Genomic DNA, 230093 nt, shown 5'->3' on the forward strand with positions numbered 1-230093 from the left:
CTTTACGTGCACAATCCCCCACCCACCAACACGGTGAACATCCCGGGCGTGTCGCATGATTGCGGCGCACGATCCGACACGAGAAGGTGGGTCGCGAGCAAGCTAGGCGGCGCATTGGACCACCGCTGCCCACCCGCCAAAACGGACCGACTTCACTCCGTTGAGGCATGCGGCACGACGTCATAAACGACGTGCGCAAACTGACCAACAGCGTTCGCCGACTTCAGCCGAAGACGGTCTGAGCCGAGCAACCGAGGGAACAAGGGCGCCCCCGCGACAAGGGCGGCAGGCGCGAATGAGATCGAGATCTGGTCGAGAGCGCCAGCATCCAAGAACTGCGCGGCCAACTCTCCCCCGCCGACAATCCAGATGTCGCCATCGCCCGCGGCTTCGCGTATCGCAGGCAGAGCATCCGTGACACTGCCCTGCACAAAACGCACATCGGCCCCCGTGGGAACAGGCAGCGTGCGAGAAGTGAAGACGAACGTTGGCTTATCACCGAAGAGTTCGGCCCATTTATGTGGTTGCTCGAGGAGATGCTCGTGGTCAAGAACCCACTCATAGGTGGTGGATCCCTCCACCATGACTGTGGCGGTGGGCGCTACCGCAGGAACTTGATCAGCGTCGACCTCAAACAACCACGCGAGAGAATTCTCTTCATCCGCGATAAAACCATTGAGGGTTGATGCTGTTTCGAAGACAATCCGGGACATGCGAACAGGCTATGCGGAGCGTACGACACTACGACGTGACGAAGATTCCCGCGAGAGTCTTCTTGCCGCGACGGAGAACCGCCACATTTCCCGGCAGAAGATCGCCACCGACTACAACCTGGTCATCCGCCACGGCCACATTGTTGAGGTAGACGCCGCCTTGCGAGATTGCTCGTCGTGCTTCGCTGGCGCTCGACACCAACTTCGTGTCGACGAGCAACTGCACGATCGTCGTATCTGCCGAAGTCTCGACGTGCGCAAGCTCACGCAGCGCCGCGGCAAGAGTGTCCGCATCCAACGATGCTAATTCGCCTTGACCAAACAGCGCTGCGGAAGCGGCAATGGCCGCCTCGGTTGCCGCACGGCCGTGCACGAGAGAAGTGACCTCGAACGCGAGAGTCTTCTGCGCTTCACGCCTAAACGGAGCCTCGGCCACGGCGGTCTCGAGAGTGGTGATCTGCTCGCGCGACAAGAAGGTGAAGATCTTCACGCGTTCAATAACATCGGCATCATCCGTGTTGAGCCAGAACTGATAGAACGCGTAGGGGCTCGTCATGTTCGAGTCGAGCCAAATAGCGTTGCCCTCACTCTTGCCAAACTTGGTGCCATCCGAGTTGGTGATGAGCGGGGTGCCGATAGCGTGAACGCTCGCGCCCTCAGCTTTGTGAATGAGGTCAGTTCCGCTGGTGAGATTGCCCCACTGGTCGCTGCCGCCCGATTGCAAGACGCAGCCGTAGTTGCGGTAAAGCTCCAGGAAGTCCATGCCCTGCATGACTTGGTAGCTGAACTCCGTGTAGCTGATGCCCGCGTCACTATTGAGGCGGGCGCTTACAGCATCCTTCTTGAGCATGGTGCCGACTCGGAAGTACTTGCCGACATCGCGCAAGAAGTCGATCGCGCTCATCGGCGCCGTCCAGTCGAGGTTGTTGACCATGCGCAGCGCATTGTCGCCCTCGGTGCTCAAGAATTTTGAGACCTGTGCCTGCAAGTAGCTGACCCACTCGGCAACGGTGTCATTGTCGTTGAGCGTGCGCTCCGCTGTGGGGCGCGGATCGCCAATGAGACCGGTCGCTCCCCCGACGAGCCCGAGGGGTTTGTGGCCAGCCAGCTGAAGGCGACGCAACAGGAGCAATTGCACGAGGTTGCCCAAGTGCAGGCTGGGAGCTGTGGGATCGAATCCGCAGTAGTACGTGATGGGGTCACCGTCGAGGAGCTTCTCGAGAGCATCCGCGTCGGTGGAGACCTGCACGAGCCCTCGCCACGTGAGTTCTTGCCACAGGCTCGCGAATGAGCTGTCGTTGCTTTGAGTACTGAGAGATTCTGATGCTGTCGCTGACACGTCATTAACCGTAGTACCTCGCGCCGGGGTACTGAGAGCAGTAACCGCTTCGGCGACCGCAACGCTAGAGCCCTGATTATTGGAAATCAGGTTTGTGGGACTGATTTTAGGAAATCAATGCTGTAGCCTTTAGCTATGTTTGTGATCACAGCGGACCAACGACACAGCCGCAGCAGCGCCGATGCCGTAGCCCAGACTCTGCAGCGCATCAACGCCGAGCGAGTAGATGACCTCGCCCTGCCCGCCGAACGCACCGCCGGAGACGAAGCTCAGATGCTGCTGAACTCTGCCCACGCTACCCTCGACATCGCCCTCGAACTGACCCGCACTGAGCAGTGGAGCGTGGGTATCGGTATCGGAGCGGTTCCTACGCCCCTCGGCAGCAACGTGCGTGCCACGAGCGGCCCCGCCTTTCTCGCCGCACGCGATGCCATCGACCGAGCGAAAAAAAGCCCCGCCAAGTGTGCGGTCGCGTCAGATCCCGACAGCGAACTTGCCCGCGACATCGAACCACTACTCGAAATGTTGATTCTGTTGCGCAACCGCAGAACCAGCAACGGCTGGGAACTCTACGACCTCCTCAGCACCGGAATCACCCAAGCCGAGGCGGCAGAACGCCTCGGCATCTCGCCACAATCCGCCAGCCAACGAGCGCTCGTGGCCGGATTACGCACCGAAGAAGCCGCTACTCGAGCGCTTGCGAACCTGCTCGACCGGGCACACAGTGGAGTGACGACAGTCAACGCGCTCAGCACAGAGGAAGGCACATCATGATCGGCTGGTGGATCGCGGTACTCGTTCTCACAATTGGAGCGATCGGCGCATCCATGATTGCCGCCCGCACAGAAAAATACTGGCTCGCCACCGTCTCGCTGCTCCCTGTGGGGGTCGCGCTCATCCTCGGATCAACAGGAAACGCAGCGCCCAGCAACGTCTCTGGACTCGTCATCTTGCTCAGCGCAGCACTCGTCGCTCTCGCGACAATCGCCGGCAGCCCGCTCGTCGCCCTCGTGCTCTCGCTTGCCTCGTATCCGGCACCCCGCGGAGAACACGGCGGGATCCTCGTGATTGACGCCAACTCGCCCCTGCCCGAACGTGAGATCCTGCGCGGTGGAAGCACAATCGGCTATCTCGAACGCTTCGCGTTCATCGCCTCGTTCATGGTGGGACAGCCTGGCGCTATCGCCATCATCGTTGCCATCAAAGGACTGGGGCGCTTCTCCGAACTCGAAAACGCGGCCGCCCGCGAACGATTCATTATCGGCACCCTCGTAAGTCTCGTGTGGGCAGGACTGTGCACCGCAGCACTACTCGTCGGGCGCTAAGGACGCCGAACGAACGCAGAACCGCTGGTATCAGCGCTCGCTATGCACCAGAGGCTGCGCTTTCGCCAGCAACCTCCGGAGGCCGCGGCTTCTCGACCCACGTGACCAACACCACCGAGACGATCATCAGCAGAAGCCACGAACCGAGCTTGGCGATCGATACGAGTTCCCAGCCGTCCGACTGATTCGGATACACCCACGCATTCGACCAGGTCGCCACATTTTCGGCGATCCAGATGAAGATCGACACCAATACGAAAGCGACCAGCACGGGCATCCGGAACCTCGCCCGCGAAACCCTGACGTGCATGATGGTGCGCCACCAAACCACCGCGATGGCCGCGAAGAGGAACCACCGAACATCGACGATGAAATGGTGGCTGAAGAAGTTGATGTAGATCAACGAGGCCAGGATCGCGGTGATCCAGCGCCGCGGATAGTGATCGAAACGAAGTTCGAAAAGACGGAAGACGCGCACCATGTACGAGCCGACCGCCGCATACATGAAACCGCTATAGAGCGGGACGCCGAAAATGTGCAGCACACCGTCACCCTCATAAGTCCACGAACCGGCATCCGTCTTGAAGATCTCCATCACCGTTCCCACAATGTGAAACAGGATGATCACCCGCAGTTCACGCAGAGTCTCCAGCTTGAATACGACCATGAGAACTTGGATGGCGAGAGCCGCGAGGACCAAGAAGTCGTTGCGGGCGAGGGCTACCGACTCGGGGTACCAGAGGCGGGTGAGCACAAGAACTGCCAGCAGCGCTGCCCCAAACACGCATGCCCAGGCTTGCTTGAGCACGAACACCGTGAACTCGATCGACCACGTGCGAAGCCGATGCGACCGTACACGGCCACCCGCTGATCGAGAGCCCTGCTCTGCGCCGCGCATGCGATCGAGACGCCGATGCGCCCACTCATCGATGCGCTGTTCCAGCGGTGTAAACCGTGCCATCATCGTCGCTTTCGTTTCACTGCCGCACGATACGGAGACACGCTTGGTTCCCCCGGAATCCAGAAACGCCACGGATACTCAGCGGTACCGCCCTCGCCGGCGACGCCCGTGCGCGGCCCCGCGCTGAACGGAGACTGCGACTCGGGCAGTTCTAGGCGGACGCGGCCGGTCTGCAGGTTGGCGCCAGCGTCATCCAACCGAATTCCGAGCGCCACCACGAGTCGGGCGGGCCCCATCGCAAGATCGGCTGACTTCTGTGAAGTCACACGACGTTTCGCCGCGACACTCTGCCCCTCGATCACTTCTCCCGCGCGCAGCAGAACGGCCGATGCAATCCCCTCGGGCATGCACACGACATTCGCGCACGTGTGCATACCGTAAGTGAAATATGTGTAGAGATGACCGGGCGGGCCATACATCACAGCGTTGCGCTTTCCCGGCCCACGAAAGGCATGCGAACCCGGATCCTCCTCGCCCATGTAGGCCTCAACCTCAGTGATGCGCACGGCGACTTCACCAACACGCACGACAGCGCCCAACACGAGCGGAGCGACCTCAATCGCTGGCCTGTTGAGCAGCTCAAGCACGGCTACTGAAGAAGTTGCGGATCGAGAGCGGCCGCGAGCACGCGCACGCGCTCAGTCAACTCCGCGCGCTGTTCAGCAACTCGCACTGGCGCAGTACCGCCAACGCCGGCACGACTCGATACCGAGCCCTCCACCGTCAGCACCGCACGAACCTCGCCCGTGAGATGCGGCGAAATCGCGGCATAATCGGCGTCTGATGGTTCATGAAGCTCGAGTGAGTTCTCTTCGCAGAATCGCACGAGCGAGCCGCTGATTTCGTGAGCTTCGCGGAACGGAACGTGCTGACGAACCAGCCAGTCCGCCACATCCGTCGCCAGAGAAAAGCCCTGAGGGGCAAGCTCAGCCATGCGCTCCGTGTTGAACCGCAACGTCGCAACCATGCCAGTGAAAGCCGGAAGCAGAACTTCGAGAGTCTCGACCGAGTCGAAAACCGGCTCTTTGTCTTCTTGCAGATCGCGGTTATAGGCGAGAGGCAGGGCCTTCAGCGTCGCCAACAGTCCCGTCAGATTGCCAATCAAGCGACCCGACTTGCCGCGAGCTAGCTCAGCAATGTCGGGGTTCTTCTTTTGCGGCATGATCGATGACCCCGTGGAATACGCGTCATCTAACTGCACAAAATCAAACTCGCGAGTATTCCAGAGAATAATCTCTTCGCTGAGTCGCGAAATATCGATACCGAGCTGCGCAGTGATGAACGCGAACTCAGCCACGACATCCCGGCTCGCTGTTGCATCAATCGAGTTCTCGGTGGGGCGCGCGAGACCCAATTCACGAGCCACCAGCGCGGGGTCGAGGCCAAGCGTGCTGCCGGCGAGAGCACCCGAACCGTAAGGCGACGTGGATGCCCGAGCCGTCCAGTCACGGAAACGCTCAAGCGTGCGCACGAGAGGCCACGCATGCGCAAGCAAGTGATGCGCGAGCAGCACTGGCTGCGCATGTTGGAGGTGCGTGCGACCAGGCATGATCGCCGTGTCGTGTTTCTCCGCCTGAGCCACAAGCGCATCGATGAGGTCAACGACCATCTTCGAAATGGCACCAGCATGATCAAGAAGATAAAGTCGCACGAGAGTCGCGATTTGGTCATTACGGCTGCGGCCAGCTCGAAGCTTGCCCCCGACCTCAGCACCTGCGCGTTCAATGAGCCCGCGCTCAAGAGCGGCGTGAACGTCTTCTTCGGACTCGAGGGAGGTGAAGCTGCCATCGGCAACCGCAGCGCTCAACGAGGCGAGGGCATCCGTCATCGTTTCGAGCTCAGCATCGTCGAGATACCCCGCGGTCGCGAGCGCAATAGCGTGCGCTCGCGAACCGGCGAGGTCGTACTGCGCAAGCTGCCAGTCGAAGTGAGTTGATTTGCTCAACCGGGCAAGCTCAGGTGAAGGGCCACTTGCGAAGCGGGCTCCCCAGAGTTGTCCCTCACCAGTTTCGGCAGATTGCGCCATTATTAGCCCTGCTTTGCGTCGCGACGAGCCGAGATCTTGCTCGGCAGTGACCAGAGTTCGATGAAGCCCTTAGCGAGCGACTGGTCGAATGTGTCACCAGTGTCGTAGGTAGCGAGGCTGAAGTCATAAAGACTCTGCTCTGACTTGCGGCCAGTCGGAACTGCGCGACCGCCCTGCAGCGTCATCCGGATTTCTCCGCTGACGTAACGCTGAGTGTCATCGACGAAGGCATCAAGTGAGCGCTTGAGCCCCGAGTACCAGAGTCCGTCGTAGACCAAGTTGGACCACTCGGCTTCAACACCGCGCTTGTAGCGACCGAGGTCGCGCTCAAGGGTAAGCGACTCGAGTTCTTCGTGGGCAGCGATAAGTGCCATCGCGCCGGGAGCTTCGTACACTTCACGGCTCTTGATGCCAATGAGACGGTCTTCGACCACGTCGATGCGGCCAATGCCGTGCTTTCCGGCGAGCTCGTTCATGTGCTCAACGACAGCGAGCGCCGACATGGCCACTCCGTCGATAGCTACCGGGATACCGGCTTCGAACGTGATTGTAACTTCATCGGCGGGAAGCCCAGCTTCGGGGTTGGACGTGTACTCGTACAGGTCCTCAATGGGAGCGTTCCACGGGTCCTCAAGGAATCCGGTCTCGACAGCGCGACCCCACACGTTCTTGTCGATCGAGTAAGGACTTGCTGCCGACTGGCGGATCGGAAGGTTGTGCTCTTCCGCATAGATGATCGCCTTGTCGCGGGTCAGCGCGAGGTCCCGCACCGGAGCAATGCTCGTGAGGTCGGGGGCGAGCGCAGCTACGGCAGCTTCGAAACGAACCTGGTCGTTTCCCTTACCCGTGCAACCGTGAGCAACACTGTCGGCGCCGAGCGCTTTAGCGGTGAGAGCAAGGTGGCGCGAGATAACCGGACGGCTCAGAGCTGAAACCAGTGGGTAACGCTTCTGGTACAGAGCGTTTGCCTTGAGAGCCGGCATCAAGAAGTCATCGGCGAATTCATCTTTAGCATCGACGACGATCGACTCAACAGCACCACAATCGAGTGCACGCTGGCGGATGTCATCCATGTTTTCGCCGCCCTGGCCGACGTCAATCGCGAGAGCGACGACCTCTTTGCCCGTGGCGTCCTTGAGCCAGCCGATACCTACCGAAGTGTCGAGTCCGCCCGAGTAGGCGAGAACTACGCGTTCTGACATGTGTTTTTCTCCTTGACGTCGTTAATCAGTTTAGGGAACTACAACGGCGGCTTCATGCCGCCAACAACTAGGCAGCTTGGTCAAGCAGCCAAATCATTAGCGCCTTCTGGGCGTGCAGGCGGTTCTCTGCCTCATCCCAAATAACACTCTGTGGACCGTCGATGACGTCTGCTTCAACCTCGTAGCCTCGGTCGGCGGGGAGGCAGTGAAGGAAGATGGCGTCTGGCTTAGCGAGCGCCATCATCGCGGCATCCACCTTGTAAGCACCGAACGCGGCAACGCGAGCAGCCTTCTCGTCTTCTTTGCCCATCGACACCCATGTGTCAGTAACAACAACATCGGCACCGGTCACAGCCTCAGCAGGGTCGGTGAGAATCGCAATCGACCCACCAGTGGACGCCGAAATCGTCTCGGCGTCGGCTACGACATCCGCGAGGGGCAGGTATCCAGCGGGGCAGGCGATTCGCACGTGCATACCCGCGGTGGCTCCCGCCAGAAGGTAGGAGTGGACCATGTTGTCAGCACCATCACCGAGGAACGCAACGGTCAAGCCCTTGAGCTCACCCTTATGCTCGCGAATCGTCAGCAGATCGGCCAACAGCTGGCAGGGGTGGAACTCATCACTGAGAGCGTTGATGACGGGAACCTGAGTTCCGTGCGCCATCTCAATGAGACCCTGCTGGCCATAAGTGCGCCACACAATGGCAGCCACCTGGCGCTCAAGCACCCGTGCCGTATCCGACGCCGTCTCCTTGCCACCCAATTGACTGTTGGCAGTAGAGATGATGAGAGGCGAACCACCAAGATCAGCGATGCCGACCGCAAACGACACCCGAGTGCGCGTCGATGACTTGTCGAAAATCACCGCAACCGTCTGGGGTCCTTCGAGCGGTTTACGCCCCCAACGATCGGCCTTGACCTTCTCGGCCAAATCAAGAATTTCGAGTTGCTCGGCTGGACTGAGGTCATCATCGCGAAGAAAGTGCCTGGTCATGATGCCTCCGTAGGTGTTTCGTTGAGTACTGCGTTCAGCACGGCGCTGAACGTGTCGATGAACTCGGTGATCTCGGCGTCGCCGATGATCAGGGGTGGAGCGAGTCGAATCGTCGACTCATTCGGTGCGTTGACGATCAAACCGTGGTCGAGAGCCACCGCAACGATGCGCTGAGCAACCGGCTGCGACAAACCGACGCCAACGAGCAAGCCACGACCGCGCAACTCCGCGACCAAGGGCGAACCCATCGCCGTCAGTGCAGTGCGCAACTCGGCGCCGCGCTTCGCAGCATTGTCGACAAGTCCATCTGTCTCGATGTGCTCAAGCACCGCGTTGCCAACGGCACAGACCAAAGGATTTCCGCCAAAGGTCGTGCCATGCTGCCCCGGTTGCAAGAGCGTGGATGCCGCCCCGAACGTGACAAGGGCACCGATCGGCACTCCCCCGCCGATTCCCTTCGCGAGCGTAATAGCATCAGGAACAATGCCGCTTTCCTGGAACCCAAACCAGCGACCCGTGCGTCCGGCTCCTGTCTGGATTTCGTCGACGATGAGCAGCACGCCGTGCTGAGTCGTGAGTTCTCTCGCCGCTTCGAGGTAACCAGCAGGCAGCTCGCGCACCCCCGCCTCGCCCTTGATGGGCTCAACGAAGAGTGCTGCGACATCCGGCCCGATCGCTGCGGTAAGCGCCTCAATAGTGGAGTCAATGTGCTCGACATTGGGCATCAAGGGCTCGAAGGGTTCACGCAGTGCAGCTTTGCCGGTTATGGAGAGCGCCCCGATCGAACGACCATGAAAGGAATCCTGCAAAGACAGGATGCGCGGGCGACCCGTGCGGCGGGCCAGCTTGATTGCTGCTTCATTCGCTTCGGTACCCGAGTTTGCGAAGAAGACACGACCCTCTCCGCCCGCACCGGAGATACGCAGCAAGCGCTCGGCGAGAGCGAGTTGCGGCTCGGTCGCGAAGAAGTTCGAGACGTGCAGCAGGTTGGCTTGGCTCGTCAGCGCGCCCACAACGGCTGGGTGATTATGGCCGAGAGAATTGACGGCAATTCCCCCCAGGAAATCGAGGTAGCGCTTGCCCTCAGAGTCAAAGACCGTGCATCCCTCGCCGCGAACGAGCTCAACCTTTGGTGTGCCAAAGGTGTTCATGATGCGGTGTTCGTAATCGTCTTTCCAGCTCATGCGGGTACCACCTCGGTGCCAATTCCGTCTTTCGTGAAGACTTCGAGAAGAATCGAATGCGGGGCTCGACCATCGATGATGGCGGCCTTCGGCACACCGGCATCGACCGCTTCGAGACACGCGGTCATCTTCGGGATCATGCCCGATTCGAGGCTCGGGAGCAGATCACGCAACTCATCGGTATTGATAATCGACACGAGTGAATCGGTGTTCGGCCAGTCGCTGTATAGTCCAGCGACATCGGTGAGAATCACGAGCTTGGCCGCGTCGAGCGCGATCGCGAGCGCTGCCGCCGCCGAATCGGCGTTGACGTTGAGCAGACCAGAACCGTCATCCTCAACTTCGCCACCGTCTTGGGCAAGAGTGGAGACAACCGGAATGTGGTCGTCGGCCAATACATCCAGTACTCGCTGAGGGTCGACCTCGGTGACATTACCGACAAGCCCTAAGTCGATGCGCGCTCCGGCGATCTCCTTGATCATGCGCTCACCCGTAAATAGAGAGTGCTCGTGGCCGGCGATACCGTTGGCGAGGTCACCGTGCTCGTTGATGAGATCAACAAGTTCTGCACCCACCTGATCGGTCAGGACATCGCGCACAACATCAATCGACTCTTCCGTCGTCACGCGGTAACCAGCACGGAACTCTGACTCAATACCGCGAATCTTGAGTTCTTTAGTGATCTGGGGGCCACCACCGTGCACAATGACTGGGCGCACACCGGCAAGACGCAGATAAACCATGTCCTGCACAAAAGCGCGCTTCAGTTCGTCATTGATCATGGCGTTGCCGCCAAACTTCACCACAATGATGCGGTTGCGGAAGCGCTTCAACCACGGAAGCGCCTCAATCAGCACTCCCGCCTTCGTCATAGCCTGCTCGTGCTCAGGACCGTGCGTGAACTCGGCCATCAGCTTGAGTACGCGCTGTTCTCATGCACGTAATCGTGCGTGAGGTCATTGGTCAGAATCGTGGCTTCCGCGTCGCCGGTCGCAAGATCGATCAGCACGTGAACCGCGCGTCCCGTGAGATCAACCTCGTCGCGCGAACGATCCGGGGCGCCCGCGTGGCACACCCGCACACCGTTCATCGAAACATCGACCGCGTAAGGGTCGAAAGCGGCATCCGTGGTTCCGATCGCCGCCAGTACGCGACCCCAGTTGGGATCGTTGCCGAAGATGGCCGCTTTGAAGAGATTATTACGCGCCACCGAACGGCCAACAACTACGGCATCGTCTTCCTTAGCGGCACCGACAACTTCGATGCGGATGTCGTGGCTCGCGCCCTCAGCGTCACCCTGCAGTTGTTCGGCAAGATCCTTACAGACGCTCGTGACGAGCGCGGCGAACTCTGCCGCATCAGGAGTCACACCTGAGGCGCCCGAAGCCAGGAGAGTTACTTGATCGTTTGTCGACATGCAACCGTCAGAGTCGAGGCGGTCGAAAGTGACACGGGTCGCTTCCCGCAGCGCACGGTCAAGGTCGGACGAGGCGACAGCGGCGTCAGTGGTGATCACGACGAGCATGGTGGCAAGACCCGGTGCGAGCATCCCCGCACCCTTGGCCATGCCGCCGACCGTGTAGCCGCTGCCAGAGGCAACCGCTGTCTTGGGCTTGCTGTCGGTGGTCATGATGGCGAGGGAGGCGTTCGTGCCACCCTCAACGCTCAGTGCCTCGACTGCCGCGGACATTCCCGCGAGAACCTTGTCTTGCGGAAGCTGCTCACCAATAAGCCCTGTCGAGCATACGAGGATATCGCCAGCTGACGCGCCGAGCGACTCGGCGACGTGCTCAGCAGTGGCATGCGTCACCTGAAAACCTTGCGGGCCTGTAAAACAGTTAGCTCCGCCGGAGTTGAGGGCAATGGCCGTGACAACACCGTCATCGATGACTTGCTTCGACCAGATGATCGGATGAGCTTGAGCGCGGTTGCTCGTGAACACCGCGGCGGCATCGAAACGCGGTCCACGGTTGACGATGAGGGCGACATCGAGGCCGCCACTCGCTTTGAGGCCGGCTTCGACACCGGCGGCTTCGAATCCTGCGGCTGTTGTGACACTCATGGTGCTACTCCGTCCAGCGCGAGGCCGAGGGTTTCTTCAAGCCCCAACGCAATATTTGTCGATTGAATGGCGGCGCCTGCGGTGCCCTTGACGAGATTGTCGATCGCGCTCACAACAACGAGACGGCGAGCGGACTCGTCAATCGCGAGACCGATAAGGGCCGTATTAGCGCCGAGTGTGTCAGCAGTGCGCGGGAACTGCCCCTCGGGAAGAACGTGCACGAAAGGCTCGTCGGCATAGGCGCTCTCCCACGCTTCCCGTACCTGTGCGGCCGTGACACCGTCAGCGAGCTTCGCTGTCGTCGTCGCGAGAATTCCCCGCGACATCGGGACCAGCATCGGGGTGAAAGAAACAGTGACGCTCGGTGCGCCAGCGACCTTCAAGTTTTGAGCGATCTCAGGGGTATGGCGATGGGTGCCGCCCACGGCATACGCCGACGCTGAACCCATCATTTCGCTCGCCAACAAGTTCACCTTCAGGCTCTTGCCCGCACCGGATGGCCCCACAGCGAGCACCGCAACGATGTCTTCAGACTCGATGAGAGACGAGCGGATGCCCGGCGCAAGCGCCAGCGTGATCGCCGTGACGTTGCACCCCGGCACCGCGATGCGCTTCGAACCGGCGAGGACTTGCCGTTGCGTGCCCCCAGCGGAATGCAGAAGCTCGGGCATCCCGTAGTCCCACGCGCCGAAGTACTCGCCACCATAGAACGCCGCCCAGTCGTCGGGGCTCGTCAAGCGGTGATCAGCACCACAGTCGACTACGAGGGTGTCTGGGCTGAGTTCAGCCGTCAACTCCCCCGACTTGCCGTGCGGCAAAGCGAAGAAAACGACATCGTGCCCGGCGAGCACGGACGGCTCAGTCGGTTGGAGTTCGAGGTGAGCCAGGGACCGCAAATGGGGCTGGACATCGATCAAACGTTGGCCAGCGTTACTAAACGCGGTCACCGTTGTGACGTCGAACTCAGGGTGGGTGGACAACAGGCGAAGAAGCTCGCCACCGGCATAACCGCTGGCACCGGCCACAGCGACCGAAATTGACATGGAATTACCTTCAGTGGGGTTCGGAAACGAGAACACTTGCGGCGGCGTTTCACACGACCTCGTGGGTCATGGCAAAACTCCGCCTATCGTCGCTCGTCAGCCCCGCGCAGTACCGGCGAAGACGGCGCAACAAAGCGCAGCGAAAGTCGCTGGCAGGAGGCGCGGAGGTCGGTCACATTTCTAGAATAGTCCCCTGACAGCGCGGCAGGCTAATCGACGAGCCGACAAAGCCGGTTGCCACTCTCACGGTGACAACCGGCTTTCGGCGTATTCGGACCGCTACTCGCGCAGTTCGGCGCCTACGCGCTCGCTAGCACGAGCGACTGCAGCGTTCTTCGCGTCGGTAGCTTCGGCCTGCGTCAACGTGCGGTCAACAGCGCGGAAGCGCAGAGCGAACGTCAATGATTTGTGCGTCTCGGGGATACCCGTGCCGCGGTAGTCATCGACCAGGCGTACCTGTTCGAGCAGTGCTCCTGCGCCCTCACGAATAATGGCCAAGAGCTCACCAGCCTGAACTTCTGAAGGCACAACCAACGACAGGTCCTGAGTTGCAGCAGGGTACGAGATGATCGGCGTGGCAGCAACGTCCTCTGCAGCGCTTTCGATGAGCACGCTGAGGTCGAGTTCAAGCACCGCGACTACTCGCGGCAAGTCGAGCTCGAGAGCGAGAGCAGGCAACAACTCGCCGGCATACCCCACGGTCTGCTGCCCCACACGGAGTTCGGCAGTTCGCCCCGGATGCATCGAGTGATGGCGACCGGTGACAACCTCGATCTCAACCGACAGCGTCGCCGCGAGGTGCTGAACTGTGGCGAGCGCATCCGTTAATCCCCGAGAAACCGACTGTTGGCCAGGCTGACGCGTAACGGCATCACCGAGGAAGAGCGCGGCAACGTGCCACGGCTGCTCGGGGATGCTTGAGCGGAGGTCGGCGAGAGCGGAGTCCGCAGGCAACTCGTAGCCGAGCGGCAACGACGTGCTTCCATAGCTGCGTCCCGCTTCGGGCAAGAAGACGGTTCCGACCTCAAACAGGGCAAGATCGGTCAGGCCGCGAGACACGTTGCGGTGGGCGATAGCCGCGAGACCCGGAATCAACGAACGACGCATCGTGGCGGCATCCGGGTCGAGAGCGTTCGCGAGCTTAATAGTGGTCGCTCCCCCAGTTTCGGGCGAACCAAAGCAGTCATTCGAATGCTGCGAAATGAACGGGTAGGCCAACACCTCGGTGAGACCGGATGCTGCAAGGCTATTCGAGACCGTACGTCGCAGCCGCTGCGCCCGCGTGAGCCCGCGACCCGGAGGTGCAACCGGAAGAACCGCCGGAATACGGTCGTACCCGACGATACGCGCAACTTCTTCGACAAGAGTGGTCTTGTCGCCCAAGTCGGGGCGCCAGCTCGGCGGCGTGACACTCCAGCCGGTATCGGTCGATTCGACGGTGGCTCCGATCGCCTGCAGCGAATCGGTAATCTCGTCGGCAGAGTAATTCACGCCGATGAGCCCCTGAGGGTAGCCCTCCGGAAGGTCAACGGCATCCGCAGCGTGATCGGCCAGCAGATCGCTGCCGAGCTCGTCAACGCTTCCTCCACCGAGCTCGACCAACAGTTCAACAACGCGAGCAGCGGCAGCAGGAGCAACCAGCGGGTCAACACCACGCTCAAAACGACGCGACGCTTCGCTGCCGAGCTTGTGACGTCGCGCGGAGCGTGCGATCGAAATGGGCTCGAAGTTTGCGGCCTCAATCAGGACGTTGGTGGAGGCATCCGTAATCTCAGTGCTCGCACCGCCCATGACGCCGGCAAGACCGATCGGGCCTGACTCATCGGTGATCAGCAGGTCTTCCGGGTCGAGCGTGCGGGTCTTGTCGTCGAGCGTCGTGAGGGTCTCCCCTGCCCGTGCACGACGAACCGTCAGCCCGCCCGATACGCGGTCGAGGTCGTACGCGTGGATCGGCTGCCCGAGCTCAAGCATGACGTAGTTCGTGATGTCTACCGTGAGCGAGATCGAGCGGATGCCGGCCAGCGCCAGCCTCGTGATCATCCACGACGGCGTTGGCTTGGTGACATCCACGTTGCGGACGACTCGCGTGACGAAAGCACGCACCCCAATGCGGCCGCGAATCGGCGCCTCATCAGAGATGACAACGGGGAAACCGCTCGCCTCGGTGATGGTGGGGGCATCAGCGGGATCAGTGAACGTCGCACCCGTCGAGAGCGCGTATTCGCGGGCGACACCGCGCAATGACATCGCGTAGCCGCGGTCGGGAGTGACGTTGATTTCGACAGCGAAGTCATCGAGACCGAGCAGCTCGATCGCGCTCGTTCCCACCTCGGGGTCGAGACCCAGCGTGGACAGCACGAGGATGCCGTCGTGTTCGTCACCGAGCCCAAGTTCACGAGTAGACGCGATCATCCCGTCGGAAACGTGGCCGTAGGTTTTGCGCGCAGCGATGGGGAATGGGCCAGGAAGCACCGAACCAGGAAGCGTGACAACGACCTTGTCTCCGACAACGAAGTTGTGCGCTCCACAGACAATGCCGCGCGGTTCGTCTTCACCGACATCCACTTGGCACCAGTTAATGGTCTTGCCATTGGACTGCGGCTCGCCCACGAACTCGAGAACCTGGCCGACGACGACCGGGCCCGAGATATCGAAGTCGTGAACGTCTTCTTCTTCAAAGCCGACCTTGACGAGGGCAGCATGAACTTGCTCGTGGGTAATGTCTGCGGGGATCTCGACGAATTCCCGCAACCAACTCAAGGGAACTTTCATCAGACCACCATTCCGAACTGCTGGGAGAAGCGAATATCGCCCTCGACCATGTCACGCATGTCGTTCATTTCGTTGCGGAACTGGAGCGTGCGCTCAATTCCCATACCAAAGGCGAAGCCTTGGTACTCGTCGGGGTCGATGCCAGCAGCGCGCAGAACGTTGGGGTTGACCATGCCGCAGCCACCCCATTCAACCCAGCGTGCGCCACCCTTTGCGTTGGGCTGCCACACGTCCATTTCGGCGCTGGGCTCGGTAAACGGGAAGTAGTTGGGGCGCAGTCGAATCTGGGCACCGTCGCCGAACATGGCGCGAGCGAGGTGCTCGAGCGTGCCGCGGAGGTGAGCCATCGTGAGGCCCTTGTCGATCGCAATGCCCTCCAACTGGTGGAAAACAGGCGTGTGAGTCGCATCGAGCTCGTCGGTGCGGAAAACCCGGCCGGGTGCGACAACGTAGACCGGGAGTGGACGTTCGAGTAGCGAACGGATCTGGACCGGGCTCGTGTGCGTACGCAACAGCAGATGCGAGTCAACAGGGTCAATGAAGAAAGTGTCTTGCATCGCCCGCGCGGGGTGATCTTCATCAAAGTTAAGTGCGTCGAAGTTGAACCACTCATTCTCAAGCTCGGGGCCTTCGGCGACCTCCCAGCCCATGCCAACGAAGATGTCGCTCATGTGCTCCATGAGCAGGCTCAGCGGATGCCGGGCACCTTTCACATAGCGGGTGGCGATGGCCGTGACATCTACGGCTTCGGCCGCAAGCTTGGCTTGCTCTTCAGCGACGGCCAGCTCGGCCTCACGAGCACTAAAGGCACCGTTGACGCGACCGCGCGCGGCTCCGATGAGCTTGCCCGTGGCAGCTCGGTCGGCGGGCGCCACGTTCTTCATCTGAGCGTTGAGCGCCGCCAGTGGCGAGCCGTCGGCAAGATGGGCGCCGCGCACCGTTTTGAGGTCGGCCATTGTCGCGGCGGATTCGATGGCAGCAAGTGCTGCTTCGACCGCTGCGGTTACCGCTGGTTCTGTGATCGGGGTGGGTTCAGACACAAGAACCGAGTTTAGCCGACACCGCTGTCGCGGGCGGCCCTCCGGAGTAGCTAGTTTCCGCCCATTCCACCGCTGCCACCAGCAGCTCCGCTGTTATCGACGCCATAACTAGCGTGACCGCGCGGAGCGAGTGTTATCGCCCGCGTGCCTTCGGCTCCTGGGTTCTTTGGCCCATCCGGAGTGGTCGCACCGTCCTTGGGCCCACTCTTTTTCGCAATATAACGCGCGATGTACGACAGGCTTACGTTCATGACGAGGTAGATAACGAGACCAACGGCGAAAAGAGTGAATACGTAGCGGCTGCCGTAGAAGTTCTGAAGCTCCTTGATCGTGCGCGACAACTCGGGGTAAGCAACGACGTACGCCAGCGAGGTGTCTTTCAAGAGAACGACGAGTTGAGCCAAGATGATCGGCAGCATCTGACGGAATGCTTGAGGGAACTCGATGATGAAGCGAGTCTGAAGCGACGTGAGACCGATCGAGAGCCCACCCTCACGTTGCCCTTTGGGCAGTGAACTAATACCGGCCCGCAGCGCTTCACCAATAATCGCGCCGTTGTAGATCGCAAGACCAAGAACACCGGCCCAATAGCCACCGGTTGAGAACATCAGGAAGACAAAGAAGATCAGCAGCAGCAGGGGCATTCCGCGGAAGATTTCGAGGGCGATCGACGTCGGGATACGAACCCATTTGGACGCCGCAGTACGACCAAACGAGAACAATATTCCGATGACGATCGCGAGTACTGCTGCAGCTCCCGCCATGCGCAAAGTGTTGACTACAGCGCGACCAAAGGCGCCCCAGACTTCGGGGTCAGAGAGGATGTCGGTCCTCGATGGGTCGAAGAGCCCTGGTTGCTCGGCGCCGTTGGCGCTGACGCGCGGTGCTGCCAAAATGAAATAGACCCAAATGATCAAGCCGATGATTAGAACGGCACCGACAACGGAGGCGATAGCCGAGTTGCGCCGGGTCTTAGGACCGGGGGCGTCGTAAAGTACGCTCGCGCTCATCGCAGCACCATAACCTTCTTCTCGATCGCTCCGGCTATCAGCCCAAGCGGAATAGTGATTGCCAAATAGAGAGCCGCGGCGTAAACGAGAGTGAGCAGTACGAGGTCACCGTGGTCACGCGACGCGGCGCCCGTCGCTTTGAAAAGCTCGTTGACAAAAAAGGCTCCTGCAACCGAAGTGTTCTTCGTCAACGCGATGAAGACGTTGATAAGCGGGGGCACAACCATACGGCTTGCCTGCGGCAGGATCACGAGGCCGACAGTTTGTGTGAATCCCATGCCGATACTGCGGGCGGCTTCGGCTTGACCAACGGGAACACCGTTAAACCCTGAACGGACCGCTTCTGCTACGAATGGCGAGGTGTACAGCGTCAAGCCCAGAGCAGCCAACAGGAAGTAGTCGAGTTCGACCCCGAGAATGGGCAACACGAAGGCACAGAAAAACAAGACAAGAAGCAGCGGGATGTTGCGGAGTATCTCGGTATAAACCGTGGCGAAAATTCGCAAGGAAGGAACCGGGGAAATACGCATCGCAGCGATAAACACCCCAAGAATAAACGCCCCGACGCCAGCGATTCCCAAAAGAGCCAACGTCAGAAGAAAGCCCTCCATGTAGAGCGGCGTTATGTCGACTAGGGCGTCGATCGCGTTAGTGATGACGTCCATCCGGGCCTCCTGAAAATTAAGTGAATAGGGCGTAGCAGGTGCCCGCCCGCGTTAGCCGCGGACGGGCACCGAGCACACTAGTTGCTGTAGCGGTCTACAGCGGGAGGGGTCGGGAGCTTCAGGACCTTGCCTGCAGTTGCTTCCCAAGCCGCGTCCCACGAGCCGTCGGAGTACGAGTTCTCAAGAACGTCGTTGATGTAGTCGCGGAATGCGTCGTCATCGCGCTCAAGACCGATACCGTAGGGCTCTTCGGTGAAGGGGTTGCTCAGAACTTCGAACTCGCCAGCGTTCTGATCGGCAAGTCCAGCCAAGATCACGTTGTCAGTGGTGACAGCGACAACCTTGCCGCTACGAAGCGGCTCAAGGCAGGCGGAGTAAGCGTCGGTCGTGATGAGGTCGACGTTGTACTCAGCGATGTTCTTCTCTGAGGTCGAGCCGGCGACGCTGCAGACGCCCTTGCCTTCGAGGTCCTCGGGGCCGGTGATGCCCTCAGGGTTGCCCTCAAGAACGAGGATGTCCTGGCCCGCGTTGTAATAAGGACCAGCGAAGGAAATGACTTCCTTGCGAGTGTCGTTGATCGTGTACGTAGCGATCACAATATCTACAGTGCCGTTCTCGATGAACGTCTCACGGTTAGCGGAAACGGTCTCTTTCCACTCGATGTTGTCTTCGCTAATCCCCAGCGACGCAGCAATGATCTTGCCGATCTCGACGTCAAAGCCGACAGGGTCGCCCGACGGTCCCTTGAGGCCGAACAGCGGCTGGTCGAACTTGGTACCAATGGTGATCTTGCCGGCATCCGCCAAGTCAGCCATCGTGGTTCCTGCGTCGAATTCTGGAACTTCGATGTCTGGAGTGGGGGTAGAAGTGTCTGCTGCGCACGCGCTGAGGCCGAGAATACCGGCAACGGCGATGGCAGAAATCATCAGACCTTTTTTGAGTCTCATGTGTTTCTCCTTGCTGCTGTGAGGATTACCCGCTGAGTTAGTGGGTAAGGATTTTCGAGAGGAAGTCTTGCGCTCTCGGAGATTGAGGGTTGGTGAAGAACTGCTCGGGTTCGGCCTCTTCAACGATTTCGCCATCCGCCATAAAGATCACGCGGTCGGCAGCCTTACGAGCGAAGCCCATCTCGTGCGTGACAACCAGCATGGTCATGCCGTCTTTGGCTAGCTGCACCATGACATCCAAAACCTCGTTGATCATCTCGGGGTCGAGAGCCGACGTCGGCTCATCGAGCAGGATGATCTTGGGATCCATCGCGAGCGAACGAGCAATAGCGACACGCTGTTGCTGTCCACCGGAGAGTTGAGCTGGCATCTTGGATGCTTGGTTGCCGATGCCGACACGATCGAGCAACTCCATCGCGTGCTTGTCTGCCTCGGCCTTAGAAATCTTGCGCACCCGGCGCGGGCCGAGCGTGACGTTTTCAAGAATCGTTTTGTGGGCAAAGAGGTTGAAGGACTGGAAAACCATACCGACGTCTGCACGCAACTTGGCGAGCCCAGCGCCTTCTTCGGGAAGCAGCTTGCCATCGATAGTGATGGTTCCGTCGTCAATTGTCTCAAGGCGGTTGATCGCACGACACAGCGTGGACTTTCCCGAACCACTTGGCCCAATAACGACAACTACTTCGCCACGCTTAATGGTGGTCGAAATGTCTTTGAGCACGTGAAGCTCACCGTAATGTTTGTTGACATGGTCGATAACGACCAGAGGTTCACCGCTCTGTGCTGGCATATAGAAAGACAACCACATGCCTTCGAGGAGGGTCAATCGCCGCGCCTAGTTGTAACACGCTCGTGACAAGAAATCAGTGACTGCGTTGCGCGAAAGCACTTTCGTAGAGGCACACTGATGCCGCAGTCGCCAAGTTCATCGATTCAGCGTGTCCATAAATGGGAACCGAAATTACCCAATCCGCAAGCGCATAGTGGTCGTCACTGAGCCCGCGCGCTTCGTTACCGAACAGCCACGCCGCGGGATGATCAAGCACACCCTCATTGCGGGCGGCCAACAAGTCGCCGCCCTTGATATCGGCGGCAAGAACCCGCAGACCCTCACCCTTGACCCGCTCAAGCACTGCCTCTAACTCAGCACCAACAGCAACAGGAACGTGGAAGAGCGATCCCGTCGTCGCGCGAACGACCTTGGGGTTGTAAAGATCCACACTACGACCGGTCAGGATCACAGCGTCAGCACCCGCAGCATCCGCGGCACGGATGATCGTGCCCGCGTTACCCGGATCACGCACCTCTTCGAGGATCGCGATGAGCTTCGGGCCGTCGGCGAGGATGTCTTTGAGTGATGTGGGGAACTGGCGGCACACCGCGAGCACCCCCTGAGGAGTGACGGTATCTGCCATCGTTTCGAGCACTTGCTCGGAGACGAATTCGACGTCGACACCTGCTTCTTCGGCCGCACGAGCAATGCCGCTGTGGCGCTCAAGAGCGGTGGGAGTCGCGTAGAGCTCGACAAGAAGATCCGGGCGGAATTCGAGCGCCTCAGACACTGCCTGTGGCCCCTCCAAAAGAAAAAGCCCAGTCTCAGACCGGGCACTCTTCTTAGCGAGTTTGGCCACTGCTCGTACGCGTGGAGAACGCGGGTTATCGATCACGAATCAAGCCTATGCGCGCACCCCAGTTATACGAGAATCGGCACGCTGCAGAGACCAAATTGGTCACTACAGCGTGCCGATTGCACGAATAGTTGTGCGGCTCGTTATGCAGCCGAACGGGGTGCCGACGTGTCAGCGGGCAGCGCAGCCTTAGCGGTTGCAACCAGCGACGCGAACGTGGCGGGCTCGGTGACAGCGAGGTCAGCGAGGATGCGACGGTCAACCTGCACACCAGCAAGGTTCAAACCCTGGATGAGACGGTTGTAGGTGAGGCCGTTGGCACGCGATGCAGCGTTAATACGCTGGATCCACAGACGACGGAATTCACCCTTGCGGGCACGACGGTCGCGGTACGCGTAGACGAGCGAGTGAGTGACCTGCTCCTTGGCCTTACGGTACAGACGCGAACGCTGTCCACGGTAACCCTTGGCGCGCTCGAGGATAACCCGACGCTTCTTGTGAGCGTTTACGGCTCTTTTTACTCTTGCCATTATGTGTGTCCTAAACCCTTACTTACCGAGAAGCTTCTTGATGACCTTGGCGTCCTGCGATGCAAGAACCTGATCCTGGTTGAGCGCGCGCTTACGCTTTCCGCTCTTAACCTCGAGGTTGTGTCGCATACCAGCCTGCTGCTTCATGACCTTGCCGCTACCGGTGATCTTGAAACGCTTCTTGGTGCCTGAGTGCGTCTTCTGCTTAGGCATCTTTCTCCTCTTTCTCTGGAACTTCTGCCGCACGAGGCGCTTTGTTAGCTACCTTGCGGGCCTCGGCTTCAGCCTTCGCCGTTGCCTTGGTCTTGTGGGGGCCAATAATCATGACCATGTTGCGACCGTCAATAGTCGGTGTCGATTCGATAGAACCGAACTCCGACACATCTTCGGCAAACTTCTGAAGCAAACGCACGCCCTGATCGGGACGAGACTGCTCACGACCACGGAACAAGATCATTGCTTTGACCTTGTCGCCGCCCGAGAGAAATCCTTCGGCACGCTTGCGCTTGGTTTCGTAGTCGTGCTTGTCGATCTTCAGGCGGAAGCGAACCTCTTTGAGGATCGTGTTTGCTTGGTTACGACGAGCTTCTTTCGCCTTCTGCGCCTCTTCGTACTTGAACTTGCCGTGATCCATGATCTTGGCAACGGGAGGCTTGGAATTGGGAGCAACCTCGACCAAATCTAGATCTGCCTCTTGGGCGAGTCGGAGGGCGACGTCAATAGAGACGACACCGACTTGTTCACCGCCGGGTCCGACAAGACGGACCTCAGGAACTCGGATTCGGTCGTTGGTACGGGGATCGCTGATGCGTGTTCTCCTCACAGTTCGTGATGCGCAGAGAAACAGTTGTAATCACTGCGCAGTTTGGCGGATGCCATGGCACGAAAGAGGATCAACGCAGCGTTGCTGCAACACCCTTTAAAGCTGCTCAGCCAGCATCCGGAACAGTGCACATCATCACGAGGATCATGCGTGCTGCACCGAGAGCGAACTGTGCGGGGTGTAACTACCCGGTAACCTTGTATGCGGTTGACAGGTGGGAGAATCTCCACTTTCGTATCCGGGGCAAGCCCCGGGCCTGCATAAGGATAGCAGAGCGAACCCCAATTAGCGAAGGACATCATGAGCGAGCCCACCAACGATGACAACTATGAACTGCGTGACATCTCAGAGGTGCCCGCAGTAGAGGTGATCAACACCGTCGCTGTGCACATGCTCAGCGCCGCCGCTGTGAAGTTGGGACTCTCAGATGGCCCTAACGCAGAAGCTGAGAAGGACCTCGACGAAGCACGCAAACTCATCAACGCCCTCGCCGGATTTGTGACAGCAGCGGCACCCGAGATCGGCAACCATCACGCTCGCCCTCTGCGCGATGGCCTGCGCTCCGTACAGCTCGCCTTCCGCGAAGCATCGACGTTCCCGGATGCTCCCGGCCAAGGCCCCGGCGAAAAGTACACCGGTCCCGTCAACTAGCCGAGAGGGTTGAGCGATCAGCGACTGGCGGGTTCATTCGCTTGCCGCTGATTGCCTTCTGTAACCCAGCTACTCGGCGGCAGGCGCCCGCACGACTTGGATCGCAAGCGAGTCAACGGATTGCGCAATGAGTTCCGACGAACTCCAATTCGTGCGTAGACGATCCATAATCGCGTCAAGGGTCTCGCGATCGAGCCCCTCACGCATAGCAATCTGCACTACCAACTCAGGACCGTGCAAGCGAGCTCCAGGGTCACCCGCGAGGAGCTGAATCTCTACGACGTCTTCTTCATCGCGAGCGGATGCCGCAAACTCATCCCGTACATCCGTACGCAAAAAACTCGGGGTCCACTGCGCGGACTGCGCGATTGCCCACACTGCAGGGCGTCGGATGATGAACTCACTGTCGCTGAGCGGGTCAATGATCACGAGGTCAGTATTTTCGCTCGCGGCCGCCAGCGCGACCCGGGTGCCTGCGGCAGGCACCGGCCGAGCATCCGGGTTCCACGCCTTCATCGCGTCGACGGAACTGAATACCGGGAGCACAGCGCGACCATCGGGCCCGGTGACGGTGACAATCGATAGCTCTTGAGTCTTGTCGACCGTGAGGCCATCGGCGGAGGTGCCGGTCTCCCCCGCCTTCGCGAGCAGCGGGATGAGGAGGCGCGAAGTGCGCACCTGGTCGACAACTTCGGACTCGGTGGCATTGCCGGCGTGGAAGCGAGTGATCGCCGCCATAAGCTCTTCGGGCGCACGCCCATCATCATCCGGAGCCGGGTTCGGCTCAAACGAGCGCCCCGCCCACGGCACCCCCGCCGAGTCTGCTGCGTTCGATTGTGATGCGTGCTGTTCTGCGCCCATATCGTGCCTGCTCCCGTGTTGTCAGCGAGTGCCTGTGTGGTGTGCGAGTGGCGGGTTCAGCCAGTCGAAGTCTTAGTGCGAAGAAACGTCGAGCGCCTCGGCAAGCGTGAACGCTTTGGCGTAGAGGGCTTTGCCGACGATCGCGCCTTCGAGGCCCTGAGGAACAAGTTCGCGCAGCTCGATCAAGTCGTCCAAGCTCGACACTCCACCCGAGGCAATAACCGGGCGGTGAGTGCGATCCATAACCTGGCGAAGAAGTTCGATGTTCGGGCCCTGAAGCGTGCCGTCTTTCGTGACGTCGGTGACGACGTAGCGGCAGCAACCGGCGGACTCAAGACGGTCAAGCACCGTCCAGAGGTCGCCACCCTCTTGGGTCCAACCGCGCGCAGCGAGCGTCGTGCCCCGCACGTCAAGACCTACGGCAATAGCCTCGCCATATTCGGCGATGACGTGGGCAGCCCACTCGGGGTTCTCCAAGGCAGCGGTGCCGAGGTTGATGCGCTTAGCTCCCGTAGCAAGTGCTGCTTCGAGCGACTCGTCGTCGCGGATGCCGCCCGACAGCTCGATGTTGACACGCTTCGGCGTCGACTTGATGACCTTCTTGATCATGGCGTGGTTGTTGCCACGACCAAAAGCAGCATCAAGATCAACGAGATGAATCCACTCAGCGCCCTGATCGACCCAGTCGTGAGCAGCGGCACAAGGATCGCCGTAGCTCTTCTCGGTGCCTGCTTCGCCCTGCGTAAGACGCACAGCCTTGCCGTCTGCTACATCCACTGCCGGCAGCAGGGTAAGACCGGGGGTTTTGTTGAACTCGCTCATAGATACGCTCTCTAAAGACCTGATCGCGGAACGCCGCGCACAAGCATCCGATACTAGTGCACGACGAACAGGCGCAAAATCAGAGTGTCTTCAACCAGTTGCCCAGAAGCTTGATTCCGGCTTCGCCCGACTTCTCCGGGTGAAATTGAGTAGCAGTCAGTGGACCATTTTCGACCGCTGCCAAGAAACGCCCACCATGGTCAGCCCACGTTAGTTTCGGCTGCGGAAAAGGCGGCTGAACGTCAAGCGTCCACTGCTGTGCGGCATAAGAATGAACGAAATAAAAACGTTCATCGCGAACCGAATCGAAAAGGGTGGTGTCGTCGGGAGTTTCGACAGTGTTCCACCCCATGTGCGGCAAAATCGGCGCGGGTAACTTTTCTACAACTCCCGGCCACTCGTTGAGGCCATCGGTCTGAATTCCGTGTTCGTCGCCCGAGGCAAACAGAACCTGCATTCCTACACAGATGCCCATAACGGGACGACTGCCCGTAAGACGTTTCTCAATAATGGCACCGCCACGAACCGATTCGAGAGCCGACATCACGGCAGCAAAGGCGCCAACGCCAGGGACGAGAAGTCCATCGGCCGCTTCTGCGACAGAACGATCGGAACTCAAGCGAACATTCGCTCCAGCCACCTCAAGTGCTTTCGCCGCTGAATGAACATTGCCAGAACCGTAATCGAGGATGACTACCGAAGGAGAAGCCACTCTAAAGCGCACCCTTCGTGGACGGGATTCCGGTGACTCGGGCATCCGGCTCGACAGCAGCACGCATAGCACGAGCGAAAGCCTTGAACTCCGCCTCAGCAATGTGGTGCGGATCTCTGCCGCCGAGCACCGTCACGTGAACGGTGATGCCCGCGTTGTAGCTAATCGCCTCAAACACGTGACGAACCATTGACCCGGTGAAGTGACCACCGATGAGGTGCATCTCAAAACCGGCCGGTTCCCCGGTGTGCACGAGATAAGGACGCCCCGATACGTCGACAACAGCGCGGACGAGTGCCTCGTCCAAGGGGACGAGCGCATCACCGTAGCGGGAGATTCCCGCCTTGGAGCCAAGAGCCTGCTTGATCGCAAGCCCGAGAGCGATGCCGATGTCCTCGACCGTGTGGTGGACATCAATATGGGTGTCACCGCTCGCTTTGACCGTGAGGTCGATCAGCGAGTGCTTGGAGAACGCCGTCAACATGTGGTCATAGAAAGGAACGGAAGTCTCAATCGTTGAGGCTCCGGTGCCGTCGAGGTTGATCGAAAGTTCGATACTCGACTCGCTAGTTTCGCGCTTAATCGTCGCGGTGCGATCTGAAGTCATTACTCAACCCTACCGAGCGCTTGAAGGTCTGCCATCGCATCGAGAAATGCAGTGGTTTCTTCCGCGGTGCCCGCCGTCACGCGCAAGTGATGCGGGATGCCGACATCCCTGATCAGAATGTCTTGAATGAGCAACTTGTGGAAGAGCGCCTGCGGGTCTTCGACGCCGCCGAAGAGAACAAAGTTGGCTTCGCTCGGCACGGGACTAAAGCCGAGCTCCTCGAGACCCGCGGTCATCCGATCGCGTTGAATCTTGATCTCCTCAACCATCGCCAGCATCTCCCCCGCGTGGGCAAGCGCGGCTACAGCCGCCGCTTGAGTGAGAGCGGACAAGTGATACGGCAGCCGAACAAGCCGAAGCGCATCGGCGATGGCAGGATCCGCAGCGAGATAGCCCACACGCGCTCCCGCGAATGCAAAGGCCTTACTCATGGTGCGAGAAACGATGAGTCGCGGGCGGCCCTCGAGCAGCGAAAGAGCTGATTCTCGGTCAGAGAACTCGGCATAGGCCTCGTCCACGAGCACGATGCCGTCCGTCGCGTTATATGCAGCTTCGATCGTATCGTTGCGCACCGGCGTTCCGGTGGGGTTGTTCGGCGAGCACAGGAACACGATGTCTGGTGTGTGTTCGGCAATTGCCGCGACAACGCTCTCGGGAGTGATGTCATACGCAGGGTCACGAGGGGCAGTAACCCACTCGGTGCCGGTTCCCGACGCGATGATCGAATGCATCGAATAGGTGGGCGGGAAGCCAAGAACACGGCGCCCAGGGCCACCGAAAGCCTGCATCGTTTGTTGAAGAACTTCGTTTGACCCATTGGCGGCCCAGATGTGCGCAGGCGTGAGGCCGTGCCCCAAATAGCCAGCAAGAGATTCGCGGAGTTCAGTGAATTCACGATCGGGGTAGCGATTCGCATTCATTACCGCGCCGGCAAGAGCCATCACGATGTCGGTTGCGACTGCTTCCGGGATCGGATGCGTGTTTTCGTTCACGTTGAGTTGGATGCGCACAGGATCGGTCGGCGCACCGTACGGAGTCAGACCGCGAAGGTCGTCACGAATAGGGAGATCGGAAAGCGAGGTCACTCATCAATGCTAGAGGAACGAAGCCCCAGTGTTCTCCCGCGGTAAACATGCCCGCGCCCGAGTCCACATGCCTCGTGACGGCCGAACTAGTGAGAGAAACTGGCGGGGATCGCGAGCTCTTGGCCCGCAAAGATATCTGCAGACGGCAACTGGTTGATCTCAACGAGCTGCGCGACTACCTCGCGGGGGTCTTGCCCCGGCGCGTGCTGCTCTGCGATGTTCCACAGAGACTGACCGGCCGCGACATCTACGTAGGTAAATGCGCTTTCGTTACCTTCGAGAGTTGCTGCCGCGCCACCGCCATTAAGCGAAATGACGAGCGCAGCAACAACCAGGGGCGTGGCCGCGAGCGTCATCAAGACGACGCGACCACGCGTAGTGAGGCGAAGACGTGGTGCGGACTGACCAGCACGGACAACCGAGTTGGGCGCAATCGCTGCAGTAGACATCTATTCACTCCTCTAAGGGTTATCGCACCCGACTCTCGGCCGGGAGAGCCGGGTGCGAAGCTGTGTTCCGAACATACATTCGAATAGTTCGAATATCAAGTACATTTTCGAAGAAGCCACTGACATTTGTTTGAGAAACTCGAACAAATGTTTGGTTTTAGCCTCTCCTGCGGATACAGTTTCGAATGAGCCACTGACATTGGAATCGTCGCTGGCAGAAAAAGAGGACTCGTGACTGACGCAACAGCCCCCCAAGACGACGCTTTAGAGCGCGGAACACGGCGGCGAACCAGCCTGAGCGCCAAACAACAGGCGATCCTCGAAATGATTCAACGCTCAGTTGCCACTCAGGGGTACCCGCCGAGCATGCGCGAAATCGGCGACGCCGTGGGACTGTCATCGCTCTCGAGCGTGACGCATCAGCTCAATCAACTTGAGTTGAGTGGTTACGTGCGCCGAGACCCCAATCGCCCGCGCGCGATCGAAGTACTGATCGACGTACCCAGCGCGGTTGACGAATCCAGCACAATTAGCCCCTCAATGGGCGATGCGGCGATGGTTCCGCTCGTCGGTCGAATTGCTGCCGGAATTCCGATCACCGCTGAACAACACGTCGAAGAGGTATTCCCCCTCCCCCGCCAACTTGTGGGCAAGGGCGAACTCTTCATGCTGAAAGTTGTAGGAGACTCCATGATCGACGCCGCCATCTGCGATGGTGACTGGGTAGTCGTGCGTCAACAGCAGACCGCTGAAAACGGCGACATCGTTGCCGCGATGCTCGATGACGAAGCGACAGTCAAAGTGTTCCGCCAGCGCGACGGACACACGTGGTTACTCCCCCGCAACTCGAATTTCGAGCCCATTCTCGGCGATTACGCTCAGGTGCTCGGCAAAGTCGTCACGGTACTGCGCGCGCTCTAAGCCGACACCTCTCAGGCGTGCGAGGTCTCCGGTGTGGCCCAGCGAAAACAGGGCCACACCGACACTCGAGCTAGACCTGAATCGAAACGAACTCTTCGATCTCCGGAACCCGAGCAGGGTGAACGAGCGCCGTTACGAGCGTGCCATCCTCGCGATAATCCGTCGAGATCACTCGGCCCTGAACGTGCAATCGAGAAATAACCTCTCCACGGTCGTAAGGCACGAGCAGAGTTACCTCGATTTCGGGCGCGGGCAACAGCTCCGCGATGCGTGCGTTGAGCTCGTCGATCCCTTCACCGGAACGCGCGGAAACAAAGATTCCCGTCGGCTCAAGTCCACGAATCACCAGTCGCTGGTCGTCATCCGCAAGATCGCTCTTGTTGAAGACAACAATCTCTGGAATTCCGCGGGCACCCAATTCGCCAATGACGTCGCGCACCGTGCCAAGCTGCGCCCCGGGGTCTGGATGCGAAGCATCCACCACGTGAACGATGACGTCAGCCTGACCCACTTCTTCCAGAGTGGAGCGGAATGCTTCCACCAGCTGATGCGGGAGGTTACGCACGAAGCCCACAGTGTCGCTGAGGGTGAACAAGCGCCCGTCAGCGGTCGTTGACTTTCGCACTGTGGCGTCAAGGGTGGCAAAGAGCGCGTTCTCTACAAGAACACCAGCCTTGGTCATGCGGTTGAGCAGACTCGATTTGCCGGCGTTCGTGTATCCAGCGATCGCAACACTTGGCACCTCGAAGCGGTCACGATTGGCTCGTTTTGCCTCGCGGGCCGGGGCAAATCCCTTGATCTGCTTGCGCAAGCGAGCCATGCGAGTGTGGATACGGCGACGGTCGAGTTCAATCTTCGTCTCACCCGGTCCGCGGCTACCCATACCGGCGCCTGCGCCACCGACCTGACCACCGGCCTGACGGGACATCGACTCGCCCCAACCGCGCAGCCGCGGGAGCAAATACTCAAGCTGCGCGAGTTCGACTTGCGCCTTACCCTCACGGCTCGTGGCGTGTTGGCTGAAAATATCAAGGATGACGGCCGTGCGGTCAATGACCTTGACCCCCACCACGTCTTCGAGTGCTCGTCGTTGGCTTGGCGCAAGCTCCGTGTCGGCGATGACCGTATCGGCTCCCGTCGCCGCTACGACGTCCTTTAGCTCGCGCGCTTTGCCCTTGCCGAGGTAAGTACTCGGGTCGGGGTGGCTACGACGCTGCAGGAGCCCGTCGAGCACCACAGCGCCCGCGGTCTCCGCAAGCGCCGAAAGCTCACGAATAGAATTCTCGGCATCGCGCAGATTGCCCTGGCCGTAAATGCCAATGAGCACAACGTTCTCGATGCGCAGCTGGCGATACTCAACCTCGGTGACGTCGTCAAGCTCGGTAGAGAGACCCGCAACGCGCTTGAGCGCATGACGATCATCTCGATCGAACTGGTCACCGTCACGGTCGGACTCATAGTGAGCATCCGACTGCAACGCTTGAGCGCCCGAATTGCCGGAACCTGCTGATCCGAATCGCCTCACAGCGGCATGATCGGAGCCTTCACTCGCAAGAACACGGTCGACGGAACGCTCGGCGTCGTCGCCGTTATTGGCCTCGATACTGGTTTCTGTCGTATTTCGCGTCATTTGGGTTAACCCTACTTCTCTAGTTTTCGGTAAGTTCTGTGCATGGCCAACGAGCATTACTTCTCGTCATCACCCGAGAGTGATCTCAAGTTGCGGACGATTCACGCGACCATTGCTGGTGTCGAACGCGAACTTGTCACGTCAAATGGGATCTTCAGCCCCGAGCGCATCGACGCAGGAACACAAGTTCTACTGTCGAATGTGCCGGCGCCTCCTCCGGGAGGAAACCTGCTTGACCTCGGATGCGGCTGGGGGCCTATGGCGCTCACCCTTGCCCTCGAGTCACCTCATGCAACAGTGTGGGCGGTGGACGTCAACGAGCGCGCACTGGATCTTGTGCGGGCTAACGCCGAGAAATTGTCCATACTCAACGTTAACGCGGTTCTGCCCGCAGATGTTCCCGAAGACATAACATTTATGTCTATTTGGTCGAACCCTCCGATTCGCGTCGGCAAAAACGAGCTCCACAACATCCTGCTGAAGTGGCTTCCGCGCCTTGAACTTGACGCTGACGCGTGGCTCGTTGTGCAAAAGAACCTCGGATCGGATTCCCTCCAGCGTTGGATGGAAGCCACCTTCCCCGACAATTTCAGCTTCACTCGCGCCGCTGCCAACAAGGGCTACCGGGTGTTGCGAGCACGCCACCACCCGATCAACGCGTAGCACGCTAGCGCTATTCCGCGCCGAAAGCAGCGATCATGTGGAACACCACAACTGCAGCTCTCCGGCTGTGTGCGGCTCGCTAAGCGAGTTCTAGCGCCCCGGTGTACACGAGTTCGGCGGGGCCACTCAAAGAGACGTGCTCGCCATCTTCGGTGGGGAACATGCGCACAACGACAGTGCCGCCGGGAACAGTCACGCGCCACTGGTGTGGGGCGCTGCGTCCGGCGTAGTGCCGAATGGCAAGCGCCGCCGCGACGGCGCCCGTGCCACACGATAACGTCTCTCCGCTGCCACGCTCATGCACCCGCATCCGGATTGAACCGACACCGTCTTTTACGAGGGGCTCAGCGGGCACAACAAACTCAACGTTGGCCCCATCTTCGGGATGCGGTTCGATCACCGGGATGTAGTTGAGGTCGACACGGTCGAGTTCTGCCTCTTCGGCCAAGGCCACCACGATGTGCGGGTTTCCGACATTGATGCCGAGGCCGGGCCGCGCAACATCGAGCTCTTTGGCACGCACAAGTGGCTCTCCGCCATCGAGCGCCCAACGCCCCATATCGACCTGGTAGCCCGCCATGTTCCGCTGAACGTCTCGAACACCGCTGCGCGTGCCGATTGGCAAGGTATCGCCCGGCTCAAAATCGACGAGTCCTTCGGCCGAAAGATATTCCGCGTACACCCGGATGCCATTGCCGCACATCTCAGAGAGGCTGCCATCGGCGTTGTGGTAGTCCATGAACCACTCAGCGTCTGGGTCTTCGGCAAGCGCCGCTGCACCATCGTCAAGACTGCGGGATCGGACAGCACGAATCACTCCGTCGGCACCGACGCCGAATCGACGATCGCAGATGGCCGCAACCTGTTGTGGAGTGAGCTCGATCTCGCCATCGGGGTCGGTGAACAGCACGAAGTCGTTGCCAGTTCCCTGACCTTTGGTGAAGTTAAGCGTCGCCATGCGTTCCATTCTCCCCCATCACGACCGCGAGAGCACTCTGAGCTCGCTCCGGATCGTCATACGCCAACCAGCGACATTGCTCATAACGCTTGAACCAGCCGACTTGGCGACGAGCATAACGACGCGTGAGAGCGGCGGTCTGTTCGATAGCTTCGGCCTCGCTCAGGGATCCCGCCAATTGCTGCAGGGCTTGTGCATAGCCGATTGCGCGCGCAGCGGTGACGCCGAGCCCGCCCGAGCGGAGACTGTCGACCTCGTCCAGCAACCCGGAATCCCACATCTGCTGCACTCGCGCGTTAAGTCGAGGAACGAGTTCCTCGCGAGGCGCAGTAAGGCCGAAAATGTGGGCGGGCGTCCACAACGTGGTTTCTTGCGGAAGCCCAGCGCCGAATGGTTCTCCCGTGATTTCGATCACTTCGAGCGCGCGCACGATCCGGCGCCCATTGCTCGCCCCAATCGACTGCGCAGCGGCGGGATCTAGCGATTGAAGCCGTTGGAACAGCAGACCGACACCGTGAAGCTCAAGCTCTTTCTCGAGACGTTCGCGCACTTCAGGGTCGCGGGCTGGAAACTGGAAGTCGTGGATGACGCTCGAGACATACAGCCCCGATCCACCCACCATGATCGGCAGGCGCCCGTTGCCCTGTATCTGCTCGATAATGTGCCGAGCATCCGTTTGATACTGGGCAACGCTCGCTTCTTCAGTGGGGTCGAGCACATCGAGCAAGTGGTGCGGAATGCCCCGACGCTCCTCAAGAGGCAGCTTGGCTGTTCCGATATCCATGCCACGGTAAAGCTGCATGGCGTCGGCGTTGACGATCTCAGGGGCAATGCCTTGGCTCGCGAGACCATCAGCAATGTCGAGAGAAAGCTCGGACTTGCCTGTTCCTGTAGCGCCGACGACAACGACGAGCGGGAAGGCGTTGGCTACGACCATTTCGGAGCTAGCGCAGGGAATCGGTGGGGTCATAAATCGGTGTGGTGGCAACCCTCAGCGTGGGCAAGCCGAGCGAAACGCGGGGCTTCGCGTCGCCGGATGCCGCACTGGGCACACCGCACGACTCAGCATCTGCTCGATCCCACGCGTCTCCGGCACGAGTGCGGCGGATGTCGAGTCTGCCGCCAACGGGCGTGTCAGCGACAAGGTGGAAGGCCGCCGCTTCGGTGACCGTCAGGGTGACGACATCACCTGGACGGGGAGTGTCACTGCCTTCTGGCACGTTGAAGTGCACAAGGCGAGAATCTTCGGCACGACCGGAGAGCCGTGATGTCTCGGCTTGCTTGCGGCCTTCGGCGGCGGTCACCATAACCTGAAGAGTTCGACCGATCTGCTTGTCGTTTTCCTCGCGCGAAATGCGGTCTTGCAGGGCCGCAAGCCGCTCGTAGCGCTCTTGCACGACCTCTTTGGGGATTTGATCGTCCATGGTTGCGGCCGGCGTGCCGGGACGGATCGAGTATTGGAAGGTGAACGCGGAGGCGAAACGCGACTGTTCGACGACTCGAAGGGTTTCTTGGAAATCCTCTTCTGTTTCACCGGGAAAACCAACAATGATGTCCGTGGTGATCGCCGCGTGCGGCATTTGAGCTCGAACACGTTCGAGGATGCCCAGAAACTTTGTGGAACGGTAACTGCGACGCATCGCTTTCAGGATGCGGTCGGAGCCCGACTGCAATGGCATGTGCAGTTGAGGCATGACGTTCGGTGTTTCGGCCATCGCGTCGATGACGTCGTCGGTGAACGCCGCAGGGTGAGGACTCGTGAAGCGGACACGTTCCAGACCTTCGATCGCCCCGGTGGCGCGCAGCAGTTTTCCGAACGCGTGACGGTCACCGAACTCGACGCCGTAGGAGTTGACGTTTTGGCCGAGGAGCGTCACTTCGATGGCACCATCGTCGACGACAGCTTGCACTTCGGAGAGAATTTCGCCCGGACGACGGTCTTTTTCTTTACCGCGGAGGGTCGGGACAATGCAGAACGTGCAGGTGTTGTTGCAGCCTACAGAGATGGACACCCAGGCGCTGTGGGTGGATTCTCGACGGGTCGGGAGAGTCGAGGGGAAGACATCCAAAGATTCGAGGATTTCAAGCTGCGCTTCTTCATTGTGGCGGGCGCGCTCAAGGAGAGTAGGGAGGGAACCCATGTTGTGTGTGCCGAATACGACATCGACCCAGGGCGCCTTTTCGAGGATGACGCCTTGGTCTTTCTGAGCGAGGCAACCGCCGACGGCGATTTGCATACCCTCGTGTTCCTTTTTGACGCTCGCGAGCATGCCAAGGTTGCCGTAGAGCTTGTTGTCGGCGTTTTCACGGACAGCGCACGTGTTGATCACGACGACGTCGGCGTGACCGTCGGTTGCTCGGATGTAGCCGGCGGCTTCGAGGGAGCCGCTGAGTCGTTCGGAGTCGTGCACATTCATCTGGCATCCGTAGGTGCGCACTTCGTAGCTACGCGGGCTCGCCAGTTTCTCGTCAATCATGTGTTCCACCTTAAGCCTCATCGACGTCGGGAACTGACTCGGCGCTAACGAAACGATGGACCGCCGGATGTTCCGCTGCCGCCGCCAGCGAGTGCAGCGTTCACGGCGGCCGAGACGACCGAGCCCGAATAGCCTTTGCGCATGAGGAACCCGCTGAGGCGACGCTTCGCGGTCACACTGTCGAGTGAGCGAAGTTGTGGAGCACGTTTGAATGCAAGTTCGTTCGCGCGCTCTTGTTCTTCGTCTCTTTCACAGTCAACGACCGCATGGATGTGCTCTTGGTCGATCTTGCGACGTCGCAACTCGGCGGTAATAGCCGCCGCACCGAGGCCTTTACGTTCGCGAAGAGTTCGAGTGAGTGTCTCAGCCAGAGCGGCGTCATCGAGGAGTGCTGAGCTTTCGAGGCGTTCAATCTCAGCTTCTATTTCTTCGGCTTCAAACTCTCGAGTACCCAAGAACTGGGTCATTTCATGAGAAGACATTCCTCGACGAGCAAGCGCCCGCATGCTGACTCGACTGATCTCCGAGAACCCATCGCGGGCTTCTCGACGAGCCGCTCTCGACGAGCCTGCGGCTTGTTCGTGTGGGCCTTCAGGCGCGTCTGTGGGAATTGCACTTGTGCCAGCGCGGTCAGCAGTAATCGCGTCGTCGTTGTTATGTGATGGCTCGAAGTCGCTCAAGGTCGGTAGCGAGCGTGCCGGAGCGATTGAGGCGACCCGTGCGAGTGGTGTTCCTGTTCCGGAGTCGAGCGCTGGCTCATTCGGGGCTTCATCTGCCCACGATTCCCCCGCTGGGACGCCCTCCGACGACGATTCCACCGCAGTCTCTACACTCTGCGCTGAAGCAGTCCTGTCACCAAAAAGGTTGATAACAGGAGCGATGTGGTCGTCGTCGGAGTGTGTCATGGCGTTCCCTACTGTCCGGATGCCTTCTTGAGCGGTGCCGCAGCGGTCTTGCTCGCTACGGGCAGCGTGGGCCCATCAGCCTGGGGAGCTGCTTTAGCGGCCTTCTCGGCGACGGCGGCTGCTTCGGCAGCAGTCTTGGCCTCAAGCGCGTTCGCGGCCTTGGCCTCGGCACCGACCCCGAGCTTGCGCATGATCTTCTGTTCGATCTCTAGCGCAATCGCTGGGTTCTGAATGAGGAACGCACGCGACTTCTCTTTACCCTGACCAAGCTGATCGCCGTCATAGGTGTACCAGGCACCCGACTTGCGAACGATCTCGTGATCAACTCCAAAGTCGATGAGGCTACCCTCGCGTGAAATTCCAATTCCATACAGGATGTCGAACTCTGCTTGCTTGAACGGCGGTGCCATTTTGTTCTTGACGACCTTGACGCGGGTGCGGTTACCGACTGCATCCGTGCCGTCCTTGAGCGTTTCAATTCGACGAATATCGAGTCGAACCGAGGCGTAGAACTTGAGTGCCTTACCGCCGGCGGTAGTTTCTGGGCTACCGAAAAAGACACCGATCTTTTCACGAAGCTGGTTAATAAAGATCATGGTCGTGTTGGTCTGGCTGAGCCCACCGGTGAGCTTGCGCAGTGCCTGAGACATGAGGCGCGCTTGGAGACCCACGTGGGAGTCACCCATCTCACCCTCGATTTCTGCGCGAGGAACCAACGCAGCAACCGAGTCGATAACGATCAAATCAATTGATCCGCTTCGCACGAGCATGTCGGCGATTTCGAGTGCTTGTTCTCCCGTGTCGGGTTGCGACACCAGAAGCGCGTCGATGTCGACGCCCAGCTTGGCTGCATATTCCGGGTCAAGAGCGTGCTCGGCGTCAATGAAGGCGGCGATACCGCCGTTGCGCTGGGCATTAGCAATGGCGTGGAGTGTGAGTGTGGTCTTACCCGATGACTCAGGACCGTAAATCTCGACGATTCGACCGCGTGGCAGGCCACCCGTGCCGAGTGCAACGTCGAGAGCGATCGAGCCGGTAGGAATTACCTCGACCGGAGCGCGCTCATCGCTGCCGAGGCGCATGACTGAGCCCTTGCCGAATTGACGGTCAATCTGAGCGAGAGCAGTCTCAAGGGACTTCTCGCGGTCTGCTGCTGATGGCATTATTTTCTCCGTTGGTCGTAGGTTGCTGCCCATAGGCTGTCGCGATTGCTGCGGACCGATGATGCAAGGCCCTCAGCCTCCCGACAAAGGCTGTATTGCTAATGCCACGCTACGTGCAGGCTCTGACATTTCAGGACTACGACGGGCGTAACGCATCCATTAGTAATATTCGAATGGATGTTAGGGAGAAGACTAACAATATCGAACAGATGTTCGAACGCGCCACGCGGAAACGGCAGGTTACTTCTTCGGCTCGCGCTGACCCACGCCATAACGACGATCCGAAGGCACATCCATGGCATCGCACAGAGCAGCCCACACCTGCTTTGCAGGAACCCCACGCGACAAGGCTTGAGAAGCGGTGACGCCACCGACGGAACCCAACACTTGGTCATCGACAAGCACGCGACCGTATGCCTCACCGAACTCGTCGGAGACAGCCAGCCAGAACTCACTCAGTCGCATTACACCAGCCTAAGCGCGACAATGCCTCCGAATGCACGAATGCCCCGTTCCACACCGGAACGGGGCATTTTACGTGCTGAACTAGCGCGTAATTAAGTTGGAATCGAACTCTGCGACGAGCTCGTCGGGCAGCGTATCGGGGATCGTGGTTGCGCCTTCGATGACCGCTAGTCGGTCGCCGACTTCACGCATAATCACCGAGATAGGTGTATCGAGTGCCTCAGCCACCGACGCGAGAATCTCTGAACTGGCCTCTTTCTGACCACGCTCAACTTCACTGAGGTAACCAAGAGCAACGCTCGCCTTGCTCGCGACCTGACGAAGGGTGCGTCCCTTTTGCAAGCGGAAGTCGCGGAGAACGTCACCGATTTCTTGACGAACTAGAACCATTGGACACTCCCTTTCTGACTGAATCGTGCGACCAGATTCTTCTGGGTAATCAAGACTACAGCCACTTTTATGTTCAGAACTCTAACCGCTCCACGCTGGAGAAGCCTTGTGAGTTCGCTTACTGTAACCGCACCGAAACGTGGGATATTCCCGCCACTCTGAGGATTCTGTAACCAGTTGTGGGGCGATCAACCTTCCCCCGCCTGTGTGGGGAGCGCGCGATGAGCTTCAGGCGCTCGCTAAGGAGTTAGTCCTCCGACGTGAGGTAGTCGTGCAGACACTCCAACGCGGCATGAACAGCCTGCTGCCGGATCGCGTGGCGACCGCCTGTGAACTGGAAATTCCGAGTCTCGACGAAACCTGTGGCCGCGAAACCGATGAACACAGTTCCCGGCTCTTTTCCTTCATGCGGCCCGGGCCCGGCGACCCCCGTCGTCGCCAAACCAAAGTATGCCTGCTGGTCGCCAACCCCCAGAATGTCTCGGGCTCCCATCGCCATGTGAGCTGCGACATCCGGATACACCGTGCCATGAATAGCCAGCAGGCTTGCGTCGACGCCCAGAACCTGATGCTTGATAGCCGTGTTGTACGCGACCACTGAGCCGTTGAGGACAGCAGAGGCGCCAGGAACGGCGACAAGCGAGGCGCAGAGTAGGCCCCCTGTGAGGGACTCGGCCAGTGCGAGAGTCAGACGTTGTTCGGTGAGAATCGCCACGATCTTTGTAGCGAGTTCTTCAGTAGTCACGGGAGAAGGGTCACACTCCTGGGTTGGGGTTCGTCGGGTTCGTTGTGCGCGTGTGGCGCCATGCTTGCCACAAGTACTCGATGCCGGTGTAGACCGTCAACACGACAGCGATCGCCATGACCGACCAATTGAGCCAGAGGATCCACACGCCGACAACGGTAGAGAGCGGGACGAGGAACAACGAAATCGCTACCGCCTGAAGGATCGTTTTCAACTTTCCTCCACGCGAGGCGGGAACAACGACTTTCGAGAGCACTGCGAAGCGGTAAATCGTGATGCCGAACTCACGAACCAGAATCAGGATCGTAATCCACCACGGCAGTTCGCCCAGAATCGACAGGGCAACAAGCGCACCACCGGTGAGTACTTTGTCGGCAATCGGATCAAGAATGATCCCAACATTCGTTATGAGGTTTCGCCCGCGGGCTAAATGGCCGTCAACCGCATCGGTGACAATTGCGACGATAAAGAGCGCTGCCGCGATGTAGCGGAGGAGTCCCATCTCTCCGTTGTCGAGCAGGAGGAGCCAGATGAAGACCGGCGCGAGGAGAATGCGCACCACGGTAATGATGTTGGCGATGTTGCCGTTAGAGGCTGGCGTATCGCCGTGCCTGAGCACTCGCCCACGCATCGAATTGCCTCGTACTGCAGGTGGAGTGGACTCCGAAACAGGTTGTTCACCCACGCGATCACTCCCGATCGGTCAAATTCCAAGCGTCTTCATCTGAAGCGCTTTCTACTTCATCGTAACCGCTGAGCGACTCCTCTACCGCGTCAACCGGAGCGGGAGAGTCCTCCCCACGCAGTCGTGCGAGCACAGAAGGAAGCTGTTCCGCCGTCACGAGCACGTCTCGAGCTTTCGACCCCTCGGAGGGGCCAACGATTTCTCGAGACTCCAGCAAGTCCATGAGTCGCCCTGCTTTGGCGAAGCCGACGCGAAGTTTGCGCTGAAGCATCGACGTCGATCCGAACTGGGTGCTGACGACGAGTTCCGCAGCGGCGAGCAACACTTCGAGGTCGTCACCGATGTCAGCATCGATTTGCTTCTTCTCAGCGACGGCAGTCACATCGTTGCGGTACTCCGGCTGTGCTTGAGCAATCACATGCTGCACGATCTCGGCAACTTCGCTCTCGGGCACCCAAGCACCCTGAACACGGATAGCCTTCGACGCCCCCATCGGCAGGAAGAGCGCGTCACCTTGGCCGATAAGTTTGTCGGCTCCCGGCTGGTCGAGAATCACGCGAGAGTCGGTCATGCTCGAGACCGCGAACGCAAGCCGCGACGGCACGTTCGCTTTGATCAGCCCCGTCACAACGTCCACGCTCGGGCGTTGGGTGGCAAGCACGAGATGAATACCGGAGGCGCGGGCCAACTGAGTGATACGAACGATCGAGTCTTCGACATCACGCGGTGCCACCATCATGAGGTCGGCAAGCTCGTCAACAACGATCAGCAAGTACGGGTAGGGCTTGAGCTTGCGCTGGCTGCCCTCGGGAAGCTTGATCTCTTCAGCAACCACCGCGCGGTTGAAGTCATCAATGTGGCGGTAACCGAAACTTGCGAGATCGTCATAGCGCATGTCCATCTCTTTCACGACCCACGCAAGAGCTTCAGCAGCTTTCTTGGGGTTCGTGATGATGGGCGTGATGAGGTGCGGAACACCCGCATAAATCGACAGTTCCACGCGCTTGGGGTCGATGAGAACCATGCGCACTTCGGCAGGCTTAGCGCGCATCAAAACTGACGTGATCATTGAGTTCACGAAGCTTGACTTACCAGAACCGGTCGAACCCGCGACCAGCAGGTGAGGCATTTTGGCGAGGTTCGCGACAACGAAGCCGCCCTCGACATCTTTGCCAAGACCAATCGTCATGGGATGCTCACTCTTGGTACTGGCGCTTGACCGCAGCACGTCACCAAGAGAGACGATCTCGCGGTCCTTGTTGGGGATCTCGACACCGATCGCGCTCTTGCCCGGGATCGGCGACAGGATGTTTACTTCGTTGCTCGCCACCGCATAGCTGATGTTGCGGGCAAGCGCCGTGACGCGTTCGACCTTCACGCCCGGGCCGAGCTCAAGCTCGTAGCGAGTTACCGAAGGACCGCGACTAAAGCCTGTGACGGTTGCATCCACACTGAACTGCTTGAGGACTTCAGTGATCGCAGCGACGACTTCGTCATTGGCGGCAGAGCGCGACTTGGGCGGCGTACCCGCGGACAGCATGGAAGCCTGAGGTAGACGGTAAGCCACTTGGGACTGCTGCGGACTTGTCTCGTGCGGTCCGTCGAACTCGCCCGCGTTACCCTTTTCACTCGCCTTGGTAGTGAAACCGGGGAGAATGCCGGGGCCGTCGTCACGGACACCGGTAGCGGGAGCATCCACTTCGCCGGTCGCATATTTCTTGACCGCCTCTTCTGCTTTGAGGAGATCTTCAAGCAGTTCGACACCAAACTCGTCTTCTTTTTTGGTGAGATCTTTCGCCGCGGGAGGCGGCGTTGGTGCGGCCTTCGGCGCAGGATCAACAACTTCAGTCGCCTGGTCTCGGCCGATGACAGGACTGTCGAACGCTTTGTCTTCGGTCTGCTGCGACTTATTGCGGCGCCACCATGGCAAAGAACCAGTGTCGTTGTCGCCGAGACCAAGGTCGGTCAGGGAACCGAACTGGACAGAGTCGTTGTTGTTGCCAGCGGCCTGCGACTTTGCCGCCGCACGTTCTTCATCAGTCTGCAATTGAGCACCGAAGAGGTACGCATACAGCTCACGAAGACGCGAAGGCAGGCGATTAGGTGGTGTCTTGGTAATAATGAAGATCGAAAGCACCAGAAGTACCACGATGAGCGGAACGGCAAGCCACTCGCCGCCAAGCCAAAGAAGCGGATTGGCCAGAAGCCAGCCAAACACTCCCCCAGCCCTGGCGATAACTTCAGCGCCCTCGGACGGGTGAGGCTGTCCGCTGAAGACGTGGCACAGAGCAGCAACGGTGGCGATAAGAACGCTGAGCCCGATACCAATACGACCGTTATCGTGCACGCTCGATGGATGCCGGAACATCCACACTGCGAGCAGCAGCAGGATCACCGGAAGCGCAAAGGCTACGCGACCAACGAGGCCGCCGAACGTGTAGGCATCGAGCGCGATCGCCACAGAATCAGTGGGATTGAACCACTCAACGATCGCGCCAACGATGGCAAGCAGAAAGAACAGAAACGGCACGCCATCGCGCCGCTCATCTTTCGTGAGTTCTTCGCGCCCAAATACGCGAAATGCGCCGCCCACCATGTGCGCAAGCGCAAGCCATAACTTGGTGAGGGGACCTTCCGGCTCGACGGGCGCTTGCTTGCCTCGAGGAAGCCGCTTGGTTGCTTGAGTCTTATTCGCAGTGTTCTTGGCGCGCGGTTTCGACGCACCCGAGCGCGAGGTCGACGTTGTACGCGTAGCCATAATTCAACGCTACCGGTGGCCCCCGTCAGAGCGACGCAACGACACTCACCGTACGACGCGAGCGCGCGACAGTACGGCCACCCGGTTCTAGTACCGGATTGCGTCGATCACCTTCACTTTGACGGCAACGAGAGCCGGCATCAATCCTGCGAGCGCACCAACGGCGGCGGACGCACCGAGGGCGATAAGCGCGGCATCCAAAGGAAATGGCGGTAGATCTTGAACGCCGGGTGCAATGAGATCTTGCACTGCCGGGTTTTGAACGATGACGATAGCGAGGGCAACACCGATGACGCCGGCGGCAACTGTCGCGACAACGCTTTCCATCATCACGGCAAAGAAAACTCGACCTGCAGTGGCTCCGAACGCTCGACGAACACCGATTTCTCGAACGCGGTATTTGACCGTCACTAGAGAGATGTTGACTAGACCAAGGCCCCCAAGCAGAAGGATCAGACCCGCAATACCTCCGATAACCCACTGCAGTGGCTCGAGCGGACTGGGACCACCCCACGCGAGATAGTCATTTCGGTTGACGTTCGGCGTCCACCCCTCGCCAAAATCACCGGCAATATCGCGACTAATGATCTCTTGCAGTTGCGCAGACTGTTCCTCGGGCACCCAGAGTTCGTAACTGACATCGGGTTGCTGTTCGGCAGACGAGCCCACGAGCGCACGGAATGGTTCCGCGAGCATCGAGAGATTGAGGCCCGTGGCGAATGGCTCTGGAAGCAACACCCCGACCACAATCGCCGTCGTCGTCGTCTCTCCGTCCAGCACAATCGTTGGATGAGTTCGCAAGTCTGGGCGCCCCAGTTGCTCATAAAACTCATCGTTGATGACGACGGCAGGAGCAAGACGATTGGCATCCTCGTTCGTGAGCCAGCGCCCCTCACCCAGCTCAACTCGGTGCATCACGCCGTACGCAGCGCTGACTCCCTGTACGGCTGTGTACTGCGTGCCATTCACGAAGTTTGCCGTAACGCTCCCCCGCAATAGCGGAGTCGCGTGACTAACTTGGTAGCGCTCAATAATGCTTTCCATACTGGCGACGAACGTCGTCGTATCAAGATTCTGGGCGCCATTTTCCTGAAATGGTGGATATACCGCGATTGTTGCGGGGCGACCACTTCCCCGCTCGAACTGCTCGGTCTGGGCCTGGCCAAAGACCGTTCCCGCGCCCACTACGGTCGCGAGCGCGCACACCGCAACGCCAATACCGATCAGACTCAACAGCACGCGGGTGCGATTGATGCGAACCTCGTCCCACGCTTCGACCACGGCGCCTACGACACCGCTAACAATGGCGCCGCGGGGCTCAGGGCGCGATACAACCAGCTCACTAGAACGAGAACGTGCCACCACGTCAGCCGATGCTTCGGGCTCTGCCGTCACGTTCGCCGAGCCTGATGGCGTCGGCACCGTCAGTCCACCTTCGGTACCGGCGACGGTGCTTTCGGGATCGATAGTCGCCTCGATAAGCGACTCGTCGCTCCCCTCGAGTTCACTGCTCACCGCGGCAGCGTCAGTCGCGGAATCGCCTGACGGGCTATCGCGCTTCCTCGTGCGCCACCAGCTCATAGCGCAGCCTCGGGGAGGCTGGCCGCGAGCATCTTGTGCACGTCGATCGCTTCTAAGACTCCGTTGTCCAGACGGTAATGCCGTCGGGCGAGCGCAGCGACGTTGGGGTCGTGCGTAATCGTGATCAATGCCGCGCCTGACTGCTCAGCAACATCGTCGAGCAAGGCCATCACCGTTTTACCGGTCTCAACATCCAATGCACCTGTCGGTTCGTCAGCAAGAATTAAACGTGGGCCGCGCACCAGCGCCCGCGCAATCGCGACGCGTTGTTGTTCGCCGCCCGAGAGCTTTTCTGGCATAGAGTCGATTCGCCCGCCGAGCCCAACGCGCTCGAGCATCTCCGCCGCAATGACCTTGCGACGCCAAAACTGGCGACCCGAGGCATAAAGCAAAGGGGTCATCACATTCTCGAGGGCGGTGCGGCCGGCAAGGAGATTGAACTGCTGGAAAATAAAGCCAACGTCTCGCCCGCGCTTACGATCTCGCTTACGACCAGCAAGCTTCTCGAGTGGCTCGCCATCGAACACGATTCGGCCCGTCGTGGGGTTATCAATGAGCCCCAAGAGGTTGAGCAACGTAGATTTTCCGGAGCCCGACCGCCCCACAATACTGATGTGGTCACCTACCTCAACGTCAAGAGTGACGCCTTTGAGGATCTCAAGTTGCGAAAAATCGGGGAGTTCGACCGATCGAGTGACATCCTCAAGCGAAAGCAATGGCATTAGTAGCACACCACTTCGTCTGCTTCTTTGAAGCAGTTGTCGGGGAGCACCTCGTCATCACCGGCTTCGGCGCCGGGAACGAACTGCAAGATAGTGTCACCCACTTCGAGCCCTGATACTACTTCGACATTCACGCCATCATTGAGCCCCAGAACCACTTCCCGCAGTTCAGTGGTGCCATCCGGCATGATGAAATGAACGTTTCCCGTGCCGGCAACACCCTCGACTGCGGTGATCGGCACCATCATGACGTCCTCGGCAATCCCGCCTGCAATCGTGATGTCGGCGGTGAGACCCGGAAACACCACGACGTCACTCGGCACTGTGCACGACACCGTCGGCCCGGTTGCTGCTTCAGCGCCCGCGTCGCTCGCGGACGCGAACGTGATGCTCAGCCCCGTGCACGTGAAGGGTGCCGGCCCACCATTGATGGCGACGGTTGCTTCTGTGGGCCGATCAACCAATCGATAGAGCTGTTCTGACGGTACCGTTCCGCTCACAATGTACGACGGCGGTGCAACGTTCCCCACCGGAGAGCCCACTTGAAAAGACGATCCCACAAGAGCTGTGAAATCGGTGAGCTTGCCACTAGCGGGCGCCTCAACGATCTTCCATTGAGTTCCCGACGTTCCATCGGGGTTGACCACCTCAGCTCGAAGTTTGAGGATCTCCTGCCCCTTCTTTACTGACTGCCCGGCCGAGACCGCTACTTCGCGAACCTCGCCCGAGAGCGTCGCCGGAATTGGTACCGGCGCGGCGGCCGCGATGCTTCCCGTCAGCTCCACATCGTTGGTGATTGTTCCCGTGGCGACTTGATAGTGCTGCTCTTCGATCGCGACAGTCGGATACTCGAGGCTTTCGGCGTTGAGCGCATCGCCGAAGAAGGCAAATTTTACGAGCGCTGCCGCGATCACTCCGAAAATAAGCATCCAAATGATGGGGAACACCCACCTGCGCGCAACGCCCAATTGAAACCCCACATCTAAAAAGGCCCAGCCGACACAGCCGAGCAATCTTCACATCAGATCACTTCGGGCATCGAAAAACAAGCCCAACGATCCCGAGTGCACAAACGTCTATCGCAAACGGTCCAGCGCCATCTCAGTCAGATAGGCTGCGGAGGCCGAAAGCCCGCGGGGTACACGAATGGCGCGGAAGCCGAAGCTTCCGCGCCATTCGTGAACGTTATGCCTCGATCACGACCGGAACGATCATCGGGCGGCGGCGATGCTGCGTATTAACCCAGCGCCCCACCGTGCGACGAACGACCTGAGCGAACGCGTGCGTGTCGCGAGTTCCGTTCTCTGCGGCATCCGTCAAAGCCTTCACGACCTGAGGAAGCACAGCATCGAATACATTCTCGTCTTCGGCAAAGCCACGCGACTGAATTTCGGGCCCGACGATGACCTTGCCGGTCTGAGCATCCACAGCGACGAAGATGGAGATGAACCCCTCTTCAGCCAGAATGCGTCGATCCTTGAGGTCGGCATCAGTGATTTCGCCGACGCTCGAACCGTCAACATAAACCAGCCCCACATCGAGCTGACCAACAACCGCGGCAGTGCCGTCCTTGAGGTCAATCACGGTGCCGTCTTCAGCGATGATCGTGTTCTCGGCCGGAACGCCCGATTGAATCGCCAGGTTCGCATTGGCAACCAAGTGACGATATTCGCCGTGCACCGGCAATACGTTCTTGGGGCGAAGAATGTTGTAGCAATAAAGCAACTCGCCCGCTGCAGCGTGGCCAGAGACGTGAACCTTTGCGTTGGCCTTGTGCACGACATTGGCACCCAATTTGGTGAGGCCATTGATGACACGGTAGACCGCGTTCTCGTTGCCGGGGATCAGACTCGATGCGAGGATGACAGTGTCGCCCTGGCCGACCTCGATTTGGTGCTCCATGTTGGCCATGCGCGCGAGCACCGCCATCGGCTCACCTTGGCTACCCGTTGACATGTACACGAGCTGGTTATCGGGATAGTTGACAGCCTTCTTGGCGTCCAACAACACGCCGTCGGGCACCTTGAGGAACCCGAGATCAGCCGCGATGCCCATGTTGCGGACCATGGAACGCCCCATGAGAACAACCTTGCGATTGTTGGCGATCGCGGCATCCAGAACCTGCTGAACGCGGTGCACGTGGCTAGAGAAGCTCGCGACAATAACGCGACGTGGTGCTTTGGCGATGACGGCCTCAAGAACGGGACCAATGTCGCGCTCGTTCGGCGTGAAGCCGGGAACGTCAGCATTAGTGGAATCGGAGAGGAACAGGTCGATTCCCGCTTCACCCAGCCGCGCAAAAGCACGCAAGTCAGTAATGCGGTTGTCAAGCGGAAGCTGATCCATCTTGAAGTCGCCCGTGTGCAGCACAGTGCCGGCAACCGTCGAGATTGCCACAGCAAGAGCATCCGGAATCGAGTGGTTTACCGCAACGAACTCGAGATCGAACGGCCCCATCTTCTCCTTCTGCCCCTCAGTAACGTTGAGGGTATAAGGCTTGATGCGGTGCTCTTTGAGCTTGGCCTCGATGAGCGCGAGCGTGAGCGTGGACCCGATCAACGGAATATCTTGGCGCAAACGCAAGAGATACGGAACAGCACCGATGTGATCCTCGTGACCGTGAGTGAGCACAATGCCCAGTACGTCATCGAGACGATCACGGATGGAGCTGAAGTCGGGCAGGATCAGATCGACACCCGGCTGGTGCTCCTCGGGGAACAGGACCCCGCAGTCAACGATGAGGATCTTGCCATCAATCTCGAAAGTGGTCATGTTGCGACCAATTTCGCCAAGACCACCAATCGGGGTCACACGGAGCGTGCCCTTCTCAAGTGCGGGCGGGTCAAAAACAGAAACGGGCATTCAGTACCTTGCAGTTAGTGGGGTGGGGCCGTCAGCCCCCGTGCTAAAAGTGTGGGCCGTGCCCAGGGCAGAGCCTACCCCCGCGGGGAAACTAGCGGGTAGCTCCCGCAATCTTGGGGAGTGCTCCGCCTGCGGCAGCGTTGCGGTCAGGACGGAAGTTCGACAAATCGAGCCCCTCAATCGTGCCCACGAGCGCCAACTCATCTTCGATCTGAGCAGCCTCGGCATCTTCCGGTCCCACGAGCGGCAAACGCACACGCGGACTCGAAATACGGCCCAGGCCGTGAAGAATGTATTTAGCGGCGACGGTGCCAGGCACATGCGTCATTGCAGCGCGAACGAGCGGCTCAAGCGCTTGGTGCGCGGCTGTCGCAGTAGCGAGATCGCCCGCGTTCACGGCATCCACGATCACTCGGTACGGCGCGGGCGCGATATTTGCCGTCACACCGATGAGCCCTGAAGCCCCAATGGACAGGTGCGGTAGCACGTTCGAGTCGTCACCCGAGAAGTACATGAGGTCAGTCTGGTTGAGCACGCGGCTGACCTCGCTGAAGTCACCCTTCGCGTCTTTTACCGCAAGGATGTTGGGGTGCTTGGCCGCACGAAGAATAGTTTCGTACGTGATCGGGATGCCGGTGCGGCCAGGGATGTCGTACAAGATCACCGGCAAGTCAGTGGCATCGGCAATCATGCGGAAGTGTGTGAGCACTCCGGCCTGAGTCGGCTTGTTGTAGTACGGCGTGACGATCATGACGCCGTCAGCGCCGGCTTTCTCACTTGCCTTGTAGAGCTCAATGGCGTGTGCGGTCTCATTCGAGCCACCACCAGTGATGATCTTGGCGCGTCCCGCAGAGACAGACTTCGCGACCTCAACCAGTTTGATCTTCTCGGGGTCGGTGAGCGTGCTCGTCTCCCCCGTGGTGCCGGTGACGACAATGCCGTCGGCACCAGAACTGATCACATCGTCAATGTGCTTCTCTACGTCAGGCCAACTCACTTCACCGTCTGCGGTGAAAGGCGTGATGAGCGCAACAAGGACTTGGCCGAAGGGATTTTCAATAGTCACCCCTCTAGGCTACCGCTGCTGAGACCGCTGGTTCTCGTAACTCAAGAATCGGTAACGAAGATTGGTCGATGATGTGTGCCAGCCGTCGCTCGGCTCACTAGCTACGAGCATCCAACCGCCGTCGCGTTGTGGAGCTACCGTGTCACCGTCAAAGGTCTCGTGAATTTCGGTGATTTCGAGCCGGTCAGCGTTCTCGAGAACCGAAGCAAAGATCTCGGCGCCCCCGATAACCCACACGGTATCGAGGGACTCACTCTCTGCATCACCGGCTTGGTCGACGGATGCCGCAGCCAGCTCAATCGCGGAGGCAACACTATGAGCAACTTCTGCTCCCTGCGCGCTCCACGACTTTTGACGAGTGACGACAATATTGCGGCGCCCAGGCAGCGGGCGAAAGCGTGGAGGCAAGGAGTCCCACGTTTTGCGCCCCATGATCACCGGGCTGCCGAGAGTCAGCTCTTTGAAGTGCGCGAGGTCTTCAGGAAGATGCCACGGCATCGAGCCGTTCTGGCCGATGATGCCCCCGGCGGACTGTGCCCACATCAGCGCGACCGACACGTTACGGGTCGCGTCGCTCACACTGCGACCGGTGCCTTGATCGCGGGGTGGTGTTCGTAGCCGACGATCTCAAAATCTTCGTAGGCGTAATCAAAAATGCTCGCGGGCGTGCTCGTGATTTTCAGTTGGGGCGCAGCGTAAGGTTCGCGCGTCAACTGCTCGGTTACTTGCTCGACGTGGTTGTCGTAGATGTGGCAATCGCCACCCGTCCAGACAAAGTCTCCGACCTCAAGCCCGGTCTGTTCGGCAACCATGTGGGTGAGCAAGGCGTAGCTCGCAATATTGAAGGGCACTCCGAGGAACAGGTCTGCGCTTCGCTGGTAGAGCTGGCACGACAGTTTGCCGTCGGCGACATAGAACTGGAAGAACGCGTGACACGGCGCGAGAGCCATGTTCGGAATGTCTGCGGGATTCCACGCGGAGACAATTAAGCGTCGAGAATCAGGGTTGGACTTGATTTGCTCGATGACGTCAGAGATCTGGTCAATCTGCTCGCCCGAGGGGGTGGGCCAGGAACGCCACTGCACGCCATAAACGGGACCGAGCTCGCCCGCGGCATCCGCCCACTCATTCCAAATGGTGACACCGTTATCGCGTAACCATGACACGTTGCTCTCGCCGCGCAAGAACCACAACAGTTCGTAGGCGATCGACTTGAAGTGAACGCGCTTCGTTGTGATGAGAGGAAAACCCTCGGCAAGGTTGAACCGCAACTGTCGACCGAACACACTGCGTGTGCCCGTGCCCGTGCGATCACCCTTGATCACGCCGTTTGCGAGGGTGTCGCGCAGCAAATCTTCGTATGGGGTTGCGATCGTGGTTGCCATCGGAACCATAGTACTTATCTGAAGTGACACCGGAGGATGGCTCGCAGCGAAGTCGCGCACAACTTTCGCCCCAGCACACGATCTTCCACGATTTCACACCGCTTTCTCACCCCGAGCGTTCAGCTAGCGCATAGTGTGGGCATCGACGAAAGGAACGGCAATGCCTGTAACGAGCGAAGCAACAACACTCTGGTTCGGAGACCTCTTCAGCGGTAAGGGAACGACATCTCTCGATTCCTCGGATGCCGCAGAATTCCCCGTGACGTGGGCTGCGCGGTCCGAAGGCCAAGCAGGAACGACCAATCCCGAAGAACTCCTCGGGGCAGCACACGCCTCGTGCTTCGCGATGGCCTTCTCCAACGGACTAGCCGAAAACGGCACTCCACCCGAGAGCCTGCAAGTCACGGCTGCTGTCACGTTTGATCCGGCCGAAGGAATCACCGGCAGCCATTTGCTCGTCAGCGCCAAAGTCGCGAACCTGAGCGACGACGACTTCCAGCGACTGGCGACAGAAGCTAAAGAAGGGTGCCCCGTATCGCGTGCCCTTGCCGGAACGTCCATCACTCTAGAAGCGAGCTTGGCCTAACTATGAGTGACGCTGCGTCTGCGCCCTCCGTCTCTCGCGTCCTCGTCGCGGGCGCATCCGGCTATATCGGCACCGAACTCGTTGCCCAGCTGGAAGCCGCCGGCTTTGAGGTGCTGCGGCTCGTACGCCGCGAGCCGCAGGGAGCAGGCGAGTATCGGTGGGATCCAAACGGAGGAACCATCGATGATCGAGCCATCGAAGAAGCGGATGCCGTCATCAATCTCGCAGGCGCGAGCACAGGAAAAATCCCCTGGACGCCCAGCTATAAGCGTGAAATCTTGCGATCTCGCGTCGAGGGTACTCGCACCTTGGCAGAGGCGATTCGGCGAGCTTCGGCACCGCCGGCAGTCTTTCTCAGTGGCTCGGCGGTTGGCTATTTCGGCAGCCGTCCCGGTGAGGTGCTCACTGACGAGTCGAGCAAGGGCACTGGTTTTCTGAGCGACGTCGTGCACGCGTGGGAACAGGCAGCCAGGCTGACACCGGCGACCACACGACTCGTCATGTTCCGCACCGGAATTGTGGTCGGCAATGGTGGTGCATTCACCCCCCTGAACTTGCTGACTCGATTGGGAGCGGGCAGCCGCCTCGGAAGCGGACAACAGTATTGGCCATGGATTAGCCTTCACGACGAAGCTGCCGCGATCGTGCATCTCTTGCGCAGCGATTACTCCGGAGTTGTCTCCCTCGTTGGCCCAACGCCCGCGACAGCCGAGACGGTGACCAAGACGCTTGCACGCCAGATGAAAAAACCGCACTGGCTCGTCGTGCCGAGCTTTGCATTCAGGATGCTGGGCGACGCCGGTAAAGACCTCATCCTGGTCGATGAGAACGTTCAATCGCCCACGCTCGCGAGCACAGGGTTCACGTTCGCTCACTCCACAATCGAGCAGGCTATCGAGGCGTTCGTCGACTAATACCGCTGGCGACCACTGCGCGCTCGCGCCTGCGTGCTGGCAGCCTCGAACTCACCACGCTTAGCGTGGTGTTTTGCCCCGAGACAGGGCAATAGCGCGACGGGTAGCCCAACGCGCCCTGCCGCGGTCACCGCTTGCGTCGTATGCGAGCCCTAAACGCAACCACGCACGCCACGACTCCGGTTCCGCTTGCGCCTCAACGCGATAACGCTCGAAGGCGAGATCGGCAGCAGCCGGATCTGGACGACCGCTCGGCAGCAGCTCGACCACGTCATCCGGCACCGTACCTTCATCAGTAATTGTCGCGAGAAGACGTTGGGCTCGCACAATGAAGAAGAGCTCCGCAGCGAGTGCCCAGAACCCAATAAGGGGCAGCACGATCAGCGCCCACCCCATCACGTTCACGATCGTCTCGTCGGTGCGGATCAGGATAGTCGCGTAGTTGATAACGAAGACGAGATATATCGCGAGAAGCGCCACCATGACGAACGCGGCAATACGAGTCCTCACTCGGTGGCCGTTCCGGACGGGGAAAGGTCAATGAGTTCGTCGAGACCAACCGTCACACCCTGAGCAGTGGGTACGGCGCGCAAGCCGAGCAGGATGCCGGCCTTGTATGAGTCTTGAGACATCGTGCGGTGATCGATAGTGAGCACTTCACCTGGCCCGCCGAAAATAACTTGCTGGTGGGCAATTACCCCCGTCATGCGCAGGCTGTGCACGGGGATTCCGGCAACCTGCTCGCCTCGCGCGCGCTGGTCGACGTGAGGTGCGAGGGCTGGCCCTCGCACGCCGCGGGCATCGGCCATAAGTTCGGCCGTTCGGACGGCTGTGCCGGAGGGAGAATCCACCTTGGCCGCATGATGACTCTCGATAATCTCAATCGAATCGAAGTAGCGAGCGGCGGCAGCAGCGAATGAGGTGGCGAGCGCAGAACCAAGCGAGAAGTTCGGGATAATGACAACGCCGACTTCGGGTGTTTCCGTCAGGAGGGAACGCAAACCCTGCACTCGATCCTCACTCCAGCCCGAAGTACCGACGAGAACACTCTTGCCATTGCGGACGGCGAAATCGACCACAGCGGGCGAAACACTCGGCTCCGTGACATCCACGACAATGTCGGCATCGAGCATTTCGCTGAGCTCCGAACGCGAATTGAGGGAAGCAACAAGCGAGAAGTCAGTGGATTCTACGACGACGCCGCTGATGTATGTGCCCATGCGACCGCTTGCTCCGACTACCGCTACTTTCGTTGTCATTATCCAAATCTACCAATCATGAGCGCGGGCACAGACCCTCTCCGTGAATCCTCATCCCCGCCCTGAGGCGATACCAGCGCGAGTACTGTGGTCTAGTGCCCCAGTTTCGATCTCTCCCTGTCACGGATGCTCTCGCTCTCGAACTGTTGACCGAATACTTCACCTATCGAGCCGAAACATTCCCTACGCCTTCTGGCTATGTCACGACGTTCCCCAGTAGGGAACAATTCACTGCGCCTCACGGGGTCTTCGTGGTTGTTGAACGCGACAACAGCGAGGCCGAAGGTGCCACACCACCCGTCGCTCTAGGCTGTGGAGGGATTCGCCAGCTTGAGCCAGGGCGGTACGAAGTGAAGCATCTCTGGGTGCGCCCCGAAGGTCGTGGTGCTGGTCTTGGGCGCCAATTGCTTGATGAGTTGGAACGCCGCGCTCGCGAGTGGGGTGCGACCGAACTTGTGCTCGACACCAATGAAAGCCTCGCTGCCGCAGGTGGACTGTACCGCTCGAGCGGCTTCGAGCCGTGCGCGCCGTACAACGACAACCCCAACGCCACGAGCTGGTATCTCAAGTCGCTCATCTAACGCCGCGTGGCACAGAAGCACCCCGTCAGCGCCGCGCTTAATACGGTTGTTCGCTCGGCATCCCGGTGCGCAGCTCAACTGGAAGGTGTCCGAGGTCATTGTGGTTCACAAGAACGGGCGGCTTCGTGCTGCGCACCCGGATGATCGTCAGACCGCAATTGGCCTGATTGAGGCCGAGCCAGCGCCACTGATCGCCCCCGAGAACTTCGCGGACGAACCATGAGATTACAAAGTTGTGAGTGATCAATAGGTCATGCCGGTCTTCCCGCGCAGGCGTGAGGAACTCCGCTACGGCGTCTTCCATCTGAGCCTGCCCGGCATCAATCTCTTCATTTGTCACGGAGCCAAAGAAGGGCTCAAAGGCGGCAGGCATGTCAGGAGTGGGGCCGCTAGGGATGCAGTCCATCAGCAGCGTCGTCGGCTGTGACTCGAGAGAGGGCATCCGCTCGGTCATAATCGCAGCAGTCTCAGCGGCGCGTTGCAACGGTGAATGGAAAGCGCGCGTAAATGGCACCCCGCTCAGCCGTTCGGAGATCGCTTGAGCCTGCCGCACGCCCTTGCCCGAAAGCGGACCGTCGGGCAAACCGTGTTCTGCGTCTTGCTGCTCGCCGTGTCGCACGAGGTACAAGTAATGGGCCATCATCATTCCTTTGTCGATCTAGCTCTCGGCAACGCTGCCGAGATCGATACCGGAGAACATCTCTTCGTTGACGGCGCCCACAGCTGCAACTGAGAGGGGCCGGGAAGAGAGTTCTTGAGCAAGTTCTTGGATGTCATCGGCGGTTACCGCCGAGATGCGCGCAATCGAGGCATCAAGATCGACGAACTCGCCGAGGGTGAGTTCGCTACGACCGAGTCGCGACATGCGAGAGTCTGAGTCTTCGAGCGCGAGCGCGGATGCCCCGCGCAATTGACCGATAGCGCGACTTATTTCTTCGTCGGTCACGTGTGCTGTGCCAAGTTTATGGAACTCGTCGAGCATCAGTTCTGTCACTTGGCTGACCTTGGCGGGTGAGCATCCGGCGTAGATTCCGAACACGCCCGCGTCAGAATAGCTGGGCGAAAAGGAGTACACGGAGTAGGCAAGACCGCGCTTTTCGCGGACCTCCTGGAACAACCGGGATGACATTCCACTGCCCAAAATGGAGTTCAGAACTGTCATCGTGGCGCGACGACCGTCTGTGGCCGATACGCCTTCGACACCCGCAATGATGTTCGCTTGCTCAATGGGGCGCTGCGTGACGTGCAAGCGTTGACCAGGGGTCAGCACAGTGGAGCGAGCGCTGCTAGAAACGTCGCGGCGGGCAACCGGATTTGCTTCAGTCGCGAGATCCCAACCTGCTGCAACGAGCGAGGACGAGATTGCGGCGACAAGCTCGTCGTGATCAACAGCTCCCGCCACCGTAATCACGAGATCTTGGGGGCGGTAGTTCGACCGGTAGTGATCCCAGACGGCATCGCGCGAAATCGCGTTGATCGTGTCGGGGTTTCCCCCAATGGGGCGTCCGAGCGGATGTGCGCCAAAGACGGCCTCGAAGTACCGCTCACTCGCAACGTCGGTGGGGTCGTCATCGGCCATCGCGAGTTCTTCAAGGATCACGCCGCGCTCGTTGGCGAACTCGGTCGGGTCGATAAGACTCGACGTGAGCATGTCACCAATAACTTCGATCGCCATGGGCAAGTCGATGTCTTGCACTTTGGCGTAGTAGCAGGTGTATTCCTTCGCTGTCATCGCATTGTGTTCACCCCCGACGGCATCAAAGCTCACAGCGATGTCGAGTGCCGAGCGAGAGGTCGTGCCCTTGAACAGCAGATGCTCGAGAAAGTGCGTTGCACCGAAGGTTTCAGGATGCTCGTCGCGGGATCCTGCGGCCACCCAGTAGCCCACCGTCGCACTGCGCGCACCGGGAACTTGCTCGCTCAGAATGCGAACACCGCTGGGTAGAACAGTTCTACGAACGAGACTGTCGCCCGTTGCGGTGAACGACAGTTCAGGAAGGTCAAGAGGAAGAATCACAGCGTCGCTCATCGCTAAAGAGCCTACGTCATTACTTACGGTGCGGGGCCCTCTCATTGGTTCCGTGAATTGCGTCCCCCGTAGTGGGGTAAGAAAAAGAGGACAGACAGACTTGTCTGTATGTCCTCATGTGCTAATATTTTCTCTAGGCACCCGAAGCCGACAACCCATCACCGGGACCCGAACCCGGTGATGTAAAACATGTGACCGAGACCCGAACCCGGTCGCGAAAATAAACCGCGTCGCTTGAACCCGAAATCTTGCGACGCACAAAGTGGGGAAAGTTCCTGATCAGAACCTCCACGGAAGGAGTGCGCTGCGATGGTATTTGAGACACCAGAGACTGCGCAGCGCGCTCCTGCCAAAGGCCGCATCCTCGACACGGCCAACACTCTCTTCTACCAAGACGGCATTCTTAATGTCGGCGTAGACCGCATCATTGCCCAGTCCAGCGTGACTAAGGCCACTTTTTACAAGCACTACCGCTCAAAAGACAACCTCATCCTTGAGTACGTGAAGAGCCGTCGTGCCGTCGTTGAGTCCGAGGTTCAGTCCATCATCGACAACGCAGCCTCACCTCATGATGCCGTTCTGACCCTCCTGGAGTCAGTGGCCGCAGAACTCACTAAGCCGGATTTCCGCGGATGCCCGTTCCTCAACGTTGTCGCCGAGTTCCCTGACCCCACGCACCCCGTTCGCGTGCTCATCTCCGATCACCGTGACTGGTACAACGAATCGCTGTACACCCTCATGCGCTCGGCAGACCATCCCTTTGCTGGCGATGCCGCTGATGAACTCATGCTCGCCAAAGACGGAGCTCTCGCTGGGGGCTACGCCGGAGACACTATTGCCGCAGGTGCCGCAATGGCTCGCGTAGTCAAGCGTGTGCTTGGCGAAGCCGTTGCGGTCTAAACGCCTGCAGTAGGTGACACCCTAGTAACTAGAGACGCGGTCAAGCTCGGCAGACTGATGGCGCGTCAGCTGCACGCGTGCCGCAGCAAGCAGCTCCGGGACCTGCTCGGCACGGCTAGCGCTCACGACGGGCGCAACAACGCCGGGCTTGTTCAACAACCACGCTAACGCGATAGTAGCTAGGCTCTCTTCGTGCTCGCCAGCGACCGCGTCGAGCGCATTCACAATCTTGATTCCCCGGCGATGCAAATATCGCGCGGCATCGTGACCGCGGGAGTTGAGCGCAAGGTCAGAACGCTGGCGATATTTTCCGCTCAGAAAACCACTCGCCAACGCGAAACGTGGCATCACACCGAGACCTTGAATTGCGGCAACATGCGCGAGTCCGGTTTCAAACTCTTGGCGGTGCAGCAGGTTGTACTGCGCCTGAACCGCCACCATGGGCGCCACGCCCATTTGGCCGCAGGCAATTCGCGCCTGAATGAGCCGGTTGCCGGTGTGATCAGAACCTCCGAAGTACCGCACCTTTCCTTCGCCGATAAGCTCATCAACGGCAAGCAAAGTCTCATCAAAGTCGACTGACTCATCGTCGACGTGCAAGTACAACAGATCGAGGTGCGACGTTCCCAAACGAGCCAGGGACGCATCCACTGAACGCTTTATCGCGCCAGCGCCCATGCCGGGGTTGTCGCGACTCTTTCCCACTTTCGTAGCGACTACGATCTGATCGCGATTGCGCCGCGTGCGCATCCACTTGCCGATCATGAGCTCGCTACGACCCGAAGCGTATGAGTCCGCTGTGTCAACAAAGTTTCCACCGCCATCGGCAAAGGTATCCAAAATGGATGCCGTAACGGCGTCGTCCGCAGTCCAGCCGAAGATGTTGCCGCTCAGGGCAAGAGGGAAGACTCGAAGGTCGGATGATCCCACGACTCGAGTCACAAAATGGTGCCCGGGTTCTGGGAGCATGCGAGTAGAGCCCGGCAATGATCGCGTCGGGTTTACTTGCGTCATAACGGCCTCCCACAAGGCTTTTGGCAAGAATATGCCGCCACTGCGGCAAACACGCGAAGGACAGACGGATCGTTATTAGTCCGTGTCACAATGCACCTTTTGTGCGCCTCGCGCCGGTATCCCGTGACGACTCCTCTCCATCGTCGTCATAATGGCCACAGTTCGATTTCAGCAACCGAAAGGATCATTGCCATGAACGACCCCAACTGGAAACTGCCCGAAGTACCGTCGTTCACTCTTGAGAGCCCGGATTTTGAAGCCGGTGGAGAGCTGCCCAAGTTCGCTCGATCCGGTATTGCCCAAGCGGGTGGCGAGGATCGCTCCCCCACTCTGCACTGGCACGGCTTCCCCTCAGGCACGAAGAGTTTTGCCCTGACGATGTTCGATCCGGATGCCCCCACCGGAAGCGGCTGGTGGCACTGGGCCGTGTACAACATTCCTGCCAGCGTTGAGTCACTCCCCCAAGACGCGGGAAATCCCGAGTCTCAGCTCATGCCCAACGGCGCAATCACCGTGGCCAATGAGTTAAGGCTAGAAGCATTTCAGGGAGCCGCCCCACCGGCTGGTCATGGGCAACACCGTTACGTCTTCACCTTGAGCGCCCTCAACGTAGAGCTCCTCGACCTGCCCGAGGGCAGCACGCCCGCAATGCTTGGCTTCGTGCTGCGTGACCATGTCGTTGCGCGAGCTCAACTGATCGGGCACTCCAGCACAGACAGCTAAGAGTTGCGGCGATAGTAATGCGGAACGCGCTCGTAGCCGCGGCTGCGCATCTTCGCGACAACAACGCTAACGACAACGACAGCGACAACAACGCCGAGAGCTACCCAGAGGTACCAAGCGGTATCGAGCCACAGCAGCATGTCGCTCATAAAGTCATCAAAAGGTGTAGTGATTCGGGTCACTCGCTCAGGATAGCGGCACGCACCCCACTGAGCGCGACCCCAACGGAGGGCAGACTGGGGTGACTACCCCCGTTCTGACCGCAAAACCAGAATCTGCTGATTAACAACTCAGCGCCCATCCTCTCTGAGAATGGGCGCTGAGACTGACCTACGTCGAGCGGGACTTAGCTTTCGTCAGCGGGGGCCGCTGCTTCTGCGTCTGTCTCGTCAGTGACGGGTGCGAGCGAGAGCTTGCCACGGTCATCAATCTTGGTGATCTCAACCTGGATCTTCTGTCCGACCCCGAGAACGTCTTCGACGTTCTCCACACGCTTACCACCGGCAAGCTTGCGGACCTCAGAAATGTGCAGCAGTCCGTCCTTGCCCGGGGTGAGCGATACAAACGCACCGAAGGTAGCAATCTTCACGACCGTACCCAAGAAGCGCTCGCCGACCTCAGGGTTGAGCGGGTTCGCGATGGCGTTGACCGCCGCGCGAGCAGCCTCGGCAGAAGGACCATCAACAGCACCGATGTAGACGGTTCCGTCATCCTCAATCGAGATGTCGGCTCCGGTGTCATCCTGGATCTGGTTGATGTTCTTGCCCTTGGGCCCGATGAGTTCACCGATCTTGTCGATCGGGATCTGCACCGAGATCACACGAGGAGCCGTGGGGGCCATCTCGTCAGGAGCATCGATTGCAGCGTTGATCACCGAAAGAATCGCAGTGCGCGCTTCCTTGGCCTGCTTGAGTGCGCCATCGAGAACCGACGAAGGCAAACCAGCGAGCTTGGTGTCGAGCTGGATGGCGGTGACGAATTCGCTCGTACCGGCAACCTTGAAGTCCATGTCGCCAAGGGCGTCTTCAGCACCGAGGATGTCAGTGAGAGCCGCGTAACGCGTCTCGCCGTTGACCTCGTCAGAGATGAGCCCCATGGCGATACCGGCGACTGGTGCGCGCAGCGGCACACCGGCGTTCAGCAGCGACAGAGTCGAAGCACAGACGGAACCCATCGAGGTCGAACCGTTGGAACCGAGAGCCTCGGATACCTGGCGGATCGCGTACGGGAAGTCTTCACGAGCAGGAAGCACCGGTGCGATAGCGCGCTCGGCGAGGAAGCCGTGCCCAATCTCGCGACGCTTCGGGCTACCGACGCGACCGGTCTCACCGGTCGAGTAGGGCGGGAAGTTGTAGTGGTGCATGTAGCGCTTCTTGGTCACTGGGGCCAGTGAGTCAATCTGCTGCTCCATCTTGAGCATGTTCAGCGTGGTGACACCCAAGATCTGAGTCTCGCCGCGCTGGAAGATTGCCGAGCCGTGAACGCGAGGAATGACCTCGACCTCAGCATCGAGCGCACGGATGTCGCTCAAGCCACGGCCGTCGATACGGATTCCCTCGGTCAGTACGCGCTCGCGCATAACCTTCTTGCTGACGGCCTTGTAGGCGGCGCCAACCATGCCGATGACGTCTGCACTGAGTTCTTCAGCGTCGACCTTCGACTGAACTTCAGCCTTGACGCGTGCCTTGAGCTCGTCGTCTGCGGTCTGGCGTTCGATCTTGTCGGCGATCTTGTACACGTCGCGCAGTTCTGCCTGAGCGAGTTCGTCAATCGCGTTGTACGCCTGGTCGGAGTACGGCGGGAACAGCGGGTAGTCGGCAACGGGCTTTGCAGCCTTTGTCGATACTTCGAGCTGAGCCTTGACGAGCTGCTTAAGGAATGGCTTGGACGCTTCGAGACCCTGAGCAACAACAGCCTCGTCGGGCTTCGTGGCTCCTGCCTTGATGAGCTCCCAGCTGTTTTCGGTAGCTTCTGCCTCAACCATCATGATGGCAATGTCTTCTTCACCCTTGTCGTTGGTGACCATGCGGCCAGCAACAGTGAGGTCAAAGACAGCGTCAGCAAGCTGGCTGTGCTTCGGGAAGGCAACCCACTGGTCGCCGATGAGGGCGAGGCGGATGCCGGCAACCGGACCGTAGAACGGAAGCCCGGAGATCTGGGTGCTGAGCGATGCAGCGTTAATCGACAGTGCGTCGTAGAACTCGTCAGGAGCGATGCTCAGAACGGTAATAACGATCTGAACTTCGTTGCGGAGTCCCTCAACGAAGGTTGGACGCATCGGGCGGTCAATGAGACGGCAGACGAGAATCGCTTCCGTCGAGGGGCGACCCTCGCGGCGGAAGAAGCTGCCTGGAATCTTGCCTGCAGCGTATGAACGCTCTTCAACATCCACAGTGAGTGGGAAGAAGTCGAAGCCTTCACGCGGGTGCTTGCCAGCGCTGGTTGCGCTCAAGATCATTGTTTCTTCGTCGAGGTACGCAGCGACGGCACCCTGTGCCTGCTGAGCGAGTCGACCGGTTTCGAAGCGCACGGTGCGCTTGCCGAACTTGCCGTTATCGAGAACGGCTTCGGCGAATGTGATTTCTGGACCCTCCATGCGGGGGTTTCTCCTTTGTTTTACGTCGCGCACCCGTGTGGTGTGCGACTCGTCAAGGAGCAGGAGCGGGCAGAAGGACGCTTGGTTCACGCGCATGCCTAGAGTGGCGGCGCATGTCTGGTCAACAGTAGAAAGCCTCCGAATAACTCGGAAAATTACCACCGGTGACCAGCTTCTTGCCAGCCTGCTCCGTCTGTTGCCCGACAACTATGCGGACAACTGCTCACAATCGTAGCACCGCGGGTCTGGGAAGCCCTAGAGATCGAGGCGCGACACGGCTGACGTGCGAATTGCTATGCAGGTGGCCTACGCTGGCGAGTATGGAACCCACAGAAGATAAGCCATCTGCGAGCGAAGAAAACAAGCGCAGGTTCCGCGAGGCGCTTGATCGCAAGCAAGGCAAGCAGCAAGACCGGCCGGGGCACTTGGATGCTGAATCAGCTATCCAGGGAACCCACGACCGGGCCGACCACAAGCGCGACTTCCGCCGTAAGACGGGATAGTCGCCGTAAGACGGGATAGTCGCCGTTCTACGCAGTAGGCGCGTGGCGTTCTATTTCGCCCCGAAGCTGCCGACAGGGCTAAAGCCCTCCGGCAGCGCAAAGGGGTCGATCACTCGGTCGGAGCGATCGGAAACCGCCGCGAGCGCTGCAAGTTCTCCCGCTGCGCGATTAATTCGCACAGGCAGAGTGCTTGACGCACTGTCTCCCCCACTACCCCAGTCGGCGGATGCCGCATACACGCCGGTCGGCACAGCCACAGCGTGAAGGTAGCTAAACAGGGGCCGCATGGCGTAGTCGATCGCTAGCGAGTGTCGATCGGTTCCGCCCGTCGCACCGAGCAGCACGGGCAGATCCGTCAGTGATTGCGGGTCGAGGATGTCGATAAACGATTTGAACAATCCGCTGTAGCTGGTGGTGAAGATGGGCGTGACGGCGATGAGTCCGTCAGCGCTGGTCACTGCAGTGATGGCCTCTTCAAGTTTGGCGCTCGGAAAGCCAGTGAGCAGATTGTTTGTCACGTCCTGTGCGAGATCGCGCAGTTCGATGACGGTCACGTCTGCTTCAACACCTCTTTCACGGAGGTTTTTTGTCGTTGCCTCGGTGAGGCGGTCAGCGAGTAGTCGCGTTGACGATGGCTGGCTGAGGCCAGCGGCGATGACGGCAATCTTCTTGACGTCGGACATGGTGTGCTTCTTTCGTGAGTTCTAACGAGTGGTTGTGCGGCGTGCTGCGGAACTAGACGGTCGCGGGGACTTCGGCTGCGGGGGCAGCGAGAGCCGCGTCACGCTTGGCGACGAGCGAGGCGTGGGTGGGGGCATCCGGAACCTCGACGGGGCGGTTGGTGGCGAACTCCTTGCGGAGTACGGGCACAACTTCTTCTCCGAGGATGTCGAGTTGCTCAAGAACGGTCTTGAGCGGAAGGCCGGCGTGGTCCATGAGGAAGAGCTGACGTTGGTAGTCACCGAAGTGTTCGCGCATTCCTGCGTATTTGTCGATGACTTCTTGGGGGCTTCCGACGGCGAGCGGTGTTTGCTCGGTGAAGTCTTCCATCGACGGCCCGTTTCCGTAGACCGGAGCACTGTCGAAGTATGGCCGGAATTCTGCCTTTGCTGATTGCGAATTGCTGCGCATGAATGCCTGACCGCCGAGGCCGACAATGGCCTGAGCGGCCGTGCCGTGACCGTAGTGCTCGAAGCGCTGGCGGTAGTAGGCGATGAGACGCATGTAGTGCTCTTTTGGCCAGAAAATGTTGTTGGCAAAGAAGCCGTCGCCGTAATAGGCGGCCTGTTCTGCGATTTCTGGGCTGCGGATCGAGCCATGCCACACGAAGGGCGGCACGCCGTCTAGAGGTCGAGGCGTTGACTGGAAGCCCTGGAGAGGGGTGCGGAACTTGCCTTCCCAGTTCACAAATTCTTCACGCCAGAGACGGTGGAGCAGAGCATAGTTTTCGATCGCGAGCGGGATGCCCTCCCGAATGTCCTTGCCAAACCATGGGTACACCGGACCAGTGTTGCCGCGACCCATCATGAGGTCGGCGCGACCATCAGAGAGGTGCTGAAGCATCGCATAGTCTTCGGCGATCTTCACGGGATCATTCGTCGTGATGAGCGTCGTGCTCGTGGAGAGGATCAACTTCTCTGTCTGGGCTGCGATGTACGCGAGCATTGTGGTGGGGCTAGACGAGACGAAGGGAGGGTTGTGGTGCTCCCCTAGTGCAAAGACATCGAGCCCGACTTCTTCCGCTTTTTTGGCGATCGTGACGAGAGCTTTGATGCGCTCACCCTCGGTAGGCGTTGTGCCGTCGGTGGGGTCAGTTGTGACGTCGCTAACGGTGAAAATTCCGAACTGCATGAGTGCTCCGGTCTCCCAAAATCTGTCTGGATGAATCAGTTATTCCGTTCAACCACCGAGTTTCCCGATAATTCCAGCCCCTAACCGCCAAATGGCGGTTAGGCTATGGCGCGACGATACTGAGACGTTCCAGCGAAAGGCAGCGAGGATTGAGTTTTCAGGATGTGCGCACGAATACTCCGACAGTTGATGGGTCTGCGATCTCAGCCCTCCTCGACCCTTCGCAGTCCGCCGAAGATCGACTCTCCGCCGCAAAAACACTGAACCTCGCACTCACCACCCGCTACAGGGTGATCGCGCAACCCTCGTCGACCACGACCGCAACTGCTGGACTCTCCACCGTCGTCGCGACAGTGGCAGGCGCTGTGCGTGCCACGATACTTTTGAGCACGGATGCCGCGTCGGCTCCGCGCGCCGGCATCGGCATCGCTGCCTCCCCCGCCGATCTCGTACGCTCGTGGTCATCGGCGCTGACCGCGCTGCGATTGACGTCCGATCATGAGCCTGTGCTTTATGGCGATGATCTCGGTTCGCTGTTGTTGCTCGCCGAGATCAGTCCCGCCGGAGCTCCCGAAAATTGCGATCTTCAGTCACTCGGAGTGGTGATCCGCGAGACGCCACGGATCCTTCCGATGCTCGACACGCTCGCGGCAAGTGACAGCTTGCGTGCCGCTGCCGCCAGCCTCGGTTTTCACCACTCCACGGTGCAATCGCGCGCCGAAGAGTTGAACGGAAAGCTTGGCTTCGACGTGCGCACTTCGCGCGGTCGCACGCGACTTTCCGTCGCCCTGGCGCTCTATCGGCTCGAGACCACCCGGTTCGACTAGACGATGCTCGGCTACACCGGTGCGTGAAGACTGGCTAGGTCGCTAGGCGTCGGTATTGAGCTGGCCGCGCACGATGGAGTCGCCGGAGTGCGCAGGGTTTCCGTCGAACTGTTCCTCCGAGATATCCACGAGGTCATAACGAGAGACATCGAGACCGTCGGGGACCGTGAACTGACCTGAAGTGCCTTCGACGATTCCTAGACTGACAAGAGCCGTGGCATCCGAAGTGATCAGCCACACTTCTCGAAAGCCTCCTTCGGTTGCGGGTGCCTCGAAGTTGACGTCAATCACGCGAGTACCATCGGGGAGTTGCTCAAGTCGGGCTTCTCCGGTGGAATCAGGCCAGTCGGGGAAGGCGTCGAGTGTTGCGCTCGCAAGAATTGTCGGCGGATCCGCTGGCCGGAAAGTCGCCCACAGTGCGGTGCCAGCGCTCGCGACGAGCGCAACGGCAGCCGCAGCAGCGACAGCCCCGACCCAGCGACGACGGCGACGACTCTCGAGTGAATGAACGGTCGCGTCGGGAGAAACGGACTCTTCGACAGCAAGACCCTCGGCAACGTGAGCTGTGGTGGGCGTGTCGGTCGACACGGACAACTCATCAGCGATGCGCGCCCACACTCGCGACGGAGGTTGCAAGAGTTCACCAGCATCGAAGGTTGAGCGGCCTACCATGGCGGCACGCGAGAGGACTTCGATCTCGCTGCGGCACTGCTCGCACTCACTGACGTGCGCGCTGTCTTCGGGGAGGGCGACTTGCTCACCTAGGGCGAGCAGCGCAAGAACCTCAGGATCAACGTGTCGCATAGGTCGCCTCCAATCGTGTTCGCATCCGTTGCAGACTGCGCCGGATATGGCTCTTAACCGTGCCGAGAGGTAGTTCGAGGCGGTCAGCTATTTGGTTATGGGTGAGATCGTCAAAAAACGCTAATCGCATAATCGCTTGCGCATCCGGCTCGAGGCGAGAGATTTCATCAGCAACCATGAGGGTGTCAGCTAAGTCAAAGTCTTCCACGACTGACTCACCCCGTGATGTCGTTGCGGCAAGTTGCTCGTGAAGCCGTCGTACGCGGGCGCGCGCTTCATGGGTGTCCGCGATCTTGTTCCGTGTTATTCCGACGAGCCATGCAGAAAGACTCGAACGTTCAGGCCTAAAAGTGGAACGCCCAGTCCAGGCCGACACGAAGACCTTCTGAGTGACGTCTTCCGCATCGCCGCGATCCCCGAGCGAACGGACCGCGAGAGTAAAGACGAGAGATGACCAGCGGTTGTAGACCTCAGCGAGGGCTGACTCATCGCCAGAGACAAAGGCTCGCGTCATGCGGGCTTCGTCTGCAGCTTCGTCGTGCGTCATCGCTCTCCGGTTGAGGGTGCTCATAGCGGATTCGCAATCGCTATGACGTTGTCAGAGTAGTTCAATACGTTCTCGTCGAACTGTCCTCCACAGGTAATGAGCACAATTCGTGGGGCTCCGCCGCGGTCGAAGACTTGATCGAGCGGCAATTGTTTCTTTTCGATGTTCTGTACTGATTCAAGTGCATAGCGATGGTCGACGCCGTCATCGGTCGTCACGACAATTTCAGCATCCGCCGGCATCTCTTTGAGATAGGCGAATGGGCCGAGGCCCTGTTCGAAGTCGTCGACGTGGGCGGTAATAACGGTGGAACCTGTCTCGCTTGCTGGTGATGGACCAAAGCGATACCAGCCCGCGACACGAATGTTCTCGGGGATCTGCATGAGTCCGTCGTCTTGAACCCCTACAGGGGTGATCTGGAGGTCGATGGCAACGGAAGGAATTTGGATGCGAACCGGGGCAGCTAGCTGCTCAACCGGCGCGATTTCACTCGACTGCCGAGGCACATCAATCTCTGCAGTAGGCAGAGGTGCCGGGCTCGGAGCAATAGATTCGGTTGGACCAGCAGCACAACCAGCAAGGAGAAGAGCCATGACCGCGAGGGCTAGGATTCTCGCGATCATGACGTTCTCCTTGCTGGGGGTGTGTGAGTGCTGGTCGTGCTGTGTTATTGAGAGTGCGTGACTACTTCGCTGCGCGAGCGGCGGAGAGTCGAGCTGCAGCGAATCCAGCGAGAGCGAGAAGCGCTACAAGCCCGCCGAGGCCTGCAACAAGGATGCCGTTGTTGTTATCGGCGGCAAGGCCGGCGGTTCCGGCATCCACTCCACCGGGGTTCGAGTGAAGACCGTCAATGGTCTGCACAGCGAGGGTGAGGTTGTCATCTGCGGCGCTGCCCCAGGCGTACACGATGGTGTTGACGCCTTCAGCAATCTCGACATCTGCCGGTCCAATGACGGGGTCAGTGGTTCCGGTGAGAGCCACAGCTGCCGAGATGGTTCCGACCGCAAGGTCAGCCTTCACTTCGTCGGGGTTGCTGAGGTTTTCGAAGGCAACGGCATCGTTAGCGAGCACATCGACAGCGGGAGCCGCTGCGGTGTGACGCACCGTCAAGCGACCTTCGCCGGCCGCGACCGTGCTGAGGTCGTTGGTGAAGAGGCTTGCCGTCGGATCGCCCGCTTCGTCGAGGTGAGCGACGGCGGTGTAGCTCATGTTGGCCTCTAGAGTGAGGTCGATGGGGCCGATGGCTGGCGACGAGTCGTCGGCTGCATCGGAGGCTGTAATCGCAACCGTGTAGGTGTCGGCCGGAAGGTCGAGGGGGCCAGCGAGGTCACCGGGCTCGAAGTCATCGAGCGTGAGTTCACCGTTCACGTAAACATCAACCGTGAGCCCCGGCACAGCGTGCAGGACGTACAGGTCGGCAGTCGTGTCAGAGATGGCGTTGGCGGGAATAGCGACTCCTACGGCGGCAATCGCACCGGCGGCAACACCGGCAAAAATCTTGTTTCGCACTGTTCTTGTCCTCTCATGGTCGGGCGTAATTCGCCTTACATGGAGTACTTCCGACTGAACCCTCGTTTTGGATGCAGCAATCTCACAAAACTTATGAGAACGTCAGCTAAAGCGCGAGCACGATCTTTCCGCGCGAGTGGCCATCCAACAATTGCGTGTACGCCTCAGACACCTGCTCGAAGGGGAAAACGGAGTCAATCGGAACCTGCACTGTTCCCGCAGCCACGAGGGCAGAAAGCGAAGCGAGGTCATCCGAAGTGGCGCCCGCAGCCCCAACGCCCGAAGTGCCGTACTCCGAGACAGCGGCATAGTCAGCGATGGTATTGATGCGGTCGGCCGGCGCTCCGAGCGCAAGCGCAGCATCCACGGTTTCACGGCCGTTGTTGTCGAGAGCAGCCGTGACACCCTCGGGGCTGATCTCCAAAATACGCTCGACCATGCCCTCGCCATAAGCGACGGGATGGATGCCCAAAGAACGTAAGAATTCATGGTTCGATTCGCTCGCCGAACCAATTACTGTGGCGCCCTTGAGTTTGGCAAGTTGAGCGGCAATGACACCGACGCCGCCCGCTGCGGCACTCACGAGCACAGTATCGGCTGGAGTAAGAGCGATCGCTTCGACGCTTGCCCATGCTGTTCGCCCGACAATATCAAGGCCACCAGCCTGTTCCCAGCTCAACTCAGCGGGTTTACGAACGAGCTTGCTCGCCGACACGACTACGAAATCTGCTTGACCGCTGAAGCTCTTGCCGCCGAATACCTCATCGCCGATGCTCCAGTTCGTAACCCCCGAACCCACTTCGTCGACGACGCCCGCGAAGTCATTACCGTTGCCGCTCGGAAACGTAACGTTCTGTGGCGTCGACGTGGCACCGCCGCTGAAAACCTTGGAATCAAAGGGATTAATACCGGCGAATTTCACCCGCACTCGAACCTCGCCCGCACCAGCGTGTGGTTCAGAAACTTCGGAAATCGTGAGCACTTCTGGCCCACCGAGCTGAGAGTAAGTAACACGACGCGACATGCATCGAGCCTAACGCGTGCTCTCCACTTGCACATGTGAAGAACGAAACTGGGAGAATATAAGCACGTACACCGCACGACAAACGGTTAGGACCCCATGAGCTCGTCAGACAGCACGAACCTCCACCCCACCTCAGCCGCCGATCTGCTCCCTGGATTACTTCGCGTACACCGAGGTCAGCTTGTCGCCGTCGCCGTTATTGGTCTCGTACTCGGTGTCGTCGGGCTCCTTTTTCCGGGAGCCACGCTCCTCACCGTCGCAATCCTGTTCGGGATCTACTTGATCGCATCCGGACTCTTTCGCATTACCGCGGCCTTCGTGGCAAGCTCTCTCGACTCACCGATGCGCTGGGTCAGCGGGCTACTCGGACTGCTCGTCGTAGTAGCCGGTATTCTCTGCCTCTCCAACCCCTTCCAATCACTTGTTGCGCTCGCGCTCGTCATCGGAATCGGTTGGATCCTTGAAGGAATCGTCGACCTCGTCGGAGGAGTTCGAGGAACAATCCATCCCCGATGGTTCGGCTGGGTAAGCGGAATCGTCTCGATGGCAGCAGGAGTCGCAATGTTCGTGCTCCCCGCCGCAGGAATTTTCTCCCTCGTCGCAATCGGAGCGATCCTGATGATCGCCGTGAGCGTGACTACCCTGCTCACGCTGCCGCGCAAGAACGCAACAGCGCGTGACAGTGGCGCCAGCACCACGCTTTAAGGCGTTCACGTCAGCCATCGCGTGAGCGGTCGAGCGCGCCGACAGGTAGCGTCCGACCGCTCACGCCGTTAAAGCGAACCACCGGCGCTTCAGCCGAACTCCTAGAACAACAAAGGCCGCCATCGCAGAGCGATGACGGCCTTTGGCAAGTGTGACGAGTCGACTAGCGGCGCAGTCCCAGCTTCTCAATCAGCGTACGGTAACGCGTGATGTCAACGTTCTGCAGGTAACCCAGCAGACGACGACGCTGACCAACAAGAAGAAGCAGTCCACGACGTGAGTGGTGGTCGTGCTTGTGCATCTTGAGGTGCTCCGTGAGGTCGAGGATGCGACGAGTCATCATCGCGATCTGGACCTCGGGGGATCCCGTGTCACCTGGGTGGGTTGCGTACTCTTCGATGATCGCCTTCTTGATGCTTGCTTCTAGAGCCATAAGGTGATCCCCTTTCTAGTCGTTGCGCGGTGCCCATAGCTGAATGCTTGAGCTCTCTTTATCCGCGGCCGTTAGACGGCAACCTTGCAAGTTTAGCAGAGCTCGAGCTCCAGCAGTACTAACCAGCGGTAAGAGCAACAATTGCGGGAATCGCGAACGCAACCATGGCAGCGGTCGCCGCGAGCGCGACCACTCCCCCCACTGCAACCCACAACCTGTAGCGGCGGCGAGCGGCATCCACTTCTGTACGCAGTCGCTCGAAGCGTGCCGTGAGACGGACACTCGCACCGGTCACTGCCGGACGCACGATCCACCCGCTCAACCTGCCCGCGACAGGAGCAAGGGCTGCCACTTGAGCTCGAGAGTAAACGCGGTCCTGCCGAATGAGCCAGGCCGCAAGATCCTTCAATGCAAGCACGGGCACGGGAGCTTTCATTCGACCGCGAACCAGTTCTGACGTTCCCGTGAGCGCAACAAGAGGGTGAACACGAACCGAAGGCGCACCGAGATCGGTAAACGACTCGGTAAGTCGCTCGGCGAGCGTCGTGGCATCTCGCACATAGGCCACCCGATGACCATTGATAAGAATCATGCGACCCGCCGTAACAGCTCTCGCATGCGGATGCCGCCGGCTGCACACGACGAATACACCCGCCGGACCTAGAACAACATGGTCAGTCCCTGCACTGGGATCGTGTTCGTCCGCAACGCTCGCGACCACCCAGTCAGAACCAAGCGCCGCGAGCGCAACAGCAGATTCGAGCTCGGTAACCGCGTGCGCATAAACCTTACGAGCCTCGACAGAGAGGGGGCTTGCCCCACGAAGCCGTTGAAACCAATTGCGTGGTTCGCGATCTGCCTGCGCTCGAAGGCACGCTGACATCGCCAGGCCAAAACCGGAACCCTCCGTTGAGGAGGCCGGAGCGCGGCCTTCGTGCGCGCTATCGCTCACTACATCCCCCAACACTGTTCACTTCGAGATTATCTCGACCTCGGCCATCACCCAACTCGACGCTCCTGCAGTCGGTGGCGTTTAGGCTGAGACTATGAACGTGGCTCCGCTCCTTGACCTGCTGCTGGTGGTCATTCTGCTGGGGTACACGATCTACGGGCTCACGATCGGGCTCACACGCAGTATTTTTGTCATCGTTGGCGTAGGACTAGGCATTTTCTGTGCAGCTCTTCTGACGCCAAGCATCTCTCAGCTTGCCCCGATCCCCCAAGTGAGGTTGATCATTGTTGTCGCGGTGGCGATCACCCTCATCGCAGTCGGCCACGCGATAGGGTCAGCGGCGGGCAAAACGGTCAATATTTCTATCGAATCGAAAGCACTTCGCGGCGCCGATCGAGCGGTGGGGGGTCTCGCGATCGCCGTACTTGCGGCGCTCGTCATATCGACGGTGAGTTTCAGCGCGGCACAATTGGGCGTACCGATCGTGTCACGCACCATCGCAGCCTCCTCAGTGATCCGAACGATTCAAGACGCTACGCCCGACGTTGTTGAAGCAACCATCGCTCGGTGGCGCACCGCGCTCAGCGACCGTGCCCTGCCGCTGCTGGGTTCGCCTCTGGGGAATCCGAATGCGCAGGTGCCGACGATCGACGCCGACAGCCCGGCTCTCGCGGCCGCAGCGCAGTCAGTAGTGCGCGTCACGGGAAATGCCTTCTCGTGTGCTCAAGGGCAAACCGGAAGCGGGTTTGTCGTCGCCGCCGAGCGTGTCATGACCAATGCTCATGTGATTTCAGGCACGACCGGGCCCGTTGTCGAAGCACTGAACGGCCAAGTCCTCAACAGCACCATCGTGTTTTTCGATCCCGTCAACGACCTCGCAGTGCTCGCAGTGCCTGGTCTCACGGCAGATGCTCTCGCAGTGGGTATTACCTCACGTCCCGGCACCAGCACCGCCATTCAGGGATACCCTTATGGCGGACCATTCACGACGAACGCTGCGCTCGTGCAGAATGTCAGCACGTTTACGAGTCCCGATATCTACGGGGCCGACGGTGCACCTCGAGAGGTCTACACGCTCGCAGGTCAAGTCAACCCGGGCAACTCTGGTGGACCGCTACTCACTCTCGACGGCCACATTGTTGGCACTATTTTTGGCAGCAGCACGGAGCAAAACAACGTCGGCTACGCCCTCACCTTGGAGACAGTGCGCCCCGTGATCGACGATGCCACAGATTTCAACACGCCGGTGTCAAGCGGGAAATGCATCGTCCACTAACGCTCGAGGCTTTGACGCTCTGAGCCCTTTCTGACGCTCCTCTGTCGCGAAACCACACCCCAGGCGATCAACAACTGGCCAGCGGCGTACAAAGCCATAATTACGGCATCCGACTGCCACCAGACCGCCATCGGCGAGAAGAGCGACCACGCGAGCGCGGTATCGGAGGCAAGAAAGAGCACCGCTCCGGCAGCGATCAGTGGGTTTGTTGCGAGCGCTGCGGCCGTCGATGCTCCCAACGTGGCCCCGTAGACCGCGAGCGGAACCAAAAACACGCCGAGATCATCATGCAGAACAGCAAGCAATCCGCCCCACCAGAACACAAGCACGAGGGCGAGCCGGGGCACGCGACGAGATTTCAAGGCCCGAACAAACAAGAAAAAATATACGACATGGGCAGCCAGAAAAGCACCGAGCCCCACGATGAAACTAGCCCCGGCGGCATCCCCCACAAAAATGTCGCCCACCCACGCCAGAACCAACGCGGCAATCAGCAAAAAATCGGGCCGAGCCAACCACCGTCTGCCCACCAGAACGACTCCCACAATGAGTGTCGGCATGAGCGCGAACTTCGTGACGGTCGCGAGATCGCGCCATTCCATCACGAGACTGACAATGTGAAACGTAGCCGCCACAAGAAAAATAGAGAAACCGCGAAGAGTGGCGACGTTCATCGTGTTCCCCTACTCACCAGACCGAGGTTTGGAGGCCGAAGACTGGGCGCCACCGCTTCGTCGACCTCGCGCACGCGCTCGCACCGCCGCAACGATCAAGGTCACCACCACCCCGATGGCTGCACCTAAGGAATTGGAAGCGATATCTCGCGGATCAGATACGCGAGAGGGAATGAACTGCTGCACCCACTCGATACCCACCGTCAGAAGCACAGCGAGGGCAAGGGCGAGCCACCATCGCCGCTTTCCTACGAGTAAGACAAAGAACAAGCCCAACGGGACAAACAACGCAATATTTGCCATGAATTCGAGATCGTTGAAGGTGAGCCACTGAGTGGCCTGAAATCGGTCAAGAAAAACGGCCAATTGCCACAGCGGACCATCGCGTTGATCAGGAGCCTGCGGGCTCAGCGTCAGCCAAGCCACGACGGCCAGATAGCCGAGCGTGGCAGCACTCAATTGGGGATGACGCCGGAACATCCCCTAATCGTGCCTCACAAAGACTATGAAAACGCTCGACGCGCTAAGAACCGACCACTAGTCCAGTGAGCACGGAGACGAGAGTCCACACCGAAAAGAACGTGAGAATGAGTGCGGCAACCAGCCACATGAAACGGCGAGCCCGCGCCATCCGCACCTCCTTATGAATGGCAACGAACGCGCGGGTCAGATCTCGAGACTTGATCGCCGCATGTTGCAGCTTCGGCCAGGTCGAGCTTTCCTCGGCCACGGTCGAGACCGACGCGACGGCATCTCCCGTCAACGTTTCGGCAGCGGAGACGAGCCACTGCTCGAGCTGCATCGAGGTGAGGACGTGGACACCCTCGGGAACGGCGAGCATGGAGACCCTCACCGGCTCGACCAAGACGAGCACGGCGGCGACACGCACTTCCCGGTCCAACGCGGCACCCAATGCGGCAGATACGAGAAGAGCGGATGCACGCGCCTCAGGCACGGATCGACTAATCGTCTTTGCAATAACGAGTTCATTCCCGTTCACCGCAACGTCATCGCCCTGACAATTGACCACCGAGATGGCAAAGATGCCGGCACGACCAACGGCAAAGTGATCCAACGACGACTCTCCAAGAGGCACACCGTGGAGCACATCCCAACTATGGCCTAGGCGATCGAGAATGGAGCCAACCAGCAGCTCGCCGACGGCACCGCGGTAGTGGGCCCGACCCTCAGCGGTCAGCGGTGAGATTCCGAAAATTCGCGCGATGAAACCTCGCGGTAGGCGGGTGGATTGCGCGTCGATGACCGCGGCCATGGCTGATTGACCAGCGATTCGACCGCGAAGATTGTGATTCTGCGGCACGCGAAGCCTCCAGCTCTCGCATGCACTCAAGTGCATGCAGAAATACGTTGGGCCGGAGGCTCCCCCGCCTCCGGCCCGACTCGTTGCGAAAAATCGCTCCCGAGTGAAGTTCCTCCCCCGAGGAATAACTTCTAGACCTATAGTGCCCAACCTGTGAATCCGCCGAAACCCCCACTTTTGGGCATACCCCAGTGGGGGTCAACGTTCACGATTGCCCATTATTCGGGGGCGGGAATACCCTCGGGAAGGCCCTGCGAAGCGACAATGCTGAGGCGTTGAGTAGACCGAGTCATAGCGACATACAGCGCCGCTGCACCGCGCGAAATTTCATCAACGATGCGCTGCGGCTCGACAACGACAACAGAGTCGAACTCGAGACCCTTTGATTCTCGTGGGGTAAGAACCGCAATCGGCTTGTTGAGTCCAGCCGCGCCTTCTCCCACTTCACCAGCGAAGTTTTGCTGCAGCGCATCCACAACGCTGCTCGTCAAGGAGTCACTCACAATGACGGCGAGCGTGCCATCGCTGGAGATTTCTCGATCGGCCGCGACGATCTGACCGACGCGAGACCCAAGATCTTCGGGCGACACTACGGTGACATCGACCGGCCACTCGCTCTCGCGCACTGCGCGCGACGGAGTGATAGATACATTGTGAGCAAGCGCCACTGCCTCAGCCACCGCCACAATTTGGGACGGGGTGCGGTAATTGACGGTGAGTTCTTCGAGACGCCACTGGTCGCCGACATCGGCCGCGAGCGCCGCCCCCCAGCTGTTCGTAGCGGCAGCAGCGCTAGCCTGAGCGACATCGCCCACAATCGTAAACGACTTCAGCGGATTGCGGCGGGCCAAGAGCCTCCACTGCATTGGTGAGAGCTCCTGAGCCTCATCGACCACGATGTGACCGTAGGTCCACGAACGGTCAGCGGCGGCAAGCTCGGCCGTTGTCGCCCGCTCAGCGCTTGCCTCGAAGCCCTCAGCCAAGGTCTCAGCGTCGATCATTCCGTCGACGCCCATGTTGCGGATAGCGGCCGCGGCATTCTCGACGTCACGCTTGCGCTGCTGCTTGCGTTCGCGCTCCGCTGCCGTGTGCGCTACGTCGACTTCTCCCAGCAACTCGGCCGCTTCATCGAGCAGCGCAACGTCACTGATGGTGAACGGAGCGTCGCGCTCGCGCCGCAGCAGATCCCGTTGCGGCGGCGTCCACCGGGGCGTCAGGCTGCGCAACCAGTTGGGTCGCGCATAAAGATCGTTGATGAGTTTCTCGGGCGTCAGGGGCATCCAGGCGGTGTTGAGCGCAACCTTCACGTCGTAAGCGGTGCGGATGTCTTCACGCAGCCACTTCTGGTCAGCATCATCAATTGTGTTGCCGTGGGCGCGCAACTGATCGGCGAGCAATCGGCTGATTCCAGCGATTGCGGCCTTGTTGAAGATCACCCGAGCGAGATTGTGAGGTTTGTGCGAATCCCACGCCTTCTGCATAGCAGCACGAATAAGGTCGGCGGGAACATCCAGAATCTCACCATTGATCTCAAGTCGCTGGGTTTCTGTCGGCACCACACGACGCGACCTAACCGCACGCTTTATGAGGTCAGCCATGTCAAGCGAGCCCTTGAGCTGAGCAACCGAGTCAACGTCGTCACGCCGAGCATCGACTCCGGGAAACAACTGGCCGAGGCTCGCCAGCACCACACCGGTTTCCCCCAGCGAAGGAAGCACCGCTTCGATGTAACGCAAGAAAGAGCGCGATGGCCCCACGATTAATACTCCGGATGCCGAAAGGCGTTCCCGATGGGAGTAGAGCAAGAACGCTGCGCGGTGCAGCGCGACCGCTGTCTTGCCAGTGCCTGGCCCGCCCTGCACGACAAGTGCGCCACGGAGCTCGGAGCGGATGATGGAATCTTGCTCGGCCTGGATAGTCGCCACGATGTCGCCCATGCGCCCAGTGCGTTCAGCGGTGAGGCTAGCCATGAGGGCTGCTTCGCCCTGGAGCGAGGCAGCATCCGTTTCGAGCAGTTCGGCATCGAAAATCTCGTCGTCAATGCGAACGATGTCACGACCTTTGCTCTGCAAGTGGCGTCGCGCGCGGGCACCGAGCGGAGTTGCGGCGGTCGCTTGATAGAACGCGCGTGCCTGCGGAACCCGCCAATCGAGCAAGAGCGGCCGCTGATCGTCATCGCGGAGCCCGATTCGGCCGATATAGCGCACTGGGCGCTCAGCAGTGCCCTCTGGGTCGCTCTCGGAAGTCTCTTCGGGCTCAAGCTCAAGACGGCCGAAAGCTAGTCGCTCATCGATTTCGCGCAATTGCCCGATGCGGTCTTCATAAATGCGCGCAAACGCATCTCGTTCAGACCTGTTCTGGTGGGTGCCACCCGGCGCGCTCCGGCGCACAGATTCCAGCTGCTCTTGCGCGGCATCTCGCAGCGCATCCAGCCGCCGATAGAGGCCGTGGACGTACGCCCGCTCGCGTTCAAGCTCACTCGATGACATCCGGTGTCCTCTCCAAATTGCGACCTTCAATCGTACGCTCTTTTTGACTATAAATTCGCCGATTAACTCTTGCGCTCTGCGTGACTCAGTGGCACGCTGAGATCAGTTAAAACTCATCGCTCACCTGAGTCGCAGGCAGTGCCGCACCGGTGGGCGATGAGTCTGTCTAGGGCTGAGTCTCTCTAGGGCTGAGCCTCGCTGAGGCACTGTTCACCCCGTGACCGCTCGCTCGCACATTCTCTGACCGCAGCGATCACCCCCGAATTGAGGCTGCACTTCGTCTTAGTGGCGGCCCTACGATGGTCGAATGCTGCGATCCATCGACTACTCGGGTCTGATTTATCCCGTCGCCCCTCAGGACGTTGCAGAATTCAAGTCGGCTCGCCGCGATTTGTTCGGCTATTCAAACCTTCGACTGACGGGAACTGCGATCCTGATTGCAGTCGTTGTCGCCTTCTTCATCACGTTCGTCGGCGGCCCTATCGTCGCGATCGTAGGAAGCGCACTGCGCGCAGCCTTCATTGATGGCGCGGGCTTCGCTGCCCTCCCGGTGCTCTTCGTTGCGCTGATCTTCGCGGTTGTCATCGTGAGCAGCATCGCCGTTGGGGTGAAAACGTGGCGCAAAGGCGGCGGACCGTGGCAGCGCTTCTACCGAATGAACAAGTTCGCGGACGACAATGAACTTGTCTTCTCGCCGCTTGATCGCAGCACCAGCTATCCCGGACTCATCTTTGGGCAGGGCGGCAATCGCTCCATTCACAATCGCTTTCGAAGCGTTCACGGACGCACTCTGGACTATGGCAACTACCGCTACACCACGGGATCCGGAAAAAATCGTCGAACACACAACTGGGGGTTCATGGCACTTGAACTCGATCGCGCGCTTCCCCACATGGTGTTGGACGCCACCGCCAACAACCAATTATTCGGTGTCACCAACCTGCCGCAGTCATTTGCAAAGAACCAGGTGCTCGCGCTTGAGGGTGATTTCAATTCGCACTTCACGCTCTATTGCCCGCGGGCCTACGAACGCGACGCCCTGTACGTCTTCACACCCGACCTCATGGCGCTACTGATCGACAACGCAGCACCCTTTGATGTCGAAGTGGTCGATAAGTGGCTGCTCGTCTACTCTCCTCGCCCCTTCGACCTCGTCGACCCTTCAGTTCATCGGCGCTTACTGGGCATCGCCGACACTGTAGGAGCCAAGGCACTCCGCCAGACTCAGCACTACGCGGACGAGCGCATCGGCGACCGCAGCATGAACATGGTGGCTCCGCGCGGTCAACGGCTCAAAACCGGGGTCTCGATCGCTTCTGTGGTCACCGTCTTTATTTTCCTCGCAGCGTGGGGCATCCCGTTCCTTCTGGGTATGACTCGCTAGGCGTCTGCAGCGCCAGACAACACCGAAGCCTTGCGTTGCCCGAACACGCTAGTTGACGTGCGGTCGGGATGACCGCGTCAGTGCATGACGCGCTTCGACGATCGCCCCCAAGAGCACAGCTTCGTCGGCGATCGCGCCGATCTGATCACGGCCCGTGATGATGCGCTGACGCGCGAAAGCAAGCCGAGTGGCATCTTGGATGTACACCTTCATCTGGGCACGCTTGTTGTTGCGAGCAGCCCACGCGAGTGCCTGGCGGCGACCAGCAGGCGTGGCCAGCACCGAGACTTCATCCGGTTTGAACCAGCCCGCATTGGCATACTCGGCAAGCCTTTCGTAGGTCATTCGTGCTTCTTGGCGACGTAAGTACACGACAATCACAATCGCAACGATGAAGAGCGGGAACTGAACAATCGCGTAGTAGCCAAAGAAGTCGTTCACGAAGAACAGCGCACCGTTCCATAGAGCGTGAAGTGCAATCGCAAGGGTGAGCCCAACGGCAAACACTCCGACGCTTCGAGCGTTGCTGCGTGATCGAACCGCGAGCCCCAAAGCAATTCCGGTGCATGCGGTGAACATAACGTGCGCAAACGGTGACATGAGACCTCGAACGAGGAACATCTGCAGGATGCCCGCTCCGCTGTCGTTGAGGTTCGCGAGTTCGGAGCCAAAGTAAAGAATGTTCTCGGTGAAGGCGAAACCGCCCGCGATCCACGCCGCATAGACGAGTCCATCGACAGGACCATCGAAGTGGCGGCGAGCCACCCAGAAGATCACCAGAATTCCGAGCGCCTTGCCCGCTTCTTCAACCATCGGAGCCTGAATTGCCGCAGCGAAGAAGTCGTACGCGGGGCCCGGGCCGCCTAGAGCGTTGATGACGTTATCTATCTCGGCACCAACGATCAGCGCGAGCAAGACAGCAACGCCGGCACCCCAGAGGAAAGCGAACACTACCGCGAGTCGTGGTTCGGGCTCCCAGCGGTCGATCCACCGAACGGCGAAGAACACAACGGCCAAAGGCACCAATGCCAGTATTCCGCCGAGCGCGAAAGCGTCAGTTCCAATACCCGAAATGACATAGACGACAACAAAAAGCAGCACGAACGACAACGCGATAACCCCGAGGATTCCCAGAATGAGAAGGCCAGGCCCGCGCGGCTGCGGCACGTGCGGCGGCAACTCGTGTTGCTGCGCTTCGTGAGCGATTTCGGCCGACGCCGCTGTGGGGCTAGGTGCAGATCGACCCGATGCCGCCGTGTAATCAGGCGTCACGGAAGAGGAATCACTCGCGGTCATGACGTCGAGACTATCGTGCGGCAGCGACAGAACTTCGCGCTACTGAGTGTCCTCTTGCTGCTCACGAAGAATGCTGAGAGCACGCGTGACACGATCACCGAGCCCTGCAACTCTCTTCTTCGACGAGCGTTCGGATTCCACAATCAGGCTCATGAGTTCTCCGCGGTAGACGTCTTGAGTAGAGCGAACAGACATCGCAAGAGCCAACGAAGCCTGAGCAGCTAAGACGCCAACGACGGCGCTCAGGACGACAGCGAAAACGGCGACGACCAGAACACTCGATGGCAGAGACTGCCGCGCCGATTCGGTGGCGGCAACTATCACGAGAGCAACCGCGAGTGCCGGCGCGATGAGTCGATGCGGAGTGCGCACGCTCAGTTTCAGTGCGGCCACGGCGGTTGCGGCATCCGCAGCCGGGTGCGCCTTGGTGGCATTGTCAATCGCGGTGACTCGAGCGCGAAACTCATCGACTTGGTCTTGGTGAATGCGCAAGCCCGACGATTCGAGAAGCTCATCGCGCACGAGCCGGTAGCTATCAGCCGGAGGGCGCACGACAACAACCGCGATGACAGCAACGATCGCTACTGCAATGACCACGGTGCCGAGTGCAATGAGGATGGCGGCAGGCACGTTAGATGGCTCCGAGAAAAACACTCGGGTGCTCCAGTCAGCAGAGATAGTGAGGGCGACAACGCCCACGCCAGCCAGCGGGACTGTCCACGCGACCGGGTGCAAGCGCAATCGAGTCCGCACACCGCGAGCCAGCCGCAAGTGGTCGAAGCGCGCTGTCGCGTAGTCGGCGACTTGGGCCGAGAAGGCCACAAGCCAGAGTGCTGCCAGAACGGTGAGGGCTGTCCACGAAGATTCCACGCTGCGACTGTAGTCGCTTCACCACTTGCGCGGCGTGACCTCGCGCGATTGTCGCCCGGCTGCCGCCGGTGGTGATGTCTGATTTCCGCTGGTCGTTGCGCCGAGCAGGTGGCAGAGTAAGACCATGCTCTCCCCCACGCTCAGCTTCGATGAGCAGTACCGCGCGCTCTGTTCTCGCGATGCACGCTTCGACGGCCAGTTCATTGCGGGCGTGCACTCCACCGGAATCTATTGTCGCCCCAGCTGCCCCGCCGTCGCCCCGAAGCCACGCAATGTTCGTTTCTACCGCACCGCTGCCGCTGCGCACGAAGCAGGACTGCGCGCGTGCAAACGGTGCCAACCGGATGCCGTACCCGGGTCCCCCGATTGGAACCTCAACGACGACCTTGCGTCGCGCGCCATGCGCCTCATCGCCGACGGAGTCGTCGAGCGCGACGGGGTAGCTGGGCTCTCGAGCCGACTCGGCTACACCAGCCGGCACGTGACTCGCGTGCTCACGGCTGAGCTCGGCGCTGGGCCGCTCGCGCTGGCCCGCGCTCACCGCGCTCAAGCGGCTCGCACTCTTCTTGGTGCAACAGAGCTCAGCATCTCGGATGTCGCATTTGCTTCAGGTTTCTCGAGCATCCGCCAGTTCAACGACACCATTCAGACGGTCTACGAGACCACACCGAGCCAATTACGGACGCTTGCCCGCCGAGGTGCCGCAGCACACCCACTCTCCACTCCAGAGCAGCCTTCGGCACTGACGCTGCGGCTGCCGACGCGGGCACCATTTGACGGCGTTGGGCTCATGGCCTTTTTCGCCAACCACGCCGTTGACGGCATTGAGACCGCCACCGCTACGAGTCTAGAGCGCGCGATCCGTTTGCCAGGAGGAATCGCACATGTGCGAATGGAACTCAACGAACAGGGCGTCACCTGCAGCGCACGGCTTGCCACAATTTCGGATGTCGCCCCTCTCGTCGCCCGAGTGCGCCGCCTCTTCGACCTCGACGCCGATTCGCTCGCGATCGACCACGCACTGGCGAACGACCCTGCGCTGGCTGCATCAGTCGCTCGAGTGCCCGGGATGCGACTGCCGGGCAGCGTTGACACCGAGGAGACCCTGTTCCGCACGCTCATCGGTCAACAGATTTCTGTCGCTGCAGCACGCACCGTGCACGCTCGGGTGGTTGCTGAGCTGGGCAGCGGAGGGCTGTTTCCGACGGCGGCGGTGCTCGCGGCATCCGGCGCCGAGGTTCTGCGTGGACCCCGGTCTCGAATAGCCAGCATTGTGGGTGTTGCCGAAGCGATCGCCTCTGGCGAGCTGGAGCTCGATGTCTCCACGCCTGTCGATGAATTCACAGCACAGCTGGTGGCACTGCCAGGAATCGGTCCATGGACGGCGGGATACATGGCAATGCGAGTGCTTGGCAACCCCGACACTATGCTCAGCAGTGACCTGGTCGTGCGCCAAGGCGCCGGAGAGTTGGGACTCCCCCACACGGCAAGCGCTCTGACCCACTACTCCCGTCGTTGGGCGCCGTGGCGGAGCTACGCGTGCATGCACTTATGGCGATCTCGACCGCTCTAGGTAGAGCGAAGCGCGAGGTCGCCGTAGGCTGGGGATATGAACGCCAGACTATTCATCCTCGGTATCGGCATCGCTGTGGGCTACGTCGTTGGCGCGCGCGCCGGACGTGAACGCTACGACCAGATGAAGGGCAAAGCCACCGCCGTGTGGGAAAGCCCTCGTGTGACGAAGGCGCGCACTTCGGTGGAAGACTACGCCCGAACTCAAGGGCCCATCTTGCTCGACAAAGCAGAAGCGGTAGCGAAAGCTACCCCGGGGTTCGTTGCCGACAAAGCTAAGGATGTCGCCGAGAACACTCGGGAGTTTGCCGAGACCGCTCGCACGACCGCTAAGGAACTCGCAGGTACCGCAAAGGAGTCAGCCAAAGAACTGGCAGACCGTGCCTCCTCGACTGCTCGTGGCGCCGTCGGGCGAGTCGCTGAGACCGCTGAAGATGTTCGCGAGAACGCCAACAAGGAACTAGCGGAGCTCCGCGAACGAGGCGAGAACGCCATCGACCGCGCTTTCACTACAGCAGGCAAAGCACGCGACGAAGCACTCGCTCCTCTCGACGATGAGGACGACGAGGACGAGGATGGCGAGCCAGACAAGCCCGCTTCCCTCTAGCTGCCGCATACCCAACACCACCCGCTAACGGGAAAAAGAAACCCGGTTCCTCTCACGAGAGGAACCGGGTTTCTTGTGTGCGTGAACGCAGATTATTTGGCTTCGTCTTCCAACCAGGGAAGAGAAATCGCTGCTGTCATGGGCGACACACCGCTGAGACGTTCAGGAGTGAGGACTCGTGCGACGTCCTCTTCCTTCATGAGCCCGGCAGAGACAACGAGCTGAGCAATCGACGCGTTCGTAGTGAGAGCCGTGTGGGCGAGAGTCGCCGCCGCCGCGTAACCGATGTACGGCGTGAGCGCAGTAACAACGCCGACGCTTGACTCGACCTGAGCTGCAAGCCGTTCTTCATTGGCAGTGATGCCGTCGATGCAGTTCTCCCGCAGCGTGCGGCACGCATTTGTCATCCACGCCACCGACTGAAGAATCGAGTGAGCGATTACGGGTTCGAATGCGTTCAGCTGCAATTGGCCGCCCTCAGCAGCCGCGGTAACTGTGGCATCCGCACCGATCACGCTGAAGGCGACTTGGTTAACAACCTCAGGGATAACCGGGTTGACCTTGCCCGGCATGATGGATGACCCTGCCTGCTTGGGAGGCAAGTTGATCTCACCGATACCTGCCTGCGGTCCGCTCGAAAGCAATCTCAAGTCATTACAAATCTTGGACAGCTTGACGGCCGATCGCTTGAGCACACTGCTGAGGGTCATAAAGATTCCCACGTCGCTCGTAGCCTCAATGAGGTCGAACGCCGTTTTCATCTCGATGCCCGTCGCTTCGGTGAGGTGGCGACGCACGGCTTCCGCGTAGCGCGGATCTGCGGTGATTCCGGTGCCGATTGCGGTGGCACCCATGTTGATCTCACTCATGAACGGCAACACCTCAGTGAGCCGTGCATGATCTTCTTCAAGAGTGTGGGAGAACCCCGTGAACTCCTGTCCGAGCGTCATCGGCACGGCATCCTGCATCTGGGTGCGGCCGATCTTGAGGATGTTAACGAACTCGCGTCCTTTGGCACCGAACGACTCCGACAGCAGCTGGTGCTCGACCAGGAGACGATGAACGCCGAAAACCATCGCGAGCTTAATTGCCGTGGGGTAGACATCGTTTGTGCTCTGACTGCGGTTTACATCGTCAATGGGATGCAAGAACGAGTATTCGCCCTTGTTGTGGCCCAAAATTTCCAGAGCCCGGTTCGCGATCACTTCGTTCGCGTTCATGTTTGTAGACGTGCCGGCTCCACCCTGGATGACGCCGACACAGAATTCTGCGTGCAGAGCGCCGTCGAGAATCTCTTGGCAGGCCTTGTCAATAGCGTTCGCTTTACGCGATTCAAGAACACCCAGCTCTGCGTTAGCTCGAGCAGCCGCTTGCTTAATGTGAGCGAGCGCGCGAACGAGATCGGGATATACAGAGATAGCACGACGAGTTATCGGAAAGTTCTGCATCGCACGAAGCGTGTGCACTCCCCAATAGGCGTCTACAGGAACCTCGAGTGAACCGAGTGAATCGGATTCGATGCGGGTAGCGGTGTTCTGCGAGGAGGCGTTGCTCAACTGTTTTTCTCATCTCCGTTGATTTTTGGCGCGACACACAAGCACTGTGATCACGCTTCAAGTGTACGCGCGCTCGACGAGCGTCTCGCAGAAGAAGCTGTGGCCAGAAAGCCATTTCTTAACGAAACAGCTATTCCTTGATCGCGTCACGCAGCAGTGAAGAAAGCGCCTGCAGCTGGATGTTCGCCTCCGCGACAACAGCGTCATCAGACCCGTCAAGAGCTCGCGCAGCGAGGCCAGCCTTGCTATCGATGAGTTCGGCGATGCGGGCGTCAATCGTGTGCGCCGCGATGATTCGCCATGCCGTAACAGGCAGCTCTTGACCGATGCGATGCACGCGGTCGATCGCCTGCGTCTGTTCCGCGTTTGTCCAGCTCAATTCAGCAAGAACGACGTTGGATGCCGCTTGGAGGTTGAGCCCAACACCGGCCGCAGTCAGCGATGCCACGACGACCGCGACCTCAGGGTCATTCGCGAACGAGTCAATGGCGTTCTGGCGAGCTTTGGCGCTCTGGTCACCGCGAATGGAGACGGACTTGAGGCCGACCTTCGCGAAGTGAGCCTCTGCAGCATCCATGACATCGATGTGTTTAGCGAAGAACACGACCTTACCAACCGAGCGAGCGAGTTGCGCGGTGTAGTCCGCGGCAAGCGTGGCTTTTGCTTGACCAATCCGGCGCACCATCGTGAAGACGTTCTCGCCGGTTGTCGCGCTCTTCGACTCTTCGAGTTCGGCGTGAGCGACCACACGAATGAGATCGTCGACGGCAACGTCAGGCTTGAGTTTGCGAACGCGCGTGAACCGGTCAACGAGCCGAGCGGTGAGAGCTTGCTCCGCAGCGCGAATCGAGCGACCGAGGTCGTTGTCGAGCTCGACGGGGATATCAGCAATGCGACGCGCGGGAATATCGGCGGCGACGTCGACCTTCTTGCGGCGAACGATTCCCATGTCAATAACGGCACGGCGAGCCTCGGAGAAGAAGCCGGGGTCGGCCGGGGTCAGATCGGTTTCTTCGAGCTTCGACATGAGCGGCGCAAGAGGCTTAGTACCATCAATCCAGCCGAGGAACTGCCAGATGGCCCGGAAATCTTCGATCGAGTTGATTAGGGGTGTTCCCGTAAGCGCCATCAACAGCGCTTTGGGGTACGTCGCACGGATGTTGAGCGACAGACTCAGCACGTGCTTCGAGCGTTCAGATTTGAGGTTCTTAATGAAATGCGCTTCGTCGACGACCATGCCCTTGAACCCGAAGCGCCCCAACCACCCGACGTGACGGTCGAGAACTTCGTAGTTCACAATGACAACATCGCTGAAGGCGTCAACGGTGTCACCGTCTCCGTGCACGACTGTGGCGCTGCGACCAGGAGTCCACAGCTCCACTTCACGTTCCCAGTTGGTCTTGACGACGTTCGGCACGACAACGAGCAATGGGTAGGAGTTCGAGGCCTCGGCAGCCATCAAGGCTTGAGCTGTCTTACCCAGTCCCGGCTCATCAGCGAGCAAGAAGGTGCGGTGACCCTTCTTCACGACTTCAACGAAACGCGCTTGGTGTCGCATAAGCTCAAGGTCGCCGCGCGTGCGCAATGACTCTGCCTCGGGCAACTCCATCGATGCCGCTCCGCCACCGGAACCGTGCTCGAAAGCACGGAAAAGAGGCTCAATGAGTTCCCAGTTGGCGAGACGGTTGTTGTGTTCAGGCTTGGGCGCAATCGCGCTGAAGTCTGGTGCCAAGAAAGGATTAGCCATCTGCATCTGGCGAACGGATGCCGGCACGACCTGCTTCTCAATTTGCTTGTCGACGGGCTTCGGCTCGTCAGAGATGATGAGTTCGTCTGGGCTCAGTTCAACACCCGCGGCGAGCAAGAGATCCCGACGCAGCGCTTTAGCTGCCGGGGTAATCGGGGCCGCCTCCCCCAACATCGACAGCAGGCTCGTGTCGCGAGCCGCAGTCTTGGCCAGAATGCCCGCGAGACCATCGAGCCGCTTTTGTTCATTTGCACGCTCAGACTCCGTGAGAGTGGCATCTGTCTTCACTCGCGCACGCTCTTCGCGCAGCAGCAGTGCGGCGACCTGAAAGCGTGCGCGGTTAGTTGGCTTGAGCGGTCCTTTTTGCACGGCAGTTTCGACCTCGCGCGCTGCACGAGCCAATACGGGGATGACACCGGTGTCGTCCCCAGGACGTGCGCGTCGGCGCTGGGTTCCACCTTGGCGCTGACCTGAATTCTTGGGTCGTTTGTTGCGCTGTGAGGACTCGGTCTTTGACGAGTTGGTCAATTATTCTCCTGGCGCTAGGCAAGCGGCTCAGTTGTGGGTACGACGACTCAGAGACGTAGAACGAGTAGATGCTGCCACGAAGGGAACTTCAATTGAGCGACAACTTCCACTCGAGTGAGCCAGACCCAACTGCGATGCGATTGGTGGTCTCAAGGGATGCGTTATCTAGTGTACGCAGAAATGGCCGCGAGTGCGCGATTGGGGCGAATTAACCTCGACTTGTTGCGTCGGTGACGCGCGCGCCAATGCCTACCGCGATGAAGACGAGGGCCGCCGTGTAGTGCAATCCGGCGAAGAGTTGAGTCTCTTCGATCACGATGGGCACCACCGGATTCCAGAGAATCGCAATCGGAATGAGACCGATCGCCCACCACCATTGGCGCGCCTGCCAGACCAAAACAACACAAATGAGGGCGAGGATGCTAACGACGTAACGCACGATCGTGAAAATCTCGGTGCCGATGATTCCAGCACCGACCAGAAGCACGAGGGCCGCGAGAATAGCGGCGGGCAACGCAACGCGTCGGGGACGATTCGGATACGTTGCACTCACGCTCTCGAATATACCCGCCAGTCGGAGCGCGGGTTCACACTCGTGGACAACGGCTCAGCGTGCGGCGCCGCAGCCCGCTTCGCCTCGCCGCTTCGCCTCATCAGCAGGGAGACTAAACCCCGCCGCCTCCGCCGCCGCCTCCACCGCCGCCCGAGAATCCACCGCCGCCGGAACCTCCGCTCGAGCTGCTGGACGAACTACCCGAGTATGAGCTCGCCACCGATGCAGAAAACGTCCAGATGCTCGAGGCGAAAAGCACAGCGTTAAATCCAGCTGCACCGTGATACCAGTCAGGCGAGCTTTCCGTGTAGTAGCGGCTGAGCTCTGTCGACCACTCTTTTTCGAGTCCGAACAGAACGGCATACGGCAGGAGCTTCTCATAAACCTTGAGAACGTCCACTTCTCCCGTCGTGTCGTTTCGCTCTCGCAGTGCCCCTTCTGGGCTCTGCAGCATTCGCAGTCGATCGGCCTCTGCCAGCCGGATGTACAACTCGAGTCCCTCCAAGTGATCGCGCAGCTCAGCGCCCTGAGCCGTGAGCGGTGATCGCGAAAGTAGTCCCACGGTGATCACTGCCGCTATTACCGTCGCGACGATGATGAGAAAGGGAATCGCACCCCCGTAGGAGCCCGAGAATAGGGCAATGCCCAAGAAAATCGAAAGGGCGACGGCAATGGCTGAGACCATGAGCGGCAGATAGGCAGTTCCTCGAACTTTGCGACGGTATCCGGCACTCGTGAGCCCGGAGCGCTCTTTCGCTATGAGCTTGTAAAGCTTCTGGCTGAGCTTGGCGTCTGCCTTTTTCATATCGCGAATCGCGCCATGCTGCAGCGACTTGCCGAATAGAGCTCGCAGAATCGTCAGCTGATGGCCGTCAACTCCCGTGGGATCGACCAGTTCAAGTCGATAGCTGGTACCTGAGGAAAACACTCCCGACGATTCTTGTTCAAGGATACGAAGCTTGCCGCGCACAGCGAAGTCCAGAATCTGCGCGGCAATCGCTTTGGCGCCCTTCTTGATGACGAGGGCCGATATGACAACGGGGGTGTCACGGGGCGGCGCGTATTCGGCAATGATGGTCGGCCTGCCTGCGGCATCCGCAAGCGCACTTCGTCGAATAATGAACGCCCAGATGAGTGCTCCGATTGCGCCGATAAGGCCAAGCGGTTGCCAATATCCTGCTGCGGAACCGAAATAGGAGCTGTCGCGAGCGATGAAAGTGCCGGGATCGAATCCGAACGCTACGGTCACGTTCTCACCGGGCCCAAGCGACTGGCTACTGGCAACGAACGTGTCAGCATCACGCTCAGTGATCTCGCACGTCTCCGTTGACCCCTCCGCGCCCACATAGCAATCGGGCGCAGCCTTCACGGCGTCGCTGAGCCCTTCTCCCAAGTGGACGGTGGCGGTGACCGAGCCGAACGGCTGCTTCCATCCTGTGCCGACGGTGTCCCAATAGAACTCGTCGGCCTCTGTGTCAGCAGCGAACCGCGTCACATTTGATCGCGTGTAGGTGAACACATAGGTTTGCGCCCCTTCCACAAATGAGTCTGACGCGCTCGTGATCAGGGCGAAGCCCTCGTCGTACTCAACGTCGAAATCGCGCGGCTGGCCCGTTTCATCCGTGACAGAAATGTCTCGAATATCAACCGGCTCTCCCTTGTATGAGTCGGGAATCGCTCTGCGCATTCCCCGGTTTTGCTGGGGAGGAAAGACAGCAACGAAGCTCTCTACGGTCAGGAGTGTCGAGTGGCCCTCGTCGTCTCGATCGAGAAAAAACTCGGCGTCGTAACTGTCAAAGACAAAGTCATCAAGGTTCTGCGGAACGATGCTTGTCGCCGCCTGGCGTTCGCTAGTGAGACCCACAGGATGCTCGGCCGCCGTCGCCGCGAGAGGTGCTGCGCCGAGCGCCACGACCACCGCGATCGCCCCCACAAGCCGCGCCACAAGCCTCACGCCTGATCTCGCTCGAGGGCGTCGCTGCGCTGTGTTTGTCATGGTGTCTCCGTTTCCGTTCCTCGAGGCTATGAGCGAGCGCCGCGCGGTGCTCGCTAGAGTCGAGGTATGAAGAGTGCTTTGGCTGTCGAACATCTGCAAGAGCTCGTTCGAATCCCGACGATTTCCCGAGTGGATTCTTCCACGACCCAGTGGGCTGAGTTCGACCGCTTCATCCACACCTTGCGCAAGCTGTATCCACTGTGCCACAGCCGACTTGAGCGTGAAACGGTGTTGGACTATTCGCTGCTGTTTCGGTGGCGTGGTCGAGCATCAACGGAACCTGCCGTGCTCATGGGCCACTATGACGTCGTTGCGGCGACCGATGAAGGGTGGAAGAGGCCGCCCTTCGCGGCGGAACTGAGCGGCAAAGACGAAGAACAACTCGTCTGGGGCCGAGGAACCTTGGACGACAAGGGGTCGGTTGTCGCGATTCTTGAGGCAGTTGAGGCACAACTTGAGGCGGGGCTCGTTCCCGCTCAAGACATCTATTTGTGCTTTGGCCACGACGAAGAAACGCACGGAACTGGCGCCTCTGCAATTGTCGATCTGCTGGAGAGCCGCGGCGTGAAGCCCACTCTGGTGCTTGATGAGGGCGGCGCAATCGTCGACGATGTCTTCGATCAAGTGGATGCTCCGATGGCCGTCGTTGGTGTCGCCGAGAAAGGCGCAGCGACCCTGCGATTGACTGTTGACCAGTCGGGCGGGCATGCTTCCACTCCCCCTAAGATTTCTGCAGCGGTACGCCTTTCGCAGGCTCTCGTGCGGCTCAATTCTCGACCGTTCCCGTCGCAGCTGACCGAGACCGGAGCAGATCTCATGCGCCTGCTTGGCGAACACGCGACGGGCGTCACGGGATTTTTGCTCCGCAATGTGGCGTGGACTAAACCCCTGCTCGTGCCCATCTTGGTGCGCAAGAGTGATGAACTTGCCGCGATGGTGCGCACCACTCAAGCGGTGACGATTCTCGAAGGTGGCCACGCCGTCAACGCGCTGCCGGAGCGGGTGAGTGCCGTCATCAACGTGCGTATCGCCGTGAACTCAAGCTTGGAGAAGACTCTCGCGCACGTGACGCGCACCATCAACGACAAGCGCGTTCGCATTTCGGTCGACTCCCCCGGTGAGCCGTCTCCGGTGTCTGCCACGACGGGCCTGGCGTGGGAGCTACTGCGGTCAACAATCGAAAAGAGTTTTCCCGGCACGATTGTGACGCCGTACGTTCAGAACGGCGCGACTGACAGCCGCCATTTCACCCGCATCAGCAACGGCGTTTACCGCTTCACCCCGTTTGCCATGGCGCGCGAAGTTCGCGACACTCTGCACGCCCGCAATGAGCGGATGCTCGTGAGCAGCTACGTCGACGGAATCGCGTTCTATCGCACTCTCATAGCGTCGCTGTAGCGGTTTAGCCCGCGTGCGAGACGAGCACGTCGCAGAACTGCGTCGTCGCGAGCACAAGGCGATTTCTGCTCTACTCTCCGAACGCGTGTTGCGGGGCGAAGGGCAGCGTGCCGCGGTCGCTCACTTCTTTCGCAATCCAGGTGCCGAGCTCGGCAGGCCGGTCGGTGACGATTCCGTCTACGCCTAAGGCCACGGCATCCGACCAGGTATCTGAATCATTGAGTGTGTAGATCAAGATGCCCAAACCGGCATCGTGGACCTGCTGAACGAGTTCAGGATTGCGCATAATGGCTTTCTTGCTCGTCACGAGTGCCACCGCGCCGGCCGCTGCGGCAAGCTGAGCGGGATCGCCGACGATGTCTCGCACGATCAGCATCCCGGGCAATTCGGGGCTCACCCGCTGCACCGCTTGAAGAGTCATGATGTCGAAGCTGCCGAGAATCACATGATTAGCAACTCCATTGCGCGCTATCAGGTCGGCGACGAGCGCCACGTGCTCATCGGTCCAGGAGCCCTTGAGCTCGAGGATCGCATTCTTCGTTGACCAGCGAAGAACATTGAGAAACTGTTCGAGGCTCGGCACTGTTGCCCCGGCAAAGTCATCGCCGAACCAGGAGCCTGCATCGAGCGCCGAGAGCTCTTCATAGGTGTAGGTCCACACCGGCCCCGTGCCATTTGTGGTGCGGTCAACAGTCCAATCGTGCATGAGGACAGGCACCCCATCCGCCGTAAGCTGCACGTCAGTTTCGACATAGTCTGCCGCGCTATCGAGGGCGAGAGTCAGCGCCTCGAGAGTGTTCTCGGGGGCCACCGTTGCGTCTCCACGGTGACCGGCTACAAACGCGGCCTCGCCGGGCGCCTTGAGTGACGTAAAGGCCCCGACCGCATGCACGCGAATGACGTTGGCGTTGAGCACAAGAGCAAGCGTGATCGCAGTGACGATTGTGACGGCGAGGGCTGCTCGCCGCGCGCGGAGATGATGTTTCGGGTTCGCCAGGTTCTGCGATGTCGTCATTGACTCGCCATCCTTGTGTCGGGTTGCCGCGTGTTCGCGGTGACCCCACTATAGCGAGTCTGTTACCAATCCGTTATCTAATTGGCGAACTATTTTAAACGTGTCTCAATCGCTTCACGATGCGGGATCGACGGCACCGCGCCGTGATTCTCAACTGAAATGGATGCCGCAGCTCCCGCAAAGCGTAGAGCATCATCCAACATCATGCCTTCAACCACTCCCGCAGCAAACGCGCCGCAGAAGGTATCACCTGCGCCTGTAGCGTCAACCGCAGTCACGTGATGCGCCGGAACGATTACGGGCTCAGAACCGACGCGGTGCAGTGCCGCCCCCTTCGAGCCAAGCGTCACGATGACGGTCGACACGAGAGCGAGCAAGCGTTCTCCGATGCCTTCGAGTTCGGGAGAAAGCTGATTGTCGCTCGCAAGTTCTGCGGCTTCATGCTCGTTGACGATCAGAATGTCTAGGTTGTCGAGAAGTTCCTGCGGCAGAGTCTGGATGGGCGCCGCGTTCAAAATCACCTTCGTGCCTACGGCACGAGCGATCCGCGCTGCCTCGATCACCGTACCCAGCGGAATCTCGAGTTGCATGACGAGAGCGGATGCGGCGCTAATTGCCGCAGAGTCATCAGCCGTGAGGTTGGCGACGTCAGTGTTCGCGCCAGCCTCGACGATGATCGTGTTCTCTCCCGTGTCATCAACAGCGATAAGAGCGGTTCCGGTCGGCTTGTCCGTCGTTTTGAGGCGGCTCACGTCGATCGAGTCGGTTGCGAGACCCGAGCGCACCATCTCGCCAAAGCTGTCATCGCCGACAGCACCGACAAACGCTGTGGAGACTCCCGCTCGAGCAGCGGCGACAGCCTGGTTTTGTCCTTTACCGCCGAGAGCAGTGTGGAGACCGCGCGAGAGCACAGTCTCGCCCGGTGACGGGATGCGATCTACTCGAAAGACCTGATCAATATTTGCGCTACCAACTACGACGATTCCTGACATTAGTCAAAAGTAACGTATTCCGAGCACGAGTGGGCGCATTAGAGTTTGGAATCTGATTCTCCCGCTGCCACGATGCGATTAACCATGCCGCTAAAGATCACGCCATGGAAGGGCAGAATTGCGGCCCAATACAGTCGCCCACCGAGCCCGCTCGGAAAGAACACGGCGCGCTGACGATAGAGCGACCCCGCCTCACCGCGATCCTCAACGGAAAGCTCAAGCCACGCCCGCCCTGGCAGCTTCATTTCCGCACGCAAGCGAAGACTGTGGCCGCGCTCAATACTTTCAACTCGCCAGAAATCCAGCGCGTCTCCCGTATTCAGCGTGGTCGGATGCCGCCGGCCTCGTCGCAGCCCGACCCCACCGACGAGCTTGTCGAGCCAGCCCCGCAGAGCCCATGCCAGCGGGAAGGAATACCAGCCGTTCTCGCCACCGATACCCTCTACGACCGCCCACAACGCATCCGCGGATGCTGAGGTTTTACGCTCCCGCAGGTCGGTGTAGACGGTGTGCCCCGTCCACTCGGGGTCGCTAGGAATCGGGTCGCTTGGTGCTCCGACGACAGTCGCATCTTGCCAACTCGTCTCCACCTCACCATCGCTCATTTTCACGAGCGCCAACCGCACCGAGGCGCGGTAGCTGGTGAGTCCGCCCTCTGGCTCAGGAATAAAGTCAGAAACCGATTCATCGCGCACGACACAGTCGAATTGCAGTGACTCGATGATCGGCACGGCAAGGAGCCGCGGAATCGGAGTGACCAAGTTGACCCACTGCGATGCGAGCCAGGGAGTCAGCACCGGCAATGACGCGATGGGGCGCTGGTGCAGGCCCGCTTCGAGGGCGTAACCGTTCATCATTTGGCCGTAACGCAGAACATCCGGCCCGCCGATGTCGAAGCTTCGATTGAGATCATCGGGTAGCTCAAGCGCAGAGACCAAGTAGTAGAGAACGTCACGCACGGCGATCGGCTGAATGAAGTTGCGCACCCACTTGGGCGCGGGCATATAGGGCAACACTTCAGTCAAATGACGGATCATCTCGAACGACGCTGAACCAGAACCAATAACGACACCCGCGTTGAAGGCGATCGTCGGAACGCCAGACTTGAGCAGGATATTGCCGACTTCTGCTCTGCTGCGCAAGTGACGACTGAGTTGCGAGATCTCGCCCTCGGGGTGCAAGCCACCGAGGTAAACGATGCGAGAAACTCCCGCCTTCTTCGCGGCGCTCGCAACGTTTCTCGCCGAGAGCTTTTCCGTCTTCTCGAAGTCCCCGGCAGCGCCCATCGCGTGAACGAGGTAATAGAGCGCATCCATGCCCTCCACGGCATCAACGAGAGTGCTCGCATCCGTCAAGTCACCGACAGCGACTTCGACATCGTCACGCCACGGAACGTCGCGTAGCTTTCGCGGGTTGCGCACAAGAACGCGCACGCTATACCCAGCGTCGATCAGTCGAGGGACCAATCGGCCGCCGAGATATCCAGTTGCTCCAGTGACAAGTACGCGCATGCGCCAACATTAGGCAGTGCTGCTGGGAGGCAGCGCACAGTTATCTCGATACCGGCACTGCGCAACCCACGCACCACATTTCCTGCTAGATAAGAGACTTCGTGTGCCAGACAGTCTTCGTTTCGGTCCACTGAACAATGCGTTCGACGGATGGCGCAGGAACTCCCGTGACCGGTCCCATGACGCGCTTGAGAGTGTCAGCCGCGGCGATCTGAAGGTCAACCCACTCAAGCTCTTCGGCTCCTGCGAGATCGAGACCATTGACATCCGCATGGCTGGCAAGCCACGGTGCAATCTCAGCGGGCGAGCCCGTGAGAATGTTGACGACGCCACCGGGAACATCACTCGTTGCGAGAACCTCGGAGAGGCTGATCGCGCTGAGCGGTGCGCTCTGGTGAGCAACGACAACGACAGTGTTTCCGCTGACGAGAGCTGGAGCGATAACACTCACGAGGCCGAGCAGCGACGAGGAATCCTGCGGAGCGATGATCGCAATGACGCCGCTGGGCTCGGGTGTCGACAGATTGAAGTACGGGCCGGAAACCGGGTTGCCGTTTCCCGCTACCTGGACGTATTTGTCAGCCCAACCGGCGTACCAGACCCACGCATCAATTGCGGTGTCCACCTGAGTGGTCGCCGCCGACTTCGACAGCGACTCGGTCGCCATCAGCTCATCGACGAACTGCTCGCGACGACCCTCCAAGAGTTCCGCAATGCGGTACAAGACTTGGCCGCGGTTGTAGCCCGTGGCCCCCGACCAGCCGCTGACGGCCGCGCGGGCAGCAACGACAGCATCCCGCGCATCCTTGCGACTAGCCAGCGAGGCATTCGCGAGGAACGCGCCCTTCTTAGTGGTCACTTCATAGGTGCGGCCGCTTTCGCTGCGCGGAAACTTGCCACCGATGTAGAGCTTGTAGGTCTTAGGAACCGTGAGACGGGTCATTTCTTGCCACCTTTCGTGACGGCGGGCGCGGCCCATCCAGCGGATTCTAGGTAAGCGGCCAGTCCGTGACGGCCACCCTCGCGGCCGTAGCCGCTCTCCTTGTAGCCGCCGAACGGCGACGCAGGATCGAAACGATTGAACGTGTTGGCCCAGATGACACCAGCGCGCAGCTTGTCGGCGACGGCCAAGACTCGTGAGCCCTTCTCGCTCCAGATGCCCGCAGACAGCCCATAGGGGGTGTTGTTGGCCTTGGCGATAGCTTCTGCCGGAGTACGGAACGTGAGCACGCTCAGCACGGGACCAAAGACCTCTTCGCGAGCGATGCGACTCGAGGTCGACACGTTCGTGAAGATCGTGGGGGCGAACCAGAACCCGTTTTCGGGGATGGCGCAGTCGGCAGTCCAGCGCTCGGCACCCTCGGCTTCACCGACATTGCTGAGTTCACGGATGCGGTCGAGCTGAGCCTTGGAGTTGATCGCACCGATATCGGTGTTCTTGTCGAGCGGGTCTCCCATGCGCAACGTAGAGAGTCGCGCCTTGAGACGATCGACGACCTCGTCGTGGACGTTCTCTTGAACCAGTAGGCGCGAACCTGCACAGCAGACGTGCCCCTGGTTGAAGAAGATGCCGTTGACGATGCCCTCAATGGCTTGATCCATGGGGGCGTCGTCAAAGACGATGTTGGCGGCCTTGCCACCGAGTTCGAGAGTAACTTTCTTGCCCGTTCCGGCTACCGATTTGGCGATCGCACGGCCGACACCGGTCGACCCGGTAAAGGCAACCTTGTTGACGTCGGGGTGATTGACGAGCGCGTTGCCCGTGTCTCCCGCGCCAGTAACGATGTTAACGACACCCTTGGGCAGGTCGGCCTGCTGCAGGATCTCGGCGAAAATCATTGCGCTCAACGGTGTTGTCTCCGCTGGCTTGATCACGACAGTGTTTCCTGCCGCGAGCGCCGGAGCGATCTTCCACGCGAGCATGAGCAGCGGGAAGTTCCACGGGATTACCTGAGCGGCAACGCCGAGCGACTGCGGGTTCGGGCCGAGGCCTGCATAGTCGAGCTTGTCGGCCCAACCGGCGTAGTAGAAGAACCAAGCAGCAACGAGAGGTACGTCAACGTCACGGCTCTCCTTGATTGGCTTTCCGTTGTCGAGACTCTCGGCAACAGCAAGCTCGCGGGCTCGCTCCTGCACGAGGCGCGCGATGCGGAAGAGGTATTTACCTCGGTGGGCGCCCGACAGCTTCGACCACGTGCGATCGTATGCTTTGCGAGCTGCGGCGACAGCGGCATCCACATCAGCGTTGTTGGCATTGGAGATCGACGCGATTTCCTTCTCGGTTGCCGGAGAAATCGTCGTGAACGCGTCGCCGCGGCCATCCACAAATTCACCGTCAATAAAGAGACCGTAGTGCTTCTTCAGGTGCAGAACCGATGTCGATTCGGGGGCGGGAGCGTAGTCAAGAAAGCTCGGGGCCTTCGCGCTCAGTGCTTTGTCGTTCTCAGTCATGGGGTGCCTTAGTCAATCGTGACGTAGTCGGGGCCGGAGTAGTGGCCGGTGGTGAGCTTCTGACGCTGCAAGAGCACGTCATTGAGAAGACTGGATGCGCCGAAACGGAACAAGTGCGGCTGCAGCCACTCCTCGCCGACCGTCTCCGCAACAGTCACGAGATACTTGATGGCATCTTTCGAGCTTCGGATGCCGCCAGCAGGCTTGACGCCGATCTTCTCGCCGGTCAGCAAGTGCCAATCGCGCACAACCTCAAGCATGAGCAGCGTGACGGGCAGCGTCGCTGCGGGCGAAACCTTGCCGGTCGACGTCTTGATGAAGTCTCCGCCGGCCAGGATCGAGAGCCACGATGCTTTGCGCACGTTGTCGTAGGTATTGAGTTCGCCGGTCTCGAGGATCACCTTGAGGTGAGCGTAGGTGCCGTTATCGCGGCGGCACGCCTCCTTGACTGCGACGATCTGGTCGAAGACAACACCGTACTTGCCGGAGAGGAAGGCCCCACGGTCAATAACCATGTCGATTTCGTCTGCGCCGTTAGCGACTGCTTCTTTGGTGTCCATGATCTTGATCGGCAACGAGGAGCGTCCGCTCGGGAACGCGGTTGCCACGGCGGCAACGTTAATTCCGTTGTCCGAACCGTTCGACCACGAAGAGCCAAGGCCCTCAGCTGCGTAGGGAACCATGTCGCCGTAAACGCACACCGCTGCGACCTGCGGGGTCGAGGCATCCGAAGGGTCAGGCAGCATGGCTTTGGCCGCGAGAGAGCGAACTTTGCCCGGAGTGTCTGCCCCCTCCAGCGTCGTCAGGTCAATGAGCTTGATGATGGTGTCGAGGGCCCAGGCCTTCGACGTTGTCTTGATCGAGCGTGTGCCCAAACCCGCAGCACGCTGCTCGAGCCCGACAGCGTCGACGCCGGCAAGACCCTCGAGATGGAGCTTGAGCGACTTCTCGGTCAGATCTGAGCCAATGAGGTTGACCGCGCGCTCAGCAGGAGCGAGCGCGATGGCCTGTTCGATTGTCATGTGGTTTCCTCCAGAAGGGCGTGAGCAGTGGCCTCATCGGTGACGATGACGGAACACAGCCCACTCGTAACGACGGCGCGCGCGACGTCATGTTTAGCGTCGCCAGCGACGACAAAAATTGCGTGCTCAGCAGCACGGAGTTCGTCAAGACCGATACCGACCGTGCGCTCATCGAGAGCGGAGTCAACGATCTTGCCTTCGCTATTGATGTAGCGACCGACCACATCGCCCACGGCTCCCTGCGAAACGAGAACATCAACATCGCTCTCGCTGAGATAACCGCTATCGACGTGAACCGAACTAGCACCGGCAACACCAGCGCTGTACAAATAAGCGGATGCTGAAGCACCCAACGCTCGAACGCTTGCGACAGAGCGGTCACGCTCAACCGCGCGCTTCGTTTCGACCTGTTCCAGAATGGCGGGGATGGGCAGCAACGTGGCTTGGCCGTGGCCCTTTTGAGCGATCGTGACAGCGGTCTGGGCCGCGGTTCCCTGTTTGCTATTGAGGCTCACACCGCCGTTGATCTGCACGACTTGCACTCCAACCGTCCAGCCGGGAGCAAGTAGGCGGGCAACCTCATCGAGAGTGCGTCCCCAGCTCACTCCGAGAGTGCGAGGGACGGGGCGTACAGCGGCGAGATAATCGGCCGCCGCCTGAGCTACGCGAGGGCTAACCTCTTCGTCATCCGTGGGGAGCGGAACAACGACAGCGTCTTTGAGTCCGAAGCGGTCGCGCAATTGACGCTCAACATCCAGTCGACGGGCACGGGGGTGGATGATCTCAATGCGCACAATTCCAGCCTCGCGCGCTCGAGTGAGCAATCGCCCCACTTTCCAGCGAGTAATACCGAGAAGAGCGCCAACCTCATCTTGAGTCTTGTTCTCTTCGTAGTAGAGCTCGGCAACGCGCACCGCTAAGAGTTCGGTTGATTCATCCACTGCTGCCTCCTGTCTTCAACGATAGAGTCTCGCGTGTCGCCCTGCAACATATGCTGGAGCACTCGCTCAGATGAGCAGCTACCTACTTCGTAACGTGCGCACATGTGCAGCCAACTCCCCCAACCTGAACGCCACACGAACGGCGTCACGTGCGCACCGCCCGCTCTCAAGACCCAATAAGGTGGATGCCGTGACCACCACCACATCAAATCGCTATGCCCTCGCCATCGATATTGGCGGAACCAAAGTCGAGGCCGCCCTCGTCGACCCGAACGGTGTCGTTCTCGCGACGAGCCGCTTCCGTGCCCCCACTGGCCGTGCGGCATCGAGCGAGCAACTCGCCGAGAGTGTTCGCTCGGTCGTGCAGCAATCGGCCGCTGCCCTTCCCGCTGGCGCCGAGCTACTCGGCGCCGGCATCGGAAGCGCGGGACCCATCTCTGTCTCCCGCGGCGAAGTGTCGCCCCTCAACCTGCCGGCCTGGCGCGACTTCGGCGTGCGTGCTCTCGTAGAAGCGGAGCTTCCGGGCACTTCTGTCGCTCTCCGTGGCGATGGCAACTGCATCGCTCTCGCCGAACACTGGATCGGTGCCGCCCAAGGAGTGAAGTACTTCATGGGAATGGTTGTATCAACGGGAGTTGGCGGCGGGCTTATCCTCGACAATCAACTTATCGACGGACCTACCGGAAACGGAGGCCACTTCGGCCACGTTGAGGTCGGTGGCGAGACGGTCCTTTGCGGTTGTGGCGGAACGGGCTGCGTCGAAGCTGTCGCTTCCGGCCCCAAGACCGTCGAGTGGGCGCAATCTCAGGGTTGGACCGGCTCGACGGGAGAAGAGCTGGCCGCCGACTACGCCGCAGGAAACGAGATCGCAATCAGCGCCGTTCGTCGCTCAGCTCGTGCTGTCGGCCACGGCATTGCGTCGGCGACCGCACTCGTCGACCTTGAACTCGTGGCCATCGGTGGAGGCTTCTCGCATGTGGCCGCGGACTACATCGACCTCGTCGCCGAAGCCATTACTGACCGCGCACCGTTTCCGTTCATCACTAAGGTGCGAGTTGTCGAGTCAGGGCTCTCGAGCGACGGTCCGCTCATCGGTGCCGCTGCTCTCGTGCATCACCCCGAGCGATTGAGCACTTCAGCCCTCGCCCAGTAGGAGCGATGCTCAGGATGCTGCGCTACGGCCGGCATCCTGAACGCCCCTCGGCGAGCACCTTGGTGTTGGCTAATCGTCGAGCGAAGACACCGCTATGCCCAACTCATCTTCGACAAAACTCGGGCGCGCCAGCATGACCGCGCTGATCAGCGCGAGAAGGCTTGAGATGAGCAAGAACATGAGCGGCCAGAACCACCCGCCACTCAAATCGCGCACGAGTGCCACGGCGAAGGGGCCAAGCGCGGCAACGGTATAGGCAACGCTCTGAACGAAACCGCTCAGAGCCGCTGAGCCCTGATGACTCCGTGTACGCAAGTTGATGAGAACGAGACACAGCGGGAACAAGACGGTGCCCAGCCCCACAAGCACCACCGATACTCCGGTGAGCGTCGTGGGAACAAAGGCAAGCCCTAGGTAACCTAGCGCTCCCGCCAGAACTCCGCCTGCCATAACCGCGCCAATATTCGAGACACGGTCCGCGAGAATTGGGCTCACGATCCCCAGCGGAATTCCGATGAGTCCAAAGAGTGACAGCATCGCTCCCGCCTCCACAGCAGTGAACCCTGCTGATTCGATAAGAATCTCGGGCAGCCAGGCAAAGAACGAATAAAAGCCAATCGACGAGACAGCGAAGGCGATCGTGATTGCCCAGGCCGTGCGTGACTTTGCCACCACCCATACCGAAATGCCGGACACCACGGGAACGACACTCGCGTCGAGGGCCGCGGTGCGCTTTGCACGGCGACTTCGAAGAGTCAGAACAAGCCACGGAGTAAAAGCAGTGAGGGCAAGCACAGCCCACACAGCAACAGAGACGCGCCATCCGGCGACTTCCGCTACCGGGGCGGCAAACAGCGCCGGCGTGGCTGCCCCCAAAGAAATGAGCACCACATAGCCACCGGTAACTGTCGCAAGCCGATCGGGAAAGTACTTCTTCACGGCGGGCGGAAGCAGAACGTTTCCTAATCCCATTCCCGCGAGCGCGATGAGGCTGCCGAGCGCGAGGAGCAGGTAACTGTCGCTCACTGCTCGCAGCGCCGAACCAGAGACCATCGCTGCAGAAGCGATCAACAAACTCGCATCGAGACCACGTGACCGAGCGAGCGCCGGAGCAGCGATACCCGCGATGGCGAAGGCAATGGGCGGCAGCATTCCCAGAAACCCCAACCCCAAGCTAGAGATCGGAATATCGTTCTCGATGACGCCGACAATCGGGGAAATCGCGGCAACGGCTGTACGCACGTTAAGCGCGATGAAGAAGATGCCGGCAAGCGCAATAATGCGCCCCCGCCACAGGGCGGGCGTGGGAGTACTCATTCGCACGAGTCTACGTGGTGACGCACCAGTTGCTTCGCAGCAGCAAGCGTTGTGAAATGCTTCACGTACTAACTGTTGGCGGTGCCTTTCGCGGCAACGCCTAATATTTCTCGAACGGCGACCTCATCGAGGCACATCTGGTCGATGAGCGCATCAACAGTCGTGTATTTGACCATGCCCCGCACGTACGCGACGAATTCGATCTCTACCCGTTTGCCGTAAATATCGAAATCTTGGTCGAGAGCGTGCGCTTCCACTTGCTTTTCGGGCACGCCATCAAAAGTGGGGTTGTTACCGATCGAGACCGCAGCGGCGAAACGAACCCCATCAATCACGAGCCAGGCCGCATACACGCCATCGGCGGGAATGAAGCCTTCCAAATTGCGATCAAGGTTGGCGGTCGGATACCCGAGCTCGCGCCCGCGCTGTTGGCCAAGCACTACGACTCCGCGCACAGAATGAGCCGCGGTGAGCAATTGACCCGCCTCCGCTACTCGACCCTCGGTGAGCAGCTCGCGCACAAAAGTAGACGAGACGCGTCGCCCCTCGTCGAACGCGATGTCGTCTATCACTACGACCTCAAAACCGTGGAGTTCTCCCAACTCACGGAGCAACGCAACATCGCCAGCACCGCCCGCACCGAAGCGGAAGTCTGCCCCCACGAGAACGACCTTGGTATCGAGCGTTTCTGCCAGCACAGTGGAAACGAAATCTTCGGCCGACACCTCGCTCAAGGCTCGATCAAAGGTCAGAACGAGAGTGGCGTCGACTTCGGTCGTTGCCAGGCGTTCAAGTTTCTGCTCCTTGCTGAGCAAGGGCTGCGGGCAGGCGGCAGGGTTCAAAAGACTCATCGGATTGCGGTCGAAGGTGACCACGACCGAACGCAGGCCGCGCTCAGCGGCAACGTCACGGAGGCGCGCGAGAACCGCGCGGTGGCCGCTATGGACGCCATCAAATTTACCAATCGTCACGGCGACGGGGCCATACGATTCGGGAACAGCATCAAGAGACTCGAACAGATCCATGTCAGCGACGCTCCTGACCTTTGCGAACCCGGTACAGCCAGATCAGGCCGAGCACGGGAAGCGCTAGAGGCACGAAGAGGTAGCCAGCGCCAAACGCTGACCACACAGTGTCTGCGGGAAAGAGCACGGCATCCACAAGGCTGAGCGTACCTACAGTAATTACGCCCACAAGCTCAAATACGATCGCGACCACAGCAACTCGGTACCACGCGTGACTCGAACGAATGAGAGCGACGGTCGCAACGATGTAGACGAGCCCCGCAACAGCCGAGAGAAGGTAGGCAACGGGTGCCTCGTCAAATTTGGTCGCGATCTGAAAAAGCGAACGCGCGGTAGCGCCCAATGCCATCACCGCATAGACGGCAATAAGTACCCGGCCAATGCCCGAGGCAGTTGAAGTGCTTGTTCTAGTCATCTCTCTCAACTTTAGGCGCTCTTGGCTACGCCAATTGCACAAACCAGATCTGGCTCATGCGATAGACCATCACTGCAATTGACAAACAGGCGACGCCCAAGATGACGGTGCTCCAGCGGTTGCGCTCGATAAGACCCCACATGACCGCGGCGGGCGGAATCAGGATGGCCGACACAAGGTAGATCCAAAACTCCAGCGCGCTGCCAGTGGCCACGTTGCCGAAGAATGGGGACACAACCGCCATCACCAATTGCACGATCAGCAAGGCTTCAACGAGAAGCGTTGCTCCCAAGGAATAGTCATTGGGAGTCACGCGGGCAAACCCGGCCACAATGGCAGCGGTTCCAGCGAGAACCGCAATGATCACTTGGACCCACACAAACCACTCAACCATTGTTTGGGGTTCCTTCCTCAGAAACTGGCTCGCCCTGAGCAGCAGCCTGCTCCTGCGGGTCTACAGGCTGCGGATCGCGCGGAAAATTCGACAGCACTCGAGCACGTCCATCGACGATTTCAATAAGGCCCTGGAGCCGCCCATCGGGCGCAAGCGCAGCGACGGGCAATGAGGCACGCGGCTCGAGCGCAATGCGCTTGCCGTTGGCGAGATCCTCCGACTGTTGCGCGTCGAGCGCCACTGTCTCGAACAGCTCGCGGGCAACCGTCGCAGGCGCGACCAGCTGGGTCTCAAGGTCGGAATCAAGAGCACTAGCGTCATCCACGCTGAAGGGACCCACCCTTGTCCGGCGAAGAACCGTCAAGTGGCCACCCACGCTAAGGGCCTCACCTAAATCACGAGCCAGTGCACGGATGTACGTTCCCGAAGAACAATCGACACGCACCTTGAGATCGATGTACTCATCGCGCGCGATCTCGAGAACCTCGAATACAGAAACCGTCACCGTTCGCTCCGCCAAGACGACCTCTTCGCCCGCTCGAGCCAACGCATACGCGCGCTTGCCATCAACCTTGATGGCGCTGACAGAACTTGGTCGCTGCGAGATAGCACCGGTGAGGTTGGAGACGGCACGCGCGATGTCATCGTCGCTGATGGCAGCGAGAGCCGCGGCATCCGCCGGTTCTGAAAGCTCGCCCTCGGCATCGTCAGTGTTCGACGACGCTCCCAAACGGATCGTGGCCGTGTACTGCTTGTCGAGGCCGACAAGATAGGTCAAGAGGCGAGTGGCGTTGTTGGCGCCAAGCACGAGCAGTCCTGTCGCCATCGGGTCGAGGGTGCCTGCGTGACCGATCTTGCGGGTGCCAACTGACTTGCGTGCTCGAGAGACAACACCGTGACTTGTGATGCCTTGCGGCTTATCGACGAACAAGATCCCACTGGCAGGATTGCGCGGTGGCTTAGCCATGCCATTTCCTCCACCCTGGCAACCCCGGATGGGTAGCCCATCAACTTTAGCCAATTCTGCCGCAGCATACACACGCGCCGCAGCAACAGCGCAGCGAGCTATCTGCACTCGCTGCGCTTAGACTGCGGCTATGCGAATCGGCATTATTGGGGCAGGTGCCGTTGGTGGCGCAATTGCGGTACTGCTCGCGCGCGCAGGCAACGATGTTGAAGTGACCGCGCGGGGCGCCCACCTCAAAGCCATCCGGGAGTCCGGCCTCAGTCTCACCGGAGCGTGGGGCGATAGTGTGTCACGAGTTCGCGCCGCGGAGACCCTCAGTCGTGTGAACGAGCTAGTGATCGTGGCCACGAAAGCCCACGACGCGGAACAAGCTCTTCGAGACAATCTTCGTTTTGTCCGCAATGTTCCGGTCGTCATTTTTCAGAACGGCCTCGATTCTCTCGACACCGCTGCTCAGGCGTCACCGCGGTCAGACATCATCGGCGGGCTCGCCACCTTCGCATCCTCGTTCCTCTCCCCCGGACTCATCGACGTCACCGCCGCGGGCCCCAGCTATGTGGGTGTCGCGGGAGACAACGACGTGCCAGCCCGCTACGCCGCCGACGCTCTCAATGCCGTCATGCCGACATTCGCGGTTCCCAATTTCCGTGGCGCCCAATGGACGAAGCTGGTGATCAACCAAGTCAACGCCCTCCCGGCGATCACGGGCCTCAGCGTGCAAGAGGTCATTGCCGATTCACGCCTCCGTCGAATCATGACCGCGAGCATGCGCGAAACGGCTAGAACTGCTCTCGCGCACGGCATTCGGTTCGAGACTCTGCAGGGACTCTCACACCGCCGACTGCGCGATCTTGCCCGCGCGCCGCTCTGGCTAGGCCAGTTGGTGCCCCTCGCGATGAGCCGACGCATGGGCAGCACGCCCAACCCCGGGTCGACCCTTCAAAGCATTCGCCGTGGTCAACCCAGCGAAGTAGACGCCCTCAATGGTGCCGTCGTGCGAGCAGCCAGCGAACGAGGCCGTGCAGCCCCGATCAATGCCCTGATGGTCGAGCTGGTGCACGCCGTCGAAGCAACCGGGAACTTCCTCAGCATTGAGGATGCCGCAGCACGATTCACCCACGCCACACGCCGCTAATCCCCGGTTTCGATTTCCGCCCCACCCCGATTGCCTCGAATGACCAACCCCAACACTTCCGCCATCCCGAATAGCGAGCAGGAATCCTCCGCCAACACACGCCTCGATCGCGCCGAGCTTGCTCGAATCATCCGAGACTGGTTTGCCGAAAATGGGCGCGACCTCCCCTGGCGCCACGATGACTTTGGCGCCTGGGGCATCCTGGTCAGCGAAATCATGCTGCAGCAGACCCCGGTGATTCGCGTGATCCCCCGCCTCGAACAGTGGCTAGAACGTTGGCCAACACCCGCCGATCTTGCCGCCGCCGCACCGGGCGACGCCGTTCGCGCCTGGGCACGCCTTGGCTACCCCCGACGCGCGCTGAATCTTCACGCGGCCGCGACCGCGATCGCGGAACAGCACAACAATGTTGTGCCCGAGGATGTCCCCACGCTGCTCGCCCTGCCCGGGATCGGGGACTACACCGCGCGCGCCGTCGCCTCCTTTGCCTATGGACACCGGCATCCGGTGGTCGATACCAATGTGCGGCGAGTGATCGCACGCGCCGTGGACGGAGAAGGTGAGGCGGGCCCGCCCTCGACGAAGCGTGACCTCGCTGCAATGGAGCTGCTGCTGCCCGATGACCTCGCCGCCGCGCAAGCGACGAATGCCGCTGTCATGGAGCTGGGCGCCATAGTCTGCACCGCTAAGAAACCACTGTGTGAGCAGTGTCCCGTTCGCGACCTGTGCGCGTGGAGAGCGGCAGGTTATCCGGTGTATGAGGGAAAAAAGCAGGTGGTGCAGAAGAAGTTTGAGGGCTCGGATCGCCAAGTGCGTGGGCTGATTCTCGCCGAACTGCGCGCGAGCGATGTTCCGGTCACCGCCGCTGAGATTGAGCAAGTGTGGTCGGATGCCGAGCAGCGTGACCGTGCACTGGCGGGCCTACTCAAGGACGGGCTCGCCGTCGCAGAAGACTCAGGGTACGTTCTGCCGTAATCGCGGGTTGCACTGCTGCGACTAGGTCGCTCTCGAGTGGTTAGTCCTTGTCGCTGACGTAATGACCATCGTCATCCTCATCGTCATCGTCATCGTCATCGAAGCCTGCTGCTTCTTCTTCGGCGGCAATGTCCCGTGGTTTCACGTAGGGGTCTTCGTCTCCCGCATACTTCGCGGTCTTCTTGAGCGCTTCGACGGAAGCATCACGCAAGTGAGCCTCGGTGAGAAGCGAGTCGATAAGAGCCGCATTTTCGGGGATGCCGTCGGCAATGAACTCGATAGACGGAGTGAGGCGCGCGGTGAGGTTCTTGCCTACTTCACGACGAACAAGGCCGGTCGCCGATTTGAGAGCGGCGGCGCTATCGAGGCGCTCGTCATCAGTGCCGTACACCGTGTAAAACACGGAGGCGTGCTGGAGGTCGCCGGTTACCCGGACATCGGTGATGGTAACGAAGCCCAATCGAGGATCTCTAATTCCACGTTCGAGTGTCTTCGCAACGATTACCTTGATGCGGTCCGCCATCTTTGCGGCGCGAGCTGCGTCAACCATCTCTACTCCTTCTCCAACTTTCGCTGCCTCGGGGTGTACCGAGGCGGTGACGGCACCCAGGTCGGGAAGCTTGCGGAGCCTGCGTAGCTCCGCTTCCTGACCTGGGTGCCGTCATAAGCCAACGGGCTAGACCCGCGGCTTTTCCTTCATTTCGATTGTCTCGATTTCGTCGCCGACCTGAATGTCGTTGAACTTACCAAGACCGATACCGGCCTCGTAGTCTGTACGAACTTCAGTGACGTCATCCTTGAAGCGACGCAGCGAGTCGATAGCGAGGTTGTCGCCAACGACGACACCATCGCGGATAACTCGTGCTTTGGCGTTTCGTGTGATCGTTCCCGAGCGCACGATGACACCCGCGATGTTTCCGACCTTGGAGGAGCGGAAGATCTCGCGGATCTCTGCAACACCCGACTGCACTTCTTCGAATTCCGGCTTGAGCATGCCCTTGAGCGAGCTCTCGACGTCTTCGAGCGCGGCGTAGATGACCGAGTAGAAACGTACGTCGACACCTTCACGAACAGCACGCTCGCGTGCCTTCGGGTCGGGTCGAACGTTGAACCCAATGATGATGGCGTTGTCGACGGTTGCGAGGTTGATGTCGCTCTCGGTAACAGCACCGACACCGCGGTGGATGATGCGCAGCTGAACAGAATCGTCGACCTCGATCTTGAGGAGCGACTCTTCGAGAGCTTCAACAGCACCCGAAACGTCACCCTTGATGATGAGGTTGAGCGATTCGACCTTGCCATCTTCGAGGGCCTTCGTGAAGTCCTCAAGGCTGATGCGCTTGCGGCTACGAGCCAACAGGGCGTTGCGCTCTGCTGCTTCGCGCTTCTCAGCGATCTGGCGGGCCATACGGTCGTCATCGGTAACCAAGAACACGTCGCCGGCCTTGGGTACTGACGTCAGACCGAGCACTGCGACGGGGCGCGACGGCTCAGCGTGCGTAACCGATTCGCCGTTCTCGTCGAACATCGCACGAACACGACCGTAGGCGGTACCGGCAACGATCGGGTCGCCGACTTCAAGCGTTCCCGACTGGATGAGCACGGTAGCAACAGCACCGCGACCCTTGTCGAGCTTGGCTTCAATCGCAACACCACGAGCATCCTTGTTGGGGTTTGCACGCAGGTCGAGTCCGGCATCCGCCGTCAAGAGCACAGCATCAAGCAGCTCGGTGATACCGACGTTGTTGAGCGCCGAAACGTCCATGAACATCGTGTCTCCACCGTATTCTTCGGCAACGAGGCCAAATTCGGTGAGCTGCTGACGAACCTTTGCAGGGTTCGCGCCTTCTTTATCAATCTTGTTGATCGCGACAACGATCGGAACATTGGCTGCCTGAGCGTGGTTGAGTGCTTCAACCGTCTGGGGCATGATTCCGTCGTCGGCTGCGACCACCAGGATTGCAACGTCGGTGACTTGAGCACCACGAGCACGCATAGCGGTGAACGCTTCGTGACCCGGGGTGTCAATGAAGGTAATCGGACGTTCGATACCCTCGTGCTCTTTGACAACCTGGTAAGCACCGATGTGCTGAGTGATGCCACCGGCTTCGCCAGCGACAACGTTGGCGTTACGGATGGAGTCAAGCAGCTTGGTCTTACCGTGGTCGACGTGACCCATGACGGTAACAACGGGAGGACGCACGACGAGTTCATCGTCCGACTCCTCTTCGAGCTCTTGATCGAGGTCCATATCAAACCCGAGCAGGAGTTCGCGGTCTTCCTCTTCTGGGGAAACCATTTCGATCTTGAACCCGAGCTCTTCACCCAGGATGTCGAAGGTTGCCTCATCGAGGGACTCGGTTGCTGTCGCCATTTGTCCCAAGTGGAACAGAACGGTGACGAGGTTTCCGGGGCTCGTGTCGATCTTGTCGGCAAAATCGGTGATGGAAGCACCACGGCGAAGGCGAATTACTTCCTTGCCGTTTCCGCGCGGGACGCTAACGCCACCAAGCGAAGGTGCTTCTCTCAGTTCGAACTCTGCCCGCTTCGCGCGCTTCGACTTACGTGCCTTGCTCTTGCCGCCTCCGCGACCAAACGCACCTGCGGTTCCTCCGCCGGGGCCACGGCCACGGCCGCCTCCTGGTGGACGGTTAGGACCAAAGTTGTTGCCTGGTGCTCCACCGGGACGGAAACCGCCGCCAGCTGCACCGGGACGTGCACCAGCACCTGCTCCAGCAGCGCCGCCCGGACGCTGACCGAAGCCACCTGGGCGCTGGCCTTGACCAGGCCCACCTGGGCGAGGTGCGCCCGGACGAGGCGATCCTGCACGAGGTGCGCCAGGACGAGGTGCACCCGGACGCGGTGCGCCGGGACGAGGAAGTCCTGGGCGAGGTGCCCCAGGACGAGGAATAGAACTGTTGCCACCGCTCGCTGCTGGACGGCCCATTCCCTGGTTAGAGGCGAAGGGGTTGTTTCCCGGACGGGGAGTACCCGGACGAGGAACAACAGACGGGTTGGGGGCATCAGCGGAGCCAGATTCGGGCTTCGCGCTGGCAGCAGCTGCTGCCTTTTCTGCGGCGAGGGCCTGAGCCTGACGCTCGGCGACCGTGAGCGGTGCGGGAGCCGCACCCTCTTCGGGTTCGCGAGCCTGTTCAGGTTCCGGTGTCGCAGCGGGTGCGACCTCAGCGACATCTGCCGGGGTCGGTGCGCTGGGCATCGGAGTCTTGGGCTTGGGTGTCGCTTTCGCGGCAGCCTTCGGCGCGGCCTTCGGAGAAGCCTTGGGCTTCTCTTCTGATGCCGGAGCTTGTGCGGCGTCAGCCTCAAGCGCAGCCTTCAACCGTCGGGCGACGGGGGGCTCAATGCTTGACGATGGGCCTTTAACGAATTCGCCCATTTCTTTGAGCTTCGCTAATGCAGCCTTGCTATCGACGCCGGCTTCGGCGGCGACTTCGTGTACGCGTGGTTTTGCAGCCACTTTTCTCCTGTCTGGGTCTGCTCCCAGACAGGGGCAGACCACTAATTACGGACGGAACTCATTTCGAGCCGCTCATTAGTTGTCCATAGGTCAATCAGCCTGTTCGTTAGGGGACATCGGTTGATGTCCCGTCTCATATTCAGCTAACACTGAAAGAAGTGCTCCGGTGTCTAGCGGTGAATCCACCTTCAACGCGCGTGCAAAAGCTCTGCGTTTAACTGCAGACTCAAAACACGAAGTTGTGGGGTGAAGCCACGCACCGCGGCCCGGAAGTGTGGCCGATTGGTCAGCCACCACCGCACCGTGAGATGCGACAACTCTCAGTAACGAGGGTCTGCTGGCGCTTGCGCGACAGCCAACACACGTTCTTACTGCATCCATAATACCCCTACTCTGCAATCACGCACTCCCCCGCGCCCGATGTCGAAGACAGGTGCAGCGGAATACACCCGCGTCGGCTCCCGCAGCACACGTGCTCGCGGAGCCGACTCGGGCGGGCGACTACTCGTCGTCGAGAATGGAATCAGGTTGGATGTCGATGCGAGCACCCGTGAGCTTGGCAGCCAGTCGGGCGTTCTGACCCTCTTTGCCGATCGCGAGCGACAACTGGTAGTCGGGTACGAGCGCGCGAACAGCCTTGGTAGCTTCGTCGATCACGAACGAGCTCGATACCTTAGCGGGAGAGAGTGCGTTGGCGACAAACTCAGCAAGGTTCTCCGAGTAGTCAACAATGTCAATCTTCTCGCTATTGAGCTCGGCAGTAACCGCGCGAACGCGCTGCCCGAGTTCACCAATGCACGAACCCTTCGCGTTGATACCCGGTTCGGTGGCTCGCACAGCCATCTTGGTGCGGTGGCCCGCTTCGCGAGCAACCGAGGTGATCTCCACAAGACCGCTAGCGATTTCGGGAACTTCAAGTGCGAACAGCTTGCGAACAAGCGAGGGGTGCGTACGGCTGACCGTAATCTGAGGCCCCTTGTCGCCCTTGTTCACTGCAGTCACATAGACACGCAAGCGCGCACCGTGTGTGTATTCCTCGCTGGGCACTTGCTCTTCTGGAGGCATGATTGCCTCAACGGTGCCCAAGTCGATGTGGATCATTCGCGGGTTGGGGCCCTGCTGAATTACTCCAGCAACAATGTCACCCTCACGACCCTTGAACTCGCCAAGAACCTTGTCGTCACCAATGTCGCGCAAGCGCTGGTTGATGACCTGTTTTGCTGCGAAAGCGGCAATACGACCGAAATCACTGGGGCTGTCTTCAGCCTCGCCAATAACCGCACCCTCTTCGTCATACTCAGGGACCCAGACACTGACATGTCCGGTTTTGCGGTCGAGCACAACACGAGCGGTGGGCTGCACTTCTGCAGCCTTACCTTCGGGAGCCTCAACGTGCTTGAGATAGGCGCTCAGAATCGCCTGCTCAATGATCTGCACCAGTTCTTCGAACGGTATCTCTCGCTCGCGCTCCATCATGCGCAGCACGCTCAAGTCGATATCCATTGAGGACCTCCGATATTCATTTAGGGGTGTGACTCGCAGCCGTCTGCGGCTGCGAACTTGCTAGTTTAGCTGGCTTATTCTGCGAGCGCAGCGAGGACGTCGGCGACCGGAGCGCTCGTTCGTTCGTTCGTGGCCCGATCCCAGACTTCAACCATTCCATTGGCAGCGTCGCGACCGACAATCACGATCTTCGGAACACCAAGCAACTCAGCATCGCCAAACTTCACTCCGGGCGACACCTTCGGGCGGTCATCGAACAACACGTCGAGGCCAGCCTGTTCGAGCGAACCAACCAGAGATTCTGCAGTCTCGAACACCACGGCATCCTTGCCCGCGGCGACAATGTGCACGTCAAAGGGGCTGATGTTCTTGGGCCAGAGAAGTCCCTTGCCGTCGTTGGTGGTCTCCGCGATAGCCGCCATCAGTCGCGTAACGCCGATTCCGTAGGAACCCATCGTGACGGTCACGAGCTTTCCATTTTCGTCGAGAACCTTGAGTCCAAGAACCTCAGCGTACTTGCGGCCGAGCTGGAATACGTGGCCGATCTCCATGCCGCGAGCGGTCTCAATAGGACCACTACCGTCAGGAGCAGGATCGCCGGCGCGGACATCCGCCACTTCGACCGTGCCGTCAGCGACAAAATCGCGACCGGCAACAAGACCAAGAACATGCTTTTCGTGGATGTTGGCGCCAGTGATCCACTGGGTTCCCTCCACCACGCGCGGATCGAGCACGAAGCGCACGCCAGTGGCCGACCTCTCTCCAATGACGGCACCCTCGGGCGACCACGGACCAATGTAGCCCTTCACGAAGCCAGGGTTGCCCTCGAGCTTGGCGAGTTCAGCAAAGTCCTTCTCGGTTGCAGGCTCGACCTCAGCGGGGGCGAAAGCTACTTCGGCACGCTTCAGGTCGACATCGCGGTCACCGGGAAGTCCCACAACAACGAGCTCGCGCGTGCCGTCAATTGAGGTGAGCGCCAACACGATGTTCTTGAGCGTGTCTGCCGCCGTCCATGGGCGGTCGGGGCGCGGCTGCTGCTCGTTCGCGAGAGCAACGAGAGTGTCAATCGTTGGCGTATTAGGCGAGTCGAAGACGAGAGGCTCAGGCAGTCCGTCAACCGGCAGCGCCACGGGCACAGTGGTGCGGTACGCCTCAACGTTGGCGGCATAGCCACCGGCCGAACGAACAAAGGTGTCTTCGCCGATAGGAGTTGGGTGCAGGAATTCTTCGCTCTTTGAGCCACCCATCGCACCGGCATCCGCCGACACAACAACGTACTCAAGGCCGAGGCGATTGAAGATGCGCTCATAAGCGTCGCGGTGCTGCTGGTACGACACGTCGAGTCCAGCATCCGTGTAGTCGAAGGAATAGCTGTCCTTCATGGAGAATTCACGACCGCGCAGGAGACCCGCGCGCGGACGTGCCTCGTCGCGATACTTGTCCTGGATCTGGTAAATCGACAACGGCAAATCTTTGTAGCTCGAGTACAGGTCCTTCACGAGCAGCGTGAAGACCTCTTCGTGCGTTGGGGCCAACAGGTAGTCGGCACCTTTGCGGTCCTTGAGTCGGAAAAGTGCGTCACCGTACTCGGTCCAGCGCCCCGTGAGCTCGTAAGGTTCGCGCGGCAACAGTGCCGGGAACAGCACCTCTTGCGCACCAAAAGCTTCGAGCTCTTCGCGGATGACCGCCTCGATCTTGCGGCGAACCTTCAAGCCGAGCGGCAACCACGCAAAAACACCGGGAGCCTGCCGACGGATGTAGCCGGCGCGCACCAAGAGACGGTGGCTGGCTACTTCAGCATCGACGGGATCTTCGCGAAGCGTGCGGACAAAGAGTTGGGAGAGACGTGTAGACACGCCTCAATGGTAGTGCGCCTACGGGGTAAGAACTTGCGGGCTACCGATTTCTCCCGCGGGCATTTCTGCGGCGATGCGGTTGGCTTCTTCGATAAGAGTGGCGACAATGTCTGCCTCGGGAACCGTCTTGATGACTTCACCCTTCACAAAAATCTGGCCCTTACCGTTTCCGCTGGCGACACCGAGGTCAGCTTCGCGAGCTTCACCCGGTCCGTTGACGACGCAACCCATCACGGCGACGCGCAACGGAACTGTCATGCCCTCGAGGCCCTCAGTGACATCGTTCGCGAGCTTGTAGACATCGACCTGGGCGCGACCACACGAAGGGCACGAGACGATTTCAAGCTTGCGCTCGCGCAGGTTGAGCGACTGCAGAATCTGCAGGCCGACCTTGATCTCTTGCACGGGAGGAGCGGAAAGGGAAACGCGAATAGTGTCACCGATGCCCTCAGAGAGCAGGATGCCGAATGCTGTCGCGCTCTTGATCGTTCCTTGGAACTCGGGCCCCGCCTCGGTCACACCGAGGTGCAACGGCCAGTCACCGCGCTCGGCGAGCATACGGTATGCCTTGACCATGACGATCGGGTCGTTGTGCTTGACCGAAATCTTGAAATCGTGGAAGTCGTGCTCTTCAAAGAGGCTTGCCTCCCACACGGCACTCTCGACGAGCGCTTCTGCGGTGGCCTTGCCGTACTTCTGCAACAGACTCGGCTCGAGCGAACCCGCGTTAACACCAATACGCAGGCTCGTGCCCGCATCCTTGGCAGCCTTTGCGATCTCGCCGACCTTGTCGTCAAACTTGCGGATGTTTCCCGGGTTAACGCGAACGGCGCCTACTCCGGCATCAATCGCCGAAAACACGTAGCGCGGCTGGAAGTGAATGTCAGCAATAACCGGAATCTGGCTCTTCTTCGCGATGATGTGCAGCACATCCGCGTCATCTTGATGAGGCACAGCAACACGCACGATGTCACAACCCGACGCCGTCAACTCAGCAATCTGCTGCAGAGTGGCATCGATATTGGTCGTTTGCGTCGTCGTCATGGACTGAACGCTGACTTGCGACTCGCTGCCGACTCCTACTGAGCCGACCTTGATCTGCCGGGTCTTGCGACGAGGAGCGAGGACTTCAGGGACTTTCGGCATTCCGAGATTGATTGCTGGCACTCATCCATCCTAAAGCCGACACCTGAACATCGGCGGAACGCTAGCGCGCGGCGAGATGAGCAGTCAGTGCCTGTACGAATTCGCCTGGCCGTTCAAGGTGTGCCGAGTGGCCGCAGTTGTCCCACGCGAGCTCGGTGTATTCGCCACCGTTGGCCACATACTTGTCGAAAACTGCGCGGGTCTGCTCGATCATCGGCTGCGGCGGTGCGACCTCAGCACCCGGCCAACCGGGGATGACGCCCAACTGTCCTAAGAAGTTCAGATCGAAACCCGAGGCATCCGACACAATCGCGTCCTGCAGCCCCCGCACCCAGAGAATGCGCGGTTTGGACTGCAGCTCGGTGATTCCGCTGACATTGAAGTGATCGGGCGTCATGGTGTTGAGCACACCACGACCACCGGGACCGAAGCCCGGCCACGCTTCGACAACTACGGAGTCGCCCGGGTAGTTGTCTTCGCCGGTAGCGGTCGTCAGCATCGATTCAACCCAGAGATCTTCGTGCTCAGTGTGAGCTGCAGCATCCGCAACATATGCCGTGCGAAACACCATGCGAGCGGATGTTGGCGAATCGTCGCCTGCATTACCGGCGTTCAATTGGGCCACAAAGTCAGGATTCGCTCCCCCACCGCCAGTGCCAGGGCACTCTGGAGCGAGAAGCTCTCCATTCGCCCCCTTCGTGCCGCCGAACCCGTACGGCGACACAGGTGACACAAACGTCACTGTCTCGACCCGATCAGCGTGGTCGAGCATGAACTGCATCACTACTCCACCGCCCATGCTCCAGCCGACGAAGTTTGCCCGCTCAATATCGAGGGCGTCGAGCACGGTCGCGATGTCGTCGGAGAAGTCGCGAACTCCCCGCGTGGCATCCACCGGACGTGTCTCGCTGTCACCGAAACCGCGCAGGTCGATCGCAAGCGCTCGCACAGTGCTATCGAGCGCGAGCATCGTCGGTTGCCAAAACAATGACGACGAAACATTGCCATGCACAAAAACAACGGTCGACGTGGGCTGATCTGCCGGTCGCTCAAGAACCGACGCGACCAAGCGCGGTGTGGTGACGCTGTGCTGAACGATGCCATCGAGAAGGGTAGCCATGGTGTGTCCTTTGGTCAGTTGAACTACGGGGGTGGCGAAACGGCTTAAGAGTTGAGCTCGACAATGAGCTCGGGTTCGGTTGCGGCACGGACGGTTGCTTCATCGACGCCAGGGGCGAGTTCGCGAAGCACAAGACCGCGATCGGTCACATCGATCACGGCAAGATCGGTGATGATGCGGTGAACAACGCCACGTCCGGTGAGCGGCAGCGAGCATTCGTTGACGATCTTGGGGCTGCCGTCTTTCGCGACATGCTCCATCAGAACGATGACGCGGGCTGCGCCGTGCACGAGATCCATGGCACCGCCGGGGCCCTTGACCATCTTGCCGGGGATCATCCAGTTGGCGAGATCGCCGGCAACCGAGACCTGCATGGCGCCGAGGATGGCAGCATCGATTTTGCCGCCCCGGATCATGCCAAAGCTCATGGCCGAGTCGAAGAAGGCAGTACCCGGGAGGGTCGTCACCGTCTCCTTTCCCGCGTTGATGAGATCAGGATCGACGTTCTCTTCTGTGGGGTAGGGGCCAACGCCGAGGATTCCGTTCTCTGACTGCAGCACAACGGTGCGGCCCTCAGGAACGTAGTTAGGCACGAGAGTCGGCAGGCCGATACCGAGGTTCACATACGAACCATCAGCGAGCTCTAAAGCAGCACGCGCCGCCATTTCTTCGCGAGTCAAAGCCATTATGCGACCACCTTCTGCACCGTGCGACGCTCGATTCTTTTTTCGACATCGGAACCGACCTCGATCACCCGGGAGACATACACGCCGGGCAAGTGAACGGCATCCGGTTCAATCTCGCCCGGCTCCACGAGCTCTTCAACCTGGGCGATGCACACGCGCCCCGCCATGGCCGCGAGAGGCGAGAAGTTGCGGGCCGACTTGGCAAACACGAGGTTGCCGTGGCGGTCACCCTTGAGAGCGTGAACGAGAGAGAAGTCAGTGGAGATCGATTCTTCGAGCACGAAATCCTTGGCTGTCCCATTCACCTCAAAAGAACGCACTTCCTTCTGCGGAGACGCAATGGCAATACCGCCCGCCCCGTCGTAGCGGCGCGGAAGCCCGCCCTCAGCGACCTGCGTACCCACCCCGGTCTGGGTAAAGAACGCCGCGACGCCCGAACCACCCGCGCGAAGCTTTTCGGCGAGAGTTCCCTGCGGAGTCAGCTCGACCTCGAGCTCTCCCGTCAAGAACTGGCGCTCGAACTCTTTGTTCTCGCCCACGTATGACGAAGTCATTTTGCGGATGCGACGGGCGGCAAGCAGCACGCCAAGCCCCCAGTCATCCACACCACAGTTGTTGCTCACAATGCTGAGCTCGTCGGAGCCCAATTCGAGCAGCGCTTGAATAAGCACCATCGGATTGCCACAGAGACCGAAACCTCCGACAGCCAACGATGCCCCGCTCGGAATATCAGCGACCGCTTCTGCCGCTGACCCCACTGTCTTATCGATACTCACGCTCGGACCTCCCGCGGTTGATTCATCACCAGTTCTGCCATGACGCCCGCGACATAATCTGCGCCACGCTGCGTCAAAGTAATCGTGTAGTGATTGACGTCTGGCGCCTCGTGGAACTTCACGTGAGGAAGCTCTGACCGCCATTGGTCACACTGTTCCGGAGAATACAACGCCGGTAGCTGATTGAGAAGACCCCTCGGCGCCCGGATGAAGTGCACCGGCATGCTCAAGCCGTCGAGCGCCGCGCGATAGTGAGCGTCACCACTGAGCTGGAGTGCATCGAAACTGACGGCATCAATAGTGCTTGCCGGATGCAGATTCGGTTCAGACCCCACGAGGTCATAGTCGACATAATCGCGCACCGTCTGGCTGAAATCATCGGCGAATGCCGGATGCACCCGCCAGAACTCGCGATAGCTCGAGCGGTCAGGGAACGTCATAGAGAGCCGTTCGGCTGCAGGACCCAAAATCACTTGAGGGAGATCATCCATAGAAGTACCCTCCGGAGCCGGGATCGGCAAGCCGCCATCGATCAAGAGCAAGCCGCAGACACGCTCCGGGTGCTGCGCCGCCAGAGTTGCCGCGACGAAACCCCCCATTGAATGCCCAACGACGAGCGCGGAATCAGTGCCGGTAGCATCCAACAGAGCATTCATGTCTGCTGCGTGCTGCGGCATCCCGAATGGCGCCGGGAGGTTGCGACTGGCCCCGCGCCCGCGAAGATCAGGGGCGATGACACGACAATCGGGGAACGCTGCGGCGATCAGCGGCCACGACATATGCGATGCAGTAATGCCGTGGATGAGCAGAATCGTGGCGCGGGGTTGCGACTCGGGTTCCCACACTGCTGCCGTGAGCTCGCCGCCGATGACCGGGCACGTGATCATTTTGGGTAGTGGTGTCATCGTGCGCTCCAGCCGCCATCCATCGTGTACGACGCGCCGGTCACCATGCCCGCCGTGTCTCCTGCTAGCCACAGCACAAGGTCGGCCACTTCATCAGGCTCCACGAGTCGCTTAATGGCACTTTCGGTCAGCATGACCTTCTCGATTACTTCGGATTCGGGGATGCCGTGCACCTTCGCTTGATCGACAATCTGTTTCTCGACGAGCGGCGTGCGCACGTAGCCGGGGTTGACGCAATTGCTCGTGACCCCGTGCGGGCCACCTTCCAGCGCGGTCACCTTCGAGAAGCCCTCGAGACCATGCTTTGCCGTGACATAGGCCGACTTGTACGGCGAAGCCCGCAGGCCATGCACGGAGCTCAGGTTGATAATGCGGCCGAAGTTGCGCTCATACATGTGAGGCAACGCCGCCCGCACGAGCAAGAACGGCGCCTCAACCATAAGGTCAAGGATGCGGCTAAACATCACGGGATCGAAGGTCTCGATCGGGGTGACGTGCTGGATACCGGCGTTGTTGACAATCACGTCAACGTCGAGAGACAGCGTGGCGAGCGCCGCCGTATCCGAGAGGTCGACCTGCCAGGCTTCGCCTCCCACGAGTTCGGCTTGTGCGCGCGCAGCGTCGCCATTGAGGTCGGCCACGATCACGTGGGCTCCAGCCTTCGCAAGGGCTACCGTGCATGCAGCGCCAATTCCACTTGCGCCACCCGTGACGAGGGCGCGGCGGCCCGTGAGGTCGGTCATTTCTCGACTCCTTCAGTGCGCGGCTCAGGCACAGCCAGAGCCCGGCGGATAAACGTAATCATCTGATCGAGCACGTGGTCGGGCACTCGAGAAGTGCCACTTGCGGTGGGATCTGCATCGTGGCCGGCATCAGCCGAGTCGCCCCAGAGAACCCAGCGCATGCCAATCATTTCGCCGATTCCCATGAGGGCCCACGCGGCAACAGTGGGGTCGATGTCCCCGATTTCACCGAGCAACTGGGCTTCTTTGAGCCCCTCGATATAACCATCGACAATGCGCGAATAGTGCAAACGCAGCGACTTGGGCGATACGAATTCGGCTTCGCGAACAACGCGGTAGAGAGCCGGATGCTCAGCCGTGAACTCAAAGAAAGCGCGAAAGCCGGCACGCTCTGACTCGATGCGATTGGACGCGGCCCCCGAGGCTTCGCTCATTGCTCGGCGTACGCGGCGGTTGAGGTCTTCGACGAGCTCCTCAAAAATTTCGAGTTTGCTCGCAAAGTACAGATAGAACGTGCCCTGGCCGACACCGGCTTCCTCGGTGATGCGCACAACCGAGGCATCCGTGTAGCCGTAGCGGGCGAACACTGTTTCGGCAGCCTCGATCAGTTTCGCTTTTGTACGGGTACCGCGAGCGGTGAGGGGTGTACTCATGAACTGATCCGTCCTGCTTGTGCGGACTCTGCTGTCCATTGTTCGAGAAGTACTCGGCGACGAACTTTATCGCTCGAGGATCGCGGGATGTGATCGATAAAGATCACGCGCCGAGGAACTTTGAATTTGGCGAGGCTTGACCTCGCGAAGTCGAGCACATCGGTTTCGTCGGTCGAAGCTCCGGAGCGCACAACTACCCAGGCAACCGCGACTTCTCCCCATGTGTCGTCGGGAACGCCGACGACAGCGACATCGGCGATGGCCGGATGCCCGAACAGGACGCCCTCGATCTCGGCGGGTGCGACGGACTCTCCCCCGGTAATGAAGATGTCTTTGATGCGGTCGAGGACGCGGTAGTACCCTTCGGAGTCGCGACTGACGAGATCGCCGGTAGCGAGCCATCCGTCGCGCAGGGCAAGAGCCGTGGCTTCAGGAGCCCGAAAGTAGCCGCTGAACACTCCAGGACCTTTCACGAGAAGCTCGCCGTGGCCTGCGCCCTCGATGCGCTCCCCTGTCACAGGGTCGGCAATGTCGACATCCACGTGGGGGTAGGGCTTGCCCGCTGACCCAATTCGCGTGCGGGCTTCTTCGTCGGGCAAACACAATACGTTCGGCGCTGCTTCCGTGAGGCCGTAGCCCTGAGTCAACGCGACTCCGCGACTGTGCCACACCCGCAAGAGCGGTTCAGGCATGGGCGCTCCTCCGACGATCGCATGCGCGAGGCTTGAGAGATCGCTCGAGGCGAATCGCGGATGCTGCGACAGGATCAAGTAGTTCGCGGGTACGCCCATCATTGTGGTGATGCGACGGTCAGCAATGAGCTGCAGTACTCGAGCCGGGTCGAAGGTGCGCTCAAGAACGACGGTGGCGCCCATCCACCACGCCAGCAGGGGCTGAATGTTCCAGCCGCCCACGTGATACTGCGGCATAACGGCAAGCACAGTGTCGGCGCTCGTGATTTCGGCGGTGCGCGAGAGCGACAGATTGGTCCAAAAGCAGTTCGCGTGGCTGAGGATGGCGCCCTTCGCCTGATCGAGGGTGCCCGAGGTGAAGATGATGAGCAGGGCATCGTCGTCGCGCACCGGCCGATGAATCGCTGGCGTCGTTTCGCTGCGCAACGGAACGACCATGTCACGCTCAATGCCGTGCGTGCCGAGGATGCCCCGAGCAATCGGGGCGATGAGCCGCTCGGTAGCGAGCGACGCGAGGGTGGAAAACTCATCCTCGACAAGAAGCAGCGCCGGATCCGCTTGTTCTAGCTGTTGGGCAATTTCGCGCGGTGACAGTCGCCACGACAGCGGCACGAGCACAAGTCCAGCTTTGGCACAGGCAAAGAACACGACGACGTGATCCGAACTGTTTCCCGTGATCGTCGCAATGCGGTCACCGACTCCGTAGCCGCCAGACAGGAAGGCATGCGCGAGCGCCGTGGCACGATCATCCAGCTGACGATACGTCAATACGACGCCGCGGTCATCGACGGCCACTCTGTCTGGCGTTGCGAGGGCACGGTCAGCGGTCCACCGCCCGAGCGTGTGTAGCCCTTCAGACCGGGTCATTCTGCCTCCTCGAGCCGCTGACGCTTCTGCGGCGCGAGACTGGTGCCTGTGGAGAGGCGCTGCACCGCACCGGCGATTCCTCCGGGAAGGAACAACACCACAAGAATAAACAGAGTGCCGAGGATAAATAGCGGTTCGGAGAGAGGAATACGCAAGACTGCCGGAAGTCCATCGATGGCATCCGAGCTCGCTAGCGCTGTGAGTCGTTGATCGAGCAGTGTATAGATGATGCCGCCGACGATCGCACCCCAGCGCGAGCCCACTCCTCCGAGCACTACGATCACGAGGATTGTGAGCGTGAAATCCGCCGAAGTGGCGCGCGGCGTTGTACCGCTCTGCAGCAGTAGGTGCACCATGCCGACAAGCGACGCGAGAACGGATGCAATCACAAAAGCCATGAGCTTCACTCCGAAGGGGCGCAGTCCCAACACCCTTACGCGCAATTCGTTTTCTCGTGTCGCTGTCACCGCATGGCCGGCTCGGGAGTTTTCGAACCACGCGACGATCACGAATACGACGACCAGGAGCGCGAGCGCAAGCCAATAGAGATTGCGTGTGTTGACCACTCCGATGAAGAAGTCGGGGACGTGTTCGGTATCGAGCCGCAGCCCTTCCTCGCCTCCCGTAATAGCGGGATTGCGTCGCACAAGTACGTTGCCCGCTTGAGCGAAAGCGAGCGTAACCATCGCGAACGAGATTCCTGTCACTCTCAGACTCAGCGAGCCGAGGAGGTACGCGGCAGTGATGACAATCGCGAGGGTGAGCCCGAGTGCTGGGAGCAGTGTCAGTTCAGTCTCGTGCAGCACAATGCCGAGGCCATAGGCCCCCAGCGCAAAATACAGCGCGTGACCGAAGGAGAGCATCCCGGCGGTGCCGAACAAGAGGTGATAGCTCAGTGCGAGCGAGGCGAAGAGCAGCGCAAGGGCGAGCAGTTGCAACGTGCCCGGCGTGTAGGTTGCCCCGGGTAGTACGCCCGGGATCGAGATGTTCAGCAATGGCAAGAGAGCTGCGACGACGACAAGAACGCCGCCGACGATCCACCAGGTGCGCTGGCTCAACTTCGAGAGCGACTTCATGCTTTCTTCCCCAAGATTCCGGTCGGGCGAACCAACAGCACGACGGCGAGCAACAGGACGACCATCAAGTCGCCGGTGCCGCCCCAAAAGTAGTTAGCAAATTGCTGAAGCACCGCGACAACGACCGAAGCGATAGCGGCACCCGCGAGCGAACCCAGCCCGCCGATGACGGTGACGATGAACGCGAATATCAGCAGGGATCCGCCGAGCTGGGGCGATACGTAGCCGAAGTAATGCGAGGCGAGCACTCCGCCAAGACCGGCAGCAGCACCACCGATAGCGAACACAACCGTAAAGGCCTTGCGCACGTCGATACCGAGCGCAGTCACCATCGACCGGTTTTCAACGCCGGCCCGGATGATCAGCCCGAAGCGGGTGTAACGAAGGAAAGCGATGATCCCGAGCAACACCAACACCGCGGCGCCGATCATCAGGAAGCGATCGTTCGGAACACGGGCGCCCAAGATTTCGGTCGTCTGCGAGAACCATTCGGGAGCGGTGACGTAGATCGCGTCCGTGCCCCAAATACCTTCGAAGAGCGCAACCGAGGCAAGAGCCAGACCGACCGTCACGAGCACTTGCTCGATATGTCGGTTGTAGAGCCGCCGAATGAGGAGGAACTCGGTAGCAGCAGCCACGAAAGCACCGACCGCCATTCCAAGCACCAGCGAGGCGATGAGCGTGCCCCAGCTGCTGCCGTCCATCCGCCGTGCCAGCTCCCAGCCCGCGAAAGCGCCGAGCGTGAGAAACGATCCATGCGCGAAGTTGAGCACGCCCATGAGTCCATAGATCAGCGAGAGGCCGGAAGCGACCAAGAAGTAGAGCGCACCGAGCCCGAGGCCCGTGATGAGCAGAAGAATTATGGTGCTCATGCGACCCCCAACAGTTCTTTCGTGAGCGCTTCATTGCTCAAGAGTTCTTCGGCACTGCCGTCGTAGACCACGCGACCGCCTTCGAGCACAATGGCCTTCTCGGCGAGCATCCGCACGACCTGCAGGTTTTGTTCCACGAGCAGGACCGGCACCGTCTGGGCCGCACGCTCGAGAGCTTTAGCGACATCCATCACGATGAGTGGAGCAAGGCCCTTCGTAGGCTCATCAACTAGGAGCAGGCGATTGTCGTTGACGAGAGCGCGAGCGAGCGACACCATTTGCTGCTGACCGCCCGAAAGCGTGCCCGCAAGCTGGCCGGCCCGATCCGTGAGATCAGGAAAAAGCTCGTGAATCAGGTGGCGGTTCGGCGAAGAATCGCGCTCGGCCAACCGCAAGTTTTCGGCAACGGTAAGTGAGGAAAAGACTTCGCGGTCTTCCGGCACATAGCCAACGCCGCGCTGCACAATGCGATGAGTGGGTTCACGATCGACGCGTTCCCCCGCAATGCTGACCTCGCCCGACCGCTCAATGAGCCCCATGATGGCGCGCAATGTGCTCGTCTTGCCCACACCGTTGCGGCCGAGCAGGGCAGTTACGCCCACCGGGAGCATCTCGAAGCTCACGTCTTCAACAACCTGCTGGCCTGCGATACTCGCGCTCAAGCCGGCAACCGACAGAATCGACTCGGTCATAGTGGAGCCCCCAAATAAGCCTTCTGCACCGCTTCATCTGCCATCACGGCATCGGGGGTGTCACACGCGAGAAGCTGACCATGGTGCATGACCGCAACGCGGTCGACCAAGCCAAGGACAACATCCATGTGGTGTTCGACCATGAGCACGGTACGACCCGACTGATGCACCTGCCGGATCACTTCGGTGAGCCCGGCCACGTCGCCCGAGGCGACACCGGCCATCGGCTCGTCGAGCAGGATCACGCTCGGGTCGGTCGCCAAGAGCATGGCGATCTCGAGCTTGCGCTTGTCGCCGTGAGAAAGAACCCCGGCTTCGGTCTCGCTGTGGTGGCTAAGCCCCACTTCGTCGAGGCGAGCTCGAGCGATAGTTGTTGCTTTGTCGTGCGCCCGCGGAAAACGGATGACCGAGGTCGCACCGCCCAGTTTGACCTGAGCTGCCAGGCGAACATTCTCAAGTGCACTGAGCGCCGGAAAGAGACTGGATGTTTGAAAAGTTCTGCCGAGCCCAGCCCGGGCCCGCGCATCAATGGACTGATTCGTGACGTCACGCCCTTCGAGTGTGACAACTCCACCGGTGGGAGTCATCACCCCAGAAATGAGATTGAAGAGCGTGGTTTTGCCTGCCCCATTAGGGCCAATCACGCCGAGCATCTCACCCTGAGAGATCGAGAGCGACACGTCATCGATGATGACGGCGCCCCCGATCGTGAGGGCAAGGTGCTCGACCGTGAGCACGGGCTGGTTCGACATAGTTCGTTAGCTACTTACTCTGCGACGGGCGGGGTTACGGCGTCAGCGTCAACGGCATTGACCAGTTCAGGAATCCACGAGTCACCATCGGCAACAAGGGAGACCTGGAACATCGGCTGGATCATGGCGTGGTCCTCGGCGCGTACCGTGATCGAGCCCTTGACGGAATCGAAAGTCCATCCCTCAAGAGCCGAGATCATGGCATCCACATCGTCGCCACCTTCACGAACAGCCTGTACAACCATTTGTGCTGCGACGAAACCGTCAGGCGAGAAGAGGTCGGCCTGCATGCCCTCTGCCTCGAGGTAGCTAATCATTGCTGCATTGGCGTCGTTATCTGTTGCCCCACCGAAGTAGTGGTTGAGGAAGCTGATCTTGTCGCTTGCCGCCCCGTACGCACCGTAGGTCGACACATCGCCGAGTCCCGTTGCGACAGGAACGCTATCGAACACGCCCTGCTGGCTGAGTGCCTCCCACATCGCCCCCGAGGTCGCGCCCGCCCAGGCTACAAAGACGAGGTCTGGCTGTGCGTCAACGATCTGCTGAGCGAAAGGAGTGAACTCTGTTGCGTCTTCAGGCACGAGCAGGCTCGTGACGTCAGCGCCCTGACCACCAAGAACGGCCGTTGCTGCCGCGACGTTTCCTTGACCGAATGCAGTGTCTTGAGCGAAGACCAATACCGACTTGCCCGACGGGTCACCGATGAAGGTACCTGCCGTCGCGACATCCTGGTAACTCTGGCGACCCGAGCGGAACGTGTAGCCGTTCACGCCCGTAATGCCATCGGCCGCTGCCGGCCCTGAAATGTAGAGAATCTTGTTTTGCTCGGCCTGTTCAGCGAGCGCGAGGGCGATTCCCGAAGAAACAGTGCCGACGATGATTTTTTGGCCCTGGCCAATCACGTCCTTGGCCGCGGTGACAGCCTTGTCTGCGTCGCCAGCATCATCCGTGATGGCGATATTGAGTTCACGACCATCGACGGTGCCTGTGCCGTCGGTGGCGTAATCGAGACCGGCATCAAAGCCGGCAAGGTAGGCCTCGCCGTAGGCCGCAAGAGGGCCCGTTTGCGAAGTGATGATCGAAACGTCGACGGGAGCGAGCTCATCGCCGCCACTTCCGCCGTCAGTGCTGGGGGCACAGCCCGCCAGTGTGAGTGCAACCGTCGCAATTAACGCCGGAGCGAGGTACTTTTTACTGACCCGCATGATGGGACCTTTCCTGCTGCCTTAGGAGGATTGTGATCTGAACCTGAGACCCGGTTCAGGTTTCATGTAGCCTATGGTTGCGCAACCACGCTGTCAACAACGGCGCCCAAACAAAGGAGTTTGCACAGTGGCCAACACCCCCGCACCCAACGATGTAGTGATCCTTTCCGCAACCCGCACCCCCCAAGGAAAACTGCGCGGACAACTTGCCTCGCTAAGCGCTATCGAACTCGGTGCCGTCGCCCTTCGCGCCGCCGTTGAGCGCTCCGGAGTCGACGTCGACTCGATCGACCACGTCATCTTTGGGCAAGTGATTCAAGCTGGCGCCGGTCAAAACCCGGCGAGGCAAACAGCGATCGCCGCTGGCCTCGCGTGGAAGACTCCCACTGTCACCGTCAACAAAGTCTGCCTCTCTGGACTCGCGGCAATCGTGGATGCTGCGCGCCTCATCCGGCTCGGCGAAGCCAACGTAGTCGCTGCCGGTGGTCAAGAATCCATGACCAACGCCCCTCACGTGCTCCCCGGATCGCGCATGGGCTGGGCGTACGGAACGGTCTCAGCGCTCGACTCCGCCGCCCACGACGCCCTCACCGATGCATTCGATGCTGAGTCGATGGGTGCGAGCACCGAGCGCCACAACGGTCGCCTCAACATCGGGCGAACCGAACAGGATGAAATTGCAGCCGCTTCCCACCAGCGCGCCGCCGCCGCCATCGAAGCCGGCGTTTTTGCCGACGAAATTGCGCCCGTGACAATCCCCCAGCGCAAGGGAGATGACCTCGTGCTCGACACGGATGAGGGCGTGCGCGCCACTACGACCGTCGAGACTCTTGCCGGACTGCGCCCCGCTTTTGACCCTGAGGGCACCATCACTGCAGGCAACTCGTCGCCCCTGAGCGACGGAGCCTCGGCAGTGATTCTGGCGAGCCGCGCCTGGGCCGAAGAACACGGACTCACGTGGCTTGCCGTGCTTGACCGCTCCGGTCACGTTGCCGGCCCCGATAACTCGCTTCACTCGCAGCCAGCGCGCGCGATCGCTGCAGCCCTCGACAACGCCGGCTGGAACGCTAGCGACCTCGACTTTGCCGAGATCAATGAAGCCTTCGCTGCCGTCAGCCTGCGCTCAACCTCCGAGCTCGGGCTGAGCCATGACATCGTGAACATTCACGGGGGCGCTATCGCACTCGGCCACCCGGTCGGAGCATCCGGTGCTCGACTCGTTGTTCATGCAGCGCACGAACTGGCTCGCCGCGGTTCAGGCCGTGCAGCGGTTGCGCTCTGCGGCGGCGGCGGGCAAGGCGATGCCCTACTGCTGACGCGCTAGCGAAGCGCAGCGGTGGGTCGAGCCCGGGAACGCAATTCGGCCGACCGTTGCAACGCGTTAGAAGATCGAAATCGGCTTCACAATGTCCGCGTAGATCAACATTGCGCTCATCGCCCCCAACAGCACCACGACGACGAGCGTGAGCGGAATGAACCGTGCCGCGTCAAACGGGCCGGGGTCGGGCTTGCCGAATAATTTCGCGAAGAAACGGCGCACGCCCTCAAAGAGTGCACCCGCCACGTGACCGCCGTCGAGCGGCATCAGCGGAACGAGGTTGAATACGAAGAGTGCGATGTTGAGCGAACCAATAAGGCCAACTAGCGACGCAATTTTGTCTGCCACAGGCGCTGTATCGAGGCTCGTGATTTCGCCAGCGATACGCCCGACTCCAACGACGCTAATGGGGCCGTTCGGGTCGCGTTCATCAGGACCGAACGCTGCATTGGCAACATCGATCATGCGCTGTGGAAGATTGAGGATCACGTGCGCGACCGACGCGATGTTGTCTCCGACAGCGGGCAGAACTGCCGTGATCGGTTGACGCACCGTCTCCAGCGCCGAGCCGATTCCTAAGAAGCCGTATTCTTCCGTCTGCGCGACGCCGTTGGCATCTTCAACGATCCGACCTCGATCGTCATAAACATAACGCTCGGTGAGCAGCGGCTCGGCTACGAGAGAAACTTCGTTACCATCGCGCTCGACAACGATCCTGAGTTCATCTCCCGCTGCGGCACGGATGAGCTCGGTGGCCTCAGCCCATGAGGAAACCGCTTGGCCGTCCATGGACACCAGTCGATCGCCCGGCATGATTCCAGCAGCATAGCCCGGCGCCTCAGGGTCGGCGCTCTCGCACGTTTGTCGTTCAGAAGTCGCAGGAAGCACGCACTCAGAAACACTTCCCACCGTCGTGGAGGCTTGAGAAACACCGAACCCCATCAAGAGGATCGCGAACATCACGATCGCAATCAGAAGGTTCATGAACGGGCCGCCAAGCATGATGACGACACGCTTCAGAACCGGGAGCTTATAAAAGGCCCGGGACTCGTCAACGTCGACCAAGGTATCGGCGCTGGCGGTACGAGCGTCTTGAACTAGCGCTTGGAAAACACCCGTTGTCGCGGAGCGACTTCCGCTGCTGGACTTTCCAGGAGGGAACATTCCCGCCATAGAGATATAGCCTCCGAGCGGAATCGCCTTGACGCCATATTCCGTCTCGCCGCGCTTGCGGGAGAACACCGTCGGACCGAAACCAATCATGTATTGGCTAACACGCACGCCGAAGAGTTTGGCAGGCCACAAGTGCCCTATTTCATGCAGGCCAATAGACACAGCCAGGCCGACAAGAACGACGAGGATGCCAAGAATGTACAAGAGCACGTTTTCCACCCGCTAAGAATAGCCACGCGCACCGACGGCCACCTGTATCGCTGCTGTGGAAGCGCCAGAACAACCCCACACTGGGGGCGAACCCCGCGTAGAGCCCTTCGGACTATGCCCGGATAGCGACTACAGAGTCAGCGGCGCGGCGCGCCCACGATTCTGCAGCGGCAAGAGCATCCAGAGTCAATTCCGTTGCTTCGTGGCTCTGCACGACCTGCTCAACGACATCGAGAATGTCGAGATAACCAATAGCTCCGGCGTGGAACGCAAGCACAGCTTGCTCGTTGGCCGCATTGAAGACCGCCGGATAGGTAAGGCCCGCCGCGCCAACGGCTTTCGCCATCTCCACGGCGGGAAAAACTTCGCTGTCGAGAGGCTCGAAACTCCACGTGGTCGCCGTCGTCCAATCAAGCGGCGCGCCGACACCATCGACCCTGTTCGGCCAGTCGAGACCAAGGGAGATCGGCAACTTCATGTCTGGCGGGCTTGCTTGGGCAAGAGTGGAGCCGTCAACGAACTCGACCATCGAATGAATAATGGACTGCGGGTGAACCGTCACGTCGATCTGATCGTAGGGCACGTCGAACAACAAGTGTGCCTCGATCACTTCGAGACCCTTATTGACGAGGGTTGACGAGTTCGTGGTGACGACCAGTCCCATATCCCACGTGGGATGAGCAAGCGCCTCTTGCGGGGTAACATCGCGCAACGAATCGCGCGTGCGACCCCGGAATGGTCCCCCGGATGCCGTGAGCACTAAGCGGCGCACTTCAGAGTGTTGGCCCGAACGCAGTGCTTGGGCGATCGCCGAGTGCTCAGAGTCAACAGAAACAATTTGCCCTGGCTTCGCTCGCGATGTCACAAGCTCACCGCCGACAATGAGACTTTCTTTATTGGCGAGGGCTAGCGTGGCTCCGGATTCGAGCGCTGCGAGCGTTGGCCCGAGACCGACGGAGCCGGTGATCCCGTTAACAACGACATCGGCGCGAACATCCCGGACTAATTGAGCTGCTTGTTCAGCGCCGAACGCGATGTGCTTCACGCCGAATCGTGCGGCCTGTTTCTCAGCGAGAGCACGGTTCGATCCTGCGGCCAGACCGACCACCTCGAAGCGGTCACGGTGTGCCTCGATAACTTCGAGTGTTTGCGTGCCGATCGAGCCCGTCGATCCGAGCAAAATTATCTTGCGCATCCCGCTACTTTAGTTGGCTCGCACAAATGTGCGTCAACGACGAGCGCGAATTAGCCGATACCGAGAATGTCGACGACGAACACGATCGTGTCCGTGCCGCCAATGCCCGCGCCGGAGTTGCCTGCTTCGCCATAACCTTCGCTTGGCGGGAGCACAGCAATGATCTGCGAGCCAACCTTCTGGCCTTCGAGAGCGGTCTTGAAACCGGGGACAACCTGACCGGTGTTGAAGGTCGATGGAGCGCCACGCGCCCAGCTCTCGTCAAAGATCTCGCCTGTGGTCCAGTTCATGCCGACGTAGTGAACAACGACATCAGAGTTCTCTTCGATCGTGTCACCGTCGCCCTGCTTAAGCACAGCCACCTCGAGTTCGGTGGGCGGATCCGTGTCGGGGATGGTGATCGTGGGGCGACCGTCATCATCGAGTTTAACCGTGGGGAATCCGTCTTCAGCAGGCTGGTCTTCACCGTCTGCGCGAGGAAGAGCCGGCGCGGCAGGAGGATCAACCGAGATGACGTCAACGACGAATACGATGTCGTCATCTGCACCGACACCGAGCTGCTCACGAGCGGCATCATCAGCGAAAGACTCCTCGGGAGGGATAACCCCGACCACTCGCGAACCCGCAGTAGAGCACTCGATGGTCTTGACGATACCGACCAAGAACTGCTCAGCATCGACGGGGAAAGCGGTCAATCCGGCTTCGTCGTAGGTCGTGGAGGAGAGCTCATCACCCGTGGCGCCGCTGTAGAGACTGAACTGCACATTGGCGGTCGCCGCTTCGACAGCAACAGTGTCGCCATCACCCTCAATTGCAACGGAACGCTGCGTTTCTGCGACATCCGTGGGGAAGTCAATTGTGACCTCAGGTTTCGTGCCGAAATCGCCACTCACCGTGACACCCTCAGAGGCAGAACCTGATGCCGTGGGCGTGCAATCAACGGAGTTCTCCGCGGTCGTCGAATCAGCAGGCGCACATGCGGCAAGTGACGCCACAACGCCGATGGTCAACAGAAACGGAATCGCTTTACGCACAAGAACCCTTCGAAGCAAGAACACGGAGCACTCATCCTCCCGCACTTTGGCTGTGTGTAGCGTGTGGAATCGCCGACGGCTTTACGGTGCGGCCGGCGCCACGACGATTCGGGGCTGGTGCAGTACGGGAAAATTCACGGATGCCGCGATGAAGCACTTGCTGCTCGCTTCAGCGTGAGCATCCATGGCGTCCTCGACGCTACCCGCCGAGATCGTGACAACTGGCCGCAGGGTGACCGAAGTGAAATGCCCACCGCCGTTATCGGTTTGCTTCATCGTTCCCGAAACCTCATCGTGATAGGCAGTCACGACGATCCCGCGGCTAACTGCCACGTGGAGGTAGCTGAGCATGTGGCACTGGCTGAGCGCCGAGATCAGCAGCTCTTCGGGGTTCCACCGATCCGCAGAGCCGTGAAAAACGCGGGCGCTTGACCCCTCGATGGGATGCTTGCCTACTGCGGTCACCTCGTTGTGGCGAGAATAGCCACGGTAATTTGTGGTTCCCTCGCCCAGGTTTCCGGACCATTCCAGGCGCACCTCAAAGTTGTGGTCGATGTTCATCAGAAACTCCCTCGCGGCTTGCAGAGCCAGCATCGGCGACCGCGGCGAGGCGGTCAACTACACCATGTTGTGGATTCACCGTAGCGCTGGATTCTGAGAACCGCCGTCGCAGTGCCCGCCCGTTTCCGCATCCGACGGCCCGCTGTGCCTCGACAGCTATAACGTAGGAGGGTGAATTCAGTATCGACGACTCCCACGCATGCGCTCACTGTCCCTGACACCACTCAACTCGCAATCCTCGAACGCTCGGGAATGATCGAGTCCCGCCACCTCGGTGCTGCAGTCGTGCTCTCCCCCGACGGCAGTGAACTGCGCAGGCTCGGAAATCCCGACGCTCTGATTTACCCACGATCTACGCTCAAGCCAATGCAAGCGATCGCCGTGCTTCGCGCTGGCGTCACGCTCACCGACGAACAACTGGTGCTCGCAAGCGCCAGCCACACCGGCAGCCAGCGGCACCAAGACGTCGTCGCATCAACTCTCTCCGCCTATGGCCTTACCGAAGATAACCTTCGCTGTCCGCCGGACTGGCCGGCCGACTCAGTCACGCGCCGCGCTTCTGATGCTCCACGCCGTCTCGCGATGAACTGTTCCGGGAAACACGCCAGTTTCCTCGCTGCCTGTGTCGTCAATAACTGGCCGCTCGAGAGCTATCTCGAGCACGAGCATCCGCTACAGGGACGTATCCGCGAGACCGTTACCGAGTTTACTGGCGTGCCTCTCGCCCACGAAGGCACTGACGGATGCGGGGCTCCTGTTTTTGCGATGAGCCTTGTGTCGCTCGCCACTGCTATTCAGCGCGTTGTGCTCGCCGACGCCACCACCGAGTCGAATGCGGTCGCGCTCGTTAACGCTATCCGCGGTAACGCCTGGGGGCTTGATATGCCCCAAGTAGCCGAAGCGATGGACTCACTCGGTGTCATCGCTAAGCGCGGCGCCGAGGGCGTGCTCATCGCCGCTGCCCCGAATGGCACGACCGTCACGCTCAAGATTCTCGATGGCTCGATCCGACCGCTACTGCCTGTTGGGCTTTCATTGCTCGCCGAAGCAGGTGCGCTCGACGCGGATGCCGTTGCCGCGGTGCTCGCCGCGACTACCGAGCAAGTGCTCGGCCGCGGAATTCCCGTTGGTGAGCTCCGCTTCGAACTCGCCTCAAGCCGGGCTTTCTAAACTCACCCGAGTGGCCGCCCCCACGGGGCACGGCCACTCGGGTCGAATCGTTGAGCCAGTTAGCCTTTGCCCGTAATGCGGCGGAACTCGGCGTTGAATGCCTGGTCGTCTGTGGTGCTGAGCGTACGGAATGTGCTCGCTCGAGACATGGCGGTCGCATTGGGGAACGTGAACTGATTTGTCGCAAGCTTCGGGAAGTTCTCGATAGCGTACTCAAGAGTTCCGTCAACGGGGCTCACGCACCGGATCCATTCGACAACTTCTGTTGCGACCTGAGGGTCGTAGTAGAAGTTCATGAGCTTTTCGGCGTTTGCCTTATGCTGCGCCCCGGCAGGAATAACGAGTGAGTCGGTGAAGAAAGTTCCTCGTGATCCGGGAAGTAAGAACTTGAACTTTTCGTATCCAGCTTGAGCGTTCAGCACCGCAATATCGCCGGCACGAGCAAACCCGGCAATTGCTTCGCCCGACTTGAGCTTGTCAATGTAGTCACTGCCATAGACGCCGAGGATGTGCTTAGAAGCCAGATGCCCCTCGAGCACCGCACTGGCTTGTTTGAACTCGTCGATTCCCCAGATGTCCTTGGAAATGTCGACGCCTTGAGCCAGCAATAACATTCCCATGGTGTGGCGCATTTCAGCGAGGACAACAACTTTGCCCTTGAGATCGTCTTTCCACAGTTGCTCAACAGAAACGAGGCCCTTGGGATATTCGTCAGCATTCCAGGCAAGCCCGATGAATCCGCTCTGCCAAGGCAGTGAATAGTCGCGGTTAGGGTCGAAGTCTGGGCTCCGAAGTGTCTTCGTAAGATTTGCCTTGTTGGGGATATTTTCCGAGTCGAACTTTTGGGCGTACCCAAATCGGATAAGTCGAGCGGCCATCCAATCGCTGACACAAATGATGTCTGCGCCGGTGGGCTGCCCCAGGGCAAGCTGATCCTTCATCGTCAGGTAGAAGCCGACATTGTCTTTTACGACCGGCTTGTATTCGACGCTGATACCAGTTTCGCCCTTGAAAGCTTTGAGGGTAGCGGAGTGTCCGCTGAGATCCTCATCGATGTATGAGGGCCAGCTGGCCCACACAAGCGAGCTGTCGCTCTCTGAAATATCAATTGCGTCAGACCCACCCGGCGCGGCACACGCCGCAAGCGCCAAGGCGGACATACCTACTCCGGCCCCCTGCAACAGCCGCCTCCGGCTGAGTTGAGATTGCTTCGCCTGCAGCATTAGCTGCTGGATCGCATGATCCTGCGGAAGTGCTCTCGTCACGTTTTCTCCTTCGCCCCCACCAGTTACACCGATGGTAGTGAGCGCAGTCCGGGTTGTTATAGCCCCAGTTAGGAGGGGCTTTTGGCGCTTCACAATAATTTCATGGATGCAGCTCATTGTGGCGCGCAAAATGTGCCCAATTCGGGTACCGCAGAACGGGAATCGCGCTAGGGATTCTGCGCACTGGCATTGTCCGGTTGGTCACCGGGCTGATGTGTGCCAGGTAGCTGTACTCGCTCCGCGGGCCCGGTGCCCGTAATGCGCCAGTATTCGCGCTGCCCCGGGTTCAAGGGTGGGGGCAACTCTCTCGTCCGCGCGAGTTGGCGATATTCGCTGAGGCTGCATCCGTCGAGCACAATGTTGGCGTGACTCTGGAGCGACTGGAGCGCTCCCCAACGAGATTGCCATTCATCGACCGAGCCGATGAGGGCTATCGGCCCGAGAGTGTCGCCGTGATTGATCAGCAGGTTTCGTTCAGCGCCCGGTATTCCTTCGACCATTCGCACCGACCACCCCGCGGTACTACAGGCGACCGAAGTCGCCGCGGGGCGGGTACTCACCACCACAATCCCCTCACCTGCAGAGAGCGTCGCTACTAAAGCACGCTCTGCCACAGGGAGGCAGCGGCCGCTCTGAGCGATCTGCACGCGTTTACCGCGCCAGAGACCGCCTCCCGGGGGAAGAGCTTCGACAAAGTCTTCCGATCGCGCACCCGAGAGCACAAAGTCTTGCTTCGTCGCTAGCCTCGTCCGAAGCGTGCTCGGGAAGAGTGGGGAGACTGATTGCAATGCGGCTGTAATTCGTTGAGCACTTACAACGAATACGATGCCCGATGCTGGCCCTTCTCGAAGCAGCCGCGACAGCCGTTCCAGCACCACAGGGCGATACTCATCGTCGAAGCGCGACACCGCCGCGTCGAGATCATCGATCATGACGTGAACAGGCACTTGCCCCAAGTCTTGTTGCGGAAAAGCATCGAGGCGAGCATAAAGACGGTTGATTCCATCCCACAAAGCCGCTGGATCGGTTCCTAGTACGCGAACTTCGGATGAGCTCACGTGAGCAAGAGTGGCAAGAGCGCTGGTCTTACCGCTGCCAGGGGCGCCGAGTATCAGCAGATGCCCGTCGCCGGATGGGGACCAAGTCGCAATTCCGTGTCGCTGTTCTTCAGGCAGGTCAATCATCCCAAAGGTCAGCGCATCAGTGTCCCCTGCTGCGAGCGCCTCCGGATGCGCGAGCACCGCTGAAAGTGGAATGTGCTCGCTGAGCGGCTCGCACCATGGCCGTCGCGGTGCGGTACTCCGCTGCCAGTGCGCCACGACATTCTGGATGTCGCGGGGCTCGACTAGTGCGAACTGGCCGAGTTCAGCTGAGGAAGAACCATGAGCGACCCAAGCCCGACCTTTGAGTTGTGCCGGAAGTTCTGCTGCCCGGTCGCTTCCAATAACCGCAGAACTGTCAGCGCCATTATTGACGCGCAATGATATTCGCAAGTCGGCGTTAGCCAGCAAGGAGTCCCGCACCACGCCCGATGGCCGCTGGGTGCAGAGGATGAGATGCACTCCGAGCGAGCGCCCGCGCGCAGCAATATCACTAAACAAAGTATGGAGCTCGGGAAAGTCATCAATCATTGCAGCGAACTCGTCGACAACAATCACCAAGCGTGGCAGGCCCTCCAGTTCAGCGATGTCTCGCACTTTCGCCCGCGCCAGAGTGCGTTCACGGTGGCGCAGCTCGGCTTTGAGACTGGAGAAGGCACGAGCAGCAGCCGTGTCATCCAAGTCGGTGAGGATTCCCACCGTGTGTGGCAGGTTTGCTAAAGAAGCGAACGCGGATCCGCCCTTGAAATCGACGAGGAGGAAAGTGACATCCTCTGGAGCAGTTTCGGCGGCAATTGCGAGAACCCACGCAATCAACAACTCGCTCTTACCGCTGCCCGTTGTGCCGCCGACGATAGCGTGAGGGCCATCCACGACGAGATCGAGCCGCATGGCGCCACCGCGTCCCATCGCTGGCCGCGCTTCGAGCGATCGACGACGCGTCGCACGCGAATTGCTATCAGGATCCGCAAGCTGCGCAGTTTCAGAGAAGTGCACAATGCCCGGCAGGACGTCAATTCCCGTGGCCAAACCATCACGTGCTGCAATATTTCGCGCAGCTCGCACCCACTCTAGCGCCTGCTCGCGCCCGAGGAAGGACGGCTCAAACTCGCGGCGCTGGTGACGATCAGGGTGTCGGATAACCGCGATGCCGTCGCCGTGGGCTCGAATCACAATACGATGCCCACTGGGAGCATGCTCTTCATCAGCAACAACAATGATTGACACCCGTGCTGAAGAGTCTCCCAGCTCTCCCCACTGCACGCTCGCAACATCGTTGGGCTGCTGACTCGCCTCAGAGCGAATCCTTGACTGCTCGCCTCCCTGGAGCTGCCGATGAGGGAGCGCAGCACCCCATGCTTCCGTCGCGAACTCTCCCCCTAATCTCACCCAGCTCGTCGTTGGCGCGAGCGTTCGAGCTAGCTGGATAGCCAATGCTCTCGCCAATGACACCCCGATCAGTCTGTTACCAAAGATCGCAATACCCAGTCGTGCGTTGACGGCGATCGGCGCGCGTTCGAGGTATTCCGCCTGAGTCACGAGGCTCCGATAGCTTTCTTCCACTTCAGGCGACTGAGAGTCGTGAGAGCCGCCGCGATCAATCGAAATGCTGCTTCGAACAAGGCCGCGCCCCAGATGAACCGGAAGAACATCATGTGACTCGCGCATCCAGCGTAAGGAATCGGTGTGCACGTCGTTGACGAGCGCGATTGCGGACGGCGTTTTCTCCGCTAGTTCGTCAAGCTCGCGGCGATGGTAGGAATTGATCGCGTTCGCCGTTGTCGTAAGCTCCGTCGCAAATCGTGCACTTTCGACCCGACGCATGGCGCGAGAAGACACGCGCGAATCGATATAGCTCCCCGTGGCCGCCAATGGACCGAGCGCCGCAAAAATTAGCGCAAAGGTTGACCCGGTAATCAGCCAAATGGCGACAGCGGCCACTACCGGCACCGTTGCAGCGATAACCGGGAATCTAAATGGTGCTGGGCGCTGGGGTGCTGCGGGAAGAAGAATGCGAGTTTCGGCGGCTGGAGTCTCGTTCACTCCCCTACTTCACCAGAGGAGAAGCCCACCTATTTCTGCGCAGCAGCGCCGGTGCACAGGACTTGCGAATCTCGCGATGTGGAGGGAAAGACTCGTCACTCGCGATTAGCTAACGATGAAGAATTGCTCGCCGATTTCGACTCGCGTTCCCCGGACAACACGGTATCGCTTTCCTGCTTCACATCGCCGCGGTTCGACGCCTGGCTCACGAACAATCGTTCCATTGCCCGAGTAGCGATCACTAATCCAGAACACTCCGCTCATCTGACCGAACTCGAGATGTGTTTTAGACACCGATTTGCTGGGGTCTGTAATCGGAACAACTATGTCAAACTTTTCAGACGGTTCCGGGATCGGGTTCCGTCCGACAAGACCCGTTCCCGTCACAATAACGCTGTCACCGGTGCTGAACTGCAGCACGAAACGGCTGCCAGTGACGCTGCGCTCAACGATCCGCGTATCTTCAATGTCTGCGTCATCCGCCCCCAACGATGCCAGGGGAACGGGCGGCGAAATGGGAAGCTCCACCCGCTGGTTCGACTTCGGCGGCGGAGCGAGCACTGAAAATGCCGGAGCACTCGAAGCACTCGGCGTGGCGGCATCCTCGCGGAGCTCTGGCGAACTTTCCGGTGCCACTCCGCGCGCTGGTGCGTCGTCCGTGTGATTCTTGGCAGGAGGTGCGTCATCCGCGTCACCGGCGGAATTGGGGTGTTCGGAGGTACTGCTATCGCCGGGCCGTTCGCTCCCGCCACTAACCGCTAGAGTCGGCGCAGGCAGTTCATCCCCGGGCTCGATCAGCGGTATAGCTTCGCCTGCTACGTTCAGTTCCGACTCTGTCGGCGCGGCGACGGTCTCGGACTCCGAAGTCTCGACCGTACTCGGCGCGTTTACGGATGCCCGAGGCGCGGGGATCTCCAGCGACTCCGGTTCGCGCTGCTCGCTTTCGACTACGGTAATTGCTCCAGTAACGACTAGAGGGCGCTCGCTGCTGGATTCGGTCAAGTGCACCTCAGGCGTGCTCGGCTCGAGAGGACTGCGCGCAGCATCGATCAACTCGGCGCCGTTATCATCGCTGACGTTGTGCTTCGCTTCATCGTCAGGGTTTGAATCGGAGCGCCCGACTACCTCAAATGACTCAACCTGCGCGACTTCAGCAGGGCGCTCACTCGGGGCAGGAATTCCCCGAGGAGAGTGGTCTGGAGCGGCAGGCTGCGAGCGAGATCCTGGCCCGACGCCATGCTTCACGAATCCACAGGATCCGCAGAAAATATCAGAGTCAGAGAGCTCCACTCCGCACTGCGCGCACGAGTCGACGGATTGAGTGCTTGCTCCCGGCGGCTCCTTGCTATCGACCTTGTCTGGCGCAACTCCCGCAAGATCATCGGTCGTGTTCTCGGTCGCCGCGACTATACGGGGCTGAGTTCCGTACCCCTCGGGCTCCGAAGCGCTGAGCCCAGATTCGTCGTTCTCAGCATCCCTTGCCGGTGGGGCAGGCCGATTGTCGACGCGTTCTGACGCGAGCGGGGCGAAGGCGGATGCTCGCAAACGCTCGGCCGTAGTGAAGACTGTCTCATCGCCAAGTGGACGAACTGGCTTCACTCGCAGTGGTTCAGCTTCGTGAGGAATTTCGTCCGGCCGCCCCACCTTACTCAGGTCAGGTTCAAACGTCGAGCGTTGCAAGGGCGCTGGTTCCACGAGCGGTTCGGGCGAACTTCTCACTGGTTCGGCGGTGTTTTGCTGGTGGTCCGAAAATCTTTCGGCATCGTTATCCTGAGGGCGCGATCCTTCTCCATCAGTCACAGTATCGTCGCTGCCAATCGGTTCATCATCGTGCGGAATTGTTGTTACAGGCTCAGCAATCTCGTCATAAGGCCCATCTTCATCAAGCGGAAATGATTCACCATGCCGGTTAGCTCCATCGAACGACATCGAGTCGGCCACGTCCTCAGATATGTTCGCGTCGCCGTGCATCCCGCCGTCGTGCACATCAACGACGCTTGACGGAATGTGTAGCGTCAAGGGTTGACCAAGTTGAAGCGCTTGCCCGCTTGGTTCAGGCACCGCCGCAATTGGTGCGTAAGCGTCGCTCTCAGCGCCCGGGGGAACAGTTGCGATCTCGACAATAGTCTCGACGGCAGGCGTGATTTCGGAAGTCACATCGCTCTCTGTCTCGGCTGAGACATGCTTGCGGCGACGCAGCGCGCCGAGGAAAGCACTAGAGCTCTTGGTCGCCGAACGCGCGGTCCCCGCAACGGTGGGAGCAGTAGATTCAGCGCCAGCAGTGCCCCTGCGGGCGCGACGTGATAGCGCCGGCCGCCCACACTCAGCGCAGTACACAGCGTCGTCGGGCAGTTGCGTCGCGCAGAAAGAACAATTCACGGGTAGTCCTCTATCGCTTAAACAGACTTGTCACACTATAGCCACCGAGCGATCGCAGCGATATTTTGGTCAAGAATCGCGCCCAGCGCGACAGTCCAGAGTTGAGTTGGGTTTCCAACTGCGCCATCTTTGTCCAGAACGCGTCCACTTCAGCGGTTTCGGGAGTAACCCCCGAGAAAATAGCGCGGTCAGCGTGCTCGGCAAGGTCACGCGCATCAGGCGTCGCCATCACCGCCGCAACCTCCGTTCGTGTGCCCGAAACCGGCGGCGCATAGCCGTGATCGATGAGTGAATCCTCGAACTCTTGCCAGCCACCACTGATCTGGTCAATGCTCGACTCAGCACGTTTGCGCAATTGGCGACGTCGCAGCTTCGCGGCAATGATGAGCAAGAACGGTGCCGCAAGCGCTAACAATACAAGCGCAGCCCAGCCCGCGATGCGCAGCGCAGCAAGAACTGCTTGGAGCACGGGGTCCGCTCCAGGTTGCAACGCCTGCTCGCTATCAGGATTCGACTGCCGATTTGTTGTGTCAGATTCGATATCCGGCGGCTGGACGACTGTCTGAGGCCGCGCAACCTGCGCGATGTCATCAGGGTCCTCATCCGGAATCTCTCGAAGCGGCGGGTTCGGGTCAATCGTGACCCAGCCGTACTCCGCCGTGTTAACTTCGATCCACGCAGAAACATCGTCACCGCGAATCTGCGGATCTGACGTCACAAAGCCGAGTACTACGCGGGCCGGAAATCCTAGCTCGTTCGCCATCGTGGATGCCGCGACAGCGTATTGCTCCCCGTCACCGATCATGCGCGGCGCCGTCACCAACTCCACGAGACGGTCGGCAGAATGACCCGACCGGCTTGCTGGTTCGTCCACGCCAACGCCATGGCTTACATATCCTTCAGCGGCGAGACCGGAAAGCATGGCTTCAAGGCGATCACCCGGCGAGGTGAACCCGCGCACGTACTGGTCGAGTTTTTCAGTGAGTTCTTCCGGCGACGCCATGATCGGAGGAACCTCGGCTAGACCGGGAGTCAGGGAACTGAGTTCACCTTCGCTGGGTTGTCGCGGGGAAACGCCCTCGAACGTGTAGGTGTCGCCTCGCTCTAGGCCGTCAACCACGGCTGCAGTGCCGGAAACTTTGTTGTAGTAGAAGGAATCTCGGAGGTCAGCGGCCCGCTCACCTTCAAAATCAAGTTCCTCGAAGAGTCCCACCGTCGGAAGCCACACTCCGGAGTAACCAGAAATGGTGATCGTCATACTGACGTTTTCGCCGTCTACCGCTGATTGATCAAAGCGCGACGGAACTCGAGAGAAGGTGCCGGACGCGCTCGACGTTTGGTCGCTCCCCACTGCATAAACCACCCCGTTATAGCTATCCAGGGTAGCGAGCCTCACCCGCGTCCCCAAAGGAACCCCAGACACTTCAAACAGCACGGAGTTGGCCGTGCTCGGCTGCCAATAGCGTCGAAAACCAGACAGCGGGCTGACGTAGTCGCGAGGATCAAAGGGCTCGACGATTGCCGTGCGCAAAACCGATCGGTCGTTTGTAGGCGGTGCCACACGTGCCGCCGTCAACGCGAGAACTGACGCGATTGCGAGAATAACGACAGCGCTGATGACAGTACGAACTCCCGCGAATCCAAACTCGCGCTTGCGACGCGCAACTCCGGCTTCATCCATCGCAGCTTCAAGGGCGTTTACGGTGTCCCGACGCCGGCGCCAACGGAACCACACCAGTGTCAGGGCAATCACGACGAGAAGCATGAGAGATAAGGCAAGAGGCTGATCGGGATAGGTCGGCCCGAGAGCTATAGCCATGATGAAAATGACGATGGATGGCACCACTGAGAGTTCTGCGACCCGTGCGCGGAAGGCGATACTCAGCGACACCACTGTGCCGAAATAGACCAGTACAAGGGCAGGTACGAGAAGTGCCTGATAGTCCCCCACCGGCAGCGAAATCGTCAACAGCTGTTTCCAGCCGAGCGCGACTCCGGCCACCAGATCGCGAAGACCCTCAAGCGAGGGCACGACTCCAAACTGAGTTTCCGACGGTACCGCTACCGGAACCCCAATAATCAGAAAGATTGCGATCGCGACGAGGAAGGTGGCGAGAAATGACCACGAGCGCCACAGCGCAATCCCGGCAACAAGAGAACCAGCGAGGATAGCTGCGGCTATCAGAATAGTGAGGGCCGGTGTGCGGTAAATCGGCCAGAGCGCAGCAGACGAGATCGCGATCGTCAACCAGAGCAACATCCCAGAGACCACGACGAAGGATAGAGACGCAGGCTTTGTCATGCACCCGCCGATCGCGCGAGAGCTCGCTTGAGCTCTTCGAGGTAGCCAATGGTGAGCACGCTCAGCCCGGCAACACGACGCAGTCCGGGCACCGCTTGGGGGTCACACACAATAGCTACGACTTCGACATTCGCCGCGAACTTCGTTGATGCTGCTCGAAGCTGCTGTGACGTCACCGTCGACCCGCAAATAAGAAACGCAACCGATACGCCGCTGGTTTGCTCGGAGGTTACTCGCGCAACATCGATCAGGCGCAGTGCTGTGTCGGCGCTATGAACTCGTGTGAGGTCATCCAGCAATCGCGTTCCGGTAAGTGTCGATAGCGTTCGAACAGCAAAAATTTTGCGCTTCGCAAACTGCGGTGTCTGCTCACTCGCAACAACAGTGACAGTTCGCGCGTCGCGGATAGCCTGCGCTCCGAGCGAGCCAGCAACGCTGACGGCCATCTCGAACTCGTACTCGTTTTCATAGTCCGCGCTTGCGAGGCTCAGTGCAATAACGAGATGACTTCGTCGAGTCTCTTCAAACTGTCGCACCATGTATCGACCGGTTCGCGCCGTAGTTTTCCAGTGGATGTTGCGTCGTTCGTCTCCACGGACGTATTCACGCAGCGCGTGAAAAGAAATGTCGTTGTTAGCGAGGTCTTTGGTCGGGTTGCCTTCAAGATCACGGATGAGTCCGGTGCTTACACTCGGGATGCTGATAGTTCGTGGGTGCACAAATATCTCTGAGGAGTCGGTCCACACCAACTCTCGGCGCACAAGCCCCACAGGGTCGGCTCGAACAGTGCGCACGGGGCCAACGGAAATAACGCCACGGCGGTTGGTCGGAATCGGGAATTCATGGGCGGATGATCCGCCAGGGCGAAGACTGGGCAATACAGCCTCAGCAACCGTCGACGCTACAGGGATCTCCGCGATGACTCCGAGACTGCGCCGTTTTCCTTCGTTGAGGCCGTGCACTTCGCCACTAGCTGACTCTCCCACGACCACTCGCTGGCGATCGACTCGAAGGCTAATAGCTAAGTGACTGCGCCCCAAAAGATAAATCGCCGCCATGAGCGCGAGAGCGATAAGCGCGAAGCCCACCACGACTAGCTCACTCCACGAAATCGAGTACCCGACCGACAAGGTGATCGGGATCAGCAATAGTACGACCCACCCGACGGGTGTAATTACGGATGTGACCCGCTTCGAGAAACGCGAGAGGATGCCGCGAGCGAGAATGACAAAGCGAACCGACGTCACGATGAGATCAGCAAGAAACCCCGTGCGGTATCCAACGATGCGCGTGCGCGCGTTGTCAAGACCTCGGATTGCGGTCGGATAATCCTCGTCTGGGCGCGACCGTTCTCCGCCCGGATCTGATTTCTCCGCTACGGACTGTTTCGATTTCCCCTTGGCGACTCGGTTAAGAAGTGAACTCACACGGCTTGCCGTTCTGTCGGCGGTGGGTTCTCGATGAGGATCTGCGCAATAACGCTAGAAGCAGTAACGCCCTCGAATTCAGCTTCGGCGTCGATAACTAGGCGATGAGCCAGCACCGATTCAGCGAGAGCCTTGACATCGTCAGGGACAACGTAGTGACGACCATTGGATGCCGCGAGCGTCTTCGCTGCACGCATGAGTGCGAGGGCACCGCGCACGCTCACCCCGAGGCGCACTTCTGTTGCGCTACGTGAGGCTTCGACGAGTCGGCTTACATAGTCGTTGATCGTGGGGTCGACGTGCACCGTGCGGGCTAGTTGTGCCATCTCCACCACAAGCTCCGCGCTTACGACAGGCTCAATAGTCACTGAGTGCGCTGCAACGTCAGCACCATCAAGAATTCGCATCGTGGAAGCGCGGTCGGGATAACCAATGGACGCCTTCATGAGAAAGCGATCAAGTTGTGCTTCCGGCAGCCGGTACGTTCCAGCCTGCTCAATGGGGTTTTGTGTTGCAATCACCATGAACGGCGATCCCACGGGGTGCGTCACGCCGTCGACGGTAACTTGGCCCTCTTCCATCACTTCAAGAAGAGCAGCTTGAGTCTTGGGACTAGCACGGTTGATTTCATCGGCAAGAACAATGTTCGAAAAGACCGGCCCCGGGTGGAACTCAAATTCGTTCTCCCTTTGATCAAAAATGCTCACGCCCGTGATGTCTCCCGGAAGCAGGTCAGGGGTGAACTGGATGCGGTTCGTCGTTCCCGAGACGCTTTGAGCGATAGCGCGTGCGAACGAGGTCTTTCCCGTTCCGGGGTAGTCCTCGAGGAGGAGATGGCCTTCGCTCAGCAATGCTGTGAAGCCAAGGCGCACTACAAAGGTCTTGCCGAGAAGGACCTGTTCAACGTTTGTCACAAGTCGGTTGAAGCTCTCTGCGAACCATGCGGCTTCGTCGGGGGTCATGGTCATAGTGCACCTCTAGTCATAGTCATATCCGCTGTATGTTCTCTCGTAACTTTGGCCGCTATTGGCTATCACGCGGATAACGAGGGTGGGAGTTTCGAGCAAGCCAACGTCAGCATGGCAGCTTGCCCCTGGAACGCTAGTATCTGCCGTCTGCCACGGCCCGAGAGTGGCGCCGCCGCAACGATACTGCACGCTCTCGTAATCGCCGCTGGGCCAGTTGAGCCATGAGAAGGTTCCACTCGCGTTGAGCACATCGTTGTCGGAAGTGAAAGCGAGACCGCTTACTGCGGGATTCACGGGCACGCCGAGGGAAAACGCCGCCGACCACTCGGGCTGACAAATGGGTCCGGAGCCGTAGCTACGGCACGCTCTCACCTCAACAGAAATGTCCTGGCCATACTGTTGATTGCCATCCGCTGTCAGGAACGAGCCAAGCGCGACCGGACCATAGATCGTTCCGGGAACTGTCCCTCCGCTTAAGCGGTAGTAGAGGGTGTAGTCGCTGTCGAGGGGGTTGGCCCCCATCATTCCGCCGTTCATCGTGAAGTCGAATCGGTTTCCGTTAGCAACGGGACCGGCAGTATTGAGTGCGGTGACCACCGCTGGCGGGGTGTGTGCGATCACTGTCGGCGTCGCGGTGCACCCCTCGCCGTTGCTTGCGAATACGAGCATCGTGTAGGTGCTGTTGGGGGCAAGCCCAGAAAGCGTCGCCGACGATCCCGTGCCTACAGCAACAAGCTTTGCCCCATTGCTCGTAATCGCTCCATTCGCCGCGCACGTCGGTTGCGTTCCCGTGTACGCAGCCGCCGTGTAGGAGGTCACCGGGCGGCCGTTCTCGTTGAACGCACCAGCCCAACTCAGGTTGACTGTTGTGTCGTTGACGACCGACGCCACTGGGGCAGCAAGTGCAATGGGCGGTCCCGCGGGTACAGCGCTTCGCGGTTCGCTGGTGTTCCACACGGAGAGCGCCGTGTAGGCAGCGTTGCGCGCACTGACCGTGTACGACACAGCGACACCATTATCGAGAACCCATGTCGATGGTGTCTCCCAAATACACGTTGAAGCATCGCACTGGGCCAGACCCAGCGTCGTCTCGAAACCGCCAACGACAACACGGTAGCGATCTACTGCGGAACCTCCCGCAGGAGTGGGCACCGCATTCCACGTCAAGCGCAGCCCGTGGTCGAGCGGCGATGCGCTCAGAGTCGTCGGAGCTGTCGGAATGATGTCCGACCATACAGAGTCAGCGAGGGTGACCGCTTCCGACTCACCGATCGCGTTCACCGCAACGACGCTAACCTTCACAGAGTTGGATGGGCCGTTGCCCGTCGTTGCAATTTCACACGTCGTTCCTGCGCACTCGGTAGCATTCACAACAACGCCGCCTGACCGTGTCGTCACACGATACGAAGTAATGGGCGAGTTATTGGACGGCCCTGCATTCCAGCGCATCATGATGGTTTTGTCGCCAAACCCACTTGGCCCAAGGTTAGAAACAGGATCGGGCTTGTCTTGCACTGAGATTACGACGCTTCCCCAGACGTAGCGACTCTCATCGTTCGTGGCGTCAGCTACGCGGTACTGGAGGTTAACGTCACCGGGAACCGCAGCTGCAGAAACAGTCACTGTGAGAGTGCGATTGTCGCTGCTCGGAACGATTGAAAGTCCCGCAGGAATCGTGCCCCCACCAAGGCCGCGGATGTCGATCACGCGCAACGGTGCTCCGGGAAACGGGTTTGTGGATGCGTCATTAGCGAGCACATCGATCACAGTAGTTTCGCCACGCTTGACGATTTCAAGGTCAGCGGCCGGGCTAGCCAGGGGCCGGGTTGATGGCACTACGTTGAGTTCGATGCGCCCAGATTTTCCCTCAGAAAGATCATCTTGAACCCCGAGCGAGATCGACGTGCGTGTTCCTTTGAACGCGCTGTCGTTCGCGCGCAGCGTCAGCATCGTGCCCTTGAGGGAATAGGTAAATGCTTCGGGCAGCGGACTCAGCACGGTATAGGCGAGCTCATCAAGGTCATCCGGGTACGGATAATTGGTCAATTTGAGAAGATCAATCTCCTTCTCTTGACCGGGCTCGAAGTCGATGACGGCACCCCCGAACACGGGGGCTTGGTTGTCACGAGGAAGCACCTCAATGGGAAGAACCAAGATGGCGGTGCGTCCATCTGGATCTGTCGCGGAGCTACCATCAGTCACTTCAAAAGAGATGGATGCGGGCCCAAAGTACTTTTCCGCTGAAGTGAAAACGAGGGTGTCCTCGTCGCGAACGAGGTTGGAACCGTCGCTATGAGTGGCGAGAACCGTGCTGGAATCGGTAAGGCGCACGGGGTTGTCACCTACCGCAATGATGTAGTCGTTGAGATCGATCACGAGAGTGCTCTCGCTGTTGATGCTCAATTTCTTTGCTCGGCGATCAATCTGTGGAAGGGCATCGTTATAACCCGGAACTTTGATGAAGGCGTAGCTGAAAACTGTAGGGTCGGCGGGGTTCGTCACACGAAAGGGAATGATCTGCCCGGTGTCTCCGACAGTGACTTCAATCTTCTTGTCTGTTGTAACTGTCGCTGCGTCTCCAAAGCCCGGGTAGATGCCCAGCGACAATGTTCGCGGGTCACCATCGGCGAAGAACACGCCAGCGAGCACGTCGACTGTCACGCGATTACGATCAAGAACATCCGAAAGAGTCAAAACGCTGTCGGTAGCCACGGGATAGGCTGGCTCTGCATCAGGGTCGACCGTGACACGGATAAAGTTCTGGCTCGATCCGCCGGTCTCGTTCTCAATCGAGTAAATGATGCCGTAGTCACCGGGAGTTTCCCCAGGAGTGACTTTGACCACGTCGCCGTCGATTTCGGCGACAGTATCAGGATTGTTTGGCTCTACTGATACGACGGACAGCGGGCTGCCATCAGGATCGGAGTCATTCGCGAGAACCTGAACAGAAACCGTGATTCCTGGTTTAACCGTCACCTCATCGATGATCGCAACAGGGTTGCGAGCCCCGTCGAGTCGAGGACTAATGCCGATAGTGATTTCGCCGTTTGCTCGAGCCCCGAGCGAGTCAATCAGGGTGTAGCTGAACGTGTCAGTACCCGCCGAATACTCTCCCGCTTCGTACACAAACGTATTGGAATCGACCTCGATGACCGCGCCTTTATTGGGGTTCGTCGCCTGGCCGAGCAAGAGCACAGAGTCGCCGTCGGGGTCCGCAGAAGTCAAGGGAATTTGCACGCGCACGGTGTCGCCCGCGAGAACTCGGGCCGTCACCGTCGGCGGAACCGGAGGGTTATTGCTGGCTGCGTCGAGCTCCCGCACAGCAATGCGCACGATCGCTGTCGCGGACTGTCCGTCTGGTCCGGCTACTTGATATGCGGCAGTGAAGTTACCCGTGCGCTCGGGAGCAAGGTAGCGCAGCACATCTCCAGAGGCAAAGAGAAGACCAGAGTCATCGGGCAGGTCTTGCGCCAACTTTGGCACGAGCGAGAGTTCCAGCCCATCGGGATGTTCGTCGTTGAGAAGAACGCGGATATCGACAGCTTGGCCAACGCGAACCGTTACCGAGTCGTCATTAGCGATCGGTGCCTGCAGCCGGGATGGTGCTGGAATTTCGACGACCGTAATCACACCGACAGCATCCGCCAGTCCGTTGCTCACGCGATAGTTGAAACTCACCGGACCGTCGTCTAGCGGGGCTTCCAAGCTCACGCGAACAAGTCGCTGTTCAAGGATTTCCGCCCGCACCCCAGAGCCCACAGGAAGGTTCATCGTCTCCGTGACGAGGAGAACACCGCCAGCCGGGTCGACGTCCGTTCCGGCAACGTCGATTCGCTCGTTCTGAAGAGTCTGCACGAAGACTGTCTTAGGCACCGTGATTGGTGCAGTATTGGCGTCCGGAGGCGCTACAACATCGATTCGCACAATCGCAGTGTGGGTAAGGTTTCCGTCGGTGACGACGTATTCAAGGTTATGACTGCGGATTTCGTCACTCTCGAAACGAAACGTTCCTGTCTCGTAGCTCGGGAGGACTTGCGCCCCAGTCTTGGACGGAACGCTAGTGAGCCGGATGTTGCCGTTCCCACCGCGAACATGGCCTAGCGGAGACACCGTAACTTCTTTGCCTGCGTAGGCGAGCACCACGAAGGGGTCGGCCTCGATGGGAACTTCGCCCGCGGGCTTCACCGACAGCGATACGCTTCCGGAGCTCTCACTTGTGCCATCCGAGACAACGAGCGTGACGACTTTGAGTTCTCCGCCCGCGCCAGAATCGGAGAAGACGAGGTCGCCGCCTGGTTTATAGCTCACGACATCGGGCGAAGCAACGGAGGCGTTCGTGAGATAGAACGGGTCTCCGTCTGGGTCTACCCAGTCGCCGAGAATCTGATTCGACACACGGCCACCCGATTGAACGGTGAATTTAGTGGCGCGCACTTGTTGCGGCGGCGAATTCTCCGAGTCCGAGCGAATTTCTACAGTGACGCTCGCGCTGGCCGACCCGCCGCGTCCATCACTGATCGTGTAATTGAACGCGACTTCGCCGCTGGCGCCCGGCTCGAGCGTTAGCTGGATTTGCTGTCGCTCGTTTATGCGGTCGATTCGACCGATACTTGGGCTAATCGTCGGGAGCTCCTCGACCACGAGGACGTCGCCGTTGGGGTCGTAGTCGTTCAGCAGCACCGGCAAAACGGTTGCGCGGCCGGGCCGCGCACCGAAGGTGTCGTCGACGGCGACCGGAGGCTGCTGAACTTTGTCGACCTCAGGCTCGACATCGACAAGGTTCTGCTCGACCTCAGGCTCTTCGTCTTCAGCAGTGATTAGTTGATTCCAGTTATCGATGAGCTCGCCGCCGTCTTGCACAGCCCAGGTACGGCCAGATAGCCGATCGTTGAGCACAGCGCGAGATCCATTTACTGAGTACGAAAGCTGAGCGTTAGCTTGCATCTCACTGAGTTCGAGCATGACGCCCTCGCCTGCATCCGCGGGACACCGTCGCCAATTTTCACCACTCGACCATGCCGCAAACTCGCACTCTCCCAGTCGCAATGGAGCCGCTGCGAGACCTGACTGTCCCGTGGCTAGCCCGACCGCCGCGGCACCGTTCAGGGGAACACTCAGAACTCCGTTGCTGTAACCAATAAGCACTCGTTCTCCACCCACGGAGGGAGACTGCAGAATCGTGCCGTTGCCGCCATCCACGAGTCCTGTGAGATCAACTTCACGCCCGTCCATATGCAGCAATCCGGCATCCGAATCGAGAATTGCCCACTGGCCTGCAGCCGAGGTGATGCTCAATTCAGCTTCGGGATCAAGTGCAAGATCTACGGTGGACTCGGCGATGTCTGAAATCGCCGCATTCACCCGGAATAATTGGCCAGCCGACGGAGAATAGGCAAAGAGAAGGCCGTCTTCATCCACGCTGACAATGGCATCGGCACCCAGACTCAACGATGCGGGAGATTCCGCATCAAAGTTCAAAAAGTCATCGTACGATCTAATCCACAATTCGCCCGTGCCGTGTTCTAGTACCACAACGTTGTCGCCCGCGAAATACACTTCGGGCTGGTTGGGCGGAAGCGCGACGCTCTCTTCTACTTGCGAAAGGGCGGGGTCGATGACATCGATAGAACTCTCGGATCTATCGAACAGCAGAACGCTTTGACCTTGCTGCACGACGTCCAGATCAGCGCTTTGAGCGCTGACGACAGAGTTGATCTCAAGAACTTCAGTGTTTGCGCGCCCAATTGCCTGCTGTTGGTTATTGGCCACCCAGACCGCGCCGTCGGCCAAGTCAACCTGTTGAGCGGTATACCCTGTCGACACAATCGCGACCGTAGCGACTAGCGCTACGATCGCAGAGACACTCACCACGCCGATCGCTGTAGAGCGGCGCGCCTCGACCCAGCGCTTAATCACGGCTCTGCGTCATCACGGCAACACCGCGCACTTCTCCGCGCTAGCGGGGCCGGACTTGCCTTCGCGAGTAACCGTGACGGAGACGCAGACATTCTCGCCGGGCTCAGCGTCAACGACGAAATTCGGCTCGCGCTGCTGCACCGAAGGTTGTCCATCAGTCGTGGCAATTTGGTAGAAATCGCCAGGTTCGAGGCCCGGATCGCGCCAAGAGAATTCCACGACGTCGTCAGAGACTGACGCTGAGATATCGCTGACGACGGGAATGTCGCTCGAGCCTGATTGCAATTGTACGAACGTGACAGTCGCCCCAAGCACGACGACGAATGCGGCAAGCGCAACGCCGATCCAGGCGACGGTTTGCATACCGCGCGTTGTAGGAATGGGGCTCATGCCTGTCTTTCGGCGTGACACCTTGCCTTCAGCCGCTTCGCTGTCGAATGAGCCAAAATTGTCGTCGATAGCGGCAGGCTTTCGGCGTTTGCGGCGCTGCGACGATGTCATCGGTGACGATTGCCCCGGGCGCACCCGAGTGCGGTCTTCAAGTTCGGCGACGGTGGCCAAAGCCCAGTCATCCATCGCCACTTCAATCGGAGTTTGCGAGAGACCCAATTCGGATTCGACCGCCTGCAGCTCATGCACGAGCTCGAGAACGCTACCTTGGCGGGCTTCTGCCTTGCGCGACATCGCGCGGTTGAGCGCGCGTTCGAGGCTCTCCGGCACGTCGCTTCTGCCTGTAGAGCGAGGTTTGGCGCGATTGATGCGCGAAATCAAATCGGTCGACTTGTTCGGCTCCCCTGGCACTTCGAAGGGAGAACGCCCAGCGAGCAAAGAATAAACAGTCGCTGCAAAAGACCACAGCTCTGATTCGATCGTGCCAGCGGTCTCATCCATGAGAACTTCGGGCGCCGACCACGGAATAGACATCCCAACAGCCTCAAGGTTCTCGGACTCGCTGAGGGTAGCCGCAATACCGAAATCGGAAAGCACCGGATGCCCATACGCGGTTGTCAATATATTGGAGGGCTTAATGTCGCGATGCAAAACACCAGCGCGGTGAGCCGTCTCGATGGCGCTGCCGATCTTGATGCCGATCCGCAGCACTTCGGGCACCGGTAGTCGTTCGACTCGGTACCTCTGACTAAGTGTTGAGGAACACAGTTCCATAACCAGGTAAGGGCGACCGTCCGATGAAACACTCGCCTGATAGACGGTGAGAATCGAGGGGTGGGAGCTGAGCTGAGCCATCAGGTTAGCTTCAGCCTGAAACATCAGGCGAACTTGGTCGTTGACGACCTCGCTGAGCATGACCTTGACAGCAACTTGTCGCCGAGGCATATTCTGCTCATACAGAAAAACATCGGCGAACCCGCCCGATCCGAGAACGTGCACATGAGAGAACCCGGGCAGGGCAGGAGGATCTGAAGGCAGTCTTCGAGCCACAGAACCCCCTAACATGTCGTCGAGTTCGATCATTCTAAGTGAGTAATGCGCTCAAAACTCAGTTTCTGCCCCTTGTCTGGGGTCACATTGTCTGTCCTCAGTATGGAGGACTAGACGACTAGGTCGCCGACGGTATTTCTAGCACATCAACGACAATTGTCGTGATGTTGTCCCGGCCGCCACTTTCCAAGGCAAAATCGATGAGCTTCGCCACCGTTTCATCAGGAGAAAGTCGCTGCATGAACAGTCGCGCAATCTCCTCGTCCGGCACCTCTCGAGTGAGGCCATCAGAACAGATCAATAGGCGCTGGTCGCGCTGGATTGGAACCATCCAAAAGTCTGGTGCCGGCGCAGCGTTGAAGCCGATGGCCCGAGTGATGATGTTGGCGTCCGGATGGACTTCGGCTTCGTCACGCGAGATAAGCCCCGCTTCGACGAGGTTCTGAACCACTGAGTGGTCTCGTGTTACTTGCACGAGCTGATCATCTTCGAAGTTATACACACGGCTATCGCCGACATTGAAAACGGCGAAGCTCGCCGCTTCGTGGTGCTCAGTGATCACAGCGCCAGTGACGGTCGTCCCCACGCCAAGTTCGCTGTCTTGAGCGATGAGGCCGATATAGTCCGTCGCACGTTCAAGTGCGCGCTCGACAGCGCGCGCGGGAAGAAAGTCACCCGTGATTGCGTCATCGAGTCTTTCAACGACAGCGGCGCTAGCCAGATCTCCTGCGGAGTGACCGCCCATGCCGTCGGCCACGGCAAACATAGGAGAACGCGCAACATAACTGTCCTCATTTGCGGCGCGCCGATGTCCCGTATGAGTGCCCGCAGCCCACGCAAACGTATACGTCTGTTCTGCTCGCCCCGGCAGGGCGATGGTGTGCCCCGGGTTGTTGCCGCCGATTTCGGTCACGGCTACCTTCCTGCCCGCTTACTCCAGACGCCGCCGAGGCAGAATCCGAATAATGTTTCCATCTCCAATATCCACTAGCGTGCCGGCGGAAACCACCACCGACTCACCCTGACGGAGTTTTCGTGCTGCATTGCCTGGAAGCTGAACGATCGAACCATTGGTGGAACGCAGATCGGTCACGATCACTGAACCGCCTAATTGGCGCACTTCGACGTGCGTCTCTGAGACCTCTCGCTGCGGCGATTGCACGGCAACTAGTCGCGGTCCGATGCCTTTCACGATGCGCGGCGGTCGCGGGTCTCGCCCAAAAACGCACGCGTGTTCGAGCGAATACATCTGGCCCGTGCTGTCGAGTTGCACTCCGTAATAGAGAGCTGCGGATGGCGCAGACTGCACAACAGGAGCTCGCGGCGGTGTGACCTGGGCAGCGGCGCGCGCCCGCAAGCGCGCTGCCTCCTGGGCAGTCGTAGGAGACGCTTGCTTCGCATGTGACTCGGGAGGGCGCTCATACGGCTTCACGACCGCCGAACTCCGCTTCGAACCCATGATGATCGTGTCATCAAGATCAGGCATGCTCGACTGAACGTGTGGCCGTTGGGCCCCCGTTACTGTGTCATCGAAGTCATGCTTCACGCGGCAATCTTAGGCACGCTCAACGAGTTCTTGCGGGATCCTGTCACGCTTGTCCGATAAAACTCATCACATGCTTAATGCGGGTGTAATCCTCGAAGCCGTAGCTCGAGAGGTCCTTGCCGTAGCCCGAGTGCTTGAAGCCTCCGTGAGGCATCTCCGCGACGATCGGAATGTGGGTGTTGATCCACACGCAACCAAAGTCGAGGTGCTTAGCGAATCGCATCGCACGGCCATGATCGCGAGTCCAGACGCTCGAAGCCAGCCCATAATTGACGCCATTCGCCCACTCAAGCGCCTGGGCCTCATCCGCAAACTTCTGAATCGTAATGACCGGACCAAAGATCTCGTTTTGAACTGCAGAATCTTCTTGCTGCAGTCCGGAGACAATCGTCGCCTCATAGAAGTAGCCGCGGTCACCCTGCCGCGTTCCGCCTAGCTCGACATGAGCGTGAGCTGGCAGTTCGTCAATGACGCGAGAGACTTGTGCCAGTTGATTAGCGTTGTTCACTGCGCCGAAGTACACGTCTTCATGGGGAGCACCCGTTGTCGCGTTCGCGCGAGTCCACGCCACGAGCTCAGCAACGAACTCGTCATGAATGTTGGCGTGCACGATTACCCGGGTAGCGGCCGTGCAATCCTGTCCGGCGTTGAAATAGCCCGCAGCGCCAATACCGGCGACAGCAGCGGGGATGTCAGCGTCATCAAAGACGACAACGGGCGCCTTGCCGCCCAGCTCGAGGTGCACTCGCTTGAGATCGACGGATGCCGCTTTCGCGACCTCCATCCCCGCTCGAACCGATCCGGTAATAGATACCATCTGAGGAGTCTTGTGATCGATCATGAGTCCGCCCGTCGTGCGGTCCCCCGTCAGCACGTTGAACACTCCTGCGGGAAGAAATTCCGACGCGATTTCGGCGAATAGCAGGGTGGCTGAGGGCGTCGTGTCGCTGGGTTTGAGCACGGTGGTGTTTCCGGCGGCGATAGCGGGAGCCACCTTCCACACAGCCATGTTGAGCGGGTAGTTCCACGGTGCGACTTGCCCGATTACCCCGATTGGTTCGCGTCGAATTGAGGACGTGTGGTCTTTCATATATTCGCCAGACGCCATACCTGACAGGTGCCGAGCCTCGCCGGCGAAGAAGCGAATTTGGTCAACCGAGAGCATGATCTCGTCAGCGACCAGACTTGCCCGGGGCTTGCCGGTGTCTTTCGATTCGAGGTCGGCAAACTCGTCCGCGCGCGACTCCATTGCGTCGGCGATCCGAAAGAGAGCGAGCTGGCGTTCAGCCGGTGTGGTTTCGCCCCAGCTTTCAAACGCCGTAGCTGCGGCCGCATACGCGTCGTCTACGTCGGAGCGCGATGACACTGGCGAGTGTGCGTAGCTGTCTTCCGTGGCAGGGTCGATCACGTCGAACCCGCTTTCAGCACGCGCCGAAACGTACTGGCCGTTTATAAAGTTCTGGATGTCTGGAGCGCTCATACCTCCACGATACCGAGCGGCAGAGCAGTAATCTACCCTCAGACTGCCGATTTCCACTGCAGAAGCGCGTTTTTAATACGGAATCGCTTGCAAGAGCTGCTCTGAACTGACAAAATCGTTACATGAGCACTTCCTCACGTGGTTCCGCCAACAAACCTGTTCACCTCGACGATGTGTCGAAGTCGATCATCGAACAGCTGCAGAATGATGGCCGCCGCTCGTACGCCGAGATCGGCAAAGCCGTTGGCCTCAGCGAGGCAGCGGTGCGTCAGCGCGTACAGAAGCTCACCGAATCTGGCGTAATGCAGATCGTTGCAGTTACCGACCCCATGCAACTCGGATTTTTCCGACAAGCAATGATTGGTATCCAAATTTCAGGAGACACCACGTCGGTCGCGGAAAAGATCGGCAAGCTCCCCTCGGTCGACTACGTTGTGCTGACCGCAGGCAGCTTCGATCTTCTCGTCGAAGTGGTGTGCGAGAACGATGATGACCTCATCGACCTTCTCAATCGCGACATTCGCGGCATCGAGGGTGTGCGATCAACGGAAACATTCGTATACCTCCGCCTCCATAAGCAGTTTTACAACTGGGGAACGCGCTAAGCGTCCCTCCACCGACCAAATTTCCCCACCCACTAAAGAGAGTGTCTGAGATGTCAGAGTTCGACGAAGCCGACCTTCAACAAAAAGCAAAAGACCACCTGTGGATGCACTTCTCCCGTCAGTCTGTGATGGAAGATGGCCACGGAGTTCCCATCATCGTCCGCGGTGAAGGCCACCACATTTATGACGCCAAGGGCAACAAGTACTTCGATGGCTTGAGTGGACTTTTTGTCGTCAACGCCGGCCACGGACGCAAGCGTCTCGCCGAGGTCGCCGCGAAGCAGGCCGAGGAACTCGCTTTCTTCCCACTGTGGTCCTACGCGCATCCGAAAGCCATTGAACTCGCTGACCGCTTGGCTGGCTACGCGCCGGGCGATCTCAACCGCGTCTTCTTCTCCACGGGTGGTGGCGAGGCGGTCGAGACTGCGTTCAAGCTCGCCAAGCAGTACTGGAAACTGCAAGGACGTCACACGAAGCACAAGGTCATCTCACGAGCCGTCGCTTATCACGGCACCCCTCAGGGTGCTCTTGCCATCACCGGCATCCCCGGCATGAAGGAGATGTTCGAGCCCCTCGTTCCTGGCGGCTTCCGCGTGCCGAACACGAACTACTACCGCGCTGAAGAAATGGGCTTCCACGGCACCGAAGAAGAGTTCGGGCTGTGGGCAGCTAATCGCATCGAGGAAATGATCCTCTTTGAAGGCCCCGAAACGGTGGCTGCTGTCTTCTTGGAGCCGGTTCAGAACTCTGGCGGATGCTTCCCGCCCCCCGCCGGTTACTTCCAGCGCGTGCGCGAGATTTGTGACGAGTACGACGTGCTGCTCGTAAGTGATGAAGTGATCTGTGCGTTCGGTCGTCTCGGTCACATGTTTGCGTGTGACGCCTACGACTACATCCCCGACATGATCACGTGCGCCAAGGGAATGACGAGCGGATACTCGCCCATCGGAGCGACCATTGTGTCTGACCGCGTGTATGAGCCCTTCAAACATGGCGCCACGACGTTCTACCACGGCTACACTTTCGGCGGACATCCGGTTTCGGCGGCAGTTGCGCTGGAGAACCTCGATATTTTCGAGGAAGAGAATATCAACGAACACGTTCGTGAAAACTCGCCCAAGTTCCGCGCGGCTCTTGAACGTCTGCTTGATCTCCCGATTGTGGGTGACGTGCGCGGTGACGGTTATTTCTTCGGCATCGAGCTCGTGAAGGATAAAGCAACCAAACAGACCTTCAATGACGACGAATCCGAACGTCTGCTTCGCGGTTTCCTTTCGAAAGCACTGTATGACGCCGGGCTGTATTGCCGTGCGGATGACCGTGGAGATCCTGTGATTCAGCTGGCACCGCCGCTGACGATCGGACCTGCCGAGTTCGACGAGATAGAATCAATCCTGCGTTCGGTTTTGACCGAAGCATGGAGCCGTCTTTAGAACTCACCGCGTTCGCCCTCCCTCTTACCCCACGGCTCGGATAGAGTTCTTTCCGTGAGCACTGAGGAAAATTCGCTAACACTGCGTCCCCGCGATACCCGCGGGCGGATGACTGTGACGCGCGCAATCGCGATCATGCTTGCCGTAATCCTTAACTTGGCTGTACTTGGTGCCGGGGTGTGGGCGCTGACGAATCAGCAGCGAATCGCCGATCAGTTCGCTGTGTGGCAATTCGAACCGTCGTCACAGATAGCGGAGTACGTCACTTCGGCCGATATGTCCGACGAAGGAAAGTTCCTCTTCTACGCGAGCCAACCGGTGATTCAAGAGAACCCGGATTTCAACTCAACGTGCTCCAACGTAGAAGAGAACTTCGGCGTGCTCGGTTGCTATTTCCCGAGCAGCAAGTCGATCTTTCTTTTCAATGTGACGGATGAGCGGCTCGACGGCATCGAAGAAGTCATTGCTGCTCACGAGATGCTGCACGCAGCCTGGGATCGGCTGTCGGATGACGAGCGCGACCGACTGATGCCGCTGCTCGAAGCGGAAGCTGATCGCATGAAAGACGATCCCGAGTTCGCCACTACCCTCGAGTTCTACGCCAAGACAGAGCCCGGAGAACGGTCGAACGAGCTTCATTCGATTATCGGTACTGAGTTCGCCGATCTCAGCCCAGAGCTTGAAGAGCACTACGCCACATATTTCGCCGACCGCGCAACGGTCGTTGCGCTTCACGAGAAGTCAAACGCGGTGTTCACCGAGCAAGTAGATGCCAGCAAGAAGCTCGTGGAACAACTCGACGCTCTGCGGACCACGATCGATGACGATTACGATACCTACAACTCAGGTTATGACGCGTTGAACTCCGACATCGACAGCTTCAACTCGCGTGCGGATAGTGGTGACTTTGCCACTCTGAGTCAGTTCAATGAGGAGCGAAACCAACTCATTAGTCGTCAGGATGAGTTGAATTCGCTGTATGACACTATTGAGGCAAATGTCGCGACCTACGATGGGCTCGTGACGCAGCTTGAAGACCTCAACGCTACAATCAGCGAGCTCAACAAGAGCATAAACATTGAGCCCCGCAACGAAGACGGCATTTAAGGCCACTCCTCCACAAGTCGCTCAGTTCCCGCAGAATCGCAATGTCCGAAAAATGCCAGCCGGGCTCTCGGCGTGCAGCGTACGCTCGAAGCATGCACACGCTCACTTCCCCGCAAACCACAATTGACTTCGTACGCCGGTTGCCTTCACCGATCGGCCGAATCGAGCTCGCGAGCGACGGCCAACACCTCACGGGTCTCGCAATTGAGAATGGCGGCACCCTCCCCCACGATGACCAACCCGAGCGATCCTGCGCCGTTCTCGATGCTGCTGCGGAGCAGTTGGCCGAGTACTTCGCGGGCACCCGCCGCTCCTTCGAGCTTCCACTGTCTGCCGCCGGCACAGCGTTTCAGCAGTCAGTGTGGCACGAGCTCAATCAGCTGCCCTTCGGCTCCGCCGTGTCCTATGCGGATATTGGCCGGGCCACGGGGCGACCGTCCGCTGGACGAGCTGTCGGCGGTGCAGTCGGCGCAAACCCGATCCCGATCATCGTGCCCTGCCACCGAGTGCTTGCTTCGAATCAGCGCATCACCGGCTACAGCGGAGGCGAGGGCATCCCCACCAAAGTGTGGCTCCTCAAGCATGAAGGGATCAGCCACAAGTGAGTGCGCGCGAAGCACTGATTGTTGGCCCCGATGGGCGGGCGCGTTGTAGTTGGGTCGGCGATGATGAAGAGTACCGCCGCTACCACGACGAGGAGTGGGGCGCTCCTTTGCATGGCGACCACAAGTTGTTCGAGAAGATCATGCTTGAAGCATTTCAGGCAGGGTTGTCCTGGATCACGATCCTTCGGCGCCGGGATGGCATCAGAGACGCGTTCGACCACTTCGATGCCGCGACAATCGCGGCGTATGGCGATGCTGACGTCACACGCCTCCTCGACGACCCCCGCATCATTCGCAATCGTCTCAAGGTTTCAGCGGCGATCACGAATGCGCGCGCGACTCTTGAGCTTTGTCAGGACTCCCCCGGCGCACTCGACACGCTGCTCTGGAGCTTCGCACCGGCGCCCCGCACGAAACGTCCGTCAGCGCTGAGCGACATTCCGGCGACTACCGAGGAGTCGACAGCGATGAGCAAAGCGCTTAAGGCTCGAGGGTTCCGTTTCGTCGGGCCCACCACGATGTACGCGCTGATGCAGTCCGCAGGGATGGTCGACGACCACCTCGAGGGATGCTGGCGCGTGGCCTGAGAAAATGGCGCGAGCGTGAGCTAGAGATCGCGTCTAGGCCGCCGCTACGCGTTTTCGACCACGAGATCGATCTCACCCGGTGCACCGTGCTCAAGTTGGAAGCCTGCGCCTCGTGACCAAGCCAAGAGTGAATCCGTGGAGTCATGATTAATTCCGGCGCTGATCAGAGCGCGAGAGAAGATGCCCTTTGATTTCTTATTGAAGTGGCTCAGCGCTACACGTTTGCCACCCGCACCCGGTGTGACAACGCGCAGGTAGACGCTGTTCGCTGAAGTCTCACCAAGTTGTGCATATGCTTCAGAGCGCAGATCCAGTTGCAAGCCGGGGAGGCTAGCCAGCGTTCTGGAGGCTTGCTCTCGCCAGTGCTTCTTGAGCGGAAGACCGGGCACCTTGGAATTGTGCGAAAGCCGGTAGGCGGGAATCTGATCGCCAGCACCAATAGGACCAAACAGTGCAGAATGCACCACCACGGTGCTGTGCGCAAAATGACGTTCACTGGGTGTCATGCTCGCGGCGTCTAAACCGTCGAAGAGCACGCCTGTGTATCGCTCTAGCGCCGGCATGACCGGTGCCGTAGCTAACGTTCGGTTACGTTCCACCTCAAACAATTGCTTCGCACTGATGCCGAGAGCTTTTTGGGCAGCTTCGGTGTCAGAGGCCAATTCTGTGACCGCCGAGGTCACAACTTTTCTCGACGGAGTCAGCTCGGGGAAGGAGAGTTGCGACCAGTCGAGCACGGCACTTTCATCTCCCCCGTCACGTTTAGTTTCAGAGGGCGGAAGAAGAATGATCACGCGTCTAGAAACGCGGAAGCCCGTTCGACGTTTACGCCGATGGGTCCCGCCGAATCGAGAGTGATGCGCGCAACGGCGCCGCTCACTCCGTTCCACGGGGAGTACTCGTCAACGCTTTGCTCGACTGCGTCGCGCGCTGAGGCACCTGAAAGCTCGCGTTTGGCTGCGCGCTCGACGAGTCGCTCCTTGTGGAGTTCTTCGTCGGAACAGACCACTTCGATGAAGCGGATGCCTGAGCCGGTGCGTTCTGCGAGGTTGACCCATTGCTCGCGCGCTGGGTCAACAGCATTCACAGCGTCAATGATGATGTCGTTACCGTTCATCAGCACTGACTCTGCGAGTGTCTCTGCAACCAGATAGGCAGCAAGTCCTGTTGGTTGTCCGGAGCTTATGCCGGCCTTCAGGATCGCTGTCTCAATCTGATCGACAGACAACACGGTGGTCTTGCGCCGGGCTCCCACAACTTCTGCGAGCGTGCTCTTTCCTGCGCCCGGAAGCCCGGCCATTGCTATCAGCATGAGTAGAAAACTAGACCAGTTCTGCGGTGCTCGCCACCACTGTTACGGTGTTGTTCTCAACCGAGAGGAAGCCGTTATCCGCAGTCGCGGTTACGTTCTTGCCTTCTGCGGTCGTCACACGAACTTCGCCCTTGGCCAGAATCGCGAGTAGCGGTTCGTGGCCGGGAAGAATTCCGATTTCACCTTCGGTGGTACGAGCGATGAGCTGGGTTGCCTCCCCCGACCAGATTTCCTGGTCGGCGGAGACAACGCTCACTGCGAGAACTGCCATTGTTAGGAGTTCTCTTTCTGAATCTTGGCCCACTGCTCTTCGACATCGTTGATGCCACCGACGTTGAAGAACGCCTGCTCAGCGACGTGGTCGAACTCACCCTTGACGATTGCATCGAAGGACTCGATGGTCTCCTTGAGGGGAACAGTCGATCCTTCAACACCGGTGAACTTCTTCGCCATGTAGGTGTTCTGCGAAAGGAACTGCTGGATGCGGCGTGCGCGCGATACCGTGATCTTGTCTTCTTCAGAGAGCTCGTCGACACCAAGGATCGCGATGATCTCTTGGAGTTCCTTGTTCTTCTGGAGAATCTGCTTGACGTCGGTAGCGACACGGTAGTGGTCAGCACCTAGGTAACGAGGGTCGAGGATGCGGCTCGTGGAGGTGAGCGGGTCAACGGCCGGGTAGAGACCCTTCGACGCGATCTCACGGCTGAGCTCAGTCGTAGCGTCGAGGTGGGCGAAGGTCGTTGCCGGTGCGGGGTCGGTGTAGTCATCGGCAGGTACGTAGATTGCCTGCAGCGACGTAATCGAGTGACCACGGGTCGAGGTGATGCGCTCCTGAAGGAGACCCATCTCGTCGGCGAGGTTCGGCTGGTAACCCACGGCGGAAGGCATACGGCCCAGAAGGGTCGAGACCTCGGAACCGGCCTGCGTGAAGCGGAAGATGTTGTCGATGAAGAGCAACACGTCTTGCTTCTGCACGTCGCGGAAGTACTCAGCCATGGTCAGTGCTGAGAGGGCAACGCGAAGACGCGTCCCTGGCGGCTCATCCATCTGGCCGAAGACGAGGGCGGTCTTGTCGAAGACCCCTGCCTCGTCCATTTCAGCGATGAGGTCGTTACCTTCACGGGTACGCTCACCAACACCAGCGAATACGGAAACTCCACCGTGGTCTTGAGCCACACGCTGGATCATTTCCTGGATCAGAACGGTCTTACCGACACCGGCACCACCGAACAGTCCAATCTTTCCACCCTGAACGTAGGGGGTGAGGAGGTCGATGACCTTGATACCGGTCTCGAAGAGCTCGGTCTTGGACTCGAGCTGGTCGAAGGCTGGGGGCTTGCGGTGGATGGGCCAGCGCTCGGTGATCTCGACGGTCTCGCCGTTGACTTTGCCGTCGGCATCCGCGTTCAGGATTTCACCGGTAACGCTGAAGACCTTGCCCTTGGTGATGTCACCGACGGGAACCGTGATCTGCTCGCCGGTGTCACGAACTTCTTGACCACGAACGAGTCCGTCAGTCGGCTTGAGCGCGATTGCACGAACGACGTCGTCTCCGAGGTGCTGAGCAACCTCGAGTGTGATCTCGGTGGTCTCGCCGCCGATGGAGACGTTGGTCTTGAGGGCGTTGTAGATGCCGGGGATCGAATCGTGCGGGAACTCGACGTCCACAACGGGACCGGTTACACGTGCGATGCGACCTACGCCGGCGACGACAGCAGCGGTGGCTGCCTTCTTCGCAGGCGCCTTCTTTGCTGGCGTCTTCTTGGCTGGGGCCTTTGCGGCCGGGGCTTTTTCAGTCATGGCTTCCCTATCTATGGTTCTTACTTAGCCGAGCTCAGGGCGTCCGCGCCGCCCACGATCTCGGAAATCTGCTGGGTGATCTCGGACTGACGTGCGTTGTTTGCCAGACGCGTGTAGTCGTTGATGAGCTTGTCTGCGTTGTCGCTTGCAGACTTCATTGCCTTCTGCGTTGCGGCGTGCTTTGCAGCAGCAGATTGAAGCATGGCGTTGAAGATGCGGCTCTCGATGTAGACGGGGAGCAGAGCGTCAAGCACCTTATCGACCTCGGGCTCAAATTCATAGAGCGGGAGGATGTCGTTCTCGTCGGGTGCTTCGACACCCTCAACGATCTCCAACGGGAGTAGGCGAACGACTTCGGGCACCTGCAGCAGCATGCTGACGAGACGGTTGTAGACGATGTGAATTTCATCAACACCGCCTTCGCTAGCGGGCTGCAGGAACTTGTTGACTACCGCATCACCAATTTCCTTCGCAGTTTCGAACTCGGGCGAGTCAGTGCCACCAGTCCAAATCTGTTCAGCGTCACGCTTACGGAAAGCGAAGTACCCGGCAGCCTTGCGGCCGACGAGGTAGTAGACAACTTCTTTTCCTTCGCCCTCGAGGCGAGCCGCGAGTTCTCCAGCTTCACGAAGAACGTTGGCGTTGAAGGCGCCGGCGAGGCCGCGGTCGCTCGAGAAAATGACGACTGCGGCGCGATCGACGTTCTCTGGCTCTGTGGTGAGCACGTGATCGACGTTCGAGAAAGTCGCCACCGCCGAGACGGCGCGCGTTACGGCGCGTGAGTACGGACCCGATGCAGCCACCCGCTGTTTCGCCTTTTGAATGCGCGACGCGGAGATCAGCTCCATCGCGCGTGTGATCTTCTTGGTCGTCCGGGCAGAACTAATTTTCTGCCGGTAGACCCGAAGTTGCGCTCCCATGGCTTTCTAACTTTCTATGTCGTGTTGGTCGATGATCACTGGTGCGAAGCTCAGCGCTTCTGCTTGACGATCTGCTCTTGAGCGATGTCTTCTTCAGCGATCTCGTCGAACTGCTCGGAACCGACGGAGTTGAGCGACTTGCCCTCACCCGTTTGGAAGCCAAGCTTGAACTCGTCCACTGCAGCATCCATGTCAGCGATCAGCTGGTCATCGAGTGCGCTCTTCTCGCGGAGGGTGTCGAGCACCTTCGTGTTGCGTGCGAGATAGTCGTGGAGTTCGCTCTCGAAACGAAGAACGTCTTCGACAGGAACCTCGTCGAGCTTGCCGTTGGTGCCAGCCCAGATCGATACGACCTGGTTCTCGACGGGGAACGGCGAGTACTGCGGCTGGCGGAGCAGCTCGGTAAGGCGTGCGCCTCGGGCGAGCTGGCGTCGGCTGGTGGCGTCGAGGTCGGATGCGAACATTGCGAATGCTTCGAGCGAACGGTACTGAGCAAGTTCAAGCTTCAGCGTTCCCGAAACCTTCTTGATCGACTTGAGTTGAGCGTCTCCACCGACTCGCGAGACCGAGATTCCTACGTCAACAGCGGGGCGCTGGTTGGCGTTGAAGAGGTCGGACTGCAAGAAGATTTGACCGTCAGTGATCGAGATCACGTTGGTTGGGATGTAGGCAGCGACGTCATTTGCCTTGGTCTCAATGATGGGTAGACCCGTCATCGATCCGGCGCCCAGCTCGTCGGAGAGCTTGGCACAACGCTCGAGCAGGCGGGAGTGCAGGTAGAACACGTCACCGGGGTATGCTTCACGCCCTGGCGGACGGCGCAGGAGCAGCGATACAGCACGGTAGGCCTCAGCCTGCTTGGAGAGGTCATCGAAGATGATCAGTACGTGCTTGCCGCCGTACATCCAGTGCTGGCCGATGGCCGAACCGGTGTAAGGGGCGAGGTACTTGAAGCCCGCGGGGTCGGATGCGGGAGCAGCCACGATCGTGGTGTATTCCATTGCGCCGGCGTCTTCGAGCGCGCCCTTGACGGCTGCGATCGTGGAACCCTTTTGACCGATTGCAACGTAGATGCAGCGAACTTGCTTGTCTTCGTCGCCGGACTCCCAGTTGTCTTTCTGGTTGATGATGGTGTCGATCGCGATGGCGGTTTTACCCGTCTGGCGGTCACCAATGATCAACTGGCGCTGGCCACGGCCGATGGGAATCATGGCGTCGATTGCCTTGATTCCGGTCTGCATGGGCTCGTGCACGCTCTTACGGGCCATAACGCCAGGAGCTTGGAGCTCGAGTGCGCGACGGCCTTCAGCCTTGATTTCGCCGAGACCGTCGATGGGGTTACCCAACGGGTCTACTACACGACCGAGGAATGCGTCGCCGACGGGCGACGAAAGTACTTCACCGGTGCGAGTAACTTCCATGCCTTCGACGATGCCGGTGAACTCACCGAGAACAACAACACCAATCTCGTCTTCGTCGAGGTTCTGGGCGAGACCCAGGGTGCCGTCGGAGAAGCGGATGAGCTCGTTGGCCATGACGCCGGGGAGTCCCTCGACGTGGGCGATGCCGTCGGATGCGTCAATGACCGTTCCGGTTTCGGTGGTCGCGGCCTTGCCGGGCTCGTAAGCCTTGACGAAGTCCTTGAGCGCGTCGCGGATCTCGTCCGGACTGATGCTGAGTTCTGCCATTGTGTTTTCCTATTCCGTGGAAAGTTCTGCTAACTCGCTAGCCTGCGAGTTGGATCCTGAGGTCGTTGAGCTTGGTGGAAACGCTGCCGTCGATAACTTCGTCACCGATCTGCACGCGAACCCCACCGATAATCGAGGGGTCGAGACGAACGTTGAGCTTGAGCTCACGCCCGTAGTTGCTGGCAAGCCCCGCGCGCAGTCGCTCAAGCTGAGCTGCCTTGAGTGGCGCAGCGGTCGTAATGGTTGCGACGGCCTTGCCTGCCTGGTCCGCAACGATGTCAGCGGCCGTGGAGATGAGTTCCCCGATACGGCGCCCGCGAGGTTGCTGAACGAGGTGATCCGCGATCAGTGCCGTCTGCTCGGATGCCTTGCCCTTAAGCAATGAGCCCACGAGCTTCGACTTTGCAGCGGAACTACCGAGCTTGCTACCGACAGCGAGTTCGAGCTGTGCGTCGGAAGCAACGGTGGAGCCGAAGGCGAACAATTCGTCTTCGATTGCGAGCTTTGCCGGAGCCGACTTAGCGATCGCGCGAATGCCGACCTCTTCGATTCCTGCGAGCAAATCGTCAGGGCTCGACCAGCGGGCACTCACGATGGCTGAAAGTACGGTGCGCGTTGAGGCGCTCAGCGACGAGAAAACCGAGCCGACTGTGGCGGCTTTGTCTTTCGCGTCGACGGCAGGGTCAGCCAAAACAGCACGAAGTTGAGCGGAGTCGCCCACAACGCGTCCTGCTTTGAATAGCTCTGCGCCCGTGGCCAGAGAGTTCTTGGCAGTGACGGATGCGAGTGCATCCTTCGCTGCGACAAGCGCTTCTCTCGTAGCTGATCCCATTACTTCTTCGCCTTTGCCTTCTCTGATGCCTCGAGGTCAGCCAAGAACTGGTCGACGAGGGCCGACGACTTCTTGTCATCCGTCAGGCTCTGCCCGATAACGCCCGATGCGAGGTCGATGGCCATGGAGCCAACTTCGCTGCGGAGCGAGATGAGTGCCGCCTGGCGTTCTGCTTCGATCGTTGCTTGAGCGTTCGCAGTAATGCGAGCAGCCTCAACCGTCGCCTGCTCCTTGAGCTCGTTGACGATCGCGGTTCCTTCAAGACGTGCCTGCTCGCGAATCTTCGCTGCTTCGGCACGACCCTCAGCAAGCTGAGTCTTGTAGTGCTCGAGAGCCTCGGCTGCTTCCGCCTGAGCGATCTCAGCCTTCTTGATGCCACCTTCGATGGCGTCGGCGCGAGCATCAAGCGTCTTCGTCAATGCCGGAAGGAACTTCTTCCAGAAGAAGAACAAGATGATAGCGAAGCAAACCGCTGACCAAATGATGTCGTAATCTGCGGGAAGAAGCGGGTTAATAACTTCGCCCTCTTCAGCAGCAGCCAGTAGTGCGCTATGCATCCCAGCCTCCTCAGTTAGTTAGTGGTTACGGGAACGGGATGAATGCAACGGCGATCGCGATGAATGCGAGCGCTTCGGTGAATGCAATACCGAGGAACATGAGGCCCGTGAGACGGCCCTGAAGTTCAGGCTGGCGTGCAACCGACTCAACGGTCTTTCCTACAACGATGCCTACACCGATGGCGGGTCCGATGGTTGCAACACCGAATGCGAGGGGTGCAATGTTTCCAGTCAGCTCTGCGACGTTCATTTGTGTTTCCTTCCGTGGTTTTCTAATCCAGGCGAGTGCCGGGATCGGTCTAGTGCTCTTCGACCAGCGCGAGCTGGATGTATACGGCGGTCAGGAATGTGAAGACATAAGCCTGAAGTACCGCAACAAGTAGTTCGAAGATTGTGAAGATGAAGCCAAAGGCGAGGGTGCCAATGCTGAACAGGCCGAACAGGCCGCCAGCAGTGAACAGGAAGAAGTGCGTTGCCGAGAAGCACAGCACGAGAAGCATGTGGCCCGCGATCATGTTCATCAGGAGACGCAGCGCGAGTGTTACCGGGCGAAGGATGAACGTAGATACGAACTCGATCGGGGTAACGATGAAGTACAGCGCCCACGGCACGCCAGCGGGGAAAAGTGAAGCCTTGAAGAAGTTCAAGCCCTGCTTTTTGATTCCGGCATAGATGAATACGACATAGGCAACAAGCGCGAGCACGAGCGGAACACCGATGACCGAGGTTCCAGCAATGTTCAACCCCGGCACAATACCGGTGATATTCATCGCGAGGACCATGAAGAACATGGTCGCGAGAAGCGGCATGAAGCGCTTGCCGTCTTCCTTGCCCAGTGCGCCTTCAGCAATGTTTGAGCGGACGAAGCCCACTGCCATTTCGAGGAGGCTCTGGCCTCGACCAGGAATCATTCGCATGCGGCGAGTGCCCAGCCAGAACAGCAGAATCAAAATAGCGACCGCAATGAATCGAACCATCATGATGCGGTTGATTTCGAACGGCGTACCTTCGAAAAGGAATCCGGGTGGGACAAACTCGATTAACGAAGGGCCATAAAAGCCCCCGTCGCCTGATCCGTCATCGGTGGCAAAGGGCGCAATGAGCGCGAGAGCGTTATATAACAGCGCTGTCTCCAGAATCGGGGCGTGTAACTACGCGGCGATGAAAGATGGGGGTTGTAACAGAATCAACTGTATCAAGAGAATTACGCTCACGACGAATCTGAAAGCGAATCCGCGAGATTAGTTTGACGTCGAGGTATCTTCACCTGGCAACTTAACTCCAGGCACGTAACTTTCCCGAGCGCGGACGAAGGCGAGCACGTCAACAACGAGGCTCCCCAGCACCGCCGCGAGCATCGAGAAGAAGAACACGACAGGCTCCAAAAACGGCTGGCTGCGCAGGATTACAAGAATGGCGATGAACACAATGAACTTCATCAGCCACGCACCGAGAACGACGGCGAAGAAGATCGTGCTTGAGGAGTCTCCGCCGCTCGCTCGCGACGCGACAACGATGCTGCCGGCAGTCAAGCCCATGAAGAGAGCTGTGAGGCCTGCGCCGATGAGGGCACTGATCATTCCCGAGCTTCCCGCCACGAGGTAACCGACGACCGATCCGACGACAGCGATGCTGACGGTCAGGATCGCTCCGTAAGCGATCGCGCGGCCGAGGATTGCTGAGGACTTCATTCGGTGGATTCCTTTGTGTGGGGAGAGTGCGGGGCACTGGATGCGGCATCCAGTCCATCAAAGCGTGCGTCTTCGTCGGACTCTTGCTCGGCGGCGAGACGTTGCGCCGCCGCCTCACGCGATTTACGTGTGCTGAGCGGAGCAAGCGTCACTAACGCGCACACCGCTAAGCCCGCGATGAACATTAGGGCGGCCCAACGCCACGGGACAAACGTGAACGCAAGAACGCCAACAGAAGCTACAAAAGTCCAGCTGTAGAGAATCAACACAGCGTGCAAGTGCGAGTGGCCCATGTCAAGCAACCGGTGATGCAAATGCTTGCGGTCTGCAGTGAAGGGAGACTTTCCTGCGCGAAGGCGGCGAATCATTGCGAGTCCGAAGTCGAGTAGCGGGATCACCAAGACAGCGATGGGCAACAGGATGGGGATGAAGGCAGGCAAGAAATCAAGCGTGAACTTGTCTGGCTGGGCTAAGTAGCCGGCATCCACTTGGCCCGTGACAGAAATGGCAGAGGCGGCCATGAGCAAACCGACCAGTAGCGCCCCGGCATCGCCCATGAACATCTTCGCGGGGTGAAAGTTGAGCGGAAGAAAACCAACGCACGCACCAATGAGAATCGCAGTCGTCAGCGACGCAAGGTTGAAGTACTCGGTCTGAGCTTGGCCCTGAAGCAGGTAGGCGTAGATAAAGAAAACGCCGTTTGCGATGACAGCAACCCCCGCAACGAGACCGTCAAGCCCATCGATGAAATTGACCGCATTCATCACGAGAACGACTGCGAAAATGGTGAGGATCAAGGATACATAGGGTGAAACGATCGTCTGACCGCCGATCGGCAGAGTCGAAAGTTGCACTCCCTGCCACGCTAAAACTCCCGCAGCGATGATCTGGCCTGCCAGTTTCGTCAGCCAATCAAGATCCCAGAGGTCATCAGCGACACCAATGATCACAATGATCAGGGCCGCGCCGAGAAGACCAAAAACCTTGCCTGGCTCGTTGAAAATGAGGGAAAAATTGCTGAAACTTGAGGCCACTGCGAACGCCGCGACCACTCCGAAGAACATCGCGACCCCGCCGAGCCGCGGAGTAGGGCGCGAGTGCACGTCGCGTTGACGCACTTGCGGGTACAGCTTGTACTTAAGCGCAAGCTTGAGCACTACCAGCGAGACGGCATAAGTGACCATCGCGGCAATGCCCGCGATGAGGAAATAGAAAATTATTCGCACAGATCGGCCCCGATCAACTCACGAATAGCGTCGGCCGAAATCACGCCCTCGCGCACAATGCGCAATTTGCCGCCCTCGATGAGTAGACCCGTGGCATCAACGATGGTCGATGCGAGCTCTCCGCCCTCACCATCGCTCAAATACACCGAGACTGACTCCCCCAGCATGTCCCGGGCGGCAGCAGCCGTGCGAGCGGCGGGCAAACCTGTGCTGTTTGCACTAGAGACAGCGAGCGGGCCCGTCTCAGACAGAAGCTCAAGGGCAATACGGTTTGACGGCATCCGCAAAGCAACAGTGCCCTGGGTCTCCCCCAGATCCCAGCTCAGCGACGGCTGAGCCGGAAGAATGATGGTGAGACCACCCGGCCAAAACTCCGCCACGAGTGTGCGCACTTCGTCGGGCACAGAGGCTGCGAGAGCATCAAGAGTGGGAATGCCGGGGATGAGCACGGGCGGAGGCGACTGCCGAGTGCGCCCCTTGGCATCAATGAGTTTTTGCACAGCATCCGGCTGAAAAGCGTCTGCCGCAACGCCATAAACGGTGTCGGTGGGAATGACGACGAGGTCGCCACGGCCAATCGCCACTCGCGCCAACCGCATACCGGTGAGGAGTTGGGCTTCGTCGGCGCAATCGTAAAGGTCATCCATGTCCCCAACATGGTACCGGGAGAAACAGTGAAAGACTGATCACGACTAACAGATAGCGATGGCAAACAATGACGCTGCTTTTCATCTTTGACATGGATGACGTGCTCTACGACTACGACTGGCGTGCACGGATGGCCGGAATGAGCGACCTCACCGGCCTCAGTTTTCTCGAACTTCGACGCCGCTGGTGGCACGATGACGGCGAATTTGGTGCCGAAGCCGGCCTCTACGCGACCGGAGACGACTACCTCGCTGCGTTCGAAGAAGCGATCGGCCACAAGGTGGATCTCACGAGTTGGCTAAGCATTCGAGCTGCAGCGATGACGCCATGGCCCGATTCACTCGCGGCTGCCCGCCGCGCCTCAGAACTGGGCCAAGCGACACTGCTCACCAACAACGGAGCACTTCTCGGAGAGCATCTGCCGACCGTTGCACCCGAGCTCGTCGAGATCTTCGGTGACCACTTGCGCACCTCGAGCCACTACGGCGCACGCAAACCCAACCCTGTGGTGTTCCAACGCGCCCTCGATGCCTACGGGGTCGCTCCCGAGAACGCGTTCTTCGCTGATGACATGGTCGAGAACGTTGTAGGGGCCCAGAGTCTCGGCATTACCGGTCACGAATTTCGCACCTCTGCCGGGTTGCTCGCCGCGATCGAAGAATTCGCCGCTGCTCGCGCGTAGCCATCGCGCCTAGAGGTTTCGAACGACGATTTAGAGGAGCGCCGTCGTAGCGCGGTCGCGCCCAAGAAGATCTTTGTGGTGGGCTACGGCTCTCCACCCGTCCGCCGCGAGCAGCGCGGCCAATGCCGAAGCTTGCTCTTCGCCGTGCTCGAGCACGAGAGTGCCGCCCGAGTGAAGAAGACGGCGGGCTGTCGTCGAGACGCGTCGTACGACATCCATGCCGTCTTCTCCGCCATAGAGCGCGAGAGCGGGGTCATGAAGCTGAACTTCGATGTCGCGCGGGATAGCGGCAGCCGGGATATACGGCGGATTAGAGATAACGACATCGACGGTGCCGTTGAGTTCGGGGAAAGCATCCCCCAGATCAGCGTTGATGAGAGTGGCGTTGGATTCACCGTAGCGGCGGAAATTTTCGCTCGTATACGGCATCGCATCAGGCGAAAGCTCAACCGCGAAGATGCGAGAACGAGAAACTTCGGTGGCCATCGCGAGAGCGATCGCACCGCTACCCGTGCCGAGATCAACGCCGATGGGTTCGGGCGTCGCGCTGGCATTGAGGGCATCAATTGCGAACTGCACGACGGTCTCGGTCTCGGGGCGGGGAACGAAAACGCCCGGCCCCACGCTGAGTTCAAGATTGCGAAAAGGAGCCATGCCTGTGATGTGCTGCAAAGGTTCACGAGCAGCACGTCGCGCAAACAGTTCGTGCGCGAGAGCTGCCTTTGCGGCAGGCACCGTGGCACCCGTGACAACGCGAACCCGAAGCTCACCGCGACCGAGCTCAAGCACATGAGCCAGAAGAAGCTCAGCATCAACATCAGGAGTCGGCACTCCCCCGCCGCTCAACAACTCAGTGCCGCTGGCCAGAAGGTCAGCGACACTGGAGTCAACTGGAACGGGCGTTATCCCGCTCAGGAGTCGTTTCCTACCGCAGCCAACCGCGCCTCTTCATCAGCCATGATGCACGACTGGATGACAGGCTCAAGCGCGCCATTGATCGCCTGGTCAAGGTTGTAGGCCTTGTACCCGGTGCGGTGATCAGCGATGCGGTTTTCGGGGAAGTTGTAGGTGCGGATGCGCTCGGAGCGATCCATCGTTCGAATCTGGCTCTTGCGGTATTCGCTCGCCTCGGCATCCGCCTCTTCTTGGTATCGAGCCAAGATGCGCGCACGAAGTACTCGCATACCGGCCTCGCGGTTTTGCAGTTGCGATTTCTCGTTCTGCATGGCCACAACGATGCCGGTCGGAAGGTGAGTAATGCGAACGGCAGAGTCCGTCGTGTTAACGGACTGACCACCGGGGCCAGAGGAGCGATACACGTCGATCTTGAGATCGTTCTGGCTGATCTCAACCTCTTCGGGCTCATCGACCTCGGGGAACACCAGCACGCCAGCAGCAGACGTGTGGATACGCCCCTGCGACTCGGTGGCGGGCACACGCTGAACACGGTGCACCCCACCCTCGTACTTCAAGTGCGCCCAGACGCCCTCAGCGGGATCGCTCGAGTTACCTTTGACGGCCAACTGAACATCTTTGATGCCGCCGAGGTCGCTCGAGGTTTGCTCGATGATCTCGGTCTTCCACTTCTTTGACTCTGCATAGTGCAAGTACATGCGCAGCAGGTCGCCGGCGAAGAGAGCCGACTCGGCTCCACCTTCACCCATCTTGATTTCCATGATGACGTCACGGGAATCATTGGGGTCACGAGGAATCAGGATGCGGCGCAGTTTCTCCTGAGCAGCATCGAGACTCTCGGTGAGGCCAGGAATCTCAGCAGCGAACGACTCATCTTCGTCAGCCATTTCGGTGGCTGCCGCGAGGTCGTCGGTCAGCTGACGCCAGTTGCTATACGCCGCGACAATGCGCGACAACTCGGCGTAGCGTCGGTTGACCTTCTTAGAGCGGACCGGGTCTGAGTGAAGCTCGGGGTCAGCAAGCTGGCCCTCGAGATCCGCATGCTCGGTCAGCAGCGACTGTACTGACTCGAACATTATTAGTCCTCTTTTTTGTTGCCGGTAGCGGAAGGAAGCGACTTCTGGATCTGCATGAGGAACTCAACGTTCGACTGCGTCTCCTTCAGCTTATTCAACACGATTTCGAGTGCAGCTTGCTGGTCAAGACCAGCAAGAGCACGACGCAGGTTCCACGTGACCTTGACCTCGTCAGCACCGAGCAGCATCTCTTCGCGACGAGTTCCGGATGCGTTGACATCGACCGCGGGGAAGATGCGCTTGTCGGCGAGCTGGCGCGAGAGGCGAAGCTCCATGTTGCCCGTGCCCTTGAACTCTTCGAAGATCACTTCGTCCATCTTCGAGCCGGTCTCCACGAGCGCGGTTGCGATGATGGTGAGTGAGCCGCCCTCTTCAACGTTGCGAGCCGCACCGAAGAAACGCTTCGGCGGGTACAGCGCTGCAGAGTCGACGCCGCCCGAAAGGACGCGGCCCGACGGCGGCGCCGTCAGGTTGTACGCGCGACCGAGGCGAGTAATCGAGTCGAGCAACACGACAACGTCGTGGCCGAGCTCGACGAGACGCTTAGCGCGCTCGATGGCGAGTTCAGCAACCGTCGTGTGGTCTTCAGCGGGACGGTCGAAGGTCGAAGCAATAACTTCGCCCTTGACGGTGCGCTGCATGTCAGTGACCTCTTCGGGACGCTCGTCAACGAGAACGACCATGAGGTGGACCTCGGGGTTGTTCTTGGAGATGGCGTTAGCGATGGCCTGCAGAACCTGAGTCTTGCCAGCCTTCGGAGGCGAAACGATCAGGCCGCGCTGGCCCTTACCGATCGGAGCAGCAAGGTCGATGATGCGAGTCGACAGCATGGTCGGCTCGGTCTCAAGGCGCAGACGCTCTTGCGGGTACAGCGGGGTGAGCTTGCCGAATTCAACGCGGTTCGCAGCCTCTTCAACGGGAAGACCGTTGATCGAATCGATGCGCACAATAGCGTTGTACTTCTGACGACCCTGGTTGTTGTCGCCCTCACGCGGCTGGCGAATGGCACCAACAACGGCGTCACCCTTACGGAGGTTGTACTTCTTGACCTGGCCGAGTGATACGTAAACATCGCTGTTTCCGGGAAGGTACCCGGTGGTGCGCACGAAGGCGTAGTTGTCAAGAACGTCGAGGATGCCGGCAACCGGAATCAGCACGTCATCTTCGGTGATCTCGGGCTCGAAGTCGTCGCCCATGTTTCCACGGCCGCGCTTGCGGTCACGGTAACGACCGCGTCCACCGCGCTCGGAGTCACCGTCGCCGCCGCGCGAGTCGTCGTTGTTGTTGCGGTTGTTGTTTCCGCCGCCGTTGTTGCCGTTGTTGTTGCCATCACCATTGTTGTTCTGGCGACGGTTGTTGTTCTGGCGACCAGAGCCTTCACCGTTTTGGCTGTTGCCGTTGCGGTTGCGATTGCGGTTACGTCCACGGCCCGAACCCGACTCACTGTCAGAGTTGTCGCCGTCGTTGTCATTGTCGCTGTTCTTGTCAGCGTTGCTGTTTTTGTCAGCGTTGCTGTTCTTGTCAGCGTTGCTGTTCTTGTCAGCGTTGTCAGAGTTGTTATCGGCGTTGTTCGCGTCCTTGTCACTCTTGTTGTTGCGGTTGCCGCCCTTGGCAGCCTTGCCGTCGTTGTCGGCTGCCTTTGCGTCGCTCGATGCGGCGCTGGCGTCGCTCGAGGCTGCGTTGGCGTCGCTCGAGACGTCCGCTGCTGCAGCGCTGCGGCTGGAGCTGCGACGGTTGCGCTTCGGCGCGGCCTCTGCTGCGGGCGCATCGTTGGATGCTGCTGCCTCGGTCGGTGCCGCAGCTGTCGCCGCGGCATCCGACTCAGCAGCGGGAGCGGAGTCAGTCTTCTTCTTGCGGGTCGCCGTCTTTGGCTTTTCCGCTGCAGCATCCGCAGTGGGTGCCGCAGCAGCAGAATCGTTCGACGCTGAGACGTTCTTGTCTACCTGAGGGGCACCTGCGGGAGCTTCAGAGCCGGCAATAGCGGCACCGTCGGTGCTCGTCACGCGGCGTGAAGCACGCTTGCGTACGGGAGCGGCAGGCGCTTCGGTTGCGGGGGCTGAATCGTTGTTGCTGTTGTTCTTCTCGTTGATTGCGTCCACGAGATCTCCTTTGCGAAGTTTGGAAGTACCGGTGATGCCGCGTTCGGCTGCCATCGCTTGAAGCTCGGGCAGTCGTAACGCGCTCAGCGCGGCACGGGAATCCACGCTCGATGCGTGGTTGTTGACGTCAGTCACTACTTGGGGTTCCTTTCCCCAACCAAGAATGAACATCTTGGCGGAGAGCTAGTCGCTCACCGATGTCTGCACGGATGCGCAGGAATCTAATACGGGGATACGACGGGTGAAAAGCGACCGGGAGGCTGCGGCTACGCCGTAGCTTCTACCTGGTGCTCATTCACTGTAGCACCTTTGAAGTCCACAGCTAAGAGTAAGCACTCCCACGGCGTTGCGGCGTGCTCCTGTACAAGAGCGACTGCCTCAAGGCGCTTGGCGGGGTCATCGGCAAGCACCAAGACCGACGGGCCGGCACCAGAAACGACTGCGGCGTGACCATGAGAGCGCAGCATCCGGATCAATTCGGTGGTCTGGGGCATCGCCGCAGCCCGATAGTCCTGATGGAGACGGTCGCCCGTAGCCTCAAGCAAAACCTCGGGGCTCTGCGTGAGCGCCGCGATCAAGAGCGCCGCACGAGACACGTTGTAGACAGCATCGGCATAGGGCACAGCATCCGGCTGCAAGCTGCGCGCGTGGGCCGTCGACACTTGAAAGTCAGGAACACAGACGAGAGGTGACACTCCGCGGTGCACCATCAACTTCTTCGCTAGAGGCCCCGTGTCGGTGCTCCACGCGATCGTGAGCCCACCCAGAAGGGCCGGTGCGACGTTGTCGGGGTGTCCCTCAAGTTCAGTAGCGAGAACGAGAAGAGTCGCGGCATCCATCTCGACAATGCCCTCAAGCAAGCCTTTAGCCGCCATTACTCCAGACACAATGGCCGCCGCCGAAGAACCCAAGCCGCCGCCGTGCGGGATGACATTGGTCGCCGACACGTGAAGCGCCGGCATTGTCTTAGCGAAGTGATCGAAGCAATGCTGAATCGCTTGGATAACGAGGTTCGACTCATCGGTCGCGACGATTCCCGCGCCGACGCCCGTGACATCAATCGTGACACCCGAGCCTTCGACGGCAGTGACGATAAGTTCGTCATAGTGCGAGAGCGCAAGCCCGAGCGTGTCAAAGCCGGGACCAAGGTTGGCAGAGGTCGCAGGTACGCGCACGACGACGCTGCGACCGACCAACGAGGTCATGCCTTGGCCAACCCCAGCACGCTAGCAACCTCAGCGGTGTCAACAGGAACAACCGTGGGGGTGATGTCTTCGCCGCTGGCGGTCTTGAGGGCCCACTGTGGGTCTTTCAGTCCGTGACCGGTGACCGTGAGGACGACTGTCGAGCCGCGAGGAATCTGGCCAGCCTCGGCACGCTCCAAGAGTCCGGCAACGCTAATCGCCGAAGCGGGCTCAACAAAGATACCCACTTCAGCAGAGAGGATGCGCTGGGCTTCGAGGATCTTGGCGTCACTGATAGCACCGAAGTAGCCGTTCGACGCCTTGTGTGCTTCCGTTGCGAGGTGCCACGATGCCGGGTTTCCAATACGGATCGCGCTGGCGATCGTGTCAGGGTTCTTGACGACTTCACCGCGAACAATCGGCGCGCTGCCCTCGGCTTGGAAGCCAAACATGCGAGGAAGCTTCGTCGTGGCAGACCGTTCAAGCTCTTCGCTATAGCCACGGAAGTAGGCCGTGTAGTTTCCGGCGTTTCCGACAGGAACGATGTGGAAGTCGGGAGCGTCACCCAATACTTCAACGACTTCGAACGCTGCCGTCTTCTGGCCCTCAATGCGGTCAGGGTTGACCGAGTTTACGAGGTGAACAGGGTAGTTGTTGGCGAGATCACGGGCGATATCGAGGCAATCGTCGAAGTTTCCCTGAACTTGAATGAGCTCACCGTTATGCGCGATGGCCTGGCTGAGCTTGCCCATCGCGATCTTGCCTTCGGGCACGAGTACGGCGGCGGTGATGCCTGCGTGCGCTGCGTACGCGGCAGCTGACGCGGACGTGTTGCCGGTCGAGGCGCAGATGACAGCCTTCGCACCATGCTCGACAGCCTTTGAAATAGCCATCGTCATACCGCGGTCTTTGAACGAGCCCGTCGGGTTCATTCCCTCGAATTTGACCCACACCTTAGCGCCGGTGCGAGCAGAAAGAGCGGGAGCCGGAATCAGCGGAGTACCGCCCTCGCCGAGCGTGATAATCGGGGTTGCGTCGGAGATGTCAAGACGGTCGGCGTACTCGTGAAGCAGGCCGCGCCACTGGCGGTTCCGGATTTCGCTATTCATTTCTTACAGCCCCTCAACTCTCAAAACGGACACAACTTCGCGCACGACCGAACTCTCGGCCAGCGCGGCTACCGTGGCGGCAAGCGACATATCCGTCGCTTCGTGCGTCACTGTAATAAGGGTAGCGCTCGGCACACCCTCCACTACCGCACCGACGGTCTGGTTAACCGCCTCCACAGAGACCGCGTGGTCGCTAAACACGGCTGCAATTGTGGCAAGCACTCCAGGCTCGTCCACCACGGTCAAAGTGATCTGGTAGCGCGTCATTGCGCGAGAGATCGGCAAAATAGGGAGGTTGGCATGCGTTGACTCTGCAACACCCGGCCCACCGATAACGTGGCGACGAGCAGCAGACACAACATCGCCAAGAACAGCGGATGCCGTCTCAATGCCGCCAGCACCGGCCCCGTAAAACATGAGACTGCCGGCAGCCTCTGCCTCAACGAACACCGCATTGTTGCCGCCGTGCACGGCGGCCAGGGGGTGCGCCAGAGGAACAAGGGCTGGATGAACGCGGGCGCTGACGCCTTCGGTCGATCCGTCGGCGGCAAGAACGCGCTCACAGATCGCGAGCAGCTTGACGACGTAGCCAGCTTTACGCGCGGCAACCACCTGCTCGGCGGTGACGCTGGTGATTCCCTCGCGGTGCACTGCATCCAGCGGCACGCGCGTGTGGAACGCGAGGCTCGCCAGCAACGCTGCCTTCTGCGCGGCGTCGTAGCCTTCGATATCGGCGGTGGGGTCAGCCTCCGCGTAGCCCAAGCGCGTGGCCTCGGCGAGAGCGGTGTCGAAACTGTCGCCCGTGGCATCCATGCGGTCGAGAATGTAGTTGGTGGTGCCGTTGACGATGCCGAGGATGCGCTCAACACGGTCACCGGCGAGACTGTCGCGAAGTGGGCGGATGATCGGAATCGCACCGGCCACGGCGGCTTCGTAGTACAGCTGCGCACCGACTTGAGCGGCCTCTTCGAACAACTCGGCACCGTGGTGAGCCAGCAGTGCTTTGTTCGCCGTGATGACGTCTGCACCCGAGTGCAACGCTTTGAGAATCCAGGTGCGGGCAGGCTCAAGACCACCGATGAGCTCGATCACAATGTCGGCACCGACAATGAGTGACTCAGCATCGGTCGTGAGTAACTCTTTCGGGATGTTGGTGTCGCGGGGCGCATCAAGGTCGCGAACGGCGACCCCGACAACTTCAAGCCCGGCTCCTGCTCGCGCGGCAAGTTCGTCAGCGTGCTCAAGCAGCAGTGCGGTGACCTGCGATCCGACACTTCCTCCGCCCAAGACTGCGACGCGAAGGTTGCGGTATTCGATCATTCAGAGTCTCCCGATGGTGTGATTCCCGCGTCGCGGCTGAGCAAGTCGTCTTCGGTTTCGCCGCGCACAATAATGCGAGCTTCACCATCGCGCACCGCGACGACGGGCGGGCGCGCAAGATAGTTGTAGTTGTTGGACATCGCCCAGCCGTAAGCACCCGTCGCGGGTACTGCCAGAATGTCGCCCGGCTCAACGTCACCAGGCAAGTATTCTGCCCGCACGACGATATCGCCAGCCTCACAGTGCTTGCCTGCGATGCGCGCAAGCGCAGGTTCTGCCTCAGAAACTCGGTTCGCGAGGCGAGCCGAATAGTCGGCTTCGTACAGCGCCGGACGAATATTGTCGCTCATTCCGCCATCGACGCTGACGTATTTGCGCACAGCTTCGCCGTCGACCAGCACATCTTTGATCGTGCCCACGGTGTAGAGCGTCGTGGTCGACGGGCCGATGATCGACCGACCCGGCTCAATCGCGACGACAGGAACCGGGATCTCAAGGCGAGCGCACTCGGCCTCGACGATGTTTGCCAGCGAAGCCGCCAATTCAGCTACCGGCAGCGCCTGATCAGCAGACGTGTAGGCAATGCCGAAACCTCCACCCAAGTTCAACTCAGGCACCGGCGCGTGCATTGACAACCGAGCATGAAGCTCAAGCAAACGACGCGCAGCCTCAGCAAAGCCTGCTGTATCGAAAATCTGCGACCCAATGTGCGAATGGATGCCCACAAACTCCAAAGAAGAATGTGAACGAATCTGCGCCACAATCTGCTCAGCGTCCGTCAACGGAATACCAAACTTCTGGTCCTCCCTCGCCGTCGCCAAGTACTCATGCGTGGACGCGTGAACCCCGCTATTGATGCGCAACCGCACCCGCTGGGTTCGACCGTGCCGTGCAGCGGCTTCAGCAACCCGACCGATTTCGACGACGCTGTCGATAACGATGGGGCCGATGCCCGCGCGCACAGCACGGTCGATCTCAGAAAGACTCTTGTTATTGCCGTGGAATCCCAGACGCGACGCATCCGTGCCAGCTGCGAGCGCAACCGCCATCTCGCCGGCGCTGGCGACATCGATGTTCAGGCCTGCTGCCGTCATCCAGCGAGCGACCTCGGTGCAGAGGAATGCCTTGCCCGCGTAATACACCTTGACGCTCGAACCGATGCGAGCAAACTCGTTGTCGAACGCACCCTTGATCTCCGTGGCGCGAGCGATCGCATCCGCTTCGTCGACGACGTAGACCGGTGTGCCGAAGCGGGAAACGAGCTCACGGGTAGGTACGCCCGCAATGGTCAGCTCGCCGTTCTCTGCGCGCGCAGCATTGCGCGACCAGACTGTCGATGCCAAAGAGTTTGCTTCGGCGGGAGCTTCGAGCCACTCGGGCGCCAGCGGGTTCGCGAACACAGTCGCACCTCACAGAGATGTAGACGGAAAACGGCGGATTGTGTCCGCACGGGCGTTGGGGATGCTGACCACTCTAACGGCTGGTGACGCTAGCGCTGAATCGAACTACGACGACGGGCATGTGCCGTATTGCTTCCACGCAGCATCGTCGAGGGCGATCCCATCAGCACTGAGTTGAATCACGAGGTTGTCGTTGGCAACGTCGACGGAATCGATAGTCAACGCGGTCGGCAGCGACGACGCAACACAGAATTCTTGAGAGCTCAGCAGGCTGCCTGCGAGACTCGAGACGAGAGGGTTTGCGCGCAAGTCGGCAACCGAAATTTGCTCCTCGCCCAAAATCACCGACTCTGGCTCGAAGGCGATGGCGTCTCCGGCAGCAACGGGAACCAAGTCGAGAGCGACAGGGATACGGATGAACAGCAAGGCGAACTCCGTGGACACCCGGATTGCAGAGCCCTCGAGCTCAATCGAATCAAGCCCGAGGCCGCTGAGCGTCGTGGCGAGCTTCGAGACTTCGGCCCCGGAGATGGCAACATCCATCGAGACAGTGTCAATCGGCTGCGACGGCACGACCGGAACCCCGGTAGCGGTGACCCGAACGGATGACTCGAGACCGTTGACCTCGAAGCGGTCGATGTCGATCGTCACAACGTCAAGACCACCGGTGAGGGCTTGAAGCACGAGCGAGCCGGAGCCCAAATCAACCGAGACTCCATCGCTAGCTTCGAGACCCAGTGTCGACGCAATCTCGTCTTGAGCAATGCGGACCGCTGCCGTGCGTCCTACTGTTTCGACGAGAAAAACGCCCACAATCAGGATGATGACAACGACGCCGGCGATCACCCAACCGATCCACCCACGGCGCTTCCGCTTCGCCGGTGCGTCGCTAGAGGACGTTGCGGGAGCAGACTCGCCAGAACCATCGAGTCGCAACTCGAGAGTGGGCTGGTGTTCGTCGGAAGCCACGAAACTACATCCGCTCGGGTGCACTGACCCCGAGCATCCAGAGGCTATTGCGCAGAACCTGACCAACTGAATCGTTGACCCAGAGCCGGGTGCGATGAACGTCAGTCACTTCTTCATCATTCATGGGCGTGACGCGGCACTGATCGTACCAACGGTGATAACTGCCAGCGAGCTCTTCGGCGAAGCGCGCCACGCGGTGAGGTTCGCGCAACTCTGCGGCCTGAGCAACAATTCGAGGGAACTCAGCGAGAACACCCAGCAGGATGCTCTCGGTTTCGTTGGTGAGGAGCGAGGCATCGAAGACGCTGCGATCCACTCCCGACTCCCCCGCATTGCGCGCGACGCTATGAGTGCGGGCATGCGCGTACTGCACATAGAAGACGGGATTGTCGTTCGTGCGCTTCTGCAGAATCTCGGGATCGAGGTTGAGCGGTGAATCGGAGGGGTAGCGGCCGAGCGAGTAGCGCAGAGCATCTGTTCCGAGCCATTCGCGCAAGTCATCGAGCTCGATGATGTTGCCCGCACGCTTCGAGAGTCGAGCACCGTTGATGCTGACGAGTTGCCCGATGAGCACTTCAATGTCTTTAGTGGGGTCGTCGCCGGCGGCCCCTGCGAGCGCCTTGAGACGGTGAACGTAGCCGTGATGGTCGGCGCCAAGCAGGTAGATCTTGTGGGCGTAGCCGCGGTCGCCCTTGCTCAAGTAGTAGGCCGCGTCAGCCGCAAAGTAGGTATAGATACCGTTGCCGCGCTTAATGACACGGTCTTTGTCGTCACCGAAGTCGGTCGTCTTCACCCAGACTGCGTCATCGATGTCGGCGACGTGTCCCTGAGCACGCAAGCGCTCGACGGCGTCGTCGATCGCACTCTTGCCGTCGTCTTTTACCGCATGAAGCTCACGCTCGCTGAACCACACATCAAAGTGCACATTGAACGCGGCGAGCGACTTCTTGATGTCGCCCAGCTGAAGTTCGTAGCCACGCTCGCGAGCAACCGCAATGGCCTCATCGTGCTCAAGTTCGAGAAGCTCGGGGTTCGACGCGAGCACCCGCTGCGCAAGCTCAGCAATGTACGCGCCCGGGTAACCATTCTCCGGAGTCGGCTCCCCCTTGGCTGCGGCCAGTACCGAAGCCCCGAAGTTATCCATCTGGTTTCCGGCATCGTTGATGTAGAACTCGCTGACGAGCTCCGCACCGGCTGCCTTCAAGATGCGCGCCAAGGAATCACCCAGAGCGGCCCAGCGAGTATGCCCAATGTGCAGCGGACCCGTGGGGTTAGCCGACACGAACTCCAAGTTAATGGTCTGACCCGCAAGAGAGTCATTGCGGCCATACGCCTCGCCCTGCTCAACGATCGTCTTCGCGAGCGCACCAGCGGCAGCGGCATCGAGAGTGATGTTGATAAAGCCAGGGCCCGCAACATCCACCGAAGCAATGCCGTCGATAGCCCGAGCCTGCTCAGCGATTTCGGTTGCGAGCTCGCGCGGGTTTGCACCCAACTGCTTTGCCAGCTTCATCGCAATATTGGATGCCCAATCACCGTGATCGCGGTTGCGCGGTCGCTCGAGCACCAGATCGCTCGCGGTCAGACCCAAATCGGGCGTGCCGCGGTCAGCCGCAATGCGGGAGACGACAGAAAGTAGGGTGATAGAGAGATCAGCAGGATTCACCCCTTAAGAGTACTGGGTGCTTACGTCCGTGCAGTTCGAACACAACGCCGCCGCGAAGGTCACAGATCGGTCCGCACTTCACGACACTGCCGGGTCACTGCACTGCGATGCCGGTGCAAGTCACGAGAATGGGGTCATGGCTTTTCGACTTCGCGTAATTCCGGCAGTGATCGCACTGAGCGCATCCGCTCTTCTCTTGAGTGCCTGCGTTCCTACGGACCCTGACCCGACGGGCCCGAACCCGACGCGCACGATTGACCCGGATAACACGCCGACTGCCTCACCCGAGCCAACCGGAACCAGCACGCCAGACTCTGAAGCTACCCCCGTCGACATCGCCTGCGGAGAACTCATTAGTCCTCAGGCGATGTACGACTTCAACCCCAACTTTTTGCTCCTCAGCTCGTTCACTCCCCCCGCCGAGTCTGCTGCAGAAGCAGCGATCGCCGCACAGGGTGTCGCCTGCCGCTGGGAGAACTCCACGAGTGGAGTAGTGATCGACGTGTCGGTCGCTCAGCCCGCGCCCTCAAGAATCGATTCGCTTCGAGCGGATGCCGGCGCGGCCGCCTCGGGCTTCGACGGCTACTTCGCTGTCGCTGACGGTACGGGCACTGCGCAAGTCTTCACTGGCGCGTACTGGGCAACCCTCAGCTCGCCCGCCTTCTTTGCTGCGTCTGATGCTTCCGACCTTGTCGCCGAGGTAGTGGCGGGTATTAAGTAACGTCACCACTGCACCACCGGGCGCGAACCACGTTACGGGTTCATCCCTAAATTCTTAGCGCTCGGGTCTAGCCGAGTTGTGCCGGCGAACTGTGATCGTCGACCGGGAGCTCTTGCGCCGTCGCAGTGATCTCTAACTTCTTCAGAAACAGGTCAGCCCAGTGGTTGGTGAGGAACGCAACATCCGCAGCATCTCGGCCCGTTGCAATGCGCACGAGCGACTGACGCGGCGCGAGTCCCGTTGAATCAACTACCCACCACTGACCATCGACATAGGCTTCGGCCACAGCGTGAAAATCCATCGGGCTCAACCCTGGCGCGTAGACGGAGGCGTAACGGGCGGGCACATCTTTCGCCCGCAACATCGCAATCGTCAGGTGAGCGTAATCCCGGCACACGCCACGACGAGTCAGCAACGAATGGGATGCGCCGTCGGTCGCCATCGACATTCCGGGGCTGTAGCGCAAATTCTGTGACACCCAATCGCGAACGGCCTGCACTAGTTGGTGGCCGGATTGGGTCGGGAAGAGCGAACGCGCAGTAGGTGTGAGCACGTCTGACTCGCAGTAACGACTCGGGCGCAGATATTCGACCCTGTCGATCTCGTTGATCGGCGCAGGTTCGGGAGTTGCCTCGACGGTAGCGGTGTAGTCCACGACAAGCTGCCCTGGGCCCGCAATGAGCGTATGAAGGCGGGTTCCACGCGCATCGACCAACTCTGTTGGCTGCTGGGGCACACCATCCAACACAAACTCAAGAGACTCGGATGCTGTTGGCCACGTAGCGGCGACAGCAACGCTGAAAGTCATTTCGGTGCGACCGCGAAGGTCAAGTTCTTGGTGAGACGAAACGGTGCGCAGCATGGCACGATACTGTCACGTGAACCTGAAGCACGGATGTCAACAAGGTGCTCATTGTTGACACAATTGCTTGCTAAGCTAGCCTCCTTGCCTTCGTAGCTCAGGGGATAGAGCGCCGGTTTCCGGTACCGTAGGTCGGGGGTTCGATTCCCTCCGGGGGCACTGTTATGGGTTCGATGTTGCGCTGTTTGTGCGGCTATTTTGCTTTCCATCTACCGCGCTGAGCTAGTTGGAGACGGCACAGCAGGGCTAGTTCGAGACGGCGCAGCAGGGCTAGTTCGAGACGGCGCAGCAGGCTTCTGCACCGGCGTCCGTACTGGTAGCGACAGACGCGAGCATCTTCACGGGCTCGGCGAACGCTTCGCAGCACAGTTCGTAAACGTTGGCGCGGCCGCGCGGCGTGACCGTGACGAGACCGTTTTCGCGCAGCGGCGCCAGGTGATGACTGACTAGCGTTTGGCTCAAGCCAGTGGCGTCGGTCAGTTCGCGCACAGTGTGGGCGCGTTCGGTGAGCAAGAGCACAAGCTGCAGACGGTTGGGATCGCCGAGGGCGCGCAATAGCGGCGCGAGGCTCTGAGCGCGCTCGGCGGTTGCCGACCACGTGGGCTTCTGGATCATCAGAAGATCGACCGGTTTACTCATGCCCATAATCTTACACAGATTCTTTGTTATCAACAGTAAGTACTGTTATCGTGAGCAAACACTGAAGTTAATTACGAGGAGTGTCATGACCACCAAACTCGCTGCGCCCAGCGCACTGCCCGTCGTCGTAGTCGGAGCCGGCCCCATCGGGCTCGCCGCTGCCGCCAACCTCGTGAGCCGCGGCACCCACGCGGTCGTACTCGAAGCCGGAGCTCACGCCGGTGCAGCCATCAGCGACTGGGGTCACGTCTCCCTCTTCTCTCCGTGGCAGTACGACATCGACCCTGTAGCCCGCGAACTTCTTGAAGGCACAGGCTGGGTCTCTCCCGACGCCGAGAGCATCCCCACCGGCACCGACCTCGTGCGCGACTACCTGCAGCCACTGGCCGCGACCGCCGAGCTGGCACCACTCATCCGCTACAACAGTCGGGTGATCGGGATGTCGCGCCAAGGCATTGACTCCACCAAAACGATGGGCCGCGAGCGCCGACCGCTCCTCGTTCGCGTCGACTCCCCCGATGGCGTGTACGACATCCTTGCCTCGGCCATCATCGACGCCTCGGGAACCTGGGGCCACAACAACCCCATTGGAGCATCGGGACTCCCGGCAACGGACGAGACCGAAGCCAATGCGTGGCTCACCGGACCGTTGCCCGATGTTCTGGGCCGCGACCGCGACCGCTTCGCTGGCAAGCACACCCTCGTGATCGGCATGGGCCACTCGGCCGCCAATACGCTTCTTGCACTCGCCGAACTGCGAGAGAGCGACCCCACCACCGAAATCACCTGGGCGATTCGTGGCCGCTCGGCTCGCCGCCTCTACGGCGGTGGTGTTGCGGACGAACTGCCGGGTCGTGGCGCGCTCGGCACCCGCCTCAAGGCTGCCGTCGAGTCTGGGGCGATCACGCTCCTGACCGACTTCACCGTTACCGAGCTCACCCCGCAGCCCGATGGCCGCCTCACCGTCATCAGCAGCAATCCCGACGGCGAGCAATCAGTGACGGTGGATGCTCTCGCCGCCGCCACCGGGTTCCGCCCCGACATAGGCATCTTCCGCGAACTGCACCTCAGCCTCGACCCCGTGCTCGAAGCTCCCGTGATGCTCGCACCCCTCATCGACCCCAACGTGCACAGTTGTGGCACCGTGGAACCTCACGGAGCGAGCGTGCTTTCGCATCCCGAAAAGGATGTCTACATTGTGGGCATGAAGAGTTACGGGCGCGCACCAACCTTCTTGATGGCAACCGGTTACGAACAGGTCCGGTCGGTGGTTGCTGCTATCGCAGGTGACACCGAGGACGCGAAGCGCGTGAACCTCCTTTTGCCCGACTCAGGCGTCTGCTGCACTTCGAGTGGCGGATGCTGACGACAACGCCGACGCAACGATGAGTGTTCCGTGCTAGTCGTCGATGACAATCCCCACATTGCGTGCGGAGAGCGGAGCGAGTTCGATCAGCTGATGCGAGTTGAGGGTCGCGCCTTTAAGGTGTTCGACCCCGCCGAGCTGCCGCAGTTCGATTCCGCGAAGATCGAAATTGGTCAGGGTGGACCGAGTGAGTTCAAGCGTATTGATGTGAGTGTTCTCGAACGACACCCGGTTCGCTGTCGCGGCCCCAAGATCGAGCTCGTCAATACGGCAATCAGTGAAGAGCACATCTTCGAGATGCGCCCCACGCAGATTGAGATAACCGATGCGGCAGTGCGCGAAACGGACCGAACTCCAGCGAGTTTCGTAGAATTCGGCCGAGCCAAGTCGTGAACCCTCAAAAACGACGTCGCGAAGATTCGTGCGGGGTGCCGTAAAAATAGGCGCGTTGAGTTTCTCGAATCGAGTGTCGACCCACGTTGCCGAACGCACAACGACTTCATTAGCCTCAAGGTCAACAAATTCGCACTCTGAGAAAGAGATTCCTGAGAGGTCGCGATCGCTGAGATCTGCCTCTTCAAAACGCTCACCGCTGTAGCTTTCATGCGCCTGAAGGGCATCCGCATCGCCGATGGCAAGATTCTCGAGCCTGAGTTCGTCACACCGAGGGGCCGCGGTGAGTGGTTTCTTAGCCATGAATTGTGTTCTTCCTGCTGTTCTTCACCAGCGAGAGGGCGCGAACCGGCCTCGAAAACCGGTGAACAATTCACGGTACCCTCCCCCACCGACCGGCTCGACCACTACTCTGTGGTCATGAACTCCCCCGCCACCGCCGCAGACAGGATCGCCCACTTTTCGAGCAAGCTTGACTTCGAAACTGATCCCTCCGATGTGCACGCCGCTATCCACGCTGGTGAATCCTTCGTGTTGGTGGATACCCGCGGAGACGTCGCTTGGCGCCAGGGTCGCGCAGTCGGCGCCATTCACTTACCCACTCGCGAGATCGCGGCGCGGGCCGCAGCGGAGATCCCCGCCGGCACTCCGGTTGTCGTGTACTGCTGGAGCCCCGGTTGCAACGGCGCCACTAAGGGCGCTCTTGAGTTTGCGAAACTCGGTTACGAAGTGCGCGAAATGATCGGCGGCTTCGAATACTGGGCCAAAGAGGGCTTCCCCGTCGTGAGCGACGACGGACGCGTCGCTCGCGAACCCGACGTGCTGACTGCTCCCGCCGCAGGGCCCGACTGCGACTGCTGAACAGCGGCGGCGCTACCCGGCGTCGCTTGAGTGCGACTCCAAGAATTCGTAGAGCTCGCGGTCGTCTACGCCCGGGAAGGTTCCCGAGGGTAGTGGCGACAGGATATGCGCATGAAGCTTGGCGCTCGACCAGGCGTTGCCTGCCCAACGATCCCGCAATTCGTCCTCCGGCTTGCGGCAGCAGGTTTCATCCGGGCAAGTCGAAGAACGACGCACATCGGTTGCCCGACCACGGAACCACTTTGAGTGCGAGAACGGCACACCGATCGTGATGGAGAACTCTTCGGCATCCGTGGTTCCTGTTTGAGTTGACTCGAAGAAGCTGCCCTCTGGAGTGTCGGTGTACTGGTAGAACTCCGTCGTGCGGTTGGTGCGAGTGAACGCGGTGCGGGCGCTCCAGTTGCGGCACACAAACTGCCCTTCGGCTGAGCCCGTGACATCCACCGGTAAACGAAGCCCATCATTCTCGTACGCCTTGTAGACCGCACCATCGTCACCGACGCGCAAGAAGTGGCATTCAAGATCGAGGTGCGAAGTAGCAAGGTTCGTGAAGCGCAGCGCTGCCGCCTCATGGGTGACGCCGAAAGCATCCCGAAAGTCTTCGACAGCGATATTGCGATCGGTTTTGGCCTGACTCAAGAACTCAACCGATTGCTTCAGAGGCATCAACACCGCGGCCGCAAAGTAGTTGATCTCAAGCCGCTGATGCAAGAACTCGGCGTAGCTCGTTGGTTCGGTATGACCGAGCACTCGGTGCGCCATCGCTTGAAGCGCCATCGATCGTAGTCCGTGCCCGCCCGGAATTGACGCTGGTGGCAAATAGATACGGCCGTGCTTCAGATCAGTGACCGAGCGAGCCGAATGCGGCAAGTCGTGCACGTGAACGAGTTCAAAGCCAAGGGATTCTGCCATCAGGCTCACGGCACGGTGCGTCAGTGCTCCGGTCGTGTGGTTTCCCGCAATCGTCAGCTTCTCGGCCTCTTTCTCAAGATCCGGGAGGTAGTTGTCGAGCGTTCGCATGCGTTGACGCAGCTCGGTGTTTGCTCGACGAGCCTCCTCGGGGGTGGCAATCGCCTGACGCGAACGGGTGGAAAGCTCGTGATGAAGGCCGACGATTGCTTCGAGAGTCTCATCCGGAATTCCCTTCGATGGGCGAATCTTCGGCAGACCAAGCGATGCGTAAATCGTGCTGCGCTGCAAACGATCGAGCTCAATCTCGAGAGCGGCACGTTTCGTCGGCGGCGTCTCTTCAAGCAGATCAGCGAGCTGGATGTCCGTCGCACCAGCAATCGCAGAGAGCAGTGTCAGTCGGGGCTCGCGTCGCCCGTTCTCCATCAGAGAGAGTTGGCTGCCCGCGACTCCGACTTTGTCGCCCAGTTGATCGAGCGTCAGCCCAGCAGTGGTTCGGAAATGTCGGATGCGTTGCCCGAGAGTCACAAGATCATTCACAGGTTCACTATAACTAAAGATTGCGAATTCTTTCTACCTGATTCGCCAGCAAAGCGATCAAAAATGGGACATCATCGAATAACAACAGTTTTTTCACTACACGAACTCTTCAGCGGAAGGTAGAAATGAGCATCGCCGAGATGACAAGGACGCACTTTTCCGCACCTGACGGAACAAATCACAGCGTTATTGCGTGGGTAGACGAAATCGCCGCCCTCACACAGCCGGACGAAGTCGTCTGGTGCAATGGCAGCCCCGAAGAGGCTGACACGCTCGCCGAACTCATGATCGAGACCGGCACGATCACTCGCCTCAACGATGAGTACCGTCCCCACAGCTTCCTCGCCCGCAGCGACCCCAGTGATGTTGCCCGCGTCGAGTCACGCACCTTCATCTGCTCGACCGAGGAGAGCGATGCCGGCCCCTCCAACAACTGGGCCCCTCCCGCAGAAATGCGCGACACTCTCGATGGACTCTTCCAGGGCGCCATGCGCGGCCGCCGGATGTACGTTGTTCCGTTCTCCATGGGGCCGCTCGGTTCGCCGCTCGCCAAGATTGGCGTTCAAGTCACCGACTCCCCCTACGTCGTCATGAGCATGGGCATTATGACGCGAATGGGAACCGCTGTTCTGGAATCGATCGATGACTCCACCGAGTGGGTGCGCGCCATCCACAGTGTTGGAGCCCCGCTCGCTGCCGGCGACACGGATGTGCCGTGGCCCTGCAACCAGACCAAGTACATCAGCCACTTCCCCGAGACTCGCGAAATTTGGTCCTTCGGTTCCGCTTACGGCGGCAACGCGATTCTCGCGAAGAAGTCATTCGCCCTGCGCATCGCTTCGGTGATCGCTCGCGACGAAGGGTGGCTTGCCGAACACATGCTGCTCCTCAAGCTCACCAACCCTCGTGGTCGCGTATTCCACATCGCTGCGGCATTCCCGAGCGCCTGCGGCAAGACCAACCTCGCGATGCTCAAGCCGACCATTCCCGGCTGGAAAGCCGAAACGATCGGGGACGACATTGCCTGGCTCGGCAAGGGAGCTGACGGTCGCCTGCGCGCCATCAACCCCGAAGCCGGCTTCTTTGGCGTGGCTCCGGGAACGGGAATCGCCACCAACGAGACCGCCATGGACACCATCTGGGGCAACACCGTTTTCACCAACGTCGCACTGAAAGACAACGGCGACGTGTGGTGGGAAGGCATGACCGATGAGGTGCCTGAGCACTTGATCGATTGGCAGGGAAACGACTGGACGCCCGAATCGGGCACCCCGTCGTCACACCCGAACTCACGTTTTACTGTGGCAGCAGCACAATGTCCCACCATCGCAGATGAGTGGGAATCGCCACAGGGCGTCGTCATTGACGCCATAATCTTCGGCGGTCGCCGCGCGACCAACGTGCCGCTAGTGGTGGAGGCACGAGATTGGGAGCATGGCGTCTACCTGGGCGCCACTATCTCATCTGAGCGGACGGCGGCCGCCGAAGGCACCATTGGCGAACTACGGCGAGACCCGTTTGCCATGATGCCCTTCTGCGGATACAACATGGCAGACCACTGGGCGCACTGGCTCTCGGTCGGCCAGAACCTCCGCAGTTCGGGCACCGTGCCGCGCATTTTCCAAGTCAACTGGTTCCGCAAGGGACCGGATGGTTCGTTCCTCTGGCCAGGCTTCGGCGAGAACTCTCGCGTACTCGAGTGGATTCTCGAACGCGTGGACGGCCAAGTTGCAGCGAAAGAGAGCGCCCTCGGCCTTCTCCCCCGCGACGGCGACCTCAACATCGAAGGCCTTGGCCTGAGTGACGAGACCATGGAACAGCTCTTCGCCATCGACACGCAGTCATGGCTCGCCGAAGCGGAATCCACCGAAGAATTTTTTGCAACCTTCGATGGTCGCGTTCCCGCCGCCGTAACCCGCCAGCTTGAGCAGTTGAAAGCACGCCTCACAAGCTAACCAACGAAACCGCCTCGCCGTTCGTCTTTAATAGTGTGACCACAATTGCGCTAACTATTGGCCATTCCTCGGCCACAATAGAGACGACGGCGAGGAGGGGCTCAGTGGCTGAGACCGAAAACACCCCTGCCCGCTGGGAAGACGTGGCTGCACAGCTTGTCGCCGAGCGAGGCGAGGCACTCACCCGTTACGCCTACCTGATTTCGGGAAACCGCGACGACGCCTCCGACCTCGTGCACGATGCCCTCGTGAAAACCTTCGGTCGACTGCGCAACGGCTTTGGCATCGCGAGCGCCGAAGCATACGTACGTCGAGCAATTCTGAACACCTACCTTGACCGCGGAAGAAAGATCAGCCGCTGGCGCAAGATCGCCCACCTGACGGTGGAGCCTGACATCCACGAATCGACGGATGCTGACACCGAGGCTCGGCTCGACCTACAGTCCCAGCTGATGAAGCTCCGCCCGCGTGAACGGGCCTGCGTCGTGCTGCGCTATTACGAAGACCTCAAAGTGGATGACATCGCGGCGACGCTAGACATCAGCTCTGGCGCGGTGAAACGCTATTTGAGCGACGGACTTGCCCGCATGGCAGTGAGCCTCGATCGCGCCGACGCACACGACCTGGGAGGCCACCATGGTTGATGAGAACGAACTGCGCACCCAGTTTTCGGGCACCAACGTGCCCACGATCGACATTGATACCGCCGCGGTGATCTCGCGAAGCAAACGTCGGCGTCGCCCGCGACAGGTCGCGCTAGGCGTCGTTGGCGTCCTCGCAGCGAGCTCTCTCGTGTTCGCCGGTATCAGCGCCGTCCGGCAGGTAGATAATCTCAGCACGACGGCAGGGATCGTCGCCGATGAAGCGAGCGATTCGCGAGCAGCAGAGAGCGAGCCCTTTGCCGATGAGTCACACGACGCGAGCACCCTGGGGACGTCGTGCGGCACAAGCATCACCACCGATGCCGCGTCTCCGTTCGGCCTCTCGCTTGAACTCGAACTGCCCTCCGAGGTAGTCGCGTCTGGCAGCACCTACGGCACCGCGCGACTAACAAATACGTCAGACCAGGCCGTCGAGGGAACAACGGCGAACGTGCCTGATGTGAATTTGTTACGCGACTCGATTGTGATCTCGCACAGCCCCGAGATTCAGATTCTGTCGGTCATGCCCGTCAATTTGCAGCCGGGCCAGAGCATCGCGTTCGATGTCGCAATCGACATCATCGACTGCACCACCATCGACACCGGCGGCATGGTTGCTCCTGGCACCTACACGGCAAACGCGACCCTCGCTTTCGTGCCCACTGACCCCGCCGATGGCGATGCCGCCGACGTTCGCAGCGAAGTGTCAGTCATCACTCTGCAGTAACGACGGTTCGCTTCGCTAGACTCCCGATGTCACTGTCGTCGACGAAGGAGCACCCCGTGAAAGCACGACTGGGCGCCACCGTTGCCCTCGCAGCAGCACTTGCCCTCTTCACGGCGGGCCCGGCGCTCGCTGACGACCCTGTGAGCCTCGATGGCGGGTACGTCGTCGACTCAGCAGATGTTCTCGGTGGCGATTCGGGCACCGTCATGGCCGCCCTCGATTCGCTCTACGACGAGACAGGCATCCAACTTCTTGTCGTCTATGTTGACGAGTTCACGAATCCCACCTCGCCGATCGAGTGGGCGGATGCCACGGCCGAAGCCAACGGGCTCGGTGACAATGATCTTCTGCTCGCCGTTGCTGTTTCGCAGCGACAGTACGCGCTGTCGGTTGCCGCCGAGGCACCCCTCACGGATGCGCAACTCGATGCTGCCGAACGAGCCATCGAGAATGAGCTTCGCGACGATGACTGGGCGCAGGCTGCCATCGCTGGTGCCAATTCGCTTGCGGGTGAGAGTTCATCGCCACCGGCTACGGGCGCCGCGACTACCGGAATCCCGATTGTGCCGATAGTCGGCGGAGTTGCGGTCGTCGGTATCGGCGCTTACGCCATATACCGCAAGCGCCGCGGTAAGAGGGGCGCGCTGAGCGACACATCAGCTGGCAAGGTTTCGCAAGAGGAACTCGATCGCCGCGCGGGCAGCGCCCTTGTGGAATTGGATGATGCTCTCAAGACGAGCGAGCAAGAACTCGGCTTCGCTGAAGCGCAGTTCGGTGCGGCGGCAACAGCAGGGTTCCAGAAGTCGCTCGCCGAGGCGAAAGCTGCGGTGTCTCACGCGTTCCGCATCCGTCAGAAGCTTGATGACAGTGAGCCCGAAACTGCTGAGCAGAAGCGGACGATGACGAGTGAGATCATCGAGCTCTGCGAGCGCGCCGATGATCTGCTCGATGAGCAAGCTGCGGCATTCGAAGAATTACGCCAACTCGAGAGCAACGCACCGGCGGTTCTTGCGGAGACCTCAACGTTGATTGCGACCGCGGCTCAACGACTACCCGCCACAGAGGCTGCGCTAAACGCGCTCGTGGCGCGGTATGCACCAGCCGCAATCGACGCTGTCATCGACAACGGCACTCGGGCTCAGGCCCTGCTGACGTCTGCGGTGCAGGCCTCTGCATCAGCGCAGGCATCGATCGAGGCGCAGAAACCCAGTGACGCTGCCGTGGCTGTGCGCACCGCTCAGGCCCAACTCGGACAAGCCATCCAACTGATGGATGCCGTCGATTCCCTCGCGGCAGAGCTCCAGTCGGCAGAACAGAAGCGCGCCGCCGCTATTACTGACACCACCAATGACATCGCGGCGGCTCGTGCATTACCCGCCGATGACACGGCGGCAGGGCTGCAACCCTTGATTGCGCGTGCTGAAGCCGCGTTGACCACTGCTCAGTCAGCTACCGGCGACCCGGTCACCGGTCTGAGCAGTCTCGGCGAGGCCAATGCGGCCCTCGAGACAGCATTTGTGGGGGTGCGCGACCAGCAAGCTGCTATCGCTCAGGCCACCACCCAGCTCTCGGCGGCTCTCGCTGCAGCACAGTCGCGCATCACGACTACCGCCCAATTCATCACTACTCTCCGCGGTGGTGTGGGGTCGTCGGCGCGAACGAAGATTGCCGAGGCCGACCGTCAGTTTAAGCAGGCACTCGCGCTGCAAGCATCCGATCCGGTGACCGCTCTGACACACGCACGACAGGCTGACCAGTTGGCGGCAAGCGCCTACGATATCGCTCAGCGGGAGGTCTCAGAGTTCTCCGGCCGTGCTGGTGCTGGTGGCGTGTTGGGCGGAATGGGCTCCGGTGGCGGAGATGCCCTCGGCGGGCTCATTGGTGGGCTCATCGGCAGCAGTCTGGGTTCGCGCTCCAGCCGTCCGTCATCCGGCACGTCATGGGGCGGCGGTTCGCGCTCGAGCCGTTCAGGGTCGAGCAGCAGACGATCGAGTGGGCGAAGCTCAGGCGGAAGTTCTCGACGCAGTGGTGGTGGCCGCAGCCGCGGCGGTAGATTCTAATTACGGTTTCCTTCAGAAAACTCACGAAAGGCACGTCGCATGGCAAAGCAGTCAATTCTCGGACGAATTTCACAACTACTGAAGGCGAACATCAACTCGCTGCTCGACCAGGCCGAAGATCCGCAACTGATGCTCGACCAGCTCGTACGCGACTACACGAGCTCCATTGCGGATGCCGAAAATGCTGTCGCTCAGACCATCGGAAACCTGCGCCTCATGGAACAGGATCACGCTGAAGATCTGAACGCAGCCGCCGATTGGGGTCGCAAGGCTCTCGCTGCCAGCGCCAAGGCCGACGAATTGCGCGCCAGCGGCAACGCTGTCGATGCCGATAAGTTCGACAATCTTGCCAAGATCGCTATCGGTCGCCAAGTTTCTGCCGAGAACGAAGCCCGTGCCGCGGAACCGACGATCGCATCACAGACTCAGGTCGTCGGCCAGCTCAAGAGCGGCCTCGACGGAATGCGCGCCAAGCTGAGTGAGCTCACCGCCAAGCGAGACGAGCTCGTCGCTCGCTCCAAGACGGTCGAGGCTCAGACTCAAGTGCACGACGCTCTCAAGTCGATCGACCTGCTTGACCCGACGAGCGAGCTGGGTCGCTTCGAAGATAAGATCCGTCGCGAAGAGGCGAAAGTTCTCGGGCAGCAAGAGCTCGCGGCATCCAGCCTCGATGCGCAGTTCGAGGGCCTCGAAGACCTCGGCAAGCAAACCGAAGTTGAAGCACGCCTTGCCGCTCTCAAAGCGGGTGGCGCTCAGGCTCTCACCTCGGGCGAATAATTCGGAATTCCGAAAGTTCAACGGATGACAATCAATTACGTTGTCGTGCCGCAGTGGCAGGGTTCGGGTTCTTCTCGCGCCATGCAGCTTGTGGACGGGGCAGAGTCGATCCGGGGCGACCTTCCTTCCTCAGCGACTCGTACCGTCGACATTCCACTCGAAGCGGGCGACCACCAGAGCACCGGAGTGCACCGCTACAGTTCGATACTGCTCGTGCGCGACCGGATGCGACATGCCCTCGCTGAAGGCACCGAAGCTGGAGTCGACGCTCACGTGACGATCGGCGGTGATTGTGGGGTTGAACTCGCCGCGATCGAGCACGTCAGCGCGTCCCAACCCGCCGTGGTCTGGCTCGACGCCCACCCCGACCTGCATACGGCCGACACCAGTTCGTCCGGCGCCTTCACGGGAATGGTGCTTCGCACGCTCCTCGGTGATGGGCCCGCTGGGCTTGTGCCGGCGCATCCGGTTCGTTCGGATCGGGTCATTCTGGCGGGTGTTCGCTCAATCGACACTGCGGAGGATGACTACATTGCAGACTCTGACATCCGGATGCTCGGCCCCGTTGATTTCTCGACCGAGACGTTACTCGACGCGATCGCCGCGACGGGCGCCGGCTCGGTGTATCTCCACATCGATCTCGACGTGCTCGATCCGGCTGATTTTGCGGGCCTCGGGTCTCCCGTGCCGTTTGGCATTGAAGCGTCCGTGCTCATTGAAGCAATTCGCGCCGTCGTGGCACAGTATCCACTTGCCGGTGCCGGCATCACCGAATTCGCGCCGTCGTCAATGACGAGTGCAGTCGATGACTCCCCCACGATTCTGAGGCTGATTGGCGCGCTCACCAGCGCAAGCGGCTATTCGCGCGGTTCTTCGGCCACGTCGACAGAAACTGAGTAGCTCGCGGCGACGGTCGCTGAGTCGTAGTCTGGGCACATGACTGACTCCAACTCGAGCACGCCAAAAATTACTGTCGAGCGAGACGGTCACGTCTTGCTGATCGGACTCAACCGCGTCGACAAACGCAATGCCGCTGACCTGGATATGTTGCAGCAGCTTGCCCTCGCCTACGGAGAGCTTGAGCGCGATCCCGGACTTCGAGCGGGTTTTGTTTTCGCCCACGGCGACCACTTCACTGGTGGCCTCGACCTCGCAGACATCGGGCCGCGCATTGGCGCTGACGGGCTCGACATGGTTCCTGATGGCGGCATCAACCCGTGGCAGGTCTCGGGCGAGAAACTCTCGAAGCCCGTAGTGATTGCGGTGCAGGGCACGTGCCTCACGCTGGGCATTGAGTTGCTTTTGGCAAGCGACATTGCGGTCGCTGCCGACTCGACTGTCTTCGGTCAGGTCGAGGTATCGCGCGGCATCCTGCCCTTCGGCGGCGCCACTATCCGCTTTCCGCGCCAAGTGGGCTGGTCGAACGCGATGCGCTGGATTCTCACGGGAGATAGTTTCGATGCGGCTGAGGCGTACCGCATGGGAATGGTTCAAGAAGTTGTTCCGCACGGCGAACAGTATGCGCGCGGGCTCGAACTCGCCCACCGGGTTGCAGCCCAGGCTCCTCTCGCCGTGCAAGCTGCTCTCGCCAATGCCAATCGTGCGATTCGCGAGGGTGACGCGGCTGCCGAGGCTGGGCTTCAACCCGCGCTTGTCGCCGTCGCTCAGAGTGAAGATGCCAGAATTGGCATGCAGGCGTTCATGACCCGCACGACCGCCGAGTTCATCGGCAAATAGCAACAACGACACTGCCACTGATAACGCGAAGGAGTGAGATCGTGACTGACAACAACTGGGACGTCATTGTCATTGGAGCCGGAGCGGTGGGTGAAAACGTTGCCGACCGAGCCGTTCAAGGTGGACTGAGCGTTGTGCTCGTCGAGAGCGAACTCGTCGGTGGCGAGTGCTCGTATTGGGCGTGCATGCCATCGAAGGCACTTATTCGCAGCGGTCTAGCGCTTCGCGCTGTCGAGAAACTTCCCGGTGCTGCCGAAGCCGTCACGGGTGGCATCAACGTCGAGGCTCTCCTCGCTCGCCGCAACAGCTTCACGAGCGACTGGGATGACGCTGGCCAAGTGAAGTGGGTCGAGAAGGCGGGGATCGGCCTTGAGCGCGGTCACGCTCGCCTGAGCGGCCCGAAGACCGTCACGGTCACGACCGATGACGGAGCGAAAAAAACTTTGACCGCCACTCACGCCGTCGTCGTCGCGACCGGCTCAGACCCACAACTCCCCAATATTCCCGGCCTCGTAGACGCGAACCCGTGGACCCCGCGCGAAGCAACCTCGGTGATGACAGTTCCCGACTCCTTCGCTATCATCGGCGGCGGCGTAGTCGGTGTCGAAATGGCTACCGCCTACCGTGATCTCGGTGCCGAAGTGACCCTATTCGCACGCAGTGGCCTCCTCAACGGTCAAGAAGACTTCGCCGGCGAGATGGTCGCAAAAGCTCTCACCGAGCGCGGTGTCACAATCGTCGCGGCCTCCCCCACGCGGGTGGAACGCACCGGCGATGGTGTCGTTATCGCTACCGACGATGCCACTTTTACGGCATCCGAAGTTCTCGTTGCTACGGGCCGCACAGCGCGCACCAACGATCTCGGGCTCGACACCATTGGGCTCACCCCCGGCGACTGGCTCGCGGTCGACGACACGATGCTCGTGCACGATACCGACTGGCTCTACGCCGTTGGCGACGTCAACCACCGCGCGCTGCTCACCCATCAGGGCAAGTACCAAGCTCGTGCTGCCGGTGACGTGATTGCCGCTCGCGCCAAGGGTGAGACCGTGGATGACGCACCGTGGGGCACGCACGTTGCGACCGCCGACCACGGCGCTGTGCCGCAAGTCACGTTCAGCGACCCCGAAGTCGCCTCAGTCGGAGTTATGTCGCACGATGCCGAGAAGCAGGGCATTGACGCCCAGGTCGTCGACTACAACATGGGCTGGGTTGCTGGCGCGAGCTTGCAGGCCGACGGCTACGAAGGTCAGGCGCGGCTCGTGATTGATCGCGAACGTCAGGTCATCATTGGCGCCACCTTTGTGGGTCAGGATATTGCGGAGCTGCTGCACTCGGCCACCATCGCCATCGTGGGCGAGGTTCCCATCGCGCGGCTCTGGCACGCGGTTCCCTCGTACCCGACGATCAGTGAGGTGTGGCTGCGACTGCTCGAAACAATCGGGCGTCCGTGAGCCGAGCACGCGCCTTCGGCACGCGGCTGGGGCGCGCTCTCGCGCACGCCGAGCACAGTCCGCGCGCTCAGCGCGTGCTGCTGCACCCCGTCGTTACGCGACCCGGCTACTGGTTTGCTACGGCATCCGGACTGCTGTGGGGTGCGGCATTGAGCAAGCGTGCGTTGAAGTCGCAGGGTGGAGTGCTGGTCGCGACGCCACTGCCGAAGTGGGCGTTCGGGCGCGGCGGCACGACAATTGGCGCCGTGTTTTTGACCGGCGGCAATGCGAGCGATGACGTGCTCGCGCATGAGGCTGTGCACCGCGCGCAGTGGCGCAAGTATGGGCTGTGGTTTATCCCGCTGTATCTGCTCGCGGGGCAGAATCCGCTGACGAACCGCTTTGAGGTTGAGGCGGGGCTGGAGTTGGGCGGGTACGTGCGCGCGAAATCAACGCGTGTGCCGAAAAGCACGACGGAGAGTTAGCAGGCGGATGCTGGGCGCGAGCTAGTTCGAGCTGAGCAGGCGCGCGGGGCCCTGATGCGCGACCCACGCGTAGACGGTGCTTTCGCCGAACGCGTTCACGGGGAGCATTTCGCTGAGCCACGCATCGACCGAACGGGCAACGCTTTGGCCGCGTTCGCGCAACAGCCAGCACACGCCGAAACGACCGGGCGCCGATAGCTGCTGGATGTCATCAGCCGAGTCAACCTCGATGAAAACCTGGCCGCGTGAACGGGCCGGCAATGTCGCGAGAATCATCGAGATGGCGTCGATCGAAGTCTCGTCTCCCGCGAGCAGCACGCGGTCAGCCGACTGGGGATTCCAGGCGATCTGCGGGGTGAAGAGTTCGGGAAACATTGATCCCAGTATAGGCATGCCTTACCTAAATTACGAAGCCCTCTCGGTGGACTCCAAGCCGCGAACGTCGGCGGCCTATCTGGACGCCCTGGGGTACTGAAAGTCGCATACTCCGGCTTCAGTTCCGTCGCGCTGCTACACGTGTTTGTGAGAATTCATCTTGTTCATAAGAGGTTCGGAACGTACGCTGGCTCCATGAAGCGAGCAACAATAGGAGCATTTTGGGGCTTGGGAATCAGCTCTGCGCTCTATCTCGGCCTCCTGGGATTCACTTCGGTCGCGCGCGAGCAAGGACACGAATGGAGCCATACCGCGAATGAGTGGATGTCGACAGTCTGGTACTGGTCGATCTGGCTATTGGCCGCCAGCGCACTTCTGATCGTGGTTCTGATCGCTGCGCAGATTGTGTGGGCTTACCTGCCACGATCGTGGTCGCGCAGCTGAAGTGCACTCTTCGCTAATCCGCGCACGTGACGCTGTGCCGAATCAACGCCCACAGGTCCTGCGCTCGGTTACGACCTCTTTGGCAGTACTGGGACTCCTCTGGATTGGCTCGCTCTCTGCGTACGCGAGCTTGGCGGAGAGAAACAGCCAGTCGTCCTGCGCTGATTATGTTCCCGCGAGTTTGAGCGCCTCGGAATATGTCGTGCAGACCAAATCGCGGGTTACGGTTCTGCCGCTCGCGCTTGAGTGCTCGTTCTACGCCGAGGCGCCATCCGCCGATCCTGACTATGTCGTGGTCGAAAAGGATCTCGGTACTGCGTGGTGGCTCGGAGTGCCAGCCAGCTTCTTGGCCGCGGCGAGCGTTCGGGCAGCTATCTTCGTGACCAGGAAAAAGCGACAGCCTTCGGGGGTAGACCATGACCGGCCTGAACGATCGGACACTCAGTGATCCTCAGCGAACCTCGTGACCTCAGTCGAGAGCAAGCCAACCGCCACTTGGCGCGCACTGAAGCGACATTAGAGTTTCGGCTCACAGAGTTAGCGCATTGGATGGCCGCCAGTGGCGGCCCTATCGATGAGATGGATGCGTCGTTAGCAAGCGTGGAAACGCTGTGGAACTGGACTCAAACTTTCGCCACTTCTGCCGCAGCGGAGATGATCCCGGAACAGTGGCGAACGGACTACTCACTAGCGTTCGGGTTCGTTCCCGAGGTTCAGTACAGACGGACGCTTTATGTGGCTCAAGCCTGGCAAAGCTACGTCTTCAGTGTCTTACACCGTCTCGATCCCTCGACAAGGATTGATCTGTACCGCTGGGCCGGCACAGATCACCACTATTACAACGACTTGGTATACCGGGCTGAGTTCATATCCGACTTGGCGCCGAGCTTACGCCACTTGCAGATTTGGGTGGCGGATGGTGTTAATCGGCCAGAGCGGGTCGACCTCACAAAATTCATGGCGTGGTTCTCAACCCAGTTTGCGGAGTGGATCGCCCTGGCAGGTGATGACCCTAGAGGGCTATCAATTCTTGCTCCACTGGTCGAGCGTCCGCTCAGTGACTTCGATCCGTTGCGCAATCCTCCGGAGTTTGTGTCTGAACCGAGAGTTGCGCCGCAAAAGTCGGCGCCAGCCCTTGCACAACTGGAAGAGGACGAGTTCATGATCGCGCCCCGCGATTTCGACCCCGACGATCTTGCCGCCGGCCAGCCGTTGGACTCTGAGGTCGTACATCAAGCTCTCCTTGAAATGGATGCGAGCTTGGGTGGCGGCGGCACCATCACCGACCCCGCCGAGTGGTTCTCTGTTGAGCAAGCCGATGTCACGCTCGGCACCGTGGCTGGCGCAACGATCTTCATTGCCGACGGTGCTGTGCGCGGAGTCGGGTTCGAAATCGGCGAGATCACCGAGAAGGAGTGGCGCACTCTCTCGAAACAGATGCGAGCACTAGCGAAGTCGCTAGGTGTGCACTTCGCTCCCGATCAAGACGAGAGCTGGAAAGCGAACCAGTAGCGCTACGCCCCAAACGCCGCCGGGTGCCGCGAGCCCCACTGAAAGCGGCGCTCGAGCTGCGCGCCAATCGCGAGCAACACATCCTCGCGACCGGGGCGGCCAATGAGTTGCACGCCCATCGGCAGTCCTTCCGCGGTTTCGTGCACGGGGAGGCTGATCGCGGGCAGACCTGAGACATTAACGAAGCTTGTCCAGGGTGTGTACTGCACTTGCTTCGCAAAGTTCTCGAAGGCATCCTCGGCATGAAACCACCCAAGCGGGCGCGGTGTCATCGCCATCGCCGGGGTCAGCACGGCGTCGTAGGTCGAGAACTGGCGGATGACGCTGCGCTCAAACCGAGACAGGGTCGCGATGGCGACGCCCACGTCGCGCGCGCTCATCCGACGTCCGCTTTCGATGAGCCATTTCGTGAGGGGTTCCACGAGCTCGAGTTGTTCACCATCGAGCGGGATCCCGGCAGCTCCCGCTTGCCACAGCACCGTGAAGGCTTCGGCGTATTCGGGTGAGGGGTCAAGCGCGAAGTCTTCACTGCCGTGACCGAGCTGGTCGAGCGCGGTGCGGGCGAGAGTGAGAGCATCCTGAGCTTCGGGCGAGACGCTGATCTCGTAGGTGTCATCCCACGGCGAGGTTGTCATGACGCCGATGTTAAACGTGCCTTCACCGCGGATCGCGGCGTTGAGGAAGGCACCGCCGTCCCACGTGGGCGGGCCGACCGAGAACGGCGAAGGACCAGCAATGCCATCGAGGAGCAACGCGGCATCCGCCACCGTGCGAGCGATGGGCCCGGTCACGGGAAGCTGGCCGAGACTACCGAAACCAGTACCGGCGGGCACGCGACCGCGCGAAGGCTTGAGACCGACGAGTCCGGTCGCGGCGGCGGGGATGCGAATCGAGCCACCACCGTCCGAGCCGGGCGCGAAAGGCAAGAGCCCCGCTGAGACCGCAACCGCCGCTCCCCCGCTGCTGCCGCCCGAGCCCAGCGACGTGTCCCAGGGATTCACGGCCGGGGCATCCGAGAGCGGTTCGGTATAGGCGGGGAGACCAAATTCGGGCGTCGCTGTTTTGCCGAGGCTGATCGCGCCGGCGTTATCGAGAACATCGGCGATTTCATCCGACACCTCGGGCACGAAGTCAGCAAAGGCGCGCGACCCATAGGCGGTGCGCACTCCGGCGCGGGCCCACAAGTCCTTCTCGCCCGAAGCAAGCCCCCAGAGAGCGGAGGCGCGGGAGCCAGAGGCTTCTAGCTCCGCAGCACGCTGGCGCGCAGCATCCGCAGTCACGACCGTAAACGCACCAAGCTCAGGGTTGAGGCGTTCGATGCGATCGAGGTAGCACTCCACAAGTTCGCTGGGCTTCACCTCGCCCGATCGCAAGAGATGTAGCTGCTCAAGGGCGGTGAGGCGATGAAGTTCTGACACGAATTCAGCCTAAAGGGGTTGACAACGACCCGCCATGCTGGTTGGTTAGTTACATCACCAACTAACCAACTAGCCGCCGGAACACTTCAGCACAGCTAGATCACCGCCCGCACCCAGAAAGGAGGCTCACATGGATGACTCTCGCCCCCTCTTCGCGCAAGTCGCCGAGAACATTGAGAACGACATTATCTCCGGCGCACTGCCCGAAGAAGGCCAAGCTCCCTCGATCAACGAGTTCGCAGCCTTCTATCGCATCAACCCCGCCACCGCCCTCAAGGGCATCAACGTTCTCGTCGATGCAGGAATTCTCTATAAGAAACGAGGAATCGGAATGTTCGTCGCCACCGGCGCTCAAGAACAACTCAAAAGTGCTCGCCGCGACAAATTCAGCAGCGAGTACGTGCGCCCCCTCTTGGCCGAAGCAGAAAAGCTCGGCATCGACTCCACCCAACTCAGCCACATGATCGCCAAGGAGGCGAACAACTCATGACCTCCACCATCGAGGTAACCAACCACAGCAAGCGCTTCGGCAAAGTGAACGCCGTCAACGACGTGAGCTTCACGGTCGCCGAGAACAAGATTTACGGCCTGCTCGGTCGCAACGGCGCAGGCAAGACCACGCTCATGCAGTTACTTACCGGTCAAGAATTCGCCTCGAGTGGCACCATCTCACTGTTCGGGCAAGCCCCCGTCGAGAACGCCAAGGTTCTGCAGAACACCTGCTTCATCAAAGAAAGCCAGCGCTACCCCGAAGACTTCCGCCCCAAAGATGTCTTCAAGACAGCCCCGTGGTTCTTCGCTAACTGGGATCAAGAGTTCGCCGATCGCCTGATCGCCGACTTCCGTCTCCCCCTCGACCGCCGCATCAAGAAACTGTCGCGCGGCCAGCTCTCCTCCATCGGCGTCATCGTCGGCCTCGCCTCTCGCGCACCGCTCACCTTCTTCGATGAGCCCTACCTGGGGTTGGATGCCGTGGCTCGCCAAATTTTCTACGATCGCCTTCTTGAGGACTACGCCAACCACCCGCGCACTGTGATCCTCTCCACCCATCTCATCGATGAGGTCAGCAACCTGCTCGAACACGTTCTCGTGATCGACGAGGGCAAGCTCCTCATCAACGAGGATGCCGAGACACTGCGCAACCGCGCCACGAACGTTGTCGGTATGAAGACCGCCGTCGACGCCTTCATCGGAAACCGCGAAGTTCTGCACCGCGACGGCATCGGCGGGCTCAGCTCCGTGACCGTTGCCGGGCTCAGCGAGAGCGAACGCCGCGACGCGCACGCCGCCGGGCTGGAACTCTCCCCCGTCTCGCTGCAGCAGCTCATCATCCAACTCACCCGCACCGAAACCAAGGAATTCGAGGCCAGCGCATGACCACCACAACAACGGCTCTCGCCCATCCAGCGAGCCCGATGAAGCGCATCACGCGCGTCGCCAAGCTGCACTTTGCCAACCCGTGGACGACCCTCGGCTTGCCGTGGATCATTCTCGGTGTGATCTTTGTGGGAACGCTCACGATCTGGTGGCTGATTTTCTCAGCACTCTCACCCGCGCAAAGAGAAGGCGCACTCGAGGGCACAGAATTTGGCGGATCGAGCTTCTTCATCTTTATTTACATGATGGTGGTGGCGATTCAAGCAATCAGCATCACATTCCCGTTTGCACTCGGCTACGGAGTCACTCGTCGTGACTACTACCTCGGCAGCGCGCTCGCCTTCGTGATTCTCGCCGTGATCTACACAACCGGTCTCACCGTGCTCGGAGCGATCGAAAAAGCAACCAACGGCTGGGGCATGGGTGGCACCATGTTTGCACCGATCTACTTCGGCAATTCCACACTCGAGCGCATTTTTGTCGAGTTCGTGTTGTTCCTGTTCTTCCTCTTCTTCGGTTCCGCAATTGCTGCGGTCTGGGTGCGCTGGAAGGCAACCGGTGTCACGGTGTTCTTCATCATCGTCGGAGCGCTCCTGGTCGGCCTGATCGCGCTGACCACCTTCACCGATTCATGGGGTGCGGTGGGCTCCACCTTGACCGACCTCGGGGTACTCGGCGTCGCTGCGTGGAGCCTCGCGGTTACCGCGATCAGCGGAGTCGCCGGGTTCACCCTGCTTCGCCGAGCAACCCCGCGCAACGCCGCGTAGCACCAAGGCTGCGGTCGCTAGACCAACCCAGAGTTGCGGATGCCCGGCTCTCCCCTTGCGGGAGTCCGGGCATCCGTGCGTTCGGAAGCTTTTGCTTGTGGGTGAAGCGCTACTCGCCTAGCGACTTCTGCATCAGGTAGGTGCCAACCCAGCGGTCGAACTTGAAACCGACGCGCTTGAGGTGCCCAATGGATTCGAAGCCCAGCTTGCTGTGAAGGTGCACGGAGGCCTCGGTGCCTTCATCCGAGATCACGGCAATGACTTCGCGGATGCCGATCTGCCGTCCCCGTTCGAGCAGTTCTGTGAGCAGTGCGCCGCCCACGCCCTGACCTGTGGCTGCTGGCGACAAGTAGATCGAGCCTTCAACCGTGTGTTTGTAGGCAGCTTTGGGACGCCACGGAAACATGGCGGCATAACCGAGCACCCGCTCGTCGTCGTCGACGGCGACGATGAATGGCAGACCCGAACTTTCGACCGCGGCGCGCTTGGCGGTCATTATCTCGGGGGTGACCTCAACGATGTCGAATGTCACGACAGTCGTGCTCACGTAGTGGCCGTAGATTTCGGCGAGCGCCGCATCATCCGCCGCACTGGCGTCTCTGAAATGGTGTGACAAAGCTGCTCCCAATGGGTGACGTAGCGAGGGTGTCGAAAGACTTATTTTACGGGTCGAGCCGCCAGTCAATGTGCGCTGCACCTTGCGCCTCGAGCGCAGTATTCACGCGGCTGAAGGGCCTCGAGCCGAAGAAACCGCGGCGGGCCGAAAGTGGACTCGGGTGCGCACTCATCACGATAGGAACGTCGCCAAGCATGGGGGCGACGGATGCCGCATCCTTTCCCCACAGCACCGCTACGAGTGGTTGCGGCCTCTCCGCGAGCGCCCGTATCGCGTGGGCTGTAATCTCTTCCCACCCGTGACGACGGTGGGAGCCGGCCTCCCCAGCTCGCACCGTCAGCACCCGGTTGAGTAGCAACACTCCCTGGTGTTGCCACGCGCTCACGTCGCCGTGGGCTGCGGGCGGGATACCGAGGTCGTCGTTCAATTCTCGATAAATGTTGCTGAGGCTCCGCGGCAGTGGTCGCACTGCCCGATCGGTGGAGAAAGCGAGCCCGACGGCATGGCCGGGGGTCGGGTAAGGGTCTTGGCCGACCACGAGCACTCTCACCGATTCGAAGGGTTCGCGAAAGGCGCGCAGTACAGCACTTTCCGCGGGCAGCCATTCGTTGCCCTGTTCGGTTTCTTGTGCCAGAAAGCCCGCAACCGTGTCGAGCTGCGCGGCGACAGGTTCGAGCACGCGAGACCACCCGGGGTCGATACCGCCTAATTCCATGTCATTACGCTAGCTTCTGTGTTCGCTAGCGATAGCATCCGTTCATGTCTTTGCTGCGCGGTAAATCCGGGGCCATCACGATTGGCCTTATCGGCTATCTCTTTTTTGTCGAGCTCGTGAGTGGAATCTTGCAGGGGTACTACATCCCTTTGATTCCCGATCTGGTTCAGCATTTGGGCATCCGCGATGCTGACTTCAACTGGTTCGAGGCAGCACAACTGCTGTTGAGCGCAATTGTGGTGCCGATTCTGGCGAAACTCGGCGACATGCACGGGCACAAGCGCATCCTGCTGATCTCGACCGTTCTCACTGCTGGCGCGACCTGGTGGCTCGCGTTCACCGGTGACTTCACAAGCTTTCTCATTGCGTGGGCGCTTCAGGGGTTCTACGTTGTCTGGCTCCCCCTCGAAGTCGCCCTCATTTTTGATCGCGGCCGCGTGACCGGCACGGGTGCATCGCAGACCCGACGTGCTGCCGGTTTTCTCGTCGTCGCGCTTGAGGCTGGCGCCATCATGGGTGCTCTTGGCGGAGGCCGCATCTTCAAAGCCTTTGGCGAGAACGTGCAGCAGACCCTCATGATCCCGGCAATTGCCGTCACTCTCGTCTTCTTCGTCATCCTGTTCGGTGTGCCCGAGTCAAAACCGCTGCCCGGCCGTTCGCTCGACTTCTGGGGTTTCGTGCTGTTGACGCTCGGGCTGCTCCTCATCACCTCGGGTCTCACGTTCTTGCGCATCAACGGGCCAGAAACGTGGTGGGTGTACTTGCTGATGCTCGCGGGCGCGGCTACGTTCGTTCCCTGGGGTCGCTATGAGCTGCGCCACAACGACCCTGCCATTGATCTTCGGATGCTGCGAGACCCCAGCATGTGGCCCATTCAACTCACTGCGGGGCTCGTCGGCATCAGCCTCCTCGGTGCGCAGGCGCCGCTCTCCACTTTCGCTGGCACTGACCCCGTCAACGGTTACGGGCTCGGCATGGAATCGGATGAGATCTCGTACATCATCGGGGCATACCTGGTCTCGATGATCGTCGGAGCACTGCTCTTCCCGCTGCTCTCTAAGCGGAAGAGTCCTCGAGTGGCTCTGATCGTGGCGACGTTCTTTGTCGCCACCGGATACCTGCTGTTCTTGCCGTTCCATGACAGCGTGCTGAGCGTGTTCCTCAATATGAGTATTGCCGGACTCGGATCGGGTGCCCTCGTCGGCGCGCTTCCGGCCGCGGCAGCAGCAGCGGCACCGCGGGGCCAAACGGGCATCGCTACAGCCCTCACCAATACGACGAAAACGATTGGTGGATCGTTCGCCTCAGCAGTCTTCGCTATCGTGCTCGTCGCGGGGGCGGCATCCGCGGTCACGGAGACGGCATCGAGTCTGCTCGGCTATCTCACCGTGTTCGCTATTTGTGGTGTTGGTGCTCTCGTCGCGGCGGTGTTGCTGTTCCTCGTGCCGAAGCTGGCGTTCGCGGATGTCGCCGACGAGGTCGAAGTGCTGGTGCCTGAGATTAGCGATTCTGCGGCACCATCTACCGAACCTTCAGCTCGCCCCTGATCATCTTGTGCGGTGCGGCTTGAGCAACTGGCTTCACCGTCACGAGGTCGATGTTCACGAACGGCGGCAGTTCGATCGAGTGCACAATCGTTTCGGCGATGTCCTCAGCCACGAGCGGGTCGGGCACGTTGTCGTACACAGAATCTGCTTTCGCCGCATCGCCCGCAAAGCGCACGAGCGCAAACTCTTCGGTCTTCACCATTCCCGGCGCAACTTCGATAACCCGGATCGGCTCGCCGGCAAGCTCCAGTCGCAACACCGCGGTCAGCGCATGCTGCGCAAATTTGGCGGCGTTGTACCCGCTGCCGCCTTCGTATGCAACGTGGCCAGCAATAGAGGTGACCATGAGGATGCTCGCGGTGTCGCCCTCGACGACGCCGTCGCGCAACAGCGGTAGCAGTGCGCTCGTCACGCGTTTCGTGCCCACGACGTTGACGTCGAACATGCGCGTCCAGTCATCCGGATCGCTGTTTTCGACGCTGTCGAGGCCCAAAGCGCCGCCGGCGTTGTTGACAAGCGCGTGGATGGGGCCGAGCTCGCGAAGGTAGGCGGCGAGCGCATCCACCTCGGTTTGCTTGGTGATGTCGGCCACGAACGTATCGACGCCAGTGTCTGCCGCCAATGCTTCGAGACGATCGGCACGTCGCGCCACGGCGACAACATTCCAGCCCTGCTTCACAAAGCGACGCGCAGTCGCTTCACCAATGCCCGAGCTTGCTCCAGTAACAACTACTCGCCTATTTACCATTCTTCCAAAATAGCGGTATTACACTTCAAGGAATGACCGGAGCTTCTCTCACGCCCCCGCCGCCTGCCCGCGCCCCCAAAGTGCGCTTGCCGCACTGGGACAACGCACGTTTTCTGGCCGTCACTCTTGTGGTGATCGGGCACGGCATCCAGCGGATGACGTACGACTCCAACTACGCCCTCGCGCTGTATCTTTTTATCTACGCATTCCACATGCCGGCCTTCGCCATCATCAGCGGCTATTTTTCCAAGCCGGGAGCTCCGACGGCACTCCAGATGCGCCGGGTCATCACCGACATCATCGTGCCGTACTTCATCATGGAGACCATCTGGACTCTCGTGAAGTTTCTGGTCGAGGGCGAAACAGACCTCAACCCATCACAGCCGAGCTGGACGCTGTGGTTCTTGCTCGCGCTCGGCATTTTCCGTCTCATTTTGCCGTACCTGTCTCAAGTGCGCTGGCCGCTGCTCTGGGCCGTTATCGCGTCGATCGGGGTGGGGTACCTCGACAATGTCGACAGCACCTTCTCTCTCTCCCGCGCCATCGGCATCCTTCCCTTCTTTGTTCTCGGCTGGAAGCTCAACGAGTGGGGGCTGATGGAGAAGTGGAATGTCGCCGAGCGCCTAGTGCTGCTGCGGGCTCTCGCCGTCACTATTTTCGCGGGCTTCTTGGCGGTCATTCTCGCCAATATCGAACTCTGGCGCACCATCGATCTGCGTTTCTGGTTCTTCTATGACGCCTCGTACCACGGGCTCGGCGAAGATCAGTGGTGGGCCGGCGCAGTGCGCTTGGGGCTCATCGTGCTCGCCGTCATCCTGAGCGCTGCGTTCTTCGCTCTCGTGCCGCGACGCCACACCTGGGTCACCGATGCTGGTCAATCAACAATGTATGTCTACTTGCTGCACAGCTTCGTGCTCTACCCGCTCCGCGAGAGTGGACTGCTGTTGGATGAACGTGCCTCAGCGATGTGGCTCGTGAGCATGGTCCTCGGCTGCATCGGTATCGCTCTCGTCTTATCGACGCCTCTCGTGAAGCGAATCTTCCGCCCGCTCATCGAGCCAAAACCGAACTGGGTATTCATCCCCTTGCCCGCCGAGACAGATCTGTCTACCAAAAAGCGCTGAGTTACGACATGTTTCAGCAATGATTGACCCTCCCTGAGCGGCTGCTTAGGCTCACAGTGTGGCGGATGTCCCGACCCACCAAGAGAAACGAGGAGGCCGCCGTGAGCGACTGGAACTTTGAGACCAAGCAGATCCACTCAGGCGCGCAGCCAGACCCCACGACCAACTCTCGGGCTACTCCGATCTACAAGACAACCGCGTACGTGTTCAACGATGCGGATCACGCTAAGAATCTCTTCGCTCTCGCAGAATTCGGCAACATCTACACGCGCATCCAGAACCCCACGCAGGATGTTGTTGAGCAGCGCGTCGCCGCCCTTGAAGGCGGAACCGCAGCCCTACTGCTTGCGTCAGGCCAGTCAGCTACGACATTTGCCGTGCTCAACATCGCTCAAGCTGGCGACCACATTGTGTCATCGTCGTCGGTATACGGCGGAACCTACAACCTCTTCAAGTACACCCTCGCAAAGCTCGGTATCGAGACCACCTTCGTGGAGAACCAGGATGATGCCGCGGAGTGGGCTGCCGCCGTGCGCCCCAACACTAAGCTCCTGTTCGCCGAGACCATCGGCAATCCGCGCATCAACGTTCTCGACATTGAGCTCGTCGCGAATGTTGCGCACGCCAGCGGAGTTCCCCTCATCGTCGACAACACGATCGCCACGCCCTACCTGATCCGTCCGCTCGAGCATGGCGCCGACATCGTCGTTCACTCGGCGACAAAGTTCCTTGGCGGCCACGGCACTGTTCTTGGCGGTGTCATCGTCGATGGCGGCAAGTTCGAGTGGTCAAAGAACGTCGACAAGTTCCCCGGTCTCACCGAGCCCGACCCCTCGTACCACGGCGCAAGCTACACGGGAGTGCTTGGCGACGGCATCGCGTACATCATCAAGGCGCGAGTGCAGTTGCTGCGCGACCTCGGTGCAGCAATCTCGCCGGACAGCGCGTTCTCGCTCATCCAGGGCATCGAGACGCTCAGCTTGCGCATCGAGCGTCACGTGCAGAACGCTCAGGCAATCGCTGAATGGCTTGACGCTCACGACGATGTCGATACCGTCTATTACGCTGGCCTCCCCTCGAGCCCGTGGTACTCCAGCGCAAACAAGTACGCCCCCAAGGGCGTCGGTGGAGTTCTCTCCTTCGAACTCAAGGGCGGTGTTGACGCGGGTCGTTCGTTTGTCAATGGTGTCTCGCTGTTCAGCCACGTCGCCAACATTGGTGACGTGCGCAGCCTCATCATTCACCCTGCGTCGACCACTCATTCACAGCTCTCCCCCGAGCAGCAGTTGACCGCCGGAGTCACCCCCGGACTGGTGCGACTCTCGGTGGGCCTCGAGAACATCGAGGACATCAAGGCCGACCTACAGGCCGGCTTCGATGCGGCACGGGCAAAGACTGAAGAACTCCGCGCGAGCGCCTAAGTCTCTCCTGACCGCAGCAACTGCTGACGATGGCGGTGACTCCTCACGGGGGTCACCGCCATCGCTGCGTTTAGGAGCCGGCATGCGCTCACGTCAAGAATTCTTGACCGCGAGCGCGTAATAATTTCGTTCCGCCCGGGTTAGTTCGCGATACTTAACACGACATGGACTGGCAGACACCCGAAGACACTGTTCCTTCGGCATTTATCACCGACGCAAACGTGCGTTCGCTCCTTGGCAAGCCTCCGGCGACGGGAGCCTGGCGCGAAGGCGATCCCGCCGGGCAACGCCAGTTCATCACGGTCACCGACCTCGCTCTCGAATTCAGCGGAAAGCTGCCATCAGCGCGCATCGCTTACGAAACCCACGGCACTCTCAACGACGATGCCTCCAACGCGATTCTTGTGGCACATGCCCTCACAGGCGATAGCCACATCACGGGAGCTCCCGGTGCTGGGCACGCGACGGGCGGATGGTGGAACGACCTCGTCGGGCCGGGCAAAGCCATCGACACCGACCGTTGGTTCGTCGTCGCCCCCAACATCTTGGGCGGTTGCCAAGGCAGCACGGGCCCTGCATCCCACGCCCCCGATGGGGCCGAGTTTGGCGCACGCTTTCCATTCGTCACGATTCGCGATCAAGTCTCCGCACAAGTCGCACTGAGTGACTCTCTCGGCATCGACCGTTGGGCAGCCGTAATCGGCGGCTCGATGGGTGGGATGCACGCCCTCGAATGGGCAGTCGGGCATCCGGATCGGCTCTCCAAGGTTGCGATCTTGGCGGCACCGCCGGTGTCGACCGCCGACCAAATTGCCCACAATTCTGTGCAGGTTGAATCTATTCGCACTGATCCAGCGTTTGCGGACGGCACTTACTACGATGCGGCGGATGGCGATGGACCGCACCGTGGTTTGGCTCTCGCCCGCCGATTAGCGCTCATCAACTACCGCTCCTCCGACGAACTGAATGAACGATTTGAGCGCACGTGGCAGAGTGACGTCAGCCCGTGGGGCAAAGGCGGACGCTACGCGGTCGAAAGCTACCTCGACTTCCATGGCAATAAGTTCGCGCGCCGCTTCGACGCCAACAGTTACATCACCCTCGTGGAGGCCATGAGTTCGCATGACGTGGCGCGCGGTCGTGGAACCGTGCAGCAGGCTCTCGCGCGAGCGACAATGCCCGCGCTGGTCCTCGGCATCGACAGCGATCGACTTTTCCCGGTATCCGGTCAAGAGATCATTGCGCAGCACCTACCGGGCAACCTCGATGGCAATGTTCCTCACGTTATCCATTCTCCGTTCGGCCACGATGGATTCCTCATCGAGAACGACCTGATGAGCGTTCAGTTGAGGCGCCTGCTCGACATTTAAGATCGCTGAGAATCACACCCCCGCAGGCGTGTTTGTCACGAATTAACCTTCGCTCATGGCATCGGCGGTGCGTCACCCCCGATAGAGGGACTTAATGTGCCAACATTGCCACAAATGGACCTCATGGCTAAAGAACGAGATCGCCTACTGCAGCGCACGGCGCGCGTAGCGAGCCTCAGCTTCTTGATCGTATCGGTCATCTGCTTGAGCATTCCCGGCGCAGTCACGACCCTCACGTTGATCCTGTGTCTCCCCCTGTACGCCGTCATGGCCGTCGTTCAATTCAAGATGGGCAACAGTCGCTCTCTCGGATGGGTCCTTCCGTCATTCGTTGCTGGCACCGCCGTGATTCTGCTGATCGCCAACACCCCCGGCGGCCCCAGCCAGGCGGGGGTCTCGTCCGCAGCGCAGTTGGCATCCGCATCGCTCGCGTGCCTCGCAATAGTGCTGACGACCACATTCGCGCGTCGCGTGATCCTCCTCATCAGTTTTCTGACGGTCTCCAGCGTCACAGTAATCTCAGTCGCGCCGTTCCAGACTCCGGTGCGCACTCTGGCTCTCATCGTGTTTGGCTGGATCCTCGCTGCTCTCATCGGATTCTGGATCAGTTCTGGAGTACCACAGGCTGTGCGCCGCATCGCGAGCATCGGTCGCGCTCACCGTGCGGAACGACAAGCAAGTGAGACAGAAGCACAGCGTCGTCAAGGTGCCCGCCTGCTGCATGACACCGTTCTCGCCACGCTCACCCTTCTTGCCCACTCGGGGGTCGGCGTTTCGGCCGATGCGATGCGCCAGCAAGCCGGCGATGATGCACGACTACTTCGCCAGTTGCGTCTCGGAGCGACACCAACGCCGCAGGCATCAGGGGATTACAACCTCAGCGCTCCCGTAAGCGAGACAGTTCTTGGCACGACGCTGGAGTCGGTCAAGCAGCGATTTGGCCGGATGGGGCTTGAGGTCAGTTGGCACGGCACGGGACAGGTGCTGCTGCCCAGCGATGTCCTCGATGCTTTCTTGCTCGCTCTCGCGGAATGCCTCGAAAACGTTCGACGTCACTCGGGAGTTACCGAAGCGCATGTCACGATCACCGAAGACGACACCACAGTGCGCGCCATGATTACCGATTCGGGAGTCGGTTTTGTGCTCGACGATGTTGACTCGGCTAGTCTCGGCTTCAAAGAGTCCGTCGTCGCACGATTAAAAGAAGTAGGCGGTCAGGCCAGACTCTTCTCCACCCCCGGTTCAGGCACTACCGTGGTGTTGGAGGTTCCCCGATGACCTACGCTCCCCCTGAAGAAAACACTCTCGGCGTCATCGTCGGCGACAAGGGCCGCCATTCCAAGAGTGCGACAATTCGTCGGCTCGCTCGAGATGACAGCCCCCGACTGACGAGTCTCGGCACCGGATTCGTGGGTGTAGGTGCCGCCATTCTCGTCAGCCTCCGCGCCATTTATGGCCTCGTTTGGCTCGTCATTTTGTGGGATGTTTACCCCAACCCCCTCATCGCCGCGATTGCTTGGGTGCTGCTCCTTCTCCTGATCGCGACGACTATCACGGTGGTTCAACTCACGAGCGGACAACTTCCCCACTGGATGTTCGTGCTCTTCGTTGTCGGCCTGGCTGCAGTTATGGCACTCGACATCTATGCCGTCTGGGATCTTCACGATATTGGTACGTATGCGACCTCTGCGGTCGCTGCGGGAATGGCACTCTTGCTCGTCTTGACGGTGCGGCCAACCACGGAGCTCATCGTCGCGGCATCCCTCGTGGGCGTTGGACTGACCGCCGTCATTCTCGTCAATGTGCCACTCACCACTGACAACCTCGCCCCTCAGATCACCACCGTCGCTTTCGCAGTGCTACCGACAGCGATTGGGCTATCGCTCATCACCAACTTCCGGCGACTCGTTCAGGTTGAACTCGACCGTGTGCTTGTGCAGAGCACGCTCACAGCACCGCGCTTTGCGGTCGGGATGATGGCGTCCGAAGAACTTGCTCGACTCGACCTCGCCGCAGAGAAGCTGCTCGATTCTGTAGCGAATGGTTCTACGACGCTTCCGCTGCAGCCCAAGATCGCCTCGACTGCAGCATCCCTCGCAACTGAATTGCGACTGCACCTCATTGAGGGTCGCCGTGAAACCTGGCTCTACCACGCAATCACCGAGTCTGACCTCCTCGGCAAATCTGTCACTCTCACCGACAAGGGAAGCCTTGCCGGCCTCCTCGACCCGGTACAGCGTGACGGCTTGCTTTCGACAGCGTGGCTTTTTGTCTCCGACACCACAAAGCGCGGGGCCAAAAACTCCGTTCACATTACAATCGCTCCATCAACTACCGTTGTGGCGCCCGGCTTCGAAGACAAAGTGGCGATCGGTATTTCGATCACTTCAAGCGGAGTAACACGAAATCGCGTCGATGCTTCAACGTGGGAAGCGGTCGCCAAAGTCGGCACCTACACCGATTCGATTCAAGATTCGAGCGTGCGTCTCGACATCGAATGTCTTGTCGATAACCCCGCAGACAAATAAATTCGTAAGATAAAACGATCTATCAGAGGACTTCATCGTGACTGAACCAACAAAGCGCATTCGGCTCGCACTCGTTGACGACCATCGGATGCTGCTCGGTGCGCTCACCGAGTGGATCCGCAAGGCCGCAGAAGACATCGACATGGTCGTCGCGGTGCCCACGTGGCCTGAACTCACCATTCATCCCGAGTTCCCCGTCGACGTTGTTTTGCTCGACCTCGACCTCAAAGACAACATCCCCGTCTCGCTCAAGATCAACACGCTCAAGTCGATGAACGTTCGCGTCGTCCTTATGAGCACCTACTCTGAACCCAACGTGGTGCGCGAAGCACTCGCCGCAGGGGCGCTCGGCTACCTCGTGAAGAGCGAAGACGCCGACATGATTGTCGAAGCGATCCGTGCCGCCGCCAAGGGCGAGTCATTCATTTCTGCCGAACTGGATCTCGCGATCAACGCCGACGAAATTGGTGGCGCTCCGAAACTCAGCGCGCAAGAACGTCGCGTCATGGCGCTCTACGGCGGTGGTGAACCGGTCAAGTCAGTTGCTTACCAACTCAGCATTTCTGAAGAGACGGCGAAGAGCTACCTCAAACGCATTCGCGAGAAGTACCGCGTTGCGGGCTTCGATGTCGGCACCAAGGTCGCGCTGCGTAAGCGCGCCCTTGAAGATGGCATTCTCATTGAAACTGACACGATGCACCACCTCTAAGCAGCGGAGTTCGTCGTTAGTCGTGAGAGCGGCTGATCGCTTTTTCGAGGCGTTCGACCTTGCCGGTCATCTCGCCGGTGTGACCGGGGCGAATGTCGGCCTTCAGCACGAGCGATACCCGCGACCCAAACTGACCAACTGCTTCAGTCGCCGCTTTCACTACAGCAAACACTTCATCCCAATCGCCTTCGATGGTTGTAAACATCGAATCGGTCTGATTGGGGAGCCCTGAGTCACGAACAACCTTAACGGCGGCGGCGACCGCATCATGGACTGAGTCGGTTCCTTGGGCACCACCGCTGGGTGCTACTGAAAATGCAACGATCATGCTGATTCCTTTGCTTTGAGTTGGTCGGGGAAAGTCGTGGGGTTGAGCGACCGGGCGGGTGGAGATGCGCTGAGGTGGCCAGCTGTTTGGCGTCCGCCGAGGCGCACGAGCTCGACAATTGACCACACCATCAGTGTGAGAAGAAGCACGTTGCGAGCAGTCACGATCGCGACCAAGACGGGATCCGCTACTAACAGCAGATCGTAAAAATACGGGTAGACGAGTTGAGTTAACACCGCTATGCAGAGGCTAAGCGCGGCCGGCAACCTGAACCGAGTAGCCCCCTCGCTCAAGAGCCCCAAGACGACAGGGACCGCCAGCCACGTCGTGAACTGAGGCGAGCCCACCTTGTTAAGCACGATCAGCACGAGCACCAGAGCGAGACTCAGCGTGGCAAGAACCTGCGTCTCGTTCATTCCAGCTCGAGCCGCCGAGCGCGCCGCACGGATACCGAGCAACGAGACGGCGAGCACAACGGCCGCAAGCAACGGTGTCATCGCTGCAGCAACGGCGTCCACCCCCGGCCCTGCAACTTGGAACGTCAAGATTGCGGAATCGTAGTAAATGAACGACTCAGGCGCACCGGCCACCATCTGCCACAACCACAATCCGGCAACCGGAGATTCAATCTGGATACCCCGGCCCGTCTGCTGGGTAATGAAACTCAGAACGTTGTCGCCTGAACCAGCGAGCAACGCAAACACAATCACCGTTGCGGTGCTTGCTGCAGCCGCGATCGCGACGACCCAGCGATCACGAAGAGCGATCACCGCGGCCAGAATGAGCGCTGCGGGCCAGACCTTTACCCACGCGGCGCACGCAAGAATTACCCCTGCTACGCGAGGGTGCCCGCTCAATAAACGCACTCCGATGAGCGCAATCGCGACCGTGATCGCATCAATACGCCCCAGAGCGATAGGTCCGAGGGCAAGAAGGAAAGCCAGCCACCACCACCCGGCAATCACTCCCGACCGGGATCGGCCCCACCTAGTGACGAAACCGAGTGCCACAAGGTTGAGCGTCATGACTAGCGCAAGCCACGTCGCTCCCATATGCCCGAGGCCGAACGTCACCGAAGCAAGAATCGGCACAATAGCCAGCAGTGGATACACCCACGGAATATCAACGCCTACGACGATTCCGTTGGAATAGGCTTGCTCCGCCCAGCGTGCGTACACAACCGTGACATCGCCGAAGGGGTTGCCCGGGCCGTGAAGATTGAGAAGGCCAAGCACGAGGTGCGCACCGATAAAAAGCAGCCAGAGCGCGACGGCACTGACGGCGTGACGCGTTAGCACGGGGATGCAGTGTCGGGCGCCGCCGCATCCGCAACAAGCTCGGCGACAACACCAGAAAGGCTCTCGCAGAGGTCAAGAATCGTCAGCGGGCCGCCGCCGCTCGCGAGGGATGCTGCCCGGCCATGAAGGTACGAAGCTGTGGCAGCTAGCCCCACAAGCAGGGTGGGGTCCTCAAGAACGGCGCGACTGTGCGTGGCTACTAAGGCTCCAAGGATGCCGCCGAGCGCGTCTCCAGCGCCAGCGGTCGCGAGCCACGCGGGAGCCGCTGCGATCGCGGCTGTAGCGCTCCCGTCGGAAACGTAGCTCGTGTGCCCCTTGAGTAGCACTGTGCAGCCGAGCTGGGTGGCGGCGGACTCCGCCCAGTCGCGCGGGTTTGCCGCAATTGACTCCACCGGCTCTCCGAGCAGTCGAGCGAGTTCGCGATAGTGCGGGGTGATGACGGTGGGCGCGACGACTCGGTGGACAACGTCTAGCGCTCCCCCATCGAGCACGAGTGGTACGTTCTGCGTGAGCGCTGCTGCGATGTCGCGCTCCGCATCCGGTTCTCGATTGGCGTGATCCATGCCCGAGCCAATGAGCCAGGCCTGCACTCGGCCATCAGACATCACTGCTTCGGGGCGGCGCTGCAGAATAAGGTCTTGAGCGCGCTCAGAACCGAGGTATCGGATCATGCCCACCCCGGTGCGTGCCGCTGCTTCCACTCCCAGCACGGCAGCGCCCGGGTACTGCGCTGATCCCGTAATCAGCCCGAGCACACCTCGCGTGTACTTGTCGTCGCCCTCCTGGGGCAGAGCGATGTGGCGTGCCGCGTCGGCGGCACCCCACATCGACTCAGCTTCCATGGAAGTCCACGATAGTTGAGAACGCTGCTAGCGACGCCGGGTCGCGTCTTGAACTTCGCCGACAAGCACTTCGATGATGTCTTCGAGGAACAGCACTCCGGTGGTTGCGCCGGTCACGTCGAAGCTGCGGGCGACGTGCACGCCCGAGCGACGCATTGTCGCGAGGGCGTCTTCGACATCGGTCTCGCAGTACATCGAGATGAGCTGTCGGATCCGCTTGGGCGGAACTGGCTCATGGAACTCACTCTCGTCGAGGTCAATGACATCTTTGAGGTGCAGGTAGCCCGTAGGCTCCCCTGAATCATTGAGCAAGATGTATCGCGAGAACCCGCGTTGAGCGACAGCCTTCTCGAGGTCAGCCGGAGCGGCATCCTCGGGCAAAGTGACAAGTCCCGACATGGGAATCGCGACATCCCCCACCTTCTTCGAGGTGAACTCGAATGCACCCGTCAGCGTGCCACCGGCATCCGTCAGCACACCTTCTCGTGTCGACTGCGCCACGATGGTGGCAACCTCGTCGAGCGTGAATACGCTGTTTGCTTCGCTCTTCGGCTCGACCTTGAAGAGACGCAAGATTCCATTCGCAATCGCGTTGAGCGCGACGATAATCGGGCGGAACACTGTCGCGATGAATACGAGTGGCGGAGCCAAAATGAGTACCGCGCGGTCTGGAATCGAGAACGACAGGTTCTTCGGCACCATCTCACCAAGCACTACGTGCAAGAACGAAACGATGATGAGAGCGAGAATGAACGCGATCGTACTGATCAGTTCTTCGCTCAGTCCCGTGAATGCAAGCGGCACTTCAAGCAAGTGGTGAATCGCGGGCTCGGAAACATTCAGAATAAGCAGCGAACAGACAGTGATACCCAGCTGGCAGGCAGCAAGCATGAGAGTGGCATGCTCCATTGCCCAGAGCGCTGTTTTTGCCGCGCGCGAACCGGATGCCGCGAGCGGCTCGATCTGCGAGCGGCGTGCCGAGATCACGGCAAACTCCGCGCCGACGAAGAAGGCGTTGATGATCAGGAGTATGAACAGCCAAAAAATTCCCCAGAACTCCATTAGCTCACCACCTCTGCATCAGTCGCGGAAACAATCGGATCGGGAGTGAACCTCACACGGTCGATACGTCGACCTTCCAATCGTTCGATTCGGAATACTCCGCCGGCGGCAGAAATTGTGTCACCGGTGCGCGGAACGCGACCGAGTTCACTCATGAGCCAGCCTGCAACGGTTTCGTAGGGACCCTCTTCGGGAACTTCGACGCCAGTGCGCTCCAAAAGTTCATCAGGGCGGAGGATCGCCGGAAAAGTGAACCAGTCACGCGATCGCACGACGTCTGCCTTCGAGCGGTCGTGTTCGTCGGATACCTCACCGACGAGTTCCTCCACGAGGTCCTCGAGGGTGGCGACTCCCGCAGTTCCGCCGTATTCATCGACGACGACGGCCATTTGGTAGCCGCGGCCACGCAATTCGGCCAGGAGAGCATCCAACCGCATCGTTTCCGGCACTTGGAGCGCTTCGGTCTGCAGAGCAGAAACCGGAACTTCTGCGCGCTTCTTGTGCGGCACGGCGACGGCTTGCTTGATGTGCACGAGACCGACAACATCGTCAATGCTGTCGTCAGTAACAGGAAAGCGCGAGAACCCGGTTCGTTTGGCGAGATCTATAACGTCTTGCGCACTATCCGTACGGTCGATGCTGTCGACTCGCGGTCGAGGGGTCATCACGTCTTGGGCTGTGTGATCGGCAAAAGCGAGAGTGCGTGCAAGCAGGGTTGCGGTGTCGGCTTCGAGGCTTCCCTCGCTTGCCGAACGACGGACAAGTGACGTGAGCTCTTCCGCGGTGCGCGCGCCGGAAAGCTCTTCTTTCGGCTCGATACCCACGGAACGCAAAATGGCGTTCGCGGTGTTGTTGAGCAGGCTCACGGCCGGTTTGAACACCGTCGTGAACAGAACCTGGAACGGCACAACGAACTTCGCGGTGGCACGCGGAAGTGCGAGCGCAAAGTTCTTAGGCACAAGCTCGCCAACAATCATCGATAGCAGCGTGGCGAAGGTGATGGCAAGGATGCTCGCAATCACCGTCACAGCTGTCGACGGCAGTACAGCACCAAGAGGAATCGCTAGCCACGTGCTGAATGCTGGCTCAAGGGTGTACCCGGCGAGCAACGTCGTCAGGGTGATGCCGAGTTGAGCACTCGAGAGATGGGTAGAGGTGTGCTTGAGGGCCGAGATGGTCGTGCCGAGTCGCTTTTCACCTCGCTCTTGGCGAGCTTCGAGGTCAGAGCGATCGAGGTTCACAAGCGCAAACTCGGAAGCAACGAAGAACCCCGTACCGACAGTCAGCACGAGGCCTGCGGCGAGGAGCAGCCATTCATTCATGACAGATCACCTCCAGCCGCGGAGGTAGGTAGAGAACGGGCGAAAGACAAGTGATGGTCGCACGGAGTAGAACTCCGGCGACGACTAGAGGGAGGGTCGTCCATTATGGGGTCGAGTATAGAACAAATCGCTGGGAAATAAGAGTGCTTTTACCAGCTCACAGGCAGTGCTTTGCCCTCTTCATACCCTGCTGCCGACTGGATTCCGACGAGCGCACGTTCACGGAACTCGCTCAAATTGGCCGCGCCGGCATAGGTGCACGAACTCCTCACTCCCGAGGTGATCATGTCGATGAGGTCATCGATCGAGGGGCGCACAGGATCGAGGTAGATCTTCGAGCCTGAGATTCCTTCGGCAAAGAGCTCCTTGCGAGCGAGTTCGTAGGCATCAAGGCCTCCGAAGCGCGCCCGAACAGCCTTTGTGGATGCCATCCCCCAACTGGTTTTGTAGAGAGCGCCTGCCTCATCGGTGCGCAACTCTCCAGGTGCTTCAATCGTGCCTGCAAACCACGACCCGATCATGACGGATGCCCCGCCCGCTGCGAGCGCGAGAGCAACGTCGCGCGGGTAGCGCACTCCCCCATCTGCCCACACGTGAGCTCCGAGTTCGCGCGCGGTTGCCGCCGTCTCAAGTACCGCAGAGAATTGCGGACGTCCGACCGCGGTCATCATGCGTGTTGTGCACATGGCACCGGGGCCGACACCGACTTTGATGATGGTGGCGCCCGCGGTCACGAGGTCGCGAACGGCTGCACTGGTAACGACGTTCCCGGCCACAATCGGCACGCCAAGGTGAAGAGCTGCGACGGTTTCGACCGCGCGCACCATTCCGTCTTGGTGTCCGTGCGCGGTGTCGAGAACGAGCGTGCTAGCGCCGGCGGCCACCAGAGCGCGCGCTCGCGAAGCAACGTCCCCGTTAATGCCGAGCGCCGCGGCGACCGCGAGCTTGCCGTCGCTGTCGAGCGCGGGCGTATACAGGGTGGAACGAAGTGCGCTTGTCTTGCTCGTGGTTCCCACAACGGTGTCGCCATCAACCACGGGGGCAAAGGAGAGGCCACGATCGACAAGGAGGTCGAAGAGTTCGCGGGCGCTTCCAAACTCGGCACGATCGATCGGCTGCGTATTGGCGCGCGCAATATCGCCCAGCTCGGCGCCGGGCAGCGCGGTTTCTAGTCGTTCGGCATCCACGATTCCGACCAACGCGCCATCCGTCATCAGCACTACACCGTGGCCCGCTAGCGGTGGGACAAGCAGTAGGGCCTTTTCGACGGTGTCGTTGGGGCTCAAGAACACAGCGGAGTCGAGATCAATGGGCTGTTCACGTACCCAGGCGAGAGCGGCGGCCATATCGGTCTCACTGAGATCCTGCGGCAGCACCCCCAAGCCTCCGCGGCGGGCGAGACTCGCCGCCAAGCGGGGACCGGTAACCGAGTTCATGTTTGAGGCGATGAGGGGAATGGTTGCAGGCGTGCCATCTCCAGGTTCGAGTGAGACTGACATCCGGCTGCCCACGGTGGAGTGGCTGGGAACAAGAAACACGTCCGAATAGGTCAGATCGTGAGTGGGCGTGGTCTCGTAAAAATCCATAGTCACGAGCCTAAAGGTCTCCAGGTGAAAACAATCTGGAGAAATGTCTCAAAATTTATGAAGATCGCCGCCTGACGGCCAGCAGACACACAACAAAGCGATTAACATTGGTGGGGATGTCTGGCGCGCAGACTGCGCGCCGTTTTTACGAACACCAGAACTGAAAGTAGGCGGTTTGACGTGTCAGGCCAAGTAACCGGAATCGCAGCGGACGGAGACTCCTCGAGCGACTTCGGGGCCAACGAGTGGTTGGTCGACGAGATGTACGCAAAGTACCTCGAAGACAAGAATCTTGTGGATGAGGCGTGGTGGCCCTTCCTTGAGAACTACCAGCCCTCTCAAGACTCAGCACCCACCACCCCTGCACCAAGCGCGAAGCCCACGGATGCTCCGGCCGCAGCACCTGCGAAGACGCCAGCTGCGCCACAGCCCGCCAGCGCGGCCACTCCCGCTGCTCCCTCAGACGCTCCCGCAGAGAAGCCCTTCGTGGACGAGGCGAACCCGAGCACGGGAAGCCAGCCGGTAGCTCGCACCACTTCTATAGAGCCCAAACCGCAGCCCATTCCGGCTGAGGCTCCAACCACGACTCCGATCGAGACGTTGAAGGCTGAGGCTGCTGCTAAGCCCCAGGCAGAGAACGTTGTTGCCCCGCTGCGTGGGGCTGCCAAGGCTCTTGCGTCAAACATGGATTCGAGCCTCACGGTTCCTACGGCCACGAGTGTTCGCACCATCCCCGCGAAGCTCATGATCGATAACCGCATCGTTATCAATAACCACTTGAAGCGTGCTCGTGGTGGCAAGGTGTCGTTTACGCACCTCATCGCGTGGGCGATCATCCAGACTCTCAAAGAGTTCCCCAGCCAAAACGTGTTCTATGACGAGCCAGATGGCAAGCCTTCTGTTGTCACTCCTGCGCACATCAACCTCGGCATTGCGATCGATATGCCGAAGCCTGATGGCACGCGTGCCCTCGTTGTTCCCGGCATCAAGAACGCCGAAACGATGGGCTTCGGCGAATTCCTTGCCGCATATGAAGATGTCGTCTCTCGTGCCCGCGCCAATAAACTCACCGGCGCGGACTACATGGGTAACACCATCTCGCTGACGAACCCCGGCGGCATCGGCACCGAACACTCGGTACCTCGCCTCATGCGGGGCGCTGGCACAATCGTGGGCGCCGGTGCACTGGAGTACCCGGCAGAGTTCCAGGGTGCGAGCCTTCGCACACTGACCGAACTCGGTATCGGCAAGACAGTGACGCTCACGAGCACCTACGACCACCGCGTTATTCAGGGCGCTGGATCTGGCGAGTTCCTCAAGAAGATTCATGAGCGCCTGATCGGCGAGAACCGCTTCTACGAAGACATTTTCGCTGCTCTGCGCATCCCTTACGACCCCATCCACTGGGCGAACGACATTAGCGTCGACCTCGCTGACAACGTCAACAAGACGTCACGAGTTCAAGAGCTGATCAACGCCTTCCGGGTTCGCGGTCATCTCATGGCCGACACTGACCCGCTCGAGTATCGTCAGCGTTCACACCCTGACCTCGACATTTCGAGCCATGGCCTCACGTTCTGGGATCTCGACCGTGAGTTCGTGACGGGCGGCTTCGGCGGCAAGCGTCAAGCACTGCTCCGCGAAATCCTCGGAATGCTGCGTGATGCGTACTGCCGCACCGTCGGCATCGAGTACATGCACATTCAAGACCCTGAGCAGCGCCGCTGGATTCAGGATCACGTCGAGAAGCCGTACACGAAGCCCACCCACGACGAGCAGATGCGCATCCTGGGCAAGCTCAACGAGGCGGAAGCGTTCGAGACGTTCTTGCAAACGAAGTACGTCGGTCAAAAGCGTTTCAGCCTGGAGGGTGGCGAATCGACGATCGCGCTTCTGGATTCTGTCATTCAGAAAGCCGCTGAAGCGAACCTCGAAGAGGTCGCGATCGGAATGGCTCACCGCGGTCGTTTGAGCGTACTCACGAACATCGCCGGAAAGACCTACGGGCAGATCTTCCGCGAGTTCGAAGGAACTCAAGACCCCCGCACTGTTCAGGGTTCGGGCGACGTCAAGTACCACCTCGGAACCGAGGGAACGTTCACTGCTGCTGACGGACGCCAGATTCCGGTCTACCTCGCCGCTAACCCTTCACACCTTGAAGCGGTGGATGGGGTGCTTGAGGGCATCGTCCGCGCCAAGCAAGACCGTCGCCCCATTGGTTCTTACGCTGTGCTGCCCGTCATGGTGCACGGCGACGCTGCTATGGCTGGTCAAGGCATCGTGGCCGAGATTCTGCAGATGTCGCAATTGCGTGCCTACCGCACTGGCGGCACCATCCACGTCAACATCAACAACCAGGTCGGCTTCACGACACCTCCGGGCGAGGGTCGCACTTCGCAGTACTCGAGCGATGTTGCTAAGACAGTTCAGGCACCGATCTTCCACGTGAACGGTGACGACCCTGAGGCTGTTGTTCGCGTTGCTGAGCTGGCCTTTGCGTACCGCCAGAAGTTTCACCGTGATGTCGTCATCGACCTGATTTGTTACCGCCGCCGCGGTCACAACGAGGGTGACGATCCCTCGATGACGCAGCCGCTGATGTACAACCTGATTGAGGCGAAGCGCTCCGTCCGAACTCTCTACACCGAGGGCCTCGTCGGTCGTGGTGACATCACTCAAGAAGAGTACGAAGCAAGCCACCAGGACTTCCAGGACCGTCTCGAACACGCTTTTGCAGAAACACACGCTGCCCAGACTGGTTCGATGCCGATCCTCACTAAGGACGGCAACGGTGTTGCCGACCTCGAGCGCCCAGGGTCCCAGCGTGATGACGCTATCGGCGAGCCCATCACGACAGGAATCGACGAGAGCGTTGTTCAGCTCATTGGCGATGCTCACGCGAACCCACCCGCCAACTTCTCTGTCCACAAGAAGTTGCAGGCTCTGCTCAAGAAGCGCACCGACATGAGCCGCAAGGGTGGCATCGACTGGGCCTTTGCTGAGCTGCTCGCCATCGGTTCGGTGCTCCTCGAAGGCACCCCCGTTCGCATGGCGGGCCAAGATTCTCGTCGAGGCACCTTCGTGCAGCGTCACGCCGTGCTCCACGACCGCGAGAATGGTCAAGAGTGGCTCCCGCTGCAGAACCTTTCAGAGAACCAGTCTCGATTCTGGATCTACGATTCGCTACTCAGCGAGTACGCGGCACTCGGCTTCGAGTACGGTTACTCGGTCGAACGCGCCGATGCACTCGTGATGTGGGAAGCGCAGTTCGGTGACTTCGCCAACGGCGCCCAGATCGTCGTCGACGAATTCATTTCCAGCGCTGAGCAGAAGTGGTCACAACGCTCGAGTGTTGTCATGCTTCTGCCGCACGGCTACGAGGGACAGGGCCCCGACCACTCCTCGGCTCGCATCGAGCGGTACTTGCAACTGTGTGCGGAGAACAACATGATTGTTGCTCGTCCGTCGACGCCCGCATCGTACTTCCACTTGCTGCGCCGTCAGGCCTACTCGCGTCCCCGTCGTCCGTTGATCGTGTTCACGCCTAAAGCAATGCTTCGCTTGCGTGGCGCCACGAGCGACGTCGCCGACTTCACGAGCGGTCGCTTCGAGCCCGTTCTCGACGATGTTCGCCTCGACGACAAGTCGGCCGTAACCCGCGTGATTGTGACCTCGGGCAAGACCTACTACGACATTATTGCTGAGCTCGACAAGCGCGAGATCAAGCACATTGCCGTTGTACGCATGGAGCAGTTCTACCCGCTCCCCGTCGCTGACATGACCGAGGTGCTCAACCAGTACCCGAACGCCGACATCGTGTGGACTCAGGATGAGCCTGAAAACCAAGGCGCGTGGCCGTTCATTAGCTTGGAACTGCAGCGTCACATCACGTCGCACGAGATCAAGCTCGCCTCGCGTCCAGCATCCGCTTCACCGGCCACCGGTTCGTCGAAGCGCAGCGCGATGGAGCAGGCCGAACTGATTGATCACGCAATTACCCAGCCGTAACGGCAGTAACGACGAAAGCGGGCATCCTCCTCGGAGGGTGCCCGCTTTCGTCGTGAAGTGAGCACGAAATTGTGCTCAGCGTCACTGTGCCCTTAGGCGTCTGCCAGCTTTGAGAGAATCGCGTTGCGCAAGTCCTCTGGCGCTTTCTCGCGACAGGCCTGCTTGACCTTGAGCTTCAATGCGAGAGCGACGAGGTGTTCGCTTGAGCACGACTCGCAATTATCGAGGTGGTCAGAAACATCCTGAAAATCTGCTTCGTTCAACTCGCGGTCGAGGTACTCCTCGAGTTCGGCTTTTGCTTTTTCGCAACCGCAGTCGGTCATTTGCTGCTCCTTGATGCTGCTGGCGTGCCGGGGGTGCGGTCACGCGCGTAGTCGGAAAGTAGTTCACGCAACATGCGACGGCCACGGTGCAGTCGACTCATTACGGTGCCTACGGGGGTTTTCATGATGTCGGCGATCTCTTGATACGAGAAGCCTTCGACGTCGGCGAAGTAGACCGCGAGGCGGAAGTCTTCGGGAATCGACTGCAGAGCATCCTTCACTGCGCTATCAGGCAAGTGATCGATCGCTTCTGCCTCTGCCGACCGCGTCGATACTGATTGGGTGACAGATTCGGCGCCGCCCAACTGCCAGTCTTCGAGTTCATCGATAGTGCCCTGGTAGGGGTTGCGCTGATTCTTGCGATAAATGTTAATGAACGTGTTGGTCTGGATGCGGTACAACCAAGCCTTCAAGTTAGTGCCTTGCTGGAATTGCCCGAAAGCCTGAAACGCCTTCACGAAGGTCTCTTGAACGAGATCTGCGGCGTCGGTGGGGTTGCGGGTCATACGCATCGCTGCACCAAAGAGCTGGTCCATAAAGGGCAGCGCTTGCTCTTCAAACTGTCGTCGTTTGTCGTCAGCGGCAGCAGCAGTGGTGCTGGGTTCAACTCTGTCGGTAGTCATTAGCGACAATTCTAGTTCGCTGATGACAGCATCCTGCTGTGTACTCAGTACTGCGGTCATACGGGCGCCTCCTCCGTGGGGTCTAAAACGCCGATACTCTTAGTAACTGATGTTCGTATCTAAGTATTCCAACCCAGAGTTCAGCCCGTACGACGACGAGACGGTGCCAGACACCACCGTGCCCGGAAATTGGCCAGCGCCAACTGTCACTCACGCGTTATCGGCATCACTGAGTTTGCCGGGCAGCAAGAGCCTCACGAATCGCGAACTGATTCTGGCAGCGCTCTCCGATGGCCCGTCGCGGCTACACGCTCCGCTGCACTCGCGTGATAGCGCCTTGATGATTCAGGCTCTTCGAGCTCTCGGGGTAGGAATCGAAGAGATCCCCGCTGGCAATGCCTTTGGCCCTGACCTCGCCGTCACACCGGGAGAACTTGAGGGGGGAACATCCATCGACTGTGGTCTCGCGGGCACGGTCATGCGATTCCTTCCGCCGGTTGCGGCTCTCGCTCTCGGGCCCGTTGCGTTCGACGGTGACGAAGCGGCGCTTCGCCGCCCGATGCGCACCACGATCGACTCTTTGCGCGCCCTCGGCGTCGATGTGTCAGACGATGGTCGAGGAACCCTGCCCTTCAGCCTGTATGGCATGGGCGCGGTTGTCGGCGGCGAAGTCAGCATCGATGCGTCGGCATCCAGCCAGTTCGTGTCGGGATTATTGCTAGCCGCTGCTCGCTTCGACAACGGCCTCACAGTGCGCCACACCGGCGACAAGCTGCCGAGCATGCCGCATATTGAGATGACTATCGACTGTCTTGCAGCGCGCGGCGTCATGGTCGAGAGCCCTGAGCCAGGCGTGTGGGTCGTTCCCGCTGCGCCAATACGGGCGATTGATGTCACGCTTGAACCCGACCTCTCCAATGCAGCGCCATTCTTGGCGGCCGCGGTTGTTGCGGGCGGAACCGTCACGATCGAAGGCTGGCCCGAGACGACGACTCAGGTCGGCGCCGACCTCGAACAGTTGCTTCCCCTCTTCGGTGCGACAGCGACCCGCAAGGATGACTCTCTCACCATCGATGGTGGTGTTGGTGTCGTAGGTGGCCGCCGCTACCCGGGAATCGAACTTGATCTATCGACAGGCGGCGAGCTTGCCCCCGCTCTCGTCGCACTCGCCGCACTCGCGTCATCGGAAAGCACCATCACCGGCATCGGCCATTTGCGCGGACACGAAACGGATCGCCTTGCAGCTCTTCGCACCGAGATCAACGCTCTCGGCGGATCCGTCACCGAACTCGACGATGGACTTCACATTGAACCTGCCGTGCTTCATGGCGGCATCTGGCACAGCTACGAAGACCATCGGATGTCGACCGCCGGCGCGATCATCGGGCTCGCGGTGGAAGGCATCGAAATCGAGGGAATCGAGTCGACCGCCAAAACGCTCCCCCAATTCCCCGAGCTGTGGCGCACTCTCGTTGGCGACGCTCCCCTCACGACCGACACTCTCGGGCTGCTGTAACCATGAGCTGGCTCACGGGTGACGATGACGACGACGACCGCGCCTACAGCGAGTATGACGAGAGCTCCGTGCGAACGCGCCCGAACCCCAAAGCGAACAAGCCGCGCAGCAAAATCCGCCCCCAGCATTCCGACGCCATCGAAGGCCGCGTTTTTAGTGTAGATCGCGGCCGCTACGGCGTCTGGGTAGACGAAGGAACCCCCGACGAGCGGCAAATTATCGCGGCCCGTGCTCGTGAGCTCGGGCGCAACCAGCACGGCAAAGTCTCCGTCGTCACCGGTGACTGGGTAGACCTCGTCGGCGACACTAGCGGAACAGAGGGAACCCTCTCGCGCATCGTGCGCATCCGCGAGCGCACTACGCTTCTTCGCCGAAGTGCCGATGACACGGATGCTGTCGAGCGCATCATTGTCGCGAACGCCGATCAGATGCTTATCGTCGTTGCGGCTGCAGACCCTGAGCCGCGACCGCGACTGGTTGACCGCTATCTGGTCGCCGCCTTTGATGCCGGCATTGATCCCATCCTGTGCATTACGAAGACTGACTTGCAAGATCCGGCGCCGTTCCTTGAGAATTTTGCTGGACTCGATCTGAAAGTTATTGCAAGCCGTTCGGATGAGGTTCCTCTGGAACAGTTGCGCACCGCTCTTGAAGGCCACACGACCGTCGCCGTCGGCCACTCGGGAGTCGGCAAGTCAACGCTCGTGAATGCTCTCGTGCCGGATGCTAATCGCGCAGTGGGTCGAGTGAATTCCGTGACGGGTCGCGGGCGCCACACCTCCTCTTCGACGATGTCTTACCGGGTGGGCTCTGGCTGGGTAGTTGACACTCCAGGCGTTCGTTCATTTGGTTTGGGGCACATCGATCCGGGCAAGATTCTTTCGTCATTCACCGATCTGGCCGAGCTTGCCGAAGATTGCCCGCGCGGCTGCACCCACTTACCGGATGCTCCAGACTGTGCAATCTCCGAAGAGGTAGCCGCCGGCGCTCTCGGCGACGTTGGTCGACTGCGACTTGACTCTTTTCAGCGCCTCATTACGACTCTCGGTTCCGCTAGCGTGTAGTCGTGACCGAATACACTCTCGCCGACGATCTTTCCCTCGCCCTCGCCCTCGCGGGTGATGCAGACCTCATTTCGCTCGATCGCTTCAACGCCCTCGATCTTGAGGTCACGACGAAGCCGGACCGCACGCCAGTGACGGATGCTGACAAGGCAGTCGAGCGGAGCATTCGTGCCGGTATTGCTGCTGCTCGCCCGGGCGATTCAATTCTGGGAGAAGAGTACGGCGAGGCCGGTGACTCGAGCCGTCAGTGGATCATCGACCCCATCGATGGCACGTCGAATTTTCTTCGCGGAGTCCCGATCTGGGGAACGCTGATTTCGCTTGTCATCGACGGCGTTCCGGAGGTTGGCGTGGTGAGTTCTCCCGCCCTCGGCAAGCGCTGGTGGGCCGCTACGGGGCACGGCGCTTTCGCGCAGGCTCGCGATGGTGAAGCGCAGCAGCTAGCTGTCAGCAAGGTCGCGAGTATGGCTGCGGCGTCCATTAGCTACAACAGCCTGTCGGGCTGGGATGGCGAAGGCCGCCTCGACGCGGCTGTCGCGCTCACTCGAGCAACCTGGCGCTCGCGCGCAATCGGCGACATGTGGGCCTATATGTTGCTCGCCGAAGGTGCGCTCGACGTTGTGGGTGAGTTCGATCTCAAGCCCTATGACATGGCGGCACTCATCCCGATCGTGCACGAAGCCGGTGGCCGTTTCACGTCCATCGACGGTGAAGACGGGCCGTGGCATGGCAGTGCACTTGCCACAAACGGCATTCTTCATAACGATTTGTTGAATTTTCTTCGATCTCACTGAGTTGTCACCTCCCCCCGCTAGCTGTGAAAAGGCTGGATTCAGTAGGCTTGGCTAGCACGAAGCGCTACACAACGAATCGAAGCGCGACAAATCTCAAGAAAGAGACCTACTTTTATGACGACAGAGACAATCTGGCGCCGAACGATCGCAATCTCTGCTGTCGCCGCTGCCGCGGTGGCCCTCAGCGGGTGCAGCATCCTGAATCAAGTAACGAATCAGATCAGCGACGCTGTTGACTCCGGCAATGGAACAACTCAAGACATTTTCAGCCTCGTCATTGGTGACTGCGAAGTTGGCAACCAAGATGGCGGAGAGGTTTCCAGCACGAAGACGGTCGATTGCGCCGAACCCCATGACGCCGAAGTTTATGCGGCTTCGTACCTTGCCGAAGGCGACTTCCCCGGCGACGCTGTCATCCAAGAACAAGCAACCAATGACTGCTATGCCGAGTACAGCACGTTTATGGGCGTCGAATACGATGATTCCGTTTACGACTTCTCGTGGTACTACCCGACCGAAGGCAGCTGGGCTGAGGGCGACCGCGAAATTCTCTGCCTCGTGTATGACCCTTCTGGTGACCAGATCTCAGGTTCACTGGCAAACTCTGGGCTGTAGCTGACGCGTGAGGGCGGCCGGCGAAGAGGTTCTCTTCACCGGCCGTTCTCCCGTTAAGGGAGATAACGACGCCTGCCTGAGCATTGCGCTCTAGGCTCGCATACGAAACGCTGGGAGCAGCAGAGATCAAGGGGTGTGCGCGCATGAAGATTGAATTTCCGGGTTCGAACGGCACCATGCTTGCTGCCCGCCTCGACCTTCCCGAGGGAACGCCGTCGGCGTTCGCGCTCTTTGCCCATTGCTTCACGTGTTCGAAGGAATCTTTCGCTGCCTCGCGCATTTCGCGCGCTCTCGTTGACTACGGCATTGCTGTCCTGCGCTTCGACTTCACCGGACTCGGTGGATCAGACGGAGATTTCTCGAATACCAATTTCAGCTCGAACATCGATGACATCGTTGCTGCCACCGAGTATCTCCAGGAGAACTACCGCGCGCCAACGATTCTCATCGGCCACTCTTTGGGCGGCGCCGCCGTGCTTGCAGCGACCCATCGTGTGCCATCGACGCGTGCGGTTGTGACCCTCGGCAGCCCAAGCGATCCAGCGCACGTTAGCAACCTCTTCGCTCATGCGAATGCCGAAATCGTTGCCGAGGGTGAAGCAACAGTTCAGTTGGGCGGGCGCCCGTTTCGCATCCGCAAACAACTTCTTGACGATGTCGCGGCTCAACCGCAAAGCGAACGCCTGCGCAACTTGGATGCCGCACTGCTCGTGCTTCACTCCCCCGTTGATCAGACGGTCGGAATCGACAACGCCCGCGAAATTTTCGATGCTGCCAGACATCCGAAGTCTTTCGTAGCCCTGGATGAGGCCGACCATCTCCTGAGTGACCGCGAGGATGCAAGCTTTGCAGCGAGCATGATCGCTGCCTGGGCGGCACGCTACGCCTTCGACCGCACCGATAAAACAGTGAACCCAAGCAAAGTAGCCCCGAGCGCAGAGGTCACTACCGACGGAAGCGCTGTGATCGTTACCGAGAGCGGGCCAGCGCGCTATGAGCAGCGCGTCTTTGCGTCCGGCCACGAGATAATCTCTGATGAGCCAGCACCACTCAGCGAGAACCATGGCCCTGCACCCTATGACCTGATTTTGGCGGGGCTCGGCAGCTGCACCTCAATCACGATTCGGATGTATGCGGACCGAAAGAAGATTCCTCTCACGGGGGTGAGTGTGCGTCTCACTCGCGAACGGATCAAGGCGGCTGACTGCGATCACTGCGCCTCGACCGAGGGCATGGTCGAACATTTCACTCGCGAGCTGAGTTTCACCGGTGACCTGAGTAACGAGCAGCGCGACTCTCTCGTCGCGATCGCCGCCAAGTGCCCTGTGCACCGCTCACTCGAGGGAGAGATTTCGATCACCACGAGTCTGGCAACGAGTAGTTAGCTCGGCGATCCAAACATTCCAAGGTGCCTCTCGGTAGCCCTCTCAGCATCCGCGCGATAAGGTTGTTAGGTAAGCCTAACTTCCTATCGAAATGAGCTGGCGTCCGCGCCCACTACCTATGACTCTTGAACGTGAATCCGTCAGACACACTCTTGCTATTCGCCAGCTCACCGTGAGCTCAGTGACCTACCCGGCACCGTCAATCGCGCGAATAACCGTGAGCGGTGACGAGCTCGAGGGCTTCATCAGTAGCGGCCCCGCCGATCACGTCAAGGTCTTCTTTCCCGACCCTAAGACCGGCGTGCTCACTGCTCCTGCGATGACCGCTGAAGGACTCAAGCGCCCCGGCAAAGGCAAAGTCATCTCCCGCGACTACACTCCCCTCGGATTCCGCAGCCACGATGGGCACCACGAACTCGATATTGACTTCGTGGTGCATGGGGACGAAGGCCCCGCCTCCGCGTGGGCCAGCAAGGCCGCCGCGGGCGACGCGATCGTGGTTGCAGGCCCACGCGGCTCAAAGCTTCTCCCCCAGGGCGCAACCCACGTCATCCTGATTGCCGACGAAACAGCGTTGCCCGCTGTTTCACGCTGGATCGACATGCTTCCCCCGTCAGTGCAGATCACAGCCCTGTTCGACGTCGCAGACGACAGCGTCGAATCGTACTTCAGCGCTGAACACAAGGCACGCATGTCTGCCGAATGGTTCTACCGTCACGACGGTCTCGGTCAGCTGGATGCTGCCTTACGGGCGATGGGAGAGATTGGCGAGACGACGTTCGTGTTCATGGCTGGCGAAGCCACTACCCTCGTACCGCTGCGCCGCTATCTGCGCCGCGAGTTAGGGCTGCCCAAGCATCAGGTCGCAGCAGATGGCTACTGGCGTCGTGGTGTTACTGATGCTGACCACCACGCCCCGATTGACCCAGCCGATCCCGAAGACTAGATCGGCCAGAAGACCATTCTCTGAGGGTGGTTCTGGGGTCGAGTGTATGCTGAGGGGCACAAGTGAACAGCCGTCATACCGCTGCGGGAGAGCCCTTCCGATCGTTGGTTGGCGCCGTAGGAGCAAACCCTCTCCGGGAATCTCTCAGGCACCAGTACCGCAGCAGTTAGGCAACTCTGAAAAGTAGTCGGCCCAGTCCGACTCGCCGACGGGGCAACGCGACGCCACAAGCGAGCGGAAACTCTCAGGCCCGATACAGAGCGGAGAGGACTCAACGATCCCCGCACGATGCTGTGCGGTGAAGAAATGGAGTCACCGTGGCCATTCGCAATCTGACCCCCACCACTGAAGTACCTACTCCTTCACTCGAAGAGGTACCTCTGAGCAGCTTCGACCTGTTTACGGTCGGCATTGGCCCGTCGAGCTCACACACGGTGGGGCCGATGCGCGCTGCTGCTTCGTTTGCGGCCGACCTTGCTGAGCATGGGATGCTCGACGCCGTCGCTACCGTCAACGTCAGACTTTATGGTTCCCTCGCCGCCACCGGTGCGGGCCACGGCACGATGAGCGCTGTCCTGATCGGCTTGGAGGGAAATCTTCCCGATCAGGTTCTCCCCGATGCGATGGAAGAGCTTCTCGCGCGAGTTGAGGACACCGGGATCCTTCGCTTGGCGGCGCATCACGAGGTGCCGCTGCGCGAGGCGGATATCGCTCTTCACCCGCTCACGGTTCTCGACGGCCACCCCAACGGAATGCGCTTTGCTGCGCTCACGACTGATGGCTCTCCAGTTCTCGAGGCTACGTACTTTTCCATTGGCGGCGGCTTCATCTATCGTGAGGGCGACAACCGCGACGGCAGCAACGGCATCGATCACGTTGCCGACCCGCTCCCTTTTCGCACGGCAGCGCAACTGTTGGAGCACTGCCGTAACGAGGGCTTGCCGTTCAGCGGTGTGATGCTGCGCAACGAACTGTCTCGACGCTCAGAGGCTGACGTGCGGGCAGGTCTGCTGCACATCCGCGATGTCATGGACGAGTGCAAGAACAACAGCTTGGAACGCACCGGAAACCTCCCCGGCACTCTCAACGTACGACGCCGCGCACCTGATTGGCATGCCCGCCTTCGTGCAGAAGATCCCCACCGCGATCCCGCGTTCTGGCAAGAATGGGTGAACCTAGTCGCGCTGGCGGTCAATGAAGAGAACGCTTCGGGCGGCCGCGTCGTCACAGCTCCCACGAACGGAGCCGCGGGAATCATCCCTGCTGTGCTTTTCTATGCAACCCATTACGCCCCCGGAATGAAGGATGCCAGCCAAGCGACGAAGGATGACGCCACTGTCCGTTTCCTGCTCGCCAGCGCCGCCGTGGGAGTGCTCTACAAGCGCATGGCATCAATCTCAGGCGCCGAGGTTGGATGCCAAGGCGAGGTCGGCTCGGCCTCCTCGATGGCTGCTGCTGGGCTC

At 59.9% G+C, this 230093-nt stretch carries 217 protein-coding genes, 1 tRNA gene and 1 riboswitch (1 of these 219 running past the window's edge); of the genes, 63 read left to right on the forward strand and 155 right to left on the reverse strand.

What is annotated here, in order from left to right:
- Nucleotides 1-152: 152 nt before the first annotated feature.
- Together AACZ26_RS11245 and tyrS are read right to left on the reverse strand one after the other, a co-directional pair.
- Complete coding sequence (locus AACZ26_RS11245) at nucleotides 153-713, reverse strand: dihydrofolate reductase family protein (protein ID WP_339621635.1); 561 nt, start codon at nucleotides 711-713, stop codon at nucleotides 153-155.
- Nucleotides 714-741: 28 nt separating this feature from the next.
- On the reverse strand, nucleotides 742-2052 hold the full coding sequence (gene tyrS, locus AACZ26_RS11250) for a tyrosine--tRNA ligase (RefSeq protein WP_339621636.1): 1311 nt from the start codon (nucleotides 2050-2052) through the stop codon (nucleotides 742-744).
- Between the two features lie 135 nt (nucleotides 2053-2187).
- Here tyrS and AACZ26_RS11255 point away from each other — a divergent pair, with 135 nt between their 5' ends.
- Together AACZ26_RS11255 and AACZ26_RS11260 are read left to right on the forward strand one after the other, a co-directional pair.
- Nucleotides 2188-2826 carry a SatD family protein gene (locus AACZ26_RS11255; RefSeq protein ID WP_339621637.1) on the forward strand — a complete coding sequence of 213 codons (639 nt, stop codon included), beginning with the start codon at nucleotides 2188-2190 and terminating at the stop codon, nucleotides 2824-2826.
- Nucleotides 2823-3377: a hypothetical protein gene (locus AACZ26_RS11260; RefSeq protein ID WP_339621638.1), complete on the forward strand. Its 555-nt coding sequence runs from the start codon at nucleotides 2823-2825 to the stop codon at nucleotides 3375-3377. The genes AACZ26_RS11255 and AACZ26_RS11260 overlap by 4 nt, the downstream gene beginning before the upstream one ends.
- Before the next feature lie 40 nt (nucleotides 3378-3417).
- Here the strand turns inward: AACZ26_RS11260 and AACZ26_RS11265 are convergent, their stop codons facing one another.
- From AACZ26_RS11265 to infC, 19 genes are all read right to left on the reverse strand, one after another.
- On the reverse strand, nucleotides 3418-4338 hold the full coding sequence (locus AACZ26_RS11265; protein ID WP_339621639.1) for a DUF817 domain-containing protein: 921 nt from the start codon (nucleotides 4336-4338) through the stop codon (nucleotides 3418-3420).
- Nucleotides 4338-4925: a DNA-3-methyladenine glycosylase gene (locus tag AACZ26_RS11270; RefSeq protein WP_339621640.1), complete on the reverse strand. Its 588-nt coding sequence runs from the start codon at nucleotides 4923-4925 to the stop codon at nucleotides 4338-4340. Before AACZ26_RS11270 ends, AACZ26_RS11265 begins: the two co-directional genes overlap by 1 nt.
- Nucleotides 4926-4927: 2 nt before the next feature.
- Complete coding sequence (argH, locus tag AACZ26_RS11275; protein WP_339621641.1) at nucleotides 4928-6364, reverse strand: argininosuccinate lyase; 1437 nt, start codon at nucleotides 6362-6364, stop codon at nucleotides 4928-4930.
- Nucleotides 6365-6366: 2 nt separating this feature from the next.
- Complete coding sequence (locus AACZ26_RS11280; protein WP_339621642.1) at nucleotides 6367-7566, reverse strand: argininosuccinate synthase; 1200 nt, start codon at nucleotides 7564-7566, stop codon at nucleotides 6367-6369.
- Nucleotides 7567-7633: 67 nt separating this feature from the next.
- Entirely contained in the window at nucleotides 7634-8560 is a 927-nt protein-coding gene (argF, locus tag AACZ26_RS11285; protein WP_339621643.1) for an ornithine carbamoyltransferase, read from the reverse strand.
- Complete coding sequence (locus tag AACZ26_RS11290) at nucleotides 8557-9744, reverse strand: acetylornithine transaminase (RefSeq protein WP_339621644.1); 1188 nt, start codon at nucleotides 9742-9744, stop codon at nucleotides 8557-8559. The genes argF and AACZ26_RS11290 overlap by 4 nt, the downstream gene beginning before the upstream one ends.
- Nucleotides 9741-10655: an acetylglutamate kinase gene (gene argB, locus AACZ26_RS11295; RefSeq protein ID WP_339621645.1), complete on the reverse strand. Its 915-nt coding sequence runs from the start codon at nucleotides 10653-10655 to the stop codon at nucleotides 9741-9743. Before argB ends, AACZ26_RS11290 begins: the two co-directional genes overlap by 4 nt.
- On the reverse strand, nucleotides 10655-11806 hold the full coding sequence (gene argJ, locus AACZ26_RS11300; RefSeq protein WP_339621646.1) for a bifunctional glutamate N-acetyltransferase/amino-acid acetyltransferase ArgJ: 1152 nt from the start codon (nucleotides 11804-11806) through the stop codon (nucleotides 10655-10657). The genes argB and argJ overlap by 1 nt, the downstream gene beginning before the upstream one ends.
- A complete protein-coding gene (argC, locus tag AACZ26_RS11305; RefSeq protein ID WP_339621647.1) occupies nucleotides 11803-12849 on the reverse strand; it encodes an N-acetyl-gamma-glutamyl-phosphate reductase in 1047 nt (348 codons plus the stop codon). The genes argJ and argC overlap by 4 nt, the downstream gene beginning before the upstream one ends.
- Before the next feature lie 279 nt (nucleotides 12850-13128).
- On the reverse strand, nucleotides 13129-15621 hold the full coding sequence (gene pheT / locus AACZ26_RS11310; protein WP_339621648.1) for a phenylalanine--tRNA ligase subunit beta: 2493 nt from the start codon (nucleotides 15619-15621) through the stop codon (nucleotides 13129-13131).
- A complete protein-coding gene (pheS, locus tag AACZ26_RS11315; RefSeq protein ID WP_339621649.1) occupies nucleotides 15621-16661 on the reverse strand; it encodes a phenylalanine--tRNA ligase subunit alpha in 1041 nt (346 codons plus the stop codon). The genes pheT and pheS overlap by 1 nt, the downstream gene beginning before the upstream one ends.
- Before the next feature lie 50 nt (nucleotides 16662-16711).
- Nucleotides 16712-17671: an amino acid ABC transporter permease gene (locus tag AACZ26_RS11320; protein ID WP_339621651.1), complete on the reverse strand. Its 960-nt coding sequence runs from the start codon at nucleotides 17669-17671 to the stop codon at nucleotides 16712-16714.
- A complete protein-coding gene (locus tag AACZ26_RS11325; protein ID WP_339621653.1) occupies nucleotides 17668-18336 on the reverse strand; it encodes an amino acid ABC transporter permease in 669 nt (222 codons plus the stop codon). Before AACZ26_RS11325 ends, AACZ26_RS11320 begins: the two co-directional genes overlap by 4 nt.
- A gap of 77 nt (nucleotides 18337-18413) precedes the next feature.
- Nucleotides 18414-19283 (reverse strand): glutamate ABC transporter substrate-binding protein, encoded by an 870-nt coding sequence (locus AACZ26_RS11330; protein ID WP_339621655.1) that lies wholly within the window; start codon nucleotides 19281-19283, stop codon nucleotides 18414-18416.
- A 37-nt stretch (nucleotides 19284-19320) separates the two neighbouring features.
- A complete protein-coding gene (locus AACZ26_RS11335; protein ID WP_231600173.1) occupies nucleotides 19321-20049 on the reverse strand; it encodes an amino acid ABC transporter ATP-binding protein in 729 nt (242 codons plus the stop codon).
- 97 nt (nucleotides 20050-20146) lie between these two features.
- Nucleotides 20147-20950 carry an RNA methyltransferase gene (locus AACZ26_RS11340; RefSeq protein ID WP_339621657.1) on the reverse strand — a complete coding sequence of 268 codons (804 nt, stop codon included), beginning with the start codon at nucleotides 20948-20950 and terminating at the stop codon, nucleotides 20147-20149.
- Nucleotides 20951-21054: 104 nt separating this feature from the next.
- Nucleotides 21055-21441 (reverse strand): 50S ribosomal protein L20, encoded by a 387-nt coding sequence (gene rplT / locus AACZ26_RS11345; protein WP_009771944.1) that lies wholly within the window; start codon nucleotides 21439-21441, stop codon nucleotides 21055-21057.
- 18 nt (nucleotides 21442-21459) lie between these two features.
- A complete protein-coding gene (gene rpmI / locus AACZ26_RS11350; protein WP_009771943.1) occupies nucleotides 21460-21654 on the reverse strand; it encodes a 50S ribosomal protein L35 in 195 nt (64 codons plus the stop codon).
- On the reverse strand, nucleotides 21647-22264 hold the full coding sequence (gene infC, locus AACZ26_RS11355) for a translation initiation factor IF-3 (protein ID WP_100390095.1): 618 nt from the start codon (nucleotides 22262-22264) through the stop codon (nucleotides 21647-21649). The genes rpmI and infC overlap by 8 nt, the downstream gene beginning before the upstream one ends.
- Before the next feature lie 300 nt (nucleotides 22265-22564).
- Here infC and AACZ26_RS11360 point away from each other — a divergent pair, with 300 nt between their 5' ends.
- Nucleotides 22565-22915 carry a DUF1844 domain-containing protein gene (locus AACZ26_RS11360; protein WP_339621673.1) on the forward strand — a complete coding sequence of 117 codons (351 nt, stop codon included), beginning with the start codon at nucleotides 22565-22567 and terminating at the stop codon, nucleotides 22913-22915.
- A 69-nt stretch (nucleotides 22916-22984) separates the two neighbouring features.
- Here the strand turns inward: AACZ26_RS11360 and AACZ26_RS11365 are convergent, their stop codons facing one another.
- The 6 genes from AACZ26_RS11365 to AACZ26_RS11390 form a co-directional block, all read right to left on the reverse strand.
- Complete coding sequence (locus tag AACZ26_RS11365; protein WP_339621674.1) at nucleotides 22985-23776, reverse strand: SseB family protein; 792 nt, start codon at nucleotides 23774-23776, stop codon at nucleotides 22985-22987.
- Between the two features lie 72 nt (nucleotides 23777-23848).
- A complete protein-coding gene (priA, locus tag AACZ26_RS11370; RefSeq protein ID WP_339621675.1) occupies nucleotides 23849-24598 on the reverse strand; it encodes a bifunctional 1-(5-phosphoribosyl)-5-((5-phosphoribosylamino)methylideneamino)imidazole-4-carboxamide isomerase/phosphoribosylanthranilate isomerase PriA in 750 nt (249 codons plus the stop codon).
- Between the two features lie 79 nt (nucleotides 24599-24677).
- Nucleotides 24678-25310 (reverse strand): imidazole glycerol phosphate synthase subunit HisH, encoded by a 633-nt coding sequence (gene hisH / locus AACZ26_RS11375; RefSeq protein ID WP_339621676.1) that lies wholly within the window; start codon nucleotides 25308-25310, stop codon nucleotides 24678-24680.
- Between the two features lies 1 nt (nucleotide 25311).
- Nucleotides 25312-25917, reverse strand: a complete 606-nt coding sequence (gene hisB, locus AACZ26_RS11380) for an imidazoleglycerol-phosphate dehydratase HisB (RefSeq protein WP_339621677.1) — start codon at nucleotides 25915-25917, stop codon at nucleotides 25312-25314.
- Nucleotides 25917-27002, reverse strand: a complete 1086-nt coding sequence (locus AACZ26_RS11385) for a histidinol-phosphate transaminase (protein WP_339621679.1) — start codon at nucleotides 27000-27002, stop codon at nucleotides 25917-25919. Before AACZ26_RS11385 ends, hisB begins: the two co-directional genes overlap by 1 nt.
- 86 nt (nucleotides 27003-27088) lie before the next feature.
- Nucleotides 27089-27451 (reverse strand): LysM peptidoglycan-binding domain-containing protein, encoded by a 363-nt coding sequence (locus tag AACZ26_RS11390; RefSeq protein ID WP_339621680.1) that lies wholly within the window; start codon nucleotides 27449-27451, stop codon nucleotides 27089-27091.
- Nucleotides 27452-27682: 231 nt separating this feature from the next.
- Here AACZ26_RS11390 and lexA point away from each other — a divergent pair, with 231 nt between their 5' ends.
- Nucleotides 27683-28372 (forward strand): transcriptional repressor LexA, encoded by a 690-nt coding sequence (gene lexA, locus AACZ26_RS11395; protein WP_339621681.1) that lies wholly within the window; start codon nucleotides 27683-27685, stop codon nucleotides 28370-28372.
- A gap of 70 nt (nucleotides 28373-28442) precedes the next feature.
- On the opposite strand, the gene hflX is transcribed toward lexA, so the two are convergent.
- Complete coding sequence (gene hflX, locus AACZ26_RS11400) at nucleotides 28443-30002, reverse strand: GTPase HflX (protein WP_339621682.1); 1560 nt, start codon at nucleotides 30000-30002, stop codon at nucleotides 28443-28445.
- Nucleotides 30003-30044: 42 nt separating this feature from the next.
- Here hflX and AACZ26_RS11405 point away from each other — a divergent pair, with 42 nt between their 5' ends.
- A complete protein-coding gene (locus tag AACZ26_RS11405) occupies nucleotides 30045-30665 on the forward strand; it encodes a methyltransferase (RefSeq protein ID WP_339621683.1) in 621 nt (206 codons plus the stop codon).
- A 79-nt stretch (nucleotides 30666-30744) separates the two neighbouring features.
- Here the strand turns inward: AACZ26_RS11405 and dapF are convergent, their stop codons facing one another.
- The 17 genes from dapF to AACZ26_RS11490 form a co-directional block, all read right to left on the reverse strand.
- Complete coding sequence (gene dapF, locus AACZ26_RS11410) at nucleotides 30745-31623, reverse strand: diaminopimelate epimerase (protein WP_339621685.1); 879 nt, start codon at nucleotides 31621-31623, stop codon at nucleotides 30745-30747.
- Entirely contained in the window at nucleotides 31610-32560 is a 951-nt protein-coding gene (miaA, locus tag AACZ26_RS11415; RefSeq protein ID WP_339621686.1) for a tRNA (adenosine(37)-N6)-dimethylallyltransferase MiaA, read from the reverse strand. Before miaA ends, dapF begins: the two co-directional genes overlap by 14 nt.
- Nucleotides 32561-32567: 7 nt before the next feature.
- Nucleotides 32568-34100 (reverse strand): tRNA (N6-isopentenyl adenosine(37)-C2)-methylthiotransferase MiaB, encoded by a 1533-nt coding sequence (miaB, locus tag AACZ26_RS11420; protein ID WP_339621687.1) that lies wholly within the window; start codon nucleotides 34098-34100, stop codon nucleotides 32568-32570.
- 44 nt (nucleotides 34101-34144) lie between these two features.
- The gene (locus AACZ26_RS11425) at nucleotides 34145-35005 is read right to left on the reverse strand and encodes a regulatory protein RecX (protein WP_339621688.1); all 861 of its coding nucleotides are present in this window, start codon (nucleotides 35003-35005) and stop codon (nucleotides 34145-34147) included.
- 8 nt (nucleotides 35006-35013) lie between these two features.
- On the reverse strand, nucleotides 35014-36168 hold the full coding sequence (recA, locus tag AACZ26_RS11430) for a recombinase RecA (RefSeq protein WP_339621689.1): 1155 nt from the start codon (nucleotides 36166-36168) through the stop codon (nucleotides 35014-35016).
- 240 nt (nucleotides 36169-36408) lie between these two features.
- The gene (locus tag AACZ26_RS11435; RefSeq protein ID WP_339621690.1) at nucleotides 36409-36633 is read right to left on the reverse strand and encodes a DUF3046 domain-containing protein; all 225 of its coding nucleotides are present in this window, start codon (nucleotides 36631-36633) and stop codon (nucleotides 36409-36411) included.
- Nucleotides 36634-36714: 81 nt separating this feature from the next.
- Nucleotides 36715-37023, reverse strand: a complete 309-nt coding sequence (locus tag AACZ26_RS11440) for a helix-turn-helix transcriptional regulator (protein ID WP_339621691.1) — start codon at nucleotides 37021-37023, stop codon at nucleotides 36715-36717.
- Between the two features lie 247 nt (nucleotides 37024-37270).
- Nucleotides 37271-37768 carry a CinA family protein gene (locus AACZ26_RS11445; RefSeq protein WP_339621692.1) on the reverse strand — a complete coding sequence of 166 codons (498 nt, stop codon included), beginning with the start codon at nucleotides 37766-37768 and terminating at the stop codon, nucleotides 37271-37273.
- Between the two features lie 10 nt (nucleotides 37769-37778).
- On the reverse strand, nucleotides 37779-38399 hold the full coding sequence (gene pgsA / locus AACZ26_RS11450; RefSeq protein ID WP_339621983.1) for a CDP-diacylglycerol--glycerol-3-phosphate 3-phosphatidyltransferase: 621 nt from the start codon (nucleotides 38397-38399) through the stop codon (nucleotides 37779-37781).
- A gap of 58 nt (nucleotides 38400-38457) precedes the next feature.
- A complete protein-coding gene (locus tag AACZ26_RS11455) occupies nucleotides 38458-41049 on the reverse strand; it encodes a DNA translocase FtsK (protein ID WP_339621985.1) in 2592 nt (863 codons plus the stop codon).
- 249 nt (nucleotides 41050-41298) lie between these two features.
- Complete coding sequence (locus AACZ26_RS11460; RefSeq protein WP_339621693.1) at nucleotides 41299-42792, reverse strand: ABC transporter permease; 1494 nt, start codon at nucleotides 42790-42792, stop codon at nucleotides 41299-41301.
- Nucleotides 42789-43514 (reverse strand): ABC transporter ATP-binding protein, encoded by a 726-nt coding sequence (locus AACZ26_RS11465; RefSeq protein WP_339621694.1) that lies wholly within the window; start codon nucleotides 43512-43514, stop codon nucleotides 42789-42791. The genes AACZ26_RS11460 and AACZ26_RS11465 overlap by 4 nt, the downstream gene beginning before the upstream one ends.
- Nucleotides 43514-44494 (reverse strand): efflux RND transporter periplasmic adaptor subunit, encoded by a 981-nt coding sequence (locus AACZ26_RS11470; protein WP_339621695.1) that lies wholly within the window; start codon nucleotides 44492-44494, stop codon nucleotides 43514-43516. Before AACZ26_RS11470 ends, AACZ26_RS11465 begins: the two co-directional genes overlap by 1 nt.
- A gap of 205 nt (nucleotides 44495-44699) precedes the next feature.
- On the reverse strand, nucleotides 44700-46376 hold the full coding sequence (locus AACZ26_RS11475) for a ribonuclease J (RefSeq protein WP_339621697.1): 1677 nt from the start codon (nucleotides 46374-46376) through the stop codon (nucleotides 44700-44702).
- Between the two features lie 91 nt (nucleotides 46377-46467).
- Nucleotides 46468-47442 carry a 4-hydroxy-tetrahydrodipicolinate synthase gene (gene dapA, locus AACZ26_RS11480; protein ID WP_339621699.1) on the reverse strand — a complete coding sequence of 325 codons (975 nt, stop codon included), beginning with the start codon at nucleotides 47440-47442 and terminating at the stop codon, nucleotides 46468-46470.
- 9 nt (nucleotides 47443-47451) lie between these two features.
- Complete coding sequence (locus AACZ26_RS11485; RefSeq protein WP_339621986.1) at nucleotides 47452-47985, reverse strand: dihydrofolate reductase; 534 nt, start codon at nucleotides 47983-47985, stop codon at nucleotides 47452-47454.
- Between the two features lie 32 nt (nucleotides 47986-48017).
- Nucleotides 48018-48827 (reverse strand): thymidylate synthase, encoded by an 810-nt coding sequence (locus AACZ26_RS11490; RefSeq protein ID WP_339621701.1) that lies wholly within the window; start codon nucleotides 48825-48827, stop codon nucleotides 48018-48020.
- Nucleotides 48828-48987: 160 nt separating this feature from the next.
- Here AACZ26_RS11490 and AACZ26_RS11495 point away from each other — a divergent pair, with 160 nt between their 5' ends.
- Together AACZ26_RS11495 and AACZ26_RS11500 are read left to right on the forward strand one after the other, a co-directional pair.
- Complete coding sequence (locus tag AACZ26_RS11495) at nucleotides 48988-49413, forward strand: OsmC family peroxiredoxin (protein ID WP_339621704.1); 426 nt, start codon at nucleotides 48988-48990, stop codon at nucleotides 49411-49413.
- Nucleotides 49414-49415: 2 nt separating this feature from the next.
- On the forward strand, nucleotides 49416-50327 hold the full coding sequence (locus AACZ26_RS11500; protein WP_339621706.1) for a TIGR01777 family oxidoreductase: 912 nt from the start codon (nucleotides 49416-49418) through the stop codon (nucleotides 50325-50327).
- 60 nt (nucleotides 50328-50387) lie between these two features.
- Here AACZ26_RS11500 and AACZ26_RS11505 read toward each other — a convergent pair whose 3' ends face one another.
- Nucleotides 50388-50837, reverse strand: coding sequence for a hypothetical protein (locus tag AACZ26_RS11505; RefSeq protein WP_339621707.1), 450 nt, complete (start codon nucleotides 50835-50837; stop codon nucleotides 50388-50390).
- Complete coding sequence (dapB, locus tag AACZ26_RS11510; protein ID WP_339621708.1) at nucleotides 50834-51586, reverse strand: 4-hydroxy-tetrahydrodipicolinate reductase; 753 nt, start codon at nucleotides 51584-51586, stop codon at nucleotides 50834-50836. Before dapB ends, AACZ26_RS11505 begins: the two co-directional genes overlap by 4 nt.
- A 95-nt stretch (nucleotides 51587-51681) precedes the next feature.
- Here dapB and AACZ26_RS11515 point away from each other — a divergent pair, with 95 nt between their 5' ends.
- Nucleotides 51682-52167, forward strand: a complete 486-nt coding sequence (locus AACZ26_RS11515; RefSeq protein ID WP_339621709.1) for a GNAT family N-acetyltransferase — start codon at nucleotides 51682-51684, stop codon at nucleotides 52165-52167.
- 37 nt (nucleotides 52168-52204) lie between these two features.
- Here the strand turns inward: AACZ26_RS11515 and AACZ26_RS11520 are convergent, their stop codons facing one another.
- Both AACZ26_RS11520 and AACZ26_RS11525 read right to left on the reverse strand, forming a co-directional pair.
- The gene (locus AACZ26_RS11520) at nucleotides 52205-52807 is read right to left on the reverse strand and encodes a histidine phosphatase family protein (protein WP_339621710.1); all 603 of its coding nucleotides are present in this window, start codon (nucleotides 52805-52807) and stop codon (nucleotides 52205-52207) included.
- 18 nt (nucleotides 52808-52825) lie between these two features.
- Nucleotides 52826-54196 (reverse strand): pitrilysin family protein, encoded by a 1371-nt coding sequence (locus tag AACZ26_RS11525; protein ID WP_339621711.1) that lies wholly within the window; start codon nucleotides 54194-54196, stop codon nucleotides 52826-52828.
- Between the two features lie 309 nt (nucleotides 54197-54505).
- Between AACZ26_RS11525 and AACZ26_RS11530 the strand changes: the two genes are divergently transcribed.
- Complete coding sequence (locus AACZ26_RS11530; protein ID WP_339621712.1) at nucleotides 54506-55096, forward strand: TetR/AcrR family transcriptional regulator; 591 nt, start codon at nucleotides 54506-54508, stop codon at nucleotides 55094-55096.
- Between the two features lie 21 nt (nucleotides 55097-55117).
- On the opposite strand, the gene AACZ26_RS11535 is transcribed toward AACZ26_RS11530, so the two are convergent.
- Complete coding sequence (locus tag AACZ26_RS11535) at nucleotides 55118-56110, reverse strand: aldo/keto reductase (RefSeq protein ID WP_339621714.1); 993 nt, start codon at nucleotides 56108-56110, stop codon at nucleotides 55118-55120.
- A gap of 192 nt (nucleotides 56111-56302) precedes the next feature.
- On the opposite strand from AACZ26_RS11535, the gene AACZ26_RS11540 reads away from it, so the two are divergent.
- Nucleotides 56303-56833 carry a YbhB/YbcL family Raf kinase inhibitor-like protein gene (locus tag AACZ26_RS11540; protein ID WP_339621715.1) on the forward strand — a complete coding sequence of 177 codons (531 nt, stop codon included), beginning with the start codon at nucleotides 56303-56305 and terminating at the stop codon, nucleotides 56831-56833.
- Here the strand turns inward: AACZ26_RS11540 and AACZ26_RS11545 are convergent.
- Nucleotides 56830-57015 carry a hypothetical protein gene (locus tag AACZ26_RS11545; RefSeq protein WP_339621717.1) on the reverse strand — a complete coding sequence of 62 codons (186 nt, stop codon included), beginning with the start codon at nucleotides 57013-57015 and terminating at the stop codon, nucleotides 56830-56832. The genes AACZ26_RS11540 and AACZ26_RS11545 overlap by 4 nt on opposite strands.
- A gap of 164 nt (nucleotides 57016-57179) precedes the next feature.
- A complete protein-coding gene (locus AACZ26_RS11550) occupies nucleotides 57180-59429 on the reverse strand; it encodes a polyribonucleotide nucleotidyltransferase (RefSeq protein ID WP_339621718.1) in 2250 nt (749 codons plus the stop codon).
- Nucleotides 59430-59749: 320 nt separating this feature from the next.
- Between AACZ26_RS11550 and AACZ26_RS11555 the strand changes: the two genes are divergently transcribed.
- Complete coding sequence (locus AACZ26_RS11555) at nucleotides 59750-59932, forward strand: DUF5302 domain-containing protein (RefSeq protein ID WP_339621719.1); 183 nt, start codon at nucleotides 59750-59752, stop codon at nucleotides 59930-59932.
- 50 nt (nucleotides 59933-59982) lie between these two features.
- On the opposite strand, the gene AACZ26_RS11560 is transcribed toward AACZ26_RS11555, so the two are convergent.
- On the reverse strand, nucleotides 59983-60615 hold the full coding sequence (locus AACZ26_RS11560; RefSeq protein ID WP_339621721.1) for an FMN reductase: 633 nt from the start codon (nucleotides 60613-60615) through the stop codon (nucleotides 59983-59985).
- A 52-nt stretch (nucleotides 60616-60667) separates the two neighbouring features.
- Nucleotides 60668-61783: an LLM class flavin-dependent oxidoreductase gene (locus AACZ26_RS11565; protein WP_339621722.1), complete on the reverse strand. Its 1116-nt coding sequence runs from the start codon at nucleotides 61781-61783 to the stop codon at nucleotides 60668-60670.
- 149 nt (nucleotides 61784-61932) lie between these two features.
- Between AACZ26_RS11565 and AACZ26_RS11570 the strand changes: the two genes are divergently transcribed.
- On the forward strand, nucleotides 61933-62610 hold the full coding sequence (locus tag AACZ26_RS11570; RefSeq protein WP_339621724.1) for a helix-turn-helix domain-containing protein: 678 nt from the start codon (nucleotides 61933-61935) through the stop codon (nucleotides 62608-62610).
- A 42-nt stretch (nucleotides 62611-62652) separates the two neighbouring features.
- On the opposite strand, the gene AACZ26_RS11575 is transcribed toward AACZ26_RS11570, so the two are convergent.
- The 5 genes from AACZ26_RS11575 to AACZ26_RS11595 form a co-directional block, all read right to left on the reverse strand.
- A complete protein-coding gene (locus AACZ26_RS11575) occupies nucleotides 62653-63414 on the reverse strand; it encodes an anti-sigma factor (protein WP_339621726.1) in 762 nt (253 codons plus the stop codon).
- Complete coding sequence (locus tag AACZ26_RS11580; RefSeq protein ID WP_339621728.1) at nucleotides 63401-63961, reverse strand: sigma-70 family RNA polymerase sigma factor; 561 nt, start codon at nucleotides 63959-63961, stop codon at nucleotides 63401-63403. Before AACZ26_RS11580 ends, AACZ26_RS11575 begins: the two co-directional genes overlap by 14 nt.
- Before the next feature lie 20 nt (nucleotides 63962-63981).
- On the reverse strand, nucleotides 63982-64584 hold the full coding sequence (locus AACZ26_RS11585) for a class F sortase (RefSeq protein WP_339621730.1): 603 nt from the start codon (nucleotides 64582-64584) through the stop codon (nucleotides 63982-63984).
- A gap of 61 nt (nucleotides 64585-64645) precedes the next feature.
- Nucleotides 64646-65470, reverse strand: coding sequence for a DUF4397 domain-containing protein (locus tag AACZ26_RS11590; protein ID WP_339621732.1), 825 nt, complete (start codon nucleotides 65468-65470; stop codon nucleotides 64646-64648).
- 106 nt (nucleotides 65471-65576) lie between these two features.
- Nucleotides 65577-66494, reverse strand: a complete 918-nt coding sequence (locus AACZ26_RS11595; RefSeq protein ID WP_339621734.1) for an NADP-dependent oxidoreductase — start codon at nucleotides 66492-66494, stop codon at nucleotides 65577-65579.
- A 96-nt stretch (nucleotides 66495-66590) separates the two neighbouring features.
- Here AACZ26_RS11595 and AACZ26_RS11600 point away from each other — a divergent pair, with 96 nt between their 5' ends.
- A complete protein-coding gene (locus tag AACZ26_RS11600; RefSeq protein WP_339621738.1) occupies nucleotides 66591-67199 on the forward strand; it encodes a DUF308 domain-containing protein in 609 nt (202 codons plus the stop codon).
- 163 nt (nucleotides 67200-67362) lie between these two features.
- Here AACZ26_RS11600 and rpsO read toward each other — a convergent pair whose 3' ends face one another.
- Nucleotides 67363-67632, reverse strand: coding sequence for a 30S ribosomal protein S15 (gene rpsO / locus AACZ26_RS11605; RefSeq protein ID WP_009771894.1), 270 nt, complete (start codon nucleotides 67630-67632; stop codon nucleotides 67363-67365).
- Nucleotides 67633-67750: 118 nt separating this feature from the next.
- Complete coding sequence (locus AACZ26_RS11610; protein WP_339621746.1) at nucleotides 67751-68584, reverse strand: hypothetical protein; 834 nt, start codon at nucleotides 68582-68584, stop codon at nucleotides 67751-67753.
- 94 nt (nucleotides 68585-68678) lie between these two features.
- Here AACZ26_RS11610 and AACZ26_RS11615 point away from each other — a divergent pair, with 94 nt between their 5' ends.
- Nucleotides 68679-69860: a MarP family serine protease gene (locus tag AACZ26_RS11615; RefSeq protein WP_339621748.1), complete on the forward strand. Its 1182-nt coding sequence runs from the start codon at nucleotides 68679-68681 to the stop codon at nucleotides 69858-69860.
- Here the strand turns inward: AACZ26_RS11615 and AACZ26_RS11620 are convergent.
- From AACZ26_RS11620 to AACZ26_RS11635, 4 genes are all read right to left on the reverse strand, one after another.
- Entirely contained in the window at nucleotides 69857-70534 is a 678-nt protein-coding gene (locus AACZ26_RS11620) for a lysoplasmalogenase (protein WP_339621750.1), read from the reverse strand. The genes AACZ26_RS11615 and AACZ26_RS11620 overlap by 4 nt on opposite strands.
- 9 nt (nucleotides 70535-70543) lie before the next feature.
- Nucleotides 70544-71014, reverse strand: coding sequence for a VanZ family protein (locus AACZ26_RS11625; RefSeq protein ID WP_339621752.1), 471 nt, complete (start codon nucleotides 71012-71014; stop codon nucleotides 70544-70546).
- A 43-nt stretch (nucleotides 71015-71057) separates the two neighbouring features.
- Complete coding sequence (locus tag AACZ26_RS11630; protein ID WP_339621755.1) at nucleotides 71058-71855, reverse strand: nuclease-related domain-containing protein; 798 nt, start codon at nucleotides 71853-71855, stop codon at nucleotides 71058-71060.
- Nucleotides 71856-72073: 218 nt separating this feature from the next.
- A complete protein-coding gene (locus AACZ26_RS11635) occupies nucleotides 72074-74344 on the reverse strand; it encodes a UvrD-helicase domain-containing protein (protein WP_339621756.1) in 2271 nt (756 codons plus the stop codon).
- Between the two features lie 307 nt (nucleotides 74345-74651).
- Between AACZ26_RS11635 and AACZ26_RS11640 the strand changes: the two genes are divergently transcribed.
- Nucleotides 74652-75728 carry a hypothetical protein gene (locus AACZ26_RS11640; RefSeq protein ID WP_339621757.1) on the forward strand — a complete coding sequence of 359 codons (1077 nt, stop codon included), beginning with the start codon at nucleotides 74652-74654 and terminating at the stop codon, nucleotides 75726-75728.
- A gap of 48 nt (nucleotides 75729-75776) precedes the next feature.
- On the opposite strand, the gene AACZ26_RS11645 is transcribed toward AACZ26_RS11640, so the two are convergent.
- Together AACZ26_RS11645 and AACZ26_RS11650 are read right to left on the reverse strand one after the other, a co-directional pair.
- Complete coding sequence (locus AACZ26_RS11645) at nucleotides 75777-77024, reverse strand: PrsW family intramembrane metalloprotease (protein WP_339621758.1); 1248 nt, start codon at nucleotides 77022-77024, stop codon at nucleotides 75777-75779.
- Between the two features lie 39 nt (nucleotides 77025-77063).
- Complete coding sequence (locus AACZ26_RS11650) at nucleotides 77064-77894, reverse strand: hypothetical protein (protein WP_339621760.1); 831 nt, start codon at nucleotides 77892-77894, stop codon at nucleotides 77064-77066.
- 124 nt (nucleotides 77895-78018) lie between these two features.
- Here AACZ26_RS11650 and AACZ26_RS11655 point away from each other — a divergent pair, with 124 nt between their 5' ends.
- Together AACZ26_RS11655 and AACZ26_RS11660 are read left to right on the forward strand one after the other, a co-directional pair.
- Entirely contained in the window at nucleotides 78019-79467 is a 1449-nt protein-coding gene (locus AACZ26_RS11655; protein WP_339621761.1) for an AlkA N-terminal domain-containing protein, read from the forward strand.
- 36 nt (nucleotides 79468-79503) lie between these two features.
- Complete coding sequence (locus AACZ26_RS11660) at nucleotides 79504-80073, forward strand: protoporphyrinogen oxidase (protein WP_339621762.1); 570 nt, start codon at nucleotides 79504-79506, stop codon at nucleotides 80071-80073.
- Between the two features lie 92 nt (nucleotides 80074-80165).
- On the opposite strand, the gene AACZ26_RS11665 is transcribed toward AACZ26_RS11660, so the two are convergent.
- The 4 genes from AACZ26_RS11665 to AACZ26_RS11680 form a co-directional block, all read right to left on the reverse strand.
- Nucleotides 80166-81629 (reverse strand): aspartate ammonia-lyase, encoded by a 1464-nt coding sequence (locus tag AACZ26_RS11665; RefSeq protein WP_339621764.1) that lies wholly within the window; start codon nucleotides 81627-81629, stop codon nucleotides 80166-80168.
- A 130-nt stretch (nucleotides 81630-81759) separates the two neighbouring features.
- Complete coding sequence (locus tag AACZ26_RS11670) at nucleotides 81760-83904, reverse strand: DEAD/DEAH box helicase (RefSeq protein WP_339621766.1); 2145 nt, start codon at nucleotides 83902-83904, stop codon at nucleotides 81760-81762.
- 208 nt (nucleotides 83905-84112) lie between these two features.
- Nucleotides 84113-84457 carry a DUF6804 family protein gene (locus AACZ26_RS11675; RefSeq protein ID WP_339621767.1) on the reverse strand — a complete coding sequence of 115 codons (345 nt, stop codon included), beginning with the start codon at nucleotides 84455-84457 and terminating at the stop codon, nucleotides 84113-84115.
- Nucleotides 84458-84569: 112 nt separating this feature from the next.
- Nucleotides 84570-86453: a DUF2207 domain-containing protein gene (locus AACZ26_RS11680; protein ID WP_339621769.1), complete on the reverse strand. Its 1884-nt coding sequence runs from the start codon at nucleotides 86451-86453 to the stop codon at nucleotides 84570-84572.
- Between the two features lie 66 nt (nucleotides 86454-86519).
- Here AACZ26_RS11680 and AACZ26_RS11685 point away from each other — a divergent pair, with 66 nt between their 5' ends.
- Nucleotides 86520-87851 (forward strand): M20/M25/M40 family metallo-hydrolase, encoded by a 1332-nt coding sequence (locus AACZ26_RS11685; protein ID WP_339621771.1) that lies wholly within the window; start codon nucleotides 86520-86522, stop codon nucleotides 87849-87851.
- 70 nt (nucleotides 87852-87921) lie between these two features.
- Here the strand turns inward: AACZ26_RS11685 and AACZ26_RS11690 are convergent, their stop codons facing one another.
- The 7 genes from AACZ26_RS11690 to AACZ26_RS11720 all read right to left on the reverse strand — a co-directional run bounded on the left by AACZ26_RS11690 (nucleotide 87922) and on the right by AACZ26_RS11720 (nucleotide 95783).
- Entirely contained in the window at nucleotides 87922-88866 is a 945-nt protein-coding gene (locus tag AACZ26_RS11690) for a glycerophosphodiester phosphodiesterase family protein (RefSeq protein ID WP_339621773.1), read from the reverse strand.
- 89 nt (nucleotides 88867-88955) lie between these two features.
- Nucleotides 88956-89858 carry a ribokinase gene (rbsK, locus tag AACZ26_RS11695; protein WP_339621775.1) on the reverse strand — a complete coding sequence of 301 codons (903 nt, stop codon included), beginning with the start codon at nucleotides 89856-89858 and terminating at the stop codon, nucleotides 88956-88958.
- A 38-nt stretch (nucleotides 89859-89896) separates the two neighbouring features.
- On the reverse strand, nucleotides 89897-91369 hold the full coding sequence (locus AACZ26_RS11700) for an SDR family oxidoreductase (protein WP_339621776.1): 1473 nt from the start codon (nucleotides 91367-91369) through the stop codon (nucleotides 89897-89899).
- Between the two features lie 85 nt (nucleotides 91370-91454).
- Nucleotides 91455-92312: an aldehyde dehydrogenase family protein gene (locus tag AACZ26_RS11705; protein WP_339621778.1), complete on the reverse strand. Its 858-nt coding sequence runs from the start codon at nucleotides 92310-92312 to the stop codon at nucleotides 91455-91457.
- A complete protein-coding gene (locus AACZ26_RS11710; RefSeq protein ID WP_339621780.1) occupies nucleotides 92309-93820 on the reverse strand; it encodes an aldehyde dehydrogenase family protein in 1512 nt (503 codons plus the stop codon). Before AACZ26_RS11710 ends, AACZ26_RS11705 begins: the two co-directional genes overlap by 4 nt.
- Before the next feature lie 8 nt (nucleotides 93821-93828).
- Nucleotides 93829-94842, reverse strand: coding sequence for a deoxyribose-phosphate aldolase (deoC, locus tag AACZ26_RS11715; RefSeq protein WP_339621781.1), 1014 nt, complete (start codon nucleotides 94840-94842; stop codon nucleotides 93829-93831).
- The gene (locus tag AACZ26_RS11720; protein WP_339621782.1) at nucleotides 94839-95783 is read right to left on the reverse strand and encodes a sugar-binding transcriptional regulator; all 945 of its coding nucleotides are present in this window, start codon (nucleotides 95781-95783) and stop codon (nucleotides 94839-94841) included. Before AACZ26_RS11720 ends, deoC begins: the two co-directional genes overlap by 4 nt.
- 190 nt (nucleotides 95784-95973) lie before the next feature.
- Between AACZ26_RS11720 and AACZ26_RS11725 the strand changes: the two genes are divergently transcribed.
- The gene (locus AACZ26_RS11725; RefSeq protein WP_339621784.1) at nucleotides 95974-96936 is read left to right on the forward strand and encodes an ROK family protein; all 963 of its coding nucleotides are present in this window, start codon (nucleotides 95974-95976) and stop codon (nucleotides 96934-96936) included.
- 69 nt (nucleotides 96937-97005) lie between these two features.
- Here the strand turns inward: AACZ26_RS11725 and AACZ26_RS11730 are convergent, their stop codons facing one another.
- The 5 genes from AACZ26_RS11730 to truB all read right to left on the reverse strand — a co-directional run bounded on the left by AACZ26_RS11730 (nucleotide 97006) and on the right by truB (nucleotide 101054).
- The gene (locus AACZ26_RS11730; RefSeq protein ID WP_339621786.1) at nucleotides 97006-98253 is read right to left on the reverse strand and encodes an MFS transporter; all 1248 of its coding nucleotides are present in this window, start codon (nucleotides 98251-98253) and stop codon (nucleotides 97006-97008) included.
- A gap of 68 nt (nucleotides 98254-98321) precedes the next feature.
- Nucleotides 98322-99278: a bifunctional riboflavin kinase/FAD synthetase gene (locus tag AACZ26_RS11735; protein WP_339621788.1), complete on the reverse strand. Its 957-nt coding sequence runs from the start codon at nucleotides 99276-99278 to the stop codon at nucleotides 98322-98324.
- Nucleotide 99279: 1 nt separating this feature from the next.
- The gene (locus AACZ26_RS11740; protein ID WP_339621789.1) at nucleotides 99280-99693 is read right to left on the reverse strand and encodes a hypothetical protein; all 414 of its coding nucleotides are present in this window, start codon (nucleotides 99691-99693) and stop codon (nucleotides 99280-99282) included.
- A 25-nt stretch (nucleotides 99694-99718) separates the two neighbouring features.
- Entirely contained in the window at nucleotides 99719-100087 is a 369-nt protein-coding gene (locus AACZ26_RS11745) for a hypothetical protein (RefSeq protein ID WP_339621791.1), read from the reverse strand.
- Nucleotides 100080-101054 (reverse strand): tRNA pseudouridine(55) synthase TruB, encoded by a 975-nt coding sequence (gene truB, locus AACZ26_RS11750; protein WP_339621793.1) that lies wholly within the window; start codon nucleotides 101052-101054, stop codon nucleotides 100080-100082. The genes AACZ26_RS11745 and truB overlap by 8 nt, the downstream gene beginning before the upstream one ends.
- A 130-nt stretch (nucleotides 101055-101184) precedes the next feature.
- Between truB and AACZ26_RS11755 the strand changes: the two genes are divergently transcribed.
- Nucleotides 101185-102189, forward strand: a complete 1005-nt coding sequence (locus tag AACZ26_RS11755) for a 2-dehydropantoate 2-reductase (protein ID WP_339621794.1) — start codon at nucleotides 101185-101187, stop codon at nucleotides 102187-102189.
- Nucleotides 102190-102228: 39 nt separating this feature from the next.
- Nucleotides 102229-103164, forward strand: a complete 936-nt coding sequence (locus AACZ26_RS11760; protein ID WP_339621796.1) for an A/G-specific adenine glycosylase — start codon at nucleotides 102229-102231, stop codon at nucleotides 103162-103164.
- A gap of 40 nt (nucleotides 103165-103204) precedes the next feature.
- Here AACZ26_RS11760 and rbfA read toward each other — a convergent pair whose 3' ends face one another.
- The 18 genes from rbfA to AACZ26_RS11850 form a co-directional block, all read right to left on the reverse strand.
- A complete protein-coding gene (rbfA, locus tag AACZ26_RS11765) occupies nucleotides 103205-103714 on the reverse strand; it encodes a 30S ribosome-binding factor RbfA (protein WP_339621798.1) in 510 nt (169 codons plus the stop codon).
- A 126-nt stretch (nucleotides 103715-103840) separates the two neighbouring features.
- Entirely contained in the window at nucleotides 103841-106639 is a 2799-nt protein-coding gene (infB, locus tag AACZ26_RS11770) for a translation initiation factor IF-2 (protein WP_339621800.1), read from the reverse strand.
- A 90-nt stretch (nucleotides 106640-106729) separates the two neighbouring features.
- Entirely contained in the window at nucleotides 106730-107020 is a 291-nt protein-coding gene (locus tag AACZ26_RS11775) for a YlxR family protein (RefSeq protein ID WP_339621801.1), read from the reverse strand.
- Between the two features lie 120 nt (nucleotides 107021-107140).
- Nucleotides 107141-108142, reverse strand: coding sequence for a transcription termination factor NusA (gene nusA / locus AACZ26_RS11780; RefSeq protein WP_339621803.1), 1002 nt, complete (start codon nucleotides 108140-108142; stop codon nucleotides 107141-107143).
- A 74-nt stretch (nucleotides 108143-108216) separates the two neighbouring features.
- Nucleotides 108217-109998: a proline--tRNA ligase gene (locus AACZ26_RS11785; protein WP_339621805.1), complete on the reverse strand. Its 1782-nt coding sequence runs from the start codon at nucleotides 109996-109998 to the stop codon at nucleotides 108217-108219.
- 18 nt (nucleotides 109999-110016) lie between these two features.
- Nucleotides 110017-111165, reverse strand: a complete 1149-nt coding sequence (gene ispG, locus AACZ26_RS11790) for a flavodoxin-dependent (E)-4-hydroxy-3-methylbut-2-enyl-diphosphate synthase (RefSeq protein ID WP_339621806.1) — start codon at nucleotides 111163-111165, stop codon at nucleotides 110017-110019.
- A gap of 40 nt (nucleotides 111166-111205) precedes the next feature.
- Complete coding sequence (locus AACZ26_RS11795; protein ID WP_339621807.1) at nucleotides 111206-112264, reverse strand: alpha/beta hydrolase; 1059 nt, start codon at nucleotides 112262-112264, stop codon at nucleotides 111206-111208.
- Between the two features lie 44 nt (nucleotides 112265-112308).
- The gene (locus tag AACZ26_RS11800) at nucleotides 112309-112950 is read right to left on the reverse strand and encodes a CoA transferase subunit B (protein ID WP_339621809.1); all 642 of its coding nucleotides are present in this window, start codon (nucleotides 112948-112950) and stop codon (nucleotides 112309-112311) included.
- Nucleotides 112950-113726, reverse strand: coding sequence for a CoA transferase subunit A (locus AACZ26_RS11805; protein ID WP_339621810.1), 777 nt, complete (start codon nucleotides 113724-113726; stop codon nucleotides 112950-112952). Before AACZ26_RS11805 ends, AACZ26_RS11800 begins: the two co-directional genes overlap by 1 nt.
- Complete coding sequence (locus tag AACZ26_RS11810) at nucleotides 113723-114631, reverse strand: alpha/beta hydrolase (protein ID WP_339621812.1); 909 nt, start codon at nucleotides 114629-114631, stop codon at nucleotides 113723-113725. Before AACZ26_RS11810 ends, AACZ26_RS11805 begins: the two co-directional genes overlap by 4 nt.
- On the reverse strand, nucleotides 114628-115374 hold the full coding sequence (locus AACZ26_RS11815; protein WP_339621814.1) for a 3-hydroxybutyrate dehydrogenase: 747 nt from the start codon (nucleotides 115372-115374) through the stop codon (nucleotides 114628-114630). Before AACZ26_RS11815 ends, AACZ26_RS11810 begins: the two co-directional genes overlap by 4 nt.
- Complete coding sequence (locus tag AACZ26_RS11820) at nucleotides 115371-116027, reverse strand: TetR/AcrR family transcriptional regulator (protein WP_339621816.1); 657 nt, start codon at nucleotides 116025-116027, stop codon at nucleotides 115371-115373. The genes AACZ26_RS11815 and AACZ26_RS11820 overlap by 4 nt, the downstream gene beginning before the upstream one ends.
- Nucleotides 116024-117586: an AMP-binding protein gene (locus AACZ26_RS11825; RefSeq protein ID WP_339621818.1), complete on the reverse strand. Its 1563-nt coding sequence runs from the start codon at nucleotides 117584-117586 to the stop codon at nucleotides 116024-116026. The genes AACZ26_RS11820 and AACZ26_RS11825 overlap by 4 nt, the downstream gene beginning before the upstream one ends.
- Complete coding sequence (locus AACZ26_RS11830) at nucleotides 117583-118662, reverse strand: branched-chain amino acid ABC transporter permease (RefSeq protein WP_339621820.1); 1080 nt, start codon at nucleotides 118660-118662, stop codon at nucleotides 117583-117585. The genes AACZ26_RS11825 and AACZ26_RS11830 overlap by 4 nt, the downstream gene beginning before the upstream one ends.
- On the reverse strand, nucleotides 118659-119534 hold the full coding sequence (locus tag AACZ26_RS11835; RefSeq protein ID WP_339621823.1) for a branched-chain amino acid ABC transporter permease: 876 nt from the start codon (nucleotides 119532-119534) through the stop codon (nucleotides 118659-118661). The genes AACZ26_RS11830 and AACZ26_RS11835 overlap by 4 nt, the downstream gene beginning before the upstream one ends.
- Nucleotides 119531-120226, reverse strand: a complete 696-nt coding sequence (locus AACZ26_RS11840; RefSeq protein WP_339621824.1) for an ABC transporter ATP-binding protein — start codon at nucleotides 120224-120226, stop codon at nucleotides 119531-119533. Before AACZ26_RS11840 ends, AACZ26_RS11835 begins: the two co-directional genes overlap by 4 nt.
- On the reverse strand, nucleotides 120223-120978 hold the full coding sequence (locus tag AACZ26_RS11845) for an ABC transporter ATP-binding protein (protein WP_339621826.1): 756 nt from the start codon (nucleotides 120976-120978) through the stop codon (nucleotides 120223-120225). Before AACZ26_RS11845 ends, AACZ26_RS11840 begins: the two co-directional genes overlap by 4 nt.
- Nucleotides 120979-120992: 14 nt before the next feature.
- On the reverse strand, nucleotides 120993-122183 hold the full coding sequence (locus AACZ26_RS11850; RefSeq protein WP_339621827.1) for a substrate-binding domain-containing protein: 1191 nt from the start codon (nucleotides 122181-122183) through the stop codon (nucleotides 120993-120995).
- Nucleotides 122184-122310: 127 nt separating this feature from the next.
- Here AACZ26_RS11850 and AACZ26_RS11855 point away from each other — a divergent pair, with 127 nt between their 5' ends.
- Nucleotides 122311-123507 carry an acetyl-CoA C-acetyltransferase gene (locus AACZ26_RS11855; RefSeq protein ID WP_339621828.1) on the forward strand — a complete coding sequence of 399 codons (1197 nt, stop codon included), beginning with the start codon at nucleotides 122311-122313 and terminating at the stop codon, nucleotides 123505-123507.
- A 57-nt stretch (nucleotides 123508-123564) separates the two neighbouring features.
- Here the strand turns inward: AACZ26_RS11855 and AACZ26_RS11860 are convergent, their stop codons facing one another.
- The 4 genes from AACZ26_RS11860 to AACZ26_RS11875 form a co-directional block, all read right to left on the reverse strand.
- Complete coding sequence (locus tag AACZ26_RS11860) at nucleotides 123565-124893, reverse strand: site-2 protease family protein (protein WP_339621830.1); 1329 nt, start codon at nucleotides 124891-124893, stop codon at nucleotides 123565-123567.
- Between the two features lie 103 nt (nucleotides 124894-124996).
- Nucleotides 124997-126079: a 1-deoxy-D-xylulose-5-phosphate reductoisomerase gene (locus tag AACZ26_RS11865; RefSeq protein ID WP_339621832.1), complete on the reverse strand. Its 1083-nt coding sequence runs from the start codon at nucleotides 126077-126079 to the stop codon at nucleotides 124997-124999.
- Nucleotides 126080-126129: 50 nt separating this feature from the next.
- Nucleotides 126130-127113, reverse strand: coding sequence for an FKBP-type peptidyl-prolyl cis-trans isomerase (locus AACZ26_RS11870; protein WP_339621834.1), 984 nt, complete (start codon nucleotides 127111-127113; stop codon nucleotides 126130-126132).
- 81 nt (nucleotides 127114-127194) lie between these two features.
- The gene (locus AACZ26_RS11875) at nucleotides 127195-127674 is read right to left on the reverse strand and encodes an OsmC family protein (RefSeq protein ID WP_339621835.1); all 480 of its coding nucleotides are present in this window, start codon (nucleotides 127672-127674) and stop codon (nucleotides 127195-127197) included.
- Between the two features lie 171 nt (nucleotides 127675-127845).
- On the opposite strand from AACZ26_RS11875, the gene AACZ26_RS11880 reads away from it, so the two are divergent.
- Nucleotides 127846-128844, forward strand: coding sequence for an asparaginase (locus tag AACZ26_RS11880; RefSeq protein WP_339621837.1), 999 nt, complete (start codon nucleotides 127846-127848; stop codon nucleotides 128842-128844).
- A gap of 59 nt (nucleotides 128845-128903) precedes the next feature.
- Here AACZ26_RS11880 and AACZ26_RS11885 read toward each other — a convergent pair whose 3' ends face one another.
- The 11 genes from AACZ26_RS11885 to AACZ26_RS11935 all read right to left on the reverse strand — a co-directional run bounded on the left by AACZ26_RS11885 (nucleotide 128904) and on the right by AACZ26_RS11935 (nucleotide 150710).
- Nucleotides 128904-130109, reverse strand: coding sequence for a spermidine/putrescine ABC transporter substrate-binding protein (locus tag AACZ26_RS11885; protein ID WP_339621839.1), 1206 nt, complete (start codon nucleotides 130107-130109; stop codon nucleotides 128904-128906).
- 167 nt (nucleotides 130110-130276) lie between these two features.
- Nucleotides 130277-133252 (reverse strand): FtsK/SpoIIIE domain-containing protein, encoded by a 2976-nt coding sequence (locus AACZ26_RS11890; protein WP_339621840.1) that lies wholly within the window; start codon nucleotides 133250-133252, stop codon nucleotides 130277-130279.
- A gap of 105 nt (nucleotides 133253-133357) precedes the next feature.
- Complete coding sequence (locus tag AACZ26_RS11895) at nucleotides 133358-135409, reverse strand: FHA domain-containing protein (RefSeq protein WP_339621842.1); 2052 nt, start codon at nucleotides 135407-135409, stop codon at nucleotides 133358-133360.
- Between the two features lie 232 nt (nucleotides 135410-135641).
- The gene (locus AACZ26_RS11900; protein ID WP_339621844.1) at nucleotides 135642-137933 is read right to left on the reverse strand and encodes a transglutaminase domain-containing protein; all 2292 of its coding nucleotides are present in this window, start codon (nucleotides 137931-137933) and stop codon (nucleotides 135642-135644) included.
- Entirely contained in the window at nucleotides 137930-139360 is a 1431-nt protein-coding gene (locus AACZ26_RS11905) for a DUF58 domain-containing protein (RefSeq protein ID WP_339621845.1), read from the reverse strand. Before AACZ26_RS11905 ends, AACZ26_RS11900 begins: the two co-directional genes overlap by 4 nt.
- Nucleotides 139357-140328, reverse strand: coding sequence for a MoxR family ATPase (locus tag AACZ26_RS11910; protein WP_339621846.1), 972 nt, complete (start codon nucleotides 140326-140328; stop codon nucleotides 139357-139359). Before AACZ26_RS11910 ends, AACZ26_RS11905 begins: the two co-directional genes overlap by 4 nt.
- Before the next feature lie 9 nt (nucleotides 140329-140337).
- Complete coding sequence (locus AACZ26_RS11915; protein WP_339621848.1) at nucleotides 140338-146244, reverse strand: Ig-like domain-containing protein; 5907 nt, start codon at nucleotides 146242-146244, stop codon at nucleotides 140338-140340.
- Nucleotides 146245-146256: 12 nt separating this feature from the next.
- On the reverse strand, nucleotides 146257-147684 hold the full coding sequence (locus AACZ26_RS11920; protein ID WP_339621851.1) for a protein kinase: 1428 nt from the start codon (nucleotides 147682-147684) through the stop codon (nucleotides 146257-146259).
- Nucleotides 147685-147802: 118 nt separating this feature from the next.
- Nucleotides 147803-148597, reverse strand: coding sequence for a protein phosphatase 2C domain-containing protein (locus AACZ26_RS11925; protein WP_339621853.1), 795 nt, complete (start codon nucleotides 148595-148597; stop codon nucleotides 147803-147805).
- An 18-nt stretch (nucleotides 148598-148615) separates the two neighbouring features.
- Nucleotides 148616-149230 carry an FHA domain-containing protein gene (locus tag AACZ26_RS11930; protein ID WP_339621854.1) on the reverse strand — a complete coding sequence of 205 codons (615 nt, stop codon included), beginning with the start codon at nucleotides 149228-149230 and terminating at the stop codon, nucleotides 148616-148618.
- 43 nt (nucleotides 149231-149273) lie between these two features.
- Nucleotides 149274-150710, reverse strand: coding sequence for an aminobutyraldehyde dehydrogenase (locus AACZ26_RS11935; protein ID WP_339621856.1), 1437 nt, complete (start codon nucleotides 150708-150710; stop codon nucleotides 149274-149276).
- A gap of 122 nt (nucleotides 150711-150832) precedes the next feature.
- Here AACZ26_RS11935 and AACZ26_RS11940 point away from each other — a divergent pair, with 122 nt between their 5' ends.
- The 5 genes from AACZ26_RS11940 to AACZ26_RS11960 all read left to right on the forward strand — a co-directional run bounded on the left by AACZ26_RS11940 (nucleotide 150833) and on the right by AACZ26_RS11960 (nucleotide 155047).
- Nucleotides 150833-151315: an Lrp/AsnC family transcriptional regulator gene (locus AACZ26_RS11940; protein WP_339621858.1), complete on the forward strand. Its 483-nt coding sequence runs from the start codon at nucleotides 150833-150835 to the stop codon at nucleotides 151313-151315.
- A gap of 50 nt (nucleotides 151316-151365) precedes the next feature.
- Nucleotides 151366-152748, forward strand: a complete 1383-nt coding sequence (locus AACZ26_RS11945) for an aspartate aminotransferase family protein (protein ID WP_339621860.1) — start codon at nucleotides 151366-151368, stop codon at nucleotides 152746-152748.
- A 54-nt stretch (nucleotides 152749-152802) separates the two neighbouring features.
- Nucleotides 152803-153855 (forward strand): hypothetical protein, encoded by a 1053-nt coding sequence (locus AACZ26_RS11950; RefSeq protein WP_339621862.1) that lies wholly within the window; start codon nucleotides 152803-152805, stop codon nucleotides 153853-153855.
- Nucleotides 153856-153947: 92 nt separating this feature from the next.
- Nucleotides 153948-154460: a methylated-DNA--[protein]-cysteine S-methyltransferase gene (locus tag AACZ26_RS11955; RefSeq protein WP_339621863.1), complete on the forward strand. Its 513-nt coding sequence runs from the start codon at nucleotides 153948-153950 to the stop codon at nucleotides 154458-154460.
- Nucleotides 154457-155047, forward strand: a complete 591-nt coding sequence (locus tag AACZ26_RS11960) for a DNA-3-methyladenine glycosylase I (RefSeq protein ID WP_339621865.1) — start codon at nucleotides 154457-154459, stop codon at nucleotides 155045-155047. Before AACZ26_RS11955 ends, AACZ26_RS11960 begins: the two co-directional genes overlap by 4 nt.
- Nucleotides 155048-155091: 44 nt before the next feature.
- Here the strand turns inward: AACZ26_RS11960 and AACZ26_RS11965 are convergent, their stop codons facing one another.
- The 13 genes from AACZ26_RS11965 to AACZ26_RS12025 form a co-directional block, all read right to left on the reverse strand.
- Nucleotides 155092-155841, reverse strand: a complete 750-nt coding sequence (locus AACZ26_RS11965; RefSeq protein WP_339621867.1) for a peroxide stress protein YaaA — start codon at nucleotides 155839-155841, stop codon at nucleotides 155092-155094.
- Nucleotides 155838-156359 (reverse strand): ATP-binding protein, encoded by a 522-nt coding sequence (locus AACZ26_RS11970; RefSeq protein WP_339621868.1) that lies wholly within the window; start codon nucleotides 156357-156359, stop codon nucleotides 155838-155840. Before AACZ26_RS11970 ends, AACZ26_RS11965 begins: the two co-directional genes overlap by 4 nt.
- 10 nt (nucleotides 156360-156369) lie before the next feature.
- On the reverse strand, nucleotides 156370-156630 hold the full coding sequence (locus AACZ26_RS11975; protein ID WP_339621869.1) for a F0F1 ATP synthase subunit epsilon: 261 nt from the start codon (nucleotides 156628-156630) through the stop codon (nucleotides 156370-156372).
- Between the two features lie 2 nt (nucleotides 156631-156632).
- The gene (atpD, locus tag AACZ26_RS11980) at nucleotides 156633-158159 is read right to left on the reverse strand and encodes a F0F1 ATP synthase subunit beta (RefSeq protein WP_339621870.1); all 1527 of its coding nucleotides are present in this window, start codon (nucleotides 158157-158159) and stop codon (nucleotides 156633-156635) included.
- A gap of 20 nt (nucleotides 158160-158179) precedes the next feature.
- Nucleotides 158180-159079, reverse strand: coding sequence for a F0F1 ATP synthase subunit gamma (locus AACZ26_RS11985; RefSeq protein ID WP_339621872.1), 900 nt, complete (start codon nucleotides 159077-159079; stop codon nucleotides 158180-158182).
- 50 nt (nucleotides 159080-159129) lie between these two features.
- Nucleotides 159130-160767, reverse strand: a complete 1638-nt coding sequence (gene atpA / locus AACZ26_RS11990; RefSeq protein ID WP_339621873.1) for a F0F1 ATP synthase subunit alpha — start codon at nucleotides 160765-160767, stop codon at nucleotides 159130-159132.
- Nucleotides 160768-160804: 37 nt separating this feature from the next.
- Nucleotides 160805-161599 carry a F0F1 ATP synthase subunit delta gene (locus AACZ26_RS11995; RefSeq protein ID WP_339621874.1) on the reverse strand — a complete coding sequence of 265 codons (795 nt, stop codon included), beginning with the start codon at nucleotides 161597-161599 and terminating at the stop codon, nucleotides 160805-160807.
- The gene (locus tag AACZ26_RS12000) at nucleotides 161599-162156 is read right to left on the reverse strand and encodes a F0F1 ATP synthase subunit B (protein ID WP_339621875.1); all 558 of its coding nucleotides are present in this window, start codon (nucleotides 162154-162156) and stop codon (nucleotides 161599-161601) included. The genes AACZ26_RS11995 and AACZ26_RS12000 overlap by 1 nt, the downstream gene beginning before the upstream one ends.
- A 25-nt stretch (nucleotides 162157-162181) precedes the next feature.
- On the reverse strand, nucleotides 162182-162406 hold the full coding sequence (gene atpE, locus AACZ26_RS12005; RefSeq protein WP_129071100.1) for an ATP synthase F0 subunit C: 225 nt from the start codon (nucleotides 162404-162406) through the stop codon (nucleotides 162182-162184).
- 49 nt (nucleotides 162407-162455) lie between these two features.
- Nucleotides 162456-163256, reverse strand: a complete 801-nt coding sequence (gene atpB, locus AACZ26_RS12010) for a F0F1 ATP synthase subunit A (RefSeq protein WP_339621987.1) — start codon at nucleotides 163254-163256, stop codon at nucleotides 162456-162458.
- Nucleotides 163257-163397: 141 nt separating this feature from the next.
- Nucleotides 163398-163847, reverse strand: a complete 450-nt coding sequence (locus tag AACZ26_RS12015) for a hypothetical protein (RefSeq protein ID WP_339621878.1) — start codon at nucleotides 163845-163847, stop codon at nucleotides 163398-163400.
- Nucleotides 163844-165067, reverse strand: a complete 1224-nt coding sequence (locus tag AACZ26_RS12020; protein ID WP_339621989.1) for an MraY family glycosyltransferase — start codon at nucleotides 165065-165067, stop codon at nucleotides 163844-163846. The genes AACZ26_RS12015 and AACZ26_RS12020 overlap by 4 nt, the downstream gene beginning before the upstream one ends.
- Nucleotides 165064-165720: an L-threonylcarbamoyladenylate synthase gene (locus AACZ26_RS12025; RefSeq protein WP_339621880.1), complete on the reverse strand. Its 657-nt coding sequence runs from the start codon at nucleotides 165718-165720 to the stop codon at nucleotides 165064-165066. Before AACZ26_RS12025 ends, AACZ26_RS12020 begins: the two co-directional genes overlap by 4 nt.
- Before the next feature lie 68 nt (nucleotides 165721-165788).
- Here AACZ26_RS12025 and AACZ26_RS12030 point away from each other — a divergent pair, with 68 nt between their 5' ends.
- Nucleotides 165789-166403 (forward strand): HAD-IA family hydrolase, encoded by a 615-nt coding sequence (locus AACZ26_RS12030; protein WP_339621882.1) that lies wholly within the window; start codon nucleotides 165789-165791, stop codon nucleotides 166401-166403.
- 30 nt (nucleotides 166404-166433) lie between these two features.
- Here the strand turns inward: AACZ26_RS12030 and prmC are convergent, their stop codons facing one another.
- The 9 genes from prmC to argS all read right to left on the reverse strand — a co-directional run bounded on the left by prmC (nucleotide 166434) and on the right by argS (nucleotide 178141).
- A complete protein-coding gene (gene prmC / locus AACZ26_RS12035) occupies nucleotides 166434-167309 on the reverse strand; it encodes a peptide chain release factor N(5)-glutamine methyltransferase (protein WP_339621990.1) in 876 nt (291 codons plus the stop codon).
- Between the two features lie 5 nt (nucleotides 167310-167314).
- Complete coding sequence (prfA, locus tag AACZ26_RS12040) at nucleotides 167315-168394, reverse strand: peptide chain release factor 1 (protein WP_339621884.1); 1080 nt, start codon at nucleotides 168392-168394, stop codon at nucleotides 167315-167317.
- Between the two features lie 2 nt (nucleotides 168395-168396).
- Nucleotides 168397-170628, reverse strand: coding sequence for a transcription termination factor Rho (rho, locus tag AACZ26_RS12045; protein WP_339621885.1), 2232 nt, complete (start codon nucleotides 170626-170628; stop codon nucleotides 168397-168399).
- Nucleotides 170629-170759: 131 nt separating this feature from the next.
- On the reverse strand, nucleotides 170760-171698 hold the full coding sequence (gene thrB, locus AACZ26_RS12050; protein ID WP_339621887.1) for a homoserine kinase: 939 nt from the start codon (nucleotides 171696-171698) through the stop codon (nucleotides 170760-170762).
- Entirely contained in the window at nucleotides 171695-172786 is a 1092-nt protein-coding gene (thrC, locus tag AACZ26_RS12055; RefSeq protein ID WP_339621889.1) for a threonine synthase, read from the reverse strand. Before thrC ends, thrB begins: the two co-directional genes overlap by 4 nt.
- Nucleotides 172787-172789: 3 nt before the next feature.
- The gene (locus tag AACZ26_RS12060; protein WP_339621891.1) at nucleotides 172790-174106 is read right to left on the reverse strand and encodes a homoserine dehydrogenase; all 1317 of its coding nucleotides are present in this window, start codon (nucleotides 174104-174106) and stop codon (nucleotides 172790-172792) included.
- A complete protein-coding gene (gene lysA, locus AACZ26_RS12065) occupies nucleotides 174103-175506 on the reverse strand; it encodes a diaminopimelate decarboxylase (protein WP_339621893.1) in 1404 nt (467 codons plus the stop codon). Before lysA ends, AACZ26_RS12060 begins: the two co-directional genes overlap by 4 nt.
- Nucleotides 175507-175611: 105 nt before the next feature.
- Nucleotides 175612-176475 (reverse strand): DUF2993 domain-containing protein, encoded by an 864-nt coding sequence (locus AACZ26_RS12070; protein ID WP_339621896.1) that lies wholly within the window; start codon nucleotides 176473-176475, stop codon nucleotides 175612-175614.
- Nucleotides 176476-176479: 4 nt separating this feature from the next.
- Nucleotides 176480-178141, reverse strand: coding sequence for an arginine--tRNA ligase (gene argS, locus AACZ26_RS12075; RefSeq protein ID WP_339621897.1), 1662 nt, complete (start codon nucleotides 178139-178141; stop codon nucleotides 176480-176482).
- 136 nt (nucleotides 178142-178277) lie between these two features.
- On the opposite strand from argS, the gene AACZ26_RS12080 reads away from it, so the two are divergent.
- Nucleotides 178278-178862 carry an arginyl-tRNA synthetase gene (locus AACZ26_RS12080; RefSeq protein WP_339621898.1) on the forward strand — a complete coding sequence of 195 codons (585 nt, stop codon included), beginning with the start codon at nucleotides 178278-178280 and terminating at the stop codon, nucleotides 178860-178862.
- A gap of 67 nt (nucleotides 178863-178929) precedes the next feature.
- On the opposite strand, the gene AACZ26_RS12085 is transcribed toward AACZ26_RS12080, so the two are convergent.
- A complete protein-coding gene (locus AACZ26_RS12085) occupies nucleotides 178930-179724 on the reverse strand; it encodes a transglutaminase family protein (protein WP_339621900.1) in 795 nt (264 codons plus the stop codon).
- 86 nt (nucleotides 179725-179810) lie between these two features.
- Between AACZ26_RS12085 and AACZ26_RS12090 the strand changes: the two genes are divergently transcribed.
- Nucleotides 179811-179883 (forward strand) — tRNA-Arg (locus tag AACZ26_RS12090).
- Between the two features lie 111 nt (nucleotides 179884-179994).
- Here the strand turns inward: AACZ26_RS12090 and AACZ26_RS12095 are convergent.
- Nucleotides 179995-180363 carry a metalloregulator ArsR/SmtB family transcription factor gene (locus AACZ26_RS12095; RefSeq protein WP_339621901.1) on the reverse strand — a complete coding sequence of 123 codons (369 nt, stop codon included), beginning with the start codon at nucleotides 180361-180363 and terminating at the stop codon, nucleotides 179995-179997.
- An 85-nt stretch (nucleotides 180364-180448) separates the two neighbouring features.
- Here AACZ26_RS12095 and AACZ26_RS12100 point away from each other — a divergent pair, with 85 nt between their 5' ends.
- Nucleotides 180449-181729: an NAD(P)-binding protein gene (locus AACZ26_RS12100; protein ID WP_339621903.1), complete on the forward strand. Its 1281-nt coding sequence runs from the start codon at nucleotides 180449-180451 to the stop codon at nucleotides 181727-181729.
- A 33-nt stretch (nucleotides 181730-181762) separates the two neighbouring features.
- Here AACZ26_RS12100 and AACZ26_RS12105 read toward each other — a convergent pair whose 3' ends face one another.
- Nucleotides 181763-182425: a pentapeptide repeat-containing protein gene (locus AACZ26_RS12105; protein WP_339621904.1), complete on the reverse strand. Its 663-nt coding sequence runs from the start codon at nucleotides 182423-182425 to the stop codon at nucleotides 181763-181765.
- 117 nt (nucleotides 182426-182542) lie between these two features.
- Here AACZ26_RS12105 and AACZ26_RS12110 point away from each other — a divergent pair, with 117 nt between their 5' ends.
- A complete protein-coding gene (locus tag AACZ26_RS12110) occupies nucleotides 182543-182983 on the forward strand; it encodes a rhodanese-like domain-containing protein (RefSeq protein WP_339621906.1) in 441 nt (146 codons plus the stop codon).
- Nucleotides 182984-182995: 12 nt separating this feature from the next.
- Here AACZ26_RS12110 and AACZ26_RS12115 read toward each other — a convergent pair whose 3' ends face one another.
- On the reverse strand, nucleotides 182996-184432 hold the full coding sequence (locus AACZ26_RS12115) for a helix-turn-helix domain-containing protein (RefSeq protein WP_339621908.1): 1437 nt from the start codon (nucleotides 184430-184432) through the stop codon (nucleotides 182996-182998).
- A gap of 125 nt (nucleotides 184433-184557) precedes the next feature.
- Here AACZ26_RS12115 and AACZ26_RS12120 point away from each other — a divergent pair, with 125 nt between their 5' ends.
- The 9 genes from AACZ26_RS12120 (at nucleotide 184558) to AACZ26_RS12160 (ending at nucleotide 194247) form a co-directional block, all read left to right on the forward strand.
- Complete coding sequence (locus AACZ26_RS12120; RefSeq protein ID WP_339621910.1) at nucleotides 184558-186387, forward strand: phosphoenolpyruvate carboxykinase (GTP); 1830 nt, start codon at nucleotides 184558-184560, stop codon at nucleotides 186385-186387.
- 104 nt (nucleotides 186388-186491) lie between these two features.
- Nucleotides 186492-187031 (forward strand): sigma-70 family RNA polymerase sigma factor, encoded by a 540-nt coding sequence (locus AACZ26_RS12125; RefSeq protein WP_339621911.1) that lies wholly within the window; start codon nucleotides 186492-186494, stop codon nucleotides 187029-187031.
- Nucleotides 187024-187755: a hypothetical protein gene (locus tag AACZ26_RS12130; protein WP_339621913.1), complete on the forward strand. Its 732-nt coding sequence runs from the start codon at nucleotides 187024-187026 to the stop codon at nucleotides 187753-187755. Before AACZ26_RS12125 ends, AACZ26_RS12130 begins: the two co-directional genes overlap by 8 nt.
- Before the next feature lie 56 nt (nucleotides 187756-187811).
- Nucleotides 187812-189815, forward strand: coding sequence for a TPM domain-containing protein (locus AACZ26_RS12135; protein WP_339621915.1), 2004 nt, complete (start codon nucleotides 187812-187814; stop codon nucleotides 189813-189815).
- A 39-nt stretch (nucleotides 189816-189854) separates the two neighbouring features.
- On the forward strand, nucleotides 189855-190592 hold the full coding sequence (locus tag AACZ26_RS12140) for a PspA/IM30 family protein (RefSeq protein WP_339621916.1): 738 nt from the start codon (nucleotides 189855-189857) through the stop codon (nucleotides 190590-190592).
- A 24-nt stretch (nucleotides 190593-190616) separates the two neighbouring features.
- Entirely contained in the window at nucleotides 190617-191492 is an 876-nt protein-coding gene (locus tag AACZ26_RS12145) for an arginase family protein (RefSeq protein ID WP_339621918.1), read from the forward strand.
- A 36-nt stretch (nucleotides 191493-191528) separates the two neighbouring features.
- Nucleotides 191529-192329 carry a crotonase/enoyl-CoA hydratase family protein gene (locus AACZ26_RS12150; protein WP_339621921.1) on the forward strand — a complete coding sequence of 267 codons (801 nt, stop codon included), beginning with the start codon at nucleotides 191529-191531 and terminating at the stop codon, nucleotides 192327-192329.
- A 41-nt stretch (nucleotides 192330-192370) separates the two neighbouring features.
- Nucleotides 192371-193783 carry an NAD(P)/FAD-dependent oxidoreductase gene (locus tag AACZ26_RS12155; protein WP_339621922.1) on the forward strand — a complete coding sequence of 471 codons (1413 nt, stop codon included), beginning with the start codon at nucleotides 192371-192373 and terminating at the stop codon, nucleotides 193781-193783.
- A complete protein-coding gene (locus AACZ26_RS12160) occupies nucleotides 193780-194247 on the forward strand; it encodes a hypothetical protein (protein WP_339621923.1) in 468 nt (155 codons plus the stop codon). Before AACZ26_RS12155 ends, AACZ26_RS12160 begins: the two co-directional genes overlap by 4 nt.
- 21 nt (nucleotides 194248-194268) lie before the next feature.
- Here the strand turns inward: AACZ26_RS12160 and AACZ26_RS12165 are convergent, their stop codons facing one another.
- A complete protein-coding gene (locus AACZ26_RS12165; RefSeq protein ID WP_339621925.1) occupies nucleotides 194269-194622 on the reverse strand; it encodes an SIP domain-containing protein in 354 nt (117 codons plus the stop codon).
- Between the two features lie 195 nt (nucleotides 194623-194817).
- On the opposite strand from AACZ26_RS12165, the gene AACZ26_RS12170 reads away from it, so the two are divergent.
- The 3 genes from AACZ26_RS12170 to AACZ26_RS12180 all read left to right on the forward strand — a co-directional run bounded on the left by AACZ26_RS12170 (nucleotide 194818) and on the right by AACZ26_RS12180 (nucleotide 196578).
- The gene (locus AACZ26_RS12170) at nucleotides 194818-195066 is read left to right on the forward strand and encodes a hypothetical protein (RefSeq protein ID WP_339621926.1); all 249 of its coding nucleotides are present in this window, start codon (nucleotides 194818-194820) and stop codon (nucleotides 195064-195066) included.
- Nucleotides 195067-195268: 202 nt separating this feature from the next.
- Complete coding sequence (locus AACZ26_RS12175) at nucleotides 195269-195514, forward strand: hypothetical protein (protein ID WP_339621927.1); 246 nt, start codon at nucleotides 195269-195271, stop codon at nucleotides 195512-195514.
- Between the two features lie 101 nt (nucleotides 195515-195615).
- Nucleotides 195616-196578, forward strand: coding sequence for a hypothetical protein (locus tag AACZ26_RS12180; protein WP_339621929.1), 963 nt, complete (start codon nucleotides 195616-195618; stop codon nucleotides 196576-196578).
- Between the two features lie 2 nt (nucleotides 196579-196580).
- Here AACZ26_RS12180 and AACZ26_RS12185 read toward each other — a convergent pair whose 3' ends face one another.
- Nucleotides 196581-197996 (reverse strand): amidase, encoded by a 1416-nt coding sequence (locus tag AACZ26_RS12185; protein ID WP_339621930.1) that lies wholly within the window; start codon nucleotides 197994-197996, stop codon nucleotides 196581-196583.
- 130 nt (nucleotides 197997-198126) lie between these two features.
- Between AACZ26_RS12185 and AACZ26_RS12190 the strand changes: the two genes are divergently transcribed.
- From AACZ26_RS12190 to AACZ26_RS12200, 3 genes are read left to right on the forward strand one after another with little or no spacing between them, the layout of a single operon-like run.
- Nucleotides 198127-198486: a GntR family transcriptional regulator gene (locus tag AACZ26_RS12190; protein ID WP_339621932.1), complete on the forward strand. Its 360-nt coding sequence runs from the start codon at nucleotides 198127-198129 to the stop codon at nucleotides 198484-198486.
- Nucleotides 198483-199373 carry an ABC transporter ATP-binding protein gene (locus AACZ26_RS12195; RefSeq protein ID WP_339621934.1) on the forward strand — a complete coding sequence of 297 codons (891 nt, stop codon included), beginning with the start codon at nucleotides 198483-198485 and terminating at the stop codon, nucleotides 199371-199373. Before AACZ26_RS12190 ends, AACZ26_RS12195 begins: the two co-directional genes overlap by 4 nt.
- Nucleotides 199370-200140, forward strand: a complete 771-nt coding sequence (locus tag AACZ26_RS12200; RefSeq protein ID WP_339621935.1) for an ABC transporter permease — start codon at nucleotides 199370-199372, stop codon at nucleotides 200138-200140. The genes AACZ26_RS12195 and AACZ26_RS12200 overlap by 4 nt, the downstream gene beginning before the upstream one ends.
- 109 nt (nucleotides 200141-200249) lie before the next feature.
- Here AACZ26_RS12200 and AACZ26_RS12205 read toward each other — a convergent pair whose 3' ends face one another.
- Together AACZ26_RS12205 and AACZ26_RS12210 are read right to left on the reverse strand one after the other, a co-directional pair.
- Entirely contained in the window at nucleotides 200250-200756 is a 507-nt protein-coding gene (locus AACZ26_RS12205; RefSeq protein ID WP_339621937.1) for an N-acetyltransferase family protein, read from the reverse strand.
- A 46-nt stretch (nucleotides 200757-200802) separates the two neighbouring features.
- Nucleotides 200803-201471 (reverse strand): uracil-DNA glycosylase, encoded by a 669-nt coding sequence (locus AACZ26_RS12210; RefSeq protein WP_339621938.1) that lies wholly within the window; start codon nucleotides 201469-201471, stop codon nucleotides 200803-200805.
- A 44-nt stretch (nucleotides 201472-201515) separates the two neighbouring features.
- On the opposite strand from AACZ26_RS12210, the gene AACZ26_RS12215 reads away from it, so the two are divergent.
- Nucleotides 201516-203018: an MFS transporter gene (locus AACZ26_RS12215; RefSeq protein WP_339621939.1), complete on the forward strand. Its 1503-nt coding sequence runs from the start codon at nucleotides 201516-201518 to the stop codon at nucleotides 203016-203018.
- Here the strand turns inward: AACZ26_RS12215 and AACZ26_RS12220 are convergent.
- The gene (locus AACZ26_RS12220) at nucleotides 202993-203766 is read right to left on the reverse strand and encodes an SDR family NAD(P)-dependent oxidoreductase (RefSeq protein ID WP_339621940.1); all 774 of its coding nucleotides are present in this window, start codon (nucleotides 203764-203766) and stop codon (nucleotides 202993-202995) included. The genes AACZ26_RS12215 and AACZ26_RS12220 overlap by 26 nt on opposite strands.
- Before the next feature lie 32 nt (nucleotides 203767-203798).
- Here AACZ26_RS12220 and AACZ26_RS12225 point away from each other — a divergent pair, with 32 nt between their 5' ends.
- From AACZ26_RS12225 to AACZ26_RS12250, 6 genes are all read left to right on the forward strand, one after another.
- Nucleotides 203799-204890 carry an acyltransferase family protein gene (locus AACZ26_RS12225; RefSeq protein ID WP_339621941.1) on the forward strand — a complete coding sequence of 364 codons (1092 nt, stop codon included), beginning with the start codon at nucleotides 203799-203801 and terminating at the stop codon, nucleotides 204888-204890.
- A gap of 65 nt (nucleotides 204891-204955) precedes the next feature.
- A complete protein-coding gene (locus AACZ26_RS12230) occupies nucleotides 204956-206311 on the forward strand; it encodes a bifunctional o-acetylhomoserine/o-acetylserine sulfhydrylase (protein ID WP_339621942.1) in 1356 nt (451 codons plus the stop codon).
- 164 nt (nucleotides 206312-206475) lie between these two features.
- Complete coding sequence (locus AACZ26_RS12235) at nucleotides 206476-207681, forward strand: homoserine O-acetyltransferase (protein ID WP_339621943.1); 1206 nt, start codon at nucleotides 206476-206478, stop codon at nucleotides 207679-207681.
- A 114-nt stretch (nucleotides 207682-207795) separates the two neighbouring features.
- Nucleotides 207796-208959, forward strand: a complete 1164-nt coding sequence (locus AACZ26_RS12240) for an ATP-binding protein (RefSeq protein ID WP_339621992.1) — start codon at nucleotides 207796-207798, stop codon at nucleotides 208957-208959.
- Complete coding sequence (locus tag AACZ26_RS12245) at nucleotides 208956-210209, forward strand: hypothetical protein (RefSeq protein ID WP_339621944.1); 1254 nt, start codon at nucleotides 208956-208958, stop codon at nucleotides 210207-210209. The genes AACZ26_RS12240 and AACZ26_RS12245 overlap by 4 nt, the downstream gene beginning before the upstream one ends.
- A gap of 37 nt (nucleotides 210210-210246) precedes the next feature.
- Nucleotides 210247-210918: a response regulator transcription factor gene (locus AACZ26_RS12250; protein ID WP_339621945.1), complete on the forward strand. Its 672-nt coding sequence runs from the start codon at nucleotides 210247-210249 to the stop codon at nucleotides 210916-210918.
- A gap of 16 nt (nucleotides 210919-210934) precedes the next feature.
- On the opposite strand, the gene AACZ26_RS12255 is transcribed toward AACZ26_RS12250, so the two are convergent.
- From AACZ26_RS12255 to AACZ26_RS12280, 6 genes are all read right to left on the reverse strand, one after another.
- A complete protein-coding gene (locus AACZ26_RS12255) occupies nucleotides 210935-211246 on the reverse strand; it encodes a thiamine-binding protein (protein ID WP_339621946.1) in 312 nt (103 codons plus the stop codon).
- Nucleotides 211243-212544, reverse strand: coding sequence for a glycosyltransferase 87 family protein (locus AACZ26_RS12260; protein WP_339621947.1), 1302 nt, complete (start codon nucleotides 212542-212544; stop codon nucleotides 211243-211245). Before AACZ26_RS12260 ends, AACZ26_RS12255 begins: the two co-directional genes overlap by 4 nt.
- Nucleotides 212538-213386: an ADP/ATP-dependent (S)-NAD(P)H-hydrate dehydratase gene (locus tag AACZ26_RS12265; RefSeq protein WP_339621949.1), complete on the reverse strand. Its 849-nt coding sequence runs from the start codon at nucleotides 213384-213386 to the stop codon at nucleotides 212538-212540. Before AACZ26_RS12265 ends, AACZ26_RS12260 begins: the two co-directional genes overlap by 7 nt.
- Before the next feature lie 27 nt (nucleotides 213387-213413).
- Complete coding sequence (locus tag AACZ26_RS12270; RefSeq protein ID WP_339621950.1) at nucleotides 213414-214448, reverse strand: hemolysin family protein; 1035 nt, start codon at nucleotides 214446-214448, stop codon at nucleotides 213414-213416.
- Complete coding sequence (locus AACZ26_RS12275; protein WP_339621951.1) at nucleotides 214448-215770, reverse strand: hemolysin family protein; 1323 nt, start codon at nucleotides 215768-215770, stop codon at nucleotides 214448-214450. Before AACZ26_RS12275 ends, AACZ26_RS12270 begins: the two co-directional genes overlap by 1 nt.
- A 149-nt stretch (nucleotides 215771-215919) precedes the next feature.
- Complete coding sequence (locus AACZ26_RS12280) at nucleotides 215920-217356, reverse strand: GuaB1 family IMP dehydrogenase-related protein (protein WP_339621952.1); 1437 nt, start codon at nucleotides 217354-217356, stop codon at nucleotides 215920-215922.
- 180 nt (nucleotides 217357-217536) lie between these two features.
- On the opposite strand from AACZ26_RS12280, the gene AACZ26_RS12285 reads away from it, so the two are divergent.
- The gene (locus tag AACZ26_RS12285; protein WP_339621954.1) at nucleotides 217537-221364 is read left to right on the forward strand and encodes a multifunctional oxoglutarate decarboxylase/oxoglutarate dehydrogenase thiamine pyrophosphate-binding subunit/dihydrolipoyllysine-residue succinyltransferase subunit; all 3828 of its coding nucleotides are present in this window, start codon (nucleotides 217537-217539) and stop codon (nucleotides 221362-221364) included.
- A gap of 92 nt (nucleotides 221365-221456) precedes the next feature.
- On the opposite strand, the gene AACZ26_RS12290 is transcribed toward AACZ26_RS12285, so the two are convergent.
- The gene (locus AACZ26_RS12290) at nucleotides 221457-221687 is read right to left on the reverse strand and encodes a zf-HC2 domain-containing protein (protein WP_339621957.1); all 231 of its coding nucleotides are present in this window, start codon (nucleotides 221685-221687) and stop codon (nucleotides 221457-221459) included.
- On the reverse strand, nucleotides 221684-222370 hold the full coding sequence (locus AACZ26_RS12295; protein WP_339621958.1) for a sigma-70 family RNA polymerase sigma factor: 687 nt from the start codon (nucleotides 222368-222370) through the stop codon (nucleotides 221684-221686). Before AACZ26_RS12295 ends, AACZ26_RS12290 begins: the two co-directional genes overlap by 4 nt.
- A gap of 49 nt (nucleotides 222371-222419) precedes the next feature.
- Here AACZ26_RS12295 and aroA point away from each other — a divergent pair, with 49 nt between their 5' ends.
- From aroA to AACZ26_RS12330, 7 genes are all read left to right on the forward strand, one after another.
- Nucleotides 222420-223826, forward strand: a complete 1407-nt coding sequence (gene aroA / locus AACZ26_RS12300) for a 3-phosphoshikimate 1-carboxyvinyltransferase (RefSeq protein WP_339621961.1) — start codon at nucleotides 222420-222422, stop codon at nucleotides 223824-223826.
- Between the two features lie 2 nt (nucleotides 223827-223828).
- On the forward strand, nucleotides 223829-224890 hold the full coding sequence (gene rsgA, locus AACZ26_RS12305; RefSeq protein WP_339621963.1) for a ribosome small subunit-dependent GTPase A: 1062 nt from the start codon (nucleotides 223829-223831) through the stop codon (nucleotides 224888-224890).
- Nucleotides 224891-224892: 2 nt separating this feature from the next.
- Nucleotides 224893-225684: an inositol monophosphatase family protein gene (locus tag AACZ26_RS12310; protein ID WP_339621965.1), complete on the forward strand. Its 792-nt coding sequence runs from the start codon at nucleotides 224893-224895 to the stop codon at nucleotides 225682-225684.
- Between the two features lie 114 nt (nucleotides 225685-225798).
- Complete coding sequence (locus AACZ26_RS12315; protein ID WP_339621967.1) at nucleotides 225799-226299, forward strand: septum formation family protein; 501 nt, start codon at nucleotides 225799-225801, stop codon at nucleotides 226297-226299.
- 143 nt (nucleotides 226300-226442) lie between these two features.
- Nucleotides 226443-227684, forward strand: coding sequence for an alpha/beta fold hydrolase (locus AACZ26_RS12320; protein ID WP_339621968.1), 1242 nt, complete (start codon nucleotides 226443-226445; stop codon nucleotides 227682-227684).
- A gap of 118 nt (nucleotides 227685-227802) precedes the next feature.
- The gene (locus AACZ26_RS12325) at nucleotides 227803-228630 is read left to right on the forward strand and encodes a siderophore-interacting protein (protein WP_339621970.1); all 828 of its coding nucleotides are present in this window, start codon (nucleotides 227803-227805) and stop codon (nucleotides 228628-228630) included.
- Nucleotides 228631-228704: 74 nt separating this feature from the next.
- A riboswitch (glycine riboswitch) is annotated at nucleotides 228705-228800 on the forward strand.
- A 147-nt stretch (nucleotides 228801-228947) separates the two neighbouring features.
- On the forward strand, nucleotides 228948-230093 hold the 5' portion of the coding sequence (locus AACZ26_RS12330) for an L-serine ammonia-lyase (protein WP_339621972.1). It continues 303 nt past the right edge of the window; only the first 1146 of its 1449 coding nucleotides appear in the window; its start codon is at nucleotides 228948-228950; its stop codon lies beyond the right edge, outside the window.

It is taken from the genome of uncultured Salinibacterium sp. (assembly GCF_963974405.1).
Taxonomy (GTDB): Bacteria; Actinomycetota; Actinomycetes; order Actinomycetales; family Microbacteriaceae; genus Rhodoglobus.

Excerpts from the sequence above, each read along its gene's own strand:
- aroA (WP_339621961.1), top strand. The coding sequence starts at position 222,420 with ATGTTCGTATCTAAGTATTCCAACCCAGAGTTCAGCCCGTACGACGAC.
- AACZ26_RS12210 (WP_339621938.1), bottom strand. The coding sequence starts at position 201,471 with ATGGAATTAGGCGGTATCGACCCCGGGTGGTCTCGCGTGCTCGAACCT.
- truB (WP_339621793.1), bottom strand. The coding sequence starts at position 101,054 with ATGGCTAAGCCACCGCGCAATCCTGCCAGTGGGATCTTGTTCGTCGAT.
- AACZ26_RS11740 (WP_339621789.1), bottom strand. The coding sequence starts at position 99,693 with ATGACTAGAACAAGCACTTCAACTGCCTCGGGCATTGGCCGGGTACTT.
- AACZ26_RS11390 (WP_339621680.1), bottom strand. The coding sequence starts at position 27,451 with ATGTCTACTGCAGCGATTGCGCCCAACTCGGTTGTCCGTGCTGGTCAG.
- AACZ26_RS12225 (WP_339621941.1), top strand. The coding sequence starts at position 203,799 with ATGACCGGAGCTTCTCTCACGCCCCCGCCGCCTGCCCGCGCCCCCAAA.
- AACZ26_RS11655 (WP_339621761.1), top strand. The coding sequence starts at position 78,019 with ATGCTCTCCCCCACGCTCAGCTTCGATGAGCAGTACCGCGCGCTCTGT.
- AACZ26_RS11535 (WP_339621714.1), bottom strand. The coding sequence starts at position 56,110 with ATGACGCAAGTAAACCCGACGCGATCATTGCCGGGCTCTACTCGCATG.
- argF (WP_339621643.1), bottom strand. The coding sequence starts at position 8,560 with ATGACCAGGCACTTTCTTCGCGATGATGACCTCAGTCCAGCCGAGCAA.
- dapB (WP_339621708.1), bottom strand. The coding sequence starts at position 51,586 with ATGACAACGAAAGTAGCGGTAGTCGGAGCAAGCGGTCGCATGGGCACA.
- AACZ26_RS12000 (WP_339621875.1), bottom strand. The coding sequence starts at position 162,156 with ATGCATAGCGCACTACTGGCTGCTGCTGAAGAGGGCGAAGTTATTAAC.
- AACZ26_RS11710 (WP_339621780.1), bottom strand. The coding sequence starts at position 93,820 with ATGACTGAGAACGACAAAGCACTGAGCGCGAAGGCCCCGAGCTTTCTT.
- AACZ26_RS11745 (WP_339621791.1), bottom strand. The coding sequence starts at position 100,087 with ATGGTTGAGTGGTTTGTGTGGGTCCAAGTGATCATTGCGGTTCTCGCT.
- AACZ26_RS11490 (WP_339621701.1), bottom strand. The coding sequence starts at position 48,827 with ATGGCAACCACGATCGCAACCCCATACGAAGATTTGCTGCGCGACACC.
- AACZ26_RS11640 (WP_339621757.1), top strand. The coding sequence starts at position 74,652 with ATGCTGCGATCCATCGACTACTCGGGTCTGATTTATCCCGTCGCCCCT.
- AACZ26_RS11320 (WP_339621651.1), bottom strand. The coding sequence starts at position 17,671 with ATGAGCGCGAGCGTACTTTACGACGCCCCCGGTCCTAAGACCCGGCGC.
- AACZ26_RS11685 (WP_339621771.1), top strand. The coding sequence starts at position 86,520 with ATGAAGAGTGCTTTGGCTGTCGAACATCTGCAAGAGCTCGTTCGAATC.
- AACZ26_RS11680 (WP_339621769.1), bottom strand. The coding sequence starts at position 86,453 with ATGACAAACACAGCGCAGCGACGCCCTCGAGCGAGATCAGGCGTGAGG.
- AACZ26_RS11875 (WP_339621835.1), bottom strand. The coding sequence starts at position 127,674 with ATGAACATCGACCACAACTTTGAGGTGCGCCTGGAATGGTCCGGAAAC.
- AACZ26_RS12080 (WP_339621898.1), top strand. The coding sequence starts at position 178,278 with ATGGCTTTTCGACTTCGCGTAATTCCGGCAGTGATCGCACTGAGCGCA.
- AACZ26_RS11520 (WP_339621710.1), bottom strand. The coding sequence starts at position 52,807 with ATGGCCCATTACTTGTACCTCGTGCGACACGGCGAGCAGCAAGACGCA.
- rbfA (WP_339621798.1), bottom strand. The coding sequence starts at position 103,714 with ATGGTTGACGCAGCTCGCGCCGCAAAGATGGCGGACCGCATCAAGGTA.
- AACZ26_RS11475 (WP_339621697.1), bottom strand. The coding sequence starts at position 46,376 with ATGCCCGTTTCTGTTTTTGACCCGCCCGCACTTGAGAAGGGCACGCTC.
- AACZ26_RS12095 (WP_339621901.1), bottom strand. The coding sequence starts at position 180,363 with ATGAGTAAACCGGTCGATCTTCTGATGATCCAGAAGCCCACGTGGTCG.
- thrC (WP_339621889.1), bottom strand. The coding sequence starts at position 172,786 with ATGAATAGCGAAATCCGGAACCGCCAGTGGCGCGGCCTGCTTCACGAG.
- AACZ26_RS11575 (WP_339621726.1), bottom strand. The coding sequence starts at position 63,414 with ATGCGACACGTTGATCCTGAGGTTCTTGCGCTGCTCGCCCTAGGTGAG.
- AACZ26_RS12195 (WP_339621934.1), top strand. The coding sequence starts at position 198,483 with ATGACCTCCACCATCGAGGTAACCAACCACAGCAAGCGCTTCGGCAAA.
- AACZ26_RS12235 (WP_339621943.1), top strand. The coding sequence starts at position 206,476 with ATGGACTGGCAGACACCCGAAGACACTGTTCCTTCGGCATTTATCACC.
- AACZ26_RS11595 (WP_339621734.1), bottom strand. The coding sequence starts at position 66,494 with ATGTCGCGTCGTGTTACTTACTCTCAGCTCGGTGGGCCAGAAGTGCTC.
- AACZ26_RS11620 (WP_339621750.1), bottom strand. The coding sequence starts at position 70,534 with ATGAACGTCGCCACTCTTCGCGGTTTCTCTATTTTTCTTGTGGCGGCT.
- AACZ26_RS11830 (WP_339621820.1), bottom strand. The coding sequence starts at position 118,662 with ATGAAGTCGCTCTCGAAGTTGAGCCAGCGCACCTGGTGGATCGTCGGC.
- AACZ26_RS12140 (WP_339621916.1), top strand. The coding sequence starts at position 189,855 with ATGGCAAAGCAGTCAATTCTCGGACGAATTTCACAACTACTGAAGGCG.
- AACZ26_RS12325 (WP_339621970.1), top strand. The coding sequence starts at position 227,803 with ATGACTCTTGAACGTGAATCCGTCAGACACACTCTTGCTATTCGCCAG.
- AACZ26_RS11835 (WP_339621823.1), bottom strand. The coding sequence starts at position 119,534 with ATGAGCACCATAATTCTTCTGCTCATCACGGGCCTCGGGCTCGGTGCG.
- AACZ26_RS11425 (WP_339621688.1), bottom strand. The coding sequence starts at position 35,005 with ATGACACACTCCGACGACGACCACATCGCTCCTGTTATCAACCTTTTT.
- rpsO (WP_009771894.1), bottom strand. The coding sequence starts at position 67,632 with ATGGCTCTAGAAGCAAGCATCAAGAAGGCGATCATCGAAGAGTACGCA.
- AACZ26_RS11815 (WP_339621814.1), bottom strand. The coding sequence starts at position 115,374 with ATGACCGACCTCACGGGCCGCCGCGCCCTCGTCACGGGTGGCGCAAGT.
- hisB (WP_339621677.1), bottom strand. The coding sequence starts at position 25,917 with ATGACTTCAGATCGCACCGCGACGATTAAGCGCGAAACTAGCGAGTCG.
- AACZ26_RS11800 (WP_339621809.1), bottom strand. The coding sequence starts at position 112,950 with ATGGCTTTGACTCGCGAAGAAATGGCGGCGCGTGCTGCTTTAGAGCTC.
- AACZ26_RS11615 (WP_339621748.1), top strand. The coding sequence starts at position 68,679 with ATGAACGTGGCTCCGCTCCTTGACCTGCTGCTGGTGGTCATTCTGCTG.
- AACZ26_RS11565 (WP_339621722.1), bottom strand. The coding sequence starts at position 61,783 with ATGCAGTTCGGAATTTTCACCGTTAGCGACGTCACAACTGACCCCACC.
- AACZ26_RS11555 (WP_339621719.1), top strand. The coding sequence starts at position 59,750 with ATGGAACCCACAGAAGATAAGCCATCTGCGAGCGAAGAAAACAAGCGC.
- argB (WP_339621645.1), bottom strand. The coding sequence starts at position 10,655 with ATGGCCGAGTTCACGCACGGTCCTGAGCACGAGCAGGCTATGACGAAG.
- AACZ26_RS12265 (WP_339621949.1), bottom strand. The coding sequence starts at position 213,386 with ATGGAAGCTGAGTCGATGTGGGGTGCCGCCGACGCGGCACGCCACATC.
- AACZ26_RS11935 (WP_339621856.1), bottom strand. The coding sequence starts at position 150,710 with ATGAGCGCTCCAGACATCCAGAACTTTATAAACGGCCAGTACGTTTCG.
- rpmI (WP_009771943.1), bottom strand. The coding sequence starts at position 21,654 with ATGCCTAAGCAGAAGACGCACTCAGGCACCAAGAAGCGTTTCAAGATC.
- AACZ26_RS11970 (WP_339621868.1), bottom strand. The coding sequence starts at position 156,359 with ATGCTGATAGCAATGGCCGGGCTTCCGGGCGCAGGAAAGAGCACGCTC.
- AACZ26_RS11845 (WP_339621826.1), bottom strand. The coding sequence starts at position 120,978 with ATGTCGAACCAGCCCGTGCTCACGGTCGAGCACCTTGCCCTCACGATC.
- AACZ26_RS12180 (WP_339621929.1), top strand. The coding sequence starts at position 195,616 with ATGGCCGCCAGTGGCGGCCCTATCGATGAGATGGATGCGTCGTTAGCA.
- AACZ26_RS12290 (WP_339621957.1), bottom strand. The coding sequence starts at position 221,687 with ATGACCGACTGCGGTTGCGAAAAAGCAAAAGCCGAACTCGAGGAGTAC.
- AACZ26_RS11600 (WP_339621738.1), top strand. The coding sequence starts at position 66,591 with ATGAGCTCGTCAGACAGCACGAACCTCCACCCCACCTCAGCCGCCGAT.
- AACZ26_RS12245 (WP_339621944.1), top strand. The coding sequence starts at position 208,956 with ATGACCTACGCTCCCCCTGAAGAAAACACTCTCGGCGTCATCGTCGGC.
- AACZ26_RS12270 (WP_339621950.1), bottom strand. The coding sequence starts at position 214,448 with ATGGAGTTCTGGGGAATTTTTTGGCTGTTCATACTCCTGATCATCAAC.
- AACZ26_RS12110 (WP_339621906.1), top strand. The coding sequence starts at position 182,543 with ATGAACTCCCCCGCCACCGCCGCAGACAGGATCGCCCACTTTTCGAGC.
- AACZ26_RS11530 (WP_339621712.1), top strand. The coding sequence starts at position 54,506 with ATGGTATTTGAGACACCAGAGACTGCGCAGCGCGCTCCTGCCAAAGGC.
- AACZ26_RS11900 (WP_339621844.1), bottom strand. The coding sequence starts at position 137,933 with ATGACAAAGCCTGCGTCTCTATCCTTCGTCGTGGTCTCTGGGATGTTG.
- AACZ26_RS12145 (WP_339621918.1), top strand. The coding sequence starts at position 190,617 with ATGACAATCAATTACGTTGTCGTGCCGCAGTGGCAGGGTTCGGGTTCT.
- AACZ26_RS12220 (WP_339621940.1), bottom strand. The coding sequence starts at position 203,766 with ATGGTAAATAGGCGAGTAGTTGTTACTGGAGCAAGCTCGGGCATTGGT.
- argH (WP_339621641.1), bottom strand. The coding sequence starts at position 6,364 with ATGGCGCAATCTGCCGAAACTGGTGAGGGACAACTCTGGGGAGCCCGC.
- AACZ26_RS11975 (WP_339621869.1), bottom strand. The coding sequence starts at position 156,630 with ATGGCAGTTCTCGCAGTGAGCGTTGTCTCCGCCGACCAGGAAATCTGG.
- AACZ26_RS11645 (WP_339621758.1), bottom strand. The coding sequence starts at position 77,024 with ATGACCGCGAGTGATTCCTCTTCCGTGACGCCTGATTACACGGCGGCA.
- AACZ26_RS11700 (WP_339621776.1), bottom strand. The coding sequence starts at position 91,369 with ATGCGCGTACTTGTCACTGGAGCAACTGGATATCTCGGCGGCCGATTG.
- atpD (WP_339621870.1), bottom strand. The coding sequence starts at position 158,159 with ATGACTGAAAAAGCCCCGGCCGCAAAGGCCCCAGCCAAGAAGACGCCA.
- AACZ26_RS11455 (WP_339621985.1), bottom strand. The coding sequence starts at position 41,049 with ATGGTGGGCGGCGCATTTCGCGTATTTGGGCGCGAAGAACTCACGAAA.
- AACZ26_RS11265 (WP_339621639.1), bottom strand. The coding sequence starts at position 4,338 with ATGGCACGGTTTACACCGCTGGAACAGCGCATCGATGAGTGGGCGCAT.
- AACZ26_RS12275 (WP_339621951.1), bottom strand. The coding sequence starts at position 215,770 with ATGAATGAATGGCTGCTCCTCGCCGCAGGCCTCGTGCTGACTGTCGGT.
- AACZ26_RS11485 (WP_339621986.1), bottom strand. The coding sequence starts at position 47,985 with ATGTGGGCACAGTCCGCCGGGGGCATCATCGGCCAGAACGGCTCGATG.
- AACZ26_RS11820 (WP_339621816.1), bottom strand. The coding sequence starts at position 116,027 with ATGAGTACACCCCTCACCGCTCGCGGTACCCGTACAAAAGCGAAACTG.
- rplT (WP_009771944.1), bottom strand. The coding sequence starts at position 21,441 with ATGGCAAGAGTAAAAAGAGCCGTAAACGCTCACAAGAAGCGTCGGGTT.
- AACZ26_RS11625 (WP_339621752.1), bottom strand. The coding sequence starts at position 71,014 with ATGTTCCGGCGTCATCCCCAATTGAGTGCTGCCACGCTCGGCTATCTG.
- rsgA (WP_339621963.1), top strand. The coding sequence starts at position 223,829 with ATGAGCTGGCTCACGGGTGACGATGACGACGACGACCGCGCCTACAGC.
- AACZ26_RS11660 (WP_339621762.1), top strand. The coding sequence starts at position 79,504 with ATGAACGCCAGACTATTCATCCTCGGTATCGGCATCGCTGTGGGCTAC.
- argJ (WP_339621646.1), bottom strand. The coding sequence starts at position 11,806 with ATGAGTGTCACAACAGCCGCAGGATTCGAAGCCGCCGGTGTCGAAGCC.
- hflX (WP_339621682.1), bottom strand. The coding sequence starts at position 30,002 with ATGACGCGAAATACGACAGAAACCAGTATCGAGGCCAATAACGGCGAC.
- AACZ26_RS11580 (WP_339621728.1), bottom strand. The coding sequence starts at position 63,961 with ATGACGCACGACGAAGCTGCAGACGAAGCCCGCATGACGCGAGCCTTT.
- AACZ26_RS11735 (WP_339621788.1), bottom strand. The coding sequence starts at position 99,278 with ATGGATCTGTTCGAGTCTCTTGATGCTGTTCCCGAATCGTATGGCCCC.
- AACZ26_RS11690 (WP_339621773.1), bottom strand. The coding sequence starts at position 88,866 with ATGACGACATCGCAGAACCTGGCGAACCCGAAACATCATCTCCGCGCG.
- AACZ26_RS12100 (WP_339621903.1), top strand. The coding sequence starts at position 180,449 with ATGACCACCAAACTCGCTGCGCCCAGCGCACTGCCCGTCGTCGTAGTC.
- deoC (WP_339621781.1), bottom strand. The coding sequence starts at position 94,842 with ATGACAATCGAACAGGCCATCGCGCTCGCTCCTGCTGAGCGCGCGGTC.
- AACZ26_RS11945 (WP_339621860.1), top strand. The coding sequence starts at position 151,366 with ATGTCAGAGTTCGACGAAGCCGACCTTCAACAAAAAGCAAAAGACCAC.
- atpA (WP_339621873.1), bottom strand. The coding sequence starts at position 160,767 with ATGGCAGAACTCAGCATCAGTCCGGACGAGATCCGCGACGCGCTCAAG.
- atpE (WP_129071100.1), bottom strand. The coding sequence starts at position 162,406 with ATGAACGTCGCAGAGCTGACTGGAAACATTGCACCCCTCGCATTCGGT.
- dapF (WP_339621685.1), bottom strand. The coding sequence starts at position 31,623 with ATGGCGACGCTTAACTTCACCAAAGGTCAGGGAACTGGCAACGACTTC.
- AACZ26_RS12230 (WP_339621942.1), top strand. The coding sequence starts at position 204,956 with ATGTCCCGACCCACCAAGAGAAACGAGGAGGCCGCCGTGAGCGACTGG.
- AACZ26_RS11360 (WP_339621673.1), top strand. The coding sequence starts at position 22,565 with ATGAGCGAGCCCACCAACGATGACAACTATGAACTGCGTGACATCTCA.
- AACZ26_RS11795 (WP_339621807.1), bottom strand. The coding sequence starts at position 112,264 with ATGGCTACCCTTCTCGATGGCATCGTTCAGCACAGCGTCACCACACCG.
- AACZ26_RS11910 (WP_339621846.1), bottom strand. The coding sequence starts at position 140,328 with ATGACCATGACCCCCGACGAAGCCGCATGGTTCGCAGAGAGCTTCAAC.
- AACZ26_RS12130 (WP_339621913.1), top strand. The coding sequence starts at position 187,024 with ATGGTTGATGAGAACGAACTGCGCACCCAGTTTTCGGGCACCAACGTG.
- AACZ26_RS11840 (WP_339621824.1), bottom strand. The coding sequence starts at position 120,226 with ATGACCGAGTCGATTCTGTCGGTTGCCGGCTTGAGCGCGAGTATCGCA.
- AACZ26_RS12200 (WP_339621935.1), top strand. The coding sequence starts at position 199,370 with ATGACCACCACAACAACGGCTCTCGCCCATCCAGCGAGCCCGATGAAG.
- AACZ26_RS12060 (WP_339621891.1), bottom strand. The coding sequence starts at position 174,106 with ATGATCGAATACCGCAACCTTCGCGTCGCAGTCTTGGGCGGAGGAAGT.
- AACZ26_RS12280 (WP_339621952.1), bottom strand. The coding sequence starts at position 217,356 with ATGGATTTTTACGAGACCACGCCCACTCACGATCTGACCTATTCGGAC.
- AACZ26_RS11260 (WP_339621638.1), top strand. The coding sequence starts at position 2,823 with ATGATCGGCTGGTGGATCGCGGTACTCGTTCTCACAATTGGAGCGATC.
- AACZ26_RS11255 (WP_339621637.1), top strand. The coding sequence starts at position 2,188 with ATGTTTGTGATCACAGCGGACCAACGACACAGCCGCAGCAGCGCCGAT.
- AACZ26_RS11405 (WP_339621683.1), top strand. The coding sequence starts at position 30,045 with ATGGCCAACGAGCATTACTTCTCGTCATCACCCGAGAGTGATCTCAAG.
- AACZ26_RS11985 (WP_339621872.1), bottom strand. The coding sequence starts at position 159,079 with ATGGGAGCGCAACTTCGGGTCTACCGGCAGAAAATTAGTTCTGCCCGG.
- AACZ26_RS12320 (WP_339621968.1), top strand. The coding sequence starts at position 226,443 with ATGAAGATTGAATTTCCGGGTTCGAACGGCACCATGCTTGCTGCCCGC.
- pheT (WP_339621648.1), bottom strand. The coding sequence starts at position 15,621 with ATGAAAGTTCCCTTGAGTTGGTTGCGGGAATTCGTCGAGATCCCCGCA.
- AACZ26_RS11850 (WP_339621827.1), bottom strand. The coding sequence starts at position 122,183 with ATGCGGGTCAGTAAAAAGTACCTCGCTCCGGCGTTAATTGCGACGGTT.
- AACZ26_RS11325 (WP_339621653.1), bottom strand. The coding sequence starts at position 18,336 with ATGGACGTCATCACTAACGCGATCGACGCCCTAGTCGACATAACGCCG.
- miaB (WP_339621687.1), bottom strand. The coding sequence starts at position 34,100 with ATGATTGACGAGAAACTGGCGAGCCCGCGTAGCTACGAAGTGCGCACC.
- AACZ26_RS11245 (WP_339621635.1), bottom strand. The coding sequence starts at position 713 with ATGTCCCGGATTGTCTTCGAAACAGCATCAACCCTCAATGGTTTTATC.
- AACZ26_RS11825 (WP_339621818.1), bottom strand. The coding sequence starts at position 117,586 with ATGACCCGGTCTGAAGGGCTACACACGCTCGGGCGGTGGACCGCTGAC.
- AACZ26_RS11705 (WP_339621778.1), bottom strand. The coding sequence starts at position 92,312 with ATGACCCGTCTCACGGTTCCTAAGACCTACAAGCTCTACATCGGTGGC.
- AACZ26_RS11500 (WP_339621706.1), top strand. The coding sequence starts at position 49,416 with ATGAGTGACGCTGCGTCTGCGCCCTCCGTCTCTCGCGTCCTCGTCGCG.
- AACZ26_RS11755 (WP_339621794.1), top strand. The coding sequence starts at position 101,185 with ATGCGAATCGGCATTATTGGGGCAGGTGCCGTTGGTGGCGCAATTGCG.
- AACZ26_RS12215 (WP_339621939.1), top strand. The coding sequence starts at position 201,516 with ATGTCTTTGCTGCGCGGTAAATCCGGGGCCATCACGATTGGCCTTATC.
- recA (WP_339621689.1), bottom strand. The coding sequence starts at position 36,168 with ATGCCATCAGCAGCAGACCGCGAGAAGTCCCTTGAGACTGCTCTCGCT.
- pgsA (WP_339621983.1), bottom strand. The coding sequence starts at position 38,399 with ATGCGTGGGCGAGTGCTCAGGCACGGCGATACGCCAGCCTCTAACGGC.
- rbsK (WP_339621775.1), bottom strand. The coding sequence starts at position 89,858 with ATGTCAGGAATCGTCGTAGTTGGTAGCGCAAATATTGATCAGGTCTTT.
- AACZ26_RS11365 (WP_339621674.1), bottom strand. The coding sequence starts at position 23,776 with ATGGGCGCAGAACAGCACGCATCACAATCGAACGCAGCAGACTCGGCG.
- AACZ26_RS12240 (WP_339621992.1), top strand. The coding sequence starts at position 207,796 with ATGGACCTCATGGCTAAAGAACGAGATCGCCTACTGCAGCGCACGGCG.
- AACZ26_RS12025 (WP_339621880.1), bottom strand. The coding sequence starts at position 165,720 with ATGGATGACCTTTACGATTGCGCCGACGAAGCCCAACTCCTCACCGGT.
- AACZ26_RS11585 (WP_339621730.1), bottom strand. The coding sequence starts at position 64,584 with ATGATCGCGAGAATCCTAGCCCTCGCGGTCATGGCTCTTCTCCTTGCT.
- AACZ26_RS12120 (WP_339621910.1), top strand. The coding sequence starts at position 184,558 with ATGAGCATCGCCGAGATGACAAGGACGCACTTTTCCGCACCTGACGGA.
- priA (WP_339621675.1), bottom strand. The coding sequence starts at position 24,598 with ATGAGCGAGTTCAACAAAACCCCCGGTCTTACCCTGCTGCCGGCAGTG.
- AACZ26_RS11955 (WP_339621863.1), top strand. The coding sequence starts at position 153,948 with ATGCACACGCTCACTTCCCCGCAAACCACAATTGACTTCGTACGCCGG.
- AACZ26_RS11550 (WP_339621718.1), bottom strand. The coding sequence starts at position 59,429 with ATGGAGGGTCCAGAAATCACATTCGCCGAAGCCGTTCTCGATAACGGC.
- AACZ26_RS11495 (WP_339621704.1), top strand. The coding sequence starts at position 48,988 with ATGCCTGTAACGAGCGAAGCAACAACACTCTGGTTCGGAGACCTCTTC.
- AACZ26_RS11460 (WP_339621693.1), bottom strand. The coding sequence starts at position 42,792 with ATGAGCTGGTGGCGCACGAGGAAGCGCGATAGCCCGTCAGGCGATTCC.
- AACZ26_RS11760 (WP_339621796.1), top strand. The coding sequence starts at position 102,229 with ATGACCAACCCCAACACTTCCGCCATCCCGAATAGCGAGCAGGAATCC.
- AACZ26_RS12170 (WP_339621926.1), top strand. The coding sequence starts at position 194,818 with ATGAAGCGAGCAACAATAGGAGCATTTTGGGGCTTGGGAATCAGCTCT.
- AACZ26_RS12315 (WP_339621967.1), top strand. The coding sequence starts at position 225,799 with ATGACGACAGAGACAATCTGGCGCCGAACGATCGCAATCTCTGCTGTC.
- AACZ26_RS11775 (WP_339621801.1), bottom strand. The coding sequence starts at position 107,020 with ATGGATGCAGTAAGAACGTGTGTTGGCTGTCGCGCAAGCGCCAGCAGA.
- AACZ26_RS11525 (WP_339621711.1), bottom strand. The coding sequence starts at position 54,196 with ATGAGCGACGCTGTGATTCTTCCTCTTGACCTTCCTGAACTGTCGTTC.
- AACZ26_RS11730 (WP_339621786.1), bottom strand. The coding sequence starts at position 98,253 with ATGAGTACTCCCACGCCCGCCCTGTGGCGGGGGCGCATTATTGCGCTT.
- AACZ26_RS12085 (WP_339621900.1), bottom strand. The coding sequence starts at position 179,724 with ATGCTGCGCACCGTTTCGTCTCACCAAGAACTTGACCTTCGCGGTCGC.
- AACZ26_RS11290 (WP_339621644.1), bottom strand. The coding sequence starts at position 9,744 with ATGAGCTGGAAAGACGATTACGAACACCGCATCATGAACACCTTTGGC.
- AACZ26_RS11280 (WP_339621642.1), bottom strand. The coding sequence starts at position 7,566 with ATGTCAGAACGCGTAGTTCTCGCCTACTCGGGCGGACTCGACACTTCG.
- AACZ26_RS11995 (WP_339621874.1), bottom strand. The coding sequence starts at position 161,599 with ATGGGATCAGCTACGAGAGAAGCGCTTGTCGCAGCGAAGGATGCACTC.
- AACZ26_RS11435 (WP_339621690.1), bottom strand. The coding sequence starts at position 36,633 with ATGCGACTGAGTGAGTTCTGGCTGGCTGTCTCCGACGAGTTCGGTGAG.
- AACZ26_RS12255 (WP_339621946.1), bottom strand. The coding sequence starts at position 211,246 with ATGATCGTTGCATTTTCAGTAGCACCCAGCGGTGGTGCCCAAGGAACC.
- nusA (WP_339621803.1), bottom strand. The coding sequence starts at position 108,142 with ATGGATATCGACTTGAGCGTGCTGCGCATGATGGAGCGCGAGCGAGAG.
- AACZ26_RS11865 (WP_339621832.1), bottom strand. The coding sequence starts at position 126,079 with ATGCGCAAGATAATTTTGCTCGGATCGACGGGCTCGATCGGCACGCAA.
- AACZ26_RS11810 (WP_339621812.1), bottom strand. The coding sequence starts at position 114,631 with ATGACACCACTACCCAAAATGATCACGTGCCCGGTCATCGGCGGCGAG.
- AACZ26_RS11465 (WP_339621694.1), bottom strand. The coding sequence starts at position 43,514 with ATGCCATTGCTTTCGCTTGAGGATGTCACTCGATCGGTCGAACTCCCC.
- AACZ26_RS11560 (WP_339621721.1), bottom strand. The coding sequence starts at position 60,615 with ATGTCCGACGTCAAGAAGATTGCCGTCATCGCCGCTGGCCTCAGCCAG.
- AACZ26_RS12105 (WP_339621904.1), bottom strand. The coding sequence starts at position 182,425 with ATGGCTAAGAAACCACTCACCGCGGCCCCTCGGTGTGACGAACTCAGG.
- miaA (WP_339621686.1), bottom strand. The coding sequence starts at position 32,560 with ATGGTCGTAGCCAACGCCTTCCCGCTCGTCGTTGTCGTCGGCGCTACA.
- AACZ26_RS12190 (WP_339621932.1), top strand. The coding sequence starts at position 198,127 with ATGGATGACTCTCGCCCCCTCTTCGCGCAAGTCGCCGAGAACATTGAG.
- AACZ26_RS12165 (WP_339621925.1), bottom strand. The coding sequence starts at position 194,622 with ATGTTTCCCGAACTCTTCACCCCGCAGATCGCCTGGAATCCCCAGTCG.
- AACZ26_RS11540 (WP_339621715.1), top strand. The coding sequence starts at position 56,303 with ATGAACGACCCCAACTGGAAACTGCCCGAAGTACCGTCGTTCACTCTT.
- prfA (WP_339621884.1), bottom strand. The coding sequence starts at position 168,394 with ATGTTCGAGTCAGTACAGTCGCTGCTGACCGAGCATGCGGATCTCGAG.
- AACZ26_RS11940 (WP_339621858.1), top strand. The coding sequence starts at position 150,833 with ATGAGCACTTCCTCACGTGGTTCCGCCAACAAACCTGTTCACCTCGAC.
- argC (WP_339621647.1), bottom strand. The coding sequence starts at position 12,849 with ATGTCAATTTCGGTCGCTGTGGCCGGTGCCAGCGGTTATGCCGGTGGC.
- AACZ26_RS12030 (WP_339621882.1), top strand. The coding sequence starts at position 165,789 with ATGACGCTGCTTTTCATCTTTGACATGGATGACGTGCTCTACGACTAC.
- AACZ26_RS12295 (WP_339621958.1), bottom strand. The coding sequence starts at position 222,370 with ATGACCGCAGTACTGAGTACACAGCAGGATGCTGTCATCAGCGAACTA.
- thrB (WP_339621887.1), bottom strand. The coding sequence starts at position 171,698 with ATGACCTCGTTGGTCGGTCGCAGCGTCGTCGTGCGCGTACCTGCGACC.
- AACZ26_RS12015 (WP_339621878.1), bottom strand. The coding sequence starts at position 163,847 with ATGAAGTCCTCAGCAATCCTCGGCCGCGCGATCGCTTACGGAGCGATC.
- AACZ26_RS11440 (WP_339621691.1), bottom strand. The coding sequence starts at position 37,023 with ATGGTTCTAGTTCGTCAAGAAATCGGTGACGTTCTCCGCGACTTCCGC.
- AACZ26_RS11330 (WP_339621655.1), bottom strand. The coding sequence starts at position 19,283 with ATGAGACTCAAAAAAGGTCTGATGATTTCTGCCATCGCCGTTGCCGGT.
- AACZ26_RS12150 (WP_339621921.1), top strand. The coding sequence starts at position 191,529 with ATGACTGACTCCAACTCGAGCACGCCAAAAATTACTGTCGAGCGAGAC.
- AACZ26_RS11635 (WP_339621756.1), bottom strand. The coding sequence starts at position 74,344 with ATGTCATCGAGTGAGCTTGAACGCGAGCGGGCGTACGTCCACGGCCTC.